Source organism: Yoonia maritima, assembly GCF_043641945.1.
In the GTDB taxonomy this organism is placed as follows: domain Bacteria; phylum Pseudomonadota; class Alphaproteobacteria; order Rhodobacterales; family Rhodobacteraceae; genus Yoonia; species Yoonia maritima_B.
In genome coordinates, this window is sequence record NZ_JBHZRX010000007.1 from 1 (window position 1) to 230,686 (window position 230,686).

A 230,686-nucleotide genomic window follows, 5' to 3' on the forward strand; every position below is an offset into this window, starting at 1 on the left:
GCGGGATGGAGCAGCCCGGTAGCTCGTCAGGCTCATAACCTGAAGGTCGTAGGTTCAAATCCTACTCCCGCAACCAACAATAGTTCTTCAATACTATCAATGGCTTGAGCTTCCGTGCTCGAGCCTTCTTTGCGTTTGGCACCCAAAGAAAGCGTAAGAAGACCAGACAGAGCCCCCTCAAGCATGATGTCCAGTTTGTCGCTGTCTGCGGATGGCTGAAGAACAATCTTGTCGACGAGGGATCGCACCGCCTCATGAGCCTCTTGCATCTCTCCTGTGTTGCTCAGACCTGAAATTAATGACCGGACACGCATCTGATACGTCACGGCCATGTGCCTAACAATATGCCAGCGTTGACGGTCCACCGTCACGGCTATCGCGGGTGAGGCGGTTATAACCCGCACAACCATCAACCTGCAGTGTTCCCTTGAAACCTTCGAGGATTTCCTCGGCATGTTCGCCTTTGAGAGACTGCTCGAAATGAAAAGCGACTGCCGGGTGTGCATTTCCCTCCCAGCGTCGATCATCACGACATAGTGCCCAAACGAAACAGGTCTTGGTCTTACCAGTACCGGGCATAAGTTGCGCCAACGTCGTCTCATCCATCAACAACTTTGAACTAGATTTCAAGTCACCGTTCAAAACGCCATATAGAGGGAGCAAAGCATCAACGGCCTGATCTATGAGGCGTCCCATGGCTGACCGGTGAAGCTTGATCCCCGAACGTTTGAATATCTGCTCTTGCCGATAATTGGGCAAGTAGTCAGCAAACTTGCTGACAGCGAGCCCGGCAATCAGATGATCGTCAAAGCGAGTCTGTTCAAATGCGCGTTTGGGTACCGGGGCCTGAACAATCTTGTCACAATCTCGACAGACGTATTTGGGGTATCGTTCTTCAATAACCCGCAACTGCGCCGATAAGTATGTGAGGCGTTCGATAGTCTGTTCGCAGATGCGTACCATGCCACATCCGCAATCACAGACTGCTCCATTGGGCGCCGCCATCATTGTTGGTTTCCTAGTAAACGAGGATTATCCGCAGACCCACCTGTGGCCGCACTTGGATCTCGTTGGTAGTTGCAATGCCTCGGCTGTAATTGTTGCACAACCAAGAATTCAAACACAAAAACCATACGAAACCGTTGCCGACATTGCGAAGCAGTTTTCCAAGCCTGGCGTCACGAAACTGTTGCAAAAGCTTCAAAAAGGCTTCGCGTTCAACTGCGAAAGACGGGTGAGCGGTCTGGGTTTGGGGCGCGGCTTTTCGTGCGTGAAAGTGCCAAAAGTTTGGCATCGTTTCGCAGAAGTAACTGCTTCCCTCTCCCCCACCCGCCCCCATTGCTGACCCTGCAACCACTATTGGAAAGAATAGAAATGTCCCGTATCACGAACACGCTCACAAGCGTTGCGGCTGCTTTCGCGCTGACAACTGCTGCTAGCGCGCAAACTGAAATCGAGCTGTGGCACGCCATGGGCGGCGCGCTTGGCGAAACCGTCAATCAGATTGCCGAAAACTTTAACGCCGCTCAGGATGAGGTGCTGCTGACCCCCGTCTTCAAGGGCTCCTATGAAGAAACTCTGACCGCAGGTATTGCGGCGTTCCGCGCGGGAGAACAGCCGAACATCATGCAGGTCTTTGATGCCGGTGCAGCGACCGTCATCGGGGCCAAAGGGGCGACTGTGCCTGTGCAGGACTTGCTGGCCGACAACGGCGTAGAGTTCAACATCGAAGACTACATCTCTGGTGTGCGCTACTTCTTTGCCGACAGCGATGGCAAAATGATTGGCATGCCATTCAACTCGTCTTCGCCGATCATGTATTACAATGACGACGCCCTCGCAGCGGCTGGCGTCAGGCCACCGGAAACCTGGGAAGAGTTCCAGGACACTACCGCGCCGGCCCTTGTTGAGGCAGGCTATATCCCACTGGCGCAGTCTCACCTGCCTTGGATTTTCACCGAAAACTTCATGTCACGTCACAACCTGCCGTTTGCCACAAACGACAACGGCTATGACGGTCTGGAAACCGAGATCCTTGTGAACAACGACGCCATCAAAGCACATTTTTCTGCGCTGACCGAATGGCAGGATAAGGGTTACTTTGAATGGTACGGCACCGGTTGGGGTGACAACCAGACGCCGTTCGAAGAAGGCAACGTTGCCATCTGGCTCGGCTCGTCCGGTTCGTTTGGTGGCCTATCCCAGAAAGACCTTGGCTTCGAATTCTCCGCGACTTACCTGCCCTATTGGGAAGCTGTTACAACAGAGCCCAAGCAGACATTCATCGGTGGCGCTGCCCTGTTTGCGATGTCTGGGAAGTCTAACGAAGAAAACGCAGCCACTGCAAAGTTCTTCGAATACCTGACAGCACCGGAGACACAGGTCTTTTGGCACAAAGAGACAGGTTATGTGCCGATCACAGAGGCCGCCTATGAGATGGCTGCGGCCGAGGGCTATTACCAGGAACAGCCTGCTGCCGAGATCGGCATCAAGCAGTTGTCACTGGACGCTGGTGAGAACACACGTGGTTACCGCATGGGCTTTTACGTACAGATCCGCGATGTGATGAACCGTGAATACGGACGCATCCTGACCGGCGAAACCTCTGTCGATGACGCGTTTGCAACCATCGAAGAAGAGGCAAACCAGCTTCTTTCACGCTTCGCGCAAACACAGGGCTAACGCTCATCAAGAACTGCCCAGGCGGCCGCCCTGACGGGCGGCCGCTCTAGCGTGTAAAAAGGAAACGCCATGAAACGGGCTGGATTTACCACTGTCTCACTTCCCGTGATGCTGTTGCTGCCGCAGCTTATCATCATCGCTGTGTTTTTCTACTGGCCAACGGTTGTGGCACTGCAATCGTCGTTTTACCTGCAAGACCCGTTTGGCTTTGGATCTACATTCGTGGGTCTGCAGAACTACGCGGATCTGTTCTCCAGCCGCGAATATCGCAAGATCGCACGGTTCACAGTGATCTTTTCCTTGCTGGTCACGTTTTTCTCGCTCGCCATCGCACTGGTGCTGGCTGTCAAGGCGGACAAGGTCCTGCGCGGCGCGCGCACCTATCGCACTTTGCTGATGTGGGTGTACGCGGTTGCCCCGCCGGTTGCGGGTTTCATTGCCGTCATCATGTTCAACCAAAGCTGGGGGCCAATGACGGAGTTCTTTGGACTGTTGGGTTACAACTACATGGTTGGGGTCAACTACAATGATACGGCCTTTGCGATGATCCTGGCGTCTGTGTGGAAGCAGGTTCCAGTGAATTTCATCTTCTTCCTGTCAGGTCTGCAATCTATCCCCCGGTCCGTGCGCGAGGCCGCGCTGATCGACAACCGTTCTGCCAGCGGTCGGTTCTGGGACGTTACCTTCCCCCTGCTCGCACCCACCGGGTTTTTCCTGTTGATCATCAACATCACCTATTCGCTGTTTGAAACGTTCGGCATCGTCGACACCGTGGTGAAGGGTGAGCCGGGCAACAACCCGATGACGTTGGTCTACAAAGTCTATGTGGACGGTTTTCGCGGCAACGACCTTGGCGGGTCGTCGGCGCAATCAGTCATCCTGATGGTTCTGGTTCTTGCGTTGACTGTTTTCCAGTTCCGGCTGATCGAGCGCCGCATACACTACACCTGAGGACCGGATAGATGCGCAAACCCAAACTTTCCGCTGTCGCTGACCACGCTGTCCTGATTGCAGGCAGCCTGTTCATGATGCTGCCGTTGCTGATGCTTCTGCAAATGACGACCATTCCCGACACCGAAATCATTCGCAATGGTCCGTCACTGAAAATCGGCGATCAATTTGATGACAACTTTGAAAAGGCGATGTTCCAGGCCTCGGGCTTTTCGGGCGAAAACACCGGCCTGTCGATGCTTAAGAACAGCTTTATCCTTGGGATCGGTTTTGCAGTTGGCAAGATCGTGATCGGGATGATGGCCGCCTATGCCATCGTCTATTTCCGCCTGCGCTTTGCCACGCTTGCCTTTTGGCTGATCTTCACCACGCTGCTGTTGCCGCTTGAGGTGCGTATCTTACCTTCCTATGAGGTGGTGCAGTGGCTAGGCATGCTGAACACCTATCAGGGCCTCATTATTCCGCTCATCGCCTCGGCCACGGCGACGTTCTTTTTCCGGCAGTTTTTCCGTTCGGTCCCGGAAGAACTGGTTGAAGCGGCGCGCATCGACGGGGCCGGGCCGGTGAAATTCTTCATCGATATCCTTGTGCCACTCAGCCAGACGATGATCGCCGCGATGTTCATCATCATGTTCGTCTACGGCTGGAACCAGTATCTCTGGCCCACCATGATCACGACAGACGAGGACATGTACACACTTGTGCGCGGGATCAAACAAATCGTGCAGGTGCTCGAAGGAGCGGTGGTGCCCGAATTCGGTCGATCCAACGTTCTGGCCCTTGTGGCCGTCATTCCACCCGTCCTTGTGGTGGTGTTTTTCCAAAGCTGGTTCGTCAAGGGCCTGACAGAATCCGACAAATAGGAAAGAAACATGGCTCAGGTAGAACTAAAAAATATCGGCAAAACCTATCCCAACGGTTTTCAGGCGCTGCATCCTACCAGCTTTGACATCGCCGAAGGTGAATTTTGTGTCCTGGTGGGGCCGTCGGGCTGTGGCAAATCCACACTGTTGCGGATGGTCGCGGGGCTAGAAGAGATCACGACAGGCGCGTTGCAAATCGCGGGCCGCGTGGTCAATGACGTCGACCCTGCGGACCGCGACATCGCGATGGTGTTTCAGAATTATGCGCTTTATCCGCATATGACAGTGCGCAAGAATATCGGGTACGGCCTAAAGAACCGCGGCACGTCAAAAGAGGCGATCGCTCAGAAGGTAGAGGAGGCGGCGTCATTGCTGAACCTTGGCGAATACCTCGACCGCAAACCCAGCCAATTGTCGGGCGGTCAGCGTCAGCGTGTGGCCATGGGCCGTGCCATCGTTCGCGATCCCGCGCTGTTTCTTTTTGATGAACCGCTATCGAACTTAGACGCCAAATTGCGCAACCAGATGCGGATCGAGATCAAGTCCCTCCAACGTCGCCTTGGTGTGACCTCGATCTATGTGACCCACGATCAGGTCGAGGCCATGACTATGGCAGACCGTATCATCGTCATGAACGCAGGCCGTATCGAGCAGATCGGCACCCCGGCCGAAGTCTATCACAATCCGGCCTCGACGTTTGTGGCGTCTTTCATGGGCGCGCCGCCGATGAACTTGCTTTCTGCAGCCGCGGCCGATGGTGAGGTCAAGCTGGGCGATCAGTCTGTCTGCCGCACTTCGCACAATGGTCCGGTGACCGCAGGGATCCGGCCCGAGGCATTCGTTTCCGACAATAGCGGTCCTTTGGTCATGGATGTCCAAATCATCGAAGAGCTTGGCGCACACCGCTTGTTGCACGGAACATTGGGCAGTGAAGCCGTTACCGTACAAATCAGCAACGAGACGGCAGCGGCCCTTGGCCCGCAACGGCTTTCGGTCAAACCGAATGCGGTGTGTCTGTTCGATGCCGTCGAGGGACAGTGCCTGTGATACCCATCATCCCTGAACTTCGAACCGTCAGCGCTGCCGACCGCGATCGTATTCTGGCTGCACCACGCACCGACGAGGCGCACCGGGCGCTGCTGGCAAGTCTGCCGGGCATGAATGCCGTGCGATGCGGCGGAACAGCCAACGCCTCGCAGCTTCCCGAGACTTTTGCTGTCGTCGCTTGGAATCTTGAACGTTGCCTCTTCCCCGAAGACAGCGCCGCTCATCTTGCAGGCATCGCCCCGCAGATCGTTCTGTTGTCCGAGATGGATCACGGCATGGCGCGCACCAAACAACGTCACACGACGGCGGACTTGGCTCAGGCACTGGGGATGACCTATGCCTTTGGGGTGGAGTTCTTTGAAATGGACCTTGGTGGCGACACCGAGCGTCACTTTTGCGAGGATGATTTCAACGCGCGGGGCTGGCATGGCAATGCAATCCTGAGCGCGGTGCCCTTTGAGAAAGTCACTATGATCCGACTGGACGATCATGGCCATTGGTTCACACCAGACGCAGGCGGAGACGCGGGCCAACCGCGTGTCGGGGGGCGCAACGCCATCGCGGGTGTGGTGCCAACAACCATTGGCCCGCTATGCGTTGTTTCAACGCATCTGGAAAGCAACGCCGACAGCCCGCACCGGGCGAAACAGTTCGACGTGTTGATGGACACCGTCGATACGTTCGCGCCCGATATGCCCGTGATCATTGGCGGCGACCTGAACACAGGCAACCACATGCCACCGGACTTTGACTGGCGCGGTGAGGTGTTGTTCGCGCGCGCAGAAGCACGCGGATACGATTGGTCCTTGACCGCTGACGGGATGACAACGCGCCCCAGCCTGATTACCCGGCACCCGACCCGGCGGATGAAACTCGACTGGATCTGCGCTCGTGGGATGAAAGCTGACGCCAAGGGGATACTCCCGTCACTGGACGCAACCAATCGGCCGTTGTCCGACCATGACGCAGTTTATGCAGTCGTCACCCGCTCTGGCTGACAAAGCAAGGTGCCGATAGAGCCAAACCTGAGATCGTTACTATTCAGACTTGGCAATCGACCCCTAGAGTGTTGTCGACGGGTGACGTACCTAGGTCATGCTGCGTCCGTGCGGCATTAGGCTTGTCTTTTTCTTCGCCATGGGAACCTTTTGTCGTCCGTTTGAAAAAAACCAATCTGCAGACAGATTTGCCAGATCATAAAACGGCTGGCTTAGCGCTCAATACTCGCCACAGACGCCATTGCCGCGATAGCGAATTCGTCCTTTCGCCCTTTGTGTTTCTCGCTTCTGTTGAAGAGAGTTCAATGCGGCCATTCGGTTCGAGAATGGCAATGGCGGTTTTGCCCTGCACTGCGTCATTTCGCATCGATCGCGGCGAATGTCGGGAGTTAGTTGAGTTCCTTGCGATGCTCGACATCTGACCAATGTTTGTTGTGTATGTGACCAAACAACTGCAACGCTTCACGTCTCGCATGATTCCATGTGATCATTGGATAATGACAAAGCGTGTTTCGCTGCTTTTTTGGTCCATCGGGCACTTCGGCCATCAATAAGACCGACGTCCAATCCAACGACTGAGTGAGATCGCTGTCGTGATTGCCAACGATGAGGTGCTTGCGCGCTCCGGGCAACTGGTCAAAGATTTGTCTTAGGTAAGCCGCATCATTCGCTGATGCACCAAAAGCAAAATCTCCGATAATCCGAAGATCATCATCCGGCTTCACGACTTTCCACATGTTTTCGAGCATGATGCGGTCCATATGAGACGCTGACTTGAAAGGACGATCGCAAAAGTGAATGACGTTTTCATGTCCAAAATGTGTGTCCGCCGTATACCAAATCTTCATCTCGCGATTCCAACCATTGAAGTGTTATCTGGTCTCAATGCTGCTTGTTTTAAACCGTCACAGGACGGCGCATTCCTCTGGCAGTGACCCGCTTCCAGTCGAGACCCTCAAATAGGATCTCAAACTGGGACTTGTTCATGTTGATCATACCATCTTGAATGCGCGGCCACTCAAAGCCTTTGCCTTCGATCCTCTTGTAAGTCATCACAAGGCCCGTGCCGTCCCAGACAATCAGCTTGAGCCGGTCCGCATGTTTCGAGCGGAAAATGAAGATAGCCCCGCTGAACGGGGCAAGCGCAAATTCGCTTTGAATAATCGCTGCGAGGCCGTCCATCCCCTTTCGGAAGTCGACCGGCTTGCTGGCCACGTAAAATTTGAAGTTGCCCGCTGGAGAGATCATGATCGGCTTTCGAACGCACGGATCAGGTCAACCAAGCCAGCGACGGGGTAAGTAGACGGCAGCAGCAATTCACATCCGGCGCGTTTGAAAACAATGTGAGACGTCTCGGTTTGTTTAACTGGCACATCGTGTTGAACCTTGATCTCGGCAAATACTGGTACCGGTTCCAGGACCTTTTGTCGCTTTGCCGAATTCTTTTACTTCGGTCCCTTCCGTCAAGCGTAGGCAGTCTTGTCCGAAATCTGGCACGTCTTCTGGACGTCGCCGATTGAGAGCGTACCGGATCTCATGCGATGCGCCATTTCGCGCTTGAACTTTGTGGGCCACAAGCGGCGGCAGCCTTTTCCGACAGGGATGGAGTAGCCGAAGGCGTGGAAGACTTTGTCGATTTTTTGATCACTTGAGAGCGCAGCTAATGCTTGAGTATTCATGATGCCTGTATCCTTTTGAGGGATATCATATTTTCTCAAGCCGAATGTGCTAAGCCCCTATTTCAGGGGGCAGATGCAACGCTTACGACACTGGACCATTCCAGTCCCGCTATCTGATCCTAGCGGCCTGCGACATCTTGGTTTCAAGCCTCAAGGAGTGGGTCATCCGGGACTAACGCTTAACACATATTAGTTGTTCGCTAAGACAAAATCCAACTCCTGCAGCGAAATCGTACAAGTGAATACAGTGTGTTAACCTCCAGAATGCGACGTCAGTGCTTGTACAGAACTAGAGACGCTACATCGGTAAGACTATGGCACTACGTCACAGTTCATGCGAGCTGCCGCGCGCTCTATTTACTACCCGGGAATTTAGAAAGAGTATTAAGTAACCTCAACGAATTAAAACCATACAAAGAGATATGTGAAAGTTGGAGGTTCCGCTAAAATCGCGCTAGGGTTGGAACAATTGGTTCGTTTGAAATAGGGAAACTTCTATGACGACTGAGATTCCTGAGAGACCATCTGCTGCAGGAAACCAAGACCAACCGTTGGGCCATGCCGCCGTCTCGTTTTCACGCGGATTTCCTAGTTGGTTAGCTCGGCAAAAATGCAGCATTGCAATAACGACTTATCGTATTGGACGTTTGGTACTGATCGGCCTCAATTCGGATGGCTCTCTTCATTTGCAAAACCAACACATCGAACAATGCCAAGGGCTCTGGACTGACGGCCAATCAATGAGAGTGGGGGCGCTAAGCTCGCTTTGGCGTTACCAAAACACGGTCGCTGCAAATTCATTTACTGACGCAGGTAGCGACCGTCTTTTTGCACCAAGAGAGGCGCGCGTCACTGGTCAGATTGATATCCATGATATTGCAGAGGGCAATCTTACTCAGATTGGTGGTGGGGAACGGGACGTGGTCTTTGTCAGTACCGCCTTTAACTGCCTAGCCACGATAAGCAAAACCGCAAGCTTTAAACCGCTTTGGCATCCACCGTTTGTGAGCGGCATTGTGGGCGAGGACCGTTGTCATCTTAACGGCTTGGCAATTGTGGATGACCGTCCCGCCTATGTCACCACCGTCGGAACCGAAGACGTTGCTGGTAGCTGGCGCAATCAACGTACTAGCGGTGGATTGGTGCTTGAAATTCAAACCGGTTCGCCGGTAGTTTCTGGCTTATCAATGCCGCACTCACCTCGGGTCTATGATGAAAAATTGTGGGTCTTGGATTCAGGTCGAGGAAACCTTTGCATTGTTGATACGCAACGGAGCGAAATAACCCGGGTGGCCGACATGCAGGGCTACGCGCGTGGCCTTAGTTTTACGGGAAGGTTTGCTGTCGTCGGTCTATCACGACCCCGTACAAATGATATTTTCTCGGGGCTAGAGCTCGATGAAAAAATAAAAAAATCAGGTAACGCCGCGATGTGCGGTGTTGCCGTCGTGAATATCGATACAGGGCAGGTGGAAGAATGGCTCTCATTCGGTGAACCTGTTAACGAGATTTACGATGTTGCCGTCCTTCAGGGCGTACGTCGTCCGGAAGCCACAAGCATGTATGGTGACGATGTGAGGCGCGTGGTCTCGGTGGAAGCGATGTAGCTTGCTGCTAAGGTGAAGCCCGTCGGGCTGCCGGGCAAGAATTCATCTTATACATGTATAGATAATTTCACAAAGCATCGCATGAATATGACCCGATACAGGTGGCTGACCCAATAGGTATCTAGGGTCAGCGATTCAGTTCACTATCTATACGATCTTTAGCAGTAGTTCTTTCGTATTTTCTGCCGTCATGTTGATCGGGTTGCCGCCTGTGCTTGGGTCGATCAGTGCGCCTGCGACGATCCGGTCGATGTCCGGGTTTTCTACGCCTAGGCCAGATAGCGTCTTAGGGATGCCAAGCGATGCGTTCAGTTCATCAACATAGCTACAGAAGCCGTCAAACCCACCTATGATCCCAAGGTAGTTTGCCGCCATTTCCATACGATCAGCGATTGCTGGTTTGTTGAACTGCAGCACTGCGGGCATGCAGACGGCGTTCGTTGTGCCGTGGTGCGTGTGGTAGATTGCGCCGATGGGGTGTGACAGCGCGTGGATTGCACCTAGGCCCTTTTGGAACGCGGTGGCGCCCATTGCGGCGGCGGACATCATGTGTGCGCGCGCTTCAATATCTGCACCGTCTGCGTAGGCACGAGGCAGGTATTCTTTGACCAGACGCATCCCTTCGAGCGCGATACCTTGTGACATGGGGTGGTAGTGCGGTGAGCAGAATGCCTCTACGCAATGTGCGAATGCATCTAGGCCAGTGCCAGCGGTGATGAACTTTGGCATGCCAACCGTCAGTTCTGGATCGCAGATGACCACGGACGGCAGAAATTTCGGGTGAAAGATGATTTTCTTTTCGGCTGTGACCGAATTGGTGATCACGGATGCCCGGCCCACTTCGGACCCTGTCCCGGCTGTCGTAGGCACGGCCACGATCGGCGCGATGGCATCTGCGTCTGCACGCGTCCACCAGTCGCCGATATCCTCAAAATCCCACAAGGGGCGAGTTTGGCCAGCGTAAAACGCGACCAGTTTTCCCAGATCAAGACCTGAGCCACCACCAAATGCGACAACGCCGTCATGTCCACCTTCGCGAAACGCTTTCACACCGGCCTCGGCATTCTTTTCGTTTGGGTTCGGGTCAACATCGGCAAAGATGGCGCGTCCCAAACCGGCGGCTTCAAGCAGATCAAGCGTCTTTGTCGTGATCGCCATATCGGCCAGACCGCGGTCAGTGATCAGAAGTGGTTTCTTGATGCCCGCAGCGGCGCAAGCATCTGCGATCTCGGAAATGCGCCCTGCGCCGAAACGGATGGCGGTCGGGTAGGACCAGTTTGCAGTGATCGACATCGGTTAGGCCTTTTTCATGTGGTAGGATTTCGGACGTGTCAGGTTGTGGAACCCGATCGCGGATAGACCGCCGCCGCGCCCGGTGTCTTTGCAACCGGTCCAGCACAGAGCGGGATCAAGATAGTCCGCCCGGTTCATGAACACGGTTCCTGTTTCAAGCTGATCGGCGATTGCCTCTGCGCGTTCGGTATCTGGCGTCCAAAGAGAGGCCGTCAGCCCATAGTCGCAGTCGTTCATGAGAGCGATTGCCTCGGCGTCGGATTTCACGGGCATGATGCCGACGACAGGGCCAAAGCTTTCTTCGCGCATGACACGCATGTCGTGGGTCACGTCGGTCAGGATTTGCGGCATCAGGTATGCGCCGCCATCTTGCGGGAACAACGCTGGATCGATGTGGGTCTTGGCACCAGCGGCAACTGCATCAGCGATTTGCGAACGAACACCATCAGCAAAGCGTACTTGCGCCATCGGCCCAATGGTCGTTTCCGGATCAAGAGGGTTGCCCAGCTTGTACGTGTTCACCAGTGCTACGGCTTTTTCGACAAATGCGTCGAATAGGCTTTCGTGGACGTAAATCCGTTCGATACCACAGCAGCATTGGCCAGAGTTGAACATTGCACCGTCCATAAGCGTATCGACAGCGGCGTCCAGATCAGCGTTTTCCATGACATAACCGGGGTCTTTGCCGCCCAGTTCAAGGCCCATGTTAGTGAACGTGCCGGCCGCAGCCTTTTCCATCGCGGCACCGCCTGCGACTGACCCGGTAAAGTTCACGAACCCGAAGGAACGCGTCGCAATAAGGTCTGAGGTTGTTTGGTGATCTAGGAATACGTTTTGGAAGACGTCAGCGGGTACGCCTGCGGCATGGAATGCCTCTGCCATGCGCTCACCTACAATTGGGGTTTGCGATGCGTGTTTCAGAACGACCACGTTGCCCGCGATCAGCGCAGGGGCAATTGTGTTGATCGCCGTCATGAAAGGATAGTTCCAGGGTGCAACAACAAGTACGACCCCATGTGGCACGCGTTTGATCATGCGGCGGAATTTGTCGCTGTCTTCGACGATGGTCGGGGCAAGCGATTCATGCGCGATGTCCGCCATATACTGCGCACGCTCGTTAAAGCCGCCGAATTCACCGCCATAGCGCACAGGGCGACCCATTTGCCACGCAAGTTCCGGCACGATGAGGTCGTTCATTTCACCGACCTTGGCGACACCAGCAAGCACCAATGCGATCCGTTCGTCTAGCGGACGGGCTGCCCATTCGACTTGGGCGGTCTTTGCGCGGGCGACGGCTGCGTCAGCCTCTACGCGGGTTAGGGTCGGGCGTTCGGCATAGACCGATCCGTCTACCGGAGAGATGCATTTGATAGTCATGGTTCAGGCCCTTTCAAAACCGCGTGCGATTTCCCAGTCGGTCACCACACGGTCAAATTCTTCTTGTTCCCATTCCGCAGCGCGCGTGTAGTGATCGATTACATCGTCGCCCATGACGTCGCGCAGGAATTTCGAATTACGGAGTGTTTCAGTTGCTTTGCGCAAGGTCTGGGGAATGTCACCAGCTTTGGCATCTTCATAGACATCACCTGTGGTAGCAGGCGCAAGAGGCATTTTATCTTCGATACCCTTGATCCCTGCGGCAAGCATCGCGGCCTGGGCAAGATAGGGATTCAGGTCCGACCCGCCAATCCGGCATTCAACGCGAACGCCCTTGGTGCCATCACCACAAAGGCGGAACCCAGCGGTGCGGTTATCGACCGACCAGACCGTTTTTGTAGGGGCAAAGGTGCCTTTAGAAAAACGTTTATAACTGTTCACATAGGGTGCCAGAAAATAGGTGTAGTCCGGTGCATAGGCGATCAGCCCGGCCATGTAATGTTCCATCAGTTTGGACATGCCCAGCTTGGCGTCCTTGTCATAGAATGCAGGCTTTCCATCAACCCAAAGCGACTGATGCACGTGCGAAGATGATCCAACGCGGTCATGGCTCCATTTCGGAAGGAAGCTGGCGGCGTGGCCCTGTTGCCAAGCGATTTCTTTGATCGCGTGTTTCGCAATCGAATGATGGTCGGCGCAATCCAGTGCAGCGGCGTAGCGGATGTTTAGCTCTTCTTGGCCCGCTTCTGCCTCGCCCTTTGAATTCTCAATCGGGATGCCCGCCGCATATAGATGGTTGCGGATTGGGCGCATGACGCCTTCTTCTTTGGTGGTCTGAAGAATGTGGTAGTCTTCGTTATAGCCGCTGATCGGTTCGAGATCACGGAACCCCGATTTGCGGATTTCATCAAAGCTTTTCGCGAAAAGGAAAAACTCCAACTCTGTCGCCATCATCGCGTCGAACCCAAGCGCCTTGAGCCGATCAATCTGTTTTTTCAGTATAGCGCGGGGGGAATGCGGGACCGGTTCATGCGTGTGATGATCGAGCACGTCGCACAGAACCATCGCGGTTCCTTCTAGCCACGGCACCATCCGAATAGTGCTTAGGTCGGGTTTCATCACATAGTCGCCATAGCCCGACTGCCAACTGGTTGATGCGAAACCGCTGGGCGTTGCCATCTCAAGGTCAGTGGCAAGCAGATAGTTGCAGCAATGTGTTTCGTTAAACGACGTTTCCACAAAGTTGGCCGCATGGAACCGTTTGCCCATCAGGCGCCCTTGCATATCCACAAGGCAGGTCAGAACCGTATCAACCGTGCCGTCAGCGACGCGGGATTTCAGATCATCGAATGTCAGATTGCCGGGCATTATCGTGTCCTTTTGGGTGGAAGTGGCCCCGAACATGATCCGGGGCCGCTAAGTTAGTTTAGGATGTTGTCAACAATCAGCTTAGCCGTAGCGGTAAGGACGTCCAGCTTTCTGCATATCGGCGTTATACTTCTTAAAGATATCGACCACGCGGCGTTTCACGTCGCTTTCTGCTGCGATTTCTTCCCAGAATTCTTGTGCTTTGGCTTCGACCGTTGCCCATTCTTCGTCTGGGATTGTGGTCAGTTCCATCTTGGTGCCATTGACGCGCAGGTTTGCTTCGCCACCCCAGTACCACCACTGACGATAGTAATGTGATTGGTCACAGCAAACGCGGAACAGCGTTTGCAGGTCTTCGGGCAATTCGTTCCAACGATCCATGTTGGCAAAGAACGACCCAGCCCAAGCACCAGAGATGTTGTTGGTCAGGAAGTAGTTGGTCACGTCTGCCCAACCAACGGTGTAATCCTCGGTGATGCCTGACCACGCGATGCCATCAAGTTCGCCAGTCTGCACCGCGACTTCGATATCTTCCCAAGGCAGGTTCACTGGAACAACCCCAAACTGGGACATAAAGCGGCCGGCTGTTGGGAAGGTAAAGATGCGCTTGCCTTCAAGATCAGCAAGGCTGCGGATCGGGTCTTTGGTGGCAAAGTGGCAAGGATCCCAAGAACCGGCACTGATGTGTTTCACGCCGACGGCGGAATACTCTTCGTCCCAAATTTCGTTCAGGCCGTATTGGTTGAACAGCACAGGCACGTCCAAAGAATAGCGTGAACCAAACGGGAAGTAGCCGCCGAAAACCGTGACCTCGGTCGGGGACGCCATTGAATCGTCGTCAGATTGTACCGCGTCAATTGTGCCGCGCTGCATGGCTTGGAACAATTCACCAGTTGGGACCAGCTGATCTGCATAGAACAGTTCAATCTGCATACGGTCGCCAGCGATCTGGTTGAACATCTTAATCGCAGGATCAATCACGTGCTCGGCCAATGCGGCACCAGCATAGGTCTGCATCCGCCATTTAATTGTGCTTTGGGCAAGCGCGGGCGTCGCCAGCGCTGCGGGGGCGGCGATAGCGGCCCCTTGGATAAACTTACGTCTCGTTGTCATTATATTGTCTCCTAGGTTGGGAAAAATGGCCCACTTTGCGGGGCTCTTATTAAGGTTGGTTGTAAATGTAGTCTGGCAGCCAAGTCGCAAGGCCGGGGAAAACCATCACAAGGATCAAGGCAAAGACCATGACCGCAACGAATGGGGTAATTGAAGAATAGATATCGCGCAGCGAGATTTCAGGCGGAGCCATCGCCCGCATCAAGAACAGGTTATAACCGAACGGCGGCGTCATATAAGCGATCTGAGTCGTGATTGTATAAAGGATACCGTACCAAATCAGATCAAAGCCTAGTTCACCAACCAGCGGTACGTAAAGCGGGGCGACTATGACCAGCATCGCAGTGTCATCTAGGAACGTGCCCATCAGGATAAAGCTAAGCTGCATCAAGATCAGGATCGTCCAAGGCGACAGGTTTAGCTTTTCGGTGAATAGGCTCTCAATCGCTTTGACCGCGCCCAGCCCGTCAAACACCGCCCCGAACGCCAGCGCCGCCAGAATGATCCACATGAACATGCAGGTGATGCCCAGCGTATTGCGGACCGAGTTTTCGAATACTTCGCGGGTCATTCGCCCTTTGATGACGGCAGCAACAAAGGCGGCGATTGCCCCAATGGCAGAGCTTTCGACAAGCGATGTCCAGCCGCGCACGAAAGGGATCATCATCACGGCAAAGATGATAAGTGGAAGCAGCCCAGCGCGTAGCAGGCGCATCTTTTCTGCGCGTGGTATATCGCGTTCCTCAGCTGGCAGGACTGGCCCCAGATTGGGGTTCATCCGACAACGGATCACGATATAGGCGATGAATAGTCCTGCCATCATCAGGCCCGGTACGATCCCGGCAAGCCAAAGCTGGCTAACTGGCTGCCGCGCGATCATTGCGTAAAGAACAAGCACGACAGACGGCGGTACTAAAATGCCTAACGATGAGCCGGCTTGGATCACCCCAGTGACCATGCGTTTGTCATAGCCGCGTTTTAACAGCTCGGGCAGTGCAATGGTTGACCCAATCGCCATGCCTGCCACGGACAGCCCGTTCATCGCAGAAATAAGCACCATCAGCCCGATGGTCCCAATGGCCAGACCACCCCGCAGGCCCCCCATCCAGACATGAAACATCTTGTATAGATCATCTGCGATTTTGGATTCTGACAGCACGTAACCCATGAAGATGAACATCGGCAGGGTCAGAAGCGGATACCACTTCATTAGCTTCATCGCGGCAGAGAACCCGATGTCAAATCCGCCCTTGTCACCCCAAAGCAGCAAGGCGGCGACGACAGCAACAAAGCCGATCGCACCAAACACGCGCTGCCCTGTTAGCAGCATCAGCATCATGGTGGAAAACATTAAGGTGGCGATTAATTCGTAAGACATCAGATGGTTTCGCCCTTAATGCGCAGCACGTCTTTGCAAAGTTCAGATGTGCACTGCAGCAGCATCAAGAATAGCCCCGTAACCATGACCGCTTTGATTGGCCAAAGGTATGGACGCCACGCGGTCGATGCGCGCTCCATCCTGCCGATTTCTTCGGAACCTGTGATGAGACCACCAAAGAACGAAAACGGTTCAGTTCCCCAGTATCCCAATGAATAAGCGGTGGAGCTAACTGCGCCATAAAGCAGGACGCAAAGGTAGAAGATCAATAGAAGCACGGTGAACACATCAAACCACGCCTTTTTTTCGACCGACCATTCACCGTAAAGCAGGTCCATCCGCACGTTAGACCCAAGCTGGATCGAATATGGGCCACCGAGGATATAGTAGCCAACCATCACAAATTGCGCCATTTCCAGCGTCCAAAGCGATGGCACAAAGAAGGCTTTGCTGATCGACGACCACAGCAAAATGCCCATGAGCACAAAGATGCCGTACATGATGACCCGGCCAACGCGGTGGTTCACCGCATCCACGGCGCGGATATATCCGGTCATCATTTTACGCATTGGACTGCTCCTTTTGCGCCAGATTTTTTCGCTGCCTCAGCAACCCAAGCGGCGATCACATCGCCCATCGCATTCTGTTGCTCTTCGGTCTGGATCAGGTCGTTTCGAATTTCGAGCATGACGTTCAGATGTTCGCCCGGCAAGGCATGTTCGCGCAGCGTATGGGTCACACCGTTTTCTGGGCCATATGGTTCGTTTCGTAGAACGAGGGCATCTGTATGCTGCACCGCCGTATCCAGCATGGCATTCGCGAGACGAGTGTCGACGTCGTGCAGTACCCCAATTTCGACTGCGCGAGATTTACCATGGTACACTGGCGTAAAGCTATGGATGGTCACGATGATAGGGGCGGTCGCGCTGCTGACGTGCGCTGCAACGGCAGACCTAAATGGTTCATAGTAGGTTTGCGCGCGCTGCTCGCGGTCAGTCTGGGTAAGTCCGGCGTTTCCCGGAACATCGATGACTTCGCTTCGGGCGGGCATGGCGTCCGGCGCGCTGGGCGGACGATTGCAGTCATAGACAAGGCGAGAAATGGTGCTTGCGATCAGTGTCGCATCCAGCTTTTGCGACATGCGCATTGCGACGCCCAATGCACCGGGGTCCCATGCGGCGTGGCTTTGGCGTTGGTCTGCCGCTAAGCCAAGATGGTCCAAGGCGTCAGGAATAAACCATGATGCATGCTCGCATACCAACAACGCAGCGGATCCCCCTGTGGGATTCACAATTTGTACTGTGTCGCTTGGCTGGTTTTGTGTCATATGCTCTCCGATAGGAATAAACTGCTTGCTTGCCACGCGGCCTGTCAACAGAATTCTGGTATTTTTATAACAAGGCTAATGGCTTTGTTATTTTTTTAATCAAACGGGGGCGCAAATGTCTGACGAGGATCTTACAATTGCTGATCGCATTCACAATAAGTTGGATGACCTGACCCGTGCCGAACGCCAGCTCGCGCATTCCATCCTCGAAAACTACCCCGCTTCTGGGCTGGGGCCGCTGACAGCTTTGGCCAAAGGCGCGAATGTTTCTGTGCCTACCGTCGCGCGGATGGTGCAAAAACTAGGGTTTAACGGATACCCTGAATTTCAGGCATCGCTGCGCGAAGAGCTCAAAGCCAAGGTGCAAAGCCCGATCACTAAGCACGATAATTGGGCTGAAGGTGCACCATCGGGCCACGTTCTGAACCAGTTTACTGACGCTGTGATCGGCAATATTCGTCATACGCTTGGGCAGATTGCACCGGAAAAATTTGATCAAGCGTGCGCCATGGTCGCTGATCAATCCAAGTCGCTGTATATTGTTGGCGGGCGCGTTACCCACACGCTCGCCGAGTATCTATTCCTGCATATGCAGATCATTCGCCCATCAGTGACGCATATTCAGTCGACGTCGAATTCATGGCCGCACTACCTGTTGGACGTTTCCGAGGGCGACGTTTTCGTGATTTTCGACGTCCGTCGATACGAAAACAACACGCTGAAACTGGCCGAGATGGCGCATGCGCGTGGCGCTAGAATTATCCTATTCACTGACCAGTGGCGGTCACCTGTTCACCAACTTGCTGAGATCAGTTTTAGCAGCCGGATCGTTGTTCCCTCTGCATGGGATTCGGCAGCGACAACCATGTTGCTGATCGAAACGATGATTGCGGCCGTTCAAAACACCGACTGGGAAAACATCAAGGACCGTATGGAAGGGCTTGAAGAGATGTTTGATCAGACCAAGCTGTTCCGCAAGTTCACCTAGTCCAAACCCCTTATTTTATGAAATATGACGGCATAACTTCAGGTATTGCCGTCTCTTGATGCTGCGCCGCAGCACCTATTCCCATCGATAACCTGATAAATCCCTTGCCGAAACCGGTTTCGGAGCGAACTATGATTCGAGGGGGACGAATTTTGAATATTGGATTTCAGAACAACGGCGTTGGTCGTGCGGGTAAGCGCGTGACAATTGCAGATGTGTCAGACGCGTTGGGTTTGACGAAATCAACCGTTTCACGCGCGTTGAACCAATACCCCGACATTTCGGAAACCACACGAAAGCGGGTGCAGGCGATGGCCGAAAAAATGGGCTATCGTCCATTAAGCCACGCGCAAGCCATCCGGACTGGATTGGTGAAATCGCTGGGCCTGGTCATTCAAATGGCAGACCACGACGCGCAGCGCCCATTCTTGGCCGAGTTTCTGGCGGGGCTGTCTGAAGGGGCAAGCGCAGAGGGTTTCACGCTTACCATTGCGACGTCGAACAGCCCCAAAGGCACAATCGACACGTTCCGTGGGATGGTCAGCAATCACAAAGCTGACGGGTTCATTCTCCAGCGCACGATGGTCGATGATCCGCGGATCAAGCTGCTGCGGGAAGGTGGGGTACCGTTTGTTCTGTTCGGACGTGTGGAAGATGCAGAGGGCTGCGCATCTTTCGACATTCTTGGTGAAGTCGCGATGCGCGAAGCGGTGCAGCATCTTGTCTCTTTAGGCCATCGCAAGATTGGGTTCATCAATGGCGGTTCGCAATACACCTATGCCCCACTACGAGAGGCCGGATTCTTGCGCGGAATGCATGATGCCGGATTGTCTGTGGATCCCGCACATGTTGCCCGTGACGCGGTAACGATCACGAGCGGTGAAAAAGCTGCATCGGCCATTCTGTCGTCACCAACACCACCGACTGCGATTATTTGTGCCGTCGATACGGCCGCATTGGGTGTCTACCGCGCAGCTAAGGCGTTGGGCCTGACAATTGGCCAAGATATTTCGGTGGTTGGCTATGACGGCGTGCCAGAAGGCGCGCATGTCACCCCACCGCTATCGACCTTCGCAGTCAACTTCAAAGAGGCGGGCCAGCGTCTAAGCGATCTATTGATCCGCAATATCCGGGGACAAAACCCTAGTGAATTGCAGGAAACGGCTGTGCCGCGCTTTTTGAACCGCGGATCGACCGGGCCAGTGCCCGGGCAGCAATAAGAATTTTTAAGGGAGGAAGCTATGAAACTAACACATAAATCAAAATTGTTGATGGGGGCGGCCATTGTGCTGGTCCTGACTGCGTCAGGTGCCAGCGCCGATACACTGCGGTTTTGGACGACCGAAGAACAGCCAGAGCGCCTAGCGCGCCAAGAACAGATGGCCGCCGATTTCGCGGCTGTGTCTGGTCACACCGTCGAGGTAATTCCAGTTACCGAAAGTGACCTTGGTACACGCGCAACCGCCGCTTATGCGGCCGGTGATCTGCCCGATGTGATTTATCACCCGCTGCAATATGCGCTACCATGGGCCGAGGCGGGGATCTTGGATACGGATGCTGCCACTGACGTCATCGAGACCCTTGGCGGCGACACATTCGCACCGGGCGCTTTGGAAATGGCGGCTAGCAATGGTGGTTATGCGTCTGTGCCTGTCGATGGTTGGACGCAAATGATCGTCTATCGTGCCGACAAATTCGAAGAAGTGGGCCTTAAGCCACCAACATCGTACGCCAACGTGTTGGCAGCGGTTGAAGCGCTGCATAATCCACCTGAAATGTACGGGTTCGTCGCGGCAACAAAGGTCGATGAAAACTTCATGAGCCAAGTTTTGGAGCATGTGTTCCTAGCAAATGGCGTTTCCCCAGTTGGTCCTGATGGGGTCGGACCACTGGATGAGGCGGCAACGATTGAAGTGCTAGAGTTCTACAAGGCCATCGCAGAGGCGTCGCCTCCGGGTGATTTGTATTGGGATCAGTCGCGGTCACTGTATTTCTCGGGGAATGCAGCGATGATCATTTGGTCACCGTTCATTTTGGATGAATTGGCAGGCTTGCGTGACAGTGCGCCGCCCACAATCAACGACGATCCAACCAGCTCTGCTCTGGCGGCAGCAACCGGTATCGTGACGACGTTCTCTGGCCCCTCTAACCCGGACGGCGCAGCATGGGGTGATATCCGTTATTTCGGTATCACGTCTGATGCTTCGACTGACGCGGCAATGGAATTCGTCGAATATTCGATGAACGAGGGCTACGGTCAGACACTTGCCATCGCGCCAGAGGGTAAATTCCCTGTGCGTCGCGGGACAGCCGACAACCCGACTGAGTTCAGCGATCTTTGGGCAACCTTGGATGTCGGCGTGGACCGCAAGGCGCCGCTGGGTGACTTGTACGATCCGGCAATGATCGAAGAAATCGTTGGTGGTTTGGATGTCGCACAGCGCTGGGGCGTTGCGGATGGTCAGCTGGCGACAGCATCAAAGATCATCAATAGCCAAGTGATCAACCGTTTGGTGCGTGAATACATCGACGGCGAACGCGATGCCGCGGCAACAGTGGCAGCACTGAACGAAGCCATCGCAGGCGTCGAGTAACAAGTAGCGCAAGGCGGCGTGACCTGCGCCGCCTTGCCTAAGGCTAATTTCGGAGCTTCACCCAATGTCAGACGTTTCACCACCCAAAGGCTCTGGTCCGCTCGCGCGGTTAGAGGCGCGTTTGGCTTGGGGGTTGCTAGTGCCCACGATTGCGGCAGTCGCTTTGGTGGTGATCCTTCCGTTGCTTGCGATCTTTTGGATCAGCATTAAGCCCGTATCGCTGTCCGATCTGCGCGCCCCAGAGGTGGTCATCCGTGAAGATATCCGTGGCGACTATGAAGCCGTCGGTGACGAAGCCGCGATCAGATACCGGCTACGCAATTCATCCCAAGACCAACCCATACGTGGCGTGACGATAACAGACACTATTCCTCAGGGTTTAGTGGTCTTTGACCTCGACACGCGTTGTGCGTTGGATGGTCGGGAATTGTTTTGCGACTTTGGTGATTGGGACGGCGGATTTCGTGAAACGCTCATGATCCCTGTCATGGTCGAACAGGCCTATTTAGACACTAATATGCGCCCGCAAGACACTGATGCGACGGTCACTGGCCGCGCTTCTAGCGTGCTGACTAATGCGACCTTTACCTTTGACAATTTCAAACGCGTTTTTGACGGCGATGAATTCTGGTCGGTTCTGTGGGTTACACTGTTTTACACTGTGTTCGGGACGATTGGTGCGCTGCTGTTTGGGTTGTTCGCAGCGATGCTGCTGAACAAATCGTTCAAAGGACAGGGTGTTTTACGTGGGCTATATCTGTTTCCGTACGTGTCGCCTGTCATTGCTGTGGCCTTTGCTTGGATACTGCTGTTCGACCCGTTTTCAGGGTCTGCGAATGCGCTTTTGATCCAAATGGGCGTCACGCAAGAGGCGATCAACTTTTTCGGCCAGCGGCCATTGGCATTGATCATGGTGACTCTGTTTGAAATCTGGCGTTATTTTCCGCTGTCATTCCTGTTCATCCTTGCGCGGATGCAGTCAATCGATAGCGACATGTACGAGGCCGCCGATATGGATGGTGCGTCACCGTTCCAGCAATTTTGGTACCTTAGCGTGCCGCAGTTGTTGGGTATTCTTTCCGTTCTTTTCCTGCTGCGCTTCATTTGGACGTTCAACAAATTCGACGACATTTTCCTGCTAACGGGCGGGAATGCAGGTACGCGAACGCTGACGGTGAATGTCTATGAACAGGCATTTGCAGTGTCTAACATTGGGGCAGGGGCTGCAGTTGCCGTCGTGATCTTTGGCTGTTTGCTGTTATTCTCGTTCTTCTTCTTCCGGTTCATCAGTCAGGAGGAAGGGCTATGAAGCAACTACGCTTTGGATATGTCACAGCACCGGTTTTAGGGGGCTTGTGGACATTCGTGATTGCCCTGACCGTCGCCATCGCGATGAGCTTTGCAACCGGTTCGGCCTTTCGCCCTTCGGGATTAGGTGCATTGATTTGGGGCGCTGGGCTGGGGCTGGCGTGTCTGCCGGGGCCAGTATGGAAACCCGTTGCCGCAGGTATCATCGTCACGATTGCGGCCCTGTTCGGTTTTGGTCCCATTGCCATCGGGAACGGCGTGTCAGGTTTTTCGAGCCTGCTGGGTGCCGCCGGAACAGCCGGGTTCGCCGCGTTTGGGCTATGGATCATGCTGGACGAGGTCGCATTCGGCCCGATCAATCGGCACGTGTTTGAGGCTGCGATCATCAAGTTTCTGACCGGATTTGGCTATATTTTCTTTACCGCCATCGTGCTGATCCCGTTCTACGTAATGGTGCTGACCAGTCTCAAAAACCAAGCCGAGCTCATCCAAAATCCGCTAGATTTTTCAGTGGACCTTTCAAAGGGATGGGATCTGCTTCGGTCGTATGACGAACTGTTCATGCAGTTCAATTTTGGCACTTACCTCGTAAACTCTTTCGTTATTTCGCTGCTGACTGTCCTGATTACATTGCTGTTTGCAGTTCCGGGTGCCTATGCTGTTGCGCGGCTACGGTTTCGTGGGCGTGCCGCGTTTTCTCGGTCGATTTTGCTGATCTATATGGTGCCGATGATTGTGCTGGCGCTGCCAATCTACATCGCGTTTTCCATGCTTGGGCTGCGTAACAGCCTTGGCGGGATTATCATGATCTATCCGGTCACGACGATCCCCGTCGCGCTTTATATGTTGCAAGGCTATTTCCGCGGACTGCCCGCCGAGATCGAAGAGGCAGGTCTGATGGACGGGCTAAGTCGGCTAAAGGTGATCTGGAAGATCACGCTTCCGCTGTCGCTGCCTGCCATGGCTTCGGTTTCGCTTTATGTTTTCATGATCGCTTGGAATGAATTCCTGCTTGCGTTCATGCTGCTGGATGATCCGTCAAAATTCACGCTGACACGTGGGATCGCCAGTCTCAACTCTTCTGAAATTCCGCGCCAACACCTGATGGCAGGCTCTGTGATCGCGACTGTGCCGATCATGGTTCTGTTCTTGGGGTTGGAGCGTTTCATGACAAAAGGACTGACCGCCGGGTCGGTCAAAGGATAACAAGATGAATTACGATAAACTTGATAAACGGGCGCGAAAAATTCTGCAGGTCAATGACCGGGGACTTTATACAGTGCCTACCAAAGGGCTTTACCCATATCAGTGGAACTGGGACAGCGCGTTTTGCGCTTGGGGCATTGCGACATATGACGTGCGGCGTGCTTGGGCAGAGTTAGAGACGCTTTTTACAGGTCAGTGGGACAATGGGATGGTGCCGCACATCGTCTTTCATAAGCAGGCGATTGGCTATTTTCCCGGACCCGATGTTTGGGATGTTCCGCGTGTGCCGCATACATCTGGCATCACCCAACCGCCTATTGCGGCCACGATGGCGCGCAGTGTCTACGAAGAAGACAAACACTATGGCCGGGTACATATGGAACTGCTGTATGGGCGGTTGGTATCTTGGCATCGCTGGTTCGTGAAATATCGCATGCATGACGGTATGGTTGTTATCACCCACCCGTGGGAGTCCGGCCGTGATAATGCTGTCGATTGGGATGGCGCGATGGCCAACGTTGATGGGTCAAACGTGGGTGAATACACCCGCCGGGACACGGCACATATCGACCCTGAAATGCGCCCCAAAAAAGAAGACTATGACCGCTATCTTGCGATGCTGTATTTCTCGCGGGATTGTGGCTGGGACGAGGTCGAGATCGCGAAGAACTCTCCGCTACGGGTCGCTGATGTCGGTATGACATTCCTGTTTTTGCGCGCTTGTCGCGACTTGTTGCATCTCGCGTTGGAACTGGACCACAAGACCGACGAAATCCAAGGCTGGATCAGCACCCTAAAACAAGGCGTCGAGCGGCATTGGAATGCCGAGCGCGGCCATTACGATAGTATCGATATTCGTACCGGAAAATTCGCGAATTCCCTAAGTTCAGGGTCGTTTTTATGCTGGTTTGCCGGGGTCGAGCATCCTGAGATGCTGACGCACTACGAACGTATCATGGCTGAAGTTCCATTTGGTGTGCCTTCCAATGACCCAGCTGCCGATACATTTAACCCAAAACGGTATTGGCGGGGGCCGACATGGTCGAACGTGAACGCTTTGATCGCTATTGGATTGGCGGAAATGCAGCACGTCACCAAGGCCGAAGAGCTGCGTAAGTCGACACAAAAACTAATCGCTGAGCACGGGTTCTATGAATATTTTGACCCTTACAAAGGGTCACCCGAGGGTGGTGACAACTTTAGCTGGACCGCCGCAATCTGGCTGACTTGGGCATCCCCTCATGCAAAGGGGAGGTTCTAAATGGGCTCTATTGCGCTAAAATCGGTCGAAAAGTGGTTCGGCAATGTGCAGGTGATCAAAGGCATTAACCTTGAGATCGCAGAGGGCGAATTTATCATTTTTGTTGGCCCGTCTGGCTGCGGAAAATCCACATTGCTGCGCATGATTGCAGGGTTAGAGGAAACCAGTCGCGGCCAAATCATGATCGATGACCGCGACGCTACGGCTGAACCCCCGGCCAAGCGTGGCCTTGCAATGGTTTTCCAGTCATACGCGCTCTATCCGCATATGTCGGTCCGCGACAATGTTGGTTTTCCGTTGAAATCGGCTGGGATGCCAACCGACGAAGTGGCGGCAAAAGTGGATGAAGCCGCTCGGGTCTTGAAGCTAGATGCCTATATGGATCGTCGGCCCAAAGACCTGTCCGGTGGTCAGCGCCAGCGCGTCGCGATTGGTCGTTCTATCGTGCGCGATCCGACGGCGTTCTTGTTTGATGAACCGCTCTCGAACCTTGACGCCGCTCTGCGGGTCGAGATGCGTTATGAAATTGCCAAACTGCACCAGACCCTTAAATCCACGATGATCTATGTCACCCACGATCAGGTCGAAGCAATGACGCTTGCCGACCGGATCGTCGTACTGGATGGCGGTCGCATTGCGCAGGTCGGCACCCCGCGCGAGCTATACGAAAAGCCAGCAAACCTGTTTGTTGCGCAGTTTATCGGGTCACCCAAGATGAACGTGATGCCTGCCGGGACAGCGACTGGGGTAGCGATGCCAGACGGAACCACACACATCGGGCTGCGTCCTGAACATGCGGTGTTGGGGGCGCCCGGATCGGGCCAATTAGAAGGCAGGGTGGATGTCCTTGAATATCTAGGCGCTGACACGTTTGTTGTACTTGATTGCGCAGCGGCGGGTCAGGTTACCGTCCGCGTGCTGGGTGATAGCGACCTATCACCGGGTGACAATATTAGCGTGCAGTTTGACCCCGCACGCACGCATTTCTTTGGTTCCGATGGCCTCGCCCTAATCTAGGGGGCGGATAGAAACCCGCCAGCGGGCAATGCCCCGAATGTGGAACGCCACTGCCCTACAAACCGGGAACGCCGGTGTTGGTCCATCGCGACCAATAGCTTGGGGTCGATGGCAATGGCGCGCTGGGCGCTTTCGGATAGCAATGTCGCATCATCATCGCGGCGCTGCACAAGGTTCCCTGCGGCTAGGATATCTTGTCCTTCATCCGATAAAAGGAAATCCAGCAGGATCGCGGCGGCTTGTTTGTTCGTCGCCGTTTTCGGGATCATATAGGCGCGCGAAAGCAGTAATGTGTAATCTTCGGGATGGATTACACCGATGTTTTGACGCGGAACTGAGCTAACGTAAGATCCCAATACGTTATAGGCGATCAGGTATTCCCCTTCGGCGACGCCATCAATGATTTCCGCTGAACAACAGGTCGCGACAGCGTCGGTCCTCGCGAAACCTTCGAGAAGGCCACCGAAGGTCGTGGCTTCGAGGCTGTCCATAAAGGCAAACAGGAACCCCAACCCCGACGCCTCGACATCATAAGTTGCGATCTTTCCGCGGTAAGGCGATTCCGCGCGGCGCATAAGGTCCAGAAGGGCGAAACGTGTGTGGGGGGCATCCTCAGCTGGGACCAATGCCGTGTTGTAGATGATGACTGCGGGTTCAAGTGTGATGCCCCAAAGTTCATTGCGCCAAACACGGGTGGGGGGCAGGTCACGCGTGGTGTCTGATGCGTATGGGTTTGCACAGGCGCGATTTACAAGATCGACCATCTGGTGCACCCCCGACGAAAACACAGCGTCGGCCGCTGGGATTTCTCCATCGCAGGCCGCGCGGCTATTGGCATAGAGCGCGTTCGACCCCCATTGTTCATAAGTGATCGAAATTTCGGGGTGAATGGCAACAAAGGCATTAAGTGCGGGGGTCAGAATGCCAATGTCGGTCGTTGACCGGACGATGATGTCTGTGGGCTGAACAGCGTCGTCTGATGCAAAGCGCGCCACGGCCTCTTGGGCGATGGCGGGACCAGACAGGATCAACAGGTAAAGGAGATAGCGGATCATTTGTCGGCCTCTGTCTGGGTGGGCAGGGTAAGCGTCACGCGAAACCCTGTGTCTGTCTTGCCCATCGTGACCTTGCCGCCAAAGGCTTCGGCCACCGCATGTAGGATCGAAAGCCCCAGCCCCGCGCTGTTCCCTTGAGATGCTGCAGATCGTTCAAATCTACCACCGATACGCGACAGCACATCTTGCGGAGGGCCGTCGCCTGCGTCTTCGACCCATAGTTCCGACTGTATTGGGCTGGTAGTTACCCCGATGCGAATGGGGGCTTTGCCGTGCTGCAATGCGTTGGTCAGCATGTTCTTTCCGGCCTCCGTGACCGAGACCTCATCCGCCATAACGATCACGGGGGTGTCCGTAATGATCAGGTCAACCTCGACGCCGGGGGCGAGAAGTTCGGGGTCGCAATCATCCAACACCTGCAGCGCAATATCGCGCAGATCGACAGGTTCGGGTGGCGCGTTGTCGGTGCGGTGAATAACCAATGCGCGGGACAGCATTTGATCTAATAGATTTCCCAAAGACCGGGTGCGCCGCAGTAGCCGCTCCAACCGTTGTGGCTGATGTTCGGTATCATCTTCAAGCGCCAATTCGGCCTGCGCGCGGATCGCGGCAACCGGGGTGCGCAACTGGTGCGCTGTGTCTGAAATCAGGTGTTTCATCGCGCCAATTTGTCGGTCGAGCCGCTGCATAAAGCGGTTCATCGCATCGGTCATCACGGCAACTTCGGCTGGGCCGTCGGCCTGCATTGGGGTTAGGTCATAGGGATCACGTGCTAGCAGTTCGCTGGCCATCCGATCAAGCGGACGCATGGCAGAACGGATAACCAAATAGGCGCTTAAGATCAGGGCGATACCGGCAAGACCGGTAATGACTAACGCGCCCTTCGTCAGGTCAAGTGCCATTGCATTACGGGCGCGCAGGGTTTGTCCGACAGTTACTGATACGGTCCCAGAATAATCCCGCTCTGAAAACCTACGGACGACTGTGACAAAGCGGCTTGGCTCGCCTTGGAGCGTGCTATCAAAATAGAACGCGTCGGATCGCCGTGCCGATCCTTCGGGGGGAAGTGCGGTTTCATACCCTGTCAAAAGCGCGCCATCAGGGCCGCGAACCGCGTAAGAAATACGGTCATCTAACGCCAGCGATAACAGACCAAAAGCAGACACCGGAATGTCAGCCACAGCGGCACCGTCGATGATATTGATCGATTCCGCGATATCATTTGCCGCCCCGATAAGAAGCCTGTCATAGGATTGTCGGGCGGCGTTTTTCCCATATGCGAATGACGCCAGAGATACGATGCAGCCGCCAACGGCGAGCAGTGATAATACCCCGATGATCACGCGCGACAGAAGCGACCGCTGCGCCAGTCTTATTGGTCGATCAGCCGCAGGCATGGATGCGATACCCCAAGCCACGCTGGGTTTCGATAGCAACGCCAGATCCGTTCAGCTTTTTGCGCAAGCGGGCGATGTAAAGTTCGATGGCGTTTAATCCAACATCGATATCGTCAAATGCAAACAGGCCGTCATAAAGCCGTTGTTTGCCCAAAACCTGCCCTTGATTACGCAGCAATAGACCCAGCAACATCGCTTCGCGGCGGGTTAAATCGACAGGGGTTTCATTCAACGTGGCGGCCAATGTCGCAGGCGAAAACGAAAGCGCTCCAAGCTGCACTTGATCCGATTTCTGGTCTGCCTCACGTCGGATTAGGGCGCGCAATCGGGCTTCTAACTCGCGCTGATCAAACGGTTTTACAAGATAATCGTCGGCACCAAGATCAAGCGCAGAAACACGATCATCGACCGAAAATAGTGCGGTCAGCATCAGAACCGGGGTGCGGTCGTTTTTCTGACGCAGGGATTGCAGTAATTCGGTCCCGTTTCTGTCGGGCAAATTGATATCAAGCACGATCGCGTCATAGCTTTGTACCGCTAAGAAATCCTCGGCCATGGAATAAGTTTCGGCGAGATCGCAGGCCATCCCTGACTTCCCAAGCCGGATCGCGACGGCCTCGGCCATGTCGGTCGCATCCTCGACAATTAAAACGCGCATTCGTGTACTTTCCCCCTCAGGGCGGCGATGAACGCGACACATTTTGCAATGCGTGACAGGTTCATGACAGCTTGGCCCTCTATCCATTATTCATAGACATTCGCGAGGAGACTGCAAATGCAGTGCGAATGGCTATGGCACCGGGCGGCCTTACAGCCCGGGTGATATATATGTGTGGAGGAGTTATCACATGATTTTCAAGGCAACCCGTATTGCTGTAGCAACAGCGATTTTTGGTGCGTCCGCGTTGGCCGTATCAGCACAGGGCTATACCCCAGAAAACCCAGAGTGCGTCGCACCTGCAAACCCCGGTGGCGGTTGGGACTTTACTTGCCGTCAGGTTGGGCGTTCACTGCAAGAACAAGGTCTGCTTGATCAAACCATGCAGGTTGTGAACCTTGCTGGCGGCGGCGGCGGTGTTGCATTTGCTGAAGTTGTCAACAAGCGTACCGATGACAACGACCTGATCGTTGCAGCATCTGCAGCAACTGCAACACGTTTGGCGCAGGGCGCATACCCCGGCAACACAATGGACCAAGTTCGTTGGTTGGCAACAATCGGCGCTGACTACGGCGTGATTGCGGTTGCAGCCGACAGCGAAATCGCTGACCTGCCAGCGCTGCTGGACCTGATCAAAAACGATCCAACATCGATTTCTGTTGCTGGCGGTTCTGCCGTTGGTGGTTGGGATCACCTGAAGGTGCTGATCGCGGCTGATGCTTACGGCGTCGATGACGTGCGTACCGTGAAATACATTGCGTTTGATGGCGGTGGCGAAGCCGTAACACAGCTGCTGGCTGGTTCGGTTCAGGCATTCACTGGTGATATCTCCGAAGCTAAAGGTTTCGTAGACAGCGGTGACATCCGTGTTCTTGCGATCCTGTCACCAGAGCGTCTGGACGGCGAATTCGCTGACTTCCCAACTGCGCTTGAGCAAGGCGTCGACGCAATCGGTGCAAACTGGCGCGGCTTCTACGCACCCGGCGACATGTCTGACGAGGCATATGACGCATGGGTTTCAAAGATTGCTGACCTCTACGCATCTGACGAATGGAAAGACATCATGGCGTCCAACGGTCTTGCGCCACTGGACCTGCAAGGTGCTGCGTTCGAAGAATTCGTTTCGGGTTCTGTCGCACAAATCCAGCAGATCTCTAAGGACATCGGGATCATTAAGTAACGGCCACTCATGACCGTTCTTCCCCCGGGGGCGCTGTAACGGGCGCCCCCAACTATTTCATACTTGCCGCTACAGGAGATCCCAATGAGTGATCGTATCTTTGGCGTTGTCGGTATCCTTCTTGCTGTTAGCTTTGCGTTTGCTGCGCTGGCGATCGAAGAAAGTTTCCTGTCTGACGCTGTTGGCCCTAAGGCCTTTCCCCTAATTGTTGCCGCGGTCCTTGGGATCAGTTCCCTTGTTATCGCTTTGAAACCGGACGCTGCGCCCGAATGGCCAAGCCTTGATCGGCTGGTCGAAATCGGTGCCGCCGCTGTTGTGATGGTTCTTTATGCTGAACTGCTGCCAGTGATCGGCTTTGTCATCGCGACCGCACTTGCCGCCACCTATCTGACTTGGCGTTTGGGTTCGGGCCCTATCGCATCTGTTGTGACCGGGTTGGGCACGTCAGTTGGCATCTACGTTGTATTTCACCTTGTGCTTGGGCTTTCGCTCGCACGTGGTCCTCTTGGCTTTTAACGGAGACTGAAAATGGAAACTTTTGCGTCTCTTGCCGATGGTTTTGCCATCGCGCTGACGTGGCAGAACCTTCTGCTTGCGCTACTTGGGTGCTTTTTGGGCACGATCATGGGCGCGCTGCCGGGGCTTGGCCCGTCAAATGGTGTGGCGATCCTGATCCCACTTGCGTTCACGCTTGGCCTTGGTGCTACGCCTTCGCTGATCTTGCTGACCTCGGTTTATTACGGGGCGATGTATGGTGGGCGGATTTCATCAATCTTGCTGAATATTCCCGGTGATGAACCTGCGATGATGACCTGTCTTGATGGTTATCCCATGGCACAAAAAGGCATGGCCGGTCAGGCGCTGTCTTTGTCTGGTATCGCATCTTTTGTCGGTGCGTTCTTTGCGACTTGGGGGCTGATCTTTCTTGCACCTCAGCTGGTGAAAATCGCGCTTTTGTTTGGTCCTGCTGAATATTTCGCGTTGTTTGCGCTGGCGTTTATGACGCTAGGCGGTGTGTCATCAACGAACCAAGCAAAGTCAGCATTCGCTGCGGCACTGGGCCTTGGGCTTGCGATGATCGGCGTGGATACACAAACGGGCGTCCCACGTTTCACATTCGGCGAAGTCCATCTTTATGACGGTCTGGATTTCCTTGTGGCGATCGTTGGGCTGTTTGCCTTGTCCGAGGTGTTTATCTTTCTTGAAAAACGCCACGGCGAAGCCGATGCGGATAAGACAAAGGTCAAAGTGGGTCGTTTGACGCCGCCACTGTCGATGCTCAAGGAAACTGCGCCAACGATGCTGCGTAGCACCGGTTTGGGCTTCTTGGCTGGCGTTCTGCCGGGGGCAGGGGCGTCGCTCGGGTCGTTCATTTCCTATTCTATGGAAAAGCGCCTAGTCGACAAAGACAAGACATTCGGCACGGGTGATCCACGCGGTGTTGCTGCACCAGAGGCAGGTAACAACGCTGCTGCCGGTGGTGCATTGGTGCCAATGCTGGCGCTGGGTGTGCCGGGTTCTGGTACGACGGCGGTGTTGCTGGCGGTTCTACTGTCATTGAACATCACGCCCGGTCCGCTGTTGTTCAGCCAAAACCCTGATGTCGTTTGGGGCCTTATTGCAGCGCTGTTCATTGCTAACTTTATGCTTCTTGCGATGAACATCCCAATGGTTGGCCTGTTCACCCGTGTGCTGATGGTGCCGCCGCGCATCCTGATGCCTGTGGTCGCGATGGTCAGCTTTGTCGGAATCTACGGTATCTCTGGTTCGTCATTTGACCTGTTGGTGATGGTCGGTTTCGGCATCATGGGCTGGGTCCTGCGCAAACTGGACGTGCCGCTGGTGCCGATCATCTTGGGTACGCTGTTGGGCAACACGATGGAAAACAACCTGCGCCGTGCGATCACCATCTCAAACGGAGACTGGATGACACTGATCGACAGCCCGCTGTCCATCGTCTTGTGGATCATCGCAATCATCGGGTTCATCCTGCCGCTGATCATCGGACGCAAAGTGAAAGCCCAAATGCACGCCAAGCGCGACGAAGAAGGCGCGATTTCGGATTAAGAAAACTGGAGAGCAGGCGCATTAGTGTCTGCCCTCTCTTATTTCGGGCGGTGCAGTTTTAGTTCTTCTTTGAGTGCCAAACGAAATGCACGTGGGCGTCCTGCGATAGCGAAATGTGTCGCCATTTTCATCAACCCTTGAGATTTTAAGCGTCGCCCTACGCCGTGTCCGGCTTTTCCAACAAGGAAGTGATAGATGTTATCCCCTTTGGGAAATCGGGACCAATGTGGTCGTTCTAGGTCACTACCGCCATGCAGGATGAAATACATGCAATTAGTATCGATCGTGTCCGCGAGAGGTGGACAAGTGAACGCGGTTATATTGTCGCGATATTCACGCCAGCGCGTTTCTTCGGGAACAACGGTAGGGTCTGCGGAATATTGGCCGGAAATGGACAGACAGCGCGTCGCTCCTAAGGCACCAGCAAACAATACTGCACCATTGCCACCCATAGAGTTTCCAAAAGTTATGGTTTCGGTGATGCCATGCTCTGCCCGATAGCGATCCACGACACTGACTATCTCGTTAAAGATACCGGGATCATTGTACCAACTGCGTAAAGTGTCCGCGATGAACAGCGCGTGATTGCGGCCACCTTGCGATCCATAGCCGACGAATTCTTCGTCTTGTTCGCGCGTGTCCAGTTTTCCAATGCCCGTAAATGAAACGATAAGGCGCGGTTCACGGCCAGTAAGGAAAGTTGCCTTCACGCGTTCCGACGCATGAAAGAGTGATGGCATGAGGCGATCTGCCACTCTATTCCACCACAGATCGATCGCTTTGGGGGATGACCGGTGCCTCGCGCGGGTCAATGCCATGATGTTTCAATCGCTCATCCAGATAACTTCCCTCGGGCGGGATTCCTCCGAACCGGTGGGCACAAAAATGTTTGATAGGCGCCCAGATATGGATGCAGCGCGTGTTATCGGTCAAATGCTTACGTGTCAGCATAGGGCGGCGCGCGAAAATTCGACGGTCCGCAAAGTGAACTGGATAGTAGACATCAGTCGGGCGGGCATGCTCAATTTCGCCAGTTTGGGCAAGATATGCGGTCACGCCAAGTGGCCCCCAAATACCCCAAGGCATTTCTGAGACGTGCATTGGGTCGCCCTGAGCTGCACGTTCCTTAATCCCTTTTAGGTGACGAGGAGGCAGCCATTCAGGAATGGGAAATTCGTTGGAAGTGAATTCGAGCAGTGCCTGAAGCGCAGGGGAATCTTGCGGCATTCGCAGGATAGCGCCGTTCACTTGTCCCTTCTTCTTTTCTTCGACGTAGTATTCGTAACCAAAGATGTGGCTTTCATTCCCCGGGAATGGGCGAACCGAATAGACATCGGTGTCGACGTAAATGATTTCAGGATCTTTTGCGATCAAGTGAAACCGGAACAGATCAGAAAATAGGGCAACACTTCCAGTACGCCCGTGCGTGATGAAACGATCAGTTGTCAGAATTTCGTTGCCGTCTCGGATCTGAACACCTTCGGGCACACCTTTTACTTCGCCGTAGGTGTATAGGAACGTCGGATGTCCCTGATCGACAAAAGATTTTAGGCAAAGCTGTTCAAGCCATGTCAGTGAACCCCCGATCCAAAGTGCACCAATTGGGGGAAGATTAGCCATCATCGAAACCTTACTATTTGCGAACGCGCTGATGTTGATTTCTACAGGAACAGTAATGGCGTCGCAATAACGTCGCCGGGGCGGCGATGAAATTCTATCGATCTGCTTGCCGGGCGAGGCAATTTACCTTTACTCATGGTAACGCACTTTCGTAGCGAGGAGCTATACATGGCGGACGGCCAATCATGCACGTTAATCGGCACTGTCAAAGATGAAGGTCCCTATCTGCTAGAGTGGATATGTTACTATAAGCTAATTGGCTTTGATAAGATCGCGATTGCGTCGAACGACTGTAATGATGGTTCGCGTCAGATGTTAGATTACCTTGATACGGTTGGTGAAATTACCCATCTCGAAAATTCGGGGCATGTGAGCGGTACTAATGCCGACCCTCAAAACCGCGCCTATGAAAGGCTGTGGGAGAACCCCTTTATTAAAGCCTCGGACTGGGTGCTCGTGGCGGATGCTGATGAATTTATAAACATACATGTCGGCGATGGTTCTGTTGAGGCGTTGTTTGCGGCATTGAGTGAGATAACGCCGGGCCGCGTCGACTTGATTTCGGCGACGTGGCGGGTTTTTGGTAATAGTGGGATTGTAAAGTTCGAAGATGAACCAGTCATCGCGCAATTCGATCACGCTGCGCCTGAAGGCATCAATCAAATCCAGCGTTATACCGCGTTTAAGACGATGTTTAGGCCGCGGGTTGCGCGGAAGCTAAGCATTCACAGGCCACGTCTTGCGCCGCGGTTTCAAGATGGGCGCCAGCCAGTACAGTGGGTTAATGGTTCTGGTGAGGCAATGCCTGATCGTTACCTCAAACAGGGGTGGCGCTCTTTTGAAGAGGCGTTGGGGCGCGACCTGGTGAGTATGAACCATTACATGATAAAATCTTCAGAGGCGTTCTTGATGAAACGCTATCGGGGGACCGCGAATAGCGCCGATCAGGATAGGATCGACTTTTCGTATTTCGAGACTTTCAACGCCAACGACGTCGAAGATAAAAGCATTCAGCGGCATGTGCCAGCACTGCGAAAGCGAATTGAAGAGCTAAAGCGAGAGCATCCACACTTGGAATTGCTTCACAACCGTAGTCTCGAATGGCACCGACAAAAGCTGGATCGCGCTCGCAATGAGATAATCTCGGAGGCGCCAGAGATCGCATTAAGGCTAGGCATAGTCTGATTTCCGGCCCTTCGAAATGGCGGTTGATAGATTGCGCCAAAGATGTGAAGACAAACTGTATCTGGTAGAGAGGTAGTAGTACTTTGGATAAAGAACGCTTTCTCATCGTAACAACGATGAAAAATGAAGCCCCGTTCATCCTTGAGTGGATCGCCTTTAACCGTGCAATCGGTTTCGATGATTTTCTAATCTACACAAACGATTGTGCCGACGGTACAGATACAATTGCATCACGTCTTCAAGAACTGGGACTCGCTGTCCACGTCGATAATAATGATCGAAAAATTGGGCGCAAAGGGCGCGAGCTTTCGCCACAGCGCGCTGCACTAAGGCTTGCCCCCAAGACAGAGGCTTACGCTGCTGCGGACTGGGTGATTTGTGCTGATGCAGATGAATTTCTAAATATCCGATGTGGCATGACCTTGACGGATCTTGTTTCGAAAACCGGTGTTGCTGACGCGATTTCCTTTGGTTGGAAATTGTTCGGCAATGGGATGCGGCGTCACTATGAAGACCAGCCCATTATCGAGCAGTTCTTTCAATGCTCTCCAGAAAATATCTATACCAATTATCGTGGAGCCGGTATCAAGACGCTCTATCGCAATAATGGGGCTTTCCATCGTATGGGCGTGCACCGTCCTTTTGCCAAAGTGGAGCAAGATGCAGATCCAGATGGTCCGTCACCCTATGACGAAATCACATGGCGCGATTCCGGGGGAAATGCCGTCGATGCTAAATCCGTTTCTTGGCGTACTTGGAAGGGCTTTCAACACGACTATGCTCGCTTGCACCATTATGCGATCAGAAGCGCCGATAGCTTTTTGGTAAAGCGTGACCGCGGTCGTACAAACCACGTGAACATGGACCAGGGGCAGGATTACTTTGATGCAATGAACGCGAACTATGTGCGCGATTATTCAATGCTAAAGCATGTACCGGGAATGCTTTCGGAGCTGACTAAATTGAAATCGGATAAAGTCCTTGGTGCATTACATTCAGAGGCTGTCGCGTGGCACCGAGATAAGATCGCAGATATCAAATCGCGAGAAGACTGGAGCGAATTTATCCAGATGACATATAAGCATGATGGACAACCGCGGCGCGCTATAAAACGTCTCGTTGCTGAGTAGATTTTGGCTGGCGGTATGTCAGTAAGTCGCGAGTGCGAAATCCTACGCCGCCAGTTCAATTCTCAAGGTTTTGATAAAAATCGCGACGTTTTTGTGCGTCTTTCTTGGGGTCTCGGTGTTCGATTGGATGCATCCCAAAGTCGATACCATGCGCCATGCAAAGGTCGTGAAGGAGGCTACCCTCTGGGGGTACTCCTCCCATCCGGTTAAACAGTTTGCGGCGGATTGCAGTCGCATAAAGATGCAAGGACATGCTTTTTTCGCGCATCTCGGCAAGGTTGTAAGGAGATGGCACAAATAGCAGCGTTGTCGAGTGGCGAGCCAGAATTGGGTATAGATAGTCAAACGTTTTCGAGTGTTTAAGTTCGCCACTCTTTCGAACGAAATACCCAAATGCTTCTGGTCCGGTCACGCCCACAGGCAGGTTTTCAAACGAAAAATCGGACTCGTTCTCTTTTTGGAGCGCTATCTGCTCTTCTGTCCACCATGGCGGCACGCCTTCGGTGGCAGAAACAAATTTTTCCATCTCAAAAATTGCAGGACTATCGCGTGGAATTCGCATGACACCGTTAGGAATAAAGCGCCTATTCCGCGCTGCAAACAAATAACCGTCAGTGCTTACATGAGGGTGTAAAGCGTAAACGTCAGCGTCTATCCAGATGTGGTCTGTCTTGCGCATCAATAGCACCCGGAAAATGTCGGCGTGGATGCGGGCGTCGTCTAACTTGTCCTTACCCCAGTATCGCTGAACGAATGTTTCGTCCATGACCTCGCGCGCATCGCGAATTTCGACATATTCGGGGGGATCTTCAACATCGTCGTATAGGTAAAGTATTGGTGTTTGGCCGATGTCGTGAAAAGATTTTAGACTAAGTCGTTCAAGAAAAGAGAGCTTTGGGCCAATCCAAAGGGTTGCGACTCTTTCTGCTACTTGTTCCAACACTTCTGCTTTCCATTGATGCCGCAAGTTTTTCTCGGGCTCGATTATAAACGTTTAGGGACTTTCGTCACGCCGATCAAGCAGACGCTTCATAACGTAAAATGTGCTGGCGCGGGGCATGAGATAAGGGCTAGTGCGGCGCAGGATTTGGGCGCGACTGCGGATTAGGAAGCGCGTGCGCTGTATCCCGTTTTCGGAAGGTTGGGGTGCATTGCGATCTGTAAGAGTGCTAAGCTCTTTATTTTCTTCATCTTTCTGAAAAAGCTGGCTGGGATGGTAGGATTCATAGTAAGTCTCTGATTTTAAATTGTTTTTAGTATGTAAACTTAAGGATATGGTGTCAATTCCCTTTTGGGACAACCGGCCTGTGTCAAAGCTTGTGATCATGACCTGATCGACAAGGAAAGTGGGTGGCAGTTGACCTGAGAAGCTCGTCGACTGCGCTATCATTGCTACTCACTTCTCGTTCCACGAAGCGCCCATATGCGATGTGAAAATTTCCGCGAGGGGATGACCATGTCTTGCGTGCAAGTCTGCTTGTTCAAAGAACGCACGACTGTTCTCTACAAGCCAAGCTCTGTCTTTCCATATATCCCTCGTGCCATAGAGCGCGTTTTGATTGTTCTCAGCTGTGGACGCGATCTCTCTTAACCTGAGAACGCGGGACATTTCATGCTTTTGATTTCTCAAATTGATCCACCGATATGGCGCTGTTCGTAAGCAGCGTACGCGGAACGTGCGGCCGATGCATGTAAAACTGCAGCTACTCAAGATGAAACTCTGCTCGAAGGCGCAGTCCGAAAAAGGGTTCCATCATATGATCTAACCCTTTCAGGCATCTTTCTCGGCACACAGCTTATATAAATTTGCTCGCCACGACGTTAATCAGAAGGTGTAAATGCAAACAGCATTTGGTGGTCTTATGCATGATCTGGAGATCGACGCCTTCGTTCATAATTGCAAATACCACGTGATCGAACACAGTCTCATCCGGCCATTGCTGCGATCGGAGTATATCCTATTTCGGTTCGGGTCGGCGTTCGTGGTGAACGGAGAAAAGAGACAGGCGGCGTGGCGTTGGCAGGTACAGCCCGAGCTCGCTGACCAGCCCGGCATATCCTGCAAGCCGACCCGGTCCGGGAAGCTCACGTCCGTGAAAATTCATCACCGCGCCTCGAGAATACTCACCTTTTCGGGTAATGGTTAGATTTTCTTCACCATCTGCGGTATTCCTTCGAATTTCCTCACCCCACAGGCGGCTGAGCGCCTGCAAGATTCTCGCATACGGAGGCCTGAAGGGCGGAACGGCTAAGACGTCGTTTAAGGGAATCGCGGAATTGAGTAGAATCCGGAATGCTAATCTTGCAGGAGGTTCACTTTTTGTTCTAAATGCCCTTATGCCAGCCGGACACCCGCCAATCAGAGCCCATCCTGCCAAGCCGTTTCGTACTTTGCGTGATGCGGCGGTCAGTGGTGAGGTTGTTTTGATACGCTGCGGCCTATGCCGACGCGGTGCGACATTCTTGGCGTCCGACCTTATTCAGGTTGTTGACCCGATGCATCCGGTTCATCTGCCGCCATTTGGCTGTTCGAAATGCGGGACAACTGAATATATCGATATTAGAATGGCCACACCACAATCCAAGGATGTTGGCCTAATGCCAGTGCGTCGATTGGTGGGGAGCAAGAAGGTCTGGCTTTGGCAGGACAAGGTTCTGGGGGAATAGGAATGTGTAACCTCTATTCAAGCACCACTGCCGTTGAGGCGATGCGCCAGATGTTCGACGTTAAACCCGCCAACAGTCATCTGGGCAACGCGGAACCCCGGACTGCAATCTGGCCCAAGTACCCAGCCCCAGTCGTTCGACTGACCTCGACAGGTGAGCGTGAACTCATCGAAATGAATTGGGGCTTTCTGACAAAGAACATCAGCAAGAAGACGGGTAAAGAACTGAAACCCGCTGCGTGGAACAACGCGCGGGCCGATAAGTTGAACAGTAGCGGTCTTTGGAAGGAGAGCTTTCAGTTGCGGCGTTGCCTTGTTCCGGCATCGAGTTTTCGAGAAGCCAAGGGGCAGCGACCGGCGACTGACTATTGGTTCGCAATCAAAGGGGATGAACCACGTCCGCCATTTGCCATGGCTGGTCTATGGCAGCAGGTTCCAGCGTCTCTTAGTCGCGACGATAGCAGTGACCTGACACACACAATCATCACCACGAGCGCCAACGAGATTGTCCGTCCGGTGCACCCAAACCGCATGCCGGTCATCCTGCGACCAGAGGATTACGAAACATGGCTCACAGGTACGTTGGACGAAGCTCAATCGTTACTTCAACCCTTTCCAGCTGAACTGATGGCAATCGTGCAGCAAGAGATCGGTGTTTTGACTGACTTAGGCACATGATTAGCCCGAAGCCCTAAATAGAATTTAATTCTGCTGCGATAGAGGTGTTTTGGAAGCGTGACGAAAGCACCCTATCAATTGGCACTGTTCTCGGATGACCGTTCCAAACATCATCACGGCTTGCACACGCAATGGGCCATAACTGGTCACGCAATAATTCCGTCGAAAGCCTGGTCCAACTGAGCCTACGCAACGGGATGAATGCTTCATGGCTATTAAGCGAGCTGAAAAATACTCGTGCGGCCCACTCACTGCGGTAAGGGTGCAACACTTGTATCATGGCATTGCTAAGTCATTGACGTAGAGCAAATTATATAGTTTCAAACCCGTGCTTGAAGAACTGTGGCGATCAGACCGACGTCACTAAAATGCTCGACATCATATTATCGGTGTTTGAGTCCGGGCAACGCGGTCGGAACCTGTGGCATCCTTGGATGGTGCTGCATTTCGAAATGTTGTAGAAATTTGGACAAAATGAATATGATTTATCGCAATACCTATCTTGGTTGCCTTGCACTTATCTGTGCTACCCTGCTTGCCCTCACATCACCCGCAGTGGCCCTCGATTCAGCATCGCGTCAAGAAAAGAGTTTGAGCCTTAATACTGATTGCCGTTTGACGGCCTTCGTTGGAAATTTGAATGGGGGTTTGGCGTCTGTACGCGTTGCACCTTTCGGTTTTGGTTCCACAGCAACCCAAGCGGCAGGGGGGTTAGGTTTTTTTAGGGGAAATCTAACCACCACTTTTTCGGTAGTAACTGCTGCGAATTTGGAAGCGCACTGCAGTCTTACAGATGTCACTAACCTTGTTCAGCAAGGTGCCGCAGGCACCTATTCCACCCATGACCTTATGCAGCTTTCATTTGAAGCGACAGAGACCACTGCCGGCGACCGGTACGGTTACCTCGCCGAAATCAAGGGTGCAACGGCAACCACCGTTTCAGTCAGCCGAACCCTTCTAAATAAAGCACCAACTGCAACGCTTGGCAGCGTCAGCGGACCAGACGCCAGTGGAAACTATACCGTGATCGCCGCATTGTCAGAAAGCAGTACTGATTTCACGGCGGACAGCATGACGTTGACAAACGCCACAGCGACAGTGTCCGGCAGCGGCGGGAGTTACACCATTGTTCTGACCCCGATCGCTGATGGGGCGGTCAGTATGTCAATCCAACGAGGGGCCTTTACTGATGGCGAAGGTCTTGAGAATTGGGTCCCTTCAAATGAATTGAGATTTGAAGCCGACATCACCGCTCCGACGGTCAGCATCGCGGCCTTTACCGGTGCGCTGAATGGCGATCAGACAGCAGTGATTACCTTGTCTGAGGATAGCACTGATTTTGTCTTGGCCGATCTGACGCTGACCAATGCGACCGCGACGTTGTCGGGCTCCGGGACGAGCTACACAGCGGTTTTGACGCCAGTAGCCGATGGCCCAGTGGCGCTATCGGTTGGCGTAGGCACGTTCAGTGATGCAGCAGGAAACGCCAATGCCGTCGCGTCAAACGAGGTAACGACCACCCATGATGGCACTGCGCCGACGGTCAGCATCGCGGCCTTTACCGGCGCGCTGAATGGCGATCAGACAGCGGTGATTACCTTGTCTGAGAATAGCACTGATTTTGTGTTGGCCGATCTGACGCTGACCAATGCGACCGCGACGCTGTCGGGCTCCGGGACGAGCTACACAGCGGTTTTGACGCCGATAGCCGATGGGCCTGTGGCGCTATCGGTAGGCGTAGGCACGTTCAGTGATGCAGCAGGAAACACCAATGCCGTCGCCTCAAACGAGGTGACCATGTCATATGACGGCACCGCGCCAGTAATACGACCGATCGGCAATGTGTCTTTTGAGGCTGGTCCAGACGGCACCCGTTTGATCGGGTTCAGTGCAATCGTTGATGACAATGTTGACACCCGCATCGTTCCCGTCTTTTCGTTGAGCGGCGATGTTATCACAAGTCCTTACGCATTCCCGCTTGGGGCGAACCTGGTAAAAATCAACGCAACGGATTCAGCAGGTAACGCGGCCGTGGAGAGCGAGTTCACGCTGACCATTACCCCAGGTGCGGGACCGGCAGTTCCGATCCTGACAACAACAACGATCAATGCGAACCGATCAATCACAATTGCCGGTACAACTGACGTGGACACGACGGTGCGTATAACGTTCCCCGACGCAAGCGTGGAAACGGTCACAGCGACCGGTGGCACATTCTCAGTCACCTCGGCTGCAGATATGGTCGGCGGTACCGTTTCTGTCACTGCAGAAGACGGCCTGGGCAATGTGTCGCTTGCCGCAACCGTTGATTTGTTCCCAGATTATGATGTCCCGACGGTTAGCATCGCGGCATTTACTGGCGCGCTGAATGGCGATCAGACAGCAGTGATTACCTTGTCTGAGGATAGCACTGATTTTGTCTTGGCCGATCTGACGCTGACCAATGCGACCGCGACGTTGTCGGGCTCCGGGACGAGCTACACAGCGGTTTTGACGCCGGTAGCCGATGGGCCTGTGGCGCTATCGGTAGGCGTAGGCACGTTCAGTGATGCAGCAGGAAACACCAACGCTGTCGCCTCAAACGAGGTCACAGCCACATATGACGGCACCGCTCCGACGGTCAGCATCGCGGCCTTTACCGGCGCGCTGAATGGCGATCAGACAGCGGTGATTACCTTGTCTGAGGATAGCACTGATTTTGTCTTGGCCGATCTGACGCTGACCAATGCGACTGCGACGCTGTCGGGCTCTGGGACGAGCTACACAGCGGTTTTGACGCCAGTAGCCGATGGTCCGGTGGCGCTCTCGGTTGGCGTGGGTACATTCAGTGATGCGGCAGGAAACACCAACGCGGTCGCCTCAAACGAGGTCACAGCCACATATGACGGCACCGCTCCGACGGTCAGCATCGCGGCCTTTACCGGCGCGCTGAATGGCGATCAGACAGCGGTGATTACCTTGTCTGAGGATAGCACTGATTTTGTCTTGGCCGATCTGACGCTGACCAATGCGACTGCGACGCTGTCGGGCTCTGGGACGAGCTACACAGCGGTTTTGACGCCAGTAGCCGATGGTCCGGTGGCGCTCTCGGTTGGCGTGGGTACATTCAGTGATGCGGCAGGAAACACCAACGCGGTCGCCTCAAACGAGGTCACAGCCACATATGACGGCACCGCTCCGACGGTCAGCATCGCGGCCTTTACCGGCGCGCTGAATGGCGATCAGACAGCGGTGATTACCTTGTCTGAGGATAGCACTGATTTTGTCTTGGCCGATCTGACGCTGACCAATGCGACCGCGACGTTGTCGGGCTCCGGGACGAGCTACACAGCGGTTTTGACGCCGGTAGCCGATGGGCCTGTGGCGCTATCGGTAGGCGTAGGCACGTTCAGTGATGCAGCAGGAAACACCAACGCCGTCGCCTCAAACGAGGTCACTACGACATATGACGGCACCGCACCGACTGTCAGTATTGCCACTACCACTACCCACTTCTCTGGCGCAGGTACATTTGACGTTGCCGCGACCTTCTCCGAAGAGGTAATGGGCTTTGACGCGAATGACATTGCCGTAACCAACGGTTCGGTGACCAATGTCACGGGGAGTGGAGCGGACTACGTGGCTACGATTGCTGCGACAGGAAGCGGAGATGTCGAAATCTCTGTGCCCGCCGGTACCGCTGTAGATGCGGCTGGCAACGCCAGCTTGGCATCAAACACTCTGTCGATTTCCAGCGCAACAGTGGCGGAAACGCAAACGGTCATCGCCCAATTCATGTACACGCGGTCCAACCAACTGATATCAAGCCAGCCAAATTTGACAGGGTTCCTGTTGGCGGATGGTGCAGGACGGTTCGATGCATCTGTCACCCGTGGTGCAGGTTCGTTCAGCTTCGCCAGAGCGCCCGATGCCAGCACGCCGGTATGGGTCAACCTGAACGCGTCCTGGACGGATGAAGATGTGCGCGAGACGCAGTATGTCTTCGGCGCGGCAGGCAGCCATTTTGCGTTCTCTCCCAATCTGTTGGTCGGCGGCATGATCGAAATGGACTATCTGAGCCAAGAGGATGGTACCGCTCAGGTCGAAGGCCGCGGCTGGTTGGTCGGACCCTATTTCGTCGCGCGCACGCCGAACCATCCGCTGTTCATTGACGGCCGTCTACTCTACGGAAAAACCAGTAATGACGTGTCGCCGCTGGGAACTTATACTGATCGCTTTGAGTCAGAGCGAGTGTTGGCGCAGTTCAAAGTCTCTGGCGAACTGGTATATAGCGCTACGACGCTGATACCGTCCTTGCAACTGTCCTACACCACTGACGATCAGAAGGCATATGTCGATAGTCTGGATAATAAGATTCCGGCGCAGGGAATTGAACTTGGGCAGGCCGAGCTTGGTATGGATTTTCGTCATGTCCTGCAGTTGGCCGATAGTGTAAAAACGATCGAATTGGCAGGCGGTCTCGCGGCCATCGGATCTTCGACCCGCGGGTCAGGAAATGCCGATCTGATTGTACCGGAATATGAGGGCGCGCGTGCCAAGCTTAAGCTGGGCTTAAACTACACGATGGCGAATGGTGGCACATTTTCTGTGGATACTTTTTACGATGGGATCGGGGCCAGAGGTTATGAAAGCTTGGGCCTGCAAGCCCGATATAACCTGACATTTTGATCGATCCATTTCCGTTTTCAATGAAATTGAAGACTTAATTCGCCATGTCTGCGGCTTGCATGAGCGTTAGAGCCGCAGACCAAATGTCTTTTTTCAGGAGTCCGCTGATGTATACTTAACGTCATTGAACGACCGCTTCGGCAAGGCGAGGCCGAAGCCTCGCCTTCTCACCTTCACCCTCAAGTTTGTTATTGAGCATGATCTGCATACACGGCACTAAACGGCGCAATGTATTGTATCTTGGAGCCAATGCCGCGGTAGGATTGAATTGCGAGCCCTTCAAGGTATGTCGGCATACTTAACCACTCAAAAACTCTTTCACTATATATTGTATATCAATGTGTAAGCAGTGGCACCGCGTCAACTGTTTACCACAATCTTGGAAACAGATGCGTCTAAATGCTTGTTTGAAAGTGATTATTGAGCAGGTTGATAATTGCTTGCGTTGTTACGTTGAATTGCTCGCAAGAGATGGTCCGCTACGTGCAGCAACTTGACTTCCAGACACTTGCTGTGAAGATCGAAAATATCAGGAGGTTAATATGGCCGAGAGCGTGAAAATTCCCGACGATCTTCTTACTGACGCTTGCCGTGAGGCAGACCTAAACAATCGGTCAGTAGCTTCCCAAATTGCACATTGGCTATTGATTGGGCGCGCAGCTGAAGCAACGGCTGACTTTGAATATGCCCGCGTGACCGAAGCCCTGGAAGGGAAACGAGATACGACACAGCTAAGTGAACTTGAGGCAGCAGTATGGCTCGATGCTTTTACTAATAAGATGGGACAGCCTTCAGCAGCCGAAATGGCGTATTATGCAGAACGGAAGCATCGGCAAAGAGAAAGTTAGTTCCTTCCCAACTGTTTTCCAAATCATGGACGATCGGCGTAGTTTAGGTTCACCGTACAGCGGAATTTTAAGAGTTGCTGAAAATGAGAAATAGCATAGAGCTATGGTCTTGCGACGTGGTGAGGCCTATTAAAACGTCTATGTGTATCTGCTCGCAGAAGTAGGCGCACGCCAGCCAAACAAGCGACCAGCGTGCGACTCATGATCAACGCCTGACGACGTAGTTAAGGGGCATATTAAGCGCTTGGTTGTACGGTTTTGAAAGCTTGATGAACTTTTGTCAGCGTATTCTGACCAGCGTCTATGGCCTTCGAGCGCTCAAAATCTGAGCGATATTTTTCGACAATAGCCCGTGACTTGTGATGGTTAATAGCCTTCCCGTATCGGAGGCCAAATTCGCCTGTTCCAGCGAATGCATCATATGCCAAACTTCGTGCAATATGCCCGCCAGTTCCAGTGACTTTGGTCCATGCCCGACTATACCAAGCTTTGACGCAGCGCCTTCCGTCAAAGTTCACATAGAGGGGCCGTCGCTCCTGCATCATTTTCGTCCGCAGAGCTTCGAGATAGCGCGTGTGATGATCCCCCAGGATCAATGCATCAAGAAACTTGTTCATTCGCGGGTCCAATTTGATCTTCAATGGTTTCGGTGTCACGCGAGCTGTCTTGGTCGGTGTATAACGGAACTCGAATACGCGAGTTTCCTCACAGAAGAAGATCCCCTTTCCGAAGACATGGTGCTCGTAAACATCGCCCGGGCGTGCTGGAACAACCAAGCCGATCGCAATTGCAGCGGCGGTGTTTCTTGCCGCATGCCGTTGATTTGCATTCTTGATCTTGCTGCTGGCTTCAAGCAGGTCGTGAGCCTGATCCAAGAGCACTTGTGGAGTTCCGATCGAAAGAAGCTTTGTAATCTTTTGGGCCGCCTGTGTTCGCTCCATGCGATCCAGCACGTCACGCGTAGATTGCAGGCATGTCAATGTTTCCTGCGGCTCTCCATTGCAGGTCGCAAATCTGTAAAGTTCTTCCCAGGTTGATCGCAGGTATGCATAGCGCGGCGTGCCGTCGTTTTTTTCTGCGGATCGGGTCTGAATATCATCAAAGAGGGCCTTCAATGCGATCGGGCATCCAAGATTAACAGTGAGGCCAGCCCTCTCCGCAGACCAAGCGAACATACCCAATCGTTGTTTCATCCGGACGATGACACTTTTGGCGAACATCGCATTGCCCTCGATGTGGTCGATCGTTTCTTGCCAATCTCCCGGCAAGTCTTCGACAGGCACCGAGACCGAACGCCTGTAAGTTCGAAATCCCCGCCCCAAGTTGCCTGCAAAGCGCTGTTTGTATGACAACCTATCTGCAACAGAATAGCCGATGGAGCGGAATTGATCGCCAGCACCGAGCTCAAACAGTGTCATACCAAGTAACCGTATGCCCGCAGGCGTTACGTCGTCCATAGTCGCGAAGACCATGAGGTCTTCGGCTTTAGGTTCACCCAGTTCCGAGAACTGGCAGAACAACATAAACTGGGAAAAGACAGACAGAGCGTCATCGGTCAGGCTTGTCAGCCCTGGATGATCGGCGACATGGGCGAGGTGTGGCGCGGCAAGGATCTGATTGCGGTTCATTTGTGGCCTACCTTGCTGTTCTCAATAAGTTTTTGTTGTCCCGAGGAGACGAGTTTTTCTTCATTGAAGAAGGCATAGCGTTCCTCACAGACCCGAACCGAGTTTCCAAGCAGCTCTGCCGCTGCGGCAATATTGCTCCAATCCTGGTTGACCAAAAGGCTTGCGACCCCGTGCCGGAACATATGAAAGGTCATCGGAAGCCCTGCCTCTGACGCATATTTCTGGAACCACTTCGTAAACGTGAGTTCTCCTATGTGATCTGAGCCTTTCTTGACTTGGGGAAACAGGAAGACACTGTCTTCATGATGACGACAAAGCGGACGGATGGTCTTGAGATACCAATCCAATACCCGTGGCCCCTTCATTTCCTTGCGGATAATTGTAAGAGGATCGTCTTTGCGGGCTTTCGTTTGCTGAGCGGATAATTTGAAAGAGTAGTCGTTTCGTCCGGTCTTCTGTGATGGAACGAAGAAATTCGCATTCTTGCCGCGATATTGGAACGACACAGCATTCGAACGACGAACGGGGCGTCCAGCGAGTTCTATCGCTGCAATGGCAGCACAATAACCGAGTTGCCGAACCCGCTCCAATTCCATCCTGGTTAGCTGGTGGAGCCGCCGGCCCGATATTGTCTCAAGAGCCATCTCCATGAAGATCAAATGTAGCCTCAGAAAGGTTCTTGTCTTTCGTTCATCGGTTACCAGGGCTTTGCACCAGTCTTCTTTTTCGGGCCGCATGCCCTTGCGTTCGTCCACTCCGGAGCGAATGAATTCGCTGTGCTTAAGTGTTCTGGCAAGGCTGCCGTCATCAAGCCCGTTCCGTTCCAGAATGAATGCAATGGTTTGGTAGTAGCTCGAAGCCGTTCCTGCTTTCAGCCCACCTTCCTGGTCAACCCGGCTCTCAGTGTGCCGAATTGTTGCGAAAACGCGATCCCGCGAGAACAGGCTGTGAAGGTCGTTAATCTGATGTAGATCCGTGATGCGCTCATAGCTATCGTCGGCCAGTTTTTGCAGCGCACGAATGTGGTGTCGCATCGCGGCATAGTAGACTGACACAGTATTATCAGATTGATCCATGAGCGGGAGGTTCGAGACCGGATCGATGCGCACTGTCGCCCCCTTCACCAAGCCTTCGAGAAAGGCTTCGATGTCACTTGGTAGCTTTTGTTCCATCTTTCGGGTTGGCAATACCAGAATTCGATCAGCCGGGAGGTGCCGTCTGATATCAGGGTAATTGGAAAGATCGTTCAATAGCTTTTGTGCATTTCGGATTTGTGACCTGCAATCCTGTCCACTGTTTGCAGCGAGTTTTTGGATGTATCCATGATTGTCCAGATGGATCGGCAAAAGACCCTGGCGGCGGGCATGCTCAGCCAGACGATCAATCTGAGAAAGGCGGCCTGCATGGATCGCCGGATGCTTCTCTGCAAGCTTCGAAGCGGCATCGCGCAGTTCCTGCCATTCATCGATCTGCGACTTCATCGCCTTCTTTTCTGCGTGCGAACCGTCGAAGAGAGAAACAGCTCGGAGCAAGTCTGCTCGCCATTTAGCGTAGGGACGGATGGCTTGCGGAAGGTCGGGGCGCGGATGACGTCCTGATTTTGGCTTTGGGAACTCAGCGTTGACCCACAGAGAATTAGCCGGAAGCGTCGAGAGTGGCGCATTGTTCATATGGGATTGCAGCGTCCGCAGAGCTTTCAGGAGGTAATCCAGGCCATGCTCTTCGAGATGCGCGGTAACATCTTTCATCGTTGGTTCAGTGCCGGTTTGTGTGGAGGCGGTTGTTTCAGGCATGAAGAAAAAAGAGGTCATTTTTTGATCCTTTGTTTGGTTGGGTGAATTTCTGGTAAGGAGTTGATTTTTCGCGTTAACCCCAAGAAGAAGCGAAACTTTCAGTGGTTTATCCGTTCCAAAAGACACCAAGGGTTTCGCTTCTTTCTGCTTAAAAACAGAAGTGGTTACTTCTTCCGCTCAAACGTCCCGAAGAAGGCATTTGCGGTCCTATTGCGGTGTGCTCGTGAGGGCGGTTGCTCCTTGGTTTCAGGAACGACAAACTTCGGTGCTTCAGGCAGGTCGAGTTGGAGGCCGGTTTGACACCAGAACTCGACCTCAAAACTGCGGTACCGGCGCATACGCTTGCCAAGCGCAATTTCCGGGAAAGGAAGCTTCAGACGACCTTCGTGCAGCGCACGTCGCATCGTATCCGGCTTGTAGCCCAGGGCCGTTGCCATTTCAGGAAACGAACAGAGCGGTTCCTTCAGGCGCTTTTCCAGGTCACCAATTTCTTTTAGCTCAGCGCAGTCTGGATGTTGATTGAGCAGTTTTTCATAGTGCTGCTTGAGCAGGGCGCCATTGGTATCGTGGATCGATCGTAAGATCTGGCGCCAAGAATACCGTCGCTCAAACTGTGGTTCCAATGAGAAGTGTGTGGCCACACCCTTCAGACTCGAGCGATGAATATTCAAATGATGACAAAGTTCATCCCGCGAAATGGTGGCTATTGTCCGTTTGCTTTCTATCTGCATGTTGTCTTCTCCGTTGTTGCTGGAGAGGAAATGGGCGCAAGCAACGAACGCAAAAAACTTTCAATACAAAGAATCTTTTAAGTATTTGTTTTTTAAATTGAAAATATTTAACTACGCGTCGTGATTTTCTCTGTGGCGAGGAGATTATGGGTTTGGCGATGAAGCTGTCGGATTGGCGCACCGCTTTGCCTATGAGCGTAGTGTTTTCGGTCTATGCGAGCATTTTGTCGCGCCAAGCTGTGGGAGGTGCGGGCAAATAGCGCTAATACTTTCACGCGTGCAGGGTAAGCGCAGCATTTTGATATACTGGATGACTGCTGCGCGGGACTTTCCCGACCTTTGCTGTGGCAGCGCCAATGACCGCTTTCGCGAACCGTTCAACAAAAGGTCGTTTTTTGATGTGATACCTATTTCAATAAGGATCGGATCTATTAAGTCGTTGCCGGTCAATCGGGTGCAGCTTAGTCTCAGTGGAAAAGAGAAATGAGACACATGAATTTTTCAAGAGCTTGGATAGTGCTATCGCTTGCGTGGGCCGCTACCTCGCTTCTTTTGGCTCCGGTGATGGCGGATGCCCTCATGGATAATGCTTTCACGAATACGGCGTTCTTTTGGTGTTTGCTGGTCTCCGGCGTTTTAATTCCTCTCGCGCACGAATTCGTTCATTCTCAAAGGCCATACCGCCGAGCGATTTTGGCCGGTGCCGTCCTTGGTGCTGCGCTGTTTGGGTTTGTCCTGTTCGAAGGAAGATACACTGATGATATATCATGGATTCCGCTGGCTTGGGCGTGTATCCTCGGGGCCAGTGATTGGCTATTTTCTAAAGCGCAGCTTGCGGTCGCAGCGCAACCGCGACCGATTGGCGATGTGAAGGCACGATTGCGCGGATACGCCGAAAACAACACGGCCCGTGCAATAGAGGGCTTTGACACCAATGTCGCGGAATTCAAAAAAGTGTTCCTTGATGAGATGCCTCAAGGCGGCTCATATGTCCAATTTGGGTCGGTTTCGCTAATCGCTGTAAAGGACTTCCTTGCAACAAAGATGGCCCTCGAGGCTGCTCTTGCGGCCTTCTATATCGTATTCCAACGAGTGTATGATGACCCGAGGCAAAGTCAGGCGCATTCACAATTGCGCCGACATGTTGCGAAGAAGATCAGTGAGATAGTTTTACCTGACCAAATGGACCCGCAGCCATGTTTGACGGATGCTGAATTCCAAAAAGTCTTGGGTTTGGTTAATAATCCGAAGTATTTGAGCAAGAAAGATGAGTTGCGCCTTGCTGTTGCAATGGTTGGATTATTTGTGGACATGCAACTGAATCCGCCGCTGTCAGAAGACAAAGATCGTGAATTTCTTGGGCAGCTCATGAAGCGCACACTTCATAGGATGCGAATGTGTCTCCAGAAGTAGCGTTCGGAAATGCGGCTATCCGAGAGCGTTCTAAGACCCTCGTTTGTGGAGCGGTAAAAAACGGCCATTCTTTTGCTGCTAATAAACCCATCCAAAACCCATGAAGTTGTTGAAGGTTTATTGCTTCGACCGATTTAGCGGTCATTCGCGCAATGCGCAGCATCGGTCACCTTGGGCTCGAAGCCGACCTCAGATGCATCGCAGCATCTGGTGAACTTTGGCTTCGGCTGGCGGCACGAACGGCCCTTACCAGCCATTCATCGGATGAGGCTAAGCCTCAATGCAACTTCACCGAACCGGTCATTCGCTGCAAACGCACAGTCGGTAATACTTAAGAGGTCCGGACTGCGGGGCTGCCGGAATTTGCGGCCGTTCACTACGGACATCAACTCAACCGAGGGCCTGCCTGACGGCACCCTGAAAATCCTCATATTGAATGAAGATCGCGTAACAGCTACTGAAGGATGTAAGCGTCTCGAGGAACGAACACATGAACGACATTATTCCTGATATCGACAACGAGCTGGACGTGATCTTTGGCGAATATAGGGACATGAATGCCGTACAAGACTTCGTCGCATCTGTCCGAGCTGCCAATTTCACCGGAACATTGTACATAGGGTATCCGGTTCTGACGGTCGATGATGAGCGCATCGAATTTGATGCTGTCTTAGTCTCAAGGAATAGAGGCGTCATTGTTTTCGACCTGTACTCATTTGACGGTGGCGCACAGGGTCAACCACAAGGGATCGCAGCAGCGGTCACTTCGCGCCAAGAACAGCAGTTCGCCGCACTCTATAACAAATTGAACTCGTTTGGAGATTTGCGAAAGAATCGGCAGTTGATTGTGGATATTACGACCGCTTCCATACATCCGATTTCAGACGTTTACTTGGAGCAAGATGATGCGATTTTGCTCGGTCCCAATCGACTTGACGAGCTCCCGCAAGTTAATCCCGCGAATTTACTTAGCGATCAACAAATTGAACACCTGAACGCAGCAATTCAGAGAATTTCTAATCTTCGCCCAAAGAAGAAGCGGGAGGATGTTGTCAAACCCGGATCAAAGGGTGCGATAATCAAAGAAATCGAAAGGCAGATTGCCAACCTCGATTTGTGGCAGAAACGTGGGTCGATTGAATACGTAAACGGCCCACAACGCATCCGCGGCCTTGCGGGATCTGGGAAGACCGTTGTTCTCGCACTGAAGGCTGCATATCTGCATGTAAAGAGACCAGATTGGCACATTGCAGTCACGTTTAATACGCGCTCTCTTTACCAACAATTTGAAGCTCTCGTGAACCGATTTGTGTTCTCACAGATCAACGACGAGCCGGACTGGTCCAAGATCAGCATCATGCATGCTTGGGGTGGCTCAGACAGAGACGGTATATACAGCGCCGCAACGAGTTTCACAGGGATTCAGTATCGCGACTTTGGCTCAGCGGCCCGAAAGTTCGGCTACGACAATGCATTTGACGGGGCCTGCAAGGAAGCGCTGGCTGCACTTGGTCAAAGAGAAATCGAAACATATGACATGCTGTTGGTGGATGAGGCACAGGACTTGCCTGCATCATTTTTTCAGCTGGCTTACCGACTGCTCAAACAGCCAAAACGAATTGTTTGGGCGTACGATGACCTACAAAATCTTGGTGACGTGCATATGCCTTCTGCCAACGAGCTGTTTGGCACAAATCAGGCTGGGCAACCATTGGTGGTCCTCCGAAATGAGGTGGACCAGCCACAACAAGATATCGTGTTACCTCGTTGTTATAGAAACCCCCCTTGGACACTGGCCACTGCACATGGATTGGGGTTTGGTGTAAAGCGACATCAGTTTGCTCAGATTTTTGATGACATGTCGCTTTGGAAGCGGCTTGGTTATCGAGCTCGTGTCGGCACCTTAGATTTCAATCAGGAAGTAGATATTGAACGAGATCCAAGCAGTTTCCCTTCGTTCTTTGCCGATTTGCTAACGCCACAAGACTCACTGATTACGGCCACGCACGAAGATCAGATTAGCCAGTATCGCTGGGTCGCTGCGCAGATAGGTCGACTATTGGCTGACGATGAGCTGGAACATACCGATGTTTTGATTGTGCTTCCAAACGTAAGAACCAGCAAGTCAGTTGGTGCAAGGATACTGAAAGCGCTTCAGGAAGCTGGCCTCCAAGGTCACATTCCAGGTCAAACTTCTTCGCGAGACGCAGTTTACCGTAATGGCTCAATTGCCATCACGCATATTTACCGCGCCAAGGGAAATGAAGCGCCGGTGGTTTTTGTAGTCGATGCCGATTTTTGCGAGGGAACACACGGCATCAAGAAGCGTCGGAACATTCTTTTTACCGCGATAACGAGATCTCGCGGCTGGACTTACATCTCAGGTGTTGGACCCGGAATGCAACAAGTAACCGCCGAAATAGATGCGATAAGAGTAGACAATTTTTCTCTAAGATTTCAATATCCTACGCGTGCTGTGGCTAAAGGGCTTGCAGTATCTAAGGATACAGCTTTACCAGAAGAATTGGGCCAAGATGATTTCGATGATGTTCGTCTTGCCCTTCAGAAAGTCAAGGGAGTGAACTGGGAACAGCTTCCGCTTGATCTTCGTGAACAGTTGAAGGAAGTTCACGGAGGTGGTGGCCAATGAGGCCAATAGATATCTGTTTGCAGATCAACAGCTTTTTGACCCAAGGGATGGCAGACCAGTTCGTAGAAGCCTTCGAACATCACAAGACTGAAGAGATCAACGACCGCACATTTCTGGGTCCTACAAGTAAGCAGCAAATGATCAGTCCGGGCGGCGTATCATTTGATGAGTACATTGAGCTCTTGGACTCAAATTCATACTCAGCGGTTTTTTTCGATTCAGCTTTAGTCTCGATCCAATGCTACTTTGAGGGTAACGATATAAGAGCCCATCGTTATCTGTACATTCCTTGTCCAATCGGAACGGCGTTGCTTAGAGACAGACCGAGTGAAATTTCTTTAGCTGATTGGTTGAGGTATTCTGATCCGGAAGAACTTAAAAAGTCGTTTCACAGTTCCGGGTGTCTGCGGTTTGACTACACCGTCGACGTCCCAGCTAATGCAGAAGATCCTCATCCGATATCGCATTTTACATTTGGCGCTTCCACGTGTCGCATCCCCGTAAGAGCACCTCTGTCGCCGTCTGGTTTTCTGGAATTTCTCTTTGAAAATTACTATAGGAGCTATCAGGAGCGCTGGAGAACATTTGCTCCTCACCTCAATTGTGGCGGTCTTGGCGACACTTTGAGCGCCGCAGAGTCGGCAAAGCATCACCTAACCTGGGCTTAGTTGAAGCGCTGTATAGCAACGTCTGCATTTCGGTTATCCAGACCGCTGTAACGCACTTGCAGCGAATGACAGGTTTCCGCCCTGCTTGCCGGAACGTAGCGACCGGCCCTCAGCCGCTTCGCCCTTTCGTCAAAAGAGGGTTCACTATTTTTACTGGTGACGGTAGCGTTTGACGTCAGGAAATTTGGCTGCCCCGTGCAGCAGGAAAAACGGCATATGAACCAAGAGCACGTCTCATTTTTAGCTTTGTGCGACTTACGTGGCGTGGGCTTTGAAACTCTTAGGAGGGTTTACGCAGAACGTTTGCGGTTTTCGTCTTTCTTTGATCCTCAAGAAAGGTTGAGGCTTTCCAATGAAGATACTCTGAGGACGAAATTTTCGAGGATTTTGGAAGTTCTCAACACTGAGGCTGCTCGCGACGAAGCGCTCAGAGCAGGACGGCGGAAGCTCGAGTATTTCGAACAGCGCGGCATCCATCTTATTTTTCGGAATGACGACCTATACCCAAAACGCTTGTCCGACTTACAAGATCCGCCTCATTGGTTGTTTGTTGAAGGACGTATCGACGCCCTCCAATGCAGCGCTGTAGCAGCAATTGGATCTCGAAAAGTCTCGGCTGATGGGAAATGGTTAGCCACCTATTTCGGATACTGTTTGAAAGACTTAAATGTCGTTACTGTGAGCGGGCTGGCGGAGGGCATCGACCAGATCGTTCATAGGGCAAGTTTGGCCGCGGGCCTACCGACCGTTGCAGTTCTGGGAACCGGCATTCTTCTGAATTACCCCAAAGGCTCTGAAACCCTCAGAGAAGAGATTGTTGAAGGCGGTGGCTGCATCGTAACTGAATATCTGCCCAATGACTCTTTCAGCGCGCGTAATTTTGTTCGCCGCAATAGGATTCAGGCCGCTCTCGGACATGTTGTATTCCCAATTGAATGGGGCATCAAAAGTGGCACGGCTCACACTGTAAAATTTGCATCAGATATCAACAGACCAATTGTCTATGCTCGAACTCCGATGCAGGCTCTTCAGGATTGGATTCCCTCAAATCTTCTGCACAATTCTATCCGAATAACACTACCGCAAGCACACAGCGAATTTCTGAAGTTTATTCGAGACGGCCTGTCCGCCGAACCTGCTCAGAAATCGCTATTTTGATCGAAGGTACGGTATGCACAGCCTCAAAGGTATAATATTCTCTCTCAGTGATGTTCTCGCTCACAAAGGATCAATCGACCCCGACCTTTTCCTGGAGACAGTCAAGCTACTCAAATTCTTACTGTCGAAAGGAATACAACCGGTATTGATCTCAAACACTCCGTGGATTGTTAACATCAAAGGCGGAGAGAAAAAGCCCTACCAGGAGTATCTATCGGAGTTTGTAGGAGAAAAATTACCCTATTACCAAGGCGGCAAGGATATTGATTACAAGCAACGCGGCAGTGCCATGGGCGCTGTACTCGAAGCGCATGGCTGGAATGCTTCTGAAGTTTTCTATGTCGGAAACACGCAAGAAGACGTAATAGCCGCATCCAACGGCGGCTTTCCCCTATTAAATGCAAAGTGGCACGGGGACAATTCACCCTATGGATTTGAGTTTGACTCTCCAAGAGCAATCGCAAGCTTTGTAGATTGCTGCTGCCTCACTCCCAAAGATTGGTTTTGGGGTATCGAGGATGGGAACCTGCGAGTTTACTCGATCGCCCCATTTGCGGAATATTCCCGCGCATATCCAGAAGGAGCGATTTACTCGACAGATGCAAAACAGGCTGTAAAGCAAGATTCGGGAAACATAAGATTTTGGGGGCTGTTGATGGCTGCCCGAATTCACCTTTCAGGCATCGGATCTGAGATTAAATATGTGGCGCCCTACCCAGGCCACAAAACAACATCGCAAAAGACCAAACTGATGAATGCAATTGCAGTCGTATCCGGCTCCCTGCGCGCTCAGTACATTTTCGATTTCATAGATCGGCATACAGATGCTGCGAAATCGCAAACTCTCAGGACTACCGGCGGCTCTCCATCGTCTGAAAACCAGCTCTCGACCATAAGACTGAACCCAACACCAACGAAGCCCGGACCTCAGCAACGACGGTACGTGAATAAACCAACTATCAAAGGCAAGACGGTCCTCGTCGTAGATGACATCTGCACTGAAGGGTATTCCTTAGAGGCCTCGCGCGCCTTTTTCGAAGCAGCCGGAGCTAAAGTGATACTTTTGTCATGGCTAAAAACTCCGGGCCGAAACGACTACCACGCACTCAGCAGCACCACCCCCGCAATCAAGAAACCCTTCGCTAAATACACACCCTCAAGTGTCAAAGAGAAGATTTACTCGAATTCTGGCAATGTGATAAATTCTAATGCGGACACCGAAATTGCAGAAGCATATACGAAATATATCAAATGGGATTGGCCCGAAGGTCTAACCTAAAAAATCCGTAGTGCTAATTCAATTTCATGCCTCACGTGCCACCGTGAAACAACTGAGAAACCTCATATTTCGTTCGTTCAACATCAGGTTGTTGGGTGCCAATCGGCATTGATGATGTGACGTTCCTCCTTTTTGGATCATCGCAGACCCACCTTGGCACATCGATGCAGTCGGGGGCGGTCACATCATCGATGCTGATTGAATGTCCGCTTGCGGCTTGAGGCGAAGTTGTATTCGCATGCGCAGAGAAGGTCCGGTTTCCGCCCATCCTTCAATGGTCTTGGCGGAGTAGTCGCAAATCGCATCCGTTTCTTGATCAATAGATTAATCAAGTTGATAGTCTCACCTGTAGGTCCTGTTATACATGCATCTGGTATACAGGCCCGACGTACCGTGTGTACTGCTGATGCATAACAACAAGCTGAGGTTGAAGTTGAGAAAACGAAGCCAAGAAGTCTTCAGTCTGCCGGACTGCGTAGCGAATGCCGGGCACTGTGTTAATGAGATCTCGGAGACGGCGCCCATGGAGCAACGGAACGCTTGGCTCACCGAGAACGCGCGCGCGTTCGCAGATCAAGCAGTCTGGCACGAACGAACCGGCCACCCTCTGGCTGATATCTTTGCATCGCCGCTTGGAGCTACATGGCGTGAACAAATGACGCGCAAGGAATCGCGCGCTCCTATATAAGGCTCTTTGTCATAGTATTTCTAAGTTGAAAATTCAGTCGCCGGATATCGCAGGCACTTCAATTTCTTTGTCTGGCAAAAGCGATAAAACTCGCAATTCTGGATCGGCTAAGACATGATTAAGTGCGGATACGGCAATGCTTAGATGGCTATAACTGATCTCGTCGTGGCAATACTTGCTGAAGAGCCTTCCAACGTTATTAGTGTTTAGATCGAAGGGGTGTAACCGTTCGCATTTTGAAGCCAGAATTAAGGGCCACAGTGTCGCGTCGAAGGCTTGGAGTCCTATTGCCCTTTCGGCTTCACCAGCCAGCGTAGCCCAAGTATCTTCCGGGCAACCGAGGCTCAATAGAAGCGCCCTCACGCTATACCTGTTCGACGCATAGGCAATTGGATCGGTGAGGCGCCCTCTCGCTGCCGCGTTAAGTGTCGCCAAATTTTCAGGGAACTCGACCAGGAAGTCGACCAGTCGCAATTTGTCGGTTTGTCGTGTGAGCGCAGAAAAACCGTACAGGATCATCTTGATTTCGGGCCATTTATAGCAGAGTGGATTTCCTGCCATATGCATGCGATCCCCGATAGAAATCAGGTCTCCCAAGGTTGATCTGAGATGGAAACCAGTGGGAAAAGGGCGACGATAGATTTGAGGTGTGAACATATTTACTCCTTAGTATATTGCTGTTCGAACAGATATTTAGGCGAGCGCGTGAAACGCCTCGATCGCGCCTTGTTTTTGTGCTTCTTTTGGTAGCTTCATCGTCCCTGCATGGACCAAAGCATCAAACTTTTTGGCTGCAGCTACGATAAGTTGGTTTGGCTTCGCGACGCCGGTTGCTGGATCAATCCTGGAAAAGTTAAAGATCACTTCGCCAGTGTCCGGTAGGGAAACCTGTAGCTCGGCGATGGCATTATCATCAGCCAAAGTGGCCTCGATCGAAAACGTCTCTCGGTTGGCAAGATTGCAGGACGTGATGACCGGAAATTTGTATTTTGGATGTTGATCAATGCTGACCGCGAAATCCGCTGCATCTACTGCTTTCTTCAGCTTCTTGGATCGGAAGGCCGTGTAGTGACGATTGATGACGGATTGGCGGCTGTGGCCCGCGATCGCTTGCCGTTCCCCGTCAGAGACATCGCAATCAGAAAGCATGGAGTGGAATGTCTTCCGAAGGGCGTAAAAGTCTTCGTCAAAATCTCCAAGACCCATTGAGGCTAAGCCACGGTTCAATGCCTTAGAGAAAGGGCTTACGACGTCTATGGTAGCCGCGCGGTCTACAGCATCTGGAAAGAGCAGGGTGCCATGGTCTTCAGGCAGGCTTCTGATCCATTCAACGAAACCCAAATCGAGCAAGAGCTGCGGAATGGGCACGTAGCGACGGGCAGATTCTGTTTTGTTGGATTGGTCCGCATCGAGACCGACAGCGAGGCAGAAGACACCATTGCGCAGCCGCAAGTTATCGCGTTTGAGTAGTAAGATTTCTTTGATCCGGCTGCCAATTGTTAACACAATTAAAGGAACCCAATAGAAGGCATCCCGAATGATAATATTTCCAGGTCGCCAGCGCCGATGTTTGGAGAAGCATCCTTTGAAAATCGGGCAGGTCAGAAATTTGGCCAGACGCTCTTCGGTCCATGAGTCGCGTGTCTTGCTCTTTGTGACGCGCAGATCGAGGGGGTCTTCAGGTTTCACGGCATTGATGATGCGTTCAATGTCGCGATAGCTGATGGCGGAGGGAGTATCTGGGTTTCCCAGGTCAGTCGCCGCACGAAATAGTCGATTCAGGCTATCGCGATAGCGGCGCAATGTGTTGAGTGTCAGGCGAGGGGTCAGTCGCTGGGAGAGGCGGGCTCTCTTTTCCGCGAGCGAAATGCTATTGATCGCATCGATTTCACTTTTGATTTTCGCATCGGTCGTATCGGCTACATGTATTTCTTCATCTTTCAGTGCGCGTTGAAACGCGTTGCCGTGAAACGTGGTTTTCTTGTTGGCCTTCCTACCGTGGTATTTTGGTAATTGGCCAAGCCAATGAAAGAATTCTTTCTGTCTGTCTTGCGTCAAAGTTGAGACTGGGGCGTCGTCAAAGAACATTAGTGCGACCTTAGTGAGCGCGCTGTTATTCTTACGCATGTCATTTGAAGGATAGAGAACGCCCACATGTTCGCTTGCGGCAGCGATGGTAACGATGGGGGATGAGACAAATTCTTCTACACTGCGCGCTGAAACTTTGGCGACAAGCGGTGCCGCAAGGGATTTTGCGTCCTCACCATCCAGCACATTTGTCTCGATTGTGATCAATTCACGAATGATGCTTGCCGCCCGCCTCCCAAGATCTGGCGACATATAGGCGGGAAGGCATAGTCCTGTCGTATCTGCCGCATTGGCGACGAGTGGTGTGATTTCGGAGAAATCGTTGCGGCGCATATCCTTCCGGATTTTTTCTGACCGTCCGGTAAGTGCTGCAATCGTGGTGTCGATTTCCTTTTCATCCTCAAGGGGTGCGTTTTGGATCGTAATAATGCGATCCAATTCAGAGCGAAGGATGGCGTGCAGGAGGCTGTTGATGTCTGCGGATGGGAGTTTTCCCGGGGCTATGTCGAGCATGAGCTGTCTTTTCCTTTCTTCGTAAATTTGAAGAAGCCGTGCGGTACGCTGGTAGGCTTCAGACAGGAGGTCGGTACGAAGAGAGGCGCAGAAAAATGATTTTTTACTGCGGGATATGCCTGTGGCAGTCGGCGTGAAAGGAAGGCGTTTGCGGAAGTAAAATATCCGACCGCGACGCTGCAGATAGCGTCCCGGAGAACGGGGTCTCGATTCTGAACCGGAAGACTTTGGATGCGCAGATTGTGTTACAGTCTGTGTCATACCGCAGTCCCGGCGTGACAGAACCACAAGCCGAGACAGGCTAAGCGCCTGATTATATTTAATTTTTTAGAAAAGCTGGCTGGGATGGTAGGATTCGAACCTACGGTACACTGTACCAAAAACAGTTGCCTTACCACTTGGCTACATCCCACCAGCGAGGGGGTGAATACTGCGAAGGTGCGCGGTGTTCAAGCCCCGTTTCGACAAAAAATGTTATTCTTTTAAACTGTCGTCGCGTAGCAGATCTTCGGTGCTGTCTTGGTCGCGTTCTGCCTCGACAATCCGTGTGAGGGCGGCGTCGCTTTTGGCTTCGACCGGCTCGACATGGCTGCTTTCTGATGGAGTTGGTTCTGGTGAGTCTCGGATGATCTGAATGGCTTGTGTGGCATCCGGTATAACGATGCCAGCTGCCTGAATTGCCAGTTTAACTTGGCGAATAGCTTCGCCTTTGGCGCGTACGATTGAGCTTTCGTTTTGATCCACCCAGCCAGTTACAATGAGTTCGACACCCGAGGGATGAAGCGCCTCTATCCATGTTTCGGCTGCTGGCTCGGTCAGGATAAAGGGTAGTGACTGCACGGTTTGAGCAATGAGGTTGCGCGTCGCTTGCAGGTCAGAATCCCGATCTACCATGATAGAAAACTTGAACCGTCGTTCTGCATTTTGAGTATAGTTGATGATCCGGCTGTTAAAAACTGTCGCGTTCGGAATGCGAATATGATTCCCATCGAAGGAAAGCAGAATCGTTGCGCGGCTGGTGAGTCGGATTACCTTGCCTTGATCGCCGTTGATTTCGACGGTGTCATTTGGTCGGAACGGTTGCCGGATGGATAACATGACGGATGCGATGAAGTTCTCGACCGTATCGCGGACTGCGAAACCTAGGGCGAGGCCTATAATACCGGCGGCACCCAATATCGTGCTGAGCAATGCGGTGGCGTTCAGGATATCTAGTGCAATGACGATACCGAAAACCACAAAGGCGATGCGCAGTACTTGCCGATACAGGTCCGCAATGAATTGGTTCGGGGCCAGCCGTTCCCAAGGTTGACGTAGCCTTGCAAGCGATACCCCAATGAAAACGACGAGCGCAAACGCGAGTGCCGCAATAAGCGCGAGTGGCAAGAAGACGATGAACTGGTCAAGCCGAGATCGGAAACGTTCGAGCGCCGGATCAAGCCGTTGGCTGATATCTGCGGTTTCTGTGACTTGGTTTTTTACAGCGACGACACCTTCAATGCGCGAGGCCAGCGGTTCGAGCGCATTGATCTCGGCGGTTGAGGTGGTGGTTCCGCGTAGGGTAACGATACCTTCGTTCACTTGGACCGTAACATCGTCGTAGTTGCCCAATTCATGCAGAATTTCTCGCATGCGGACAGCGATGTCAGCGTCTTGTCGGTGATAGTCTTGGGTGGTGATCGTGCCGTCGGCCTCTTGCGCCGACACTGGCAGCGCAAGGGATAGGAGGAGTACGATGGTCGATAATAAACGCATAAGAACAATCCAAGGAAATTACTTGGACTGATCCTATGAATATGCTGCAGAAGGGAAAACCCCTTTTAGACGCGCAGTGGGTCCGCCTTTGCCAAGGCGTCAAATGCCATCAGGCTTTTGACCAGCGCGTCCATGTTGTCCAGCTGGATCATGTTCGGTCCGTCAGATGGCGCGTTGTCCGGGTCTTCGTGGGTTTCAATAAACACGGCAGCAATCCCCAACGATACGGCCGCACGCGCCATAACGGGTGCAAATTCGCGCTGCCCCCCGGATGAACCGCCCATTCCACCCGGCTGTTGTACCGAATGGGTCGCATCCATCACAACAGGGTAACCAGTGCGGGCCATCGTTGGCAAAGACCGCATATCTGCGACCAGCGTGTTGTAACCGAAAGATGAGCCTCGTTCTGTCAGAAGGATACGCTTGTTGCCCGTGCTTTCGATTTTATCGACGACGTTGGGCATATCCCACGGGGCCAAGAACTGACCCTTTTTGATATTGATGACTGCACCGGTTTCACCAGCGGCAAGCAATAGGTCAGTCTGACGGCACAAGAACGCGGGGATCTGCATAATGTCGCATACTTCAGCGACGGTCGCGCAATGTTCAGGTGCATGAATGTCGGTCAGGACCGGGCATCCGATGCTGTCTTTGACTGACTGCATGACCTTGAGGCCTTCTTCCATACCGAGGCCGCGTTTGCCGCCGAGCGACGTGCGATTGGCCTTGTCATAACTGCCCTTGAATACAAACTGGGCGCCGTGACGCGCGCAAACTTCGGCCATATGACCTGCGATCATTTGCGCATGATCTGTGCTTTCAAGTTGGCAAGGGCCAGCGATTAAAAGCAGCGGTAGGTCATTACTGACGGTGAGCGGGCCGATTTCGACGTTATGCATTAAGAGCTTACCTGTTCGCGAAGGATTGAGACGGTGATCGAGATCAATAGATAGATGCCCGAGAAGATAAAGAGTGCCAGCAGTGTATTCTCAAATGCACGCGGGTAGGCGGCTTGGTCTGGAATGACTGGATTAACGCTTTGCGACAAGTAACGAACCTGCCGGTTCGCCTCAATTCGCGCGGTTTCCATTTGGGTTAGCGCTTGTTGCACCATTGCCGTCTGGAAATTGTAGTTTTCTTCGGCCACACGCAGTTCCGTGTTCCGGGCAGCCAAGGACGCGCCATCTGTTGATGTCCCGGTCAGTTCTTCACGCAGTTCAGCGATCAATTTGTCAATGTTGGCGATTTGGTCGCGTAAGGCTTGGACCTGAATTGCACTAGGGCGTTCAACGTTGAGACGCGACTGCAAAACAAGGCTAAGCTGTTGGCGTTCACTTTCGAGGGAGTTGATTTGCCCCATACGTGCACCAGATTCACTACCCGCATCGATTTGCTGCATGGTTTCTTGAAGTTGAAGCCATGTTGCCAATGCTTCAGCGCGGCGTGTTTCGGCGTCCTCATAGCTTTGAAGTGCGCCTTTCATTTGGTCAGTGCGCAGACGACCGGTGAGTTGGTCGACCTGTTCTTCGGCATAGCTGATCAAAGCCTCTGAAAACTCAAAGCTTTTGACAGGGTCACTGGCGATGACCTCCATCTTGATGATCCCTTCGGTCGGGTCATAGCTGATGACAACATGGTCTGAATAAAGCTTGAACATTTCCTCATTGGTTGCGTCCTCTGGCAGGCGCTGGATAGAGTCGATGTTCGCGTCGCTGAAATGTACTTTGAAGCCGTGATCTTGGTCCAAGCGCAGCATAGCTTCGCGTGAGGCAAGATAGGACTGCACCGCAATACTGTCTTGTTGCGTTGCCATCGATGTCCCTTGGAAGAGGGTCGATAGGCCGCCGGGACCAGCGGATTGTGACTGTGCCTGCTGGATCACGATTTCGGACTTGGTGGCATACATCGGCGTTGCCATCGTGTAGAAATACCAACCGGTCATGAAGGTTGGCAGAAGCACAAAGAATGCCAGTCGCGTAAACATCAACAGCAGTTTGCGACGACGGCGGCGTACGATATCAAGCTGGATTTGCCGAATTTCGGCTGCGTGTTCGGGGTTGATTTTCAAGCCAGCAGAGCCCGGCACCTTGGCTTTGTGCCTTGGGTTTACTTTTTGTGGCAGTTGAATTTGTCCGGGTTGGCCTGCTTGTTTACTCTCCTCGGGCATGACCAGTTCCAATACTGACTTTTGTTGGAATGGGTCGATCCCTGCGCCACGCAATTGGCGCACTGCGTCAAATTCAGATGTAAACGTCAGACCGCGTTTTTGTGCGACTCGCCGGGCCATGCGAAGCTGGCGGGCTGTTAGCCCCTCGTTGCTGATCGCCTCATTCTCGGCCTCGATTGTGGCTGGGTCATCCAATTTGTTATTGGGATTATGCCCATGTGCGTCTTCAGCCGCAGCATGTTCTACGCCGTCACGACGTATGCGAAATCTCTTAACCTTAGGCTTGATAGTCATATGCGGCCTTTGCCTCTTCTAAGGTGTCAAACATGTAAAGCTGCCCATTTCTAAGCACCGCGGCAGAGCGGACAAACCGTTCTAGCGTGGCGGCCTGATGCGACACGATGATCATTGTCGTCGTTTCAAGGCGCTCGCGCAAGATTGCGCCGGCTTTGCGGTTGAATTCGGCGTCGGTGGAACCGGGCATACCTTCGTCGATAAGATAGATGTCAAAGTCCAAGGCAAGCATCAACGCGAACGAAAACCGCGCCTTCATCCCGCTTGAATACACGCCGATTGGCATATCGAAATATTCTTCTAAACCGCACAGCCATCGGCAGTAGGCCTCGACATAGTCGGGATCTAACCCGTAAAGGCGTGCGATGTAGCGGCAGTTTTCCTTTGCCGAGAGGCTGTTGACCACGCCTCCCATGAAACCTAGTGGAAATGAAACGCGACAATTGCGCGTGATCTTTCCTTCGTCAGGTTTTTCAAGGCCCGCCATCATATTGATCAGTGTCGATTTACCGGTGCCATTTGGGGCAAGTATGCCCAGAGAATTACCAAGTTCGACCCGAAAGGAAACGCGATCAAGGATCACCTTGCGTTGGGTACCTGTCCAAAAAGACTTACTAACTTCTGCGAACTCTAGCATATTTCTTCCATAATAGCCCGACGTGTGGGCTTCGTTGATCGTGACCTAGAATAGTTAATTCCAGGTCACGATCCACGTTTGCGAAGTACTATCGCAAAATTGCACGAAGAATACAGCAACTTCTGCGTGTAGCTGTGTGATTAAGCGCGTTGCGCTTAACCGTGTTGTTTTTCGACCTTAGTCAATTTGCCTGCGACAATGGATACGAACGCAGCAAAGAAGCTGAACAGAGCACCCATCTTAGCAGCATCTTGCACAGGAATTTCACCCAGCATCACAGAGCTATCGAAGGCAACAGCTGCAATGAATAGCGATACTGTAAAGCCAATCGCCGCAACGCAGCCAATCACGAACAGGTCGATAATCCGCATTCCGTCTGGCAGGCCAAGGCCCATCGGACGGGCAGCGATCCAGCCAAACAGCATGATGCCCAAGGGTTTACCGATCAACAGACCTGCGAGAACCAACCAAGTCGGTGAACCAATCGAAGAGAACTCTACGCCAGCGTTAAGCAGACCGAAGAAGAACAGAACAACTTCAACTGGGTGCTTGAGGATGTGTTCGATGTGGTTCAGCAAATCGGTCAGATACTGCTCGGCCTCAGAGAAGATACCAAAAGCGCGATCAGCGTGCGGAATTGTTGGAACGATTGGCAGCAGACCAAGTGCAGGGTGGATACCAGCCTCTTGGAAGCCAAACCAGCTAAAGCAAGCCGCGATCAGGTATGGCCAGAATGACAGCTTGTTGCGAACCCAAGTCGAGTTTGGACGCATTTCGTTACCGCGATCCATCCGGCGTGGCAGGCGGTTGAACAGGTAGAACACAGTCAAAGCCGAGAATAGCGACAACAGCAGCCATTCAGGTGCCAGCTCGCCCGACGGATAAAAGATTGCCAAGATGATAAGGCCGGCCGCGTCATCTGCGATTGCAAGCAATAGCAAGAAGCGTACGGCGGGGTGGCCCGCACCAAATACGAGGCGACCAACAAGATAGCTGAACGCGATGTCGGTTGCGGTTGGGATCGCCCAACCGTTTGCGACCGCGCTATATGTCTCTGAGCCGAGGAAATAGGCGATCCCAAGGTAAACCGAAATCGGGCCAATCATGCCACCCAATGTTGCAAACAAAGGGGTTGCTGCCTTTTTGCCGCGTAGGCTGCCGTTTTGAAGAATTACGGCCTCCCAGACTTCTTTTGCGGCGATCGCAAAGAAGAAGGCCATCAAGACGTCATTTACCAGATAATGTAGCGTGAGACTGCGATATTCGACTTGGCCGCTTGCGTCATAATGCGCGTGACCAACCCATGAATCGTGGATCAGTTCGAGTTCTACAAAATGGTGATAGCTTGTGGCATCAACGTTTGCCCAAACCAGTGCAATAGACGCACCAATGATCAACAAAAGTGAATAGTTGGTAAGAAAATTCCAGACACGATACATGCTATTCCCCATTCTATTTGGTTTGCAATTAAAGGAAAGGTACAGGGGCATCAAGGAGACCTCAGGTTAACCTGCGATGAGCGACTTTTACACTGCGTGCGCAGTTGATAATGATGGAAAAATGGGTCTTCAGCGTGAAATCAAAGAATGTCGGCTGTGCATAGACCGCTTTGCACGCACCAAGACGGCACATAGACCGCGCCCAATCGTGTGGTTTGAAGGAAAACCGCGGATTCTCATTGCAGGGCAGGCGCCCGGACTTCGGGTTCACGAAGCAGGCAAGCCGTTTTGGGATCGGTCCGGCGACCGTTTGCGAGACTGGTTAGGTCTTGATCGTGGCCAGTTCTATGATGTCTCACGGATCGCGATAGTGCCGATGGCGTTTTGCTTTCCCGGATATGACGCGTCTGGCTCTGATCTGCCCCCGCCCAAGATTTGCGCGAACACATGGCATGATCGCGTCAAGCAGCACGTTGGGTCTGTGCCTTTGACAGTGCTAGTTGGTGGCTATGCGCATAAATGGCATTTACAGACGCGCAGTAATGTTACCGATACGGTTGCGGGCTGGCGCGACCATGCACCACGCGTGTTTCCCTTGCCTCATCCGTCTTGGCGCAATACCGGGTGGCTAAAGAAAAACCAATGGTTCGAGACTGATCTGCTGCCCGCGCTACGGTCTCAAGTGAAAGAAGTGTTGAATGACTGACCTTGATACCGCCCACGCCGCAATGGAAGCTGCACCCGAAGATGACGCCGCACGCCTGCGGTTTTATGAACGGCTTGCCGATACGGAACTGTTCATGCTGCTCGGCGAAGAGGCCGAAGGCGATCAAATTACGCCCGAATTGTTCGAAATCGAAGACCAACGCTTTACGCTGGTTTTTGATCGCGAAGAGCGGCTGTCCGAATTCGTCGGTCGCGCGGCCCCTTATGCAGGCATCCCCGGTCGTGGGTTGGCGCAAATGCTAGCAGGGCAAGGTATCGGTCTTGCCCTGAACCTAGAGGTCGCACCCTCCGCAATGCTGATCCCTGCCGAGGCGGTTGATTGGCTGGTTCAGACGCTTGCACACGCGCCGGACGAGACCGAGGCTCGGTTGACTGAAATCAACGCGCCTGCTGGCCTGCCAGAGGCGGTTGTAACCGGATTGGACCGCAAACTCGCAATTGCGGCGGGCCTCGCCAAGTTCGCGTATTTGGCAGCGGCCACATATGAGGGCGGTGTAAAGGGCCATGTGTTGGCATTCATTGATGCAACGCCCGGCGCGGAAAAGGCGCTTGCCACTGCGGCAAGCGAGGTCCTGACCTTTTCAGGGATCGAAGCAGGCATGATGGACGTGATGTTCGTGCGCGCCTCTGATCCGCTTGCGGGTCATCTCGCCAAAGTCGGTCTGAGGTTTGATCTGCCAGAGCCAGAAAAGCCACATGTGCCGGGTGCACCCGGAATGGACCCAAGCAAGCCTCCAAAGCTGCGCTAATCGCACAGGTGCGGTCGCAACGTCGTTGTTAATATCCGGCGTTGCGGTCGACGAGGTGCAAGAATGGCTTTCCGGCCTCACCACGCGCGATGTTTTCCGCAACCACCTCTGCCGCGAGATCAGCGCGGGTGGCAGATGCGATGTGCGGGGTCACTGTAACCTTTTGGTGAGACCAAAACGGATCTTCTGGGGTCAGGGGTTCGACGCGGAAGGTATCAAGCGTTGCATGCGACAGGTGATCTTGATCCAGCGCAGCAAGCAGTGCCTGATCATCAATCAACCCGCCGCGTCCGGGGTTAATGACAACAGCGCCCTTTGGCAGCTTTGCTATCGCCGCCGCATCAAGCGTGTTTTCGGTGGCCGGAGTTTTAGGCAGAAGCAACACCAATATCTGAGCGCTGGATAACGCCGCCTCAAATCCATCTGGTCCGGACATACAGTTTAGCCCGTCGATAGATTTCTGACTGCGGCTCCAGCCGGTGACAGGAAATCCTAACTGCGCGAGCGCTTGACCGCAGGCCTGACCCAATGCACCCAATCCCAGAATTGTCACTGGGCGCTGCTGCGCAAGTGGCGGTGTCACGTCATTGCGCCAAACGCCGTCCTGCCCGTTGATATGGGCATCCATCCCCAGATGATGCCGCAGCACATGCCCTGTCACCCATTCGAGCATCCCCTGATCCAGCCCGCCACCAACCATGCGGGCCAATGGGATCGTCAGGGTGTCATTGCCAACGATGTCCTCGACCCCGGCCCAAAGCCGTTGCACGAGTTTGGCGCGAGTGAATGGTGCGAAATCGCTGATTGGGGCCTCACCACCACCAAAGACGATATAGTCGACCTGATCAGCCGGGAGATCGCGTGCCAAATGGAGCTTGAACGGCAACGAGGCAAAAGCTGTATTCAGATGCGGCGCATATTCATCCCAAGATGAATCATTGCCGGTAAATAGGATATTGATCATTAGCGTGGCCTATGGACGTGGGCGCTTTGGACAAGGCCAAAGGCAACAAGAAGGACGAGCATGGCAGAGCCGCCATAGCTGACGAGCGGAAGCGGAACACCCACCACGGGCGCAAGCCCCATGACCATCGCCATGTTCACCGCAAAGAACAGGAAGAAAGTCATCGCGATGCCTAGCGTCAGAAGTGAGGCAAAACGGTCGCGGTTACTGATCGCTGACACAATGCAGAACACAACAATCAACAAGTAGAGTAGCAGCAGCGTAGACGCGCCCACGAACCCGAACTCTTCTGCCAAGGTCGTGAAGATAAAGTCAGTGTGTTTTTCAGGAAGAAAGTTAAGGCGTGACTGTGTCCCTTGCATGAACCCGCGCCCCGTCCAGCCGCCCGAGCCAAGGGCGATCTTGGCTTGGGTGATGTGATAACCTGCGCCAAGCGGGTCGTTCGATGGGTCGATGAAGGTATCAATGCGCCGGAACTGGTAGTCTTTGATCAATTGCCAAGTCGTGCCTCGGCTTTCGAAGACCGCGACAATTGCTGCGACACCCGCGCCGACAACCGTCGCGAAATAGGCCCAATGAACGCCAGCCAAAAACATGACGGTCGCGCCGCCCATCAACAGCAATAGGGCGGTCCCAAGGTCAGGCTGCTTGAGAACAAGCATCGTTGGGACAAGAATAAAGATGACAGGTAATGCCACCCATAGTGGGCGCGATGTTTTCTCGTTTGGTAGCCAGTCATAGTAGGCGGCAATGAACATCACGACGGTAATCTTGGTCACCTCTGATGGCTGCAAAACCATAAAGCCAAGGTCGATCCAGCGTTGGGCGCCCATGCGGACCTCGCCGAACAATTCGACCGCGAGCAGAAGCAAAAGTGACCCGCCATAAGCGACAAAGGCCATGTTGCGCCAAAACCAAATCGGCACCATCGCGACCACGAACATCAAAAACATGCCAAGGCCAAAGCGTTTCAGCTGTGGCTCCATCCATGGCGTCGTGGACCCACCGGCGACGGAATAAAGCATCAAAAAACCAGCGCAGGCGACAGCGGACAGCAGCATGACTAACGGCCAGTTGACGTACCAGATTTTGCGCAGCCCTGTTGGGACGTGCTTGGTATTATGGGCAAGATAGCTCATGCGCGGCTTTGGGCCTTTGCGCCCATAGGAATACGCGTTTCGATCCGGCGCTGTTGTTCCGCGATCTTGTCACGAACGTTTTCTGGGTAGGCGTCTAGCGGTGGTGCGCCACCAAATTGCGCCTGCAAGATCACATCACGGGCGATGGGCGCCGCGGCACTCGACCCCCCGCCGCCGTGTTCAACGATGACAGCGACAGCATAGCGTGGGTTATCAAGAGGCGCGTAGCTGACAAACAGCGCGTGGTCACGACGTTCCCACGGCAAATCTTCGTTACGGGTAACCCCGGCGGCACGTTCTTCGGCTGTGATGCGGCGCACCTGACTGGTTCCGCTTTTGCCGGCCATTTTATAGCCATCAGTGAGGATGCGCGCCCCATAGGCTGTACCGCGTCTGCTATTGCAAACGTCGTCCATGGACGCGCGAATGCGGCGCATCGTGTTTTCGTTCAACCCAAGGCTTTCGCCGCGCCCGCTGGGTTGTTCTACACCGTCGATCAAACGTACTAGCCGCGGGGTGATTTCGTGACCCGTTGCGATCCGCGCAGTCATCACGGCCAATTGCAGCGGCGACGCAAGGACATAGCCCTGACCAATTGAGGCGTTGACCGTGTCGCCGATACGCCAGTCTTCGCCGCGCACCGACGATTTCCATTCTTTGTCAGGGGCAAGCCCCGAAGCGACCGCTGATAGTGGAAGGTCATGTTTGATGCCAAGGCCAAGCTTGCGGGCCATTGCCGCCATCTTGTCGATACCAACGCGCTGGGCGATTTCGTAGTAATAGCAGTCACAGCTTTGCTTTAGGCTGTCATGTAGGTTGATGTTGCCGTGCCCGCCGGATTTCCAGCAGTGAAACCGAATACCGTAAACATCGGTATAGCCGGGGCAATAAACGGTCTCATCTGCCGCAACGACGCCATCTTCCATCGCTGCTAGTGCTGTGATCATCTTAAAGGTCGATCCGGGCGGGTAGGTCCCTTGGACGGCTTTCGCGGCAAGTGGGCGGTACTTGTCTTCGTTCAGGCCGGTCCAGTCTTTGACTGAAATGCCGCGCACGAAGAGGTTTGGATCGAATGATGGGGCAGAGGCAATCGCGCGTAAATCGCCGTGTTCTAGATCAATGACGACAACACCCGCAGATTCCCCATCCAGCCGGGCTTGGGTATAGGTTTGCAGGCGGTTGTCGATTGTCAGTTGTACGTCTTTACCGGCGTCACCTTCTTGGCGATCCAGTTCACGCATCACCCGACCAACGGCGTTGACCTCGATCCGGCGGTGGCCAGCGCTGCCGCGCAGGGTATGTTCTAGTTTGTTTTCAGCGCCTGATTTTCCGATCTGGAATTTCGGAATTTGCAAGAGCGGGTCCTGATCGTCGATCCGGCTGAGGTCATAGTCACTCACTGGGCCAACGTAGCCAACAACATGGGCAATGTCGGCACCCCACGGGTAAACGCGGCTTTGGCCGACTTCGGCCTGAATGCCGGGCAGGGCCGGGGTGTTCAGATTGATCTTGGCAACATCGTCCCATGTCAGGCGTTCAGCGATGGTCACGGGCACAAACGGCGACCGGCGCTGCATTTCTTCCATCGCACGGGTCAGTTGTTCTGGCGCGATATCGACGATTTGCGTCAGTTTCGACAGGACTTCGCCAACGTCACCAGCGTCTTCGCGGACCATGACAACACGGTAGTTTTGTTCATTGTCGGCAATCGCTTCACCGTTACGATCAAAGATCAAACCACGGGATGGAGGAAGTAGCCGAATGTTGATGCGGTTTTCTTCGGCCAACAGGCGAAATTCATCAGCATGTTCGACCTGCATGGACCGCATCCGCCAACCAAGCACCGCCATGATCGCGATTTGCGATGTGCCCACGACTAAGGCGCGGCGGCTAATGGTCCGTGCGCTTTCGATAACGTCTTTGGGTGGCCTCTTCATACGCGTTGCCCTCTGCTTCCGGTTTCACCGGGTGTGACGCGGGTGATGCCAAACAGATAATGCATGATAAGGACCACCAAAGGGTAGACCGCAATTGTCAAAATCATTTGAAGAAGGATCATGTCAAATGGCGCGACGGGCACGGCAAGGATAGCTAGGATCAGGCGATTTGCGATGCTAATTGCTGCCACGCCAAGCGCGATGCTTCCCCATTCTGCCAAAAACGGAAGGGAACGGAATTCGCGACTACGTTTGCGCAGCTGTTCGGTCAGGACAACAACGAGGCCTGCCCATAATCCCGGCGGACGTTGAAAGATCAGATCGCCCATTAGAAAGATAGCGGCGATCATCCAGACGGGAGCATATTTTGGCCTGCGTGCGACCCACACCAACGTCACAGCAAGGCAAATATCAGGCGAAACCAATCTGAAATGCCAGCGGGCGATGTCGATGACACGCGGTTCCATGCTTTGTGGGACAAGCTGAACAACCATGATGACAAAAGCGATGAACAAAAATGCACCGCGTTTGATCCATACTTGGGTATCAGCAGGGCTAGCCATCGCTGGGCACCACTGGTGGTAAGGCAGAAGATGGCAATGCAGCCGGACCGTAAAACTCTGCCTCGGGCGTCAGCAGGCCACCGGGATCGTTGATGGTTTCATGCGGTTGCGAACGCAACACGCGTAAGAACTCCAGCCGCTGATAATCCGCAGACAGCCGAACCCGCAGGCGTTGATCAGTGCCAAGCGCCACTTGGCCAACCAACAGATCAGCAGGAAACACGCCGCCATCACCAGACGACACGACGCGGTCGCCGGGGCGGACAAGCGCTGTGTCTTCAAGAAACTCCAGAGGAGGATTCAGCGTGTTGTCACCAGCTAAGATAGCTTTTTGGCCGGATGGTTGGATCGTTACAGGAATGCGGCTGGATGTGTCAGTCAAAAGCATCACGCGGCTGGTTTCCTGACCGACGCCAGCAATGCGGCCCACTAAGCCGATACCGTCCATCGTGGGCCAGCCGTCGATAATACCATCACGTGCGCCGACATTCACCAGAACAGACTGACGAAAGGGTGACCCGCTGTCAGCGATAACCACGCCAGTGACATAGGTCAGCTTTGGATCAAGGCTCACGTTGTTCAGATCAAGCAGCTTTGCGTTTTCTTGCTCAAGCTGAAGCGCGGCTTCTTTCCAGGCTTTCATTTGCTGAAGCTCGCGCCGTAAATCTTGGTTCTGTGCCGAAAGCTGTTGATAGCTTTGGAAGTCTGTCACCAGCCCAACAATGCCGTTGATTGGGGCCATGGCCCAGTCAAACGATGGAACAACCTTGTCTATCGCGGCGGCCCGAAACCGTTCCACCCGAGGGCTGTCGATCCGCCAGACAAGAAACAAACCAAACAGCGCAAGCAGAAGTACCCCAACCAGCAACCTGCGGATCGGGGTAACAAAGTCTTCGGTGTTCTTGTCTCTTGCCAAGGGCAATTATCCCCGGTCTGACTTAGCTGTCGTAGTCGATCACGTGCCGCAGCTGTTTTTCATACTCAAGCGCGCGGCCAGTACCCAATGCCACGCAGTTCAGCGATTCATCGGCAACCGAAATCGCAAGGCCAGTTTGTTCGCGCAGCGCCAGATCAAGCTGACCCAGCAGCGCGCCGCCACCTGTTAGCATGACACCGCGATCAACGATGTCCGCAGCAAGATCCGGTGGAGTTGCTTCCAATGCGGTCATTACTGCTTCGCAAATTTGCTGCACAGGCTCTGCGAGCGCTTCGGCGACTTGGGCTTGGCTGATTTCAGTTTCCTTTGGGACACCGTTCAACAGGTCGCGGCCACGGATATGCATCGACTGGCCACGGCCATCATCGGGCATACGTGCGGTGCCGATAGATGTCTTGATGCGTTCTGCAGTTGCTTCACCGATCAACAGGTTATGCTGACGGCGTAGATAGTTGATGATCGCCTCATCCATGCGGTCGCCACCAACGCGTACGGAACGGGCGTACACGATGTCACCCAATGACAGAACCGCAACCTCGGTCGTACCACCACCGATGTCGACGACCATGTTACCTGTCGGGTCTGTAATCGGCATGCCAGCACCAATCGCAGCAGCAATCGGTTCGGCGATTAGGCCAGCGCGACGTGCACCAGCAGAAAGCACCGACTGGCGGATCGCACGCTTTTCGACAGGTGTTGCGCCATGCGGGACGCAGACGATGATCTTGGGTTTTGAAAACGTCGAACGGCGGTGAACCTTGCGAATGAAGTGTTTGATCATTTCTTCCGCAGTGTCAAAGTCAGCGATCACACCATCGCGCATTGGGCGGATGGCTTCGATGCTTCCCGGGGTCCGGCCAAGCATGAGTTTTGCGTCTTCACCAACAGCAAGGACCTTCTTTACGCCGTCTTTCACGTGATAGGCGACAACCGAAGGTTCTGACAGAACGATGCCCTTGCCTTTGACGTAGACCAGCGTGTTCGCGGTCCCCAAGTCGATCGCGATGTCTGAAGAAAATAATCCGCCGAAGCCTGCCATTTCGTGGTCTTCCGTTCTGATTGTGTTTTTACCGCGCCGTCCCGTGACGCCCATTGCCGATAGTTATACGGCGGCATGAACAGGGATAGAAGCCCTTCATTCAACGAACCAAGCGGCATTTCGCAGATTTAACTTTTGCAATATTTTTTGTTAAATATTGCCAAAACTAAGCGAAAAGATATCACTTTTTCAACTTATGTGGTGGTGCGTGCGCAACAAGACGCAAATCGGCGTCTTCACACAAACGAGAGCGGGCGACCCACATGATTAGGCCGCCCGCAATATTCGAGTCGATATGACCTTAGCGGTCTTTGTAGCTGACACCCTTTACATCGTACCCGGGCTCGGACTGTTCACGGCGGACCAGCAGGCGGTTCAGTGCGTTGATGTAGGCCTTGGCGCTGGCGACGACTGTGTCGGTGTCTGCGGACTGGCCAGTCGCGATGCGACCTTCTTCTTCCATGCGCACAGATACAGTTGCCTGCGCGTCAGTGCCTTCGGTGACAGCTTGTACTTGGTACAGCTGCAAACGGGCACCGTGCGGGAACAGCGCCTTGACCGCGTTGAACGTTGCATCAACAGGGCCGTCACCGGTGGCTGATGTCTTAACGTCAGTACCGTCGATCTCCATCACCATGTCGGCGGTCTGCGGACCTTCGGTGCCGCAAACAACGCGCAGCGATTTTAGCTTAAGGCGGTCTTCGTCGCCACTGTTTTGATGCATCAGTGCCAGCAGGTCGTCGTCAAAGACTTCCTTCTTGCGGTCAGCCAAATCTTTGAAACGGACGAAGACATCTTTCAGCTGATTGTCGGCCAGATCATCAAAACCCAGTTCGTTTAGTTTTGCGCGCAACGCAGCACGGCCAGAGTGTTTGCCCAGAGGCAGTGAGGTGCCAGACAGACCCACATCAGCTGGACGCATAATTTCGAACGTTTCAGCGTTCTTCAGCATGCCGTCTTGGTGGATGCCGCTTTCGTGTGCAAAGGCGTTCTTGCCAACGATGGCTTTGTTGAACTGCACCGCGAAACCAGACACCGCCGCAACACGACGTGAGATGTTCATGATCTTGGTCGTGTCGATCCCGGTTTCATAGGGCATGATGTCGCCGCGCACCTTAAGTGCCATGACGACCTCTTCCAGCGCGGTGTTACCGGCACGTTCGCCCAGGCCGTTGATGGTACATTCGATCTGACGCGCGCCGCCTTCGACAGCAGCCAAAGAGTTGGCAGTCGCCATGCCCAGATCGTTATGGCAGTGCGTTGCAAAAATCACTTCATCGGCACCGGGGACGGTTGCGATCAGCTTGCGGATCAGGTCGGCGCTTTCAACGGGCGCTGTGTAACCGACCGTATCGGGGATATTGATCGTCGTGGCACCGGCCTTGATCGCGATTTCTACGACGCGGCACAGGTAATCCCATTCTGTGCGGGTCGCGTCCATTGGGGACCATTGCACGTTGTCACACAGGTTGCGGGCATGGGTGACCGTGTCGTGGATACGTTCGGCCATTTCATCCATGTTCAGGTTCGGAATGGCGCGGTGCAGTGGCGACGTGCCGATGAATGTATGGATGCGAGGAGATTTCGCGTGCTTTACGGCCTCCCAGCAGCGGTCGATATCTTTATAGTTTGCGCGGGCCAGGCCACAGATCGTCGACGTCTTTGCCAGACGGGCGATTTCGCTGACGGCTTTAAAATCACCTTCAGAGGCGATCGGAAATCCAGCTTCGATAATATCGACGCCCATTTCGTCCAGCAGTTCAGCAATTTCCAGCTTTTCCGCATGTGTCATTGTCGCGCCCGGTGACTGTTCGCCGTCGCGCAGGGTGGTATCAAAAATCAGAACTCTATCTTTGGTCATCTGATCATTCCTTCAAATATGGTCTTTGGGGGCGGCGGGTCGATCCGCGTCGCCGGAATTTGGTTCACCTTGCGGTTCGATCAACAGCACTTTGGCTTCTTGATCTGCACGAGGGCGATGTACGACACCTTTGGGTACGATGAAAAGCTCACCGGCGTTAAAAGTCACACTTTCCGCGCCTTCAAGGTCCATTGTGACCTGACCGTCGATAACAAGAAAGAAATCGTCGGTGTTGTCGTGCTTGTGGTAGGGGAATTCGCCTTGAAACTTAACGACCATCACGTCGTTATTGTTATAGCTGGCGACCACCTTGGGATCCCAGTGGGTGTCAAAAAGCGATAGCTTTTGCGCAATATTAATAGCTTGCATGGTTTTTCCTAACTCTGATGGGGTGTTTTCAGCGCTGTATCTCAACTCCTCTGAGCACGCGCGCCAAACAAGGCCGCGCTCAGAGGCGAGTTAGGAGTAGGTCAAGGCCACGCGCAAACGGCGCCGGAAGGCGCTGCGGGTTTGCGATATGTTGGGCGTTGAACATGGCAGGGACTATACGCGGGTTTTTCGTGTTGAAAAGAAATAAATGCGAAAGAAAGATGACGTTTCGTAGGATGTAACTACTATCGCTACAGAAATCATGCCCGATCAACGAGGGTAAGGGAGGCTGATTGTTTTTTCCCAGCGCGACAGTTTTTCTGTGCAGTTGCGGCGAACGGCAAGTATGAGCCTAGACTAACAACTACTGCAGGTTGGTCGAACGACGGCTTTCAAGAGAATCCAAAAAAATATGCCGGGAGCTGGCAAGACCGACCCCCGGCTGAAATGTCATTCAGCTGTGCGGTTTGCCCAAGTCTGGGTCACACTCAAATCAGTCGAGCAAGCCTCTAGAGTTAGCGCGATCATCTGGTTCTCGTCGCTCCGGCCCGTGCGGGTTTCTCCAGTCAATGTCAGGCACATTTCTGGTGCGGATGCGGGTGCAATCGTACCTTCACCATCAAAGGCCCAGCTTTGCGCATCAGAGCCGTCGCAAGCGGCCAGTTCAACCGTCGCTCCGGCCTCAGTTGATGGCGCCTGCATGCAGACGTCAAATTCGGGCATGTAGAGCACGCCATCCGCGAATTGTTCAGGGTCAAAGGCTTGATCAACGAAGATTTTGCCCGACGGGCTATAGCAGGTGTGGGCCTGTAGACCATCATCAGGGTTGGCGTTTTCGCCCTGACCTTTGGCTATATCCAGGCAATATCCGCTTTGAATGTTATCGAGCATGTCGACGACATAAACCTCGACGTTTTCGGCCATAGCTGTACTGGCGGCAAGTGTTGCGATCAGGATTGACGCAGTTGATCGGAGCATTGTGGTTTCCTTTGTTTTAATGCGTGATTTACTCGACCGTGATACGGCAGAGCACTGTGTTGCTTTGTTCTAGATCGGGCCCCCAGATCAACTGGGCGTTCTCGTCCCAAGAAATCTCATCATACCCAAACTTGGGGCTGACTTGCGCGGCGGTGTAGACATCCGCCTGTGCCCAGCCCGAAGCATCGAAACTCGACAGATCCCAACCTTCCGGCTCTTCAGAGGCTTCAAATCCACAGGGCGCTTCGCCCGCAATTGGATTGCCTTCACTTTCACAGGACTTGCTCAACGGCGCGGTGTGTATCACCGCGCATTGCCAACTGTCGTCGCTGACCAAGATGGTTTCACTGGAGGCATCCCTGATCTGAAGGATAACACCGCCATCTCCCATCTGCTGGCGACCTGTGCCAATGTATTCCAGTCCCGTATCATTCTCTTTGAAGTCTTTGGCGATGAGGCCGATGACGAATGGTCTTTCAGCATTGAAGGAAAAGCTTTCAGCATTGAATGACCGCTCAGTCGTGATGGGAACGCTGTCTTCAGCAACTTGTTCGCCGTTCACACGCATTTCGAACCAGTTGTCCGCCCAAACATCTACATCATAGGTCTCGGCGTATAGCGAAGACGTTTGGACAAGAGCCGAAATCAGTATGATGGTCATGAGCCGCATTACAATCTCCAAAATGTCGATCTATTTTATATATTACGGACTTGCCGCTCATTTCCGTCTATTTTTCTTTGTATACAAAAAAGCGAACTTTCACGCAGTCACATTGAAGATACGTTCTGTCCGCGCAGCAGACATTCATTCTGGATGGAAAATGACCCAGTTTCAATCTGTCGGTTGGAAGTGAGCATTTTACAAAGCAGCGCCAAGAACTAAAAAAGCCCCCGGTGGAAAAACCGAGGGCTTTGATTTTAATGGTGTCGAATTCGCCTATTCGGTGGTTTCAGAGACTAATGCGCCGTCGGACCAGGTGCCTGTGCTTTCTTGGCCTGTTGCGTAGGTCATTGTACCTTCACCTTCGCGGCGGCCGCGTACAAATGATCCTTCGTAGACATCGCCGTTGGCATAAGTCGCGACACCTTGACCGTTGATCATGCCCTCAGACCAGTCGCCGACATAGTTGAAACCATCAGGTAGTGTGATTTCACCTTTGCCATTACGCTGGTTGTCTGAGAATTCGCCGATATAGACGGTGCCATCTGCATATGATGCACGGCCCATTCCGTTGCGTTGGCCCTCTGCCCACTGACCTTCGTAGGTGTAGCCGTCAGTGTAAGTCATCTTACCTTGGCCATGGTTCTTAGCGTTTTGGAATTCGCCTTCGTAGACAAGACCATTGGTAAATGTCGCGACGCCAGAGCCGCTAATCACACCGTTGTCCCAGTCACCTTCATAGGTCGAACCGTCAGGGTAGGTCATTTTGCCTGTGCCATGTGCCAGATCGTCGACGAAGCCGCCGACATAAACAGATCCGTCGGGATAGGTCGCTGTGCCGTTGCCTTCGATTTGGCCTTCGACCCAGTCGCCCTCGTAAACATAGCCGTCTGCGCCACGCAGTGTGCCTGTGCCGTGACGCTGATCATTGGCGAACATGCCTGTGTAAACGTCGCCGTTTGCATAGGTCACGGTGCCTTCGCCTTCGCGTTTGCTTTCGACAAAGTTAGCTTCGTAGACGTCACCGTTGGTTTGGGTAAGCGTGCCTTGGCCTTGGATTTGGCCATCGACCCATTCACCGCTGTAGATCACACCATCGGCCATGGTCATAGTGCCGGTGCCGTCTCGTTCGCCTGCGGTCAGCGTACCTTCGTAAACTGCGCCGTCAGGGTATGTGATTCGACCTTGGCCTTCTTTGATGCCGTTGACCCATTCGCCTTCATAGACGTAACCGCTTTCGCTCGTCATGGTGCCGGTGCCGTGGTACATCGCGTTCCGGAATTCACCTTCGTAGGTTAGACCATTGGCGTAATGCGAAATGCCCTGACCTGTGATGTTACCGTCAACCCAATCGCCTTCGAATGTGCCGCCATCTGCAAATGTGATTCGGCCTTTGCCCTCTGGCTTGCCGGCGACGAACTCGCCTTCATAGACAGAACCGTTGGCAAATCGCGCAACGCCTTGGCCGCGGATTTCGCCGTTTACCCATTCGCCTGTGTATTCATATCCAGTCGGAAGCCGATAAGTGCCCGTACCATGCTGCTTTCCATCAAGGAATTCACCTTCATAGACGCCGCCATCATCATACTGCTTTGTTTGGACTGTTTGCGCGTGTGCGCTAGTCGCCAACCCAACTGTAAGCAGGGCCACCGCCATTGTCTTAGGTAATCCAAACGTCTTCATTCGTGTAACTCCGATCACTTCCTCACAAATGCAGCTTATGTAAGGTGCTGCATTCTGACAACGGTTAAGGACACGCAAAGCATGCATTGTTTTGCGGCCGCCTTTCTAATACCCGTCATTCTGCTACATGAATTGCCGTGAATTAGGACAAAACTATGACGAAAATGTTCCGCCTTACGATGGCTCAGCTGAATCCCGCCGTCGGTGACTTGACCGGCAACGCCACGCTTGCGCGCGAGGCATGGGAAGCAGGCCGTGAGGCCGGAGCAGATATGGTCGCGCTGCCTGAGATGTTTATCACCGGATACCAGACGCAGGACCTTGTTCAAAAGCCCGCGTTTGTGGCCGATGCAATGGCCCATATCATGTCCTTGGCCGCTGACTGTGCTGATGGTCCTGCCCTTGCAATTGGTGGCCCGGCTTTTGAGGATGATCGCCTTTATAACTGTTATTTCATTCTGCGCGGAGGAGAGATCATCGCGCGTATGAAAAAGCATTTTCTACCGAATTTTAACGTCTTTGACGAAGTGCGTTTGTTTAAAAGTGACGACATTTCAGGGCCTTATGTGGTCGGTAATGGCCCGCGATTGGGTAGCCCAATCTGCGAAGACGCATGGTACCCCGATGTCGCTGAGACAATGGTCGAAGCCGGTGCTGAGATTTTGGTTGTTCCGAATGGTTCACCCTATTTCCGCAATAAGTTCCCAATCCGCCTGAACAACATGGTGGCACGTGTCGTCGAAAACGATGTGCCGCTGGTCTACCTAAACATGGTTGGTGGTCAGGATGACCAGGTGTTCGACGGCGGGTCATTCGTGCTGAACCGTCATGGCAAACTTGCGATGCAGATGCCGGTGCTGCAAAGCGCGATTGCCCATGTCGACTTTAAACAAACAGATGCTGGTTGGGAGGCAATCCCCGGCGAAATGGCGACCCTGCCAGGCGACATCGAACAAGACTATCACGTGATGGTTGTGGGTCTGCGTGACTACATGCGCAAGACGGGCTTTAAGAAGGTGTTGTTGGGTCTATCTGGCGGAATCGATAGCGCGATTGTTGCCGCGATTGCGACCGATGCGTTGGGCCCAGAAAATGTGCGCTGTGTGATGCTTCCGTCTGAATATACGTCGCAAGGGTCGTTGGATGATGCGGCGAAGGCCGCAGATGCGCTGGGTGTGAAATACGACATCGTCAATATCGCAGGCCCACGCGCCGCAGTGACCGATGCCTTGGCCCCGTTGTTTGGTGATATGCCTGCTGATCTGACTGAAGAAAACATTCAGTCCCGTATTCGTGGCCTGCTGTTGATGGCGCAGTCAAACAAGTTTGGCGAGATGCTTTTGACAACGGGAAACAAATCCGAAGTCGCAGTTGGTTATGCCACGATCTATGGCGATATGGCGGGCGGATATAACCCGATCAAAGACATGTATAAGACGCGCGTCTTTGAAACATGCCGCTGGCGGAACGCAAACCACCGCGATTGGATGAAAGGCCCGGAAGGCGAAGTCATCCCTGTTGCGATCATCGACAAGCCGCCATCGGCTGAGCTGCGTCCTGATCAAAAAGACGAAGACAGCTTGCCGCCTTACGACATTCTGGATGGTATCCTAACGATGCTCGTCGATGAGGAAGCTTCTGTCGCGGATTGCGTCGCAGCAGGCTATGATCGCGAAACGGTCAAACGCGTAGAGCACCTGATTTACATCAGTGAATATAAACGCTTCCAGTCCGCACCGGGGCCGCGCTTGTCGAACCGCGCGTTCTGGCTCGACCGCCGTTATCCGATCGTGAACCGTTGGCGCGACAATACCTGACAAACACGGGTGGGCTGGGTTAAGCTGAACTATGGCTGAAAACAAAACCCAACCCACGGCACAGGCTGTTTCTGAATTCATTGCTACGGTGGAACCGCAGCGCAGGCACGATGATGCGGTCACGCTCAACGCGCTGTTCCAAAAGGTCACGGACTGGGAACCACGAATGTGGGGGCCGTCTATTATTGGGTATGGGCAGTATCACTACAGCTATGACAGCGGACGCGAAGGCGATTTTCTGGCGACGGGATTTAGCCCGCGCAAAGCAAATTTAGTTATATACATCATGCCCGGCTATGCCGATTTCAGCGATATTCTAGGACGCCTTGGTAAGCACAAATTGGGCAAATCGTGTCTTTACATTAACAAGCTGGCGGACGTTGATATCGAGGTTCTCGGTGAATTGGTGCGCGCAGGTTTGGATGATCTGAGCAGCAGATGGCCCGTCACTGCGACCTAACCTTGATTTCCCCTCTATGGTAGACAATTCGTGGCCAATATGAGAAGGGCGTCCCAACAGGAGAACGCGTTATGACAATCACGAGATTCGCCCCATCGCCAACCGGCTGGCTGCACATCGGCAACCTGCGCGCTGCGCTATTCAACTATGCGATTGCACGACAGAACGGCGGGCAGTTTGTGCTGCGGATCGATGATACAGACGCCGAGCGTTCCAAAGAGGAATATGTCGAAGGCGTCAAAGAAGACCTGACATGGCTTGGCATCAAATGGGACCGGATTGAACGCCAGTCTCAGCGGATGGACCGTTATGAGCTAGCCAAAGAGCGCTTGATCGAAATGGGCCGTCTGTACGAGTGTTTTGAGACACCGACAGAACTGGACCTCAAGCGCAAAAAGCAGCTGAACATGGGCAAGCCACCGGTCTATGACCGCGCAGCGCTGTCGCTGACTGACGCGGAAAAGGATGCCTTGCGCGCAGAGCGCGGGTCACACTGGCGCTTTAAGCTGGATCACGAACGGATCGAATGGACGGACGGGATCATCGGTGACATTTCGATTGATGCCTCATCGGTCAGTGATCCGGTTCTGTTCAAGAACGGTGGTCAAATTCTTTATACTTTGGCGTCTGTCGTTGATGATATTGAAATGGGCATCACTGATGTTGTCCGCGGTTCTGATCACGTCACCAACACAGCGACGCAAATTCAGATCATGCAGGCGCTGGGTGGCACGCCGCCGCGCTTTGCGCACCATTCGCTGCTGACTGGCCCACAAGGCGAGGCGCTGTCAAAACGCCTTGGCACGCTGGCACTGCGCGATTTGCGTAAATCTGGAATTGCACCGGAAGCGATCCTTTCTCTGATGGCACGTCTTGGGTCATCCGACCCGGTTGAACTGCGTGCGAATATCGACGAAGTGATTGCTGGGTTTGATATTTCCAAGTTTGGTTCGGCACCGACGAAATTCGATGCTGCAGACCTTGGCCCGCTGACCGCGCGCCACCTTGCTACGCTTTCGCACGAAGATGTCGCAGAAACGATCAGCGCAGCTGGTGTCCCTGCCGAATTGGCCGAGCCATTCTGGAAGGTCGTTCGCGACAACATCAACACGCTCGATGATGTTGCTGGCTGGTGGGTTCTGTTCCGCGATGGCGCGACGCCGCTTGTCGATGATGAAGATCGTGAATTTATTTCTCAAGCGTTCTATCTGTTGGATAACCCACCTTACACGAGTGAGACTTGGGGAAATTGGACGAACCTTGTGAAAACCGAAACTGGTCGCAAAGGTCGCGGACTGTTCATGCCGTTGCGCAAGGCGGTCACCGGTCTAGAGCGCGGACCAGAGATGGCCGATGTTATGCCTCTTTTGCAGGTTAAGCCGACGCTGGATTAAACCCGGATCACGTTTTGTAGATGACGATCAACAAGGGCGGTTTCGCCCTTGTTTAGTTTTTGGTGACGCGGATAGCGCGGTGCGCTTCTGTCATCCCAAACTGGGCCCCATCCATCAGTGGTTTCGAAAAATGCGGCAACACCAGCAGTGCCGAACATTTGTAGATATCCCTGCACCACAACATCCAAATAGCTTAGCAAGATCGGGTGCGAGACCGTCGGCCCGGCATGAAGCGTTTGATTAACTTGATACACTGCGGTCGCAGTTTGCAGGCCGTTGTGTTTGGTCTGGTCCGTTACATCATGTCGCCGATACGCCGCTTCGCGTTCGTCTAGTGCTACCCAATCCGCATTGGGTACGCGAGCAACAACACCTGCGATTTCACTTTGATCGTCGGGGATGACGGATAGATAGGCCACTTCACGTGTCGTCGTGCTTTGCCAGACCCTCCGCCACCCGGATAACACCGCCGGTCGTGGTTCTTGGTAGTCATGCGTGGATAGGTTCACGAGGCTACCGTAACCAAAGAATGCTGGATCGTTCATTCGCGTGCTCGTAAGATTTGGGCGGGTTTCGCGGACAATGATCGCCAAGCAAAGCCAAGGCCCGCCAGCGTAGACGCAAGAACTCCACCGATGATAATGAGCAATGCATTCGGCCAAATGACGCTAAAGCTTGTTTCCATGATGTAGGTCATGACGGCCCATCCGCCTAAGATGCCAGCACCCAATGCGACGATCCCTGCGGCAAACCCCAGCAGTGCGGATCGCAGCGCGAAACTGATCAGAATGCGCCGACGCGAAGCGCCAAGCGTCTTTAGTACGGCGGCCTCGAATGTGCGGGCGCGTTCTCCGGCTGCGGCTGCGCCGATTAGTACCAAGAACCCGGTAACCAGAGTAATTAGGGCGCCATAGCGTGTCGCGGCCGCGATCCCACCGATCAGTTCAATCACTTGGTCAATCGCGTCACGGATACGGATGGCGGTGATATTGGGGTAGGCTGTCGCGAGGTCGCGCAGGATTGCGGCCTCGGCCTGTTCTTCGGCATAGACAGTTGCGATCCAGCTATGTGGGGCACCTGCCAGTGCGGCCTGATTGAGTGCAAGGACAAAACCAATTCCTGCGTCTTCCCATGTGACATTACGAAAGCTGGTGATCGTTCCTGTAATGTCGCGGCCCAGCACGTTCACGGTCATCGTATCGCCCAGTTCCAATCCCATCTCTGTGGCTTCTTCTTGGGAAAAGCTGATTTGGGGTGGGCCGTCATAGCCTTCGGGCCACCATTCGCCTGCGGTAATCTCTGTCCCTGTCGGTTGCGCATCGGCGTAGGTGATGCCGCGATCACCTTGAACCACCCAATGCCCGCCGGCTGCTCTTTGGGCTGATTGGCCGTTGATTTGCGTGATCACGCCGCGCAGCATTGGGGCGGTTTCAACTTTGCTGACGGCTGGGTCACTATCTAGCCGCGCGTTAAATCCGTCGATTTGATCGGGTTGGATATCAACAAAGAAATAGCTGGGCGCAACTGCGGGCAATTCATCTGAGAAAGACTGCTGCAAATTCCCGTCGATCTGCCCAACCGAGGCAAGCACAGTTAGCCCAAGCCCTAGCGAAAGAACCACAGAAGTGGCCTCGCCACCTTTTGCGCCAATGGAGCCAAGCGCCAACCGTAGGGCTGGGCGGCCTCTTGCCGTTGTGCGTAGGCGGCGGGCAACCCAGCGGATTATGATCGCCGCGATTACAAGGATAAACAGCGACCCTGCGATGCCGCCTGCCGTCCACAGTGTAAGGAACGCTGTTCCAGAAAATTTGATTGCTGCTGCGACGAGTAAGATGACCAATGCAGTCAATGTGCTTAGGTACTTTATTGGCGGCAATGTTCTGGCACTGCCAAAGGCATCGCGGAACAGGGTCGCTGCGCGGATGTCTTCGGTCTTGGCAAGCGGCCATAGTGTAAAGATCAGCGCGGCAAGAACACCGTAAACGGCGGCCTCGATTAACGGCTGTGAATAGACTTTGAAAACTGCAGGGATGGGCAGGCGCGCCTCGATCACTGGCGCGAACAATACTGGCAGACCCGCGCCCAAGACTAAGCCAATACAAATACCAAACAGCGCGAGCACCCCGATCTGGATAAAGTAAGTCTGAAAGATGGTCGCCCTTGTGGCGCCCAGCGTCTTAAGCGTCGCGATAACGTTTGTCTTGCCTGCGAGGTAAGCCCGAACTGCGGCGGAAACGCCTACGCCGCCAACAGCCAGCCCGGACAAGCCAACAAGGATCAAAAACGCGCCAATCCTATTCACAAATTGTGCCGTGCCACCGGCGCCCCGCCGACTATCGCGCCAGCGTAATCCATCGTCTCGGAATTGGCGCATAGCATCACGGCGCAATGCGGGCAGGTTGGCCCTATCAGGCAGATCCAGCCGGTAATTGGTAGAAAACAACGTGCCTTCGTTCAGCAGCCCAGAATTCGCCAAAGCGTCTATTAGAACGATTGTGCGCGGCCCTAGGCCAAAGCCACCAGCCGCATTGTCCGGATAACGGTCGAGGATCGCACGAAGTGTGAAGTCTTGGGTGCCCAACCGAAACCCATCACCGGGTTTCAGGCCTAGCCGGTCTGCAAGGACGCGTTCCATCACGCCGCCATGATCGGCAAGTGCATCTGCCAAGGGCATTGGCGGGTCTAGGACGACCGAACCAATCAGGGGATACAGATCATCAACTGCACGAATTTGCGTAAGCCCTCGTTCGTCACCCACTACAGCCATTGACCTAAAATCAACGGTTTCCGAGACGTGATCGGCGATACTATTCAGCCACTCTAATTCTGTATCTCGGGCAAAACGATAGGTGAATTCGACCTCGGCATCGCCGCCCAAAAGTGCCGCACCGTCGCGTTTTAGCCCAGCTTCAATCCCAGCACGCACTGTGCCAACGGCGGCAATTGCGGCCACACCCAGCGCAAGGCAGGCCAGAAAAACACGAAAACCACGCAGACCACCGCGTAGTTCGCGCATAGCAAAGCGCGATGCGATCCGGATACTCATTCTGCGGCCTGTGCTTGGGTTTCGATCCGTCCGTCACGCAGTCGTACGACGCGGTCACAACGCGCGGCCAATTCTGGTGCATGCGTTACCATGATCAGCGTGGCGCCGTGTTTGTCGCGCAGATCAAACAGCAAACTCATAATCGCCTGACCATTCGTTTGGTCAAGATTGCCAGTAGGTTCGTCAGCGAGCAAGATCCGAGGGCGCGGTGCTGATGCGCGGGCAAGCGCGACGCGTTGCTGTTCACCTCCCGACATCTGGCTGGGATAGTGATTGATCCGGTCACCAAGCCCCACCGCCTGCAATTCTGCCTCTGCCCTTCCAAATGCATCCGCCACACCAGCCAGTTCCAGTGGGGTCGCGACGTTTTCTAGCGCGGTCATCGTCGGGATCAGGTGGAAAGATTGGAACACCACCCCCATATTGTCCCTGCGAAAGCGCGCAAGCTGGTCTTCGTTCATCGTCGTTAGCTCTTGGCCGAGCGCCACGATACTGCCAGACGTAGCCTGTTCCAGCCCGCCCATGAGCATAAGGAGTGACGATTTGCCCGACCCACTTGGCCCAACAAGGCCCAATGTTTCCCCCGCCCCAACATCAAGCGAGATGTCATGCAAAATATCGACGCGCCCCGCATTCCCATCAAGTGAAAGATTAGTGTCGGAAATGGATAGAACAGGATCGGTCATGCAGGCGGCCTTTGGTCAAATCTGGTCTAATGGATATGGTGCGTCACGGTGGCTGCGCAACCTTACTATCGCGGTTTTGCTAACTACTGGGGCAGTTCAGGCAGAAACTGTCACGATCGCGGCGCTTGGTGACAGTCTGACGGCTGGCTACGGGTTACAGCAAAACGATGGGTTCGTGGCGCAGATGCAGGCTTGGCTGAATGAACAAGGCTCTGATGTGCGAGTCATCAACGCCGGTGTGTCCGGCGACACAACAGCAGGTGGACGCAGTAGGGTCGATTGGACACTGACCCCGGACGTTGATGCGATGATCATTGCACTTGGCGGGAATGACTATCTGCGTGGGATCGACCCACAGGTAAGTCGTGATAACTTAGATGCGATCTTGGCCGCAGGGCAGGCCGCAGGCGTTCGCATGCTTTTGGTCGGGCTGGATGTTGGGGCGAATTACGGACCCGACTATGAAACGGCGTTTGAGCAGAACTATGTTGAACTCGCGGAAAAATACGACGTTCCATTGTACCCTGATATGCTGACCGGAATGCGCGCACAGGCAAGTGATCCATCGCAATTGGGTGCTTTGCTTCAGGCGGATGGGTTGCACCCAAACCCGCGCGGAGTGGCATTAATCGTCCGAGATTTGGGGCCGACTTTGTTAGAGCTTGTCGCCACGGTTGAGTAGGTTAGGATGATTTCACTCAAGTAACCTAAAATCTAAGGGGTATAGTTATGTCTATTGCTAAGGTCACAGAAGTCATCTCAAGCTCATCAAAGTCGTTTGACGATGCAGTCGAAAACGGCGTTAAGCGCGCGTCAAAAACGCTGAAGGGCATTACTGGTGCATGGGTTGCAGATCAGAAGGTCACAGTCTCCGACGGTGAAATCCAAGAATACCGCGTCGTCCTAAAGATCACGTTTGTTCTGGACGATTGATTAATAAACAGGGCGTTCCGCTTGGGGCGCCCTATTTTTGCTCAAATCGGCGCTCCCCTTAGGCGGTAGCTAAGAGGGGGATAACCGATTAGCAAGCGCCCAACCTGTCTGTACACCGTAGGAAAAAACTTGTGTTTTTTTAATGCTAGCGAGGAGCATTTATCAATGTTGGTAATTGGCGAGCCACTCGGTGAGTAAAGATAATTTGAAACACTATCAAGTTTTTGTTCTTCAAATAATGGCTCAGCCGGCTGACACATTAATTAACGATGGTCGGTGGAATATCGACGACATACCACTTGCGATTATTCAATCGTGGATGACTGCTTTCACAGACATGGAAACAGGTGGAAGTTACACGTTGCTTCTTGGGTTTCCTGAGGAGGTGATTGAAATCGATAAATTGCTACGATCTAGAATAGATGATGGGACCCCAAAGAACTGGAAGAATTCTGAGCTTAAAACTGAAGCAATGTGGACAAAAATAAGGAATTTCGCAGGTCAACTACTTCTAAGTGAAGAAATCCCAGTTGATAATCCGGACCCGAGTGATTGGTATGCGATCTTACCGGAAGAACTGCACTAATTCCTTTTTGCTCACATTTTGTGCGAGTGAGAATTAGAGAAACGACATATGAGGTGGTATCAAAATCCCTTCCCCATGCTGTGCTTTAGGACTGCTAGTCAGATTCGACTAAGCCTATACAGCAACAGTTGACCATCGCTTAGCGTCGCACTTTCTGCGCGGTCTGATCCGCGCTAATCGTCTCCCACTCGCTGACTGTTCCATCTGGCCACGTAACCCTGACCTCTGCAGCTTCATTCGCGCCAATCCCGAAATGCAGCGGTAGGAGGCTGCCGCTGACGTGTCCGCCGCCAACTGTGCGTTCGATGGTTTGCGTTCCCTCTGGCGTGCGCAGTTCGACGAAGGCTCCGATTGCGAAAGTATTCGAACCTGTTTGACGCGGGTTTATGGCGATCCAATGTCCGGTGTTGGTGCTCGTGTTTTGCCAGATTTCAAGCGGGGCGCGGCGGTTGACCACGACTATATCAAGCAATCCGTCTGCGTTCAGGTCGGCCAGTCCGGCTCCGCGTGACCGTTCGGTGGTGCCGATCCCGGCTATTCCGGCCGCTTCGGTAAAGGTTCCCGCTTTGTATTGCATCAGCAGGTTATTGGGGTCTTGCATGGCAAGGCCCGGCATCTGATCGACGTTGCCTTTGGCGATGAACAGATCTGCCAGTCCATTATTATCAATGTCACCGAATTCGGCATGCCAGCCAGTTGAGGGGCGGCCGTCGTCACCGGTAAAAGGGCGTTGCGCGTAGGTGCCTGTGGCGTAAGGGACGGGCGCGAATTGCTGGCCGTCGTTGAACATCAGTACCTGATCACCCATCGAGGTCAGCATGACATCGGGTTTGCCGTTACCTGATACATCGCGGCTGGCGATGCCCATGCCCCAGATACGCTGCACAGGCCAGCCGTCATCTTCGCCAAACTCGCGAAGCGGATCCAGCAACCACATTTGTTCGTAACCTTCGCGGACGTAATAGTGGCGATCATTGGAGATACGCAGCATCTGTTTTCCACTTCGCTGCCAATCCGAGAACAGCATCGAAAGCGGGCAAAAGCTGGGATCCAGCGGGATAGGTGCGCCATAGCTGTCACCTTCGGGACGCAACAGCCAATTGGTGTCGCAGGTCCCGAAAGGTCCATCGGGGTCTTTCGCATCCACATAATTGCCAATCGCCAGAGTAGGGAGCGTTTGGCCCTGCTCCCATGTTGCGGAAAATGCAGTGGACCAGCGTTCGTCTGTCGGAAGGTTGAATTTTGCCGTTGCGTCGCTGAATTGGCAATCGCCTTGACCCTGCAAAAGCACATTCGCGCCGTTTCGCAGAACCATCAGGTCGATATGACCGTCGCTGTCGATATCCAATGGGTAGGCACCCGTCACATCAAGAATCGGTCCAATGACACCGGTATCAAATGCAACGTCAGTTTGAGAGATATTAACATAAAGTTGCGCCGCGTTGGTTCCACCAGCAATGAAAAGTTCAGGCAGAGAATCATCATTGCAGTCAAATATGGCTACACCCCCTCCCACGAAATGTTCCCAGCCGCCGGCATAAGTATGCGGAGTGCTTAGGCTTTCGTCGCGGTTGACAAAGCTCGGCTCGGCGGTTGCCGGGGTCATGACCGCAGAGAGCGATAACGTCATGATCGCCTTGCAGAAAACCTGAAGATTGAGAGGCGACCGCGCTACGAAATGCGGCTCAAGACGACGCTCGCAGTTGCCGAAAATTGAACGAAATGTATTAACTGAAGCCATCGTTTTTTCCCTGTGCAGCCGCAGAAATTTGGGCTAAAATTGGCCATACGCTCAATTCTGCAGCGTAAGTGGCTAAAAAATTTTACTAATAATTACAATATTCTAAATCAGTTTGACAATAATGTTAGCGCTAGCTAATTTTCGCCACGTTACGGCCCTAGTAGGCCATGTTCTGGGAGGATACAAAATGAACAAATATGTTATTATCGCTGCTGCAATGGCAGCTGCTATGCCAGCAACGATGACGTTTGCAGAAGGTCACGGATTGACTGTCGGCGTTAGCTGGTCAAACTTCCAAGAAGAACGCTGGAAGACAGACGAAGCTGCGATCAAAGCTGCTTTGGAAGCCGCTGGCGCAACTTACGTATCTGCGGATGCGCAGTCTTCATCTGCTAAGCAGCTGTCTGACGTTGAAAGCCTGATCGCTCAGGGCGTCGACGCTCTGATCATTCTTGCACAAGATGCTGCTGCTGTTGGTCCAGCTGTAAGCGCTGCATCTGACGAAGGCATCCCTGTTGTTGCATATGACCGTCTGATCGAAGACAGCCGTGCATTCTACCTGACATTCGACAACGTCGAAGTTGGCCGCATGCAGGCGCGTGCTGTTCTGGCTGCACAGCCAACAGGCAACTACGTCATGATCAAAGGTTCTCCAACCGATCCTAACGCAGACTTCCTGCGCGGCGGTCAGCAAGAAGTGCTGCAAGCTGCTATCGACAGCGGTGCGATCACAATCGTTGACGAAGCTTACACTGACGGTTGGTTGCCTGCGAACGCACAGCGTAACATGGAGCAAATCCTGACAGCGAACGACAACAACGTTGATGCTGTTGTTGCGTCCAACGATGGTACTGCTGGTGGTGCTGTTGCTGCGCTGACAGCACAGGGCATGGAAGGTATTCCTGTGTCCGGTCAAGACGGTGACCATGCTGCGCTGAACCGCGTTGCACTGGGCACACAGACAGTATCAGTTTGGAAAGACGCACGTGAGCTGGGCTACGCTGCTGGTCAAATCGCTGTTGCGATGGCAAGCGGTGCACCTGCATCATCCGTGATCGGTTCTGAGGCATGGACATCGCCAGCAGGCACAGAGATGAACTCTTTGTTCTTGGCTCCGATGCCTGTGACTGCTGACAACCTGACAGCTGTTACAGATGCTGGCTGGATCACTGTTGAGGCACTTTGCCAAGGCGTGACCGACGGTCCTGCACCTTGTAACTAAATCCATTTGGGGTTGCGATTAGCCCCAGATATGTGGGGGCTCTGCGTAAAAACACAGAGCCCCCATTTTTATAGAAACCACGAAAAATAGCGGCCACCCGCCTGTTGGTCGTCTACGATGGAACTGTTTCATGTCAGATCAAACTCCCAATCCGGCGCCTTCGGCGCGCCGATCAATCTTATCAACGCTCGAGGTCGACACCCGTCTGCTAGGGATGATTGGCGCATTCGTCGTGATTGCGCTCGCATTTCAAATGTGGACAGGTTTCAAAGCCATACCGGACGTGATGAACCCAATCGCGTGGTTCAGCGAAGGGCGCTTTATGACGCCGCGCAATATCTTTAACCTGTCAATCCAGACTGTGTCAGTCGCCATTATGGCAACCGGTATGGTGTTCGTGATTGTCACACGGCACATTGATCTGTCGGTTGGTGCCTTGTTGGCAACTACAACCGCTGTCATGGGCATGACACAGACACAGATCCTGCCGAACGCGCTTGGGCTTGAGCTGGGTCACCCATTGATCCCTTGGATCACGATCCTTGCTGGTCTTTTGACAGGTGCATTGATTGGTGGCTTTCAGGGCTATTTGATTGGTTATCAGGCGATCCCTGCGTTTATCGTGACATTGGGCGGCTTGCTGATTTGGCGCAACGTTGCTTGGCACATGACTGACGGCCAAACGATTGGGCCGCTAAACGAAACTTATATGCTGTTTGGTGGTATCAACGGCACCTTGGGTGTTTTCTGGAGCTGGGTCGTTGGGCTTTTGGCTGCTGTTGCTTCGGCTGTTGGCCTGCTGCTGGCGCGTCGCAACAAGGTACGCCACGAATTCCCAGTTAAGCCAGTTTGGGCAGAAGGCGCGCTAATCGCGATCGTCGTTGCAGCTATCCTCGGCTTTGTTGCTGTCATGAACGCATACTCAGTGCCTGACCGTGTCGTAGCACGTGATTTTGAACGCTGGGGTTGTGAAGTTGCAGAAGGTTGTACTGCTGGCTATGGCATTCCGTACTCTGTTCTACTGTTGATTGCTGTCGCAATCGTTATGACAATTATCGCACAGCGCACTCGCTTGGGCCGCTATATCTTTGCGACAGGCGGCAACCCTGATGCGGCAGAGCTTTCTGGTATCAACACGAAACTGCTGACCGTGAAAATCTTTGCGATGGTTGGCGTGCTTTGTGCGCTGGGTGGTATCGTTGCTTCGGCGCGATTGGGGTATCACACCAATGACATCGGTATCCTTGACGAATTGCGGGTTATCGCAGCGGCAGTCATCGGCGGCACTGCGCTTGCTGGTGGTGTTGGTACAATTTACGGCGCAATCATTGGCGCATTGATCATGCAGTCGCTACAGTCTGGCATGGCAATGGTCGGTGTAGATGCACCATATCAGAACATCGTCGTGGGCTTTGTTCTTGTCTTGGCTGTTTGGATCGACATTCAGTACCGTAAGCTTTCGGGAGCAAAATAATGACGACACCACTTGTTCAAATGAAAGACGTCTGCATCTCGTTTGGTGGGGTAAAGGCAGTAGATCACGTGAGTATCGACCTATACCCTGGCGAAGTTGTGGGCCTATTGGGCCACAACGGTGCGGGTAAATCGACACTGATCAAAATCCTATCCGGTGCCTACAAGATGGACAGCGGCGAGATTTGGATTGATGGCGAAAAAGCCAACATCCATTCACCTCGCGATAGCCGTGACCACAACATCGAAACCATCTACCAGACGCTTGCGCTGGCTGATAACCTTGATGCGGCATCCAACCTGTTCTTGGGGCGCGAACTGACAACGCCACTGGGCTTTGTGGATGACGACCGTCAAGAGGCCGAAACCCGCAAGATCATGGCGCGCCTGAACCCTAACTTTAAAAAGCTGAAAGAACCTGTATCGGGTCTTTCCGGTGGTCAGCGTCAATCGGTCGCGATTGCACGTGCGGTCTACTTTAAGGCTAAGATCTTGATCATGGATGAGCCAACAGCGGCTTTGGGTGTGCATGAAACCCAGATGGTTGCGGACCTCATTCAAGAGCTGAAGGCTCAAGGTCTGGGGATTTTCCTGATCAGCCACGACACCCGCGAAATGATGGAACTATGCGACCGCGTTTCTGTCATGAAGAACGGCCAGATGATCGGCACCGAACGGGTCGAGGATGTCACTGAAGACGACATTCTGTCGATGATCATTCTGGGTAAAAACCCAAAGCGTGACGCGGCCTAGGGCGCGAGCGTTTCAGAATTGAAAAGGGCGGCGGGTGTAAACCTTGCCGCCCTTTTTTGTTAGCTGGTGACCGACATCGTCGCTGCCACCGCTTTTTTCCAAGCACCATAGCGTCGGCTGCGTTCGCTATCAGGCATTGCGGCGGTAAAGGTGCGCTCACAGCGCCAACGCTCGGCGAATTCGGCTTTGCTGGGGTACAATCCTACATGCTGTCCAGCCAGCCATGCAGCCCCCAATGCAGTAGTCTCCAATACTTCGGGACGGTCCACCGGTGCACCGATGATGTCAGCCAAAAATTGCATCGCCCAATCGGAAGCGCTCATCCCGCCATCAACGCGCAGGGTGGGTTGCGTGCCTTCGCCTTGCCAATCGGCGTGCATCGCCTCGATAAGATCGCGGGTCTGATAGCCAACGCTTTCAAGCGCGGCGCGCGCCAGTTCGGCAGGGCCAGTGTTACGGGTTAGCCCGTAAATCGCACCGCGGCATTCCGGGTCCCAATAGGGTGCACCTAGGCCCGTAAAGGCGGGTACAAGTATCACGTCTTGGCTGTCATCTGCAGTTTGGGCAAGCGGCTGGGTTTCCGCCGCATCCCGGATAATCTTTAGCCCATCGCGCAGCCATTGCACGACCGCACCCGCGACAAAGATTGATCCTTCGAGCGCGTAGGTCGGTTTACCATCTAGCTGATAGGCGATCGTGGTCAGCAATCTGTTTTGCGACGCGACCGGAGTATCGCCCGTGTTCAATAGCGCAAAACAGCCCGTGCCATAGGTGGATTTCAACATGCCCGGCTCAAAGCAGGCTTGCCCAACGGTCGCTGCCTGTTGATCGCCAGCGACGCCAGTAATCGGGACCGCTCTGCCAAACAGGTCAGGTCGTGTTGTGCCAAAATCAGCAGCGCAGTCTTTGACCTCTGGCAGCATATTTTGTGGGATATCCAAAAGGTCGCAGATCGTCGTGCTCCAGCGCCCTTTGTGGATGTCATACAGCATCGTGCGGGCCGCATTGGTGGCGTCGGTAACATGCGAAGCACCATCGGTCATTTTCCAGATGAGATAACTATCGACAGTGCCAAACAGCAGGTCACCGTTGCGTGCGCTTTCGCGTGCTCCGGGCGTGTTATCCAAAATCCATTTCAGCTTAGTCGCCGAAAAGTACGGGTCCAATAGTAGGCCGGTACGGGCAGTGAACATATCAGCATGACCTGCGGCCGTCAGTTCGCGACAGAAAGCGGCGGTGCGACGGTCCTGCCAAACGATGGCGCGGTGAATGGCTTGGCCCGTGTGTTTGTTCCAAACGACGGTGGTTTCACGCTGGTTGGTAATCCCAATCGCGGCGATGTCATCGGGGCGAAGCCCGGCGCGTTCAATCGCGGAGCGCGCGGTGCCTGCGACGGTTGACCAAAGGTCTTCGGGGGCGTGTTCAACCCAACCTGAGTTGGGGAAATGCTGTTCGAATTCTTCTTGTGCAGAGGCCACGGTTTTCATGTCGCGATCAAATACGATCGTGCGTGATGATGTGGTGCCCTGATCAATGGCAAGGATATGTGTCATGCGACTATCCTATCCCTATTTATGCGTGATGGAAAAGCGCGACGGCGGTAAAAACCGTCGTCGCGCCACTGGTGTCATGGGCAGGGAGGCCGCCCATGACGGGACTTCAATTTACTGCCAAGACTGGATCAGCTCGTCGTAAGAAACCGTGACCGGCTCTTCATCAGTGCTTTCCAAAGCAGCCTTTGGCGAACCCGGCTGGCTTAGCCAGTATTCTGGGTCCATTTCTTCGTTCATGACCGGGCCAAGTTCACCCTGTACGCCTGCGCGCTCAAGACGTTCCAGAACGCGTTCTTGTTCTGCACATAGGCTGTCCAGCGCCTCTTGGGCCGACTTCGCACCAGAGGACGCGTCCCCGATGTTCTGCCACCACAGCTGTGCCAGCTTTGGATAGTCAGGGATGTTGGTGCCTGTTGGCGACCACTGAACCCGTGCTGGTGAACGATAGAATTCAATCAAACCACCCAAACGCGGTGCGCGCTCGGTAAAGCTTTCGTGGTCGATTGTGGATTCACGGATGAACGTCAGACCAGCGTGGGACTTTTCAACGTCAACCGTCATCGAAGTCACGAACTGTGCGTATAGCCAAGCCGCCTGTGCACGATCCAATGGTGTGGATTCCATCAATGTCCAAGACCCAGCATCCTGATAGCCGACTTTCATGCCGTCTTCCCAGTATGCGCCGTGTGGGCTTGGGGCCATACGCCACAATGGCATGCCGTCGTCGTCCAGAACAGCCGCAGCACCTTCGCCAACCATGTCAGCGGTGAATGCGGTGTACCAGAACATTTGCTGGGCAATGCTACCCTGTGCCGGAATTGGACCCGATTCAGAGAACGTCATGCCAGCCGCAGCAGGTGGGGCATAGTTGGTCAGCCAATCCACGTAGCTTTCGATCGCATAGACCGCAGCAGGAGAGTTCGTCGCGCCGCCACGTGCCACGCATGAACCGACAGGCTGGCTTTTCTCGTTTACACGCACACCCCATTCATCGACAGGCAGACCGTTTGGTTCGCCTTTGTCGCCCATACCAGCCATGGACATCCACGCATCAGTAAAGCGCCAGCCGAGTGATGGGTCTTTCTTGCCGTAATCCATGTGGCCATAGACTTCGGTGTCGATGCCCATGTGGCTTAGGTCACGGCCAGTAAAGAAGGCAGCGATGTCTTCGTATGCGGACCAGTTCACAGGCACGCCCAGATCATAGCCGTATTCAGCTGCGAAATCGGCCATGTTCTTTTCGTCAGTGAACATGTCGTAGCGGAACCAATACAAGTTCGCGAACTGCTGTGTTGGCATCTGGTACAGTTTGCCATCTGGGCCAGTCGTAAAGTCCAGACCAATGAAATCGTCCAGATTCAGCGTTGGGCTAGTCACTGATGCGCCGTCGCCAGCCATCCAGTCTGTCAGGTTGCGGGCCTGCTGATAGCGCCAGTGTGTACCGATCAAGTCACTGTCGTTCACATAGGCATCATAGATGTTTTGGCCAGACTGCATTTGTGTTTGCAGCTTTTCGACAACATCGCCTTCGCCGATCAAGTCGTGGGTGATGTTGATGCCAGTGATCGCTGTAAATGCGGGTGCCAATACATTGGCTTCGTATTCGTGGGTCGCGATGGTTTCAGAAACCACACGGATGTCCATGCCTGCGTAAGGCTGGGCTGCATCAACAAACCACTGCATCTCTGCTTCTTGATCGGCACGGCTAATGGCCGAACGTTCAATTGTGCTGTCTAGAAAGTCGATTGCGGCCGCCATATCAGCATGGGCGGAATTGCCCAGTACCGCAAAGGCCAGCGCCATCGCTGTCGTTGATTTTAAAGGTAAGTTCATTATCTTATCTCCTCCCGATAGTAGAACTTTTCATATTTTGGCCATGCGGCATGTATCGTTGCCGCACAGCATATCTACTGATCAGACCCAGCGAAAAACCGCGCCGGCGTAGATCAGGCAGACCAGCAGCGCATATGGCTGGGGTCCGACCTCAAGACCCAGCCAAATCAGGTTGATAAAGGCTGATCCTAAGAGCGTGATGAACAAACGATCACCACGGGTCGTTTCGATCCGAAGAACGCCAACGCGTGGCGTTTCGGGAACTTTGATTGCAAGGATCGTAAAGATCACAAGCAGGGTCGCGATAACCGCAAAGAAAATTGCAGTCGGTGTTGTCCAAGCCATCCATGCCATGTGCAGTCTCCTTGGTTACACGCGGCCTAGGGCAAAGCCCTTGGCGATGTAATTACGTACGAAATAGATCACGAGAGCACCGGGAACGATGGTCAGCACACCGGCTGCCGCCAGAACGCCCCAGTCCATGCCAGAGGCCGAAACCGTCCTTGTCATGGTTGCCGCGATTGGCTTTGCATCGACCGAAGTCAGCGTGCGGCTAAGCAGCAGTTCGACCCACGAGAACATAAAGCAAAAGAACGCCGCGACGCCGATCCCGCTGGCGATCAGCGGTGTAAAGATGCGGATAAAAAAGCGTCCAAAGCTGTAACCATCGATATAGGCGGTCTCGTCGATTTCCTTTGGCACGCCGCGCATGAACCCTTCGAGAATCCAAACCGCCAGAGGCACGTTGAACAGGCAATGCGCCAATGCCACAGCGATATGCGTGTCGAACAATCCAACTGAGCTATACAGCTGAAAGAAGGGCAGGGCGAAAACCGCAGGTGGTGCCATCCGGTTGGTCAGCAGCCAGAAGAACAGATGCTTATCACCAAGGAACGTATACCGCGAGAACGCATAAGCTGCGGGTAGTGCCACAGTAATACTGATCACAGTGTTCATGACGACATAGATCATCGAATTGACGTACCCCATGTACCAACTGGGGTCGGTCAAGATTTTGGAGTAGTTCGCAAATGTCAGATCACGCGGCCAAAGAGAAAAGCCACCCAAAATCTCGGCGTTGGTCTTTAGGCTCATGTTCAGCAGCCAGTAGATCGGCAAAAGCAGGAACAATAGATAAAGCCCCATCACGATGGCAGACCCATTGATCCGGGAGGTTTTGCGGCGGGTTGCAGCGGGTGTCACTGTCTTTGCTCCCGAGATGGGCTGTGTTGTTGCGTCAGTCATCACACACCGTCCCGTTTATCGAGGTTGGTCATTACGGTGTAGAACACCCATGAAATCAGGAGGATCACGAGGAAATACATGATCGAGAAAGCAGCCGCCGGGCCAAGGTCAAACTGACCCATCGCCATTTTCACAAGGTCAATTGACAAGAACGTTGTGGCGTTGCCTGGTCCACCGCCTGTGACGACGAAAGGCTCTGTGTAGATCATAAAGCTATCCATGAACCGCAGTAGGATCGCGATCATCAATACGCCTGCCATCTTAGGCAATTCGATGTAGCGGAAGACTTTCCAACGTGATGCTTGGTCGATTTTGGCAGCCTGATAATAGGCGTCGGGGATTGATTGGAGGCCAGCATAGGCGAGCAGCGCAACCAATGATGTCCAGTGCCAAACATCCATCACAATCAAGGTGGCCCAAGCGGCGATGAAATCTTGGGTATAGTTGTAGGAAATCCCTAGTTTATCGAGCGTATAACCAAGAAGGCCAATATCGACGCGACCAAAGATTTGCCAAATCGTCCCGACAACGTTCCAAGGGATCAGCAGGGGCAATGACATCAGCACCAGACAAAAGCTCGCCCAGAACCCTTTTTTCGGCATGTTGAGAGCCACGAAAATACCAAGCGGAATTTCGATCGCAAGAATGATTGCTGAAAACGCCAGCTGTCGGGTTAGCGCATTCCACATACGTTCAGAATCTAGCATTTCGCGGAACCATTCGAGGCCCGCCCAGAAGAACTGGTTGTTTCCGAATGTGTCTTGGACCGAATAGTTCACGACGGTCATCAACGGAATAACCGCCGAAAACGCGACTAGCACCAGAACGGGCAGGACCAGAAACCATGCTTTTTGATTAACAGTCTTGTTCATTACGCGGCCTCCTGCTGCGGTTGGACGCGCCAATCGTTGGCATAGACGTTGATCCCCTTTGGATCGAAGGTGATCGCGTTCGTGTCGGCTGCAATATTCGCGCCTTCGTCAGCGATAGCAGCGATTTGTTTGCCGTCTACTTCAAGCCGAACAATCTTGTGGCGACCCACGTCTTCGACGCGTTGGATGCGTGCAGGGATACCTGCACCGTCGGTTGACAGCTTGATAAATTCAGGGCGTACACCGACCTGCATGCGACCAGTGTTTGGCTGATAGCCTGCGCCCAGATCAATTTGGGTGCCTGCAATCGTCGCGTCCGATCCGCTGATCTTGGCGTCAAACAGGTTCATCCCCGGCGAGCCGATGAAATATCCGACGAATGTATGTGCCGGGCGTTCGAATAATTCTTGTGGCGTGCCGATTTGAACTACCCGCCCATCGTACATCACCACAACTTTGTCAGCGAAGGTCAGTGCCTCAGTCTGGTCGTGGGTCACGTAGATCATCGTATGGCCGAATTCGTGGTGCAGCGCCTTTAGCTGCGTGCGCAGTTCCCATTTCATATGGGGGTCGATCACCGTCAGCGGTTCGTCAAACAGTAGTGCGTTCACATCTTCGCGGACCATCCCGCGACCCAACGAAATCTTTTGCTTCGCATCAGCAGTCAGGCCCCGCGCCTTGCGGTCAAGCGATGCTTCCATGCCGATCATCGCGGCGATCTGGTTTACACGTTGCGCGACATAGGCAGGGTCAGCGCCTCGGTTGCGCAGCGGGAATGCAAGGTTATCGCGGACTGTCATCGTGTCATAGACAACGGGAAACTGGAAAACTTGCGCGATGTTGCGTTCAGCGGTCGGCGCATGCGTGACGTCTTTGTCATCAAACAAGATACGTCCTTGGCTTGGGTGCAGTAGCCCCGAAATGATATTCAGCAGCGTGGATTTCCCACAGCCAGACGATCCCAAGAGCGCATATGCCTCGCCGTCGGCCCAGTCGTGGTTCAGCTCCTTCAGCGCAAAGTCGTCCTCGCTGCCCGGATTGGTAAGGTAGGAATGCGCGAGGTTATCAAGTGTGATCTTCGCCATGTTATGCGGCCTCCGCATAGGGTGCAGCTGACAGCAACGCGCCGTCGGGTGCAAAGATGTAAGCATGGGCAGGATCAAGGTAGGTGGTCAGCGGTTGACCGATCACCAAATCGCGTACGCCATGAACCAGCCCGACCCAGCGTTCGCCGTGATGATCGAGATGCACAAACGTCTCTGATCCGGTGATTTCAGTGACGGTCAAACGCGTCGCAAACTGCAGTGAATTTGTGCCCTGCGGTTCAAGTTCTAGGTGGTTCGGACGAAAGCCAGCCATGTAGCGGCCATCGGGCAAAGTAGATAGCTGAGCAGGGGCGGCGGCGCCTTGACCATCGCCAAATGAAATTTGGTTGCCGGTTTTTGTGACGTCGATGAAATTCATGGGCGGGTCTGAAAATACTCGGGCGGTGGTAGCGTCTGATGGACGGCGGTATACTGTAGGCGTTTTACCGAATTGGGTGATGCGCCCTTCCCACAGGGTGGCGGTGTTTCCGCCAAGCAAAAGCGCCTCTTCGGGTTCGGTCGTCGCATAGACAAAAATCGCGCCGGATTCTTCAAAAATGCGTGGAATTTCGGCGCGTAGTTCTTCGCGCAGTTTGTAGTCTAGGTTCGCAAGAGGTTCGTCCAACAGCACAAGGCCAGCTTTTTTGACAAGTGCCCGCGCAAGGGCGCAGCGCTGCTGTTGCCCACCCGACAGCTCAAGAGGCTTACGGTCAAGCATTGGGGTTAGCTGCATCAAGTCAGCGGTTTCTTTTACTGCATCATCAACCTCTTTGGCTGATTTGCCCATCAGGCGCATAGGGGACGCAATGTTTTCGTAAACGGTCATCGATGGGTAGTTGATGAACTGCTGATAAACCATTGCGACCTTGCGATCTTGGACACGCATGCCTGTGACGTCTTGGCCGTCCCATAGGATTTTACCAGTGTTGGGCACGTCTAATCCGGCCATGAGCCGCATCAGTGATGTTTTGCCAGCCGAGGTCGGGCCAAGCAGAACATTCATCGTTCCTTTTTGAAGCGTAAGATCGGTCGGGAAGATGTGTGTCTTCCCGTCAACGATCTTAGACACTCCCTCCATTTTAAGCGTCATTTGTAGTTTTCTCCCCCCGTGCGGTTCCTAGGCCGCGTCTTTCCTTAAGACGTCGGCCCAATGGGTCCGCATCCAATCATCTAAGGCCGATATTTGATCGGCCGATAGTCTTAGCCCAAGCTTACTACGCCGCCAAACGACGTCTTCTGCTGTGCGGGCAAATTCATTCCGGATAAGCCAAGCGACCTCGGCCTCAAACAGATTTGCGCCAAACGCGGTTCCCAAGTCTGCAAGGCTGCTCGCCTTCCCCAACACTTGCCTAACCTCAGTACCATAGGCCCGTACCAATCTGCGCCCGTGTGCGGGCGTCAAGAATGGATAGTTTTGCGCTGTTTCTTCAACAAGTTGTTCAAAAGCCGAGACTTCGAAATCGCCACCCGGCAATGGCACCCCAGCAGTCCATTTGTCGGACAGAATTGGAAAATAGGCTTTTGCCTTATCCATAGCACTTTCGGCCAGTCGTCGGTAGGTCGTGATCTTGCCGCCAAACACATTCAGCACCGGTGCGCCACCTGCGTCGTCCACCTTTAGCGTATAGTCGCGGGTTGCCGCCGTCGCAGATGTGGCACCATCGTCGTAAAGCGGGCGGACGCCTGAATACGTCCAGACAACATCATCGGCACTGATCGCTGATTTGAAATATCCATTCGCAAAGTTGATCAGGTAATCACGTTCTTCGTCCGTGCAGACAGGCAACACAGATGGATCGTCATGGTCCGCGTCTGTGGTCCCTATAAGCGTAAAGTCATTTTCATATGGAATTGCGAAAATGATACGCCCATCGGTGCCCTGAAAGAAATAACACTTGTCGTGATCATATAGTTTGGGTGTCACGATATGGCTCCCGCGCACAAGGCGGACGTCCTCGGTGCTGTTGATCCGCAGCTTTTGATGAATGACATCGCCAACCCAAGGGCCCGCCGCGTTGATCAGCATCCGTGCACGCACGACAGAGGTGTCTTGCGTGTTGAGGTCTTCGATTGTGACTTCCCACAGATCACCGACGCGCTCGGCCTTAGTGACCTTGGTGCGGGTCATGATCTTTGCACCGCGCGCAACGGCGTCACGGGCGTTCAAAACAACAAGCCGGGAATCTTCGATCCAGCAATCGGAATATTCATAGGCCTTTGTGAATTTGTCGTTAAGCGGCTCACCTTCTGGTCCGCTTCGCAGGTCGACCGTCGAGGTGGCAGGCAAAATTTTGCGACCACCCAGATTGTCATAAAGGAACAATCCAAAGCGGATCAGCCACGCAGGGCGACGCCCCTTAAGCCACGGCATGATGACATTCAGCAGCTTTGATGTTGGTGTGCTGCCCTCAAAGCGCATGTCTTTGTGGTAGGGTAGAACAAACCGCATGGGCCACGAAATATGCGGCATTGCGCGGAGTAACGTTTCACGCTCGATCAGCGCCTCGCGGACCAGCCGGACTTCAAAATATTCCAGATACCGTAGGCCACCATGGAACAGTTTCGTTGATGCAGAGGAGGTCGCCGAGGCTAGATCAGACATTTCAGCCAAGGTCACAGTCAAACCGCGACCGGCTGCGTCACGTGCAATCCCGCAGCCGTTGATGCCACCGCCGATCACAAACAGATCACGTACATTTTCTGACGTCTGAGATTGTGGCAACTGGTTCTCCCCCTACCAAGAGCCTGCGAATATCGAAAATTTATGCAGTGAGTCGCGGTCAAATGGAAGGAATTTTTGTTCGTTTGTTTTCGTATTAATGTAAACAATTGAAATATAATGCATAAATAATAATACTCAACAACTGACTTCGGGCTATTTTGCTGTTTATCTCTGTAAAGCGAACTAAAACGAATATTCTGTTTGGTTATTTTGACTAAAACGAACTAAGGTATGTGCCATTCCGCAAGAAAACGATGCGGGTGATAGTAGAATGGGGTGGAGTATGGCTCAGACCTTTAGGGCGCCGGAAATCATTGAAATCGCACGACGCGAGGGCAAAGTTACGGTCGAGGGGCTAGCAGAGCATTTTGGCGTGACGCTGCAAACGATCCGCCGTGATTTGACCGAACTTGCAGATGCTGGGCGGCTTGAGCGGGTCCACGGTGGGGCGATCCTACCCTCAAGTACGACGAATATCGGCTATGAAGACCGCCGCGTGCTTAACCATCAGCAAAAGGTCGATATTGCCCGAGCGTGTGCAAGCGAATTGCCCGAGGATTGCTCGGTTTTTCTGAACATCGGCACCACTACCGAAGCTGTCGCCGCAGAACTGCTGAACCACCGCAACCTTATGTCGGTGACAAACAACATGAACGTCGCGAATATTCTGGCTGCGAACCCGGACTGTCAGGTCATCGTTACCGGCGGCAGTTTGCGCCGGTCAGATGGCGGGCTGGTGGGCAGTATTACCACCGACACGATCCGTAAGTTCAAGTTCGACTATGCAATTATTGGATGCTCGGCCTTGGACGATGACGGTGATCTGCTGGATTTTGATATCCACGAAGTGGGCGTCAGCCAGGCGATCATCGAACAATCACGCCACGTTTTTGTTGTCACGGACCACACAAAATTTCACCGATCAGCGCCGGCACGGATCGGGTCACTTGCCGCCGTCGATGCCATATTCACCGACCGACCCGTTTCAGAAAACCTACAGGCACGTTGTGATGCATGGGGAACGCGTGTGGTGTGCACGCAAAAATAGCTGATTGCTGAAAAAGGGTTTAGTTCGTGAAGCCCGACATCAACCCATCCGTTCCGACGCATAAGACCCCGGCGAAGCTGGGAACACTACTGTCTTGTTTCCGTTCAGGAATACGCGGCCATGAACATGTGCATGGATCGCTCGCGCAAAGACGCTAGCCTCTACATCGCGGCCAAGCGCGACATAATCATCATTCGATTGGGCGTGGGTCACGCGCACGACGTCTTGTTCAATGATCGGACCCTCATCCAGATCGGCGGTGACATAGTGCGACGTCGCGCCAATCAGCTTTACGCCTTTTTCAAATGCCTGCTTGTAAGGGTTAGCACCCTTAAAGCTTGGTAGGAATGAATGGTGGATGTTAATGATTTTGCCGGACATCTTTTGGCACATCTGGTCGGACAGAATTTGCATGTAGCGTGCGAGAACGATCAGATCGGCTTCGGTGTCTTCGACAACCTGCATAATCTGGGCTTCGGCTTCTGGTTTGTTTTCTTTCGTGACCTTGATGCAGTGGAACGGGATATCGTGGTTCACGACGACCTTTTGGTAATCCATGTGGTTCGAAATTACTGCGACGATTTCAATCGGCAGTGCCCCGATTTTCCAGCGATACAGCAGGTCGTTCAAGCAGTGCCCAAAGCGTGACACCATGATAATGACCTTGGGCTTCACGGATTCATCAAAGAATTCGGCAGTCATGTTGTATTTTTCAACGACGGGCGCAAAGCGATCTTGCAGTTCTTCGAGCGTCACACCTTCTTCGGAACGAAAGCTGTTTCGCATGAAAAAGTTGCCGGTTCCGGTATCGTCAAATTGCGCACTATCGGTGATGTTGCAGCCTTGCTCGGCGAGAAACGTGGATGTCTCGGCGACGATCCCACGGGTCGATTTGCATTGTACGCGAAGGGCAAAGTTTGTCATGGCGAGTAGTGCTCCGGCTTTTTCGGACCGCGTATGGTCGTGTCTGCCGTTGGTGATAATGGCGTTTTTGCGCCTTTGACTACATCAAAGCGACGCCTAAAGCGCCGGAATAGACACTTCTAGATTTCCGATCCGACACGCGTGTCGCGGATGGGGTCAGATTTCATGTACACGCACGCCATCGCCGCAAACGTCACGGGCAATATCAATGACATGCTGGTGGTGCGTCAGATAGATTGCCTGACCGCGCCGCCCGATCCGTTCCATCATTTTGCATGCGGCCTTTGTGCGTTCTTCGTCGAAGGTTTCAAAAATGTCGTCGCAAAAGAACGGAAGGCAGGTGCCTTGGCTGGCCAGCTGTTCATAGGCGGCGGCACGCAGCGCAAGGTATAGCTGAAACCGGGTGCCCTTGGACATATCCTGCGCTTGTTTGGCACGTCCAGCAGCATCAATCGCAATCAGGGTCTCGCTTGTGCCATCAGGCTGCGCTTGCAGGGTGGTGTATGCGCCGTTTGTAAGCTCTGCAAAGGCTAGCTGGGTCGCGTCCATCATGCTGCTGCGATGCGCGTCGCGATAGCGTCTAATCGCCTCTTGGGCCAACATGTGGCCCGCGCGCAATTCGACATAGCGCAGCGCTGTGTCCTGCATTGCCAGTTCAAGCGTGGTTTTGCGTTCTGTCAGTTCGGCAATGAGATTGTCGCCAGTCACGGCTTGCAAGTCTTGGGCCGCTTCCGCGCGGGTCGCGATAGCCTGCCGATACCGCGTTTCGATTTCATCGAGATCGCCTTGCACCTGCATCGCCTGGGCATCTAAACTTGTTGGACTTGTGTTCTCTAACGCATGTCGTGCGCTGGCGATGTCGGGCAGGTGTAGTTGTCCTGTGATCTGAGTTTCGAGTTCAGCTTTGCCTTTGCGAGCGGCAATAGCTTCCTGCGCTTTTGTAACCGCATGGCGTAAGTCATCGACCGATTGGGCGGGGACATGCTGCGGGAATAATTTGCCAAGCTCTGCGACCTCGCGTTCAATATCCTCAAGAGTCTGCCGGGCCTGCGTGATTGCAGTCTGCCGTTCATCTAATTGTGCGGTCAGCGTGGCGTGATCTGTTTCCGCGGCCTGCGCTGCGTTCGCTAGATCAGTGAGGGCCGCAAATGTGACTAGCGGCTCATCCCCCAATTCCAAACCATGCTTCGTGGCCAGGTCAGTCATAACGGCGTTAAACTGGGTCTGATCGGCCTGCATCGCCTCGACCTGACGTGCGGCGGTGGTGCGACGCGCATCAAGTTCTCGCAGGCTTCGCAATGGTTCAAACGACATCTCCAGCCGTTCTGCGTCGACTTGGTTTTGCAGGCATTCCGCTACCAGTTCATTCCATGTCGCACTGGCGGTTGCGACGGCATTGGTTAGATCATCTCGGCGTTTGTCGCGTTTTGCGTGTTCCGCGTTCAAGTCATCCAACGCACGCTGTTCCGTATTCTGCCTTTCACGAATTTCACGCGCAGCCTTGTCGCGTTGACGGGCCGTGGTCACCAGCGTGTCGAAATCGGGTGCATCTAGCGTGATGTGATCGCTAAGCGCGGTCACCAATCTGTTGGATTTTTCGATAACCGCAGCATGTTCGTTACGTGTGATCTTCAGCTGTTGTTCAGCTGAATACGCGGTTTCGACCTGCTGAACCCATTTCGCAAATACGTCCGGTGAAAGTGTACGGGATAACCCCATTTCGTCCGCGACATTGCTTAGCTGTGTTGAAATCGTAGACTGCTCAGTCTGAAGTTTTTCTAACCGCTGTTTAAGCTGCTCTATGCGGGCTTGGATTTCGACCAAGTTTTGCATCACTTGGCGCAGCTGCCCGACGTCTTTGGCCTGCGCTAGCCGTTGCTGCGCAGTCTTGTCTGTTCGCTGCAACGCGTTTTCAAATTGGTCTGCGGTTGTGTTCGTCAGTGTTTCACGATGGGTAAGCCAAAGCGAATCACGCTTCTGCATTTCATCGTCTGCGGTCGCATCATCGATAATCGCACCAACGTCGCGGATCTGTTGGATTTGCGCCTCTAGCCCAGCGGCGTCTGCGCTAAGCTGGTCAATTTCGTCCTGCGTCTGTGTGATTTTGCGCGCCAATTCGCTATGTGTTTCGGCCAGCGCGACGACCTCTTGTGCGGTCAGCGGTTGTGACGGCAATGCAGTGAATGACTGTCCGCTGATCGCAAGGTTGGCCAGTGCCGTCGTCAATTGCCGTTGCGTGGATGCGATTGCTTCGGCCGCCTTTGCATAGGCTGGCGCAAGGCTATCGACCGAGAACCGGTCGAGTATGTCGCCAATGACTGCGTTGTCAGGCGTCGTTTCTTTGGACCGTTCTAGGTTGTCTTGGGCGATAATAACCCGGTCGGACAGGCGTTTGATTTCATCCTGTTCTGTTTTCAGGTCTTGGATGGCTGCGCGTTTTGCTTCGCGTGCTTGTTCCAGACGCGCGAGTATCGCAGGCGCGATAACCAGTTGGGCCGGGTCACGGTCCGCACCCAATTCAGATGCGGCGGCCTTCATATCTGAAAGAATTGTATTCAGCGTCTCGGCGCGGCGCGGTAGGTCCAGCTGCGCTGTCGCAAAGCGGCTACGGGCAGCGTCAAGATCGGCAAGGGTGCTTTGCAGATTAAGCTGATCGGGGTGTCGAACAATTTGTTCTAACTCGGTAGTAAGGGTTTTCACCTCGCTGGTAAGGCGGCTGATATCTGCTTCGGCCTGGCGCTGCTTGGTTAGCATTTGCACCAGATCTTCGGGCGCAACATCAAGCGTGGCCGGGTAATCGGCCAACGGGGCGAGTTGCGCTTCGACTTGGTCCAGTTTTTGCAGCAGTGGCAGGGCGGTTTGCTTGGCTTTGATTTCAGCCAGCTGGGCGATCAGCGCACTGCGTTCTTCACCGATCTCGGATTCTTGCGCGGTTGCTGCTGCCAGCGTTTGGCGCAGTTTGCGATATGCGCTGGCGGGAACGTCTTGGGCTTTTATCTGCGCGGTGACATCGGTCAATTCTTTCTTGAGCTGTGCCATTTCCGATTTGCTGGACCGTTTCAGGTAAAGCGCATTTGCATCGGCATCGACGCCATCCAACACCGTCGTCAGGTCGCTGACCCCCGCAGCGGCCGAGAATAACAGTCGCCCAATGTCGCCCTTACTATTGGCGATTTCTTCGCCGCCTTTTTCAATCGTATCGTCGTCGAGGCAAAGCAAGCTGCGGTAGTCATCCGCACTTAGCCCGCCAAGCTGCGCAGCAATCGCCGCGTCGGGCAATGTAGTGCCACTGCCATCGACCAATGATGCGGCTCGTGTCGGAAGGCGCGTCAGGGCAAGATCACCCTGCGCTGTTTCCAAAACACCTGACACACGCAGGTTCTTGCGTTGATGCTGAAAATCATAGGCTTCGCGTGTATCAAACCCGTACAGCAGCCGCAGATAGGCCTCCATCGTCGTCGTTTTGCCGGCCTCATTGGGGCCATAGACGATGTGAAAATCAGGTTCTCCTTCACCTGCAGTGCCAAAGTCATAGGACTTTCCGGCGAAATGCCCGAATAGGTCGAGGTTCAGCTTTCGTAACCGCATCAATCCGCTGCACCTTTCATCAGGGCAATCATCTGTGCAGCGCCACGTCCGGTAACGTCAGAGGCAAGGGCGTGCATCGCGTCTTGGTCTGGCAGCAGGTCGGCACGCAAGTGAGCCGGAAGTTCGGACAGTATTGTGTCGAGCATTCCAGTCATCTCACCGAAAAAGCCAGGTTCAATGCGAATTGCGTCCATAATTTGGGCAAGCTCGTCAGTGGCATTGTTGCTGTCCGAAGATGTCGGTGCATCAAGATCGAAGCTGACTTTGTCAATCCACAGCTTCCCGGTTTCACGGGCAAGTTCACGTGCAGTTTCTTCCCATAAGGCGCGGTCGCGTAGGATGTGCCAATGGCGTTCTGATTGCCCGCTGAATGACAAGCGCAGGATGACAGTATCCCCTGCGGTATTCCCAAGGTCGCGAAAGGTTTGCCGTAAGGCATCACGCAATAGATCGTCAGTGGTCAATGTGCTGACATCGATCGCATGGCTAAGGAATGTCACTGCCGAGGTGGGAACCTCGCTTAGGGTAATTTCACTGTTTTCTATATGCAGCATAGTCGCCGATTGTGGGCCGGATTCACCGATATCGCGTCCTTGGGGAATGCCGGGCATGACGATCCAAGGGGCGCTGCCATAGACCTTGCGTTTGTGAATATGCCCAAGCGCCCAATAGTCAAAACCCATGTTTTGCAGGTCGGCCTCTGAACAGGGGGCGTAGGTATCGTGCCCGGCGGCACCGCCAAGCGAAGTGTGCAACATGCCGATGTTGATCGCATCAGGGATCGGAGCACTAAACTTGTCGAGCAGGCTGTCAGGCGCGTGTCGTCCGCTAAAGCTGACACCATGGACCCAGATGTTCGTCCCCGGTAGCTGGACCTTGCCACCGCGCCCGTCAAAGACGTGAACATTTTTAGGTAGGGCTACCTCACCCGTGATCGGGTTTTCGGCGTCGTGGTTTCCTTTGATATAAAACACAGGAATGTCCGCATCGGCCAGTCGATCAAACTGGGTCACCAGAAACGCCGCGGTTTTGGCGCTTCGGGCGGCGCCGTCGAACAGATCACCGGCGATAAGCAGGGCAGCGACCCGTTCAGATAGTGCAGTGTCTACGATCCGAACCAATGCGGCACGCGTTGCGTTTTGAACGACATCGCGCATGCCTTCGTCACGCAGTGCCAGCGATTTAAGCGGTGAATCCAGATGTAAATCGGCGGTGTGCAAGATGCGGATCAAATGCGGTCTCCTTACGGGCAAACTTGCTTGGTTTTCACCCGAAGCGCAATCAGATCACGGCAGCCGATAAGCCTTTTGTGCGTTCTTGCCGAAAATGCCTGCGCTATTGGGGCCAACCAACCGCTGTGCCATGTCGTGCCATTGCTGATATGTCGCTGCCAACGTGCAAACGGGCCAGTCGCTGCCCCAGATCAGGCGGTTCGGCCCAAAGCACTCTAGCAGATGCGCGACATAGGGGGCGATGTCGTCGATGCTCCAGTCTTGGCCTGCCTCGGTCACGAGGCCGGATAGCTTGCAGTAGGCGTCAGTTTCATTTGCAAGTGTGGCCATATCATGCGCCCATTCATCAAACTGACCGTGACGAATTTCCGGTTTGGCACCGTGGTCGATAACGACACGAAGGTTGGGGTGCCTGCCCATCAGTGCCATTAGGTTCTTTAGATGCCGAGGCAGGACTAGCGCATCGAATGTCAGATTATGGGCGATCATTGCTTCAAAACCCACCGCCAGTTCTGGTCGCAGCATCCAATCGTCATCTGGGATATCTTGGATCATCGGACGCAACCCCACTAGTTTGGGATTTTCGGCCAGCGTCGCAATCTGTTCAGCAGCGTCTTTCGCTTCAAGGTCGACCCACCCAACAACGCCAAGGACGAAGTCATTTTGGGCGGCGAGTTCGAGCATGTAATGAGTTTCGGCGAGGGTTGGTGCCGCTTGCACCAAGATGGTACCTTCGACCTCGCAGTCAGTAAGGTGTGGCGTCAGATCGGCGGGCTGGAAATCGCGATAAAGTGGTGCAAGGTCAGGGGTCAGCCAGCCGTAGTCGCCACGATCAAGCATCCAAAAATGCTGATGTGCGTCGACCTTCATGATCCGATGACGCCCTTGGTCAGAATGATATTACCGTAAAGCCGGGTTTCACCAGTCTGTATGACAGCGAATGCCTTGGCGGCGCGGGCGTAGAAATCAAACCGTTCAAGCGTCCCGATTTTGTGGTCTGGGATCAATGTCTGGAATTCCGCAACGATCTCGGGCACCGCGTTTGGATCACCAACAACCTGCATCGTGTGGGCCGGCGCGGGGACAAAGGTATCAAGCGGAAGCAGCTTCACAATCGCAGCCAATGTGTCGGTCGCACTGATCCCGTCGAGCCGCAAGCATTTCGGCCCCAGTCCTTCGGCCGGGAAATTCGCGTCGCCTATGACAATTTCATCGCCATGGCCCATGGCACGCAGCGTCCACAACAGGTCGGGCGAAAGGATCGGCGGAATGTTATACAGCATCGTTAGCTCCTGTTGGTGTGGGGGCGTCGGCGCGGATAAGATGCGCGGATTTTAGGTCGGACCAAAGGCTATCCGGAATGGGTGCGTTGAATACGGCAATATTGCTTGCGATTTCTTCGGGGCTTCGTGCGCCGGGAATCACACTGCGGATCGCCGGATGGCCAAGAACGAACTGCAATGCGGCGGCAATCAGTGGGACGTTGTGATCAGCGCAAATGCTTTCGATATGTCGCACTTGGTCAAGCGTCGATTGGTCAGCAGGGGCATAGTTGTAGCGCGCACCAGGAACTGCGCCAGTCGCCAAGATGCCGGAATTATACGGACCACCCAAAATGATCCCGACATCCAGCTTTTCGCAAAGCGGCAAGAAGGTCTCTAAAGCTTCTTGTTCTAGCAACGTATAGCGCCCAGCCAGCAGAAAACAGTCGAACTCCGCTTCGCCCAATAGCGTTTCACAAATCTTCCAATCATTCACGCCAGCGCCGATTGCTTTGATGTCACCGTTGTCGCGTAGTTCGCTGAGCGCGCGGTATCCGCCGTGATCAAACAGATCGCGCAGATGCCCGTTTGAGGCATCTTGCCCATGGGTGCCCGGATCAATGTCGTGAAGCAGCAGAATGTCAGGTCGCGCACCGCCCAATCGATTTAGGCTGGCGGCAAAGCTACGCATGATCCCATCATAGGAATAATCGAACTCGACCCGTCGCGAGGGAACGTCGACGAACATCTCTGGCGTGGCTTGGTCTGGTGGGCAATCAATCAAGATGCGCCCGGCCTTGGTTGATAGAACAACATCGGGTCGATCCGCGAGCGCAGGACCAACCCGGCGTTCAGACAGGCCCAGTCCGTAAAACGGTGCTGTATCGAAATAGCGCATTCCAGCGTGTAGCGCGGCATCGAGCGTTTCGGCCGCCTGTGCATCGGTCATCGCGCTATACAAGTTACCGAGTGGCGCAGCCCCAAACCCCATCGCTGTCAATTCCACCGGAGTCTTTGTGCGATTGTTAAGCAGGCGGGTGGCAGTGACTTGCATATGGGATCCTGGCGATGGCTGGGACTAACGGAAAAAGTCGGGGTGTTGTTGCTCAAGCGGTTCAATGCGGTTGATCAACTGCGCAAGGTGGTGCCGCATCGCTGTGGCGGCGGCTTGGGGATCTTCATCCCGGATCGCATCCAAGATCGCGGCATGTTCGGCAACCGTTTCGGCGGGGCGTCCCTCCTCTGGTAGCACTAGCATCCTTACGCGCCGAAGCTGCAGTGCAAGCTGACCCGCAATTGCCGCCACAGACCGAAAGCCTGTGAATTCCAAGATCATCTTGTGAAAGGCTTCGTCCGCTTCAAAGAAGCCGTGAAAGTCTTTGTCCTCGACGAGCAATGTTTGCATACGCAGGTTACGCGTTAACTGCACAAGCTGATCATCGGTACGCGTTTCGGCCACACGTTTGACTGCAGCGACTTCGACCGCGTCACGCAAGAAGCATTCTTCGCGGATTTCATCTAAGGAAAATCGGGTTACACGGGTTGCGGATTGTGGGATCACATCAACTAGCCCGTCGCCTGACAGCCGTGTCAGTGCCTCTGCCACTGGCGAACGCGAAACGCCGAATTGTTCGCAAATGGCTGCTTTGCGAAGCACCGCGCCGGGATCAAGTTTCATATCAAGGATCGCGTCGCGTAGGGCGGTATAGACCCGTTGCGATAGGGGGCCATCAAGCTGTTCTATATCCGCCAATGCATCAGCGCTGATGTTAGTCGTGTTCGCCAAGTGTATTCTCCGATTTCAACTGACATGTTAGTTGACAGGTGCGACATGTAAAGCTAATTGTGATCTTGTTTTTAATTAACGCATATATGCCAGCATAGGACGCCAGTATGCCCCAAGTGATCTGCCTTCACGACGACGACAATATCGTTATCGCACTTGCAGATTTGGACGCTGGCGCTGTTGTTGATGGGGTCGAGGTGCCGTTGGCGCAATCGATAATCAGGGGCCACAAGATCGCACGTCGGCCAATTGCATCGGGCGAAAAGGTGATTCGATACGGCCAGACAATTGGTCAGGCCAAAAAAGACATCGCAGCTGGCGAACACATCCATGTTCAAAACCTTGGCATGGGCGATCATGCCCAAGATTATGCTTTCGCGAGCGAAGTGAAAGCGCTTGAACCCGCCACCCAAGAACGGACATTCAACGGCTATCACCGTGCCGATGGTGGTGTGGGAACGCGCAACTATATCGGCATCTTAACATCGGTGAACTGTTCAGGTTCTGTTGCTAAATTTATCGCCGAGGCCGCCGAGAAATCTGGCTTGCTGGACGCGTTTCCAAATGTCGACGGGATCGTTCCAATCACCCATGGCACTGGTTGTGGCATGTCGGGCGAAAACGAAGGGTATGACGCGCTGTTTCGCACGTTGTCTGGCTATGCGTGTCACCCTAACTTTGGTGGCATCCTACTGATTGGACTTGGCTGCGAAGTCATGCAGCTGTCGGCGCTTGTTGATGGTCGCCCAATCCGGGCTGACGGCGCGTTGCGCTATATGACCATCCAGCAAGAGGGCGGGACGCGCAAAACCATCGAAAAAGGCTTGGAGCAACTGGCCGGCGTTGCTGCGCTTGCCAATCAGGTCACCCGTCAGCCAGCACCGATTTCTAAGATCATGGTTGGGATGCAGTGCGGCGGGTCTGACGGGTATTCTGGGATTACAGCGAACCCTGCGCTGGGCGTGGCATCTGATTTGTTGGTACGTCACGGCGGAACCACGATCCTGTCAGAGACGTCGGAAATCTACGGTGCCGAGCATTTGCTGACACGCCGTGCGGTATCGAAAGAAGTCGGTCAAAAGCTAATCGACCGCGTGCTGTGGTGGGAAGACTACTGTGCCCGCAACGGTGGCGAGATGGACAACAATCCAAGCCCGGGCAACAAACGCGGTGGGCTAACGACGATCCTTGAAAAGTCGCTGGGCGCGGTCGCGAAAAGCGGCAGTGCGCCACTCGCTGACGTCTACAAATTTGCCGAGAAGATCACGACACCGGGTTTTGTCTTTATGGATAGCCCCGGGTTCGACCCTTGTTCTGTGACGGGGCAGGTCGCGTCTGGTGCGAACCTGATTGCCTTTACTACCGGGCGCGGGTCGGTGTCGGGCTATATGCCAACGCCCGGGATTAAGATTGCGACCAACAGCGAAATGTATGCTCGCATGTCCGACGACATGGATATGAACTGCGGAGATATCGTGACTGATGGCGTATCAATCGAAGACAAGGGACGCGATTTGTTTGAATTGTTCATTCGCGTGGCCTCGGGCGAGAAAACCAAAAGCGAAGAGTTGGGCTATGGCGGGGTGGAGTTCGTGCCATGGCAAATCGGCGCAGTGATGTAAGCAAAAACGGGGGGAGCCGGCAATGCGATTGAAGGATAAGACCATACTGATCACTGCTGCAGGGCAGGGGATGGGGCGTGCTGCGGCGATTGCCTGCGCGGCAGAGGGGGCGCAGGTCTATGCCACAGATGTGAACCGCGAAGCACTGGAAACCTTGGGGGCAGTTGAGGGCATCGAAACCCGATACTTTGATGTGACAGATGCGGCGGCGACGCTGGCGCTTGCTGAAGAACTGCCTGACCTAGATTGCCTGTTCAACTGCGCTGGCATCGTGCACCATGGCACAATTCTAGATGTGTCAGACGCCGATTGGGATCTGTCGGTTAGCGTAAACATAACCTCAATGCTGCGGATCAGTCGGGCGTTTATTCCCGGTATGCTGCGGCGGGCAGAAATCACGGGCACCGCGTCTATCTTGAATATGTCCTCGATGGCCTCTTCGATCAAAGGGTTCCCATTCCGAACCGCTTACGGCGCGACCAAGGCCGCCGTCTTGGGGCTGACAAAAGCGGTCGCCGCTGATTTCGTGAGCACCGGCTTGCGTTGTAATGCGCTTTGCCCGGGTACGGTTGATACACCGTCGCTACAAGGGCGGATCGCATCTGCACCCGACCCGGTTCAGGCCGAAAAGGACTTTATCGCGCGCCAGCCGATGGGGCGACTGGCAACCGTTGATGACATGACGCCAACAATCATTCACCTGCTGTCGGATGACAGCCGTTTTGTCACCGGGCAAGCCGTTTCAGTGGATGGAGGCGTCACAATCTAGACGCTTTGCAACGGTTTGGGAGGGCCTGCGCGAATGAAAAGACTTGTCGAGATGGAGGGCATTGAAAAACGGTTCCCCGGTGTTCATGCGCTCAAGAACGTTCAGTTCGATTTGTTTGCGGGCGAAGTTCATGCCTTGATGGGCGAAAACGGTGCGGGCAAGTCAACGTTGATGAAGATACTGTCGGGCGTCTATACGCGCGACAGCGGAACGGTGAAAATTGCAGGGTTCGACGCGGCACCTGACAGCCCGCGTGCTGCGCAGGACATGGGTATTGGGATCATCCATCAAGAACTGAGCTTGATGAACGATCTTACTGCTGCGCAGAATGTGTTTATCGGTCGCGAACCTCGGCGCAGTTTTGGACGCTTGGACGAGGCCGCGCTTAACCAGCAAACGACCGAAATCTTTGCGTCGATGAAGTTGAACATGGACCCGCGTGCCCACGTGGGTGACCAGACTATCGCGCGTCAGCAGCTCATCGAAATCGCCAAGGCACTGTCGTATAAACCACGTGTCCTGATCATGGATGAACCGACGGCGGCATTGAACGACGCTGAAATTGCTGAACTGTTCGAAGTGATCAATCGCCTAAAGGCGGACGGCGTGGGCATCATCTACATCAGTCACAAAATGGACGAGATTAAGCGCATCGCGGACCGTGTGACGGTGATGCGCGATGGCGCTTGGATCGATACGCTTGATGCCGAAGCGACCCCGCTGGGCAAGATTATTGAGCTGATGGTTGGTCGCGAAGTCAACGAAGAACCGCCCCATATCCCGGACACATCTGGTGCAGAAACTGCGCTTGAGGTGCGTAACCTGCGCCGCAGTCGCGAAATCCACGATGTTAGTTTTACCGTCAAAAAGGGCGAGATATTGGGTTTCGCCGGCCTCATGGGGGCAGGCCGAACAGAGGTCGCTCGGATCATCTTTGGTGCTGATCCGCGTGATGCCGGCGATATTCTGGTGCATGGCCGGCCCTGCAATATCCGCAGCCCCTATGACGCAGTCAGTGCTGGCATTGGCTATCTGTCCGAGGATCGTAAACATTTTGGTTTGGCGACAGATATGACTGTTCGGGCCAATATTGCGATGGCATCGCTGTCAAGGTTCACCAGCAAGACTGGCGTGCTTGATGAGATTGCGATGAAGGAAAGCGCTCAAGGTTATATCAAGCAGCTTGGTATCCGGACCCCGTCGGACATGCAGGACGTGCGTCTGCTTTCAGGAGGGAACCAGCAAAAGGTGGTGATCGCCAAATGGCTGCTACGCGACTGCGACATTCTGATTTTTGACGAACCGACGCGCGGTATTGATGTTGGCGCAAAATCCGAAATCTATCGCCTCCTTGAAGAACTTGCGGCGCAGGGTCGCGCGATCATCGTGATCAGTTCTGAACTACCCGAGGTCATGCGCCTAAGTCACCGCATTGCGGTGATGTGCGAGGGCCGTTTGACCGACATTTTGCCGGGCGGGGCAGCTACGAAACAAGAAGACATTATGGAATTAGCAACGCGGCGTGATGCGCTTGTTGGAGGATAAGATGACAACAGCAACGACAAACGCCGCGGCAAGCATTGTTTCGAAAATATTGGCTGCGCTGATGCATCAACGCCTGCTGGCGTTCACTTCGCTTATCGTGCTGTTGATCGTATTCTCGTTTGCGTCTCCGAACTTTATGCAGATGTCGAACATGATCGCGATTTTGCAGGCAACGTCAGTGAATGGCGTGCTGGCTATCGCTGCAACCTTGGTGATCATCACGGGTGGGATCGATCTTTCTGTTGGGACCATGATGACGTTCTGCGCTGTCATGGCTGGCGTTGTGCTGACAAAGGCTGGCCTGCCCATGCCGTTGGGTATTATCGCCGCTATCGGTACTGGTGCGTTCTGCGGGTTTTGTTCGGGCACATTTGTTGCCAAACTAAAAATCCCACCGTTCATTGCGACCCTTGGCATGATGTTGATCCTCAAGGGGCTAAGCTTGGTGATTTCAGGAACGCGGCCGATCTATTTCAATGACACACCCGGGTTCGACCAGATTTCTCGGGGGTCGCTGATCGGTGATGTTCTACCGTTCCTGCCGATCCCCAATGGGGTGTTGATCTTGTTCATCGTAGCTGGCGTTGCTTCGTACATCCTGAGCCGAACGGTACTGGGGCGCTATTGCTTTGCGTTGGGATCGAACGAAGAGGCGGTACGCCTGTCAGGGGTAAATACTGACCGCTGGAAGATCGCGATATATGCGCTATCCGGCGCGATTGTGGGCATTGGCGGTTTGCTGATCGCATCACGTTTAAACTCAGCGCAACCTGCACTGGGCTTGGGTTACGAGTTAGAAGCAATTGCCGCCGTGGTGATTGGTGGAACATCCCTGTCGGGAGGGCGGGGAACCATCATTGGCACCTTAATTGGTGCTCTCATTATGGCGGTACTGACCAACGGGCTGCGCGTTTTGTCCGTTGCACAAGAGTGGCAGACGGTCGTCACTGGCGCGATCATTATTTTGGCCGTTTACGCCGACATGATGCGCCGCCGGAAAGCTGCCTGACGATAACGACACGACCGAAACAACAGTGGAGGAGAAAAACATGTTGTCACGCCGTACTTTGATGGGCGCAATCAGCGCCGCCGCCCTTATTATAGGCACCCCTGCAATGGCACAGGATGAATTGTTCATCCCGCTTGTGTCCAAAGGATTTCAACACCAGTTCTGGCAGGCCGTTCAGGCGGGTGCAGAACAAGCTGCGGCCGAAGAAGGCGTGCGTATTACCTTTGAAGGCCCAGACAATGAAACCATGGTTGATCGTCAGATTGACATGCTTGCTGCTGCTTTGGCGAATAACCCGGCCGCGATTGGGTTTGCCGCGCTCGATAGCCAAGCTGCAATCCCGCTGCTGCGTCAGGCAGCGGACGCGGGCATTCCCGTAGTTGCCTTTGACAGCGGCGTCGATAGCGACATTCCGGTGACCACGGCCACCACAGACAACCGGGCTGCTGCCTCACTTGCCGCTGACAAAATGGCCGAACTTATTGGTGGTTCTGGTACAGTGGCAGTCGTTGCACACGATCAAACAAGCAGCACAGGTATTGACCGCCGGGATGGTTTCTTGGACCAAATAGAAGCAAAGTACCCTGACATTCAGGTCGTGACCGTGCAGTATGGCCAAGGTGATCAGCTACAATCAACTGAAGTAGCCAAGGCAATTCTTGTCGCCAACCCAGAGCTAGACGGGATGTTTGGCACCAATGAAGGGTCTGCAATTGGTGTGGTGAACGCGGTGCGCGAGCTTGGCACCCAAGGCGTAACGATTATTGGCTACGATTCAGGTAAGGCGCAAACCGATGCGATCCGCGAAGGTCTGATGGCCGGTGCGATTACCCAAAACCCTGTCGGCATCGGCTATGAAACCGTAAAAGCCGCAGTCGCTGCGACCAAAGGGGAAGACCTGCCCAAGATCATCGACACGGGTTTCTATTACTATGACCAATCGAACATTGATAACGCCGAAATTCAGGCCGTATTGTACGATTGATTGAATTAAACCGACGGCCCGTTATGTTCGATGGGCCGTTGTTATTTTGCGGAAAGGGCAAAGATGAAACTGTTGCGTTATGGGCCTGCGGGTCAAGAAAAGCCGGGTCTATTGGATGATCAGGGGCAGGTGCGGGACCTGTCAGGCATCGTGCCAGATATTGCGGGTGATACACTGACAACCGAAGGCATCGCAAAACTGCGTGGCTTGGATATTAATACGCTGCCAGTCGTGCCCGGCACACCGCAAGATAGCCTGCGCCTTGGCGCTTGCGTTGGGAACATCGGCAAATTCATCTGCATCGGTTTGAACTACGCCGATCACGCCGCAGAAAGCGGTCTGGATGTACCGCCAGAGCCAGTTATTTTTAACAAATGGACTTCGGCTGTCGTTGGGCCAAACGACGACGTGCTGATCCCGCGTGGATCAATCAAAACTGATTGGGAAGTTGAACTGGGTGTCGTGATCGGCACTGGTGGGTCTTACATCGAAGAGGCCGACGCGATGAGCCACGTCGCGGGTTTTTGTGTCGTGAACGATGTGTCTGAACGCGAATATCAGATTGAACGCGCCGGTACTTGGGACAAGGGCAAAGGGTGCGATACATTTGGCCCTACCGGCCCGTGGCTCGTCACACCTGACGAGGTCGGCGATTTCAACAACTTGCCGATGTGGTTGGAAGTCGACGGTAAGCGGTACCAAAATGGATCGACCGCGACGATGGTCTACAAGGTTCCGTTTCTTGTCGCTTACTGCAGCCGCTTTATGTCGCTCCAGCCGGGTGATGTGATCTCGACAGGGACACCGCCGGGCGTTGGTATGGGGCAAAAACCGCCGACCTATCTGAAGGGTGGCGAGGTCATGCGACTAGGCATCGACGGACTGGGCGAGCAGAAGCAAAAAGTTGGAAACGCTTAGGCTGAAGGTCGTCGGGCTATCTAGAGTTATTTCTACTCTGGATAGTCCATTTGCGCGACTGGATGTTGGCGTATCGTAACTTAGGGTTGCGTATGCGTGAAGATATATCAACTAATTTCATTTCTATGTGCATTTTTGTACGATTTTGTTTGCTATTTTAGTTGCGTCCGTTAGTGACGCACGCACAATTTAATTGCTTAGTAATGTTAAATGTTGATTGCCTAAGTTTTTAAAGTTGTGAGTGGTGGCCTTCGATTTTCGAAGGATAGTTTGTTAAATATTACGGGGTAAAATGACTGTATTTGATGTGTTCGTGCGCAAAGGCTTCACTTTGGCGCGATTTTTTTTGTGTGCTGCAGGCGTAATGGCGGGCTCTACGGCCATCGCGCAGCAGAACCCACCGATTGAGCTAAAGTCGATTGATGGGACAATGTCGATTGTCGGCGATCTAATCTCTGTAGACGGAGATGTTTTTGTTGTTGAGACAGCAGATCTTGGCGTCTTGCGTGTTCAAAAAGGCAGTGTTGTTTGCACGGGTTCGGTTTGTCCAGATGGGCATAACTTTGGCCGCAAGTTTGGCATTTACGGATCGCGCACAGTAGGGACGACATTGATCCCTAACTTGTTGCGTGGGTATGCACAGTCTATTGGCGCTACTTTTGAGATTGTGCCAACCGAAGAACCTGCAGAGCGCATCGTCCGCTTGACGAACGCGGATGGGTCTTTGCGCGCGGAGATCGACCTGCAAACACGCGGTTCAGGAAGCGCGTTCCCCGCACTTGCAGGTGGTTTTGCTGCAATTGGTGTTGCTGATCGCCGGATGAAAGATAGCGATGTCGAAAAGATCGCTGCGGCAGGCATTCCTGACTTGCGTGATACGGCAAACGAAACAGTTTTGGGTGTCGACGGGATCGTTATGATCACGCACCCCGATAACCCGGTGCGTAACCTGAGCGGCGAAGATGTCGCGCGGATTTGGTCTGGCGAAGTAACCAACTGGAAAGAGTTCGGCGGTGGCGACTTTCCAATTACTGTCAACTCATTCGGCGAAAGCTCTGGCGATCGCGCCGTGATGATGGATGCGCTCGTTCGGCCTACAGGTCGTGACGAAAAGTCCGACGTAACACGTTGGAGTGCATACCAAGATATGGTCGATGCTGTGATGGCTGACCGTGGTGGCATTGGTTTTGTGGGCCGCTGGCTTGCGCGCACAAACAACGTCAACCTTTTGGACATTCGCGAAGAATGCGGGCTTTTGTCACCACCGACAGATTTCCGTATGAAGATCGAAGGATACGCTTTGTCGCGTCGGCTTTATGCCTACACAACACCGGGCAGTGTGCATCCTGAAGCCCAAGCGTTTTTGGATTGGACACTGACAAGTGAAGCGCAGGCCTACATCAAGGAAAGTCACTTCATCGACCGCGAACTAGAGCGTATGCGCCTTGAAGATATGGGCATGATGCTGGTCCACACTGCGGCTGTCGAACCTGACTTTGATGGGCGTCAGTATACCAGCATGATGCAAGAGCTACGTGGCGCGGACCGGCTCAGTGTTTCATTCCGGTTTAACACGGGTTCAAGTGTTTTGGACGTTGAGTCGATCCGTAACATCGAAGAGCTTGCTGCGCGTATGGAAGCCGGTGAATTTGACGGTCTAGAGGTTCTGCTGGTTGGGTTTGCAGACTCGATCGGTGAGCGGACACGCAATACCGCATTGGCCCAAGCGCGTGCTGAATCTGTGCGTGCCATTCTTGCAGCATCACTGAAACCAGAAACCAGTGAACGTCTTGTACTAGAGCCGCAAAGCTATGGCGAGTTACTTCCGTTGTCATGCAACGATGGCGAAACCGGCCGTGCGCGCAACCGTCGCGTCGAAGTGTGGCTTCGCTTGCCGGACAGCCGTTCGAACCTTCGGTAGCTAATTTAGCTGCCTCATCTAAAAACAAAAATGTCCATCATTTTGGTGGGCATTTTTCTTTGTTAACGATTAGTTACTTGATTTTCATAGTGAGCAAGCGGAGTGAAAGACGTTTTGCGCGTGGCGCAATCGCGCGCTGCCCTTGCGTTAATAGTGGTGTTATTTACCCAATTCAGACATAGAGTTTGATGCCAAAAGGTCGAAAGCCGTCAAAGATGCAATTATCTGTTCCAAAGCTGAATTCATGCGATGATTGTCCCATTCGCTACAATGCCGTCTGTTCGAAATGCGAACCTGACGAAATGCGCGAGCTTGAGCAGATCAAATACTATCGTTCGTTTTCAGCGGGCCAGCCCATTTTCTTTGCTGGTGATCCCTTAGAGTTCGTTGGTTCTATTGTCTCTGGGGTGTCGAGCCTGACGCGAACAATGCCAGACGGACGCGTTCAGATGGTGGGCCTGCTATTGCCGGGCGACTTCATGGGGCGGCCACACCGCGAAACCATCGACTGTGACGTGGTTGCGGAAACGGACATAATGCTCTGTTGTTTTCGGCGCAGGCCATTTGAGCGGTTGATCGATGATACCCCCCACGTGGGTCAGCGCTTGCTTGAGATGACATTGGACGAACTTGATGCGGCGCGTGAATGGATGCTGGTTCTAGGGCGAAAAACAGCCCGAGAAAAAATCGCGTCACTGCTCTACATGATCGCAACCCGCATGGCAAAGTTGTCTGAGAAAACGGGCGATGAGGCGAGTTTTACTTTGCCAATTACGCGCGAAACGATGGCCAACTATCTGGGGCTTACCATCGAAACTGTGAGCCGCCAGATGTCCGCGCTCAAGCGTGACGGGCTAATCGCATTCAGTGACCGCCGCGACATCACCGTTCCCGATATCGAGGCTCTCAAAGCAGAGACCGGCGAAGAAGCTTAGTGTTTTCAGTTGCATGTTGTTTGCACAGATTTGTGCAGATAAGATTTGCATGCAACGGCGGTCTCTGGATGGCACCTTTTGGGAGCCGGGGCGGGGTATCCCCGTCTGATATGACGACCTTTGCATACACGCACGGCATCACCGTCACTGGGCGCGGCCCAGCGCGGGTGATGCACGACCAAGAAAGGCAGAGATCGTTCGTTGCAATCAATTTCCAGCCGTTCGCGCCGAAACTTTGCACGACTGATAGCGCCTAGTCTGGCGAAGTGTCAGTGGACGGTGTTGGCTGTAACTGATGCATTGCTTGGTCGCCTACCTGCGCAATTTCAACGCGAAGCGAAATTGATAGCTGAAGACTTAATTCAGTTACTACCAATGATGACGTCGCCTTCTGCCGCTATGATTGCAATGCGCCTTCTTGAGTGTGACGCATTTGAGCGCGTTTATCGCGAGTGTTTGCGATTGGGTATTTGGCCGGACGTGGATCTGCGGTCAGGAATGATGCTGCCGCTGCCAACTTTTGCTCAGCTGAATATTCCGAACCTTCCGACCGACGCGGACTTAGCTGATTGGTTGATAATTGATAGTGCGCGGCTTGGGTATTTGGCAGATGTCAGTAACCGCCAGAACGATCATCCTGAACCGCGAGTACACCATTATCGCTATGCACTGCGTTCGAAATCGACCGGCGGTCAGCGGGTAATTGAGGCGCCGAAATCCGGTCTGAAATCGCTGCAGCGGCATGTATTGCATGGCATACTAGACAAGGTTCCAGTGCATCCTGATGCATTCGGATTTGTCCGTGGCAAGTCATGTTTGCAAGGTGCCACACGTCATTGCGGCGAAGAGTGTATCGTTAGCTTTGATTTGCAGGATTTCTTTCCAAGCATCCAGTCGATGCGGGTCTTGGGATTGTTTCGTCGGTTAGGTTACCCAGCCTCTGTGGCCCAAATGTTGACAGGGCTGTGCACAACGGCGACGCCGGGACGGGTCCTTGCAGGACTGCCGCCTCAACAACGTCAACAGATGCGCGTGCCGCATTTGCCTCAGGGTGCGCCTTCGTCGCCGGCCTTGGCCAATTTGATCGCATTTACATTGGACCGTCGTTTGGCTGGGCTCGCGGGTAGTATTGGTGCGATATACAGCCGCTATGCTGACGACCTGACGTTTTCTGGTGATATCGGTATCGCGAGAATTCTAATGAACGCGGTACCGCAAATAGTCAAAGATGAGGGTTTTGTAATGAACCCAGCCAAAACCCGGGTCAGTCATCTGTCAGAGCGGCAGACGGTAACAGGCCTAGTGGTGAATCAGCATGTCAACATTTCGCGCAGGCAATACGATCAGATCAAGGCAACCATCCACGCGCTTCGCAGACCGGACGATCCACGTCGAGCAGACCGGGCGTTTTGTTTGTCGCTAGTTGGGCAAATTGACTGGGTTTGTACCGTTAATCGGTCTCGGGGCGAAAAGCTAAAGCGCCAATACAATATCGCAATGGGGACTTCGGGTGAGGGTGGGCGTAGTCTGTGATCCTCCCAGTACACAAACACGACCACCCTGCATGTGCCGCGTTTGTTAACGCGACATCAAGATCGGCCGGTCTGCCATCTCCAGCAGGCTCCGCGTGGTGCCGCCAAAGACAGCTTCGCGCAAGCGGGAATGGCCATAGGCCCCGGACACGATCATCTGTGCGCCTACCTCCCGAGCATGGCGCAACAGCATCTCGGCGATATCTGGCTCTGTTTTTGCAAGAACGTCAACCTGAGTCTTTGCTCCGTGGCGCATTAAATACTGCGCAACGGCTCCGCCGGGGTTAGATCTGTCGGACGCGTGCTTTGGCGGATCGATGATGCAAACGTCTGTTTGCGCGGCTTCCGTCAGGAATGGCAGCGCTGCGCGTGCTGCGGCCAATGCTTCGGCGCCATCGTTCCAGCCGACAATGATGCGGCCATCTTGATCGGGGGCATTGCATCCTTTGGGGATCATAAGAACGGGGCGTTCGGCGGCAAATAGGCTTGCCTCAATGATTGAGGCGATTTCATCATTGCCTTGATAAGCCCGAGAGGTCACCACCAAGTCTGAGAACCGCAAAGAGCGTGCAATGTATCCGGTCAGTGCAGGTCCTTGCACGGCGGCGGATTGCAGAGACCAGCGCACTGTCTCGCCTTTCATTTCGGCGTTGATCCATTTTTCGAGTTCGTCACGTCGCTTGATCGCATCTTTTGTTTGATCCGCAATCAGCATCGCGTCGGCACCCATATAGTAGCTGCCGGTTTCTGTGTGGCTGACTGTTACAGCGTAGATGTCGAGATGCGCATCCATCCGTGTGGCAAGAGCGATAGCGGCATTCAGCCCGTCAACGTCTTCTTTATGCGTAATAATTGTAGAGATGATCTTGTAGGCCATGAGTTGGCATCCCTCTGTTGGATTTTGTCGTTTGGGCGATCGACCACGGGTAACTGCCCTTAATCATCACTATGAGATAGTTGAGATGCGTTGGTCTTGATCCATGTCAAAGACCCGATCTGAAAATCTGCTCAAAAGGGATCACAGAAATAGCTGTCGGGCCGGATTCTAGGCGCGGCAAACGAAGGGGATTCTCTGATGGAGAACTATATTAAGCTGGTCGTGCTGGGGATTATCACCCTGCTTGCGGCTATCGCGGCGAACTGGGGTCGCGATGTCGCCTACGTCGTGCATGCGATCATCATTATGCTGGTGTCGGGTTTTCTGTTTTTGCGTACGCTGCGCCAAACAGATGAGCCGATAAAGCCGGTCGCGACTGACGGTTATATGGATGATGTCGTCCGCGCCGGTGTGATTGCCACCGCGTTTTGGGGTGTTATCGGGTTTTTAGTTGGTGTCGTCATCGCATTTCAATTGGCGTTTCCATTGCTGAATTTTGAAGTTCTTCAACCTTTCGGAAATTTTGGTCGTTTGCGCCCACTGCACACAAGTGCGGTGATTTTTGCCTTTGGTGGTAACGCATTGATCATGTCGTCATTCTACATCGTGCAACGCACATGCGGCGCTCGATTGTGGGGCGGGAACCTGTCGTGGTTTGTGTTTTGGGGGTACAATTTGTTTATCGTACTTGCCGCGACAGGGTACCTGCTAGGGGCTACCCAATCGAAAGAATACGCCGAGCCTGAATGGTACGTTGATATCTGGTTGACCATCGTTTGGGTCGCATTCTTGGCAGTTTATCTGGGCACGATCTTTAACCGCAAAGAAAAGCACATCTACGTTGCCAACTGGTTCTTGCTGTCGTTCATCATCACCGTGGCGATGCTCCACATCGTGAACAACCTTTCTGTTCCCGTCAGTATCTGGGGTAGCAAATCTGTGCAGCTATTTGCAGGTGTCCAAGACGCCATGACCCAGTGGTGGTACGGCCACAACGCTGTGGGCTTTTTCCTGACCGCCGGCTTCTTGGGCATGATGTACTACTTCGTACCCAAACAAGCGGGCCGCCCTGTCTACAGCTACAAGCTGTCGATCATTCACTTTTGGGCGCTGATCTTTCTCTACATCTGGGCTGGTCCACACCACCTGCATTATACCGCGCTGCCTGATTGGGCATCGACGCTGGGCATGGTGTTTTCGATCATCCTTTGGATGCCTAGCTGGGGCGGTATGATCAACGGCCTGATGACCCTTCAAGGGGCATGGGACAAGCTACGCACCGATCCGATTATTCGGATGATGGTCATCAGCCTCGCGTTCTATGGGATGTCCACTTTTGAAGGACCGATGATGTCGATCCGCGCCGTGAACAGCCTGTCACACTATACCGACTGGACCATTGGGCACGTGCACTCTGGCGCACTTGGTTGGAACGGGATGATCACATTCTCTGCGCTGTATTTCTTGACACCACGTCTGTGGGGCCGCGCGCAGATGCATTCGATGTCGGCTATCAACTGGCACTTCTGGTTGGCCACAATCGGCATCATTCTCTACGCGGCGTCCATGTGGGTCACCGGTATCATGGAAGGCCTGATGTGGCGTGAAGTCGATGCAAACGGTTTCCTTGTGAACAGCTTTGCCGACACTGTTTCCGCCAAACTGCCCATGTATATCGTCCGCGGTTTGGGTGGGGTCATGTACCTAGCCGGTGCGCTGATTATGGCCTGGAACATGTTCATGACCATCAAAGGTGGCGCGCGCCAAAAAGCCTTTGTTGGCGTCCCAGCAGAATAAGGATCAGGAACAATGTCTGATACAACACCTACCAAAGGCTTCCTGGCCAAACACGCTGCATTAGAGCGCAGCCCAACCTTGCTGTTCGTTTGCTCTCTGCTTGTTGTGACTGTGGGCGGGATCGTAGAAATTGCACCGCTGTTCTACCTTGAGAATACCATCGAAGAGGTCGAAGGCGTGCGCCCCTATTCCCCGCTAGAACTGGCGGGCCGGGATATCTATGTACGCGAAGGCTGCTATGTCTGTCACAGCCAGATGATCCGCCCGATGCGTGACGAGGTCGAACGCTATGGCCATTATTCGCTGGCAGCTGAATCGATGTATGACCACCCGTTCCAATGGGGTTCAAAGCGCACAGGGCCTGATCTGGCCCGTGTTGGCGGCAAGTATTCTGATGCTTGGCATGTGGATCACCTAATTGATCCGCAATCCGTGGTGCCTGAATCGGTGATGCCGGGATACGGCTATCTGATGGATGCTGAAGTGAACGCAGAATATGCGGCAGACGTCGTGGCAACCCATCGGATTGTCGGTGTTCCCTATACCGAAGAAATGATTGAGGTCGCTGCATCTGATGTTTTGGCACAGATCGATCCCGACAGTGACTCTTATGATGATCTGCTTGAACGATATCCCGGTGCGCAAATCCGTAACTTTGACGGCGCGCCCGGCGTGTCTGAAATGGATGCGCTTGTGGCCTATCTGCAAATGCTGGGTACGACGGTTGATTTCTCGACCTTCACCCCAGACGCCAGCCGCTAAGGAGTACTGACAATGGATACCTATTCATTCTTACGCCAACTCGCCGATAGCTGGGTTCTACTGGCAATGACGCTGTTCTTTCTTGGGGTCATTGTATGGGCGTTCCGGCCCGGCAGCGCCAAGGTTCATGCCGAAACCGCAAGCATCCCATTTCGTAACGAAGTTAAGCCAGGCAGCGTTGAAACTCCTGCCGGCGACGACCCCAAAGCCAAGGAGCTGCAACCATGAGCAGCGATAAAAAAGACATTGATGAAGTCACCGGCACTGACACAACGGGCCACAGCTGGGACGGTATCAAAGAGCTGAATAATCCGCTCCCTCGTTGGTGGTTGTGGACGCTTTACATGACCATCGTTTGGGCGATTGGGTATTCGATTGCCTATCCTGCGTGGCCAATGATTTCCGGCGCGACGACAGGTGTACTTGGCTATTCGACCCGCGCAGAAGTCGCGGCCGACATCGCACGGTTTGAAGAGGCCAACGCTGGGATTTCAGCGCAACTGGCCTCTGCAGATTTGACGACCTTGTCCGAGAACGAAGAGCTGATGCGATATGCAACGTCAGCCGGGGCGGCCGTGTTCCGCAACAACTGTTCACAATGCCATGGTTCTGGTGCCGCGGGCTCTAAGGGTTACCCCAACCTGCTTGATGATGATTGGCTGTGGGGCGGTGATTTTGAAAACATCAGCTACACTATCCGTCATGGTATCCGAAACGAGGAAGACTGGGATGCGCGCTATTCTGAGATGACAGCGTTTGATGAGATACTGACCAATGATGAAATCGACGCGGTAGTGCAACACGTACGCGCCATTTCGAACCAAGAGCATGACGCGGCAATGGCCGAACAAGGTGGCATAATTTTTTACGATAACTGTGCCTCGTGCCACGGTGACGACGGAACTGGGCTACGTGATCTTGGTGCGCCAAATCTGACTGACGCGATCTGGCTTTATGGCGGCGACGTTGACGCGCTAGAGGAAACTGTTCGCTACGCCCGTTTTGGTGTTATGCCAAACTGGGGAACACGATTGTCCGAAGCGGAAATTCAAGCGGTCACTGCATATGTTCACCAATTGGGTGGTGGTGAATAAGAATCACAGGCACGTACCGTCTGTTCGCGCATTGGTACGTGCTTAGTGAAGGGGGGCATCTGCGAGGGCAGGTGCCCCTTTTCAGTTTATGCTTGTTGGGCAAGCCGTGCTTCGAGCACGTCAAATGGAACGCCGGGTTCATCTTTTGCACCACGGATGACCAATGACGTTTTCACAGAAGCAACGTTCTCTGCGCTGGTCAATTCTTCGGTCAGGAACCGTTGGAATGTCCGCAGATCAGGGGCCACACATTTCAGGATAAAGTCTACTTCGCCATTCAGCATGTGGCATTCACGTACCAAGGGCCAACCGCCGCAGCGTTTTTCAAATGCGCTTAGGTCGATTTCGGCTTGGCTCACCAATCCGACCATCGCAAAAACCTGCACCTCAAAGCCGAGCTCACGCGAGTTGACCTCTGCGTGGTAGCCTTGGATAAACCCTTGTTCTTCCAGCGTTCGTACACGACGCAGGCATGGTGGGGCTGAGATCCCTACACGTTTGGCCAGTTCTACGTTGGTCATGCGACCATCCGCCTGAAGCTCTGCCAGAATCATGCGGTCAATTTCGTCAAGTTTAGTGCCCGGCATCGGGGATCCTCTGTATTTTTGCAAATACTACGCAGTTGTGAGTGTCGGCGCAATATTATTTCAATGTTCGGTAATTAACGAACCGCGCAACTCAGCTATGCGTGGTCTTTTAACCTGCGGCGTGCACCGCTATATCAAAGCGGATTCATTTAAAAGAGGCCAATCATGTCCGATACCCGTCACACCAAAGTTCTGATCATCGGCTCTGGTCCGTCTGGCTATACGGCGGGGGTCTATGCGGCCCGCGCGATGCTGGAACCGATCCTAGTTCAAGGCATCGAGCCCGGTGGCCAATTGACCACAACAACCGAAGTCGAAAACTGGCCGGGTGATACAGAAGTCCAAGGTCCAGACCTGATGGTTCGCATGGAAGCACACGCCCGCGCGATGGGTTGCGAGATTGTCGGCGACATCATTACTGAGCTGGACCTGCAAAACCGTCCGTTCTCGGCAAAGTCAGACAGCGGTACAGTTTATACTGCCGATGCTGTGATCCTATGCACTGGTGCGCGCGCGAAATGGCTGGGCCTTCCGACCGAAGAAAAGTTCAAGGGCTTCGGCGTTAGTGCGTGTGCGACGTGCGACGGTTTCTTTTATCGCGGTCAAGAAATTGTTGTTGTCGGTGGCGGCAACACTGCCGTGGAAGAGGCATTGTTCCTTACCAACTTTGCATCCAAAGTGACCCTGATCCACCGCCGCGACGAACTGCGCGCTGAAAAAATCCTGCAGGATCGGCTGGAGAAGAACCCGAAGATCGAAACCCTTTGGTTCCATGAAGTTGACGAAGTCTATGGCACAGACAGCCCACTTGGCGTCGAAGGGATCAAAGTTAAGCACACCAAGACAGGCGAGATCACCGATATCCCTGCGAAAGGCGTGTTTATCGCGATTGGTCACGCCCCTGCATCTGAACTGGTCAAAGATCAGTTGGAACTGCACAGTGGTGGATATGTTGCGGTAGAACCTGGCAGTACACGCACAGCGATTCCCGGTGTATTTGCTGCAGGTGACCTGACCGATCACGTTTACCGTCAGGCTGTGACATCTGCCGGCATGGGGTGCATGGCCGCGCTTGATGCAGAACGGTTCTTGGCTGAACAGGAATAAGTTACGGCTAAGTCAAAGCAAATTGGTGCCGGGCATTTTGTCCGGCATTTTTTGTGGTGCTTGTCTCATTCGTGCTTGGCGCAATAGTAAGACTGACGGTCTAATAGTCGTATAAAGCCACCGCTTTGGTTCTATGGGGTGAGTGAAGATGCGAATGACTGTCTTTTTTGTTGTATTGTGCTAGACAATGCCCGCAGCACGGGTTTATCCCGCGCGGCAAGTTGCCCATCAATAGTCAGAGAGTAATCATGCCCCAAGATTTGGCCCCGATCCCCGAACTATATGTGTCCTACGACAGTGCACAAAAACTCAAAACTGAAGCCGGCGATCTGGTAAGCCATGATCTGAGCCCTCGCCAGATTTGTGATCTGGAACTGTTGATGAATGGTGGCTTCAACCCGCTGAAGGGCTTCCTTTCCGAGGAAGACTATAACGGCGTTGTCGAGAACATGCGCACCGCTGATGGCACGCTTTGGCCTATGCCTATCACGCTCGACGTTACCGAAAAGTTCGCAGAAACGGTCGAACTTGGTCAAGATATCGCATTGCGTGACCAAGAGGGTGTTATCCTTGCGACGATGACAGTCACTGATAAATGGGTGCCGAACAAATCACGTGAAGCTGAAAAAGTATTCGGCGCTGATGACTTGGCACACCCAGCGGTCAACTATCTGCACAACCATGCAGGCGCTGTTTACCTTGGTGGTCCGGTCACTGGTATCCAACAGCCCGTACACTACGATTTCCGCGCTCGTCGTGACACACCCAACGAACTGCGCGCTTATTTCCGCAAAATGGGCTGGCGCAAGGTTGTTGCGTTCCAAACACGTAACCCGCTGCACCGTGCGCACCAAGAACTGACATTCCGCGCCGCCAAAGAAGCGCAAGCAAACCTGTTGATCCACCCTGTTGTTGGCCTGACAAAGCCGGGTGACATTGATCACTTTACACGCGTGCGCTGCTACGAGGCTGTTCTGGATCAATACCCAGCATCCACAACGTCTATGTCACTGCTGAACCTTGCGATGCGTATGGCTGGTCCGCGCGAGGCGGTTTGGCACGGCCTGATCCGTAAGAACCACGGCTGCACACACTTTATCGTTGGTCGCGACCACGCTGGGCCCGGTAAAAACTCGGCTGGTGAAGATTTTTATGGCCCATATGATGCGCAGGACCTGTTCCGCGAGCATCAAGAGGAAATGGGCATCGAAATGGTCGACTTTAAGCACATGGTTTATGTGCAGGACCGTGCCCAATACGAACCAGCCGATGAGATCGCAGACAAGGATGACGTGACCATCCTGAACATCTCAGGCACTGAATTGCGTCGCCGTCTGGCCGAAGGTTTGGAAATTCCTGAATGGTTCAGCTTCCCAACTGTGGTCGAAGAACTACGCCGCACACGTCCTCCACGGGCAGAGCAGGGTTTCACCGTGTTCTTCACCGGTTTCTCTGGTTCCGGCAAATCGACTATTGCGAACGCACTGATGGTTAAGCTGATGGAAATGGGCGGTCGCCCGGTGACATTGCTTGACGGTGATATCGTTCGTAAGAACCTGTCGTCCGAGCTTGGCTTTAGCAAAGAGCACCGTGATCTGAACATTCGTCGCATCGGTTATGTGGCATCCGAGATCACCAAAAACGGTGGTATCGCGATCTGTGCGCCGATTGCGCCTTACGCGTCAACACGCCGTGCCGTTCGTGAGGATATCGAACAGTTCGGTGCTTTCATCGAAGTGCACGTTGCAACGTCGATCGAGGAATGCGAACGCCGTGACCGTAAAGGCCTGTACAAGCTAGCACGTGAAGGCAAGATCAAGGAATTCACCGGTATTTCTGACCCGTACGATGTGCCAGAAAACCCAGAGCTAAGCCTTGAGACCGAAAGTGTCGAAGTGGATAACTGTGCGCATCAGGTGATCTTGAAGCTTGAAAGCATGGGCCTGATTAAAGGCTAATCCATCGCTTATCGTAATTTTAGGCCAGTCCAATGAATGGGCTGGCCTATTTTGTTTCTGCTTAGTGAACTGTCACTGGGTTCATGTCGTTTTCACGGGCTAGGTGGAACGCCAGCTTGCGGTTTGCAACCAGCGCCAGCTGTTCACCTTCGGCATTGTGCACCGCGAATAGCGTTTCCAAATCACCGACCTGTTCGCGCATGTCTTCGGGCAGATCCGCTGCTAGGACGGGCTTCACGTATACGATGTCTGATGCCAGCTCGTTGATATCGAATTTAGTGTCCATGGCTTTTATCCTTTCCGAATATTTATTGTTTGCACGACGCGGTCAGGGACGGCGCGCGTGAGGTCCACATGCAAAAGTCCGTTTTCCATAACGGCTTCGCCAACGTCGACACCGTCAGCCAGTACAAACGAGCGCTGGAACTGGCGGGCAGCAATGCCGCGATGCATGTAGATACGGCCCTCGGCGTCGTCATCTTGACGACCGCGGATGACCAGCGAATTATCCTCGACCGTGATCGCCAGATCGTTTTCGGCGAATCCAGCAACTGCTAGTGTGATCCGGTAAGAATTATCCGAAGTTTGTTCTATATTATATGGAGGGTATCCGTCGTTTCCGTTTTTGGCGGTGCGTTCGACCAGCCTTTCCAGCTGTTCAAATCCCAGTAGGAACGGATGGGTTCCCAAAGCAAGTTTCGTCATAAGACATGCCCTTCGTTAAGCGACTGTCGCAATTTAGGTCCCGATTTCGGCAACCTTTGTAAAAATATGGGGGCCACAGGCGAATTGATCAAGAGCAAGTATTAGGATGATTTCTTTGCAGCCTTTATCTATAGAGCTGTAAGGAACTGATAACTAGGTAAGCTGTCGATGAATAACTCCGCTAAAATGGATCAGATTGAGGTATTGCGCGTCAAACTGGAAGTTTTGCGACAGGAGCATCGTGACTTGGACGCCGCAATCGCGGCACTTCACGAAAACCCAACAGCCGATATGTTGACCCTCAAACGCCTTAAGCGACAGAAACTGATGCTCAAGGATCGTATCGTCGTACTAGAAGACCGTATTTTGCCTGATATTATCGCCTGATAGGCCGTTGCAGGTTTGACCGCCTTGGCTATAGTGCCGCTTCCTTTTGAAACCGAGGATAAGAATAGTATGACGCAACCTTTGGTCGGCATTATTATGGGTAGTCAGTCGGACTGGCCTACCATGCGAGAAGCGGCGGAAGTCCTCGATGAATTGGGCGTTCATTATGAGACGAAAATCGTTTCGGCGCATCGCACACCTGATCGGTTGTGGGATTACGGTAAGACAGCGGTTGATCGCGGTCTGCAGGTTATCATTGCCGGGGCAGGGGGCGCGGCCCACCTACCGGGTATGATGGCATCCAAGACGCGCGTTCCTGTTGTTGGCGTACCTGTTCAGACAAATGCGCTGTCAGGCGTTGATAGCCTATATTCAATTTTGCAGATGCCACGCGGTTTTCCCGTTGCGACAATGGCGATCGGGGCGGCTGGCGCAAAGAATGGCGGCCTGATGGCTGCAGGAATTCTTGCGCTGCAAGATCCAGCACTGGCCGAACGGTTGGATGCTTGGCGCACAGCACTTTCAGACTCTATTCCGGATGAACCAACAGATGAATAAACCGCTGCCCGTCGGGGCCACGATTGGTATTTTGGGTGGCGGCCAGCTGGGTCGCATGTTGTCTGTCGCGGCATCACGCCTTGGCATCAAATCACACATCTTTGAACCGGGCGCGAACCCGCCAGCGGGCGAGGTCGCGGACAAAATCACGACCGCAAGTTATGATGATGTTGAAGCGCTGACCGCCTTTGGTAAGTCCGTCGATGTCATCACTTACGAATTCGAAAACATCCCGACCAGCGCGCTCGATTTACTTGAATCCTTGGCGCCAATACACCCGGGTCGTCAGGCATTGGCAACAAGCCAAGACCGTTTGACAGAAAAGACATTCTTGCAGGGGCTTGGTTTGCAAACCGCACCTTTTGCGGATGTCGCAAACGCGGATGATCTGGCCAAGGCGATTGCTGAAATCGGCACGCCTGCGATCTTGAAAACCCGGCGTATGGGTTACGACGGCAAGGGCCAAGCCCGCATCATGTCGCCAGAAGACGCCGACCAGGCACTGGCCGATATGGCAGGTGCGCCCGCCATTTTGGAAGGCTTTATTAATTTTAGCCACGAGGTGTCGATCATTGGCGCGCGTAGCCCGGACGGTGCTGTTGCCTGCTATGATCCCGGCGAGAACGTCCACGAGGACGGGATTTTACGCACAACGACCGTGCCTGCCAAGCTAACACCAAGCCAGCGCACTGATGCTGTCCTGCTGGCTGCAAATATCCTCAATGCGCTGGATTATGTTGGTGTGATGGGCGTTGAGCTCTTCGTCACGCCAAATGGTTTGATCGTGAATGAGATTGCGCCACGCGTGCATAACTCTGGTCACTGGACGCAAAACGGCTGCACGATCTGTCAGTTTGAACAACACATCCGTGCTGTGGCAGGCTGGCCGCTGGGCAGCGGTTCGCGGCATTCGGACGTTGTGATGGAAAACCTGATCGGCGACGATATGGACCGCATACCAGAATTGGCGCAGACTGACGCTGCAATCCATCTGTATGGGAAGGCTGAAGTAAAGCCGGGCCGTAAAATGGGCCACGTGAACCGGATTGTTAAGGCAGCGACTTAGTCTGCCTTTTCCGTACCAAAGATAACGCCTGTTAGGCTGAGGTCATGATCGAATCTTCCTTCTTTCAGGAAGAATAGGACCTCTTCGATGACCAAAGGGTTGTTCATCATGAAGGTGTGGGTGACGGGCAGCACGATCTGGTCCGTCATCCCATCCAGCCTGGTTGACGCGACAGATACCTTGCCGTCGTCAGGGCCTTCGATTAGCGCGGAGTAGACCGGGTTCAGGGTGCGATCACCAGCGATCACCCCAATCTCATAGGGTAGGTATTCAAGGCTATTGGGCACGCTATCTGGCTCTGTGCCGAGCTGTAGGCCAGCCGGGCCATTGACCCATTGAAAGGGTTCAAAATCGCCAAAGATATCGACAAGCTCTGACCCGGCATTCGGTGGCCCAAGCATGACGACGCGGCCCATTTGCTCTGGTCTGTTTTCAGTGAGCCACAGCCGCACCAAAATACCGCCCATGGAATGGGTCACAAAGTTGATGCGTTTATCGCCACAGGCCGCGACATCTTCGGTCACGTACTCATCGACCAATGTTTGGATCGGAGCCTCGGTCGAGGGGTATCCGCGGTTTACAACCTGATAGCCTTCTTCCTCGAGCACCAACTGCAACGGGGTAAGCGACATTTCCGTCCGGGCAAGCCCATGCAAAAGCACAACACATTCCTGTGCCGATGCGGCGGTCGCGGACAGACTAAGGGCGGCGGCAATGAATGTTTTCATGCAATTATAGTTAGCACTGCATTGGCTTTGTAAAAGGGGAACGGAACGTCATTTTTGCCCGTATAGCGAAACTGCTATGCCACCCAGCACAAGCACACCTGCAATGGTCATTTTTAGGCTGACGGTTTCACCCAAGAACAGGACTCCAAAAGCGACGGCGATCACCGGAACGCTTAGCTGTGCGATGCCTGCGATGGTCGTCTGAAGGCTAGGTAAAACGCGGTACCACAATGCATAGCCGAGCCCGGAGGTGATAGCGCCCGCTGCAATGGCGGTCACAATCCCCATTGGCGCTACTGGGTCGCGGTTGATGAAGCCGATCGCGACAATCAGCACGCATAAGAGAAAGTTGCTCGCGGTTGCGCCTAGAGGGTCTGCCTCACGCCTACCTAACAATGTATACGCGCCCCAACCCACGGCTGCAGCGATCATCGCCGTGATGCGGGCCGCAGGCATCGGGCGGATTTCTGATGGCCATAGCAGAACGCATAACCCGCCAAGTGCGATGAACATGCCTAGCCAGCGTTGGGCCGACACCGCCTGTTTCTCAATGATGGCCCATCCGAAGATGACGACCTGCAACGCACCAAATAGGATCAACGCACCAATGCCTGCATCAAGGCTTTGGTAGGCCCAGGAAAACCCGATCATATATGTCGCAAGCGCCACTGCGCCCGCCAATCGTTTTGGCGATACGATAACCGGCGCGGGGGTCTTGCGAAGCGCGATCAAAACCCAAAGCATGGCAGCCCCGGCAGCGACACGTATCGCAGCAAAGCTCATCGGGCTCATGTCATAGTTCGCGACACCGATCCGGTTCAAAACAGAGTTTGCCGCAAAGGCGGTCATGGTTAGCGCCACAGCTAAGAAGAGCTTCATAGTCTAAATGTCCGCAAACGGGGCAGGGTAGACGAGCGTTTGTTGTGGCTGCGCGTCACCAGCGCCTGCAAGCAGCGTGTGCTCAATATGATACGATGATTGCAGGTTCTTGGCGGCGTCAGATGAAAAGCCAGCGCTCTGGTAAAACTTGGCGTCACCGATAACGACCACGGGCGTTTTCGTCAGCCGAGCCCACTCAGTCAGCACGCCTATCATACGTTTGCCATAGCCGCGCCGCTGCACGTCGGGGTGAATTGCCACAGGCGCAAGGCAGAGCCAGCCCTTGGGTTTCACCATATAGGACAACGCGTAGTAGCCGATGATCTGACCATCCATCGGCAGTACGGTTTCGCCCGCAATCACGCGCGAGTTGCGTAATGCAGCGACAAGGCGCGATTCATCAGGGCCACCAAAGGCAAGGTCGAGTAGCGCATCAACAGCGGGTTCTTCGCCGCGCTTCATGTCGCGGGCAAAGTCGGGTGTTTGGAAAAGGTTCATTTGCCGGACGGTAACGGTGGGCGGCAACGGCGTCTAGCAAAGACAAAACCAGATGGGGATTTTGTGATCCGCGTTTCAATAGGAAAAACGGAAAGGGCGGCCCGAAACCGGACCGCCCTTTTTATATCGTCTCTTTGTTTGGCAGATAGACTTCAAAGCTCTCATCGTTTCTTGCGAAACGACTGCCGCTTTGCAGTCTGAGCCGAATTTCCGCAAGGAAATTCGGCTTACATCATGCCGCCCATGCCGCCCATGTCGGGCATGCCGCCAGCAGCGCCACCGTCTTTGGACGGCTTGTCAGCAACCATAGCTTCGGTTGTGATCAGCAGGCCAGCAACAGATGCTGCGTCTTGCAGGGCTGTACGTACGACTTTTGCAGGGTCGATAACGCCGAACTTGAACATGTCGCCATATTCTTCGGTTTGTGCGTTAAAGCCGAATGCTTTGTCGCTGCTTTCGCGGATTTTGCCAGCAACGACAGAACCGTCAACACCAGAGTTTTCAGCGATCTGACGCAGTGGTGCTTCGATTGCCTTGCGAACAATGGAAATACCGACGTCTTGGTCAGAGTTAGTACCCTTAAGACCTTCAAGTGTTTTAGCTGCTTGGATCAAAGCAACACCACCACCAACAACGATACCTTCTTGAACAGCAGCGCGTGTTGCGTTTAGAGCATCGTCAACGCGGTCTTTGCGTTCTTTAACTTCCACTTCGGACATGCCACCGACGCGGATGACAGCAACACCGCCAGCCAGTTTGGCAACGCGTTCTTGCAGTTTTTCACGGTCGTAATCAGAAGTTGTTTCTTCGATCTGGCCGCGGATCTGACCAACACGTGCTTCGATCTCAGCTTTGTCGCCAGCACCGTCAACGATAGTTGTTTCGTCTTTGGTGATTGCAACGCGCTTAGCAGAACCCAGCATGTCAATTGTGACGTTCTCAAGCTTCATGCCGAGGTCTTCGGAAATCACTTGGCCGCCAGTCAGGATCGCGATGTCTTGAAGCATTGCTTTGCGGCGATCGCCGAAGCCAGGTGCTTTAACAGCTGCAATTTTCAGGCCGCCGCGCAGTTTGTTAACTACGAGAGTTGCCAGCGCTTCGCCTTCAACATCTTCAGCGATGATTAGCAAAGGCTTGCCGGACTGGATTACAGACTCGAGCAGTGGAACCATTGGCTGCAGCGACGAAAGTTTCTTTTCGTGCAGCAGGATGATTGCGTCTTCCAGCTCTGTTGTCATTTTCTCTGTGTTGGTCACAAAGTAAGGTGACAGGTAACCGCGGTCGAACTGCATACCTTCAACAACATCGGTTTCTGTTTCCAGACCTTTGTTTTCTTCGACAGTGATAACACCTTCGTTGCCAACGCGCTGCATAGCGTCTGCGATCTGGCGACCGATTTCAGCTTCGCCGTTTGCAGAGATGGTACCAACTTGTGCAACTTCGTCGCTGTCATTGACAGGGCGTGCAGCCGCTTTGATCGCTTCAACGACTTTGGCAGTTGCCATGTCGATGCCGCGCTTCAGGTCCATTGGGTTCATGCCCGCAGCAACTGATTTCATGCCTTCGCGAACGATGGCTTGGGCCAGAACTGTTGCGGTTGTTGTACCGTCACCAGCTTCGTCATTGGTCCGGGAAGCAACTTCCTTAACCATCTGCGCGCCCATGTTTTCGAACTTGTCTTCAAGTTCGATTTCTTTGGCAACCGATACACCGTCTTTGGTGATGCGCGGTGCGCCGAAAGATTTATCCAAAACCACGTTGCGGCCTTTAGGGCCTAGCGTGACTTTTACAGCGTCAGCCAGAATGTTGACGCCTTTCAGCATCTTGTTCCGGGCGTCTGTGCCGAATTTTACGTCCTTAGCAGCCATTTTCATGTGCTCCTTAAATTTCTATTGCGTGACATGCGTAGGGTGGGTTTCAACCCACCGACCTACGGAATTAAAGAATTCCGAGGATGTCGCTTTCTTTCATGATCAACAGGTCTTCACCGTCGATCTTGACTTCAGTGCCGGACCATTTGCCAAACAGCACTTTGTCGCCAGCCTTAACAGCCATTGCAATCAGCTCACCGCTGTCTTTGCGTGCGCCTTCGCCAGTGCTAACTACTTCGCCTTCAGCAGGCTTTTCTTTAGCGCTGTCAGGAATGATCAAGCCGCCAACAGTCTTTTCGTCGCCTTCAATGCGACGAACGAGTACGCGGTCGTGAAGTGGTGTAAATGCCATTTCAGAACTTCTCCAGTTCGTGTTTCTCCCATGTTAGCACTCACTATGTTCGAGTGATAACGAAGCGTAGTTAGGCACGCATTCAACCTGAGTCAACAGCACGCCCCAGTAATCCTGTCATTTTCCAAGAAAGAGCAGTTTTATTATTCAAAAGGGCTTAGTGCTGTCGTCGTTTTCTTCGCGCGGCTTGTCTTCATCGTCAGACAAGATCCGCCAAGCATCGCCCTCTAGATCTTCATATTGGTCGCTGCGCAGGCTCCATAAAAACGCGATCAACCCAAGCCCGCCAAGAACCAAAGATACCGGGATCAAGATGACTAGAATATTCATACCCGCCCTCGCAGTCGTAGCGCATTCGCCAACACTGTGATTGATGAAGCGGACATTGCAATAGCCGCAAGCAGCGGGGTGGCAAATCCCATCAATGCAACCGGAATAGCAATAAGGTTATAGCCCGCCGAAATCGCGAAATTCTCGACGATCCGACGCTTTGCGGCCCGTGCGACCAAGGGCAATTCGATCAGCGGCGTCAGGCTATCGTTTAGCAAGACCACGTCAGACGCTGCGCGTGACGCGTCTGCTGCCGTTGCGGGCGAAACAGATGCGTATGCGGCGGCCAATGCGCCTGTGTCGTTTAACCCGTCGCCGACCATCAACACCCTCGCGCCTGTGCCTGCAAAGCTTTCGACATAGGCAATCTTGTCGGCCGGTGTGGTGTTTGCTTGCCAGTGCGTGATCCCAAGCGCCTCTGCGATCTTGCCGGTCTCTTCAGCATCGTCGCCTGATACCAGATGCAGTGACAGCCCTGCGTTCTGCCACGCTTGGATTAACGCGCGTGCGCCCTCGCGCAGTTCTGAACGAAGGGCGATCTTTTGCGGTGGCTGGTTGCCAATCTGAACATACGTGCCGGCCTTCGTACCAAGCCATGCGCCGGATCCAAGCCGGACGTCTTGTCCATTCCATCGAGCGCTGATCCCCCGGCCGGGGTTTTCTTTCTGGTCGCTAACCACTGCTTCGGTCACGCCAGTAAGCGAGGCGGCAATGGCTTGCGATATTGGGTGCGTGGCGTTTTGCGTCATGGCAAGCGCAATAGCTTGGGTTTGTTCATCCATCATATCGCGTGCAGCAGCGGGCATGGTCAGTGTACCGGTTTTGTCGAAAATCACAGTGTCGACCTCGGCTAACCGTTCTAGCGCTGTACCGTCTTTAACCAACAATCCCGCCCGGAAAAGCCGACCGGCGGCGGTTGTTGATACGGCTGGAACAGCAAGACCTAGCGCGCAAGGGCAGGTGATAATCAGAACCGCGACCGCAATATTCAACGAAAGGCGCACATCGCCTGAATAGGTGACCCAAGCCAAGAACGCGATAAAAGCCAATAGATGAACAACGGGCGCATAGATTGCGGCCGCTCTGTCTGCGATGGCGGTATAGCGGTTTCGGACTGCCTCGGCCTGATCGACCATGGTGACCATCTTGCGTAGGGTGGTATCTTCGCCAACGGTGGTCGCGCGAATGATCAGCGGTCCAGTCATGTTGACCTCGCCTGCGGTGACCGCTGCATCGGGGCCAGCGTCTGCTGTACGGCTTTCGCCAGTCAGAAGGGATCGGTCAATTTGACTAGCCCCTTCGACAATGATGCCGTCCACAGGAATACGACCGCCGGGCAGGACTTGGATATAGTCGCCGATGGCCAACTCTGAAAAGTCGATCATTTCGCGGGTATCGCCACGCAACCGCATGACGCGCGGCACCTCAAGCGCTGAAAGCTGCGCAGCGGCAGATGCTGCGGCTTTGCGACTGCGGTGATCCAGATAACGCCCAATCAATAAGAAGAATGTGAGCGATAGTGCCGCGTCAAAATAGGCTTGCGCGCCACCGTAAAAGGTCTCGAACAGGGACATGCCAGCGGCCAAAAGGATCGCCAGTGAAATCGGAACGTCCATGTTCAGTTTGCGGACGGACAGCGCGCTCCATGCGTTGTGAAAGAATGGTTGCGCCGCATAGATCAGCGCGGGCAGGGCGATCATGGCGCTGATCATGTGGAACAGATGTTGGGTCGCGCCGACGGCACCCGACCAGACCGCCACGGATAGCAACATAACGTTCATCATCGCAAAGCCGGACACTGCAATGCGGGTCATCAGCCCCCGACCATATGTGTCAGTGTCGGCCCCAAGCAGCGAAGTGTCCAAAAGACGCGCCTCAAATCCCGCTAATTCCAATGTGTCAATTAACTGCTCTGGTGCAATCGGCCGATCCAGCCCTACCGTCACCCGTTTCATCGACAGGTTTACGCGGGCATTCGCGACGCCGCTCACGCCGCGCAGCGCACGCTCGACTCCATTAATACAGGCCACGCAGTGGATGGCAGGCAACGACAAAACGATCTGGCTATTGCCGTTTGAGGCCGCCTTTTCAAGCGTCCCTTCAGGCATGCCAATACATGCCGGACATGCAGCAGCTTGTGTCATTGCGCAGTCAACTGAATGCGACGACGAAAGATCGTGCCGTCGTCGGCCTCAAGCACTAAACGCAAATTCCAATAGCCTGCGCCCGCATCCACATTCGCGTGCATTGCACCGTTCACAATCGTGAACGCTGGTGTCATGTCTTGGGCAACGTTGGTTGCGCGACCTAATGTGGCACTGACGACCTTTGGCGTGATCGGCGTACCATTCGCATCGGTGACGGATAGCGTCAGTTCCGTATGGGTCAGATGTGTCTCTAAGGTCCAGCCGAGTGCGTTTTGGGCGGCGCGATCAGCATCAAAAGACTGGCTGGCGACATAGGAATTGCGCGTTTCCAAGCCGGGGAATGTTTGCACCGCCTTGTAAGCTAGTGTGAGGTTTACGCCGATGATTGTACCAAAGGCGACAACCATAATCCCAAGCATATGCCATCCGGTAAATTCACGGGTCATTGTGCAGCCCTTCCGTTAAAAATTGTGTCCTTATGGGCGCGTTCGCCCGACGTAAGATCTTCGACCCAGAAACGCAGATCTGTCCGGTCTGCAGTCGCAGGGGCATCGCCCGGCCGGGCGGATACGTAGACGCGTTGCAACATTGTCTCGTTCGCAGGGACGGTGATGCTGCGCTCTGCTGTGCCTTCAAGCTCAATCCGCAGGATTTCGTCTGACGTGAGCGAGAGATGGAATTCACGATCTTCACCGTTCTTATTCAACAGGCGGATATCGTAGATGTTACGGATTGTTCCGTCCGACAGGGTCACGAATGTTGGATTGCGCACAGGCGATACAGTCATTTCGATGTCGGCGCGAATGAACAATGCGAAGACCAAGCCAAACCCAATCAGCGCCCAAAGCCCGGTGTAAAGCATGGTGCGGAACCGCAGCACATGTTGCCAGATGGGTTTTGGAGGTTGGCCAGCCGCTTCGGCCTCTTGGTCAGATAGCGCTAAGTAATCAATCAGCCCGCGCGGCTTGCCGATCTTGGCCATGATGTCGTCGCAGGCGTCGATGCAAAGGGCGCATGTGATGCACTCCATCTGTTGACCATCGCGGATGTCGATACCTGCAGGGCAAACATTGACGCAGGCCATGCAGTCGATGCAATCGCCCGTCGTGTTGTCGTGCTTTTTGCCGCGTGGTTCGCCGCGCCAATCGCGGTAGGCGACGGTTAGCGTTTCAGGGTCCATCATTGCGGCCTGAATGCGGGGCCAAGGACACATGTAATTACAGACCTGTTCGCGCATGAACCCGCCAAAAACAAATGTCGTTGCGGTCAAAACGGCGATTGTTGCCCACGCGATTGATGGAGCTTGAAAGGTCACGATGTCACGGGCCAGTGTCGGTGCGTCCGCGAAATAGAACACCCAAGCACCACCTGTGGCCAACGCAATAACAAGCCAGACTGCCCACTTCGTCAGGCGCAGCCGCCATTTGCGAAAATCCCACTTGGCCTTCCATAGGCGTACACGCGCGTTGCGGTCACCCTCAATCCAGCGTTCGACAAGGATGAATAGGTCGGTCCAAACCGTTTGGGGGCAGGTATAGCCACACCAAACGCGCCCAAGCGCGGATGTGAATAAAAACAGGCCCAAGCCTGCCATGATCAAAAGGCCTGCGACAAAGTAGAATTCATGCGGCCAGATTTCGATCCAGAAAAAATAGAACCGGCGGTGCGCCATGTCGATCAATACTGCCTGATCCGGAAGATTGGGGCCGCGGTCCCATCTGATCCACGGCGTCAGATAGTAAATACCAAGCGTCACGGCCATCACCCACCACTTAAGGTTCCGGTAATACCCTTTGACGCGGCGCGGAAATATTGGTTCGCGCGCGGCATAAAGCGATTGTGGCTCGGTAGATGACATAAGATGACCTAGCGGTTTTAGTTCTGTTCGCATCGTCCCTTTTAAAGAGCCAACCGCATAGGTCTTTGATGTGGATCAATAGTCGCGAAGCTATGCCTGTGGCGCGCTGTCGCACAAGCGATCTGCGATCTTAAGGTATCGCCAATGTCAAAAAACGGGCGTAATGCTTTTGCCATGCAAATAATTCGCCTTGAAGATACTCATAATTTACCGTTCTGGCGTCGGCCTGCGGCCCTGTTATTCCTCATGGCAATGGCCATGCCTGTCGCATTTTCGACGTGGTCGGCGTTGTTGAATAACTTTGTTATCGATGTCGCTAACTTTGACGGTAGCGACATCGGCTGGCTGCACACAGTGCGCGAAATTCCGGGTTTCTTAGCTATTGGTGTGATTGCGATCATCATGTTCGTGCGTGAGCAGGTGTTGGGTATGGTCGCGCTTGTGATGCTTGGCGTGGCCACGGGGCTTACGGCGCAGTTTCCAACAATGGGCGGAATTCTGACGCTGACGATGCTGTCGTCGATCGGCTTTCACTATTACGAGACAGTGAACCAATCGCTTCAGCTTCAGTGGATCGATAAGAAGAAGGCCCCGCAAACGATTGGTTGGCTTATGGCCGCTGGATCAGGTGCGACTTTGGTTGCTTACATCCTTATCGTGATGACATGGCGGACCTACGACCTCAGCTATAACTTCGTCTATATGGTCTCAGGCGGGTTCACGGCCATCGTCGCGCTGTTTTGCTTGTTCGCCTATCCGCAGTTCGAGGCCCCGCATCCGCAGCTGAAAACCTTCGTCCTACGCAAGCGGTATTGGTTGTATTATGCGATGCAGTTCATGGCAGGTGCGCGACGCCAGATATTTGTGGTGTTCGCAGGCTTCATGATGGTCGAGAAATTTGGCTTTAAGGTGCACGAGATTACGGCGCTTTATACTATAAACCTTGTCGTCAACATTATCGTCGCCCCGTTGATGGGGCGGATTGTGTTTAAGTTTGGCGAGCGGCGGGCTTTGTTGTTCGAATACTTTGGCCTGATCCTTGTGTTCCTTGCTTACGGTGGATTGTACTTCTTTAGCTGGGGCGTGATCATCGCGTCGGCACTATATGTCATTGACCACATGCTGTTTGCATTGGCACTAGCGCTTAAGACGTATTTTCAGAAAATCGCCGACCCACAGGATATCGCACCAACCGCTGCTGTTGCCTTTACGATCAACCATATCGCAGCTGTCTTTTTGCCGGCTGGGCTTGGGTATCTGTGGCTGTTGTCGCCGGCCGCTGTGTTCGTGACTGCCGCTTGTATGGCCGCGACCTCGTTTGGGCTTGCGCTTTTGGTACCGCGTCATCCAGGCCCTGGACACGAGACTGTGTTCCAAGGCGCATTACTTGCCCCGGCAGAGTAGAATAACCTTCCGGACACTCTATATCTGACAGAATAGACGAGGAGACTGATCATGTTCTTCATGAACCGCGATAAATCCGAAATGGTGGCCCAAGACGCGGCATTGCCCGGCCGTGATACGCCGATGCCTGTGATCGAACCGCATTTTGTCTTTGGAACCCAGCTAATGGCGGCCGCGCCTGCAGGCATGGACGTGGCGGTGTTTGGCATGGGCTGTTTTTGGGGCGTTGAGCGTATTTTTTGGCAGCTGGACGGTGTCGTTTCCACCATGGTTGGATACGCTGGCGGTTACACCCCAAACCCGACTTATGAAGAAGTCTGCACAGGCAAGACGGGTCACAACGAAGTTGTGCGTATCGTCTTTGACCCGAGCGTGATTTCTTATGATCAATTGTTGCAGGTGTTTTGGGAAAACCACGACCCAACACAGGGTATGCGCCAAGGCAACGATGCCGGGACTCAGTATCGGTCAGGCATCTACACAGTCACGCCGGAACAAAAGGCAGCCGCCGAAGCATCAAAGGTCGCGTTTACGCCGCGCCTTGCCCAAGCAGGCTATGGCGCTATCACGACCGAGGTCAGAGATGCGCCCGTGTTCTACTTTGCTGAAGACTATCATCAGCAGTACCTAGCCAAGAACCCAGACGGGTATTGCGGGATCGGCGGAACCGGGGTGACGTGCCCGATTGGTGTCGGCGTATAAAGGGTTCGCTTGACGCCGCTGAAGGTAGCGCCTAACTCGAGGCATCTTTTATAGGGCGATGGCGATGACCTCATTCACGGCTTTGACGACAATCACTGGCGAAGACGCCGCCTACGCGCTTTCCGAAGCTTTGGAAGACCTGTTTCCAGAGCCAACAGGTGTCGGCGTCTTTGAGATCGAAGATGGTTCAGGTCTGTGGGAGGTCGCAGCCTATTTCGTTGAAGAACCTGATGCGGGCGCGTTGGCGGTTTATTCCGCGCTGCACAAAGCCAAGCCATTTAACATATCTGAAATCCCGGATCAGGATTGGGTATCCAAAGTGCAGCGTGAACTTGCCCCGGTCGAGGCCGGTCGCTTCTATGTTTATGGCAGTCATGACGCGGACAAAGTTCCAGCTGACAAGATTCCACTGCTAATTGATGCTGCGATGGCGTTTGGTACGGGTCACCATGGCACAACCCTTGGGTGTTTGCAGGCGTTCGATTCGCTGTACGAGGCAGGATTTGCTGGCCGTCGCATTGCGGACGTTGGATGTGGTACTGCGGTGCTCGCTATGGCGGCAGCGAAAGTCTTACCTGACGTTGTAGTGGCAAGCGATATTGACCCTGTTGCGGTAGAAGTGGCGAACGCAAATGTCGTTGCAAACGATCTTAAGGGTCGCGTAAATTGTGTTGTCGCTGCGGGCTTTGACGCACCTGAGCTTGCGTCCGGTGCCCCCTATGATCTCGTTTTTGCCAACATTTTAAAGGGTCCGCTGATCGGCCTTGCCCCTGACATGGCACGCAATGTCACAACCGGGGGGTATGTGATTCTCTCGGGTATCCTGAACGAGCAAGCTGACGAAGTTGTGTCCGTTTATCTCGAGAATGGCTTCAATGTTGCAAAAAGAAGTAGCATTGTTGAATGGACGACGCTAACAATGAGCAAGAAAGCACCAGTTTGACGAATTAATGTTACGTTTCTTGCGAAATGGCTTGTTTCTGATTTCATAGGTGGTGAACTTACTCGGGATTTATTCGAGTATTTATTTTCTGGAGTGTAACATGGCACAAGCTAACGTCCCATTTGATAAACGGCTAAAGCGCATCGTCCGTCGTCATGATCGGATGGCTCATGGTGTTGTTAAAACTGTTACCGCAGATGGTCTGATTGTTGCGCGTCCACGTGTCTATCGACCACGCTTCCCGCTGAAAGGTCTGCTTGCGCTGGTCGTGACCGGATTTGTCTTCAAGGGATTTCTTTTCGCATCCATGGGTGACGCAGCTTACGCAGAGCGCGTTACGGCCCTAAGCGAAGGAAGCGTGATGGAGCAAGCGGGTGCGTGGGTTATGCAGCCTGACGTTGCAACCGTGTTCATCGCGGACAAGGTTAAAACTATCATGCCCTAATAGGGTGCCGGACAATGAAAACGAAAAGGCCACGCCCGTAATTGGGCGTGGCCTTTCGCATTTGTGAGTGGTGGGGGTATTAGCGTGTCCTGCGTGCAGCAACTGTCGCGATATCTTCGACTGTAAGGCCGATATCGTTTAGTTCACGTGCTGACAGTTTTGACAGCGCGTTGCGTGTCACGCGTGCGTCATTCCACTGTGCAACAGCGTTTAGTGTATGGTGACAGAAAGAAGCGACGCGACCGGCAAGGATGCTGGACGCCGCAAGGTTTGTATTTACATTGGCCATTGGCTCATTCCTTGAACGGTTTCTGCGAGGCAGAGTTAACTTGATGGGCGGCATCTAAGGGGCTTCTAAAGCCCAAGCTAGGCCTATTTTTGCATACCCCGTATGAGTTTTTAGAATGCCTAATTATTAATCAGGTGCCGTTATTTGACCTTATTTCTAAAGGGTTTGCTAGTTTGCTGATTTTAGCGAGTTTTTAGCACCTTTGTTTCGAGATGGTTGCGCGGTGTTTGTGTTGGGTGGAAAGGCACTTGGTCTTTGTTCGCCTTTTGTGCTACCGCATAAAAGACAATAATAATACTGAGGCGAGCAATGCGCGTATTGGGAATCGACCCAGGTCTGCGAAATATGGGGTGGGGCGTGATCGAAGTGTCTGGTTCGCGCCTGTCACATATCGCCAATGGAATCTGTCATTCAGTCGGGACTGACCTTGGCGCGCGGCTCTTGTCGCTTCATGAGCAACTAACGGACGTGATCCATCAGTGGCAGCCAGATGCCGCAGCGGTGGAGCAGACATTCGTGAACAAAGATGGTGTTGGAACGCTAAAGCTAGGCCAAGCGCGCGGAATTGCGATGCTGGTTCCTGCGCAAGCGGGATTGGCAATTGGCGAATACGCCCCGAATGCGGTCAAAAAGGCTGTCGTCGGTGTTGGCCACGCTGAAAAGCATCAAATCGAACATATGGTGAAATTGCAGCTACCGGGCGTGAAAATCGCTGGTGCTGACTCTGCCGATGCATTGGCGATCGCGATCTGTCATTCGCACCATCTACAATCGGCAGGCACATTGGCCAAAGCATTAGCAAAGGCAGGCGCATGATAGGTAAAATCGCAGGTCGTTTGGAATACCGCAGCACAGATCACGTTCTGATCGATGTTCGTGGTGTTGGTTACATCGTTTATGTCTCTGAACGCGTCATGGCTGGGCTGCCCGGCAATGGCGAGGCGGTCGCGCTATATACCGATCTGCTGGTGCGCGAGGATAATCTTCAACTCTTCGGTTTTACGACGCTTGTTGAAAAAGAGTGGCACCGCATGTTGATGTCTGTCCAAGGGATTGGCGCGAAGGCGTCGCTATCTATCCTTGGTACCTTGGGTGAGGATGGTGTTAGTCGGGCAATTGCATTGGGTGACTGGAATGCGGTCGCAAAGGCCAAAGGCGTCGGCCCGAAAACGGCGCAGAAGGTAATTCTGGACCTGAAGGATAAAGCGCCGGGCGTTATGGCGATGGGTGGAACCGTTGCCGAAGCACTGGGCGACGAGGTAATTGAGGCTCCGACACCCACCCCTGCAAAACGTTCTCCCGCTAAGAAAGCAAACCCAGCACAAGCCGAAACGCTATCGGCGCTTGCAAACCTTGGCTATGCGCCCGGCGACGCGGCGAGCGCTGTGGCCGAAGCCGCAGGCGCTGATCCTGACGCTGATACGTCGACTTTGATCCGCGCGGCCTTGAAGCTGCTTGCCCCAAAGGGGTAGGGGTAATCCATGAACGAGCCTGACCCGACATTGCGCCCAGCACCCCAGCCCGAAGATGCGGATCGCGCGTTGCGTCCGCAGACTCTGGACGAGTTTATTGGGCAGGCGGACGCACGGGCCAATCTTAAGATTTTTATCGAAAGTGCGCGTCGTCGCGGCGAGGCGATGGACCACGCGTTGTTCCACGGTCCACCCGGCCTTGGTAAGACCACGCTGGCCCAGATCATGGCGCGTGAATTGGGCGTGAATTTTCGAATGACCTCTGGCCCTGTGTTGGCGAAAGCTGGCGATTTGGCGGCGATCCTAACCAACCTCGAAGCCCGTGATGTTCTATTCATCGACGAAATCCACCGCCTGAACCCGGCTGTCGAAGAGGTGCTGTATCCAGCCCTCGAAGATTTTGAGCTGGATTTGGTGATTGGTGAAGGGCCTGCCGCACGGACAGTGCGAATTGAATTGCAGCCGTTTACCTTGGTCGGCGCAACGACCCGCATGGGGCTGTTAACCACTCCGTTACGTGACCGTTTCGGCATTCCGACCCGGTTAGAGTTTTATACCGAAGATGAGCTGCATCTGATCGTTACACGCGGTGCACGTTTGATGGGGGCGCCCGCATCAGATGGAGGAGCCCGAGAAATCGCCCGCCGCGCACGCGGTACCCCACGTATCGCTGGGCGTTTGCTGCGTCGCGTTGTGGATTTCGCGATTGTCGAAGGCGACGGAACGGTAACGCAGGAAATTGCAGATCGCGCGCTGACCCGGTTAGGGGTTGATCATTTGGGGTTGGATAATGCCGACCGCCGCTATCTACGCCTTATCGCAGAGAGCTATGGCGGCGGTCCTGTTGGGGTTGAAACCATGTCTGCTGCGCTGTCCGAAAGCCGTGACAGTTTGGAGGATGTGATTGAGCCGTACTTGCTGCAGAAGGGGTTGATCCAACGTACGCCACGTGGGCGGATGCTGGCCCAAGCGGCTTGGGCGCATTTGGGGTTGAACCCACCTAAATCGCAGACGGACTTATTTGGTTGAGAGATGGGACGCCTCCGGCGGGGGAGTAGTTAGAGCAAGATGATGGATGATGTAGCGCCTTTATTTACACGGTCAGACGGGGATTATGTGTTTGCACGTTGGGGGCGCCCAATTGTGCCTGTGGTCTTTGGTGTCGATGACGCGACCTTGGCTGTGTTCAAGGGCGCGATTGAGGCTGTCGTGGCATTAGCAGGTCACAAGATGGATGAGACAGACATGGAGTTGGGGGCGAACCTGATGATGTTCTTCTGTCAGGACTGGAATGAGCTGCTTGACGTTCCGCATTTAGATAAGCTGTTGCCGGAGTTGGGAACGCTGGTGCCGCGTCTTCAGGCGGCCGATGCTAATCAATACCGTATCTTCCGGTTTGATGAGGCGGGTGCGATCCAGGCAGCGTTTGTTTTCATGCGCATGGATGATCAGATGGCGCAGGCCCCCGCGGATACGCTGGCTTTGTCCCAAGCTGTGCAGGTTATCTTGCTGTGGTCCGATACAGCGTTTTCTGAGGTGCCGCCGTTGGCGATGATTGAAGGCAAAGTTGCCTTGCGCCCCGAAATCGGTGACGTCATTCGCGCGGCCTACGATCCGGTGATGCCCGTCGCGGCGCGTGATGCGAGCCATGCGTTACGCTTAGGTGCACGGCTGCTATGACCCACAGGTTCCCAATCCGCGTCTATTACGAAGACACTGACCTAGCTGGCATCGTCTACTATGCCAATTACCTTAAGTTCATCGAGCGCGCCCGCAGTGAATGGGTCCGCGAGATGGGGATTGATCAGGTTGCGATGAAGGCGGATGGCTTTGTCTTTGCGGTACGCCGGGTTGAGGCGGATTACCTTGCCCCGGCACGTTTTGACGATGAATTGATCGTTGAAACCAGCCTAGCTGAACGTACCGGGGTGCGATTGACAGTCAAGCAAGACGTAAAGCGCGGGGAAGTTCTGCTGTTTTCGGCCCTTGTGACCATTATCTGCATGAATGAAGCTGGTGCCGTGGCCCGCCTTCCGGCGGCGATCCGCCAGTCGGTGCATTAATTTTCTTAGTTTCGGCCCTGTCATACCGGATTGATTGGATTTTAATTTCGGCTTGCGTTAAAGATGGTTGTAATCAGAGCCCACAATCGGGCCTACAGGCAGAGCAGGCACAATGGAAGCAGCAACCGACTTCACGATGTGGGCGCTATTTGCGCGCGCGACAATCACCGTAAAACTCGTCATGATCATGTTGATCGCCGCATCTATCTGGTGCTGGGCCGTGATCGTGGACAAGATTATTCAGTATCGCAAAGCGCGTGCAGAGGCCGAGGTTTTTGACCGACAGTTCTGGTCGGGCGAACCATTGGATGGTCTGTTTGACCAGATCGGGACTGATCCGGACGGCGCGAGCCAAAAGATTTTCGTCGCTGGCATGCTCGAGTGGCGGAGGTCGCATCGCCAAGACGGCGGATTGATCGCCGGGGCGACTGCACGGATCGATCGATCCATGGATGTCGCGATCGCCAAAGAGGCCGCGAAGCTGCAAAAGGGCCTGCCAGTGTTGGCGACTGTTGGTTCTACGGCACCATTCGTTGGCTTGTTCGGGACCGTTTGGGGTATCATGAACGCGTTTATCGAAATCGCGGAAGCACAAAACACAAACCTAGCCGTCGTTGCTCCAGGTATCGCCGAAGCGCTGCTGGCGACGGGCTTGGGCCTGTTGGCCGCTATTCCTGCCGTGATATTCTATAACAAATTGTCTGCTGATAGTGATCGTATCGTCGCAGGCTACGAAGCCTTTGCCGACGAATTCGCGACAATCCTAAGTCGCCAGTTGGATAGCTGATCATGGGTGCGGGTGTAATGAAATCAGGTGACGGGGGCGGAAGACGCCGCCGACGCCACGGGAGCCGGGTTCAGCCCATGGCTGAAATCAACATCACGCCATTTGTTGACGTGATGCTGGTGCTTTTGATCATCTTTATGGTTGCTGCCCCATTAATGACCGTTGGCGTTCCTGTGGAACTGCCGAAAACGGCGGCCGATGCTTTGCCCGGTGATGATGAAGAGCCGTTGACGGTGACCATCACTGCCGATGGTGTGATCATGATCCAAGAAACCGAAACGTCGCCAGAAGAACTGGTTGCAAAGTTGCAGGCCATCGCAGCCGAACGTACAAGCGACCGTATCTTCCTGCGCGCTGATGGCGCGAACCAGTGGAATAAAGTGGCGGAAATCATGGGCGCGCTGAACGCTGGCGGTTTTTCGAACATCGGTCTCGTGACAGATGTTGGTGGGCCTTCCTTTACGGGGTCGGACGGTTAAGTCATGCAAACGCCGGGCACGTATATCTCTGCCACAGGTCATATTGTTCTAATTGGCTGGCTGATACTTGGGTGGGGGCTCGATTCCGAGCCGCTTGAGTTTGAAGCTATGGATGTATCTGTGGTGAGCGGCGAAGAGTTCGAGCAGATGATGGCCGCCCGCACGCCGACGCCCGGTAACGCAGAACCAACTGCGCCAGCGCAGCCTATCATTGATGATACGCCGCCACCGCCGCCAGCCGAAGAACAACCTGCCGAAACTGCGCCGCCACCAGAGCCAGTTGATCAGCCTGTCGAGGAACTGCCGCCGCCGCCGCCGCCCGCACCTTTGGTGACTGAAGCAACGGATGAACCACCTATCGCCCCGGAGGTGCCAGCCGCCGCGCCATCGTCGCCAAATGTTGATGTGAATGAACCGCCTGCGCCAACGCAGGCGGATCGTATTGCGTCGACACCATCTGCGCCGCCGCCGCCAGATACGCAGATTGATGATGTCGTGCGCGAAGAGGTCGTTCCTGATGAAACGGCCCCGGCTGAGGTTGTGACCGAAGAGGTTACGCCGACAGCACCTGAAGAAACCGCGCCTGAAATCGCAGTTGAAAATGAAAAGCCTTCGGGATTGGTCGAGACTTCTTTGCGTCCTGTTGCGCGTCCTAGTCGCCCAACGCCCCCCGCTGCCGAGCCAGAGGCACCGACCCAAACTGCTGAAACACCAGTTGAGGCACCGACACCACCTGCAAGCGAAGCCAGCGATGATGCTGTTGCTGCTGCGTTGGCTGCCGCGTTGGCTGCTGAGGCACCGTCCGCGCCAGCCGTTGCAGCAGGTCCGCCGATGACGGGTTCAGAGCGCGATAGCTTTCGCGTGTCGGTCAATCGTTGCTGGAACGTTGACCCTGGATCAGTTGCGGCACGGGTAACTGTCGAGGTTGGCTTTGAACTGGACCGCAATGGTTTGGTGGTAGGGCAACCGAGGCTCATCAGTGCGCAGGGCGACCAAAGCGCCGCGGATACCGCGTTTGAGGCTGCCCGCCGCGCGATTTTGCGATGCCAATCTGGCGGCTATCAATTGCCTGCTGATAAATACGACCAATGGAAAGATGTTGTAATTACATTTGACCCCAGCGGAATGCGGCTACGTTAACGATGAACATGTGTAGGTGAGGTGAAATGGTTTCACACCCCTGCTATGAAGGAACGATAAATGCGGATTAGGGTAAACCTGACCATGCGAAATGAGGCAAAGATGATGAAAAGACTTCTTACACTCTTGGTAGCTTTGATGTTGGCGGGCCCCGTGACCGCCCAGAATGGTCCATTGCGATTGACGATCACAGATGGTGTGATCGAACCGATCACTTTTGCGGCGCCTACGTTTCAGGCTGAAAATGCCGAAGCCACGCAGGTAGCGAACGATCTGAACCGACTGGTTGCGCAGGATCTGTCCGGCACCGGGCTATTTCGCGAAATCCCGGCGAACGCCTTTATTTCGCAGGTTTCTTCATTCTCTCAACCGGTTCAGTTTGCCGACTGGCGCGCAATCAATGCGCAGGCGCTAGTTGTAGGTGCTGTTGCTGTGAACGGTGATCAACTAACGGTAAAGTTCCGTTTGTATGATGTGTTCTCGGGGCAGGAGCTTGGCGGTGGGCTGCAGTTTGCGGGCACGACTGCGGGTTGGCGCCGGATGGGGCACAAGGTTGCAGATGCGGTTTATAGCCGGGTCACAGGCGAGGGCGGCTATTTCGACAGCCGTGTCGTCTATGTTGCTGAAAGTGGCCCAAAAGATAACCGTCAGATGCGGTTGGCGATCATGGATTTTGACGGCGCAAATGTTCAGTATCTGACTGACAGCAGCACAATTGTCCTTGCCCCTAGGTTTTCGCCGAACGGCGATCGCGTGCTCTATACGAGCTTTGAAAGTGGCTTCCCACGGATCAACGTGCTGAATGTCGCCAATGTTGGACGTCAGCAGTTGCAAACAGCACCCGGCGAAATGGCGTTTAGCCCCCGTTTTTCACGCGATGGCGGTTCCGTCATTTACAGCCTGTCGAACGGCGGTAACACGGATATCTTCCGTTCTGACCTATCAACGGGTCAATACACGCGCCTGACGTCCGCCCCTTCGATTGAAACAGCGCCAAGCCTATCACCCGATGGCAGCCAGATCGTGTTCGAAAGTGACCGTTCCGGCACCCAGCAACTGTACATCATGTCCGCAAATGGTGGTGAAGCACGCCGCATTTCTTTTGGTGAAGGTCGCTATGGTACCCCAGTTTGGTCACCTCGTGGTGATCTAGTCGCCTTTACGAAGCAGCACGCGGGACGTTTCCATATTGGCGTGATGCGCACCGATGGATCAGAAGAGCGCCTTTTGACAGCTTCATTCCTTGATGAAGGCCCAACATGGTCGCCTAACGGCCGCGTGATCATGTTTAGCCGTGAAACCCAAGGTGAAAGCGGCACGACATCACTCTATTCCGTTGATATCTCTGGCCGGAACCTAAAGGCAGTCCCTGTCCAAGGTGGCGCTTCGGATCCATCATGGGGTCCGCTACAGCCGTAGCAGATGCCACATTCCCAGAACGATTAACCCATGCTATGCTGACGAAAACGAGCAGATAAAACAGGAAATGAACCAATGAACATGATGACAAAAGCGACGATGCTGCTTTTGGTATTGGGCACAGCAGCCTGTACCAACCCCGATCGTCTAGGCGGTGGTGCTGGCGGCGTTGGCGGTGATGGCACCGGTGTTGGGCTAGGTGCCGGCGCGGGCGGCATAATTGCAGGCTCTGCAAACGATCCGACCAGCCCAGCCTACTTTAGCCAAGCCATTGGCGACCGCGTGTTGTTCGCGGTGGACACATCAACACTGACACCCGAAGGCCAGCGCATTTTGGACGGTCAGGTTCAGTGGTTGCTGACAAACGCGGACTATCGTGCTGTCATCGAAGGGCACGCAGACGAACAAGGCACACGCGAATATAACCTTGCACTTGGTGCGCGTCGCGCCAATGCTGTTCGCGAATACCTCGTATCACGCGGCGTACCTTCTTCTCGCCTCGAAGTGATCAGTTACGGTAAACTACGCCCGATCGAGGTATGCTCGAACGAGGCATGCTATGCCAAAAACCGCCGTGCGGTTACTGTTCTCTCATTCGCGGCCATTACTAGCTAACCAAGACCTAAGGACTTTTCATGTTGCACCGTATCGTTGTTGCTTGCGCGCTTTTGTTCTCACCTCTTCCTGCCTTTGCGCAGGACGAGACGCTTGCCGATATACGACAACAATTGACCGCACTTTATGTTGATGTGCAGCGGCTGCACCGTGAATTGTCCACCACAGGTGGATTGAACAGTGGTATCAGCGGGAACACCCCGCTGGACCGCCTAAACGCGATTGAGGCAGAGCTTCAGCGTTTGACCTCAAAAACCGAACAGCTTGAGTTTCGGGTGAACCGGATCACTGTCGATGGCACCAACCGCGTCGGTGATCTGGAATTCCGTCTTTGTGAGCTGGAACCAAACTGCGACATCAGTCAGCTTGGCGATACGCCAAGCCTGGGTGGCGTTGATAATGGCGCTGACGTTCCCGCGCCGAATCTTCCGCCTGCGACAGGTGGGCCAGCCTTGGCGATTGGTGAACAAACTGATTTTGAGCGGGCCCGGGAGGCGCTCGCTAATCGTGACTTTCGCAGCGCCGTGGACCAGCTTGAGGCCTTTGGCGCGACCTACCCAGGAAGCCCGCTAGCATCGCAAGCCAGCTATATGCGCGGTGAAGCATTGGAAGGGCTTGAACAACCTACCGCAGCCGCGCGCGCATATCTTGAATCGTTTTCTGGTGATCCCGAAGGTGCGCAGGCACCAAACGCACTTTACAAGCTTGGTGCATCGCTTGGCGCGATTGGGCAGACGCAGGACGCATGCCTAACATTGGCCGAAGTAAACGTGCGCTTCCCCGGTAGCCCGGTCGTGAATGACGCGCAGGTCGCGATGCAGAACTTGGGATGTCAGTAAAGGCGAAGCTGCCCAGTCTTGTTTCGCAATTCGCGCAGGTGATTGAAACACTTGGCGCGATTACCCCACAAAGCAAAATCGGCATTGCCGTATCCGGTGGCGGCGATTCTATTGCAATGATGCATATGGCAGCGCGGTCACTTGATCCGCAGCGATTACACATCGTGTCAGTGGATCATGGGCTGCGTCCTGAAGCGAAAGATGAGCTTGAGGTCGTTACGCAGCAGGCGAATGCCCTTGGCTTGTCGCACACCATTTTGAATTGGGTCTGGGACCAGTCCGGTAACCTACAAGCTGCGGCGCGTGACGGTCGGTTCGCTGTGATGAGGGAATGGGCGGTTCAGAACGGAATCGAAACACTGCTCTTGGGGCATACAGAGGACGATCAGGTCGAGACATTCTTGCTGCGTCTTGCACGAGGGTCGGGTGTTGATGGCTTAACCGGGATGGCGCGTTCCGATATCCGCGAAGGGCTACGTGTCGCGCGTCCGCTTTTGGGCATGTCACGCGATTCCTTGCGCGATTGGTTACGTGATGAAGGCATTGAATGGTGTGACGACCCGAGCAACGAAGACACACGGTTTGACCGGGTTCGTGCACGGCAGATGTATGCGCAGCTGGAAACACTGGGCCTGACACGTAAGCGATTGCTACAGACGGTCGACCACATGCAGGCTGCGCATCTTTCACTACAGCGAGCGGCCCATGATTTTGCACACAAGCATGTTAGGCAGAACGCAGGTGATTTGATTTTTGCGCCTCAAGCGCTGGACCTTGAGTTAGAAGATACACCGCGTCGTGTGATGGCCGCAGCATTTTCGTGGGTGGCGAGCAAGCCATATCGTCCAAGATTTGAAAACCTATTGGCGCGTGTTGAACAGGTCCGCAACGGCCACAAGGTAACGCTAGCCGGATGCATCCTACTGCCCCTACCAGACGGTGGCGCACGTCTTATCCGCGAGGCGGCAGCGACATCGTGTACTGTGGTGGGTGCAGATGACCAGATGCACTGGGATAAACGTTGGCAGCTTACGGGCTCCGCCGGTGAAGGTCTGGAGATCAAAGCCTTGGGTAAGGGAATAGCGCAATGCGAAAACTGGCGCGAAACTGGCTTTCCTCGTGCCTCGCTTTTGGCGTCGCCGTCGGTTTGGCAAGGCGACCGCTTAATTGCCGCACCAATCGCGGGTTTTTCAAATGGTTGGACCGCACAGATTGTCGCGGTTTTCCATTCTAGGGCGTTTGGCATTGAAGATTAGGCCTGAACCTCTATTTTAGATGAAACGCTTGAGCGCGACTCTGTCGCATTCATTCCCCGATTTCAAAGGAGCTCCCCTTGGGCAACGCGCGAAATATGGTCTTTTGGATCGTCTTGTTTTTGATGGTTCTTGGACTTTTCAACATCTTCAGCGGCACACCGTCTGCGACACGTGGCAATAGCCAGAACTATACACAGTTTGTCGAAGCAGTCGAAGCCGGCCAAGTCTCAGAAGTTACCATCGACGGCGAAAACGTACGCTATGTTGCAGGTGGTGCGACCTTCACAACGATTAAGCCCGAAGACGCTGAAATCACAGACCTTTTGATTGATGCTGATGTACCGGTTACGGCGATTAGCCAAGAGACATCACTGTTTCAATCCTTCCTAATTAGCTTGCTGCCATTCGTTCTGTTGATCGGTGTCTGGATCTACTTCATGAACCGCATGCAGGGCGGCGGCAAAGGCGGTGCGATGGGCTTTGGCAAGTCGCGTGCAAAGCTGCTGACTGAAAAGCACGGGCGCGTCACATTTGATGATGTCGCTGGTATTGATGAAGCCAAAGAAGAGCTGGAAGAGATCGTAGAATTCTTGCGTAACCCGCAAAAATTTAGCCGTCTTGGCGGTAAAATTCCAAAAGGTGCGCTGCTTGTTGGTCCTCCAGGTACTGGTAAAACGCTTCTGGCGCGTGCGATTGCAGGCGAAGCTGGCGTGCCATTCTTTACAATCTCAGGTTCTGATTTTGTTGAAATGTTCGTTGGTGTTGGTGCGTCGCGCGTGCGTGACATGTTCGAGCAAGCGAAAAAGAACGCGCCCTGCATTGTATTCATCGATGAGATCGACGCCGTCGGCCGTGCACGTGGCGCTGGACATGGTGGTGGTAACGACGAACGCGAACAGACATTGAACCAACTTCTGGTCGAGATGGACGGTTTCGAAGCGAACGAAGGTGTGATCATCGTTGCGGCGACCAACCGTCGTGATGTTCTTGATCCTGCGCTTTTGCGTCCGGGTCGTTTTGACCGTCAGGTCACGGTACCAAACCCAGATATCAAAGGCCGTGAAAAGATTTTGGGTGTGCACGCACGCAAAATCCCATTGGGCCCTGATGTTGATCTGCGGATTATCGCACGTGGCTCGCCAGGTTTCTCTGGTGCTGACCTTGCAAACCTCGTGAACGAAGCTGCTTTGATGGCTGCACGTGTTGGCCGCCGTTTTGTGACGATGATCGATTTCGAATCTGCCAAAGATAAGGTCATGATGGGCGCAGAGCGTCGTTCGATGGTCATGACCGCTGAGCAGAAAGAAATGACCGCCTATCACGAAGCTGGCCACGCGATTGTGGGTATCAGCCTTCCAAAATGTGACCCGGTCTATAAGGCGACGATTATCCCGCGCGGCGGTGCCTTGGGCATGGTGATGAGCCTGCCAGAGATGGACCGCTTGAACATGTTCAAGGACGAATGCCACCAGCGTTTGGCGATGACCATGGCGGGTAAGGCCGCTGAAATCATCAAATATGGTGAAGATCAGGTCAGCAACGGACCCGCCGGTGATATCCAGCAGGCCAGCCAATTGGCCCGTGCGATGGTTCTGCGTTGGGGTATGTCGGACAAAATCGGCAATATCGATTACGCTGAGGCACACGAAGGCTACCAAGGTAATACTGCTGGTCTGTCTGTGTCCGCACATACGAAGGAACTGATCGAAGAAGAGGTCCGTAAGTTCATTCAAGATGGCTATGACCGGGCCCGCGAAATCATCATTGAGAAGAATGAAGAGTTCGAACGCCTTGCCCAAGGTCTGTTGGAATACGAAACGCTGACAGGTGCTGAGATCAAACGCGTTATGGCTGGTGAACCGCCTCATGCTGACGATGATGATGACGGGGATGCTGCAAAGGCCGATACGTCTTCGGTGACCGCAATTCCGAAAACTAAGCCGAAAAAGCCGCAGACCCCAGAAGGTGGTCTAGAGCCTGAACCAACAGCATAAGCTGATAAAGCGCCGCCCCAATCACAGGGCGGCGTTTTTGCTTGATACCTCATTTCACAAATGATGAATTGCGAACGACTGTTCGGGTGGTTTACGCCTGCTGTTAAGCAAACATGAAAGGTTCACGATGCCCGCGCTGAAACCCACTGAAATCACTGGCGAAGTTGTTTGGATCGGGCATGTGCCTGATCGTGATGCATCGCTAAAGTCCTCTGGCCAAACTGAAGCAGAGCTAACATTTGCAGGTATCCCGGGCGAAGAACACGGCGGGCTGACACGCCCATCCTGTTCGCGTGTCGTGAGCCAGCATCCGCGTGGGACAGAGATTCGCAATGTTCGCCAGTTGTCTGTTACTTCGACCGAAGAACTGGCCGAGATCGCGGAAGAGATTGGATTGGACAATCTAGAGCCGGCCTATGTCGGGGCATCGTTGGTGGTTAGGGGGATTCCCGATTTCACGCATTTGCCGCCGTCTTCGCGCCTGCAGTTCCCAGACGGGTCTGTAATCGTCGTGGATATGGAAAACCGTCCGTGCAATTTGCCTGCCAAGCTGATCGAAAACGACTTTCCCGGGGCAGGGCGCAAATTTAAAGCTGCCGCCGAAAATAAACGCGGAGTGACCGCGTGGGTCGAACGTGAAGGTCGGGTAAAAGTTGGAGATACCGTACGCCTACATGTGCCAGACCAACGCGCATGGCAGCCATAGGTTTCTGATCCGAAACTAACGGCCAGCGGCTGGCGTTTCTGGCTACCTATGCGTCGAATACCGGCATCGCGCCACTTAATCGCTGTTTAGTTTCAAGATGAATAGGCAAGGTATTTGCGCCTCACCGCATTTGGCGGTAGGGCTGCGCTGCCTGCACACGCAACCATTGCCGGGAAGACGATAGAATGACAGCAACTGTAATCGATGGAAAAGCCTTTGCCGCCACTGTACGTGGGAAAATCGCCGAACATGTAACCCGGTTGAAAGAGGTCCACGGGATCACCCCTGGATTGGCAGTGGTACTGGTAGGCGAAGACCCAGCTAGCCAAGTCTACGTCCGTTCAAAGGGTAAGATGACAGTCGAGGTCGGCATGAACAGCTATGAACACAAGCTGGACGTCGACACATCAGAAGAAGCGCTTTTGGCGCTGATTGATCAGCTGAACAATGATCCTGCGGTTCATGGTATTCTGGTCCAACTACCGTTGCCTGATCATCTGGATAGCGACCTAGTGATCAACAGTATCGACCCCGCTAAAGATGTTGATGGCTTCCATATCTCGAACGTGGGACTGCTGGGCACTGGACAGAAAAGCATGGTGCCATGCACCCCGCTGGGATGCCTAATGATGCTGCGCGATCACCTTGGTTCTTTGTCTGGCCTGAATGCCGTTGTGGTTGGCCGGTCCAACATCGTGGGCAAACCGATGGCGCAACTGCTGTTGGGCGATAGCTGTACGGTTACGATTGCGCATAGTCGCACCAAAGATCTGCCCGCTGTTGTGCGCCAAGCAGACATTGTTGTTGCTGCGGTTGGACGCCCCCAAATGATTCCCGGTGATTGGGTCAAACCCGGTGCCACAGTGATTGATGTGGGTATCAACCGGATCGAAAAGCCTGAGGGCGGCACACGTCTGGTCGGTGACGTCGACTACGATAGCTGTGCCGCTGTTGCGGGTGCGATTACGCCTGTGCCCGGCGGCGTTGGCCCGATGACAATTGCCTGCTTGCTGGCCAATACCGTGACCGCATGTAGCCGTGCTAATGGGCTTAAGGAGCCTGAAGGGCTAACCGCCTAATTATCGGTGGGTGGATTAAAATCCACCCTACTGCTTGGGGCGCGGTTTTAGCTGGCGGACTGCCGTTTGAACCGCTTCGGGCAGGGCCGTGTTCGTGTCTGGTGCGATATCAAGTGCGGCACCAACATCTTTGGCCAATATGCCGATGCTGTTGTCATCGCTGAACCCGTCACGTGCGAATTCAATCTCGTCAAATCCAGACGCCAGCCAGTTCTGCCCTGATGCCGTTCCGATGAGCGCCAGTAGCTTTTTCTCGTCCACGCCCTGTGTATCGCCCCAGTCCAACACAAGCCGCGTCATCGCTGTATGAGAGGCCGCCAGAAGGTTATTCAGCACCTTACCCGTCATCCCTGCGCCATAGCCGCCCATGTGGTGGATTTCTTGCCCCATGGCCTGCAGCAGTGGCATGATGGGGGTAGGGTCCCCGCCGACCATGAATGTAAGCGTACCAGCTTGTGCACGCACCTGCGCACCGGACATGGGCGCGTCGATCAGTGTGACTCGATCAGCGATACGGGAACGAAGTGATTTGACGCAATTCGGGGAAAGCGTAGAGCTGATGACAATGGTCCGAAGCGTCTTTGCGCGTGCGACCACAGCCTGATCGTCAAACAACAATGCATCCGTCTCGGCCGCGTCACGCACGACGGTAATTAGGGTCGTAAGGCCATCGCAAAAGGCATCTATATCTGTGCCAACCCCAGCATCAGGGCAGGGGTCAAAACCGCGCGCATTGAACCCAGCCTTTTGTAGGTTCTTCAGCATCGGCCGACCCATGCGGCCGCACCCGGCAACTCCAATCACGTCTGTCATTCTATCCCCCAAAGAAAAAGACTTCCCTTTTGTTAAAGGGAAGCCAGTTGCTTGGGAATTTAAAATGTCACTAGTGAACGATCTCTTCTTCTTTGACGAACATGTTAGCCCATGCGCGGTCAATCAATTCAGGTGTCATTTGGTTAGGAATACCTTCGAATTCACAGATCGAGATCATCTGGTCGATCAGGAAGATCGGCTGGTAGTTTGCGTATACATTGTCGATTTCCGGGTAGCGTACGTTCAGTAGGTGAACGAGCGTATCTTCATCAAGTGGCATTTTGCGTTTGCGGGCAACCATCGCGAAAATCTTTAGGAAGTCTTCTTGGTGTGGGCCGTCAATCTTGATCTTGTAGAAGATACGACGCAGCGCCGCTTTATCGAAGATCGCGTTCGGGTGGAAGTTGGTCGAGAAGATGACGAGCGTGTCGAATGGCACTTCGAACTTTTCACCCGATTGCAGTGCTAGAATATCTTTGTTTTCTTCGAGCGGAACAATCCAACGGTTCACAAGCGTCTGTGGTGGTTCGGCCTGGCGCCCAAGGTCATCCACGATGAAGATGCCGCCAGTGGACTTAAGCTGCAAAGGCGCTTGGTAAGTCCGGGCTGTAGGGTTGTAGACAAGGTCGAGCATCGACAGTGACAATTCACCACCGGTAATAACTGTTGGGCGTTCGCAGCGCACATAGCGGGTATCAAATCGGCCAGATGTCCGGCGCAGACTGTTAGGATCATCGACGTCATCTTCTGCCGCAGAGTGTACGATTGGATCGTAAACCGTGATTACCTGACCCGAATATTCGATCGCTCGTGGCACATAGATCTTATCACCCAGCGCGTCACGGATACCGTTCGAGATTGACGATTTACCGTTACCCGGTGGTCCGTACATCAGGATAGAACGACCAGCGCTTACCGCTGGACCAAGGTTCGACAGCAAATCAGGTGGTAACACAAGGTGCCCCATCGCGGTCGACAGCTGTTCGCGTGTGATCTGAATGTTGCGAATAGATTGGCGCTGAATTTGTTCGCGGTAGATATCAAGCGGAACCGGCATAGCGCCGTAATACTCAGATTGGCTTAGCGCATCGAGGGCACGTGCGCGGCCTGCATCAGTAAGCTGATAGCCCATTTCGTTGCCGCTGTTCGCGTTCAACGTACCTGTCGCCTCTAGAAGCAGTTGGCCGCGGGCAAGGTCAACCAATTCCTGTGTCACTGGCACCGGCAAACAAATGGCGCGGCTAAGCTGTGAAACCTGATCAAGGTTCATACGGAACATTGTCTTGATCAGGATGTCCCGCATCATCGACATTGGCAGTAGCATCGCTTCGAGGCTACGCGGCGCCGGAGGGGCCATTACACTGGAGGATTGCACGTTCATGTCTTTCGAGCCTATCGCAAAGTATTCAGAATCCGCAAAAAGACTGCGGGCTTACTTAACCAAGATTGCAGCCTATTGTGGCGAAATAGTGAACAAACATGTGCCTGTAAAAGGCATTACCAAAAGCGAAACTTCTTTAGCGGTAAATTGCCACAAGCAACAAGTAACATAAAAGAGTCCCGCTAAGGGCGAGACCCTTTGGGAACTTAGACTTTTCCCAACTGATCCAGTCGGGTGCTACCTTGCGCAGCGGGCTATATTTCACGGCCCTATGGGTCACTAACGCGGCAAGAAGGCATGACGCATAGATCAGCATCACGTCGCGCAAATCAGCAACCGCAAACATGGGAGCCGCCGCCGCCATGAACTTGACATCCCCGCCGCCAATCACGCCTGACATCCAGAATAATATGCCGATGGCCAGCACCACAGCAAAGTGGAGCCAATGCCAGAGATAGAGATCGAAGGGCAGGGCGAATAACCCCAATATCGCGTAGCTAAACAGCAGCGCACCAGATGCAAGATTCGGAATCTTCATGCTGCGCATGTCATTCCAGGCGACAAAAATAGCGATGGGTATGACTGCTGGCAGGAACCAATAAGCGGCGTACGCTGTGAGCCCCATCCTCAGTTCACCGCGTTATTTTCGATGGCTTGCAGCGCACGCACGGCTTCTTCGAAATGGCGAGGATGCGTTTCGATTGCGTCCGCCAACAGTGTTTTGCCTGTGACCACATCGTTTTGTTTGATGGCAGCCAGAGCTAACGTATAAAGCAACTGTGCCCGTTCAACTTGGGTCATTTGTACAACTGGCAACGTATATTTGCGCTGTGCACCACGTGCCAGAACGAGGTTATTCTTCGCTGTAAATAGGCTTGGGTCGTGGCGTAGCGCATCGGTGAACAGACGCTCAGCGCCGCGATAATCACCGCGTGTTAGTTTTGAGTAACCCCAGTTGTTATAGACGCTCGCAGGGCGCGTCGTGAGGCCCGCGGCAGTCTCGTAAAAACTGTCGGCCTTTTCCCATTGTTGACGGCTATCTGCCACCATCGCTTCAAACCGGTACCGCTTGAAAGTTTCATAGGTTGGCGGAACTGTGTTTAGTTCTGCCGCAGCATCGTCCCAACGGCTCGCCCGGATAAGCGCGCCTGCAAGCTCAACACTATCTTCGCTCGTTGATTCTGGATGGGCCTTTACAGTCTCCCATGCAGCAATGCCGTCCGGTACACGGTTTGCACGGATCAATGATTTCGCAAGTCCGCGTTGTAAGTCGACCCGATCGGGGTTGTTTTCGACAGCATTTGCGAAATAGCTGACAGCTTCGTTGGGATCACCGACAGTCAGCATTACGTCGTTGAGATTGGATTCATCTACGACATTAATGTCTTTCATCGCTTCTGCGACTTGGTCTTCGCCGGACTTTTCACATGCTGACAACAGCATCGTTGCCGCGCAAAGCGTCATAATGATTGGGTGGCGCATGTTTGTGCGTCCTTTTGCTGCTCTACCTTAGAGGTCCGACATCAATACGAAATCGCCGGCACCACGTCGGATCAGATTAAAGTTCTGATCCTCTTGTAGCACATTATTGTCCGAGTTTTCCAACATTGCGAGCGCTAAGCGCAAGTTGTCGCGGATTTCGTCCGAATCTCCGTTATCTGCGGCATATGCACGACGAAAAACCTCACTCGCTTCTGCAACAGCACCCTTTTCCATGAGCACGACACCTAAGTTGTTCCATGCTGGAGGGAACTCAGCGTCCTTTTCAACTGCCAAACGCAGCCAACGCTCAGCTTGGCCAAGTCGCCCGAGGTTCAGGTTGGCGGAGCCAATTGCAGACATCGTGTCGACGTTGAGCCCCTGCTGAAATGCCGCGCGATTGTAGGCTTTAAGCGCGAGCTCATATTCACCGGCGGCCATAAGACGGTGGCCAACAATAAGACCGTCTGCGTTGCTTTCTCCTGCGACTCCAGGCGCATAAACACCGTCAGCCGTCAAATCGATTCCACCTGCAGAACAAGCAGACAGGGTAACGATCAAAAGCCAAGCGTGGGCTTTTGGCCTCCGCCGTCCGAGGTTAACCAAGGTTCGTTGCAATAGCATAAATAGAGGGGCCAATCAGAATGGCCATCAATGGTGGAACGGTCAACATCATCGTCGCCAATGTCATTTTCGTTGGCAGCTTGTTTGCCTTTTCTTCTGCTCGCATGACGCGTTTGTCACGCATCTCCAGTGAATAGACACGTAGCGCATCAGAGATCGACGTACCAAACTGCTGCGACTGGATAAGGACCGTCACGAAACTTGTGATATCTTGAACACCGCAGCGTTCGGCCATGTCCTTCAAAACGGTGGTTTTGTCTTTACCCGCTTTTGTTTCCTGGCCGACCATCTCAAATTCGTCCGAAATGTCAGGAAAACCAGAACGAAGTTCCTTAGAAACACGCATAATAGCTTGATCCATCGATTGACCTGCTTCCACGCAAACAAGCATCAAGTCTAGTGCATCAGGAAAACCGTTTTCGATTGCTTCTTGACGGACAGCTTGACGGCGCGTGACCCAGTATTTGGGGAGCATATAACCAACGCCGCCCGGAACCATAATCATCAGCACTAGGTCCTGCGTTGTAACGTCGCCTTGCGACATCTTGAATATCGCGTAAATCCCGCCCAGTGCCAGCCCCAGTAAGCCTAGCGTAAACTGGAGGAAGTTATATGTACGTACCGCATTTTTGCCTCGGTAGCCGGCTTGCAGCAATTTGAGTTTAACTGCAGAATACTCGTCTTCGTTTTGGGGCTCTAGGAAGCTAGAATATTTCTCTAGCTTGTCCTTACTGCTCGCCGAACGAAGCTTTTCACCTTTTGCTGTCTTCTTTTCAGGCTGTCGATTATTTGCTTTTAGGCGATCAAGTGGATCTTCTTCCTTTTTCAAGAGAACTGGAAGCGCGATCAATACGAGAAAAAAGCCTACGAGCCCGACAAGAATGAGTAGCGCATATGGCCCAAGGAATTGTGTAAGTGTTTCTTGAATAGCTTCCATTTGGTTTTCCTTAGACCTTAATGTCTACAAGTGCGCGCATTACGACTACGTTTAGAACGAGAAAGCCTCCGATGACGAAACAGGCCGGTATAAAGACTGAACTTTCCATCACTTCGTCAAAATAGTCTGGTTTGACCAAAGTAATCAAGATTAACGCAAGAACTGGAAATATAGACAATAGGTTGCCGGACCATTTTGCTTCGGCTGTAATCGCGTTCACGCGGCGAAACAGACGGAAGCGTGCTCGGATAACCTTCGCTAGGCCGTCCAAGATTTCTGCCAAGTTACCGCCTGATGTTTGTTGGATGGTCACAGCCACCGCCAAGAAACGCATATCTTGGTTGTCTAGACGTTCTGCCATCGCTTTGAGTGTCTCGCCCATGTCTCGGCCATAGGCGGCCTCATCCGAGATCATCCCGAATTCCGTTCCAAGCGGGTCTGCGATTTCGTTGGATACGATTTGCAGGGAGTTAGAAAAAGGGTGCCCAACGCGTAGTGAACGAACCATAAGCTCGACCGCTTCGGGCAACTGTTCGCCAATCATCGCCATACGTTTTTTCGCTTTGCGGCTGATCCATACATATACACCACCAACGCCCATCAGGATTGCGACCGCGATACGTACAGATCCACCGAGCTGAGTAAGCACGGTCAGCATCAAGAATGCAACAAAACTCACTACGCCCATCAACATCAAGATTTGTGGAGGAGTGAAAACGATGTTTGCTTTTTGTGCCTTATCCGCAAGGATCGAGTAGATCGGAATACTTTGCGAACGCATGTGCTGCGTCATTTCTTTGCGCAGCTGTTCCAGAACTTGCTCACGGCTTCCGCCTTTATCAAGCATTTCAAGACGGCGGTTTACTTTGCCGTCCATGCTGATCGATTTGCCGAAAATCACGAGGTAGAAACCCTGAACCATCGCAACGACGGCGACAAAGATCAGGATATAGATAATTGGTGCTGCAGAAATCATTGGATATTACTCCGCAACCATTGGTTCAAAGATCGCAGGTGGCAGATCATATCCCCAAAGTTTAAAGCGTTCTGAGAAGTGGCTACGTACACCTGTGGCAGTAAAGTGGCCGATGATCTTGTTGTCAGGGGTCAAACCAACACGCTGATAGCGGAAGATTTCCTGCATCGAGATGACGTCGCCTTCCATACCTGTGATCTCGGTGATCGAAGTCATGCGGCGCGAACCATCCTGAAGGCGTGACGCTTGCACAATCAAGTTCACAGCCGAAGAGATTTGGCTTCTCATCGCTTTGATGGGCATTTCGATACCAGCCATCGCGATCATGTTTTCCAGACGAGATACACCATCACGCGCACTGTTAGCGTGGATCGTAGTCATTGACCCATCGTGGCCAGTGTTCATGGCCTGCAACATGTCGATAACTTCTTCGCCACGCGTTTCCCCCACAATAATGCGGTCTGGACGCATACGCAGCGCGTTTTTCAAACAGTCACGCTGTGATACGCCGCCTTTGCCTTCTACGTTGGGTGGGCGGCTTTCCATCCGGCCGACGTGTGTCTGTTGTAGCTGAAGTTCCGCCGTATCCTCGATTGTTAGGATGCGTTCGGCGTCGTCGATAAAGCCAGATAGGGCGTTCAAAGTTGTCGTCTTACCGGAACCCGTACCGCCGGAAACGATAACATTTAGACGCGTCGAAACTGCGGCTTGCAGGTATGCAGCCATTTCTTCGGTAAAGGCACCGAACTTAACCAGCTCTTCGATTCCCAGCTTATCTTTCTTAAACTTACGAATTGAAACAAGGCTACCGTCAACCGCAATTGGTGGAACCATGGCGTTGAAACGTGAGCCGTCCGCCAGGCGAGCATCGACGTAGGGGTTACTTTCGTCAACACGACGACCAACTGCTGAAACGATCTTGTCGATAATACGTAGAAGGTGTTTTTCGTCTTTAAAGGTAACGTCAGTTAGCTGCAGCTTACCGTCACGTTCCACAAAGATCTGTTGTGGACCATTTACCAGAATATCGTTGACCGTTTCGTCTTTCAGAAGCGTCTCTAGCGGTCCAAGACCGGTAACTTCGAAGAACAAATCTTGACTAAGTGTTTGGCGCTCGTCCCTGTTGAGGACGATGCCCATATCTTCAAGCGTCTCATTCGCAATCGCGTTAATTTCGTTACGAAGTTCTTGTTCGGATGCAGTTTCCAGCGCGGCTAGGTTAAGGTTGTCGAGTAGTGCCTTGTGAAGCTCTAGCTTGATTTCGCTCAAACGTTCTTTGCGGCGCTTCTCTTTATCTACAGTACCCGGTTCAGCCGCGCGTTTCTCTGGCATCGCCTTCATCAAAGATTTACGGGCTTCATCCACCTTTGGAGCAGTAGCTGGCGTAACCGCTACTTTGGGCCGGCTAGCTGCGGCAGCTGGCGTATCCTTGGGGGCGTTTGGCTTTTTATATTTCGAAAACATAGTACTGCCTCTTAAGCTCTGGCTTCTGCGTCGGCTTGGTTGACGTCATGCATTGATTTCGCAAGTTTGGTAATTTCTTTGCGGAGGGGATTTTTGGCAATTGTAGCCGCCATTGGGGCGCCGTGGTCACATGCTTGCATCACTGGCTTCCCGCCGTCTGGCATCAGCAGGTCAATAGAAATGCCCAAGCTATCGGCCAGCCTTTTAACACGGCTTTTGCCGTTTAGGTCGGTGAAGCCCGGTGCCCTGTTCAAGATGAAACGAATTTTATCGAATGGAAGATCTTCTGACTGTAGCGCACGTTTAAGACGCAAAGTGTTCTGCGCTGAACGCATATCCAATTCGATCATCGCAAAATAGATGTGCGCCATTTCCAAAACAGTCTGTGACCATTCAACCATCGTGGAAGGCATGTCGATCACGACGTAGTCAAAGTTGACGCGAGCTATTTCGATTACGCGTCCGATATCTTCGGGCGTTATCATATCAAGCGGAATCATGTCTGTCGGAGCAGTCAGGACATGCAGACGTTCTTCGTAAGTAAGAAGCGACTGCATAAATGCTTCCGAATCCATCGATTCGGTATCTGTCAGCATTTCTAGAATGGCTTCCCGTCGGGGGAGATCAAGATATGTCGATACGGAACCGAACTGGAAATCCAGGTCAATCAAGCAGACTTTAGGTGGTTCATCTTTATCGATGTTGACCAACTCCCAAGCGAGGTTCACGGCCATCATAGTCGCACCAGTACCACCTGCCAGTCCGTGGACTGGAATCACTACGCCGGATCGGTCACCAGTTGCGTTGAATTTCTTCTCACCGTCAGTGGGCTCTGGCGTTGCCTTAGCGGTCAAAACCCGTTCGATCGCGCGCGCGAGTTCGTTTTCAGGGAGAGGGTAGGGGACGAATTCATCACCACCTTCACGCAACAATTGGTGTAGCGCCGTTGGGCTAACGTCTTCAGCGATAAGGATAACTTTTATTCCCGCGCCTTTTGCGACAGCAATCACCTCTGAGACTAGCGGCAAGTTGTCTTCGTCGTTGGCATCCATTGCAATAGTGACGAATTGCAGACTCCGAGCTTCTTTTTGGCCAAGGAACGCGACCGCGTCCTCAAAGCTAAGATCACCCCAGGCATCGCCTAGTGCGGCTTCCATGTCTTCGATTAGTAGATCAAAAATCTGTACATCTCGGCTGATCGTGCACGCGACAATTGGTGGGGCATCGTGCTGTACGGCCGTCGTATCGGTCATTCTTTGTCGTCCTCATCACTCTTGTGATTCCATTTTAATCTGCTGTTGGCAGGCAGCGCCAGAGCAATGGAATATACTGTCCGCAACTAGCCAGTGACGCACTCGTATTCAGATATTAGTGGGGGGTAATCGTGTCGAGATTTGGACCAAAAGGGCGAATATTCAGGGAATGTTGCACAAGCTTGGCTCAAACTGCGGTGTTCACGCCAATCATTGGCTGGCGTGAACACAATCTTTGTCGGCTGTTATTCGCCTGTGGAGCCACCTTCAATCGCAGTCACACGAATAGCGCTAGCGACATACTCTCGGTAGATCACTTCAGCGTATTTTCCTTCGAGAACCATCGGTTCGCTTGCGACAAAGCCAGACACTTCTGTGACGGTTCGGCGATTACGGCGCTCACGATCGTTGGTTGCGATCAATGGCTGAGTCTCACCGAAAGAAGCGACCGCTTCCAAGCGACTACGGTCGATGCCCTGTGATGTCAGGAAGGCAACTACGGCTTGTGCCCGGCGCAAACCAAGGCGACGGTTGTACGCTTGGCTACCGACTAGATCAGTATGTCCATAAACCCGGAAGCGGACTTCAGGGAACTGGCGAATCCAGTCTGCTTGGCGTGTCAAAATCTGACGCGCGTCAGCATCAAGTTGGCTCGAGTTGAACGCAAAGGTAACTGTCGAGTCAATTTCTGAGGCGAAGCGGCGCGCCAAATTGACACGATAATCTTCCTGCGCAGACTGAACCATGACGTTGTTCATCGTCGCATTGCCGAATTCGCCGCTGTCGATTACTGCGCCTGCTTCATATTGTAGCTGCGAGAAGTCATCTGCGGTTGTAGAGCAACCAGCGAGAAGAGCAGCAGCCATTGCTGTTGTCATAAGTTGTTTCATTGACCTGTGCTCCAATTCATTCGTCCATGACGTAGCCGTAAGAACCGCTAAAGTCCTGACGCGCTACTTCACCGGCCCCACCAGGGATCTGAGTGCCAGCAGTTGTTTTGCCAAGTAGGAACAGATCGGATTCGCTTGGAAGGCGCACACGATCAGTTGGTAGCGACAGCGCTGCTCCACGCGTTGGCGAAACGAGGTGCGGTGTAACAATGATTACGAGTTCTGTTTGCTCACGCTCATATGCCGCGCTACGGAACAGGGCACCTAATACAGGGATATCCCCCACCCAAGGCACTTGTTCGCTCAAGTCGTTAAAGTCGTCTTGCAATAGCCCTGCAATGGCAAAGCTTTCGCCATCACGCATTTCCACGGTGGTCTTTGTTTCGCGACGCTGGAATGCGTTGATCGATAGGCCAGCCCCACTAGTAAACGCGTTGGTTGTGTCTACGGATGACACCGCAGCAGCCAGTTCCAAGTTAATGATATCATCGTCAATTACGGTAGGAACAAACAGTAACTCAACGCCAAATGGCTTAAATTCAACCGTTATGGTGTTCTCGTCTTGCGCCACCGGAACAGGGTACTCGCCACCTGCGAGAAAGCTCGCTTCTTGGCCGCTAAGTGCAGTTAGGTTAGGTTCTGCCAGAGTCCGGACAACCCCACGCGTTTCTAGGGCCTCGATCATGAGGTTGACGTTCATACTTCCCGCGCCAAACCCAAAAGTCACAGCTCCATTGCTGCCGCCACTTGAAGTAGTCGTGCCGCCAGAAATTGTTGTTCCGCCGGTAGTCCCACTTACGCCAAACTGTGCACCGAGAGATTTACGTACAGAACGTTGCATTTCGGCAAAACGCACTTGGAGCATAACTTGCTGCGTACCGCCGACAACCATCAGGTTAGATACGCGATCTGGCGCATACCGTTGCGCCAGCTCGAGTGCGCGCTCTAAGCGAGCGATTGAACTAACTTGACCAGAAAGAACGATACCGTCGTTTGCGGTGCGTACTTCAATGTTTTCGCCCGGAAGAATTTGTGTTAGCCGCTCTTTGAATTCTGCCATGTCAGGTGAGACATGGATCTCAACATTGGTTATCAAGCGACCGTCTGCCCCCAAAAGGGTCAGGGTAGTGCGGCCTGGCTCTTTGCCAAGCACATAGATCGTTCGATCGGACAAAGATGAGATGTCTGCAATGCCGGGGTTAGCGATAGACAGTTCCGTAAATGGAACATCGCTTTCCACGACGACGGCCCGGTTCATCGGGACGCTAAGTGCACTGGACGCCGCGCCGCGCAGTACGCGCAACGTTTCGGCCGGTGCCATAGTTGGTGCTGCCGCTGCTAGCGACAACGTCAAGCCTGTAAGTGCGGCTTTGATAAATCTGTCATACTTCATAAGTGACCTGCCTCTCCGATCACGCCTCGTTGCTAGGGTCTTCGTGCCCATGATTTTCTGACCATGCGTCAGCTAGGCATTTATTGCAATAATCAATAGGTTGGACGGTGAAGCGAATGTGGGTAAAGCGCAACACTATCCTGAGATGCAAAAAAGCGCCGATGGAATACTCGGCGCTTTTATCAATGACTGGGCCAGTTTAGCTTCTCAGATTAGTCACAAGGTGTCTCAACCTGAACGCGTTCTGTACCGCGGCGTTCATACCTGTAGCAAATCTCAGGCGCCTCTTCTTTTTCCTCGATAATCACTTCCTGTATCACTTCGCCGGTCACGGCCTGCGTATCTACAGTGATTTCCGAAGAGACCGCAGCGGTGTCGCCCGAGCCGACTAGAGAAATTGTGAGTGAGCCACTAGCTTGTGCTTGCGTAAGAATCGCTACCTCTTGCGGGGTAACTTGAACGATTACATTGTTGATGCCTGTGCGTCCGCCTTCCTCATCTGGGACCGCGATGATTTGAAGGCTGGACTTGAGCAAATTGGTCACTTCTCTTCCGTTGCTTAAGCGGCCAGTCCAATAAAGGTCGATTCGATCATTCGGACGAAGAGTGCCAAACCCACCTGTAACACGGCCTTGAATGGGGAAAGCTCGCATGCCGGGAGCAACCAGAGCTGTCAGACCGCGGCTGGCCCCGGGGGGCGCAAGTTTGCTTTCCATCAAAGGCTCATTTGGCAGGATTGGTAGAATGACTACGCGTGATTTGGCAGGCTGCTCAGGCGGAAAGAGGACTTCTTCGCTGCGAACGACGCCTTCAGGTAAATAGTCAACTGCGTATTTTATCAAGGTGACATCGTCTGCAGTCAGTACCTCGCCATAGGTAAAGGAGCGGTTGGGCGAATAAACATCGACGGTTTTTACAGCGCCATCGCGTTGCTGTTGAGCGCGGGCTAGTTCAGTGTTCGTTTTCTCGATTTGTTGGTTCACCATATAAACAGCAAAGCCGGCAAGGGCCATGCCGACTAAAAGAACCAATCCAAAAACTCCGCGCATATTAGTATCCTCTGATTTCGACCTACTCCATGCGTATAGAGTAGAATTTTTGACCCAATTAACTGAACGAGATGGGCTTATTTGTATCAGCCAAATTTAGACCAATCAGAAGATGATTTACAATGCGTCCAAGTACCCCAACCACACTCTCTAGTCTCAATGTGCTATATGGGCACACAATTAAGCGCATCCCGCTTATGGGTCTTGGTTATCTAGGCGGCCTTCGATGTCGTTCGCTAACCCGGTGGTGGCGGGTGAAAAGGTCGTTACCGCAGTAAAACCTAGCATTACGATAGCAGCGGAAAGTACCACAAAGTCGACTGTCACTGCTCCATCTTCGTCATTTTTGAAGTTTGCTAGGCGTTGCATCATTTTGGTTTCTCCCGGAGGCCTTGTACGCCTCCCATTTAGTCACTCCGCATCTTTGCGTAGTGTTTGTCGGTTGTGACTTTGTAGCGCGTGAATGTGGCAATTTTTTGATTTTCTAAGTGCCTTTTTTTGCCTTGCGCATTGTTATTAAAGTAAAAACGCACCGTGAGTTCACGGTGCGTTTCACATCTACGAAGTAGATAAAAGCTTGTCGCAGCGCTAAGTGCGGCGACCTTCGACTGCTTATGGGTTCATGTTGTCCAGAGCAGTTTCGATTTCGTTCGCAAGACCTTCTGCGCCACGAGATACAGCTGTACCAACAGCCAGACCCAAGATAACGATCGCAGCAGTCAGAACTACGAAGTCAACTGTTACAGCACCGTCTTCGTCGTTGCGGAAGTTTTTGATAAAGTTAAGCATTTAATTCCCTCCTCAGGGTATCACTAGTGTTCATTTCGTTCCTCGCCAGGCCAGCAGAGCTAAGTTGTTTAGCTGAGCCCCTGTCTTGGATGAGCCTATATAGCCTGTGGATTGGGGCGGTAGTTTGACGCGTTTCGTTCTTTTTGTGCACGAGCAGCATTTTTTGCAAAGAATCTTATAACTTATTGTAAATATGTGTTTTTTATTCGTATTAACTTTTCTCGATATGTTGCTTGCGTTGCGAATAGGTCTGTAATCGGCCAAAAATGACGTAATTGTTCCCATGAATCTGGCGTTTTGGCGGTTTTCTGCCATGGTCAGTTTCAGAAAAAACGACGGGCAGGACGGATAATGAATCGGAAGATTCCATTTTTTATGGCTTTAGCTTTACTCGTTAGCGCGATTCCGGCCATGGCTGAGGTAGAGCGACTGCAGCCAGATTTCACTTTTCGGCGTGTAGCGGTGCCTTCAAGCGGGGCGGGTAGTCGTATTAACGTGCAGATTGACCCCAACGCGCCGCGACTGGGCCCCGTTTATTCGGATGAACCGGAGCCAGAGGTTGTGTCCGCACCTATCGTTACCCCGCCAGTGTCGGGTGCTGAATGGTTTTGGGAGGGTGTGTCCTATGGCATTTCAGATTCGTCGCCAGCGCGCTTAGAACGTGCGATGCACCAAATTAATAACCCGCCAGCTGGAAAAGGCGTGTCAGCTCCTCGTTTGCAAAGCCTCCAAAACATCGCAAATGCGCACGGGCTTGCGATTCTCAAGGAGACGGTTGGTACTGATGTGTCTCCGGCGCTTGTCCTCGCAGTGATTTCCGTTGAGAGCGCAGGAAGAACTGACGCGGTGAGTAGTGCAGGTGCCACTGGTTTAATGCAGCTCATGCCCGCGACGGCAACTCGGTTTGGTGTGACAGACAGGACTGACGCTGCCGACAATATCAAAGGCGGCGTCGCCTATCTTGACTGGCTGCTAAATGAATTTGGAAATGATCCTGTGCTCGTGCTGGCTGGGTATAACGCAGGTGAGGGTAACGTACGCCGGCATGCGGGTGTGCCGCCATTCTCGGAAACACGTGCCTATGTGCCAAAGGTTCTGGCTGCGTGGCAAGTTGCCAAGGGCCTATGCCGCACGCCACCTGAATTGATCACAGATGGCTGTGTTTTTAACGTCAACGGAATTTAGCGTTTAGAGGCGTCTATATAATGTAGACGCCTCTGACTATATTATACGATGGTTGCCTCGGTTGCGGCGCGCAGTTCTTCCTCGGTTACGCCGTCCGCGCATTCAACGATCTTTAGCCCACCTTCGACGACATCAAGCACGCCAAGGTTGGTGATGATCCGATCAACCACTGCTTTACCTGTCAGCGGAAGGGTGCATTCCTTAAGAAGCTTGCTGTCACCATGTTTGTTGGTGTGGTCCATAACAACGATCACACGACCGACGCCTGCCACCAAATCCATCGCACCGCCCATACCTTTGACGAGCTTGCCGGGAATCATCCAGTTCGCAAGGTCACCGTTTTCAGCAACTTCCATTGCACCAAGAATCGCGGCAGCGATCTTACCACCTCGGATCATGCCGAATGATGTGGCGCTATCGAAATAGGCCGTGCGGTTTAGTTCGGTGATCGTTTGCTTGCCCGCGTTAATCAGGTCGGGGTCTTCGTCGCCTTCAAACGGGAAGGGGCCCATGCCCAGCATGCCGTTTTCAGACTGAAGCGTAATGTCTTTGTCGCCGACATAGTTTGCAACAAGTGTCGGGATGCCGATCCCAAGGTTCACGTACCAGCCGTCTTGTAGTTCCTCGGCTGCGCGTGCGGCCATCTGATTCCGATCCCAAGGCATTATGCTTCCTCCCGCTTGCGTGTCGTGCGCTGTTCAATCCGTTTCTCGTGATCACCTTGAATAATGCGATGCACATAGATGCCGGGCAGGTGGATATGGTCAGGATCGAGAGAACCCGTAGGTACGATCTCTTCGACCTCGACAACACATGTCTTGCCGCACATCGCGGCGGGTGGGTTAAAATTGCGCGCGGTCTTGCGGAAGATCAGGTTGCCTGTCTCATCCGCTTTCCAAGCCTTCACAATGGCCAGATCGGTAAAGATGCCTTCTTCCATGATGTAGGTTTCGCCGTTGAAGTCTTTGTGTTCCTTGCCTTCGGCGATCACTGTGCCGACGCCGGTCTTTGTATAGAAACCGGGGATGCCACAGCCGCCAGCGCGCATACGCTCGGCCAATGTACCTTGGGGATTGAATTCTAGCTCGAGCTCGCCAGACAGATACTGACGCATGAATTCTGCGTTCTCACCGACATAAGAGCTGATCATCTTTTTGACTTGGCGGGTCTGCAATAGGATGCCGATGCCAAAATCATCTACACCAGCGTTATTGCTTGCAAAGGTCAGGTCCTTGGTTCCGGCGTCTTTGATGGCACCAAGCAGTAGCTCTGGAATACCGCACAGCCCAAACCCCCCGGCTGCAATAAACATGCCGTCAAACAAAAGCCCATCTAGGGCCTCGGCGGCATTTGGATAGATTTTCTTCATGTAAGATGTCCCCCCATTTCGTGATCAGCCGAAGCGTGACCCGCAAATGGGGGGAAGTCAATGGAATTGCTGCGCTGCGGCAACCACTACTTCTTAGCAGCAGGTTTCTTTTTTGCCGCAGGCTTTTTGGCGGCGGTCTTTTTCGCAGCTGCTTTCTTTGCAGGGGCCTTTTTCTTGGCCGCTGGTTTCTTCTTGCCGGATTTTGCGGCGCGTTCGTCGATAAGGTGCACCGCTTGGGCAAGGGTCAGATCCGCAGGTGCGATTTCTTCTGGAATAGTCGCGTTGATCTTTTCCCACTTCACATAGGGGCCGTATTTACCGTCATAGATATTGACCGGGCCACCAGCCTCTGGGTGTTCGCCCAACTCGTGGATTGGCACGGCGGCTTTGCCACGGCTGCCACGGCTGGCAACTTTTTCGGCCAGCAGTTGCACGGCGTGGTTCATACCCACGGTCCAAACATCCTCGATGCTTTCGAGGTTTGCGTTTGTGCCACCTTTAAAAGACGTGCTTTCGGCGTGCTTAAGGTAAGGACCATAACGCCCCAAGTTTGCCCAAACGTTAACCCCATCTTCTGGGTGTGTGCCAATCAGGCGTGGCAGTTCAAGCAGACGCAATGCATCTTCAAGTCCGATTTCTTCGGGGTTCCAGCCTTCTGGCACACCTTGGCGCGGCGGCTTTTTATTGTCTTCGGTTACTTCACCGCGCTGTACGTAGGGGCCAAAGCGGCCTTTGAATACGCGGATTGGATCGCCAGCGTCTTCGCCCAGCAATTTGCCTTCGGGTGGAATTGCCGATGCTTCTGCCTCTGGGTTTGGTGGGCCGAATGGACGGGTGTAACGGCATTCTGGGTAGTTCGAGCAACCGATGAAGGCCCCGCCGGAACGCGCAGTGCGCATCGACAGGCGGCCAGCACCACAGTTCGGGCACAGGCGCGGATCGCTGCCGTCTTCGGTTGGCGGGAACAGATGCGGTTCAAGCACCTCGTTGATTTTCTCAAGAACCTCGGTGATACGCAGGTCTGCCGTTTCGGCAATTGCGGCCGAAAAATCACGCCAAAAACGCTCAAGCACCTTTTTATAGTCGGCGTCGCCCGCACTGACTTCGTCCAACTGGTTTTCCAGATCAGCGGTAAAGTCATAGCCGATGTATTTACGGAAGTAGTTCGACAAGAACGCGGTAACCAAGCGGCCCTTATCCTGAGGGATCAGGCGGTTCTTTTCCTTCTCAACATAGCCACGATCCTGAATCGTGGTCACGATCGACGCGTATGTTGATGGGCGGCCGATGCCCAGTTCTTCCATCCGCTTAACAAGCGTGGCTTCGGTGTAGCGGGGCGGCGGCTGCGTAAAGTGCTGTTCCGGGGTGACCGATTTCTTTTCGGCTTTTTCGCCTTCGGTCAGCTGCGGCAGACGCTTATCATCGTCATCAACGACAGCGTCGTCTTTGCCTTCTTCATAAATCGCAATGAAGCCGTCAAACACCATGACCTGACCGTTGGCACGCATGATGACCTGTTCGTCGGCACTGGCGATATCGACGGTGGTGCGTTCAAAACGCGCGGCAGACATCTGGCTAGCAAGCGTACGCTTGTAGATCAAATCATATAGCTTGCGCTGATCCGCATCTTTGATGTTCGCGTCGTCGGTGGCCAGCATCATATCCGTTGGGCGGATACATTCGTGGGCCTCTTGCGCGTTCTTTGCTTTGTTTTTGTACTCGCGTGCCTTCTCGGGCATGTATTTATCGCCGAACTTGGCTTTGATCGCATCGCGCGCACCGGTCACGGCCTCCGGGGCCATGTCGATACCATCCGTACGCATATAGGTGATCAATCCGGCCTCGTACAAACGCTGCGCGACGCTCATAGTTTGGCGCGCACCCATGCCGAACTTGCGGCTGGCTTCTTGCTGAAGCGTTGATGTCATGAACGGTGGTGACGGGTTACGTGTTCCCGGCTTGGCCTCGACGGATTTGATCGTCAAATCACGCGAGTTGATCGCCTGCACAGCCATTTCGGCCTGCGTTTCATTGCCAAGGTCGAATTTATCAAGCTTTTTACCAGCGAGCGTAGTTAGCCGTGCCTCGAACGTTTGGCCGCGTGGGGATTGAAGCAGTGCCTTGACGGTCCAGTATTCCTGATTGCGGAACGCTTCGATTTCCATTTCGCGTTCTACGATCAGTCGCAGAGTTACTGATTGCACGCGGCCAGCGGACTTTGCGCCGGGCAATTTGCGCCACAAGACAGGCGACAGGTTAAAACCGACCAAGTAATCCAACGCGCGGCGGGCAAGATATGCCTCGACCAAGGGGGCGTCGACTTGGCGTGGGTGTTTCATCGCCTCAAGAATCGCATTTTTGGTAATCGCGTTGAACACGACCCGGCTGACGGGGGTGTCTTTCTTGATCGCCTTACGTGACGTTAAAGCCTCGGTCAGGTGCCAGCTAATCGCTTCGCCTTCGCGGTCGGGGTCGGTCGCGAGGATCAGTTCGTTGTCGTTTTTCAACGCATCCACGATGGCTTTGATATGCTTTTTGCTATCGCTGGCGACTTCCCATTTCATGTCGAAATCTTCATCGGGCAGGACCGATCCGTCCTTTGGAGGAAGGTCGCGCACGTGGCCGTAGGACGCTAAAACTGTATAATCCTTACCAAGATAACCTTCGATTTTCTTGGCTTTGGCCGGCGACTCGACAACGACAACTGGCATGAGAATCCTTTAAACGGATGGTGTGCGATATAGTGGCGCAAGATGTGGGGTGTCGTATAGGATTGTCAATGCGCCCTTTATGCCGGCCCTGTTTCCGCCCGGATTTGGCCGATCCGCGAAGCCGTTGTCAGCTGGTCACTGTTGCCCATAGCCCGCCGGGCTGCCGCGCGATCCGTCCTTCAAGTTCAAGATCGACAAGTACTGGCGCGACCTTGGCGGCAGGTTCGGCGACATCGCGTAGTAACTGATCCTCGGCGATAGGGGCGGGACCAAGGCGCGAAAGGATTTCGTCGTGAAGTGCTGCGGTCTGCCGCAGTGGGCGTTTCGCGGTCGGTGGTGGTGCAAGCGGCAATTCCGGTGTGTCAGGCATGACGGGCGAGATTGCTTCGATCACATCGGCGGCATTGCGCACCAGCGTTGCACCGTCGCGCAGCAGCATATTGCAGCCAGCGGCGCGCGCATCAAACGGATGGCCGGGCACTGCAAATACATCACGCGCTTGGTCAAGCGCGTTGCGGGCGGTGATCAGGCTCCCCGATTTCGCGGCGGCCTCGACCACAATCACGGCCTGCGCCATACCGGAGATAATGCGGTTGCGGGCTGGAAAGTGCCGCGCTTGGGGTTGCATGCCCATCGGCATTTCAGAAATGCGAAGGCCCTTTTGGGCGATGTCATGGGCAAGTTGGGTGTTTTCAACAGGATATATCGTATCGACGCCGCCCGCTTGAACCGCGATTGTGCCACCCGGCAGTGCTGCGATATGCGCTGCGGTGTCTATTCCCCGTGCAAGGCCAGACACCACAGCGAAACCGGCTTCGGCCAATTCGGCGGCCAGTTTTTTCGCCATACGTGTCCCAAGCGAGGACGCATTGCGCGCGCCGACTAACGCGATCATCGGGCGCGATAGCAGTTCAAGATTGCCAAGCGCCCAGATCATTGGCGGGGCGTCAGCGATGTTGTGTAGGTTCGCTGGATACTGTGGATCCGTGTCTGAAATCAGATGTGCGCCGGCGGCGCGACCTGCTTTTAATTCGGCTTGGGCGACACCGATGGGGCAAGTTTCATACCCCTTTACGCCTGCTTCACGAGCGATCAGTGGCAGGGCTTCTAGCGCCTTTTGCGCACTGCCATGTTCTGCCAGCAACCGACGATATGTCGCGATACCGACCCGGCGCGATCGTAACAGACGCAGCCGGTTGACCCGATCCTCTTCCGTGGTGGGTAGGAGTGGGGGGGGATTGGAAGAATTGCCTGCTCCGGTCATCCTATGCTCCGTCTGTTACGAGAATAGGATTAGAATTTCAGAGTTAATGGGACATGAATCAAATTGCGAAAAATTGAATCAAGCACCATTTCGCGTGTAAGACGTTGAAAAATATATAAGACATGAAGTCGCAACCTGTACACCCTGTGTACACATGCCGTGCATACGCCGTGTGCCATGCCTGTTTTTTTGGGGGCTGAGCACCGGCTTGATTCGTATCGGGGACCATGCGTAAGCTTTGGTCGAAGTCAGAGGCGATACGAAGGGATCATCTGATGCAAAGCAAGGCACCGCTAATCGTTGGCGCAGGGAGCCTCTTGTTTCTTCTTTTTACTTTCTTTGCATTCACACAGCAGGAGCTTTCGTGGTGGGCTGTCCCATTTCTGATGATGTTTACCGTTGTCTTTGGTGGCGTGTTTTGGGTCAGCATTACAATGATCAAGGAGGACCGGTTTGCGCAGGTTGCAACGAAGCGTTTTCCTGATCAGCCGTGGCTTTGGGAAAAGCGCTGGCAGTCAAAAGAGATTCCTGCCCGTTCCGTAAACGATTTGTGGTATTGGCTGGCTTTCACGGTGATTGTTGGATTTTTCGCACTGGTTTCAGCAGTGCAGCTCTGGAATGCGTTGCCTGATGGTGGCGTCTTAGATTTGTTAGGGTTGATCCCAATCATCTGCTTTGGCTGTGTTGTATTCCATCTGCTTTGGCTGTGTTGTATTCCATCTGCTTTGGCTGTGTTGTATTCCATCTGGTCGGCGCGGTGCGGTCTGTGCGTTTGGCGCGGCAGACGCGATTGACGCTTGGAACGCTTCCGGCGCAGGTGGGCGAGGATTTTCGTGCGCAGGTTTTGATGCCAGCAACAGTGCGTGATCTATCTGCGCAAATGACCTTTACGCGCGTCCATCGGATTAGCGAAAGCGATGGTGACAGTTTCGAAAAGCGTGTCGAAAAGACAATTTTGGCAGACCTGCGCACCGAACGCGCCACAGGTGGGGCGCAGCAGTATACGCTGTCTGCCCCATTGCCTGACGGTACCCCCGTAACGGTTTGGCATAACCAAGAGGGCACGGGTAACTGGGAACTCGAGATCACATGCCGACGCGGTGGTTGGCCTGTCACGCTGCGTTATCCGGTTCCAGTGAGCGGGCAAACTATGCAGAGCAAGTGATGTTGCCCGTTCAATTGGCTTGTCAGGTGATTGCCGCGCGCAAAATCACGCGGCTGCGCCACCAATAGTCAGCCCGCCAATCATTAGGCTGGGTTGGCCGACACCCACCGGGACCCATTGGCCCGCTTTACCGCAATTGCCGATGCCGGGGTCAAGCTGCATGTCGTTGCCGATCCCGCGAATCTGTTTCAGTGCGGTTGCGCCGTCCCCGATAAGGGTCGCGCCTTTTACTGGGGCACCGACCACACCGTTCTTTACGCGGTAGGCTTCGGTGCAGGAAAACACGAATTTGCCGTTGGTGATATCGACCTGACCACCGCCGAACCCGACTGCATAGATGCCGTCCTTTAGGTCAGCGACAAGGCTTTCGGGGCTCGCATCGCCTGACAACATATAAGTGTTCGTCATGCGGGGCATTGGTGCGTGGGCATAGCTTTCGCGGCGTCCGTTACCCGTAGGTGCGACGCCCATCAGCCGTGCATTTTGGCGGTCTTGCATATAGCCCACCAGAACGCCGTCTTCGATAAGGGTGTTCTTGGCGCTGGGCGTGCCTTCGTCGTCGACGGTGATCGAACCGCGACGGTCGGGAATTGTGCCATCATCTAGAACGGTTACGCCTTTGGCTGCAATTTGTTGACCCATAAGCCCCGCAAATGCCGATGACCCTTTACGGTTAAAGTCACCTTCAAGCCCATGGCCAATCGCCTCGTGCAGGAGGATACCGGGCCAGCCCGGTCCAAGGACGACATCCATAACGCCTGCCGGTGCTGGCTCTGCATCAAGGTTCACAATTGCGATGCGCAATGCTTCTTTTACAACGGGTTCCCAGTGATCGCGCCCAATCAAGCCGATCAGTCCAGCGCGGCCACCGCCGCCCATGGATCCGCTTTCGCGTTTACCGTTTTCTTCGATGATCACGCTGATGTTCAGGCGTGACATCGGGCGGGTATCGGTGACCAATGTGCCTTCGGGGCGCAGGATCAGGACCTCTTGGTGAGAAGCAGCAAGTGTTGCAGAGACTTGGACAACGCGCGGATCAAGCGCGCGGGCATAGGCGTCGATTTCGCGGAGCACGTCGATTTTCGCGGGGAATGTCGCCTGCAGCATTGGGTCTGCGTCAGAATAAAGTTTGCGATTGGTGCCGACAGGGGGCGGGGCCATGGTGCCGCCGCCGTCACCTACCGCGAGCCGCGCCGTTGAAACTGCACGCCGTAACGCATGTTCGTCGATTGTGGTCGAATGGGCGTAACCAGCCGTTTCACCGCGAACAGCGCGCAGACCGAACCCTTCGGATGCATCGAAACTGGCTGTCTTTACGCGGCCATCGTCAAACGAAAGCACCTCTGATTTGCGGCGCTCCAAAAAGAGTTCGCCATCGTCGGCGCCTTGGGTTGCTTCGCGCAGCAAAGACAGTGCGCTATCGCGATCAAGGTTCGTTTCAAAAGGACGGAAGGGGTCAGCTGACATTCAAATTTCCTTAGTCATGCGCAATTTATCGACAAAAGCGGCCCTTTGCCGCAACAGCAGTTCTTGAGTTGTTCATCAAGATATGGGACATGAGCGGTCAGATACAACGGGATTCCTTGCGAAGCCCCGTTCCAGACGCGCCTGAGGCGCAACGATGTTAGGGTAGAATATGCGACTGAAAACCTTTGCGACCTCACTCTGGGCCACGACTGGCCTGATTATGGCTGGTGCATCTGCGACAGCGCAGGAAGTGAATCAGGAATTGGAAATCGTTGGTCATCCGATCGACGGTGGGACTGGTTTTCAGCCTGCCGCGACCGAATTGGCGCGCGATGCGCAGTGGCTGGACGGCATGTTGCTGGTGATCATTACGATTATCACATTGTTTGTCACAGGCCTGCTGGCTTGGGTCATCATCCGCTACAATCAGAAGCGTCAGCCAACACCTGCTGGTTTCACCCACAACACTCCGCTTGAGATCGCGTGGACAATTATCCCGATTGTGATTCTTATCTTTATCGGTTCGTTCTCTCTGCCGGTTCTGTTCAAGCAGCAAACGATCCCTGAAGGCGATATCAACATCAAAGTAACTGGCTACCAGTGGTACTGGGGTTACGAATATGTTGACGAAGGCGTTGAGTTCGAGAGCTTCCTGTTGGGACGTGATGAACTGGAAGAATTTGGTTACAGCCAAGATGAATATCTTTTGGCGACAGACACTGCAGTTGTCGTGCCGGTCAATTCGACAGTCGTGATGCAAGTAACTGCTGCTGACGTTATCCACTCTTGGACGATCCCAGCGTTTGGCGTGAAGCAGGACGCAGTGCCTGGCCGCTTGGCGCAGCTTTGGTTCTCGGCTGAGCGCGAAGGCATCTATTTCGGTCAGTGTTCAGAGCTGTGTGGTAAAGACCACGCTTACATGCCGATCACTGTCAAAGTTGTAAGCCAAGAGACTTACGACGCTTGGCTCGCCGAAGCAAAATCCTAAGAGCTGGGGTGGATCAAGATCCACCCTACGCCAGATCAAATTTGTAAGGTGGGTTTCAACCCGCCCCTGCGGAAAGGTCCAGCATGAGCGACATCAGCGCGCAAGACAGCAATTACGAGGCTAACATGGGCGATTACTTTGCCCTGTTGAAGCCGCGCGTCATGTCGCTGGTTGTCTTCACTGCCTTGGTTGGTCTGCTGGTTGCTCCGCTACCAGTTCACCCCTTCATTGGGTTCGTGAGCATCTTATGCATCGCGGTTGGGGCTGGGGCCTCTGGCGCGTTGAATATGTGGTGGGACGCTGACATTGATCAGTTGATGAAGCGGACGGCCACGCGCCCGATCCCTTCAGGCCGGGTAGAGCCGGGCGAAGCGCTGGGCATTGGTTTGGCCCTTTCGGGTTTCGCCGTTATCCTTCTGGCACTTGCGACCAATTTTCTGGCGGCTTTCCTTCTTGCGTTCACCATCTTCTTTTACGCTGTCGTCTATTCGATGTTCCTGAAACGGGCGACGCCGCAAAACATCGTTATTGGTGGTGCGGCTGGTGCTTTCCCTCCGATGATTGGTTGGGCGGTTGCGACTGGCGGAATCAGCATTGAAAGCATCCTGATGTTTGCGCTGATCTTCATGTGGACACCCCCGCATTTTTGGGCGCTCGCGCTATTTGTGAAATCCGACTATGGCAATGCTGGCGTGCCGATGCTGACAGAAACACATGGTCGTGACGCTACGCGTCGCCATGTGTTGATCTATACAATTCTACTGGTGCCCGTTGCGCTGGGGCTTGGCATTACGTCAATCGGTGGGCCGATCTATATGGCTGTCGCTGTTGTTATGAACGCTTGGTTCCTGAAGGGCGCATTTGATATTTACCGTCGCGACGATGCGGCCTGTGAAGCAGATAAGCACAAGGTCGAGATCGGCGTCTTCAAAGTTTCGCTGTATTATCTCTTCGCTCACTTCTGCGCGCTACTGCTTGAGGCAGCATTGCGTCAATACGGGCTTGGGGGCTGGTAAATGGCGATCAAGGTTGAACATGAAGTCCACGGTCGCCGCAAAAACCGGAACTACGGTGTTTTGATGCTGCTGATCGGATTCGTCGGGATCGTCTTTGGCTTGACTGTGGTTAAAGTTCTGCAGCTGGGCGATGCGCGCCAGTTCGAAACATTTGACCACGTGGCCCGCCCTCAGATCGTTCCTGAAGAGGGAACCGAATGAAGCTGTTTCCGAACCTTCCCGGTCCGCAACGCACTGCGCTTATGACAAGCGCGGTCGTCGTGATGATGGGTGGTTTGGCTTACGCTTCGGTACCGTTTTACGACTGGTTTTGCCGTGTCACTGGATTTGGTGGAATCACAAATGTTGCCGATGCTGGCAGCGATGTGATTCTGGATCAAACCATCAAGGTTCGCTTTGATGCGTCACTTGAGCGCGATATGCCTTGGTCTTTTGAACCTGAAGTTCGCGAAATGGAACTGCGTATCGGCGAAACTGGCCTTGCCTATTACGAGGCGCATAACCCGCTTGATGTGCCAATCGCAGGGCAGGCGGCTTATAACGTGACACCGTACGAAGCCGGTGCATTCTTTGATAAGATTGAATGTTTTTGCTTTACCGAACAGGTTTTACAGCCCGGCGAAACAGTGATGATGCCCGTCAGCTTCTTTGTGGATCCGGCGATCGTGGATGACCGCGAAGGCAAACACGTGCATACAATCACGCTAAGCTATACTTTCTACCAAATCGACCTACCCGAGGAAGAGCTGCAGTCCGCTGCGACGTCCTCGACTTTGACAACGGCGCCGCAAGACGCCATAGAAACGAACTAACGACCAGCCGATAGGGACGCACCACATGGCGCATGCAAAAAATCACGATTATCACATTCTGCCACCTTCGATTTGGCCTTTGATGGGCGGTCTTGGCGCATTTGTCATGCTGTTGGGTGCCGTCGGTTGGATGGCTGGCCCGATGCCAATGTTCTTTGGCGCGATGACTGTTTCCGGACCTTACATGTTCCTGATCGGCCTCGCTGCCGTTCTATACGTCATGTACGCGTGGTGGGCAGACGTTATCGCTGAAAGCCGTGTTGGCGATCACACACCTGTGGTGCGTATCGGTCTGCGTTACGGCTTTATCATGTTCATCATGTCCGAAGTGATGTTCTTTGCAGCTTGGTTCTGGTCTTTCTTCAAGCACGCCATGTACCCAATGGGCCCAATGAGCCCAATTCAGGACGGCGTTTGGCCACCTGCTGGGATCGAAACATTTGACCCTTGGCACCTGCCACTGATCAACACGCTGATCCTGCTGTGTTCAGGTGCTGCTGCGACTTGGGCACACCACGCGCTGGTTCACGAAAACAACCGCGAAGACATGAAGTGGGGCCTGATCCTTGCTGTTGTTCTTGGCGCTATCTTCACGGTGTTCCAAGCCTACGAATATAGCCACGCGACATTTGGTTTCGGCGGCAACATCTATGGTGCCAACTTCTTTATGGCGACAGGTTTCCACGGTGCACACGTATTCATCGGGACAATCTTTCTGCTGGTTTGCCTGATCCGTCTGCAAAAGGGTGACTTTACCCCTGAAAAGCACATCGGGTTCGAAGCTGCCGCATGGTACTGGCACTTTGTTGACGTCGTATGGCTGTTCCTATTCGCAGCTGTTTACGTGTGGGGCGGCTAAGCCGACCGACCCGGTCCGTAGGGTGGGTCTTGACCCACCACCCCTGATACCAAACGCGCGGGGCTTCTCGCGCGTTTTTCTCTTTAAAGGCGCAAAATGCTGCGTAAGTTAATCTTTCCTCTTCTTCTTGGAATTGCGGGCTGTGGGGTTCTCATCAGCCTTGGCGTCTGGCAGGTGCAGCGCCTCGCTTGGAAAGAGGGCATCTTGGCAGAGCTTGATAGCCGCCTGACAGGTGCGCCGCGGCCTTTTGATTTTAGTGCCACAGAAGAAACCAACGAATATACGCGGGTCACATTGTCTGGCACGCCGACCGGTGAAGAGCTGCATGTTCTGACTTCTGGAACTGCGGCGGGAACTGGCTACCGCGTTATTTCGAAATTTACGCTTGATGACGGGAACGACATACTTCTCGATCTCGGCCTTTTGCCGCTCGACATCAAAGACGCCGCGCCGCTGATCGCGCCGATGCAGATCACCGGCACTTTGCTTTGGCCGGATGATCAAAACAGCAGCACGCCCGATCCTGACACCACCAAAAACATTTGGTTCGCCCGGAATGTCGAAATGATGGCCGCGGCCCTGTCGACCCAGCCATTTATGGTCGTGGTTAGCACCGCCACGCCCGCCGACCCACGACTAACCCCTTTGCCTGTAGAAACTTCAGGCATAAAGAACGATCACCTTGAATACGCGATTACTTGGTTCTTGCTGGCTATTGTTTGGGCTGCCATGACTATGTTTCTTATCTTCCGTACGACCCGCCAAAAGGACGTCTGACCTATGCGCTATATCTCAACCCGTGGCTCTGCACCTGCGCTGACATTTGAAGAGGCAATGCTAACTGGCCTTGCTCGCGATGGCGGCCTGTACGTCCCCGAAGAGGTGCCGACGTTAACCAATGCGCAAATTGCGGCGATGGCTGGCAAGTCGTATGAAGAAGTCGCCTTTGAGGTCATGCGCCCGTTTATCGGCGATACATTCAGCGACAGCCAATTTCGTGAATTGATCGCCAAAGCCTATGCTGGTTTTGGCCACGCGGCCCGTGCGCCGTTGGTGCAGCTGGCGCCGAACCACTTTTTGCTGGAACTGTTCCACGGTCCGACGCTCGCGTTCAAAGATTTCGCGATGCAGCTGATTGGCCAAATGTTCCAAGCAGCACTGTCGCGTTCCGGTGATCGCGTCACAATCGTTGGTGCAACATCGGGTGATACTGGCTCTGCCGCGATCGAAGCCTTCCGTGGGCTGTCGAATGTCGACGTGTTCATCTTGTTTCCGCATGGTCGCGTGTCCGAAGTACAGCGCCGCCAGATGACAACGCCTAGCGAAGCGAACGTGCATGCGCTCGCCGTTGATGGTGATTTTGATGATTGCCAAGCAGCGGTCAAAGACATGTTTAATGACTTTGCGTTCCGCGAAGATGTGAAACTTGCTGGCGTGAACTCGATCAACTGGGGCCGCGTTTTGGCGCAGGTTGTTTACTACTTTACCGCCGCTGTCAGCCTTGGTGCGCCACACCGCGAGGTGAGCTTTACCGTTCCGACCGGGAACTTCGGTGATATCTTTGCGGGCTACATTGCTAAAAAGATGGGCCTTCCAATTGCCGATCTGGTTGTTGCGACCAACCGTAACGACATCTTGCACCGCACGTTGGAAACTGGCGCCTATACCAAAGAAGGCGTGACCCCAACGATTAGCCCATCAATGGATATTCAGGTCAGTTCCAACTTTGAACGCGCGTTGTTCGATGCCTATGGCCGCGATGGCGCGGCTGTCGCTGGTCAGATGGAAGACCTGAAGAGTGGTGGTTTTCAGATCAGCCAAGGTGCCTATCAGATGCTAAAGGACACTTTCAAATCTGGCCGGGCATCCGAAGAAGACACGCAAGCTGCGATCAAATCTTACCGCGCTAATACTGGCGAACTGCTTTGCCCGCACACCGCCGTTGGTGTTCACGTGGCCGAGACGCATTTGGGTGCGACCCCGATGGTCACACTCGCCACTGCGCACCCGGCCAAGTTCCCAGATGCCGTGAAAGAGGCATCAGGCGTCGCGGCACCTCTTCCACCTCGGATGGCGGACCTATATGACCGACCAGAGCGGGTCACACGCGTGGCCAATGATCTTGCTGCATTGCAAGCAGTCATCAGGGAACGGATCTGAATTTGACAATTGAACTGCACACCCTGTCCAACGGTTTTCGGATCGTGACAGAGCACATGCCGACCCTGAAATCTGCCAGCATTGGCATCTGGGTCGACGCAGGTGGACGCCACGAACGGCTAGAGCAAAACGGCATCGCGCATTTCCTTGAACACATGGCGTTCAAGGGAACTAAAACGCGCAGCGCCCTGCAAATCGCCGAAAGCATCGAAGACGTTGGCGGCTACATCAATGCATATACCAGCAGGGAAGCGACCGCATATTATGTAAGGCTTCTCGAAGATGATGTGCCGCTTGGTTTGGACGTTATTGCCGATATCTTGATGAATTCGATATTCAGCCCTGAAGACGTTGAAATCGAGCGTGGCGTGATCCTGCAAGAGATTGGCATGACCATCGATACGCCTGACGAAATGGTGTTCGATTGGTTGCAAGAGGTGTCTTACCCCGATCAGGCCTTGGGTCGCACGATCTTGGGTCCAACCGAACGTGTCAGCGCGTTCAAGCAAGATGATCTAAAGCAGTTCGTTGCAGAGCATTACGGCCCGAACCAAATGATTTTGGCGGCTGCCGGTGCTGTTGATCACGAAAAAATCGTCGCCCAAGCAGAGGCTTTGTTTGGTCATCTGCCCGCGCTTGATCGTGGTCCAAACCTGATTCAGCCCGCCAAATTTGGCGGCGGCGAAATCCGCAATATCAAAGATCTTGAGCAGGTACATTTCGCGCTGGGTCTTGAAGGGCCGGATTACCGTGATCCGATGATTTACACCGCGCAAATCTATAGCTCTGTCATGGGGGGCGGTGTGTCGTCGCGCCTGTTCCAAGAGATCCGTGAAAACCGTGGTTTGTGTTATTCGATATTCGCCCAAACTGGTGCGTATGAAGACACTGGGATGACAACGATCTACGCAGGAACCAGTGCTGAACAGATCGCTGAGCTGTCCAATATCACCATCGACGAAATGAAACGTGCGGCTGACGATATGACTGCTGCAGAAGTCGCCCGTGCCCGTGCGCAGATGAAGGCTGGTTTGTTGATGGGGCTTGAAAGCCCGTCAAACCGGGCTGAACGACTTGCACGCTTGCTGTCCATCTGGGACCGGATTCCAACGCTTGACGAAACCATCGCGCATATCGATGCGGTAACGACAGGTGACGTCAAAGCCTTTGCCGAGAAAATGGCCGGGGACACAGGTACGGGCCTTGCGCTTTATGGACCAGCCAAGGCTGCACCGACATTGGACGCATTGAAAGAACGGTTGGCGGCCTGATGCTGGGGACCAAGCGAAAGGTCCGGATTGAAACCGAACGGCTGACATTACGCCCACCCATTCATGGCGATTACCGTGCTTGGTCATCGCTGCGTCATGATAGCGCTGCGTTTCTAACCCCGTGGGAGCCGACGTGGGCGACGGATCATCTGACGCGCAAGGCGTTTACTAATCGCGTTTATTGGGCGCAGCGGTCTATTGCGAATGGAACGGCGCTACCGCTGTTTTTGATCCGCCGCGAAGATCAGGCGTTGATCGGTGGTATCACCTTAGACAATATCCGGCGCGGCCCGTCGCAGGCAGGAACGACCGGTTATTGGGTCGGTGAACCGTTTGCCCGCCAAGGATACATGCGCGAGGCGCTACAGGCCGTCGCGCACCACGCATTTACGGCGCTTGACCTTAGCCGGCTTGAGGCCGGGTGTTTGCCAGAAAACAACCCGTCGCGGCGGTTGCTTGAACAATGTGGCTATAAATACGAAGGCGTCGCGCAAAGCTATTTGCAGATCAACGGGCGTTGGCGGAACCATGTGCTTTATGCCAACCTACGCCATGATCGTCGCGGTAAAACCGACGTCGGTTAACCAACAAAGGATCGCGTCATGCTAAACCCTGTCACGCCGGAATTCGAAGCGCAGCTGCGTGCCGCGCTGCCCGCAGCGGCGTTCAAGGATGACACTGCGCTTTATATGTCCGAACCGCGTGGGCGCTGGACGGGGCAGGGCTTTGTCGTTGCGCCAAGCAACACTGAAGAGGTGGCGACGCTGGTGAAGGCCTGTGCAGAAGCAAATATAGGCATCATTCCTTATGGTGGTGGCACTGGGTTGGTTGGCGGTCAGTTGACCGATGAAGGGCCAAAGCCTGTCGTTATTTCGCTTGAGCGTATGAACAAGATCCGTGCTGTTTATCCAACTGAAAACGTTTTGGTCTGCGATGCCGGTGTTATCTTGGCTGATGTCCAAAATGCTGCCGAAGATGTGGATCGCTTGTTCCCACTTTCGCTTGCCTCTGAAGGCTCCGCGCGGATTGGTGGTTTGCTATCTACGAATGCAGGCGGCGTGAACGTTCTGCGCTACGGTAATGCGCGCGCGCTGTGTTTGGGGTTAGAGGTCGTGCGCCCGGATGGTACTATCTGGCATGGGCTAACGCGGTTGCGCAAAGACAATACTGGCTATGACTTGCGTGATCTGATGATCGGTGCCGAAGGCACACTGGGCATCATTACTGCAGCCGCGCTCAAGCTGGCGCCGCGTCCGGTTGGTATTGGTGCTGCGATGATGGCAGTGCCATCGCCGCAAGCCGCGCTTGATTTGCTGGCGCTTGCCGGTGCGCGTATCGGTGACGGGATTTCAGCGTTTGAGATCATGCACCGCCAGGGCATGGATTTTCTGACCGAAGTCGGCCCTGAGCTACGCCAGCCGTTTAACGAAGTGCCTGAATGGTGCGTACTTGTCGACGTGGGGCTGCCTGCAGGGCTTAGCCCCGAAGACGCGTTGGAAGGGTTGTTCGAAGCGGGTTTTGAGAAAGGGCTGGTCACCGATGGTGTGATCGCGCAAAGCCGCGCACAGCGTCAGGAACTTTGGGATATCCGCGAAAACATCCCCGAAGCCAACCGCAGGATCGGTTCCGTTAGCTCGCACGATATCGCGCTGCCGCTAAGCATCATCCCCGATTTCATTGAGCAGGGTGGCAAGGCGCTGGCAGAAGTTGGTGATTTTCGGATCAACTGTTTTGGGCACTTAGGCGACGGCAACCTGCACTATAACGTATTCCCTGCCCTAGGGCGCAGCCGCGACGAATACGACGCCTTACGCGGCGCGGTAAAGCAAACGGTGCATGATCTGGTGTCAGAAATGGAAGGCTCCGTTAGTGCCGAACACGGGATCGGCCGGCTGAAAGTTTCTGATCTGGAAAAATACGGTGATCCGGCCAAACTCGCTATGCTACGGGCGATCAAAGACGCGCTGGATCCGCAAGGGATCATGAACCCGGGCGCGGTACTGCGAAGTTAGTCGGGATAGGGCGGGGCGAGGTAGAAAACTATCGAACGGCAGCTACGAGCCCATCTTGCAGGAACGCTGTTTTCCGCCAAGGTCAGCTATAGTTGCTGAACCTATCTCGTAAGTGCAATTCATTCGAGTTTTGTGATGATGAACCAGTCATTTGATCTATCCGAGGCAGCACTCATTGTTGCGCCTGAAGCATTGAGGGACGGAGGATCAGTTTACCTCGCGTTTAGCATTGGAAACTCCAATTATGGCCTGAGATATGCTGGTGGGTTCGCAGATGTTCTGAGTGGTCGTGATGGAATGTTAGAAATCTCGAATATTGCTGAGGATTCCCCTGGCTTGTTTTTTGATCCCGACACTATTGTGGGGCTTGCCGCGTTTGTTACTCGCAATGAGACAGAGTTCGGAAGGTTTGCAGAAGTCTTTTGGGGAAGATGCAGGCGGACAGAGGAACAAATCAATGAAGTGCGTGCTTGGTTTGGAAGAGAGCCTGATATTTGAATGTACCATAAAGCGGGCATTGGCGGCACGGACGTGAACGGCAGCTTCGTCCCGCAAACCTGCCGTCCAAGCGTTCAAATACTATTCACCTTCAAACGAACACAGCGCGTGCACGTCCATTCCTAGGCCTTCCAGTCTTTTGCGGCCGCCTAGGTCGGGTAGGTCGATGACGAAGGCGCAGCCGACGACTTCGGCGCCCATGCGTTCGATCAGCTTGATTCCGGCTTCGGCGGTGCCGCCTGTGGCGAGTAGATCGTCGACCATCAGGACCTTTTCACCGGGCTGTAGGGCGTCGTCGTGGACTTCCATCACGGCCTCACCGTATTCAAGCGTATAGGCCTGTTCGATGGTTTTGCCGGGCAGTTTGCCTTTTTTACGGATGGGTACGAAACCTTTGCCCAATTGGTGCGCGATTGCACCGCCAAGGATAAACCCACGTGCCTCTAGTCCGATGACCTTGTTGATTGGCTGGCCCGCGTAGGGGTGCAGCAGTTGGTCGATGGCGATCCGAAAACCGCGTGGGTCGCTGAACAATGTGGTGACATCGCGGAACATGATCCCTTCGTGTGGAAAGTCAGGGATGGTGCGGATGTAGTCTTGGACGGTTTTCATGGTGGTCTTTCTAAAGGATACGGCCAGCGACGGCGTCTAGTTTGGCGACCAGCGCAGGGTCGCGTTTATCAGGGGCGGTCATAACCGCGTATTCAAGCGCCCGGTCACAGCCGTGTGGGCAAGTCTCGCGTTTTGCCCCGAGTAGCGCCGGGAGTCGAGAGACAAGATCGCGGGCTTTGGTTCCGTTTCCATTGAGCGTTGCGATAATTTCGGTGATGTCCACGGCCCCGTGATCTGGGTGCCAGCTATCGTAATCTGTGATCATCGCGACTGAGGCATAGCAAATCTCTGCTTCGCGGGCGAGTTTGGCCTCGGGCATGTTGGTCATCCCGATCACATCGCAGCCCCATTCGCGGTACATTTTGCTTTCGGCCATGGACGAAAACTGCGGCCCTTCCATCGCCAGATAGGTGCCGCCTCGGTGAATTGTGATGCCCGCATCGCGACCGGCGGTTTCGCAAGCGTCTGAAAGACGTTCGCACGTTGGGTGCGCGACGCTGACATGTGCGACACAGCCAGTGCCAAAGAACGATTTTTCGCGTGCAAAGGTTCGGTCGATGAATTGATCGACGATGACGAAATCACCGGGGGCGAGTTCTTCGCGGAACGATCCACAGGCGCTGACGCTGATGATGTCGGTTACGCCCAGCCGTTTTAGCGCATCGATATTGGCCCGATAAGGCACTGTTGTGGGGGAATGCAGGTGCCCGCGGCCGTGGCGTGGCAGAAACGCCATTGCGACCCCGTTTAGCGTTCCAGTCAGAATTGCGTCAGATGGCGTGCCCCATGGGCTTTCGACTGTGACCCATTTTGCATCTTCTAGCCCGTCCATATCATAGATGCCTGAACCACCAATGATGCCGATTTTCGTTTGCATTTTAGTCACCTGCCTTGAATTCGATCCGCGTAACTTTGGCTGGGAACCAATCAAATGTGAACCCCTGCAGGCGTGCCGTTGTCGCAACAATATAAGGCACCTGCGCCCCAAGGGGTGACAATTGCACGCAGGTCCGATAGGGCATGCGTAACATCCCCATTTTGACAGGAATCCTCATGGCCCGCGCTCTTTTAGCGAGTTTCGCAGATAGTCTTTCGATTAGCGATCCGAACGCACCTTTGACACCCAAACAGCTTCGCATTGATGTGCTTTCAGGGCTGACAGTTGCCTTGGCGCTGGTTCCAGAGGCGGTTGCCTTTGCTTTCGTCGCAGGCGTTCAGCCTTTGGTTGGTTTGTATGCCGCGTTTATCGTTGGTTTGATCACTGCCATCTTTGGTGGCCGTCCCGGTATGATTTCGGGTGCGACAGGTGCGTTGGCTGTTGTGATGGTTAGCCTTGTTGCTCAGCATGGTGTTGAATATCTGTTTGCGACTGTCGTTCTTATGGGGCTGATCCAGATTTTCGTTGGGATCATGCGCTGGGGGAAATTCATTCGCCTTGTGCCGCATCCAGTGATGCTTGGCTTTGTGAACGGCCTCGCAATCGTGATTTTCCTTGCGCAGTTGGGGCAGTTCAAGGTTCCCGGTACAGCCGAAGCTGTCGGCCATGGTGTTGGTGGCGGTGAATGGCTGTCAGGTGGCCCGCTGGCGCTGATGCTGGGGCTGGTCGTTCTGACGATGGCGATTATCTACTTCATTCCAAAGTTGACGAATGCGATCCCGGCACCGCTTGCTGGTATCGGTATTGTTGCAGCTATCGTGATCGGTTTCGGGCTTGATGTCCCACTGGTTGGCGATTTGGCGAGCATCGAGGGTGGTCTGCCACCGTTCCATATCCCGATGGTTCCGATGACCTGGGAAACGGTTGAGATCATCTTGCCTTATGCTTTGATCCTCGCTGCGATTGGTTTGATCGAAAGCCTGCTGACGCTGAACCTTGTTGGTGAAATGACGGGCAACCGTGGCGGCGCAAGCCAAGAATGCATCGCACAGGGTGCAGCGAACACAGTCACCGGTTTCTTTGGTGGTATGGGCGGTTGCGCGATGATCGGTCAGTCGATGATTAACGTGAAATCCGGCGGTCGTACTCGTGTTGCTGGCATCGCGGCGGCGCTGTTCTTGCTGGCGTTTATCCTGTTCGCAAGCAGCCTGATCGAACGTATCCCGCTTGCTGCACTTGTGGGTGTGATGTTCATGGTTGTGATCGGCACATTCGCTTGGAACTCGCTTACAATCCTACGCAAAGTACCGCGTATGGACGCATTCGTGACCATTCTTGTGACTGTGGTGACCGTTGCAACTGATCTGGCGACCGCTGTTGTGGTTGGTGTGATCGTTTCGGCGCTTGCCTATGCTTGGAACAACGCCACACGCATTAACGCCAAGACACATGAAACGCCCGAAGGTGCAAAGGTTTACCAAATCCGTGGTCCGCTGTTCTTTGGGTCATCTGACGGTTTCACCGAACTGTTTGATGTCGAAAGCGATCCGTCATTGGTCATCATCGACTTTGACGAAAGCCGCGTCGTTGACCAATCAGCGCTGCAAGCGATCGAAGCGATTGCCGGTAAATACGAGGCCGCAGGCAAGCGTATCCAGTTGCGCCACATCAGCCACGATTGCCATCAGCTGCTGTCCAAAGCGGGGCACCTGATCGTGGATAGTGACGATGACCCCGATTACGCGCTGGCCGTTGATTACGGTGTTAAAACAGGCATCCTTGGCGGACATTAATCCCCTTGAATATGGGCGCGCGACGACACAGATGTGTTGCGCGCCCATTAGGCTACTGGCGCAGCAATTGCGCGTTCATGGCCTCGGACTTTCTAAATGTTGATTGATATTGCTTACGTTGCCGGAGGCCTTGTGGCCTTGGTTATTTGCGGTGATGTGCTTGTTCGTGGGGCTGTGTCGGTTGCACAGCGTGCGGGGCTTTCGCCATTTGTTATCGGTTTGACGCTCGTTGGTTTCGGCACTTCGACGCCAGAGCTCATGACCAGCCTTATCGCTGCCTTCCAAGGTCTTCCCGGTATCGCGTTGGGCAATGTGGTTGGTAGCAATATCGCGAATATCCTTCTGATCTTAGGTGTCACAGCCGCGATGGGTGCTGTGCCCGGTCGCGCATTGCTTGAACGTGACGGTATGGTGATGCTGGGGGCCACGGCGCTTTGCGCGGGGCTTATTATGTTTGGGTATATTGGGCGGGCTGCGGGTCTGCTGTGTCTTGCTGCGCTTGCGGGTTATCTGATTGTGACATTGAGGAGCAAGCGCCCCGAAGATGAAGCCGAAGAACAGGTCGAAGGTATGTCCGTCTGGGCGGGCGTTGGTGTCTTTCTGCTGGGCCTTTTGGGCGTAATGGCCGGGGCAAAGTTCCTCGTCCAAGGTGCCAGCGAAATTGCACGTGCATTTGCCGTATCAGAGGCGGTGATTGGCCTTACGATTGTGGCCGTCGGTACGTCGCTACCTGAACTTGTGACCTCTGTGGTGGCTGCGCGTAAGGGGCAGGGCGCCATCGCGATTGGTAACATCATTGGGTCCAACATTTTCAACGTGCTGGGTATCCTAGGGATTACCGCCGCGGTCTATCCGCTGACGGTTCCAGCCGACATGGCAGGGGTGACCTTGGCTGTATTTATCGTTGCTGCACTTGCGCCTGCCGCATTTGCACGCATTCGTGGACAGATCCCACGTTGGGCAGGGTTTTCGTTTGTTGCGGCCTATGTTGGGTATGTCGTTGCAATTGTTGCGTGAACCCGAAAACTAAGCTATCTGGTTTTTTGTCACTCGCCGGGTCCACGGCGGACATTACCGAGACATAATAGACTATGACACTGATGGCATTTGCGGCTTATGAGCAGCAATTGAAATGGGTCGCATTTGTGCTGGGCGTTGCCAGCACAATTTGCGTTGTGCAGGGGTGGCAATTGGCAGCGATGCTGTTCAGCCTGCCGTTTTGCTTAATCTGGATGTATTGCGCATGGCTGCGCACGGAACCGCAGTTGAAGTATATCAACATGCTGTTCACGGTGCTTTATGTTTATGGGATAGCGCGATACTTTTGGATCGCGATTTAAGAGGGCGGGGCGCATAGGCGCCCCGCCCTCTTAAATTTAACTGCGTTATTATTGCAGCGGGATGGTGACCCCTGCGAAGATGGATGTCGAGGATACATCGTCAAATTCATCCCCTTCTTCGAATGGATCAATAAATCCATGATCGACGAAGTTACGTGTATCAATGACACCTGAAAGCAGCTTATAGCTGATGCCAAATTCCATTGTGGCACCATCGCCTGCCCATGCTGCATCCATCAAGACAGATGGTGTCAGTTCAAATGTGGTGACATCGATTGTGTCTGTAGCTGAAGCGGTTTGTTCGTCGTTAGGTGACCCACTGGACGTTTCGAAATCAACGATATCAGTCGTGCGATCACCGCGGTATTGTGCGACGAAACCTTCGATTTGTATGGTCATGCCATTCTGTAAAGGAACTTGATGACGCGCGCCTATTTTTAAGCCAAGCCCCGAGAACTCAGTGTCCCGAGATACAAAGTTTTCGAAACCATTGGGATAAAGATAGTCCGTTTCAAGTTGGTTTTTGACACCCAGATATGAAACCCCAGCAAGCAGTTCTGTCTGACCTGATCCAACCTCAAATCGGCCCAAAGCAGATAGGTCTGCATACGCAGTCTGGTTTTCGGTGTCTGCACGATCTTGACAATCGGGGATGAGGCCCAGGTAAGTAGTGATATAGCAAGAGTTATCCAATGGATCACCACTATCATCTTTACCCAAGAGAACGCCAAACTGTAGGTTAAGGTCTAGTCCGATATTCCTGTAAACATTATCCATGCTGTATGTTGCAGAACCCATCATACCTAAGCCGTAGTCGGTATTAATAGGTGTTTCTCCGTCATCTTCCTCTAACGCATATGTATATTCGTTTGCGAAACCTGATGCGATACCACCACGTAAAATCAGTTCGTCTGCACTAGCAAGTTGGGGAGCAATAGCCGCGGTTGCGACGGCTAAATATTTAATGTTCAGTATCATATTGTTTCCATTGATTAATTAGTTCAATGAGAGGCGAGAAACATCTGATTAGCCCTAACGTCAATAGTGGTTTGCCTCGGGGAGATGTGAAGTGAATGAATCACGCGTTTATTGTTGCATGTATGCGGCACTTTCTATTTTTGGGTGTATTACCATAGGGTGATGTGATCTTTGATTGTTTCGAGCTTAACCAGGCCGTTTGAGCGTGAACGCGTCGCGCACGACAGCGTAGTCCTGATAGCCCATGCGGGCGAGCATCCCGAATTTTGTCACGTCGAATTTGCCGTCGATAAGGCAATCATCGCGTAGGTGTACGCCGATGACTTCGCCGAATACTGCGAAATTGGCCGCACCGGGCAGTTGCACGATTTGCGTGAGCTTGCATTCCAATGTCGCGGGTGCATTCGCCACGCGTGCGCAGGCGATTGCATTGCATTCGGCCTTGGCAATGTCGGCAAGGGCAAATTCGTCGGTGTCCTTGTCCCATGCCCCCGATGTTTGGTTCATTGCGTCCTTTGCTGCGTATTCCACGATGTTCACAGCAAACACGCCGGTTTCACGAATGTGGGTGACCGAATCTTTGGTTCCATCACGGTCAGGTTTTGTACTGGTCGACGAAAACATGACCTGAGGTGGTTCATATGCAACCGCGTTGAAAAACGAATAGGGGGCAAGATTGTCGTGCCCATCTGTGCCCCGCGTTGAAATCCAGCCAATCGGACGAGGTGAAACGACGGCGTTAAACGGATTGTGCGGCAGCCCGTGCCCATTTTTTGGCTCGTAAAACATCGTGTTGTCTTTTCCTTAGGTTTTCTAAGAGGTAGCTTGCCGCGACTAACTTGGCCAGATGAAAGAATAATGCAGCAAGCCCCAATGACAATGGCCGAGGAAACGGCGGGTGACTGGTGGGAGGTAGAGGCGCTGTACGACCTTTGCTTTGCACCCGGTCGGTCCGCGTTGTCGTCCTACCGTTTGCGTGATGGCGTTCCGCCGATTGCGCCCTTGTGTCTCACTGCGCGTGATGAACATGGCATCTTGGCGGGTGCTGTGCGCAATTGGCCGGTCTGTGTTGATGGGCATTTGGCGGTGTTGCTTGGCCCCATTGCCGTTCATCCCACCCGCCAAGGCGAAGGTGTTGCAGCCATGCTGATGCGGCAGTGTTTGGCTGTCGCGACTGAACACGGATGGGACCGTGTGATGCTGGTTGGCGATGCACCCTATTATGGGCGCTTTGGTTTTGAAAAGCTGGAAGGCGTTGAAATGCCGCCACCAACCAACCCTGATCGTGTGTTGGGACTGGCGCTGCGTGATGGCGCTTGGGACGGCATTACAGGGCTTGTCACACAGGCCAGTGATTGCAAATAGGTCGTCGTGCCCCCATCTTGATTGCATGAGCGTAACAGATAACGACCTAAAAGCACTGAACCCAATAGATTTACCCGCCCCGCTGAATGACGAGGCGCGCGCGCAGATTATTGCGCTGGCCGAACGACAAAGGCGCGCACGTGGTGTGCTGATGAAGGCGATCAACTTTGTTGGTGGTCAGGTCGAAGACGGGATGAAGTTGCTGCCCAAGCCGGTACGGTCTCAGGTCGATGACATTGCCCGAAAGGCGCTGGAACACAGCTTTGAAGTTGCGGCAAAATCGCGTGACGGACTGGGTAAGAACATCGGTTCGGACCGGGTTCACAAGGCGATGGGAACTATCACAGGCGCGATTGGTGGGCTGGGTGGCTTGCCAACAGCACTGGCGGAACTGCCCGTTGCGACGACCGTGATCTTCCGCGCGGTGCTTCATGTTGCCGAAGGTCATGGCGAAGATCCACAATCTGTTGAAACCCGTATGGAATGCCTTGCGGTGTTTGGGGCTGGTGGCCCCGGAACAGCGGATGACGGTGTTGATACGGCGTTTATCGGGGCCCGTCTTGGGCTGTCAGGCGCTGCGGTGCATGGGCTGATTAGCAGGGTCGCGCCAAAGTTTGCGGCGGTAATGTCGCAAAAGCTGGCGACCCAAACCGTGCCGATATTGGGTGCCGCTGCCGGGGCAGGGACCAATTACGCGTTTGTCGATTACTATGTGGCGCTTGCACATGTGCATTTTGGCCTACGCAAACTCGCGCGGGACCACGGGCAGGACGTCGTGACCGACGCGTTTCACAACGCCTTACTTAATCAGACTTGATAAACAAGCCAATCTGCAACGGCACGGCGTACCGATTGATCGCCGCGTGCGATTGCCTCGTCCATGACGGCCTTTACTTCGCCCAGATCAACGCGACGCAGCAGGTGCTTTACTGGCCCAACAGATGCTGGGCGCATAGATAGCGTACGCAGCCCAAGCGCGGCAAAGCACAGGGCCTCGACCGGTCGTCCGGCATCTTCGCCGCAGAACGACAGCGGCGTGTTCGACGCATGGCAGCGTGCGATGACTTGCGAAATGAACGAAAGGAAGCTGACGTTCAGCGTGTCATAGCGTTTGCGAACCCGTTCGTTTTCACGGTCAGCTGCAAAGAAGAACTGTTTTAGGTCGTTGCCACCAATTGAGATAAAGTCGACTTCCTCAAAGAACACGTCAGGTGCGAACCCAAGTGACGGTGTCTCTAACATCGCACCAACTTCGAGCTTGGACGGCAGGTTATGTCCCAAGATTTTCTCGCGTTCGATGGCTTTGTTCATCTCGGCTTTGGCTGCTCGGAATTCGTCTAGCTGGGTGATGAATGGGAACATGACAGCCAGTGGCCCACCATCTGCTGCCCGCAGCAGGGCCTGCAACTGCATCCGCAGCACGCCGGGTTTATCAAGACCCACGCGGATCGCGCGCCAGCCCATTGCTGGGTTGGGTTCGTCGTTGGGCTTCATGTAAGGTAGGACCTTGTCAGACCCGATGTCCAAGGTGCGGAAGGCAACGCGTTTACCGTTCGCCGATTTCACGACCCGCGAATAAAGCGCGGATAGTTCAGCGCGACGTGGCATCTTGTTGCGGACTAGGAACTGTAGCTCGGTACGGAATAGGCCAACGCCCTCGGCGCCGGACCCTTCGAGTGAGGGCAGGTCAGCGATAAGCCCCGCATTCATCTGAAGCGATATCGTGGTTCCGCATTTGGTTGTCGCGGGTAGATCACGGATCGAGGCATAGCGTTCCTGAGCACGTGTTTGCATCGCCAGTTTATCACGGAATGCTGTATGCACGGTTTCATCAGGGCGTAGGTGTGCGATACCTTGGTCGCCATCAACAAGGATAGGATCACCGTTCAGTGCCTCGCGGGTGACACCCTTGGCGTTGATCACCAGCGGGATCGCCCAAGCACGGGCGATAACGGTTGCGTGGCTCCCGACAGAGCCTTCCTCTAGGACAATACCCTTGAGCGCCTTGCCATATTCCAACAATTCGCCGGGACCGATGTTGCGGGCGACCAGAATGGGGTTTTCTGGCATATCGTTGCGTGCGTCCGCACCCTGACCAGTCAGAATACGCAAGAGCCGGTTTGATATGTCGTCTAGATCGTGCAGACGTTCGCGCAGATATGCATCACCCGCTTTGCTCAGCCGTGTCCGCGCCAGCGATTGTTCTTTTTCAACAGCGGCTTCGGCGGACAGGCCGTTGATGACGTCATCTTCCATCCGACGCATCCAACTGCCCGAATTTGCGAACATGCGGTAGGCTTCAAGAACTTCGGACTGGTCGGTGTCTGTTGACCGCGCGCCAAGAAGCATGCTGTCGACTGATGAGCGCAGTTTGTCGACGCCTTCGCGCAGGCGCGCTAATTCAAACTCGGGGTCGTCTGAGATTGGGTTGGTGACAACGACGCGCGGCTCGTGAAGATATACGCGACCCTCGCTTGCGCCCTCTTGGGCGACGGAGCCACGCAAGAGCACGTGCTGTTGGTGGCGTGCGGACAAGGCGGCACCTTCACCAACGAAAGCGCCAAGTTCGGTCATCTCGGCCAGAACCATCGCAACGATTTCAAGCGCATAGACTTCGTCGGCTGTGAATTCGCGTGCGGCTTTGGATTGTACGACAAGAACGCCGAGCACATCGCCAAGGCGCTGAATGGGAACGCCACAGAACGATGAATACCGTTCTTCGCCCGTTTCAGGCATGTAGCGAAAGCCCTTTTCAGCAGGGGCGTTTGCGGTGTTGATCACTGTCCGGCTTTTGGCGGTACGGCCAACCAAACCTTCGCCAAGACGCATCCGGGTCTGGTGGACAGCTTCGGCTTGAAGACCCTTTGTGGCGCATAGCTCTAGGGTTTCAGCATCACGGAATAGATAGATCGAGCAAACCTCGGTCATCATCGAGGTGGCGATGAGTCCAACGACTGCATCTAGGCGCGCTTGGCCTTCGTTATCAGCTGCTAAGGCCTCACGTAGGCGGCCAAGCAGCTTGCGGCTCTCGGTTTCAATCCGTTCTGGCATTGGTCCCCCGTCGACGGCGAACCGATCGTTTGCGATCAGCTAGCCTTTTCCAATTCGAATGCATCATGCAGGGCCTGAACGGCAAGTTCCATGTATTTTCGATCAATCAGGACGGAAATTTTAATCTCGGAGGTTGTGATGACTTTAATGTTCACACCTTCAGCGGACAAAACTTGGAACATTTTTGCAGCAACACCAGTGTGGCTACGCATGCCGATGCCAACGACTGATACTTTTGCAACGCCTTCATCCGCGACAAGATCGTGGTAATTAATGTCGCCTTTGTCTTTGGCTTCTTGCATCGCCTTTTCGGCGCGCACGACCTGATCAACCGGGCAAGAGAACGTCATGTCTGTGCGTCCCTCTTCCGAGATGTTCTGCACGATCATGTCGACGTTAACGCCGGCGTCAGACAATGGGCCAAAGATCGCGGCGGCAATGCCGGGGCGGTCGGCGACCGAAATCAGGGTCATTTTTGCTTCGTCACGGGAATAGGCCACACCGGCCACGACGTTGGATTCCATGATTTCCTCCTCATCGCAGACGAGCGTACCTGCTGCGTCCGATGGTTCTTCAAATGATGATAGCACGCGCAGGCGTACTTTATAGCGCATAGCCAATTCGACCGAGCGCGTTTGCAATACTTTTGCGCCAAGCGATGCCAGTTCGAGCATTTCTTCAAATGCGATCTTGTCAAGCTTGCGCGCCTTTTTGGTGATCCGTGGGTCAGTCGTATAGACGCCATCCACGTCAGTGTAGATATCGCAACGTTCCGCGCCAAAAGCGGCTGCAAATGCGACGGCTGTGGTGTCTGACCCGCCACGGCCCAATGTTGTGATGCGGCCTTCGGGGCTGATCCCTTGGAAACCTGCAACAACTGCAACCTTCATACCTTCGCCGAATTTGGCGTTGATATTATCGGTTGGGATTTCTTCGATCCGTGCGTTTGAATGCGCAGATGTCGTTTGTACCGGAACCTGCCAACCCTGCCAGCTACGTGCAGGAATATCCATTTCCTGCAAACGAAGCGCCATCAGGCCAGCGGTGACGTTTTCACCCGAAGACACAATCGCATCATATTCGCGAGCGTCATAAAGCGGGGATGTTTCGTTGACCCAGCCGACCAGTTCGTTGGTCTTTCCGGACATGGCCGAAACGATGACAATGACGTCATATCCATTAGCGACCTCTACAGCGACGCGTTTTGCAGCGCGGGCGATCCGGTCAAGATTGGCAACCGATGTGCCGCCAAATTTCATTACAAGCGTTGGCATGGTCGTGTCCCCCGGGGCGTTCCACCCCTGTAGTAATTCCGCAGGTGTCTTAAAGGCGCACGCGGCCAAGGGCAATGCGCAACTGACACTAATGCGTGGGACTAGTTGGTCTTTTTACGAGGAATAAAAGGAAGCGGAAGCACTGGGATACCGTCATCGACCAGTTTCTTAGCCTCTTCCAGTTTTGCTTCGCCATAAATGGGGCGCTCTGGCTTTACGCCGTCATGCATGTCGCGTGCTTCTTTGACGAAGGAATTGCCAACGTATTCAGAAGAACTTTCGACCTTATTACGCAGTTCTTCGATGGGGTTTTCAGTCGCTTTGGGTGCCGCGATTCGGTTCGAGGTGCTAACCGAAGGTGCCATAATGGATTTCGTCACTGCCGTTGATCCGCATGTGTCGCAATTAATCAGCCCTGCGTTGCTTAGTTTTTCAAAAGCATCGCCGGATTGAAACCAACTTTCAAAAGCATGGTCTTGGTCACATTTGAGATTGAAGCGGATCATGATTGTTAAATAGGCGTTTTACTGGCGCTTGCAAGCTTGCCGTTAGTGCAGGACCATCTGAGGTTTAAACGAAGCAACGATACGTTTTAGCTCTGGTTCTTGCAATTTTTTCGCGGCTTTCTTGGGGCTTAGCCATTTGCGTTTGCGTTGCCCTTTTTCTGGCCAGTCGCTTAGCACGTTGCGCACATGAACCGGGTAGACCATCACTACAATAGGTGCTGTCCCAGATTTTAGTGGCTTAACGTAGCTGTAAACACCAAGGCAGTGATCGATCGCATCACCGGTAATACCAGCCTCTTCATAGGCCTCGGTTGCGGCGGCTTGGGCTGGTGTTTGTTTGTGCATGGGCCAGCCTTTGGGCAAAATCCAGCGGCCTGTATTGCGGGTCGTTACGATGCAGATCTCAAGGTTGTCGTTGTGCATCCGCCAACATAGGGCTGCGAATTGCGCGCGTACGTCCGTTTTTCGTCCAGCCCGAAGCTTAATAGGGAGTTGGCGGAAAGCGATTTTTGCCATGGTTCCAGTCTTGATTTACGGTACACCGCTGAAGATGCAGGACGTTACGCATGCCCCGCTTGCACAGGCAAGCCCTTTCCCACGCTTTATTGGGTCCGAGATCTATCGGAACTCGAGCTATGGCGCATGGCATCCGTTGCGTGTGCCACGGGTTTCGACGGTCATGGATTTGTCCCGCGCGATGGGATGGTTGCCTGCGGCACAGTTTATCACAAGTCCCCGTGCAAAGCCCGCAGCACTTACTGGATTTCACACGGATCAGTATATCGCGGCCTTACAAGCAGCCGAAACCGCGCAAGTTGTGAGTGATGAAACACGGGCGCGCCATGCGCTGGGCACGCCGTCCAATCCAATCTTCACTGAAATGTACCGCCGTCCCGCTACCTCGGCTGGGGCGTCGTTATTGGCGGGTGAATTATTGTCCAAGGGTGGTGTCATTTATTCACCGGCAGGCGGTACCCACCATGGCATGCCAGATCGTGCGAACGGCTTTTGCTATCTGAACGACCCTGTGCTGGCGATCCAATCGCTGCGTCGCAATGGTGCGCAGCGGATTGCTTATGTTGATATTGACGCGCATCACGCTGACGGGGTTGAATATGCGTTTGCCGCTGACCCCGACATCCTGTTGATTTCTGTACACGAGGCTAATCGTTGGCCCCGAACAGGTGCGTTGGCTGATTGCGGAGTAGGGCAGGTGTTCAATTTGCCGGTTCCGGCGGGGATGAATGACGATGGCATGGCGCTGATCCGCGATGATTTGATCTTGCCACTGGTCGCGGGTTTTCGGCCAGATGCTGTTGTCCTGCAATGCGGTGCGGATGCCGTAACCGAAGACCCGCAATCACGACTTTGTCTGTCAAACAACGCGCATTGGGCAATTGTGCAGGCATTGGCCACCATGGCCCCGCGCTATCTGGTATTGGGCGGCGGGGGATATAATCCTTGGTCGGTGGGCAGATTATGGGCTGGCGTATGGGCGACATTGCAGGGGGTTGAGATTCCAGACCGTTTGCCCGACGTAGCACAGGATGTTTTGCAGGCGTTAACGTGGCAGACCCCGCAACGTACCCGCCAGCCAGAACCACATTGGATCACAACGCTACGGGATGATCCTCGCCTTGGTCCAATTGACGCCGACATTCGCAGTGGTTTGCAGGTTTTGGCCGCACGTGCGCGGCAATGGGTCTAGGCCTTGCGAATGGCTGCGAACGCCCCGATAGTCGCGGCATGTTGATCCGATCCTTCATCGCTATGATTTGCCTTGCGCTTTTCAGTGCGCCAACCGCGCGCGCAGAGGTTTTGGTCTTTGCAGCCGCAAGCCTCAAGGAACCCGTGGATGCGATGGCCGCGCAGTTCCCAGATGTCGTCGTGTCGTATGCTGGTAGCGGGACGCTCGCGCGGCAGGTCAGTCAGGGCGCACCAGCGGATGTGGTCCTGTGGGCGAATACGGATTGGATGAATTACTTGCGCGACGGTGATCATGTGCAGCCGCATACGGTCAGTGATTTCGCAAGCAACGGTTTGGTCCTTATTGGTCTTGCGACATCAAATGACGTGCCGTTGACCGCCGATGGGATATTCAATGCGCTGGGCGGTGGGCGTATTGCGGTGGGGCTGACCAATGCGGTGCCTGCCGGCATTTATGCTAAAGAGGCGCTGATCCATCTGGGTTTGTGGGATCAATTCGATGGGCAATTAGCCGAAGTCGATAACGTGCGTGCGGCACTGGCGCTCGTTGCACGAGGCCAAGCCCCGCTAGGTATCGTCTATGCAACCGATGCGCGGATATCTGACGCGGTGCGCGTGGTTGCGAATTTTCCGCAAGAGAGCCACACACCGATCCGCTATACTGGTGCATTGACACCAGACGCAGATGAAAACGCTGCTACATTCTGGGCTTTTGTGACCGGACCCGAAGGGCAAGCGATGATGGCAGAGGCAGGTTTTCTGCCCCCAGTTTCACGATGACGGACCTTTGGGGACCGTCCGAATGGGCAGCGATCATGCTGTCACTGCGTGTGGCAGTCGTGGCTGTGATCTGTGCACTGCCCCTCGCGATTGGTGTGGCGTATTTGCTGGCGCGAAAACGGTTTTTCGGGCGGCAGCTTTTAAATGGAATCGTGCATTTGCCGTTGGTCTTGCCGCCAGTCGTGACGGGCTATTTGCTGTTGGTGACCTTTGGAAAACAGGGGCCGATTGGTAGCTTTCTTGAACAGGTGTTTGGTGTCTCGCTCGGGTTCCGTTGGACTGGAGCAGCCCTTGCGGCTGCAGTGATGGCGTTTCCACTAATGGTACGTGCAATTCGCCTTGGGGTCGAGGCTGTCGATCCGGGGTTAGAGGACGCTGCCGCGACGCTTGGTGCATCGCGAACAAGGGTCTTTATGACGGTGACCTTGCCTTTGATCTTGCCTAGTATTCTGGCAGGCGCAGTTCTTGGATTTGCCAAAGCGCTGGGCGAATTTGGCGCGACGATTACTTTTGTTGCGGCCATTCCGGGACAAACCCAAACGATCCCATCGGCCATCTACGGACTACTGCAAGTACCGGGCAGTGAACCCGCTGTCGTTGGATTGGTGACTGTCGCCATCATCCTTGCCATGGGCGCTTTGCTAATTTCAGAATGGCTGTCGCACCGCATGGCCCGTCGGGTGGGGCGCTGATGCTGCGTATTTGTGTTCAGAAAACCCAAGGGCAATTTGGATTGGACGTCGATATCAATGCGCCTGCTGGCGTGACGGCGATTTTTGGTCGGTCTGGTTCGGGCAAGACGACATTGGTGAACGCAATTGCCGGATTGTCGCGGCCTGATGCAGGTAAGATTGTCGTGGGCGAAACGGTGCTGTTTGATAGTGCTGCACGGGTTAACCTACCGCCCCCGCTTCGTCGTGTGGGGTATGTGTTTCAAGATGCACGGCTGTTTCCGCATATGTCGGTGCGCCGCAATCTGACCTATGGCGGTGACCATGATGCGGCACATGTGATTGATATACTGGGGCTAGAGCCGCTGTTAGATCGGCGTCCATCAGGTCTATCGGGTGGTGAACGCCAGCGCGTCGCGCTGGGGCGTGCATTGATGTGTGATCCGCAAATCTTGCTGATGGATGAACCGCTGGCCGCACTTGATGCCCCGCGCAAGGCGGAGATTCTGCCTTATTTTGAACGCCTGCGCGACGAAACCCGCGTTCCAATCATCTATGTCAGTCACGACGTGTCAGAGGTCGCGCGTCTTGCGACGACCTTGGTGGTTCTGGATGAAGGCAAAGTTGCGATTTCCGGGCCAGTTGGGCAGGTGCTTTCGAGCCCCGACGTCGTGCCGTTGCTGGGTACGCGGACAGCGGGTGCTGTTATCGTCACGCGGGTTGCTGGGCGCCTATTGGACGATGACCTAACGGAACTGCAGTTTTCAGGTGGGCGCCTTTTAATGCCAGGTCAGCTTGGTGAAATAGGGCAGTTGCTGCGGATACGGATACCCGCACAGGACGTGATTCTTGCACGTGAGGCACCCACAGGGATGAGCGCCTTGAACGTGCTACCTGTGACGATCACTGAAATACGGCCCGGACGCGGGCCGGGCGTTGCTGTCGGCCTACGTGCTGGTGACGATCAATTGCTTGCTCGGGTCACAAGGCGCAGTGCCGGACGGATGGAGCTGGCCGTTGGGCAGCAAATCTATGCGATCATCAAGGCCACGGCCGTCGGTCCCGAGGACATCGGCGGCTAAAGCGCCTTGTCAATCGCGGCGAGCGTACGGATCACGCCGCCGGCATGATCTTCGTAGAACTGTGTGATCTGGTTTTCAGTGACTGGCGATGGCTGCTGGACAGCATGCAAAAGCGCGGCAGGCGTTTGAACATTATCGCAAACACCTGCCGCGATTGCCTCTTGCGCGGGATAGGCGATGGTCCAGATGTGAGGGCCAACGATCACAGGTTTTTTCAGGGCGAGGGGTTCAATCACGTTATGCGCGCCCTTGGGAACAAAACCGCCACCTACTATCGCGCGATCCGCAAGAGACAGATAAAAGTACATCTCACCCATGCTGTCACCCAGCAGAACGTCGATCTTTGGGGCGTCAGGGCGCAGGTTTAAATCAACGTCAAGAATATCTGATCGCCGGGCGAAATTCAGTCCCGCATCACGCAGCATATCCGCGACCTCATCAAACCGTTCTGGCGCGCGCGGAACATAGACGAAAAACGCATCTGGGGTATTGCGGATCATGTCGATGTAAATCGGATCTTCGCCTTCAACCACGGATGTTAGCGTAAATGCAGGGCGGCCTTTGGTTAGCGCCTCGCGGACATTGGCGGCAGCGTTCAAATGGTGCTGCGGGATAGGCTGGTCAAAGCGGAGCTCGCCTGTGATATGGATGTTGGTCATGCCCGCAGCGGCGAACCGATTGCGCTGGTCATCCGATTTTACGAAACCACCCGCAAAGCCACCAAGTAGCGCAGCGCGTAAACCAAGTCCTTTGGTGTCTTTGTCATAGCTTTTCTGTGGATACTGCGCGTTGCACATGAACAGCGGTGTGCCGTGTTTGCGACAAGCCATGATCATGCGCGGCCAGATCTCGATCTCCATCACTAGCCCGTATTTTGGGGTGAAGTGGCGAAGAAAACGGCGATAGGTAAACCCAAGCTCTAGCGGCACCCAAACCGTCTGTACGCGGCCTTCGGCGATCTCATTCGCGAACTCGCGTTCGGCCTCGCGCCGTCCAGCGGGGGTGAAATGCGTGGTTAGAACAGTTTCGCCCCGTTCTAGCAAAGCGCGAATAAGCGGCGTTGCCGACCGCATTTCGCCAAGCGATACGGCATGGACCCAAACCGGGTTTCTTTGCTGGCGTTTATATTTCCCGAAACGTTCAGCGATGTGCTGTGCATATACAAGGTCTTTGCGCCCACGTTTGCGCAGATAAAGCAAAACAATGGGGATCAGAAGCCACCAAAGGACTTCGTATAGGGCCATCGCGATGCGTAGCTTAAGTGGTGGAAAACTATTCATGCGCCGCACTTAACAGGCCCAGTAGGTCAGTTGCCAGCGTATCTATCTGATGGCTTGCGGTTTCGATGCAATGCGTCGCGCGCTCCGCTTGTGCATCAAAGTCAGCGTTTATCAATTGATCAGCGAGTTCCTGTGCAGACTGAACTGTGATTGCTGCCTTGGCGTCGTTCAACTGGCCATAGTCAGTCACAAAGTTACCAATCCTGGGGCCGTGAAAAATAGCTGTGTCCAGTGCTGCGGCCTCCCACGGATTGTGTCCCTCAATTTCGTTGAATGTGCCGCCGATCAGGACAGCTGATGCTAGGCGATAGACTAACCCAAGATCGCCGAAGGTATCGCAAAGCCAGATCGGATCGCCGGGTTGCGGCAATTGCAAGAGCGACTTGCGCGGAATGTTTGTCGCGAATTCTTTCCGGCGTTCAGGCTGACGCGGTGCGACGATAAGCAATGCACTTGTGTCCGTCTGACGCAGAATTGCATGTGCATCAAAGGCGATTGCCTCGTCTGCTGCGTGCGATGGGGCGACCGCCCATATGAAACGCGCGGCAAGTAGTTCGCGCAGGTCTGCCAATGCATCAGCTTGATGACTTAGGGCAGGGGCCGCAGGTTTTAGCGACCCTGTGACGGCCGCCTTTGCGCCAAGTCGACCTAAATGATCGGCTGTTTTCTGATCTTGGGCCGTGATCAAATCCATCGCCTGATACAGGTTTTGGTAAAGGCCTTTTGCCCTCTGATGCGAGCGAAATGATTTTTCACCCATTCGCGCGGCAATGACAGCCTGCGGGATACCGCGGCGATTGATGTCACTGACGAACCCCGGCCAGATATCTTGTTCGGCCCAGATGCAGAGGTCCGGTCGGAAATGATCCAAAAATCTCTGACGATAGCTGGGAGCATCGATAGGAAGAAACTGATGAATTGTACGTGGGGGCAGGTTGCTGGTGAAAACATCGGCTGATGCAAAAGTTGTCGATGTCACTAGGAACGAAACATCGGGCTGCTTCTTTGCCATTTGTATAATCAGGCCGCGCAGCGATAGAACCTCGCCCAGCCCCACGGCGTGGAGCCAAATCAGTGGGCCGTCAGGGCGAGGGGCAAGGCCTTGTGCCTGCTTTTCATTCCAGCGGGTCGGGTGTTCTTTGCCGCTTGCCAGCCGTTTTCGCAAGATACGGCCAGCGATCATAGGGAAGATGTAGCTGACGCCTAAATATATGCGCAGCAAACCTCCGCGATGCATATTAGCCTTCGGGGTCATGGAACGTCTTTTGTAGCGTGCTGTTCCAGAACGCGTCTGTTCTTAGGATTGCGGCAAAACGATCTGCCGCGCTGCCGCCACCAAATGCGTCGTGACGGGGATAGGCTTTACCCCATTGCTCGGTCAGGAAGGCGTTGATTTTGTCAGTCTCTGATGCATTTGCAAAGAATACAGATGGTGACTTCGCACGGTTGGTTTGTCGCGAGCCGATATCAAGCGACGGCACGCCAATAAACGGCGCCTCACGGACACCAGCAGAGGAATTCCCAATCATCGCACTCGCATTTTTCATTAACTCTGAGAAATGAGCAAAGCGCATCGAGGGAAGGACGCGGAAACGATCAGTGGGCAGGCGGTTGATGGCTGCGAAAATATCGGCAGAGCCGGGGTCATTGTTTGGCGCGATAACCACGAAATTCTTTCCAGAGCGGTCTAGTGCGGCGAACAGGTCGTCGGCCTGCGCACCCATACTTGCCGCCTCTGATGTGACCGGATGGAAAACGCAGATACCAAATTCATCAAACGGTATGTCATAGCGTGATTTAACTTCGGCCATGATTACACCGGATGGACCCGCATGAAAATCAAGCTCGGGCGACCCGATTGGATGGATGTCATCTGCTGCTTCACCCAATGACATCACGCGACGCGCTGCATCATCTGACGACACAAAGTGGCTGCTGGCCAGTTTGCTGTTACAATGGCGGTAGATTTCATCGATGGTGCCCGAGACTTCGCCGCCTTCAATATGCGCGCAACGCACATAATTCGTGGCGCAGACGAGGGCGCAAGCCAAGGCTTCAACGCGGTCGCCATGGATCACAACCAAATCAGGCGAATGTTCCTTAACGAAATCAGAAAACCCGATGACGGTTTTGGCAAGGATCATATCCTGCGGGTCGCCCGCACGTTGGTTCAGAAATTCATGCACACGAACGCCGGGCGTGCGGTGAACCTCGAGCTTGGTCAGCCCGTAACGATCAAGCATATGCATGCCCGTTACAAAGAAAGAGACTGTGAAGCCTTGGTCTCGTGCGGCGATCGCCAATGGCTCAAGCTTGCCAAAATCGGCCCGGGTGCCGGTCACAAATAGTATGGATCGAGACATCGTGTTTCCAAATCAGTCACATATTGCCAGCCAGACTATCGGGCGGTTCGGGGAAAGGAAACTACGATCAAGGTTGACTGGGAGATAGCAATAGAACGTATCACGATAAAAAAGCGAACACTGGGCTAAAGGCGACGCGCTTATCCACTTGACGGCCACGCGCCTTCAGCCTAACCACAGCGCACACCACGTGAGGCGAGTTGGCGGAGTGGTGACGCAGCGGATTGCAAATCCGTGTACACCGGTTCGATTCCGGTACTCGCCTCCATTTAGATTCAATGACTTAGCCGGATTTCAAATTTTCGGAGCATTGAAGTCTAAACAAATGTCTAAACATTCTGTTTTTGTTCTGTTCGCATTTGTTGCGCCTGAATCGCTCTGACGCGTTGACGAACCTGCTTGGTGTAATGCTGGACCATGGCTGCGCTCTGACCTGTTACGGCAGCGACAAGGTCGTCACCGCACCCTGCTTCAACCAGTTCGCATGCAGCGTTGTATCGCCAGCTATGAATATCGAAGTCGAGTGCGTTGATCTGTTGCCGGACTTTCTTCACCGCTTGCGCGACGCCGCGATATGACCAACGGTTTGTTCCTCGCTCATTGGTCAGGATAAAGACTGAGTGGCGGCTTGCGGCGTCGAGTGCGGCTTGCAGTTCTGGTAGGATGGGAATCCAGAGTTGTTTGCCAGTCTTGTTTTGGCGCACAGTGAACCCACCGTCTTGAATGTCTGACCACCGCATTTCGATCACATCGCCAATCCGTTGACCTGTGCCGACGCACAGTTCCATGGCCAGGCGTTCACGCATTCCGAGAGGGCAGGCGCTACGGTACCGATCTAGAAGCTCTTGTGGCCAAGGTGCCCGCGCTTTCTTGATGGTTTTGATTTCTGATACACCGCGTGCCGGATTAGTTTCACACCATCCTAAATCTACGCAGTGTTCTAACAGGACACGCAGCACCCGCAGCGAGTAGTTAGCGAAGTAGGGCTTGTCGGCGTTTGAATCGCGCAGCCGGATTACGTCTTTGCGTTTCATATTCGTGGGGTTTGCTTCCCCCATAACGTCCTCGAAAAACTTTAGATACTTGTCGTAATCCAGCGCCGTGCGTGGCTTGAGTTGGGTGTATCTGCTTGATCGATGGTAGCTTTTGATAAGCGATTTGAAGGAACGTGTTGTAACCCTAGAGACAGGTAGTTCGCCGGAAAGAATTGCAGCGTATTCAGCCCAGAATTCTGGCGAGCCAAATTCAGCTGCGAACTTCTGGGATTTCCATCCCCGTCTTTGGAAGTACAGCCCGTTACGTTGGCGGTATACGTGCTTGGGAAGTTCACGTTTTGTCATGGCGCATATCTATCCTCTCAAATTCATCAACTACGGGTGTTTCCGCTAAAACCAGCTCGATCTTTTTGCCGTCGACTGTGACACGGCGAACTGACCTTCCAGCACGCTCAAATACGTGAAGCAGGCGAAGTGCTTTTTCTTCAATCGAAGTCCGTGCCATTTAACTTTACCTCAGCGGTCCCTTTTTCCAAGTTCGCTTGCGCATCCAGTCGGCTGAATGTGCTCTGGCGCCCATGCAATCTATCTTGGCTTAAAGTTAGCTTCGCGATCGAAGCTCTCGCAAATCAAAGCTGAAAATCGAAAAATATTTCAATCGCTTGGTGTCACTAAATGTATACAGGAATTTGTGCTTTTCGCGCAACAAATGGCTGCATCGAAAAAAACAAAATGAACCAAAGTAACGAAATTTGTTGACGGCGCTTTGCCGCATTTATGGAGGAAATGTTTCAGTAGTTAAGGGGGGAATGTTTCAGTTTTTGGTGTCACTAAATGTATACAGGAACTAGGGGAGAACTGTGAGGACCGTCGAAATGAAATATTTCGACGGGTGACGCCTATCAACTAACGACAGGGTGTGCGGGGCTAATGAGGGTGAAGTCATGCCAACTGTTGGTTTTTGTTGCGCGTGCTGGAGCGAGGGTATCCCCTCGTTGCTACGCATCCCCGCTTGGGCGGGGCCCCTGTGGTCTTCCTAACCACGTTGGATGCCTCCGGCATTCCAACACGACGGGCGGCCCAGGCTAATGTATGGGCCGCGTTATGGTAATGAACGTTCTGGAACTTGCTTAGAAGAAGGGCTAGCGCGGCCTGATAGGTGGTGCATAAAACGGCGCTACGGGTGCCTTTTAGTGTTTTGCTTGTGTAAGGGGTGCTTGAGTACTAGTTCGGGGCTCAGCATGGTCTCTAAACGCCTCTCTTCTTCCTATACCGCATCGAGATAATCCGTGAAAACTAACGAATGAGGTCGACGATTACGGCCTGTGTTATGTCTAACGTCGGAAGGATTAACATGATGTAACCAATGCTTGCGAGAGCGATTATTGTATACCGCCATGCCCAGTCTTTGTGCATCTGGCCTGACCACCATTCCCTCGACAGGCCTCGGAGATAGTCCTGTCCTTTCCGTAGAATGACAGTTTTATCGGCGTAGGCCGAGTAGTCTGGATGTTTAATTTCTAGCTCTCTTGAATTACGGTTCAGGCTTTTCATCATTGGTGTTCGCCACACCCATTCGTCTGAAAGTACTTCCTTCTGCATCGCTACAATCTCTCCAAAAGAGTGGGTAGAAACAACGCGGTCCGCGAACTCGAAGTCAGTACTAGAATGTGCAAGGGTTCGAGGAGAACGCCATGTCTGCAAAAAATTTGCTGCTAACATGAAGATGCCACCAAAGAATGCCAGCCGAAGTTTTGTGAGACTGGAAAGCCAGAAAGGATCGTGCTCATTTGTTTCAACTCCCGCTATTCGTGAAAAGCTGAGTGAGGCAATTACATCATCGTTGAAGAGTATCAGGTAGCCAAAAACAGGTACCGCCGCAGCGAACTTAACGAATTCGCTTCCCGCGTAGGACTTTACGAATGGCCACTGTAAAAGATGGTGCTCTGATTTCCACTCACTCATTTTTTGTCTCCATGCCATATCGACAACAAAGACATACCAGTTAGGAACAGATTGAACAGTGAGCGGATTCAAAACCTGCTATGCGGACCGCCGTCTTCTACATAATTTTGTGGAAGACCCGTCATAGACGAGCGTGTAGTCTGTTTGGTGGGTTTGTGGCGCAAATGGCTGCAGTTTGCGTTCTAAGAGGGCTTCTAAACGGCTCTACGCACGATTGGGCGGCTTGCGGACTTTAGTTGCCAGTGCAAACGCATACAGCTGCCTTCCCTATATCTACACACCGTGTCAGCACGCAAAGGCTAGACGCTGCCAGATCCATGTTCACAATGATAATATATCCTCAAGATTCGACGAGGTAAGAGCCAGAAACACCGTTATTCATCAGGAAGGTTTTCTAGCCGTAGCCGCGCACCTTTTCCGGATACAACTTCGCCTGATACCCAACCATGAAACGGGAACTCAGGACTACACATGTAAGCAAGCTCAGTCGGAAGGTCTGAAATAGAGGAGATTTCTGTCAACTCGCAGCTCAGCTCATCAACAGATATATTTACCTTGGCACGGTCAGCATCACCACAAACCAATAAGTAAACCTTTTCAATCGAAGCGTTGATCCCGGCTGTTGCAAAAAGACCCAAAGAGTCGTGATCCTCATTTGGATCAGTTAAATCGGCAAACAGTGTCTCCGTTTTCTGTTGGTACCAAATTAGAAGCTTGTCGGCCTGCTCCCCAGATATTTGATCTGTTGATTTTGGGAGCGGTTCGTTGAGAACAACTACGCACTTGACCATCTTTTTTCTGTATCCGAAGAGCTCGCCCTCCAAAGAATATTGGAATATTTCGTACTTTGCGGGCCTCCTTTGGCCGTCCGCTTGTACGATCTCTACGTTAAGCGTGGGCGGAACCACCCAAGACCCGTCAATAGCTGTCATTCCAATTGGATACTCATAGAGCTCGAAGTCAGCTTGCCTGGGAACTAGGTGCACTCTCGAGTATATGTCGAGGTCTCCAATTCCATTTTGTTCAACTTCATACCGTGACATCCACGAACATGGTGTAGCAATCATCGCTGAATATTCGACCCTATACGTTCTGTTGTTGCGCCTGGCTTCGAATGATCGGGCATTCTGCTCCAGTAGTTCTTGAACAGTAGGTTGAGAGGGTATCTCGATAGTCGCCTCGCTGCTGGGAGACAGTGCTCTTAGACGCCTTTCGAGCCAAGCGGCACAGGATTTGAAGGTTCGGCGATAGTCGTCACTCAGCCTGAAGGTCGCTTGGAGTTTTAGGAAGTCTGTTGTGCCAACTTTCGAGACGACTCTATGAACATTTTCAGTTCCGACGAACCTCTCAGCTCTCTTGACGCTGTTGTTGATAGCGATGTCGAACAAATGTCCGATGTATTGTTTAGCGTTTTTTGCGGGCCATGCATCTGCCTCAGAAGCTATACCAATTGCTAAGACAGGTCCGTATTTGGATTTTTCGCTTAACAACGGCTCGACAGGTAGGTTCTCGCAGAGACCTCCATCCACATAGGCATGTGCAATGTCGCCGTCAGCCTTGAAGTTAGTAAATACAAACGGAATTTTGCACGAAGCGACTATTGCATCTGATAATCGGTATTCTGCAAGTTCGGCTGACTCTTGATTGAAATACTCAGCTTTCCTTGAGACTTGCGAAGCTGCACCAATGAAAAGAGGCATCGGAACGTCGCGGATGGTTGTATCAGGATCAACACCAAGGACATCGAGCGCCTTCTCAATTATGACCTTGAGATAGCCCTCTTCAATAAACGACTGACCCTTTGCGATAGCTAGCAGCTGATCGCCCTTGTCCAACCAACCATCCCCAGTCAATCGATCAATGCCAGGTGCTTTTGCAACCGTATCCAGTATTTGTGAAAAGAGCGACGAGTCGAGCGCGGAAATTTTGATATCGAAAGCGACTAGTGTTGCCACAATGGAACCTGCAGAAGTACCTGCAACCCGTGAGATTCTGACGTTTTCCGACGTGCATTTTTCTTGGATTGCCTCGGCCGCAGCCAGCAATTCAACAATTTTTGCCCCGCCGCCTTGAAAAGAAACTTGAATTGAATGTTCTTCGTCCACAACACACCTCTTGAAATCTCAATATCAATTCGATCAAACAACCATCACAGAAACATATTTTGCCTAACTATATACCGTAACAGCAGCATGGCCAAAAAACGCATCAGGGCAACCAGTATTCATGATCCGTTTGCTAGGTGAGGGCCATGCAAACATAGGCAAGAGTGTCGATCCCAAGGAAAACAAACCTTGCTCAGGCTACGACGAGTGGGTCTAGATCAGAAATGTCGATCTCCTTTGGGTCGTTTCGAGCAGCGCACGTTTGATGCTTATGTACAAATGATATGTTATCTAAACATTCTTGATTTGTTCGCTGCCAATTTGGCTCAAGTCTAAACAAAAAATTGTTTTCTGTCAGATATTTGCTTAGTCTTGCAAATCCGTGTACACCGGTTCGATTCCGGTACTCGCCTCCATTTGGGTTCCTGTAAATTTCCTATTTTTTACAGAGCGTTACACGTATCTCCGTTATCCTATCGTTTTGTTCTGCGTATCTTTGGAAGGCTGATTTCCCATGTTTATTTGTGGGAAACGTGGGAAAATAAGCACCAAATTGACCCGCAGAAGCCCTGTTTGAGGCTTGAAGCCCAATTTCAACACCTGCTCGTGCTACTAGCGCTTACAAAGCTGCCGATCCTGACAAATTGATGCAAGAAACTCTATCCTAGATAACCCATAACTCACTGTAGTATATAGTAAAAAAGTTGAGTTTGAAAGGGGAGTACTGGCGTCATGTTCCAAGCAAAAATCTATGAACGACAAAAGCGGGCTGGCAAAAGCATCTACACCTATTTCATTGTTCGCTTTCTAGATCAGACCGGTAACTTAAAGGACAGACAGTTCAAAGAACGCGTAGAGGCCGAGAGCTTTCTCCGTGTCGTTGGACAGAATCCAATGATCAAAGCGGCGCAAGTCGGAAGGACGCTGCTGGTGCGTGACCTCGTTGCTGAGTTCCTTGAAGCTTGCAAAGTAGGGAGGCATGGGCGGCGGCCACTGCAAAACACGACTCTGCGATCCTATGAACTCTATGCAACGCGTCATGTCGTTCCTTTGATCGGGAATACACCTGTCATCGACCTAGATCGCCCTGCACTTAATAAAATTGCCCAAAAACTAACAGAGTCGACTGGCACTAGGACTACAGCTCGACATGCGTTAAGCGTGCTGAAAACGAGCCTCGCATATGCGGTTGATAGTGGGTACCTTCGCTCGAATCCAAGCGAACGCGTGGTTATTCGCGATGATCCCGCTGAAGAATTCAGGCTCGAGCAGCTCGGTAAACGACGCGAGAAGTTTCCAGATCCGGAGTTAATCAAGCGCATTCTGGCGTATGCACGCTTTCTTCGCGACCAGCACTGCCATAGCCAAGTGCGAAGGGCATGGGTAAGATATTATCCTTTGATACTCTTCTTTGCACTGACGGGCTGCAGAGCTTCTGAGGTACGAGCTGTCCGTTGGGGAGATATCGATTGGGGGCTGCGTCATATTCGCATACGTCGTAAGGCTGATCCGGTGACATCAGAAATCGGTCCAGTTAAAACGCCGCAGGCGAAGCGAGATATTCCGCTTCCCATCAAGCTCTATAACGAACTGAGCCTTATTTCAGGCCCCAGCGACAGGCTTATCTTCGGTGGTCCGGTCTCCAACCGGCCCCCTGCTCATTCTCATATGATCGCCCGAAGCTGGCATTCACTTCTGGACCGTGCAGGCATTCAGCGTTTTCCAATACATAACCTTAGGCACTATTATGCATCTCAACTCATTGCGAACTCAGTAGACCCCTTAACTATAAAGACTTGGATGGGCCATCATTCAGCGAGTTTCACGATGGACGTATACGGGCACTTGTTGAACAAGCACGATTATTCGGCGATTGAGAGGATCAGTTTCGTCTGACATTTGTGGCGCAGTAGCAGAGTGGTTCATGCGCTGGACTGCAACTCCAGATACTTCGGTTCGATTCCGAACTGCGCCTCCAATTTGTGCGATCTTATCTCCTCTTGAATATATCAACCTAGCGGCCTTAAACTGTATCAAACGCAGAGCATCTGTCGTGCTGATCTGCGACTTGATGCGAGCGAGGGACCGAACGGCAGCGCGCGAAACGTTTGCCTCGGAACTACCGACGAACTTAGCCCAATTGATTTGAAGGCCGTCATCTCCGACGACGCCCAAATACTCGATTGCTGCGATGACAAGCTCGTCCGATACGCTCTCACCAAACGGCAAATACTCTAGGTGCTGGAAGATTTCGCCGTCTACGTCGGTGACCCGCCAGCAATGGGACCACGATAGACATGACCTTCAGAGGATTGATGCAGATCTTGGGAAACGTAAGCCAAAGTATCGCTGGACGCTTGGCGGTCGCTTATCATACCAATCATTACGGAATTGACTTTGCGTCTATGACTTCTTAGATAAACAGCAAGAGCCGCTACGAGTTTGGACCCCGCGCGGCTCTTGCCTTGGCCCCTTGTGGAAGGGGGCCGAAACGGTGGAGCTAGAGGGAATCGAACCCTCCGGGCCGTAGATGGGAATCCTCACCCGGCACCCAGCTAGCCCCACATCTGCAACCCCGGCCTAGTGCCGGGGATTACCCCTAGAAGGGGATGTCTTGGTCAAAGTCGTCTTCGATCTTATCTTTCTTGAATATCGACGGTTGCTTATCATTATCTGATCGATCTTTCACGCCCAGACTTCCAGCCATTGCCTCATGCGTCGTATAGACACCCTTCCGCCCTTCTACGCTCCAAATCATCGGCATTCGATAGAGCTTGTTCATGAGGAACTTGCGCTTCTGAACAACCTCAAACTTACGGAATAATCCAACAAGGATTTGATCGAGAGATGCTTCGCCGCCGTAAGCGTTAATGACCGTTACAATCTGGTCTTCAATCTCATCTGTCTTGCCGACCAGAAGTTCGTCACGCAACTCCTGCGGTAGATCATTGATGTTGCCAAGTTCAGGTGGAAGGGCCGAGGTTAGAGACTCAAGGCTGCCGATATACTCAATGGCGTTCTCTAAGCGGCCCACAAGGAAAGAACGCTCCGTAGCGATATCAGGCTGACGCTCCTTAAGGGCGTCGGCAGATTTGCGTATAAGACGCAATGCTTCCTTGACGGAATCCGTGTGTTCTGACATACCAATCTCACATTCTGTTGGGCCATAATAGTGCGTCAACACTAGGCCCCGAATCGCCCGCCACGAGAAATTGTGGCGGGTTTAATCGTTCATACCCCATCTAGCCAATAGCTGCAACAGTGTTATTGCAAAACATCACTTTCCTGTCTAGCGGTACATCACTTTTAGTCTTGTCTCTTTTTTCTCTTACTCTTCTCTCTCGCCACTCTTGGATTGCGTGAGGCGCTCGCCGACAACGTTCCGCAGGGCGATCTGGCCGCGCGCCGCATCATCAACGCCAATCGCAATGCGGTAAGCTGGCATTCACTTCTGGACCGTGCAGGCATTCAGCGTTTTCCGATACATAACCTTAGGCACTATTATGCATCTCAACTCATCGCGAACTCAGTAGACCCCTTAACTATAAAGACTTGGATGGGCCATCATTCAGCGAGTTTCACGATGGACGTATACGGGCACTTGTTGAACAAACACGATTATTCGGCGATTGAAAGGATCAGTTTCGTCTGACATTTGTGGCGCGGTAGCAGAGTGGTTCATGCGCTGGACTGCAACTCCAGATACTTCGGTTCGATTCCGAACTGCGCCTCCAATTTGTGTGTTTTTTGTTCTCCTCGAATATATATATACCAACTTAGTGGCCTAGTATAATTGCCGTGGTGACCATGACTGCCTTAAATTGTACGGCGGAAAAGCTGCGACCAGTCTCGAACTGTTTTGCAGCGCCAATGAAACCGTATCCGTACCGAGAGCTTATGATGCCGCAAAGCGGAGAACGGCAGTAATGAGCCCAGACTGACGAATGCCGTGACTATCTCGATACCTGTTCTACACTGTTCGCAGAAACAAGCCTTAAGCCGTCATTTGCGTATTCTTCACCCGTCCTCTCACGTTCACCCGTGCCACTTCTAGACATATCATTGAGAACTTTTTGGGAGCTTTCAGGCAAGCCTTCCCACCAACTTGGGCGAAGAAAAAGGTTATCTGTATGAATGAACAGAAGCCGCACCAAGGCGTCAGCTTTGCGAGAATCCTCAATTGCAAGAAACGAGTTTACTAGAGACCGCGCGGGTCCTTCTTGATTGCCAATCCAGCCAAAGACGACAACCGTTTGGCTGCCAAATGTAGTAACTGTGAGAGTGATCTGATCGAGCTCAACACGGTTTTGTTCCAATTTTTGGAGTGGTTGACCCGCACAATCAAACTCGGGATGAAAGGCGCAACAGGCGGCTATAGGCAGTATTCGATCAAATCGCACCGCTGCAAAGTGAAATTGGTCAGTCGGGCCAGATAACAACTTTTCGTCAAACTGCGCCTTCCACTTTTGGACATCTCGCATTCCTAGTTCGATCCCGACCAAGTTGTCCTGAATGATCTGTTGCAAAGCGGCTTGCTTCTGGAATGGCATTCCTGCGTCAGCTTCACGCGAACACAAAATAAATCGCTGCTGTGCCTCCTTTGCAAACCGTTCGTAGGCGACCGCACGGTAGGAGAAAAGGAAGGCTGTTTCCTTTGTGAAGTTAAGCTCCTTACCTTCAATCGGTTCAAACAGAGCATTGTCATGCTTGCTGCAAAATCCGGGAAAGACTGACGCAAGTTTCACCCCAATTTTACGAGGCTGGGGCCGCCCTCTCGTCTTCATTAGATCGCTCATGAGGGGCTTTACGGTAAGCACATGATTGGATTCAGCTATCGCAGCAAGTCCACCTCCTTTTTGTATAGTGTGGGCCTTGATTATCGTGTCACTGCAAGGATCGCTTGATAGGGACGCGGGATACGCACAGTAGCCTTTTCGTAACTCGGTGAACATGGCTTGTTCGAGCTCAAAAGGGCTCTGTTTTTTCTGGGATGCGCGATTGAGATGGCAATTTTTGAATTTTAGACCGGAATTACACCAGCAACGCTCGTTTCTTCCCATTTTTTCTTTTGGCTTAATTGATCGGGAGTTGAGGTCAATTCTGGGTGCGGCTAGTGAGGGGTGAACTTTCATGGTTGTTGAGTAATCGACCGGGAGCTTTCATGTCAAACACCTCTTGATAACTTTCTAGCGAACGGTGGCTTCGTCCGCTTAGCAGCCATCCACTCACTCAAAATGCTGCAAGTGGTCGCCAACGTCCGCTTTGGGGAAGCTGCGGCGCAGCGTCGCGCGTCAACGCCAAGGTCTTGTTTGGGCCGTTCGTGCAAACCGTATCCGGGCCGAGAGCTTATGATGCCGCAAATCGGAGAACGGCAAAAAAGAGCCCTAGGTGACTAATGCTGCACCCTACAGGGGGCACTGCCCTAATTGGGCGCGATAGGTCCAAAAATCGGACATAGTGTCCGGGTTTCAGGACAGCATGTCCGAAAATCCAATACAGTGGCCTCGTACCCCTGCGCGGCATACATGGCTCACTTCATGGGATCGAGGGTACCAATTGAAGGAAGTAGTGAAGCGAAGCAAAGGGATTGCTAGCGCTTGCTCGAACTTAGCGAAAAGTAATATGCATGAAGCATATAATAGGGCGTCAGTATTGGAGAGACGATGGAGGAAAGTGGTGCAAAATTCAGTCGGTTAATTGAGTACGTTGAAGGCATTGATTACGTAAAAGCTGCCAGAAACTTGGTGATTGTATTTTCCTTTTCCACCGTACATTTTTTTGGCTTTACATTCTTCGCTTTCGGTAGCGTCCCCCCCTTCGTAGACTTTACCTCATTTTCGAGTGTTGTTTTTATTGCTTTGAGTTACTTTGCGATAGCAAGCTTTTTGAGCCAAGTTATCGCCATGGTAGCCACTAGACATGTAATTCCCTATTTAATAGTTCTATCCCGACACGGACGGCACGGCAGGCGCCCTTTACCCCGACCTTTGCGTAGCGAATCCCTCGGACCTAGGAAGACAGTGAGTGAGGAGATAAGAAAACTACGCGACCGACGATCCATAGATCAGAGGGTGAGACTAATTATCAAAGTCCAACAGAAATCAGAGATGCGCTATGAGGTGCTGATACGGTATTCATCCCTCGTAGGTGTGTTCGCTTTGTTATATCTAGGAGCCAAAATTGCAATAATCTGCATACTTGCGACATTCATTTATTACGGTTTTCTCTATGTAGCCTATTATCTGGTGCAGTATGTCGTTTTTCAGGCGGCTGTTACTCTTATTATTTTGATGCGTTTTCAGGATTGGTCTTTCGCCGATGGAAGCTCGAGAGGCTCATTCAAACTTAGATTGAGACGATCTCTTTCCATTGTAAACGATATTATCAGTGTTGATCGTGCCAATTTGCTCAGGCACATTAAAGGTTTCTTATCACTGCATTTTGCCTTACTCCTCGTGATATTATCTCTAGTTTTCGGGATTGGGAGATCAGCTCATGTCCTCGGTACTGAAAGCTTCGACATAGATTTGATGAACGGTCGGTCCGAAGAATATTTATCTACATCAATCGTCTTAATTACATCAAATGGTATATTAGGGGTTTCCGGTGTCGATGAGGCAATGATGTTTGTACCTTTCGACGCTGGGCCAGTGATCACTCCAAGTGAAACTGACAAATCCGACTTCTATATAAGATTGTTAGTTAATACATTTTTCGATTTAGAACGCCCGCTCTTTTCGGCGCAGGATCGCGATACTGGTTAGCCAACCCGCATTAGCTTTGGATCAGGATAGCCGTGAGCCAAGCCCCGAGCAGCCGTCTACATGGCGAGCGCTAGAACCTGATAACTTTTTCCGTCATCGGGGCAGAGATAGCGCCGCCCGACCGTCCCGACCTCAAATCCAACTTGCCGAAATCTGCGCCGCAAAGCGGGCGGTGAAAGTGACATGAGGCAGCCGATTTTGCGATCCGCTGCAACGCCCATCAGGGTCACCGATACTGGCTTTCACGGCCTTGTAGCGCGATGGCACTTAGATGGCACTTGCGATCTCAGGGGTGTGGTAAGTAATTGAAAAGAAATAAAGAATTTAAACTTGTAGACAGTCTTGCAAATCCGTGTACACCGGTTCGATTCCGGTACTCGCCTCCATTTAATTTCAAGCACTTAGCCGAATTCTGGAAGCCATACGAGAATTTCAAACACGGATATTTGAAACAAGAGCGCTGAGCCACGCATGTGGCTAGTATTCTCAACGGAAGCGCATTGGCGAAAAATTCGAGGCGACCGCCTTCTCATGAGAGTGTGAACAAGAAACCAAGACACAGACTTCTCAAGCAATTTCTCGGCATCTCTGCCGTTGAGCGAGCGTCAGTCTAAAGTCAGGTATGCGGGACGAAGCGCCATTTCGCTGCGGCTGCGCCAATGGCTGCTTGCGCGAAAGATTAGTTTTAGGACGGTTGCGACCTAAACGAGGATCAACCGCAATCCAAGGTCAGGTAGGCTTTCTGAAAGTCCCTATGCGCTAAGGCTTCATGGCTAATCATTACATTTAGCAATCCGGCGTCGCCTAAATTGATTTGATCGTCACAGCCCAAGTGAAACAAAACGCGATCCAGATGCCGACATGCGGGAAATTCACCACGAACGTCATATTGTACAAAGGTAGGATGACCACCGACCCAATGGTCACCATACCCAGCCACAATCCGTTCCGACCTGTCCTCCCATTCTCCAAGAATTGCAGCGACCTCTTCGTTTTCAGGGAGCCTGTTCTCCATTGTTGGATCGTTCTTTTCGAACGGCCAGTTATATGGATTGCCGGGTGCCGTATCAGCTGCGAACGCCAATGGCAGCCCAACACACCTGGCAGTTTCGGAGAAGTCTCTTGTTTGACGTGTGTTCTTCTGAATTTCACTAGGAATCTCAATGAGTTCATCCGCCTGAGGATCGGGATCCCATCGGATCACTCTGTCGCACGCGCCTGTATCATCGATCATCTCGAACGATGAAAATATTTGAAGTACTCCGCGTTTTGGGAATCCCTCAATTTGAGGCAGGTCAGCAAAATTTATTTGGGCAACTAGTGCCTTCGGGAAACTATTTGCATTTCTTGGCCAAACCGCATCGTTCCCTATAGCGAGTGGAGCGCCGCCGATCCTGCTTTCTTGTGGCGTCAGTGGAGGTCGATCCTGAACAGTGGCTTTGGCAATGGGTAGGTTGCTTTTCTCAATGTCATTCCAAAATGACCTCACTTCAGCGAGGGTGACACGAGGTGCTGCCTCTGCCTCCTTCCTTCGTTTTGGTTGCCAGACAAACCGATCCAACAGGTGAACAACTGCAAAAAATGCGGCGATGACGACGACAAAATAAAGAACAGTACTCATGTACTTCCTCTCATACCAACACATGCTTTAAGGTAGAAAATTATGACAATTGTGTGATTGTTCTGATAGAAATCCGAAAGCTGAGCAGACATTCATGCAGGTTGCAGCATCGATCAATTGGGGCTCTTTCGGGACATTCGCCGCAATCAGGTCCAACAACCGCTGACCATCCCAAGAAGACATTGAGACCCGGCTGGAGCCGGGCCAGCCCATTGATTTTTGGCGCAGGGGATTTGGCCAAGCCAAACGCCCTTTGCCGACAGGGTCGAGGCGCAGCCTCCCCCCTCGAACAAGACAAATAGACAAGGCCGTGGCCGCACCACCCTTGTCGATTTGTCCTGTTTCGCCCCCCTCCGCGTTCGCCACGTGGCAGATTTGCAGGAGCAGGCGGCTTCGCCGTCTTTCCTCCAAATCGCCCCCGATTTTCCGGTTGAGAAACGGGATCAAACGAAACAACCCTCGCGGGTCTGGGAAGGGATCAGGTCAGTTTATGACGCAAAGGTCAAAGTCATCTGACGTTCATGTGGGGCGACACATAGTTTTACCTTTTTCGGGACAACGAAGCTCTGATTTTAGAGGATATTTCAAAACTGGGACGCATTCGCTTTGCCTTTTGCGACTCAAAGGCTTTCCTTTCGCCCCTGCGCGGTTGATGCCAGTGCTTGTTCGTGGGCTGTTTGGGCCGTTCATGTCGATCGATACCAATCGCGGGAAGCTGTCACTCGCTGCGTTTTCCACACGGCATGCTTATCGGCATGTAAGCAGGCATTCGTCTTTTATTGGCTTGGCGAGCCTGACCATTGCTGGGGCACATCCAAGCTGCGTCCAGACAAAGACAGGTTTGGGCCGGCAAGGTCAGTTGAACGCTCTCGAAAAGTTGGCTGCGAATAGAAATCCAATCACGCGTTTACACCGTATTAACTGATATGTTGTTTTATGCCAGAAGGTTCGTTGAGCGTGCAGATTGTTTGGTTCAAAAGAGACCTACGGGCGAAAGATCACAAAGCATTGGCAATGGCGGCTGAGCTAGGGCCAGTTTTGCCGCTCTATATCATTGAGCCTGAGCTTTGGCGTCAACCAGATGCGTCCTATCGCCAATGGGCATTCGTCGCCGAGACCCTGTTTGAGCTCCGAGAAGATCTTGCCCGCCTAGGACAGCCCCTATTGATACGCACTGGTGCGGTGATTGATGTGCTCACGGAACTGCGGAAGCGGCTTAGCATCACGGCGCTCTGGTCACATGAAGAAACAGGAAATGGCTGGACATATAAGCGCGATCTTGAGGTCGCTGCATGGTGTAGGGGCCAAGGTGTTCCATGGCACGAGGTGCAAAACCATGGGGTGTGGCGCAGGCTAAAATCGCGAAACGGCTGGTCTAGTCACTGGGAAGCGCTCATGAAACAGTCTATATCAATCGCGCCCCGGTTGGCGCCGATCGGCCTTGACGTAGGGGGCATTCCTTGCGCTAGCAGTCTTGGTCTGGCCTATGATACGTGTCGCGATCGGCAGGTGGGGGGGCGCCGCGCCGGGATCGAGCGCCTGAACAGTTTTTTGAACGTGCGCGGCGAATATTATCAAAGCGCCATGTCCAGCCCGGTTGAGGGCGCGACAGCCTGTTCGCGCCTATCGCCCTATTTGGCGTGGGGGGCGCTATCGATGCGCGAGGTGGCGAAGGCCACGGAGGCAAGACGGCGCGCCTTGCCGCCAGAAGCCAAGGCATGGCGCAAATCTCTGAAGTCGTTTTCTGGGCGCCTGCACTGGCACTGCCACTTCATTCAAAAGCTCGAAGATGAGCCAAGAATCGAGGTTGAGAACCTTCATCGCCTCTATGATGGTCTACGCCCGCAAACGCCCAATGCAACGTTGTTGGCAGCGTGGGCGCGGGGGGAAACCGGGTATCCGTTTTTGGATGCCTGTATGCGATCCTTGCGCGCGAGCGGCTGGTTGAATTTTCGGATGCGGGCGATGGTAATGGCGACGGCGTCTTATCATCTGTGGCTCGATTGGCGTGCACCGGGGCTCCATCTGGCGCGCATGTTCACCGATTATGAGCCGGGCATTCATTGGAGTCAGGTGCAAATGCAGTCTGGCACCACAGGTATCAATGCGGTGCGCATCTATAATCCGGTTAAGCAAGGATACGATCAGGACCCAAAAGGTGTTTTTATTCGCAAATGGCTGCCTGAATTGGCCGCGATCCCCGATCCGCACATCCACGAACCATGGAAGGCCGATCTCTTAGGCAATGTGATCGACGCCACATATCCCGCGCGCATATTCGACCATTTTGCGGCTGCAAAAGCCGCGCGCGAAAAGGTGTGGAGCGTCCGACAAGGCCAGCAGTTTCGGGAACAGGCGCAGGACATTGTGGCCAAACATGCCAGTCGCAAATCCACGCCGCGAGCCCGTAAAAAAACTGCGAAAATGCCAGATACAGGGCAACTCAACCTGCCATTCGGAGACCCATTGTGAAGATGCGCAAAAAATCAGATTTGCCCTTTAAAACTTGCCCTGTTTGCAAGCGGCCATTCGCATGGCGCAAGAAATGGAAAAAGGTTTGGAATGAGGTTAAGTATTGTTCTAAACGCTGCCGGGCCGCGTCATGACCGATCTGTTTTCCACTCCCTCAGAGCCAGAGGAGCGCGTCGACTTTATGCCAACGCGCGCTGCTGGGCTCAGACGTCTTGAACAGTTCGCCGCGCGCGCAGGCCGCTATTATGCAAACTCCCGCAACTATGATTTTGGCCGCACCCAGCGCCGCAACGTATCGGTAGTGTCGCCGTGGTTGCGTCACCGGTTGATCACCGAAGAAGAAATCCTGACGCGCGTTCTGGCTGCCCACGGTATGAAGGGTGCCGACAAATTCATTCAAGAGGTGTTTTGGCGTACCTATTATAAAGGTTGGCTGGAACAGCGCCCAAGCGTATGGGACAGCTATCAAAAAAACCTGCTGAGCTGTCTGCGGAGACTGGAAATTGACACAGACCTGCGCGCGACTTACCGCGATGCAGTGTCAGGGCAGACTGGTATCGACTGCTTTGATCATTGGACAGACGAGCTGGTTAACACGGGCTATCTGCATAATCACGCGCGCATGTGGATGGCATCGATCTGGATCTTCACGCTGCGCCTTCCATGGGAGCTGGGCGCTGATCTGTTTTTGCGCCACTTGCTGGACGGCGATCCGGCTTCAAACACGCTGAGTTGGCGATGGGTGGCGGGTCTTCACACCAAAGGCAAAACCTATCTCGCGCGGCCCGAGAACATCGCCAAATATACCGGCGGGAGGTTCCACCCGAAAGGGTTGGCCAAGATAGCCGAGCCGTTAATCGAAACCTGCAATCATCCGCGTGTTGCGATTCCCGCACCTCACGCCCCGCCCACAGGCGCATATCTATTGCTGTTGACCGAGGAAGACATGTGCGGCCCAGATGTCTTGCCCTCATCACCTGCGGGGGTCTTGGGCCTGTTGGCAACGAAAGGCCTTTCACCTCAACATTTAGGTAGCATTCCCACGGCGTTTGCACAAAGCGCGATGGATACCGTATTGGCACCATTCGGGGGCGACATTCAGGCGGCCGATGATTGGAGCGCGCCACTGATCGAGGCGGCACAACGCGCTGGTGTCACAACCATCGCAACAGCTCATCTGCCGGTTGGTCCGTCCCGCGCCCGGTTGGATGGGGCTGAGCCCATATTGCGCGACGCCGGGATAAGTCTTTGCCGGGTCATGCGCCTTTATGATCAGATCTCTTGGCCCCATGCCAAAGCGGGATTCTTTGGGTTTAGTAAAAAGATCCCAACCATCTTGCGACACCTGAAACTGACCGCCAGCCCGAGCACAGATTCCTGATGAAACGTGAAACCTTGCTCTCGGCCACGGTGCTTCTGCCCAATCAGCTCTTTGCGGACCATCCGGGATTGGCCGGATCACCATTCAAGGTCGTTCTCTTCGAAGACCCGCTGTTTTTCGGGGATCCACAGTATCCGGCGAATATGCACAAACAAAAACTGTGGCTGCACCGGGCCAGCATGGCGCGATACCAACAGGACTTAATTGCCCGGGGTCTCAATTCGACGATCACCACCTATGACGGGCGCGCCGATGCTTGCTTGCGCCTGTTCCAAGAACTCGCGGCGGAAGGGATCACGCAGGTGACCATGGTGGACCCAGTTGACTTCATTGCCGAAAGGCGCTTGCACGAAGCTGCAGAACAAGCTGGGATCACGCTCAACATCCTACCAACGCCCGGTTTTTTGAACACGCAGAACGACAATCGTGCATGGGTCAGCGGGCGCAAACGGTGGTTCATGGCCGAGTATTAC

219 protein-coding genes and 4 tRNA genes (1 of these 223 cut by a window edge) are annotated in these 230,686 nt (G+C 53.5%); 111 read left to right on the forward strand and 112 right to left on the reverse strand.

Annotated elements, in window-relative coordinates; all coding sequences use genetic code 11:
* Positions 1–32 precede the first annotated feature (32 nt).
* Positions 33–332, reverse strand: coding sequence for a hypothetical protein (locus ACHUEV_RS14485; protein ID WP_394181080.1), 300 nt, complete (start codon positions 330–332; stop codon positions 33–35).
* A gap of 4 nt (positions 333–336) precedes the next feature.
* Positions 337–963: an IS66 family transposase gene (locus ACHUEV_RS14490; RefSeq protein ID WP_394181081.1), complete on the reverse strand. Its 627-nt coding sequence runs from the start codon at positions 961–963 to the stop codon at positions 337–339.
* Here ACHUEV_RS14490 and ACHUEV_RS14495 point away from each other — a divergent pair.
* The 6 genes from ACHUEV_RS14495 (at position 962) to ACHUEV_RS14520 (ending at position 6,541) form a co-directional block, all read left to right on the forward strand.
* Positions 962–1,345, forward strand: a complete 384-nt coding sequence (locus ACHUEV_RS14495) for a hypothetical protein (protein ID WP_394181083.1) — start codon at positions 962–964, stop codon at positions 1,343–1,345. The genes ACHUEV_RS14490 and ACHUEV_RS14495 overlap by 2 nt on opposite strands.
* Positions 1,346–1,374: 29 nt before the next feature.
* Entirely contained in the window at positions 1,375–2,682 is a 1,308-nt protein-coding gene (locus tag ACHUEV_RS14500) for an extracellular solute-binding protein (RefSeq protein WP_394181085.1), read from the forward strand.
* 69 nt (positions 2,683–2,751) lie between these two features.
* Positions 2,752–3,633: an ABC transporter permease subunit gene (locus ACHUEV_RS14505; protein WP_394181087.1), complete on the forward strand. Its 882-nt coding sequence runs from the start codon at positions 2,752–2,754 to the stop codon at positions 3,631–3,633.
* Positions 3,634–3,644: 11 nt separating this feature from the next.
* Positions 3,645–4,496 (forward strand): ABC transporter permease subunit, encoded by an 852-nt coding sequence (locus tag ACHUEV_RS14510; RefSeq protein WP_394181089.1) that lies wholly within the window; start codon positions 3,645–3,647, stop codon positions 4,494–4,496.
* Positions 4,497–4,505: 9 nt separating this feature from the next.
* A complete protein-coding gene (gene ugpC, locus ACHUEV_RS14515; RefSeq protein WP_394181091.1) occupies positions 4,506–5,543 on the forward strand; it encodes a sn-glycerol-3-phosphate ABC transporter ATP-binding protein UgpC in 1,038 nt (345 codons plus the stop codon).
* The gene (locus tag ACHUEV_RS14520) at positions 5,540–6,541 is read left to right on the forward strand and encodes an endonuclease/exonuclease/phosphatase family protein (RefSeq protein ID WP_394181093.1); all 1,002 of its coding nucleotides are present in this window, start codon (positions 5,540–5,542) and stop codon (positions 6,539–6,541) included. Before ugpC ends, ACHUEV_RS14520 begins: the two co-directional genes overlap by 4 nt.
* Before the next feature lie 389 nt (positions 6,542–6,930).
* Here ACHUEV_RS14520 and ACHUEV_RS14525 read toward each other — a convergent pair whose 3' ends face one another.
* The 3 genes from ACHUEV_RS14525 to ACHUEV_RS14535 all read right to left on the reverse strand — a co-directional run bounded on the left by ACHUEV_RS14525 (position 6,931) and on the right by ACHUEV_RS14535 (position 8,220).
* A complete protein-coding gene (locus tag ACHUEV_RS14525; protein ID WP_394181095.1) occupies positions 6,931–7,389 on the reverse strand; it encodes a metallophosphoesterase in 459 nt (152 codons plus the stop codon).
* Positions 7,390–7,438: 49 nt separating this feature from the next.
* On the reverse strand, positions 7,439–7,789 hold the full coding sequence (gene tnpB / locus ACHUEV_RS14530) for an IS66 family insertion sequence element accessory protein TnpB (RefSeq protein ID WP_394181097.1): 351 nt from the start codon (positions 7,787–7,789) through the stop codon (positions 7,439–7,441).
* A gap of 215 nt (positions 7,790–8,004) precedes the next feature.
* The gene (locus ACHUEV_RS14535) at positions 8,005–8,220 is read right to left on the reverse strand and encodes a hypothetical protein (protein WP_394181099.1); all 216 of its coding nucleotides are present in this window, start codon (positions 8,218–8,220) and stop codon (positions 8,005–8,007) included.
* A gap of 497 nt (positions 8,221–8,717) precedes the next feature.
* Here ACHUEV_RS14535 and ACHUEV_RS14540 point away from each other — a divergent pair, with 497 nt between their 5' ends.
* Positions 8,718–9,827, forward strand: coding sequence for a TIGR03032 family protein (locus ACHUEV_RS14540; RefSeq protein WP_394181101.1), 1,110 nt, complete (start codon positions 8,718–8,720; stop codon positions 9,825–9,827).
* 147 nt (positions 9,828–9,974) lie between these two features.
* On the opposite strand, the gene ACHUEV_RS14545 is transcribed toward ACHUEV_RS14540, so the two are convergent.
* From ACHUEV_RS14545 to ACHUEV_RS14575, 7 genes are all read right to left on the reverse strand, one after another.
* The gene (locus tag ACHUEV_RS14545; RefSeq protein ID WP_394181103.1) at positions 9,975–11,120 is read right to left on the reverse strand and encodes an iron-containing alcohol dehydrogenase; all 1,146 of its coding nucleotides are present in this window, start codon (positions 11,118–11,120) and stop codon (positions 9,975–9,977) included.
* A gap of 3 nt (positions 11,121–11,123) precedes the next feature.
* Complete coding sequence (locus ACHUEV_RS14550; protein ID WP_394181105.1) at positions 11,124–12,497, reverse strand: aldehyde dehydrogenase family protein; 1,374 nt, start codon at positions 12,495–12,497, stop codon at positions 11,124–11,126.
* 3 nt (positions 12,498–12,500) lie between these two features.
* Complete coding sequence (locus ACHUEV_RS14555; protein WP_394181107.1) at positions 12,501–13,865, reverse strand: glutamine synthetase family protein; 1,365 nt, start codon at positions 13,863–13,865, stop codon at positions 12,501–12,503.
* 81 nt (positions 13,866–13,946) lie between these two features.
* Positions 13,947–14,978, reverse strand: coding sequence for a TRAP transporter substrate-binding protein (locus ACHUEV_RS14560; protein WP_394181109.1), 1,032 nt, complete (start codon positions 14,976–14,978; stop codon positions 13,947–13,949).
* Positions 14,979–15,027: 49 nt separating this feature from the next.
* Complete coding sequence (locus tag ACHUEV_RS14565) at positions 15,028–16,356, reverse strand: TRAP transporter large permease (RefSeq protein WP_394181111.1); 1,329 nt, start codon at positions 16,354–16,356, stop codon at positions 15,028–15,030.
* Positions 16,356–16,925 (reverse strand): TRAP transporter small permease subunit, encoded by a 570-nt coding sequence (locus ACHUEV_RS14570; RefSeq protein ID WP_394181113.1) that lies wholly within the window; start codon positions 16,923–16,925, stop codon positions 16,356–16,358. The genes ACHUEV_RS14565 and ACHUEV_RS14570 overlap by 1 nt, the downstream gene beginning before the upstream one ends.
* Complete coding sequence (locus ACHUEV_RS14575; protein ID WP_394181115.1) at positions 16,913–17,683, reverse strand: N-formylglutamate amidohydrolase; 771 nt, start codon at positions 17,681–17,683, stop codon at positions 16,913–16,915. The genes ACHUEV_RS14570 and ACHUEV_RS14575 overlap by 13 nt, the downstream gene beginning before the upstream one ends.
* Before the next feature lie 115 nt (positions 17,684–17,798).
* Between ACHUEV_RS14575 and ACHUEV_RS14580 the strand changes: the two genes are divergently transcribed.
* The 7 genes from ACHUEV_RS14580 (at position 17,799) to ACHUEV_RS14610 (ending at position 26,057) form a co-directional block, all read left to right on the forward strand.
* On the forward strand, positions 17,799–18,671 hold the full coding sequence (locus ACHUEV_RS14580) for a MurR/RpiR family transcriptional regulator (RefSeq protein WP_394181117.1): 873 nt from the start codon (positions 17,799–17,801) through the stop codon (positions 18,669–18,671).
* 152 nt (positions 18,672–18,823) lie between these two features.
* Positions 18,824–19,891: a LacI family DNA-binding transcriptional regulator gene (locus ACHUEV_RS14585; protein ID WP_394181119.1), complete on the forward strand. Its 1,068-nt coding sequence runs from the start codon at positions 18,824–18,826 to the stop codon at positions 19,889–19,891.
* A 21-nt stretch (positions 19,892–19,912) separates the two neighbouring features.
* Positions 19,913–21,265 (forward strand): ABC transporter substrate-binding protein, encoded by a 1,353-nt coding sequence (locus tag ACHUEV_RS14590; protein WP_394181121.1) that lies wholly within the window; start codon positions 19,913–19,915, stop codon positions 21,263–21,265.
* A gap of 64 nt (positions 21,266–21,329) precedes the next feature.
* Positions 21,330–22,574 (forward strand): carbohydrate ABC transporter permease, encoded by a 1,245-nt coding sequence (locus ACHUEV_RS14595; RefSeq protein WP_394181123.1) that lies wholly within the window; start codon positions 21,330–21,332, stop codon positions 22,572–22,574.
* On the forward strand, positions 22,571–23,779 hold the full coding sequence (locus ACHUEV_RS14600; RefSeq protein ID WP_394181125.1) for a carbohydrate ABC transporter permease: 1,209 nt from the start codon (positions 22,571–22,573) through the stop codon (positions 23,777–23,779). The genes ACHUEV_RS14595 and ACHUEV_RS14600 overlap by 4 nt, the downstream gene beginning before the upstream one ends.
* Positions 23,780–23,783: 4 nt before the next feature.
* Entirely contained in the window at positions 23,784–25,040 is a 1,257-nt protein-coding gene (locus ACHUEV_RS14605; protein WP_394181127.1) for an MGH1-like glycoside hydrolase domain-containing protein, read from the forward strand.
* Complete coding sequence (locus ACHUEV_RS14610) at positions 25,041–26,057, forward strand: ABC transporter ATP-binding protein (RefSeq protein ID WP_394181129.1); 1,017 nt, start codon at positions 25,041–25,043, stop codon at positions 26,055–26,057.
* On the opposite strand, the gene ACHUEV_RS14615 is transcribed toward ACHUEV_RS14610, so the two are convergent.
* The 3 genes from ACHUEV_RS14615 to ACHUEV_RS14625 are packed head-to-tail and all read right to left on the reverse strand — an operon-like array spanning position 26,054 to position 29,167.
* Complete coding sequence (locus ACHUEV_RS14615) at positions 26,054–27,112, reverse strand: ABC transporter substrate-binding protein (RefSeq protein WP_394181131.1); 1,059 nt, start codon at positions 27,110–27,112, stop codon at positions 26,054–26,056. The two genes, ACHUEV_RS14610 and ACHUEV_RS14615, sit on opposite strands and share 4 nt — an antisense overlap.
* Positions 27,109–28,548, reverse strand: coding sequence for a sensor histidine kinase (locus ACHUEV_RS14620; RefSeq protein WP_394181133.1), 1,440 nt, complete (start codon positions 28,546–28,548; stop codon positions 27,109–27,111). Before ACHUEV_RS14620 ends, ACHUEV_RS14615 begins: the two co-directional genes overlap by 4 nt.
* Complete coding sequence (locus tag ACHUEV_RS14625) at positions 28,496–29,167, reverse strand: response regulator transcription factor (protein ID WP_394181135.1); 672 nt, start codon at positions 29,165–29,167, stop codon at positions 28,496–28,498. Before ACHUEV_RS14625 ends, ACHUEV_RS14620 begins: the two co-directional genes overlap by 53 nt.
* Before the next feature lie 190 nt (positions 29,168–29,357).
* On the opposite strand from ACHUEV_RS14625, the gene ACHUEV_RS14630 reads away from it, so the two are divergent.
* The 3 genes from ACHUEV_RS14630 to ACHUEV_RS14640 all read left to right on the forward strand — a co-directional run bounded on the left by ACHUEV_RS14630 (position 29,358) and on the right by ACHUEV_RS14640 (position 32,414).
* Positions 29,358–30,347, forward strand: a complete 990-nt coding sequence (locus ACHUEV_RS14630; protein ID WP_394181137.1) for a Bug family tripartite tricarboxylate transporter substrate binding protein — start codon at positions 29,358–29,360, stop codon at positions 30,345–30,347.
* An 84-nt stretch (positions 30,348–30,431) separates the two neighbouring features.
* Positions 30,432–30,863: a tripartite tricarboxylate transporter TctB family protein gene (locus ACHUEV_RS14635; protein WP_106358851.1), complete on the forward strand. Its 432-nt coding sequence runs from the start codon at positions 30,432–30,434 to the stop codon at positions 30,861–30,863.
* A 12-nt stretch (positions 30,864–30,875) separates the two neighbouring features.
* Positions 30,876–32,414: a tripartite tricarboxylate transporter permease gene (locus ACHUEV_RS14640; RefSeq protein ID WP_394181139.1), complete on the forward strand. Its 1,539-nt coding sequence runs from the start codon at positions 30,876–30,878 to the stop codon at positions 32,412–32,414.
* 38 nt (positions 32,415–32,452) lie between these two features.
* Here the strand turns inward: ACHUEV_RS14640 and ACHUEV_RS14645 are convergent, their stop codons facing one another.
* Both ACHUEV_RS14645 and ACHUEV_RS14650 read right to left on the reverse strand, forming a co-directional pair.
* Positions 32,453–33,169 carry a hypothetical protein gene (locus ACHUEV_RS14645; RefSeq protein WP_394181141.1) on the reverse strand — a complete coding sequence of 239 codons (717 nt, stop codon included), beginning with the start codon at positions 33,167–33,169 and terminating at the stop codon, positions 32,453–32,455.
* A 1-nt stretch (position 33,170) separates the two neighbouring features.
* A complete protein-coding gene (locus ACHUEV_RS14650; RefSeq protein WP_394181143.1) occupies positions 33,171–34,034 on the reverse strand; it encodes a hypothetical protein in 864 nt (287 codons plus the stop codon).
* Positions 34,035–34,202: 168 nt separating this feature from the next.
* Between ACHUEV_RS14650 and ACHUEV_RS14655 the strand changes: the two genes are divergently transcribed.
* Together ACHUEV_RS14655 and ACHUEV_RS14660 are read left to right on the forward strand one after the other, a co-directional pair.
* The gene (locus ACHUEV_RS14655) at positions 34,203–35,219 is read left to right on the forward strand and encodes a glycosyltransferase family 2 protein (RefSeq protein WP_394181145.1); all 1,017 of its coding nucleotides are present in this window, start codon (positions 34,203–34,205) and stop codon (positions 35,217–35,219) included.
* Between the two features lie 116 nt (positions 35,220–35,335).
* Positions 35,336–36,349: a glycosyltransferase family 2 protein gene (locus ACHUEV_RS14660; protein WP_394181147.1), complete on the forward strand. Its 1,014-nt coding sequence runs from the start codon at positions 35,336–35,338 to the stop codon at positions 36,347–36,349.
* Between the two features lie 55 nt (positions 36,350–36,404).
* Here ACHUEV_RS14660 and ACHUEV_RS14665 read toward each other — a convergent pair whose 3' ends face one another.
* Entirely contained in the window at positions 36,405–37,292 is an 888-nt protein-coding gene (locus tag ACHUEV_RS14665) for a hypothetical protein (protein WP_394181149.1), read from the reverse strand.
* A gap of 1,334 nt (positions 37,293–38,626) precedes the next feature.
* Between ACHUEV_RS14665 and ACHUEV_RS14670 the strand changes: the two genes are divergently transcribed.
* From ACHUEV_RS14670 to ACHUEV_RS14685, 4 genes are all read left to right on the forward strand, one after another.
* Positions 38,627–39,016 carry a hypothetical protein gene (locus ACHUEV_RS14670; protein WP_394181151.1) on the forward strand — a complete coding sequence of 130 codons (390 nt, stop codon included), beginning with the start codon at positions 38,627–38,629 and terminating at the stop codon, positions 39,014–39,016.
* 2 nt (positions 39,017–39,018) lie between these two features.
* Positions 39,019–39,693: an SOS response-associated peptidase gene (locus tag ACHUEV_RS14675; protein ID WP_394181153.1), complete on the forward strand. Its 675-nt coding sequence runs from the start codon at positions 39,019–39,021 to the stop codon at positions 39,691–39,693.
* Between the two features lie 768 nt (positions 39,694–40,461).
* Entirely contained in the window at positions 40,462–44,361 is a 3,900-nt protein-coding gene (locus tag ACHUEV_RS14680; protein ID WP_394181155.1) for an Ig-like domain-containing protein, read from the forward strand.
* 542 nt (positions 44,362–44,903) lie between these two features.
* Complete coding sequence (locus ACHUEV_RS14685; protein WP_394181157.1) at positions 44,904–45,209, forward strand: TA system antitoxin ParD family protein; 306 nt, start codon at positions 44,904–44,906, stop codon at positions 45,207–45,209.
* 236 nt (positions 45,210–45,445) lie between these two features.
* On the opposite strand, the gene ACHUEV_RS14690 is transcribed toward ACHUEV_RS14685, so the two are convergent.
* The 3 genes from ACHUEV_RS14690 to ACHUEV_RS14700 form a co-directional block, all read right to left on the reverse strand.
* Complete coding sequence (locus ACHUEV_RS14690) at positions 45,446–46,837, reverse strand: hypothetical protein (protein ID WP_394181159.1); 1,392 nt, start codon at positions 46,835–46,837, stop codon at positions 45,446–45,448.
* Positions 46,834–48,648 carry a hypothetical protein gene (locus ACHUEV_RS14695; protein WP_394181161.1) on the reverse strand — a complete coding sequence of 605 codons (1,815 nt, stop codon included), beginning with the start codon at positions 48,646–48,648 and terminating at the stop codon, positions 46,834–46,836. The genes ACHUEV_RS14690 and ACHUEV_RS14695 overlap by 4 nt, the downstream gene beginning before the upstream one ends.
* A gap of 146 nt (positions 48,649–48,794) precedes the next feature.
* Positions 48,795–49,361: a helix-turn-helix transcriptional regulator gene (locus ACHUEV_RS14700; protein ID WP_394181163.1), complete on the reverse strand. Its 567-nt coding sequence runs from the start codon at positions 49,359–49,361 to the stop codon at positions 48,795–48,797.
* A 483-nt stretch (positions 49,362–49,844) separates the two neighbouring features.
* Between ACHUEV_RS14700 and ACHUEV_RS14705 the strand changes: the two genes are divergently transcribed.
* The 5 genes from ACHUEV_RS14705 (at position 49,845) to ACHUEV_RS14725 (ending at position 56,529) form a co-directional block, all read left to right on the forward strand.
* Positions 49,845–50,774 (forward strand): hypothetical protein, encoded by a 930-nt coding sequence (locus ACHUEV_RS14705; RefSeq protein WP_394181165.1) that lies wholly within the window; start codon positions 49,845–49,847, stop codon positions 50,772–50,774.
* A gap of 490 nt (positions 50,775–51,264) precedes the next feature.
* Entirely contained in the window at positions 51,265–53,424 is a 2,160-nt protein-coding gene (locus tag ACHUEV_RS14710) for a DEAD/DEAH box helicase (RefSeq protein WP_394181167.1), read from the forward strand.
* A 137-nt stretch (positions 53,425–53,561) separates the two neighbouring features.
* On the forward strand, positions 53,562–54,092 hold the full coding sequence (locus ACHUEV_RS14715; RefSeq protein WP_394181464.1) for a DUF2290 domain-containing protein: 531 nt from the start codon (positions 53,562–53,564) through the stop codon (positions 54,090–54,092).
* Between the two features lie 216 nt (positions 54,093–54,308).
* On the forward strand, positions 54,309–55,250 hold the full coding sequence (locus tag ACHUEV_RS14720; RefSeq protein WP_394181169.1) for a DNA-processing protein DprA: 942 nt from the start codon (positions 54,309–54,311) through the stop codon (positions 55,248–55,250).
* A gap of 13 nt (positions 55,251–55,263) precedes the next feature.
* Positions 55,264–56,529: a phosphoribosyltransferase family protein gene (locus ACHUEV_RS14725; RefSeq protein ID WP_394181171.1), complete on the forward strand. Its 1,266-nt coding sequence runs from the start codon at positions 55,264–55,266 to the stop codon at positions 56,527–56,529.
* 721 nt (positions 56,530–57,250) lie between these two features.
* On the opposite strand, the gene ACHUEV_RS14730 is transcribed toward ACHUEV_RS14725, so the two are convergent.
* From ACHUEV_RS14730 to ACHUEV_RS14765, 8 genes are all read right to left on the reverse strand, one after another.
* The gene (locus tag ACHUEV_RS14730) at positions 57,251–57,874 is read right to left on the reverse strand and encodes a hypothetical protein (protein WP_394181173.1); all 624 of its coding nucleotides are present in this window, start codon (positions 57,872–57,874) and stop codon (positions 57,251–57,253) included.
* A gap of 36 nt (positions 57,875–57,910) precedes the next feature.
* Complete coding sequence (locus ACHUEV_RS14735; RefSeq protein ID WP_394181175.1) at positions 57,911–60,079, reverse strand: site-specific integrase; 2,169 nt, start codon at positions 60,077–60,079, stop codon at positions 57,911–57,913.
* A 76-nt stretch (positions 60,080–60,155) separates the two neighbouring features.
* Positions 60,156–60,230 (reverse strand) — tRNA-Gln (locus ACHUEV_RS14740).
* Positions 60,231–60,292: 62 nt separating this feature from the next.
* The gene (locus ACHUEV_RS14745; RefSeq protein ID WP_394181177.1) at positions 60,293–61,573 is read right to left on the reverse strand and encodes a mechanosensitive ion channel domain-containing protein; all 1,281 of its coding nucleotides are present in this window, start codon (positions 61,571–61,573) and stop codon (positions 60,293–60,295) included.
* Between the two features lie 65 nt (positions 61,574–61,638).
* Positions 61,639–62,472: a 3-deoxy-8-phosphooctulonate synthase gene (gene kdsA, locus ACHUEV_RS14750; protein WP_394181179.1), complete on the reverse strand. Its 834-nt coding sequence runs from the start codon at positions 62,470–62,472 to the stop codon at positions 61,639–61,641.
* Positions 62,472–64,034 (reverse strand): KpsE/RkpR family capsule polysaccharide export protein, encoded by a 1,563-nt coding sequence (locus ACHUEV_RS14755; protein ID WP_394181181.1) that lies wholly within the window; start codon positions 64,032–64,034, stop codon positions 62,472–62,474. The genes kdsA and ACHUEV_RS14755 overlap by 1 nt, the downstream gene beginning before the upstream one ends.
* Positions 64,018–64,671, reverse strand: coding sequence for an ABC transporter ATP-binding protein (locus ACHUEV_RS14760; protein WP_394181183.1), 654 nt, complete (start codon positions 64,669–64,671; stop codon positions 64,018–64,020). Before ACHUEV_RS14760 ends, ACHUEV_RS14755 begins: the two co-directional genes overlap by 17 nt.
* A gap of 155 nt (positions 64,672–64,826) precedes the next feature.
* Positions 64,827–66,110: a Na+/H+ antiporter NhaA gene (locus ACHUEV_RS14765; protein WP_394181185.1), complete on the reverse strand. Its 1,284-nt coding sequence runs from the start codon at positions 66,108–66,110 to the stop codon at positions 64,827–64,829.
* Between the two features lie 121 nt (positions 66,111–66,231).
* Between ACHUEV_RS14765 and ACHUEV_RS14770 the strand changes: the two genes are divergently transcribed.
* Together ACHUEV_RS14770 and ACHUEV_RS14775 are read left to right on the forward strand one after the other, a co-directional pair.
* Positions 66,232–66,816: a uracil-DNA glycosylase family protein gene (locus tag ACHUEV_RS14770; RefSeq protein WP_394181466.1), complete on the forward strand. Its 585-nt coding sequence runs from the start codon at positions 66,232–66,234 to the stop codon at positions 66,814–66,816.
* Positions 66,809–67,585 (forward strand): SseB family protein, encoded by a 777-nt coding sequence (locus ACHUEV_RS14775; RefSeq protein ID WP_394181186.1) that lies wholly within the window; start codon positions 66,809–66,811, stop codon positions 67,583–67,585. The genes ACHUEV_RS14770 and ACHUEV_RS14775 overlap by 8 nt, the downstream gene beginning before the upstream one ends.
* Before the next feature lie 28 nt (positions 67,586–67,613).
* Here the strand turns inward: ACHUEV_RS14775 and ACHUEV_RS14780 are convergent, their stop codons facing one another.
* The 11 genes from ACHUEV_RS14780 to ACHUEV_RS14830 form a co-directional block, all read right to left on the reverse strand.
* Positions 67,614–68,549, reverse strand: a complete 936-nt coding sequence (locus tag ACHUEV_RS14780; RefSeq protein ID WP_394181188.1) for a 2-hydroxyacid dehydrogenase — start codon at positions 68,547–68,549, stop codon at positions 67,614–67,616.
* Positions 68,549–69,688 carry a rod shape-determining protein RodA gene (gene rodA, locus ACHUEV_RS14785; RefSeq protein ID WP_394181190.1) on the reverse strand — a complete coding sequence of 380 codons (1,140 nt, stop codon included), beginning with the start codon at positions 69,686–69,688 and terminating at the stop codon, positions 68,549–68,551. Before rodA ends, ACHUEV_RS14780 begins: the two co-directional genes overlap by 1 nt.
* Entirely contained in the window at positions 69,685–71,625 is a 1,941-nt protein-coding gene (gene mrdA, locus ACHUEV_RS14790; RefSeq protein ID WP_394181192.1) for a penicillin-binding protein 2, read from the reverse strand. The genes rodA and mrdA overlap by 4 nt, the downstream gene beginning before the upstream one ends.
* On the reverse strand, positions 71,622–72,188 hold the full coding sequence (locus ACHUEV_RS14795; protein ID WP_394181194.1) for a rod shape-determining protein MreD: 567 nt from the start codon (positions 72,186–72,188) through the stop codon (positions 71,622–71,624). Before ACHUEV_RS14795 ends, mrdA begins: the two co-directional genes overlap by 4 nt.
* Positions 72,181–73,104 carry a rod shape-determining protein MreC gene (gene mreC, locus ACHUEV_RS14800; RefSeq protein WP_394181196.1) on the reverse strand — a complete coding sequence of 308 codons (924 nt, stop codon included), beginning with the start codon at positions 73,102–73,104 and terminating at the stop codon, positions 72,181–72,183. Before mreC ends, ACHUEV_RS14795 begins: the two co-directional genes overlap by 8 nt.
* Positions 73,105–73,126: 22 nt before the next feature.
* A complete protein-coding gene (locus ACHUEV_RS14805) occupies positions 73,127–74,164 on the reverse strand; it encodes a rod shape-determining protein (protein ID WP_045998371.1) in 1,038 nt (345 codons plus the stop codon).
* A 301-nt stretch (positions 74,165–74,465) separates the two neighbouring features.
* Entirely contained in the window at positions 74,466–76,025 is a 1,560-nt protein-coding gene (locus tag ACHUEV_RS14810) for a 2-isopropylmalate synthase (protein WP_394181198.1), read from the reverse strand.
* Between the two features lie 12 nt (positions 76,026–76,037).
* Positions 76,038–76,394, reverse strand: coding sequence for a cupin domain-containing protein (locus tag ACHUEV_RS14815; protein WP_394181200.1), 357 nt, complete (start codon positions 76,392–76,394; stop codon positions 76,038–76,040).
* 450 nt (positions 76,395–76,844) lie between these two features.
* The gene (locus ACHUEV_RS14820; RefSeq protein WP_394181202.1) at positions 76,845–77,372 is read right to left on the reverse strand and encodes an RICIN domain-containing protein; all 528 of its coding nucleotides are present in this window, start codon (positions 77,370–77,372) and stop codon (positions 76,845–76,847) included.
* 28 nt (positions 77,373–77,400) lie between these two features.
* Positions 77,401–78,042, reverse strand: a complete 642-nt coding sequence (locus ACHUEV_RS14825) for a PEBP family protein (RefSeq protein WP_394181204.1) — start codon at positions 78,040–78,042, stop codon at positions 77,401–77,403.
* A 267-nt stretch (positions 78,043–78,309) separates the two neighbouring features.
* Positions 78,310–79,716, reverse strand: a complete 1,407-nt coding sequence (locus tag ACHUEV_RS14830; protein WP_394181206.1) for an MORN repeat-containing protein — start codon at positions 79,714–79,716, stop codon at positions 78,310–78,312.
* A 155-nt stretch (positions 79,717–79,871) separates the two neighbouring features.
* Here ACHUEV_RS14830 and ACHUEV_RS14835 point away from each other — a divergent pair, with 155 nt between their 5' ends.
* The 3 genes from ACHUEV_RS14835 (at position 79,872) to gltX (ending at position 83,387) form a co-directional block, all read left to right on the forward strand.
* Entirely contained in the window at positions 79,872–81,533 is a 1,662-nt protein-coding gene (locus ACHUEV_RS14835) for an NAD+ synthase (RefSeq protein WP_394181208.1), read from the forward strand.
* Positions 81,534–81,564: 31 nt separating this feature from the next.
* Positions 81,565–81,993 (forward strand): DUF1801 domain-containing protein, encoded by a 429-nt coding sequence (locus ACHUEV_RS14840; protein ID WP_394181210.1) that lies wholly within the window; start codon positions 81,565–81,567, stop codon positions 81,991–81,993.
* A 71-nt stretch (positions 81,994–82,064) separates the two neighbouring features.
* Complete coding sequence (gltX, locus tag ACHUEV_RS14845) at positions 82,065–83,387, forward strand: glutamate--tRNA ligase (RefSeq protein WP_394181211.1); 1,323 nt, start codon at positions 82,065–82,067, stop codon at positions 83,385–83,387.
* On the opposite strand, the gene ACHUEV_RS14850 is transcribed toward gltX, so the two are convergent.
* From ACHUEV_RS14850 to ACHUEV_RS14860, 3 genes are read right to left on the reverse strand one after another with little or no spacing between them, the layout of a single operon-like run.
* Entirely contained in the window at positions 83,384–83,932 is a 549-nt protein-coding gene (locus ACHUEV_RS14850) for a gamma-glutamylcyclotransferase family protein (RefSeq protein WP_394181212.1), read from the reverse strand. The genes gltX and ACHUEV_RS14850 overlap by 4 nt on opposite strands.
* Positions 83,929–86,433 (reverse strand): ABC transporter permease, encoded by a 2,505-nt coding sequence (locus ACHUEV_RS14855; RefSeq protein WP_394181214.1) that lies wholly within the window; start codon positions 86,431–86,433, stop codon positions 83,929–83,931. Before ACHUEV_RS14855 ends, ACHUEV_RS14850 begins: the two co-directional genes overlap by 4 nt.
* A complete protein-coding gene (locus ACHUEV_RS14860) occupies positions 86,430–87,119 on the reverse strand; it encodes an ABC transporter ATP-binding protein (RefSeq protein WP_394181216.1) in 690 nt (229 codons plus the stop codon). Before ACHUEV_RS14860 ends, ACHUEV_RS14855 begins: the two co-directional genes overlap by 4 nt.
* Between ACHUEV_RS14860 and ACHUEV_RS14865 the strand changes: the two genes are divergently transcribed.
* The 3 genes from ACHUEV_RS14865 to ACHUEV_RS14875 all read left to right on the forward strand — a co-directional run bounded on the left by ACHUEV_RS14865 (position 87,097) and on the right by ACHUEV_RS14875 (position 88,638).
* Complete coding sequence (locus ACHUEV_RS14865; protein ID WP_394181218.1) at positions 87,097–87,801, forward strand: arylesterase; 705 nt, start codon at positions 87,097–87,099, stop codon at positions 87,799–87,801. The genes ACHUEV_RS14860 and ACHUEV_RS14865 overlap by 23 nt on opposite strands.
* A gap of 47 nt (positions 87,802–87,848) precedes the next feature.
* Positions 87,849–88,052 (forward strand): dodecin family protein, encoded by a 204-nt coding sequence (locus ACHUEV_RS14870; RefSeq protein ID WP_394181219.1) that lies wholly within the window; start codon positions 87,849–87,851, stop codon positions 88,050–88,052.
* A 190-nt stretch (positions 88,053–88,242) separates the two neighbouring features.
* The gene (locus ACHUEV_RS14875; RefSeq protein WP_394181221.1) at positions 88,243–88,638 is read left to right on the forward strand and encodes a hypothetical protein; all 396 of its coding nucleotides are present in this window, start codon (positions 88,243–88,245) and stop codon (positions 88,636–88,638) included.
* Between the two features lie 139 nt (positions 88,639–88,777).
* Here the strand turns inward: ACHUEV_RS14875 and ACHUEV_RS14880 are convergent, their stop codons facing one another.
* Positions 88,778–90,379 (reverse strand): CRTAC1 family protein, encoded by a 1,602-nt coding sequence (locus ACHUEV_RS14880; RefSeq protein WP_394181223.1) that lies wholly within the window; start codon positions 90,377–90,379, stop codon positions 88,778–88,780.
* Positions 90,380–90,566: 187 nt separating this feature from the next.
* Here ACHUEV_RS14880 and xylF point away from each other — a divergent pair, with 187 nt between their 5' ends.
* The 3 genes from xylF to ACHUEV_RS14895 all read left to right on the forward strand — a co-directional run bounded on the left by xylF (position 90,567) and on the right by ACHUEV_RS14895 (position 93,827).
* Entirely contained in the window at positions 90,567–91,601 is a 1,035-nt protein-coding gene (gene xylF / locus ACHUEV_RS14885) for a D-xylose ABC transporter substrate-binding protein (RefSeq protein WP_394181225.1), read from the forward strand.
* A 130-nt stretch (positions 91,602–91,731) separates the two neighbouring features.
* Positions 91,732–93,075 carry a sugar ABC transporter permease gene (locus ACHUEV_RS14890; RefSeq protein ID WP_394181227.1) on the forward strand — a complete coding sequence of 448 codons (1,344 nt, stop codon included), beginning with the start codon at positions 91,732–91,734 and terminating at the stop codon, positions 93,073–93,075.
* Positions 93,075–93,827, forward strand: coding sequence for an ATP-binding cassette domain-containing protein (locus ACHUEV_RS14895; RefSeq protein WP_394181229.1), 753 nt, complete (start codon positions 93,075–93,077; stop codon positions 93,825–93,827). Before ACHUEV_RS14890 ends, ACHUEV_RS14895 begins: the two co-directional genes overlap by 1 nt.
* Before the next feature lie 59 nt (positions 93,828–93,886).
* Here the strand turns inward: ACHUEV_RS14895 and glpK are convergent, their stop codons facing one another.
* Positions 93,887–95,380: a glycerol kinase GlpK gene (gene glpK / locus ACHUEV_RS14900; RefSeq protein WP_394181231.1), complete on the reverse strand. Its 1,494-nt coding sequence runs from the start codon at positions 95,378–95,380 to the stop codon at positions 93,887–93,889.
* Here glpK and ACHUEV_RS14905 point away from each other — a divergent pair.
* Positions 95,379–95,522, forward strand: coding sequence for a hypothetical protein (locus tag ACHUEV_RS14905; RefSeq protein WP_165793372.1), 144 nt, complete (start codon positions 95,379–95,381; stop codon positions 95,520–95,522). The genes glpK and ACHUEV_RS14905 overlap by 2 nt on opposite strands.
* Here ACHUEV_RS14905 and ACHUEV_RS14910 read toward each other — a convergent pair.
* From ACHUEV_RS14910 to glpD, 7 genes are all read right to left on the reverse strand, one after another.
* Complete coding sequence (locus ACHUEV_RS14910) at positions 95,492–97,213, reverse strand: ABC transporter substrate-binding protein (protein WP_394181233.1); 1,722 nt, start codon at positions 97,211–97,213, stop codon at positions 95,492–95,494. The genes ACHUEV_RS14905 and ACHUEV_RS14910 overlap by 31 nt on opposite strands.
* Positions 97,214–97,294: 81 nt before the next feature.
* A complete protein-coding gene (locus tag ACHUEV_RS14915; protein WP_106358067.1) occupies positions 97,295–97,567 on the reverse strand; it encodes a DUF2160 domain-containing protein in 273 nt (90 codons plus the stop codon).
* Positions 97,568–97,582: 15 nt separating this feature from the next.
* A complete protein-coding gene (locus tag ACHUEV_RS14920) occupies positions 97,583–98,458 on the reverse strand; it encodes a carbohydrate ABC transporter permease (RefSeq protein ID WP_394181236.1) in 876 nt (291 codons plus the stop codon).
* Positions 98,458–99,330, reverse strand: a complete 873-nt coding sequence (locus ACHUEV_RS14925) for a carbohydrate ABC transporter permease (RefSeq protein WP_106358068.1) — start codon at positions 99,328–99,330, stop codon at positions 98,458–98,460. Before ACHUEV_RS14925 ends, ACHUEV_RS14920 begins: the two co-directional genes overlap by 1 nt.
* On the reverse strand, positions 99,330–100,415 hold the full coding sequence (locus ACHUEV_RS14930; protein WP_394181238.1) for an ABC transporter ATP-binding protein: 1,086 nt from the start codon (positions 100,413–100,415) through the stop codon (positions 99,330–99,332). The genes ACHUEV_RS14925 and ACHUEV_RS14930 overlap by 1 nt, the downstream gene beginning before the upstream one ends.
* A gap of 1 nt (position 100,416) precedes the next feature.
* Positions 100,417–101,505: an ABC transporter ATP-binding protein gene (locus tag ACHUEV_RS14935; protein ID WP_394181240.1), complete on the reverse strand. Its 1,089-nt coding sequence runs from the start codon at positions 101,503–101,505 to the stop codon at positions 100,417–100,419.
* Between the two features lie 27 nt (positions 101,506–101,532).
* Positions 101,533–103,137: a glycerol-3-phosphate dehydrogenase gene (glpD, locus tag ACHUEV_RS14940; RefSeq protein ID WP_394181242.1), complete on the reverse strand. Its 1,605-nt coding sequence runs from the start codon at positions 103,135–103,137 to the stop codon at positions 101,533–101,535.
* 283 nt (positions 103,138–103,420) lie between these two features.
* Here glpD and ACHUEV_RS14945 point away from each other — a divergent pair, with 283 nt between their 5' ends.
* The gene (locus ACHUEV_RS14945; protein ID WP_394181244.1) at positions 103,421–104,185 is read left to right on the forward strand and encodes a DeoR/GlpR family DNA-binding transcription regulator; all 765 of its coding nucleotides are present in this window, start codon (positions 103,421–103,423) and stop codon (positions 104,183–104,185) included.
* Between the two features lie 39 nt (positions 104,186–104,224).
* On the opposite strand, the gene purU is transcribed toward ACHUEV_RS14945, so the two are convergent.
* The 7 genes from purU to ACHUEV_RS14980 all read right to left on the reverse strand — a co-directional run bounded on the left by purU (position 104,225) and on the right by ACHUEV_RS14980 (position 112,977).
* Positions 104,225–105,109: a formyltetrahydrofolate deformylase gene (gene purU, locus ACHUEV_RS14950; RefSeq protein WP_394181246.1), complete on the reverse strand. Its 885-nt coding sequence runs from the start codon at positions 105,107–105,109 to the stop codon at positions 104,225–104,227.
* Between the two features lie 156 nt (positions 105,110–105,265).
* Positions 105,266–108,697 carry an AAA family ATPase gene (locus ACHUEV_RS14955; RefSeq protein ID WP_394181248.1) on the reverse strand — a complete coding sequence of 1,144 codons (3,432 nt, stop codon included), beginning with the start codon at positions 108,695–108,697 and terminating at the stop codon, positions 105,266–105,268.
* Positions 108,697–109,929 (reverse strand): metallophosphoesterase family protein, encoded by a 1,233-nt coding sequence (locus ACHUEV_RS14960; protein ID WP_394181250.1) that lies wholly within the window; start codon positions 109,927–109,929, stop codon positions 108,697–108,699. Before ACHUEV_RS14960 ends, ACHUEV_RS14955 begins: the two co-directional genes overlap by 1 nt.
* Before the next feature lie 54 nt (positions 109,930–109,983).
* Positions 109,984–110,799, reverse strand: coding sequence for an amidohydrolase family protein (locus ACHUEV_RS14965; protein WP_394181252.1), 816 nt, complete (start codon positions 110,797–110,799; stop codon positions 109,984–109,986).
* Positions 110,796–111,212 carry an RbsD/FucU family protein gene (locus ACHUEV_RS14970; RefSeq protein WP_394181254.1) on the reverse strand — a complete coding sequence of 139 codons (417 nt, stop codon included), beginning with the start codon at positions 111,210–111,212 and terminating at the stop codon, positions 110,796–110,798. Before ACHUEV_RS14970 ends, ACHUEV_RS14965 begins: the two co-directional genes overlap by 4 nt.
* Positions 111,202–112,245 carry an aldo/keto reductase gene (locus ACHUEV_RS14975; RefSeq protein WP_394181255.1) on the reverse strand — a complete coding sequence of 348 codons (1,044 nt, stop codon included), beginning with the start codon at positions 112,243–112,245 and terminating at the stop codon, positions 111,202–111,204. The genes ACHUEV_RS14970 and ACHUEV_RS14975 overlap by 11 nt, the downstream gene beginning before the upstream one ends.
* Before the next feature lie 24 nt (positions 112,246–112,269).
* Positions 112,270–112,977, reverse strand: coding sequence for a GntR family transcriptional regulator (locus ACHUEV_RS14980; RefSeq protein WP_394181257.1), 708 nt, complete (start codon positions 112,975–112,977; stop codon positions 112,270–112,272).
* Positions 112,978–113,084: 107 nt separating this feature from the next.
* Between ACHUEV_RS14980 and ACHUEV_RS14985 the strand changes: the two genes are divergently transcribed.
* From ACHUEV_RS14985 to ACHUEV_RS15025, 9 genes are all read left to right on the forward strand, one after another.
* Positions 113,085–114,599, forward strand: a complete 1,515-nt coding sequence (locus ACHUEV_RS14985) for a UxaA family hydrolase (protein ID WP_394181259.1) — start codon at positions 113,085–113,087, stop codon at positions 114,597–114,599.
* 22 nt (positions 114,600–114,621) lie between these two features.
* Entirely contained in the window at positions 114,622–115,368 is a 747-nt protein-coding gene (locus ACHUEV_RS14990; protein WP_394181261.1) for an SDR family oxidoreductase, read from the forward strand.
* 33 nt (positions 115,369–115,401) lie between these two features.
* A complete protein-coding gene (locus tag ACHUEV_RS14995; protein ID WP_394181263.1) occupies positions 115,402–116,913 on the forward strand; it encodes a sugar ABC transporter ATP-binding protein in 1,512 nt (503 codons plus the stop codon).
* Position 116,914: 1 nt separating this feature from the next.
* A complete protein-coding gene (locus ACHUEV_RS15000; RefSeq protein WP_394181264.1) occupies positions 116,915–117,922 on the forward strand; it encodes an ABC transporter permease in 1,008 nt (335 codons plus the stop codon).
* A gap of 40 nt (positions 117,923–117,962) precedes the next feature.
* Positions 117,963–118,907 carry an ABC transporter substrate-binding protein gene (locus ACHUEV_RS15005; protein ID WP_394181266.1) on the forward strand — a complete coding sequence of 315 codons (945 nt, stop codon included), beginning with the start codon at positions 117,963–117,965 and terminating at the stop codon, positions 118,905–118,907.
* Positions 118,908–118,970: 63 nt separating this feature from the next.
* Positions 118,971–119,825 (forward strand): fumarylacetoacetate hydrolase family protein, encoded by an 855-nt coding sequence (locus tag ACHUEV_RS15010; protein ID WP_394181267.1) that lies wholly within the window; start codon positions 118,971–118,973, stop codon positions 119,823–119,825.
* A 292-nt stretch (positions 119,826–120,117) separates the two neighbouring features.
* Positions 120,118–121,746 carry a substrate-binding domain-containing protein gene (locus tag ACHUEV_RS15015; protein ID WP_394181269.1) on the forward strand — a complete coding sequence of 543 codons (1,629 nt, stop codon included), beginning with the start codon at positions 120,118–120,120 and terminating at the stop codon, positions 121,744–121,746.
* A gap of 215 nt (positions 121,747–121,961) precedes the next feature.
* Complete coding sequence (gene fnrL / locus ACHUEV_RS15020) at positions 121,962–122,681, forward strand: transcriptional regulator FnrL (RefSeq protein WP_394181271.1); 720 nt, start codon at positions 121,962–121,964, stop codon at positions 122,679–122,681.
* Between the two features lie 282 nt (positions 122,682–122,963).
* Positions 122,964–124,214, forward strand: a complete 1,251-nt coding sequence (locus ACHUEV_RS15025) for a reverse transcriptase family protein (RefSeq protein ID WP_394181273.1) — start codon at positions 122,964–122,966, stop codon at positions 124,212–124,214.
* A gap of 45 nt (positions 124,215–124,259) precedes the next feature.
* On the opposite strand, the gene ACHUEV_RS15030 is transcribed toward ACHUEV_RS15025, so the two are convergent.
* On the reverse strand, positions 124,260–125,090 hold the full coding sequence (locus tag ACHUEV_RS15030) for a universal stress protein (RefSeq protein ID WP_394181275.1): 831 nt from the start codon (positions 125,088–125,090) through the stop codon (positions 124,260–124,262).
* 198 nt (positions 125,091–125,288) lie between these two features.
* Here ACHUEV_RS15030 and ccoN point away from each other — a divergent pair, with 198 nt between their 5' ends.
* The 4 genes from ccoN to ccoP are packed head-to-tail and all read left to right on the forward strand — an operon-like array spanning position 125,289 to position 128,743.
* The gene (gene ccoN / locus ACHUEV_RS15035; RefSeq protein WP_394181277.1) at positions 125,289–126,887 is read left to right on the forward strand and encodes a cytochrome-c oxidase, cbb3-type subunit I; all 1,599 of its coding nucleotides are present in this window, start codon (positions 125,289–125,291) and stop codon (positions 126,885–126,887) included.
* Positions 126,888–126,899: 12 nt separating this feature from the next.
* Positions 126,900–127,649, forward strand: a complete 750-nt coding sequence (ccoO, locus tag ACHUEV_RS15040) for a cytochrome-c oxidase, cbb3-type subunit II (RefSeq protein ID WP_394181279.1) — start codon at positions 126,900–126,902, stop codon at positions 127,647–127,649.
* 12 nt (positions 127,650–127,661) lie between these two features.
* A complete protein-coding gene (locus tag ACHUEV_RS15045) occupies positions 127,662–127,877 on the forward strand; it encodes a cbb3-type cytochrome c oxidase subunit 3 (protein WP_394181281.1) in 216 nt (71 codons plus the stop codon).
* Complete coding sequence (gene ccoP / locus ACHUEV_RS15050) at positions 127,874–128,743, forward strand: cytochrome-c oxidase, cbb3-type subunit III (protein WP_394181283.1); 870 nt, start codon at positions 127,874–127,876, stop codon at positions 128,741–128,743. The genes ACHUEV_RS15045 and ccoP overlap by 4 nt, the downstream gene beginning before the upstream one ends.
* 86 nt (positions 128,744–128,829) lie before the next feature.
* Here ccoP and ACHUEV_RS15055 read toward each other — a convergent pair whose 3' ends face one another.
* Entirely contained in the window at positions 128,830–129,330 is a 501-nt protein-coding gene (locus ACHUEV_RS15055; protein ID WP_394181285.1) for an Lrp/AsnC family transcriptional regulator, read from the reverse strand.
* A gap of 165 nt (positions 129,331–129,495) precedes the next feature.
* Here ACHUEV_RS15055 and trxB point away from each other — a divergent pair, with 165 nt between their 5' ends.
* On the forward strand, positions 129,496–130,437 hold the full coding sequence (gene trxB, locus ACHUEV_RS15060; RefSeq protein WP_394181287.1) for a thioredoxin-disulfide reductase: 942 nt from the start codon (positions 129,496–129,498) through the stop codon (positions 130,435–130,437).
* Positions 130,438–130,685: 248 nt separating this feature from the next.
* Positions 130,686–132,395 (forward strand): bifunctional sulfate adenylyltransferase/adenylylsulfate kinase, encoded by a 1,710-nt coding sequence (locus ACHUEV_RS15065; RefSeq protein ID WP_394181289.1) that lies wholly within the window; start codon positions 130,686–130,688, stop codon positions 132,393–132,395.
* A gap of 61 nt (positions 132,396–132,456) precedes the next feature.
* Here ACHUEV_RS15065 and ACHUEV_RS15070 read toward each other — a convergent pair whose 3' ends face one another.
* Positions 132,457–132,681, reverse strand: a complete 225-nt coding sequence (locus ACHUEV_RS15070; RefSeq protein WP_106358088.1) for a DUF1150 family protein — start codon at positions 132,679–132,681, stop codon at positions 132,457–132,459.
* A 5-nt stretch (positions 132,682–132,686) separates the two neighbouring features.
* On the reverse strand, positions 132,687–133,100 hold the full coding sequence (locus ACHUEV_RS15075) for an Hsp20 family protein (RefSeq protein WP_394181291.1): 414 nt from the start codon (positions 133,098–133,100) through the stop codon (positions 132,687–132,689).
* Between the two features lie 168 nt (positions 133,101–133,268).
* On the opposite strand from ACHUEV_RS15075, the gene ACHUEV_RS15080 reads away from it, so the two are divergent.
* The 3 genes from ACHUEV_RS15080 to ACHUEV_RS15090 all read left to right on the forward strand — a co-directional run bounded on the left by ACHUEV_RS15080 (position 133,269) and on the right by ACHUEV_RS15090 (position 135,111).
* Positions 133,269–133,487 carry a YdcH family protein gene (locus ACHUEV_RS15080; protein WP_394181293.1) on the forward strand — a complete coding sequence of 73 codons (219 nt, stop codon included), beginning with the start codon at positions 133,269–133,271 and terminating at the stop codon, positions 133,485–133,487.
* Between the two features lie 69 nt (positions 133,488–133,556).
* Complete coding sequence (purE, locus tag ACHUEV_RS15085; RefSeq protein WP_394181295.1) at positions 133,557–134,045, forward strand: 5-(carboxyamino)imidazole ribonucleotide mutase; 489 nt, start codon at positions 133,557–133,559, stop codon at positions 134,043–134,045.
* A complete protein-coding gene (locus tag ACHUEV_RS15090; protein WP_394181297.1) occupies positions 134,038–135,111 on the forward strand; it encodes a 5-(carboxyamino)imidazole ribonucleotide synthase in 1,074 nt (357 codons plus the stop codon). Before purE ends, ACHUEV_RS15090 begins: the two co-directional genes overlap by 8 nt.
* Here the strand turns inward: ACHUEV_RS15090 and ACHUEV_RS15095 are convergent.
* The 9 genes from ACHUEV_RS15095 to ccoG form a co-directional block, all read right to left on the reverse strand.
* The gene (locus tag ACHUEV_RS15095) at positions 135,108–135,839 is read right to left on the reverse strand and encodes an esterase/lipase family protein (RefSeq protein ID WP_394181299.1); all 732 of its coding nucleotides are present in this window, start codon (positions 135,837–135,839) and stop codon (positions 135,108–135,110) included. The genes ACHUEV_RS15090 and ACHUEV_RS15095 overlap by 4 nt on opposite strands.
* A 48-nt stretch (positions 135,840–135,887) precedes the next feature.
* Entirely contained in the window at positions 135,888–136,718 is an 831-nt protein-coding gene (locus ACHUEV_RS15100) for a DMT family transporter (RefSeq protein ID WP_394181301.1), read from the reverse strand.
* Between the two features lie 3 nt (positions 136,719–136,721).
* A complete protein-coding gene (locus ACHUEV_RS15105; protein ID WP_394181303.1) occupies positions 136,722–137,216 on the reverse strand; it encodes a GNAT family N-acetyltransferase in 495 nt (164 codons plus the stop codon).
* A 227-nt stretch (positions 137,217–137,443) separates the two neighbouring features.
* Positions 137,444–139,084, reverse strand: a complete 1,641-nt coding sequence (groL, locus tag ACHUEV_RS15110; RefSeq protein ID WP_394181305.1) for a chaperonin GroEL — start codon at positions 139,082–139,084, stop codon at positions 137,444–137,446.
* 70 nt (positions 139,085–139,154) lie between these two features.
* The gene (locus ACHUEV_RS15115) at positions 139,155–139,439 is read right to left on the reverse strand and encodes a co-chaperone GroES (RefSeq protein WP_106358097.1); all 285 of its coding nucleotides are present in this window, start codon (positions 139,437–139,439) and stop codon (positions 139,155–139,157) included.
* 147 nt (positions 139,440–139,586) lie between these two features.
* On the reverse strand, positions 139,587–139,769 hold the full coding sequence (ccoS, locus tag ACHUEV_RS15120; protein ID WP_394181307.1) for a cbb3-type cytochrome oxidase assembly protein CcoS: 183 nt from the start codon (positions 139,767–139,769) through the stop codon (positions 139,587–139,589).
* Entirely contained in the window at positions 139,766–141,913 is a 2,148-nt protein-coding gene (locus tag ACHUEV_RS15125) for a heavy metal translocating P-type ATPase (RefSeq protein WP_394181309.1), read from the reverse strand. Before ACHUEV_RS15125 ends, ccoS begins: the two co-directional genes overlap by 4 nt.
* The gene (locus ACHUEV_RS15130; protein WP_106358100.1) at positions 141,910–142,362 is read right to left on the reverse strand and encodes a FixH family protein; all 453 of its coding nucleotides are present in this window, start codon (positions 142,360–142,362) and stop codon (positions 141,910–141,912) included. The genes ACHUEV_RS15125 and ACHUEV_RS15130 overlap by 4 nt, the downstream gene beginning before the upstream one ends.
* Positions 142,359–143,774, reverse strand: coding sequence for a cytochrome c oxidase accessory protein CcoG (gene ccoG, locus ACHUEV_RS15135; protein ID WP_394181311.1), 1,416 nt, complete (start codon positions 143,772–143,774; stop codon positions 142,359–142,361). The genes ACHUEV_RS15130 and ccoG overlap by 4 nt, the downstream gene beginning before the upstream one ends.
* Before the next feature lie 174 nt (positions 143,775–143,948).
* Between ccoG and ACHUEV_RS15140 the strand changes: the two genes are divergently transcribed.
* From ACHUEV_RS15140 to ACHUEV_RS15155, 4 genes are all read left to right on the forward strand, one after another.
* Positions 143,949–145,178 (forward strand): MFS transporter, encoded by a 1,230-nt coding sequence (locus ACHUEV_RS15140; RefSeq protein ID WP_394181468.1) that lies wholly within the window; start codon positions 143,949–143,951, stop codon positions 145,176–145,178.
* A 51-nt stretch (positions 145,179–145,229) separates the two neighbouring features.
* Positions 145,230–145,880 carry a peptide-methionine (S)-S-oxide reductase MsrA gene (msrA, locus tag ACHUEV_RS15145; RefSeq protein WP_394181313.1) on the forward strand — a complete coding sequence of 217 codons (651 nt, stop codon included), beginning with the start codon at positions 145,230–145,232 and terminating at the stop codon, positions 145,878–145,880.
* 64 nt (positions 145,881–145,944) lie between these two features.
* The gene (locus tag ACHUEV_RS15150; RefSeq protein WP_394181315.1) at positions 145,945–146,823 is read left to right on the forward strand and encodes a 50S ribosomal protein L11 methyltransferase; all 879 of its coding nucleotides are present in this window, start codon (positions 145,945–145,947) and stop codon (positions 146,821–146,823) included.
* A 100-nt stretch (positions 146,824–146,923) separates the two neighbouring features.
* Entirely contained in the window at positions 146,924–147,268 is a 345-nt protein-coding gene (locus ACHUEV_RS15155; RefSeq protein WP_394181317.1) for a hypothetical protein, read from the forward strand.
* Between the two features lie 79 nt (positions 147,269–147,347).
* On the opposite strand, the gene ACHUEV_RS15160 is transcribed toward ACHUEV_RS15155, so the two are convergent.
* Entirely contained in the window at positions 147,348–147,557 is a 210-nt protein-coding gene (locus ACHUEV_RS15160) for a DUF1127 domain-containing protein (protein ID WP_394181319.1), read from the reverse strand.
* A gap of 309 nt (positions 147,558–147,866) precedes the next feature.
* Here ACHUEV_RS15160 and ruvC point away from each other — a divergent pair, with 309 nt between their 5' ends.
* The 15 genes from ruvC (at position 147,867) to folD (ending at position 161,406) form a co-directional block, all read left to right on the forward strand.
* Positions 147,867–148,373 carry a crossover junction endodeoxyribonuclease RuvC gene (gene ruvC / locus ACHUEV_RS15165; protein WP_106358105.1) on the forward strand — a complete coding sequence of 169 codons (507 nt, stop codon included), beginning with the start codon at positions 147,867–147,869 and terminating at the stop codon, positions 148,371–148,373.
* Positions 148,370–149,029: a Holliday junction branch migration protein RuvA gene (gene ruvA / locus ACHUEV_RS15170; RefSeq protein WP_106358106.1), complete on the forward strand. Its 660-nt coding sequence runs from the start codon at positions 148,370–148,372 to the stop codon at positions 149,027–149,029. Before ruvC ends, ruvA begins: the two co-directional genes overlap by 4 nt.
* 9 nt (positions 149,030–149,038) lie before the next feature.
* Positions 149,039–150,058, forward strand: a complete 1,020-nt coding sequence (gene ruvB / locus ACHUEV_RS15175; RefSeq protein WP_106358107.1) for a Holliday junction branch migration DNA helicase RuvB — start codon at positions 149,039–149,041, stop codon at positions 150,056–150,058.
* 42 nt (positions 150,059–150,100) lie between these two features.
* A complete protein-coding gene (locus ACHUEV_RS15180) occupies positions 150,101–150,709 on the forward strand; it encodes a hypothetical protein (protein WP_394181470.1) in 609 nt (202 codons plus the stop codon).
* Complete coding sequence (ybgC, locus tag ACHUEV_RS15185; protein ID WP_394181322.1) at positions 150,706–151,092, forward strand: tol-pal system-associated acyl-CoA thioesterase; 387 nt, start codon at positions 150,706–150,708, stop codon at positions 151,090–151,092. The genes ACHUEV_RS15180 and ybgC overlap by 4 nt, the downstream gene beginning before the upstream one ends.
* A 112-nt stretch (positions 151,093–151,204) precedes the next feature.
* Positions 151,205–151,879 carry a protein TolQ gene (gene tolQ / locus ACHUEV_RS15190; protein ID WP_204353943.1) on the forward strand — a complete coding sequence of 225 codons (675 nt, stop codon included), beginning with the start codon at positions 151,205–151,207 and terminating at the stop codon, positions 151,877–151,879.
* A gap of 2 nt (positions 151,880–151,881) precedes the next feature.
* On the forward strand, positions 151,882–152,358 hold the full coding sequence (gene tolR, locus ACHUEV_RS15195) for a protein TolR (protein ID WP_394181324.1): 477 nt from the start codon (positions 151,882–151,884) through the stop codon (positions 152,356–152,358).
* Between the two features lie 3 nt (positions 152,359–152,361).
* Complete coding sequence (locus ACHUEV_RS15200) at positions 152,362–153,498, forward strand: energy transducer TonB (protein WP_394181326.1); 1,137 nt, start codon at positions 152,362–152,364, stop codon at positions 153,496–153,498.
* 102 nt (positions 153,499–153,600) lie between these two features.
* Positions 153,601–154,917 (forward strand): Tol-Pal system beta propeller repeat protein TolB, encoded by a 1,317-nt coding sequence (tolB, locus tag ACHUEV_RS15205; protein ID WP_394181328.1) that lies wholly within the window; start codon positions 153,601–153,603, stop codon positions 154,915–154,917.
* 75 nt (positions 154,918–154,992) lie between these two features.
* Positions 154,993–155,532 carry a peptidoglycan-associated lipoprotein Pal gene (gene pal / locus ACHUEV_RS15210; RefSeq protein ID WP_394181330.1) on the forward strand — a complete coding sequence of 180 codons (540 nt, stop codon included), beginning with the start codon at positions 154,993–154,995 and terminating at the stop codon, positions 155,530–155,532.
* A gap of 20 nt (positions 155,533–155,552) precedes the next feature.
* The gene (gene ybgF / locus ACHUEV_RS15215) at positions 155,553–156,371 is read left to right on the forward strand and encodes a tol-pal system protein YbgF (protein WP_394181332.1); all 819 of its coding nucleotides are present in this window, start codon (positions 155,553–155,555) and stop codon (positions 156,369–156,371) included.
* Positions 156,362–157,627, forward strand: a complete 1,266-nt coding sequence (gene tilS / locus ACHUEV_RS15220; RefSeq protein WP_394181334.1) for a tRNA lysidine(34) synthetase TilS — start codon at positions 156,362–156,364, stop codon at positions 157,625–157,627. Before ybgF ends, tilS begins: the two co-directional genes overlap by 10 nt.
* Before the next feature lie 77 nt (positions 157,628–157,704).
* Entirely contained in the window at positions 157,705–159,621 is a 1,917-nt protein-coding gene (gene ftsH, locus ACHUEV_RS15225; RefSeq protein WP_394181336.1) for an ATP-dependent zinc metalloprotease FtsH, read from the forward strand.
* Positions 159,622–159,748: 127 nt separating this feature from the next.
* Positions 159,749–160,327: an MOSC domain-containing protein gene (locus tag ACHUEV_RS15230; RefSeq protein WP_394181338.1), complete on the forward strand. Its 579-nt coding sequence runs from the start codon at positions 159,749–159,751 to the stop codon at positions 160,325–160,327.
* 185 nt (positions 160,328–160,512) lie between these two features.
* Positions 160,513–161,406, forward strand: a complete 894-nt coding sequence (gene folD, locus ACHUEV_RS15235) for a bifunctional methylenetetrahydrofolate dehydrogenase/methenyltetrahydrofolate cyclohydrolase FolD (protein WP_394181340.1) — start codon at positions 160,513–160,515, stop codon at positions 161,404–161,406.
* Between the two features lie 27 nt (positions 161,407–161,433).
* Here the strand turns inward: folD and ACHUEV_RS15240 are convergent, their stop codons facing one another.
* The 14 genes from ACHUEV_RS15240 to ACHUEV_RS15305 form a co-directional block, all read right to left on the reverse strand.
* Positions 161,434–162,219, reverse strand: coding sequence for an NAD(P)-dependent oxidoreductase (locus ACHUEV_RS15240; RefSeq protein WP_394181342.1), 786 nt, complete (start codon positions 162,217–162,219; stop codon positions 161,434–161,436).
* A 70-nt stretch (positions 162,220–162,289) separates the two neighbouring features.
* Positions 162,290–163,600, reverse strand: a complete 1,311-nt coding sequence (locus tag ACHUEV_RS15245; protein ID WP_394181344.1) for a P-loop NTPase family protein — start codon at positions 163,598–163,600, stop codon at positions 162,290–162,292.
* Between the two features lie 136 nt (positions 163,601–163,736).
* Positions 163,737–164,225, reverse strand: a complete 489-nt coding sequence (locus ACHUEV_RS15250) for a prepilin peptidase (RefSeq protein WP_394181346.1) — start codon at positions 164,223–164,225, stop codon at positions 163,737–163,739.
* Between the two features lie 2 nt (positions 164,226–164,227).
* Positions 164,228–165,082 (reverse strand): tetratricopeptide repeat protein, encoded by an 855-nt coding sequence (locus ACHUEV_RS15255; protein ID WP_394181348.1) that lies wholly within the window; start codon positions 165,080–165,082, stop codon positions 164,228–164,230.
* Between the two features lie 27 nt (positions 165,083–165,109).
* On the reverse strand, positions 165,110–165,703 hold the full coding sequence (locus tag ACHUEV_RS15260; protein ID WP_394181350.1) for a tetratricopeptide repeat protein: 594 nt from the start codon (positions 165,701–165,703) through the stop codon (positions 165,110–165,112).
* Complete coding sequence (locus tag ACHUEV_RS15265) at positions 165,678–166,640, reverse strand: type II secretion system F family protein (RefSeq protein ID WP_394181352.1); 963 nt, start codon at positions 166,638–166,640, stop codon at positions 165,678–165,680. The genes ACHUEV_RS15260 and ACHUEV_RS15265 overlap by 26 nt, the downstream gene beginning before the upstream one ends.
* 10 nt (positions 166,641–166,650) lie before the next feature.
* Complete coding sequence (locus tag ACHUEV_RS15270; protein WP_394181354.1) at positions 166,651–167,616, reverse strand: type II secretion system F family protein; 966 nt, start codon at positions 167,614–167,616, stop codon at positions 166,651–166,653.
* Positions 167,617–167,622: 6 nt separating this feature from the next.
* Positions 167,623–169,080: a CpaF family protein gene (locus ACHUEV_RS15275; protein WP_394181356.1), complete on the reverse strand. Its 1,458-nt coding sequence runs from the start codon at positions 169,078–169,080 to the stop codon at positions 167,623–167,625.
* Between the two features lie 11 nt (positions 169,081–169,091).
* A complete protein-coding gene (locus ACHUEV_RS15280; RefSeq protein WP_394181358.1) occupies positions 169,092–170,333 on the reverse strand; it encodes an AAA family ATPase in 1,242 nt (413 codons plus the stop codon).
* Between the two features lie 245 nt (positions 170,334–170,578).
* A complete protein-coding gene (locus tag ACHUEV_RS15285) occupies positions 170,579–171,223 on the reverse strand; it encodes an OmpA family protein (protein WP_394181360.1) in 645 nt (214 codons plus the stop codon).
* Positions 171,224–171,239: 16 nt separating this feature from the next.
* Positions 171,240–172,616, reverse strand: coding sequence for a type II and III secretion system protein family protein (locus ACHUEV_RS15290; RefSeq protein WP_394181362.1), 1,377 nt, complete (start codon positions 172,614–172,616; stop codon positions 171,240–171,242).
* Positions 172,617–172,828: 212 nt separating this feature from the next.
* Positions 172,829–173,665 carry a Flp pilus assembly protein CpaB gene (cpaB, locus tag ACHUEV_RS15295; RefSeq protein ID WP_394181364.1) on the reverse strand — a complete coding sequence of 279 codons (837 nt, stop codon included), beginning with the start codon at positions 173,663–173,665 and terminating at the stop codon, positions 172,829–172,831.
* A 195-nt stretch (positions 173,666–173,860) separates the two neighbouring features.
* Positions 173,861–174,037: a Flp family type IVb pilin gene (locus ACHUEV_RS15300; protein WP_394181366.1), complete on the reverse strand. Its 177-nt coding sequence runs from the start codon at positions 174,035–174,037 to the stop codon at positions 173,861–173,863.
* A 240-nt stretch (positions 174,038–174,277) separates the two neighbouring features.
* Positions 174,278–174,454: a Flp family type IVb pilin gene (locus tag ACHUEV_RS15305; protein WP_394181368.1), complete on the reverse strand. Its 177-nt coding sequence runs from the start codon at positions 174,452–174,454 to the stop codon at positions 174,278–174,280.
* Between the two features lie 351 nt (positions 174,455–174,805).
* Here ACHUEV_RS15305 and ACHUEV_RS15310 point away from each other — a divergent pair, with 351 nt between their 5' ends.
* Positions 174,806–175,639 carry a lytic transglycosylase domain-containing protein gene (locus tag ACHUEV_RS15310; protein WP_394181370.1) on the forward strand — a complete coding sequence of 278 codons (834 nt, stop codon included), beginning with the start codon at positions 174,806–174,808 and terminating at the stop codon, positions 175,637–175,639.
* A 41-nt stretch (positions 175,640–175,680) separates the two neighbouring features.
* Here ACHUEV_RS15310 and ACHUEV_RS15315 read toward each other — a convergent pair whose 3' ends face one another.
* The 4 genes from ACHUEV_RS15315 to dprA form a co-directional block, all read right to left on the reverse strand.
* Positions 175,681–176,304: a CoA transferase subunit B gene (locus ACHUEV_RS15315; RefSeq protein WP_106745632.1), complete on the reverse strand. Its 624-nt coding sequence runs from the start codon at positions 176,302–176,304 to the stop codon at positions 175,681–175,683.
* Positions 176,304–177,008 carry a CoA transferase subunit A gene (locus tag ACHUEV_RS15320; protein ID WP_394181372.1) on the reverse strand — a complete coding sequence of 235 codons (705 nt, stop codon included), beginning with the start codon at positions 177,006–177,008 and terminating at the stop codon, positions 176,304–176,306. Before ACHUEV_RS15320 ends, ACHUEV_RS15315 begins: the two co-directional genes overlap by 1 nt.
* 86 nt (positions 177,009–177,094) lie before the next feature.
* Positions 177,095–179,719, reverse strand: coding sequence for a type I DNA topoisomerase (gene topA, locus ACHUEV_RS15325; protein ID WP_394181374.1), 2,625 nt, complete (start codon positions 179,717–179,719; stop codon positions 177,095–177,097).
* A 127-nt stretch (positions 179,720–179,846) separates the two neighbouring features.
* Positions 179,847–180,983, reverse strand: a complete 1,137-nt coding sequence (gene dprA / locus ACHUEV_RS15330) for a DNA-processing protein DprA (protein WP_394181376.1) — start codon at positions 180,981–180,983, stop codon at positions 179,847–179,849.
* Between the two features lie 275 nt (positions 180,984–181,258).
* Here dprA and ACHUEV_RS15335 point away from each other — a divergent pair, with 275 nt between their 5' ends.
* Both ACHUEV_RS15335 and ACHUEV_RS15340 read left to right on the forward strand, forming a co-directional pair.
* A complete protein-coding gene (locus ACHUEV_RS15335; protein ID WP_394181378.1) occupies positions 181,259–181,777 on the forward strand; it encodes a hypothetical protein in 519 nt (172 codons plus the stop codon).
* The gene (locus tag ACHUEV_RS15340) at positions 181,774–182,148 is read left to right on the forward strand and encodes a hypothetical protein (protein ID WP_394181380.1); all 375 of its coding nucleotides are present in this window, start codon (positions 181,774–181,776) and stop codon (positions 182,146–182,148) included. The genes ACHUEV_RS15335 and ACHUEV_RS15340 overlap by 4 nt, the downstream gene beginning before the upstream one ends.
* A 45-nt stretch (positions 182,149–182,193) precedes the next feature.
* Here the strand turns inward: ACHUEV_RS15340 and tldD are convergent, their stop codons facing one another.
* Positions 182,194–183,615 carry a metalloprotease TldD gene (gene tldD / locus ACHUEV_RS15345; protein ID WP_394181382.1) on the reverse strand — a complete coding sequence of 474 codons (1,422 nt, stop codon included), beginning with the start codon at positions 183,613–183,615 and terminating at the stop codon, positions 182,194–182,196.
* A 169-nt stretch (positions 183,616–183,784) separates the two neighbouring features.
* On the opposite strand from tldD, the gene coxB reads away from it, so the two are divergent.
* From coxB to ACHUEV_RS15400, 11 genes are all read left to right on the forward strand, one after another.
* A complete protein-coding gene (gene coxB, locus ACHUEV_RS15350; RefSeq protein ID WP_394181384.1) occupies positions 183,785–184,603 on the forward strand; it encodes a cytochrome c oxidase subunit II in 819 nt (272 codons plus the stop codon).
* An 83-nt stretch (positions 184,604–184,686) separates the two neighbouring features.
* On the forward strand, positions 184,687–185,619 hold the full coding sequence (cyoE, locus tag ACHUEV_RS15355; protein WP_106358134.1) for a heme o synthase: 933 nt from the start codon (positions 184,687–184,689) through the stop codon (positions 185,617–185,619).
* Complete coding sequence (locus ACHUEV_RS15360) at positions 185,620–185,820, forward strand: hypothetical protein (RefSeq protein ID WP_106358135.1); 201 nt, start codon at positions 185,620–185,622, stop codon at positions 185,818–185,820.
* On the forward strand, positions 185,817–186,431 hold the full coding sequence (locus tag ACHUEV_RS15365; RefSeq protein WP_394181387.1) for a cytochrome c oxidase assembly protein: 615 nt from the start codon (positions 185,817–185,819) through the stop codon (positions 186,429–186,431). The genes ACHUEV_RS15360 and ACHUEV_RS15365 overlap by 4 nt, the downstream gene beginning before the upstream one ends.
* Positions 186,432–186,456: 25 nt before the next feature.
* Positions 186,457–187,290 carry a cytochrome c oxidase subunit 3 gene (locus tag ACHUEV_RS15370; protein ID WP_394181389.1) on the forward strand — a complete coding sequence of 278 codons (834 nt, stop codon included), beginning with the start codon at positions 186,457–186,459 and terminating at the stop codon, positions 187,288–187,290.
* A gap of 96 nt (positions 187,291–187,386) precedes the next feature.
* Positions 187,387–188,067: an SURF1 family protein gene (locus tag ACHUEV_RS15375; RefSeq protein ID WP_394181391.1), complete on the forward strand. Its 681-nt coding sequence runs from the start codon at positions 187,387–187,389 to the stop codon at positions 188,065–188,067.
* Between the two features lie 3 nt (positions 188,068–188,070).
* The gene (thrC, locus tag ACHUEV_RS15380; RefSeq protein WP_394181393.1) at positions 188,071–189,450 is read left to right on the forward strand and encodes a threonine synthase; all 1,380 of its coding nucleotides are present in this window, start codon (positions 188,071–188,073) and stop codon (positions 189,448–189,450) included.
* A gap of 2 nt (positions 189,451–189,452) precedes the next feature.
* Positions 189,453–190,721: a M16 family metallopeptidase gene (locus ACHUEV_RS15385; RefSeq protein WP_106358140.1), complete on the forward strand. Its 1,269-nt coding sequence runs from the start codon at positions 189,453–189,455 to the stop codon at positions 190,719–190,721.
* On the forward strand, positions 190,721–191,305 hold the full coding sequence (locus ACHUEV_RS15390) for a GNAT family N-acetyltransferase (RefSeq protein WP_106358141.1): 585 nt from the start codon (positions 190,721–190,723) through the stop codon (positions 191,303–191,305). The genes ACHUEV_RS15385 and ACHUEV_RS15390 overlap by 1 nt, the downstream gene beginning before the upstream one ends.
* A gap of 18 nt (positions 191,306–191,323) precedes the next feature.
* Complete coding sequence (locus tag ACHUEV_RS15395) at positions 191,324–192,733, forward strand: FAD-binding oxidoreductase (RefSeq protein ID WP_394181396.1); 1,410 nt, start codon at positions 191,324–191,326, stop codon at positions 192,731–192,733.
* Between the two features lie 135 nt (positions 192,734–192,868).
* Positions 192,869–193,231: a hypothetical protein gene (locus tag ACHUEV_RS15400; protein WP_394181398.1), complete on the forward strand. Its 363-nt coding sequence runs from the start codon at positions 192,869–192,871 to the stop codon at positions 193,229–193,231.
* A gap of 81 nt (positions 193,232–193,312) precedes the next feature.
* On the opposite strand, the gene ACHUEV_RS15405 is transcribed toward ACHUEV_RS15400, so the two are convergent.
* Genes ACHUEV_RS15405 through ACHUEV_RS15415 form a run of 3 tightly spaced genes read right to left on the reverse strand, consistent with a single transcriptional unit; the run spans position 193,313 to position 194,898 of the window.
* Complete coding sequence (locus ACHUEV_RS15405; protein ID WP_394181400.1) at positions 193,313–193,843, reverse strand: adenine phosphoribosyltransferase; 531 nt, start codon at positions 193,841–193,843, stop codon at positions 193,313–193,315.
* A gap of 10 nt (positions 193,844–193,853) precedes the next feature.
* Positions 193,854–194,720 (reverse strand): S-methyl-5'-thioadenosine phosphorylase, encoded by an 867-nt coding sequence (locus ACHUEV_RS15410; RefSeq protein WP_394181402.1) that lies wholly within the window; start codon positions 194,718–194,720, stop codon positions 193,854–193,856.
* Between the two features lies 1 nt (position 194,721).
* Positions 194,722–194,898: a hypothetical protein gene (locus ACHUEV_RS15415; protein WP_394181404.1), complete on the reverse strand. Its 177-nt coding sequence runs from the start codon at positions 194,896–194,898 to the stop codon at positions 194,722–194,724.
* Here ACHUEV_RS15415 and ACHUEV_RS15420 point away from each other — a divergent pair.
* From ACHUEV_RS15420 to ACHUEV_RS15430, 3 genes are all read left to right on the forward strand, one after another.
* Positions 194,897–196,513, forward strand: a complete 1,617-nt coding sequence (locus ACHUEV_RS15420) for a SulP family inorganic anion transporter (protein ID WP_394181406.1) — start codon at positions 194,897–194,899, stop codon at positions 196,511–196,513. The genes ACHUEV_RS15415 and ACHUEV_RS15420 overlap by 2 nt on opposite strands.
* A gap of 96 nt (positions 196,514–196,609) precedes the next feature.
* On the forward strand, positions 196,610–197,530 hold the full coding sequence (locus ACHUEV_RS15425) for a calcium/sodium antiporter (RefSeq protein ID WP_394181408.1): 921 nt from the start codon (positions 196,610–196,612) through the stop codon (positions 197,528–197,530).
* Between the two features lie 74 nt (positions 197,531–197,604).
* A complete protein-coding gene (locus tag ACHUEV_RS15430) occupies positions 197,605–197,853 on the forward strand; it encodes a peptidase (RefSeq protein ID WP_394181410.1) in 249 nt (82 codons plus the stop codon).
* A 48-nt stretch (positions 197,854–197,901) separates the two neighbouring features.
* On the opposite strand, the gene ACHUEV_RS15435 is transcribed toward ACHUEV_RS15430, so the two are convergent.
* Both ACHUEV_RS15435 and ACHUEV_RS15440 read right to left on the reverse strand, forming a co-directional pair.
* Positions 197,902–198,831, reverse strand: a complete 930-nt coding sequence (locus tag ACHUEV_RS15435; protein ID WP_394181412.1) for a hypothetical protein — start codon at positions 198,829–198,831, stop codon at positions 197,902–197,904.
* Positions 198,832–199,017: 186 nt separating this feature from the next.
* Complete coding sequence (locus tag ACHUEV_RS15440; RefSeq protein WP_394181414.1) at positions 199,018–199,620, reverse strand: flavin reductase family protein; 603 nt, start codon at positions 199,618–199,620, stop codon at positions 199,018–199,020.
* 69 nt (positions 199,621–199,689) lie between these two features.
* Here ACHUEV_RS15440 and ACHUEV_RS15445 point away from each other — a divergent pair, with 69 nt between their 5' ends.
* Positions 199,690–200,196, forward strand: a complete 507-nt coding sequence (locus ACHUEV_RS15445; protein ID WP_394181416.1) for a GNAT family N-acetyltransferase — start codon at positions 199,690–199,692, stop codon at positions 200,194–200,196.
* Between the two features lie 25 nt (positions 200,197–200,221).
* The gene (locus tag ACHUEV_RS15450) at positions 200,222–201,013 is read left to right on the forward strand and encodes an EcsC family protein (protein ID WP_394181418.1); all 792 of its coding nucleotides are present in this window, start codon (positions 200,222–200,224) and stop codon (positions 201,011–201,013) included.
* On the opposite strand, the gene ptsP is transcribed toward ACHUEV_RS15450, so the two are convergent.
* From ptsP to ACHUEV_RS15470, 4 genes are all read right to left on the reverse strand, one after another.
* A complete protein-coding gene (gene ptsP, locus ACHUEV_RS15455; RefSeq protein ID WP_394181420.1) occupies positions 201,004–203,247 on the reverse strand; it encodes a phosphoenolpyruvate--protein phosphotransferase in 2,244 nt (747 codons plus the stop codon). The two genes, ACHUEV_RS15450 and ptsP, sit on opposite strands and share 10 nt — an antisense overlap.
* Positions 203,248–203,282: 35 nt before the next feature.
* Complete coding sequence (locus tag ACHUEV_RS15460) at positions 203,283–204,521, reverse strand: aspartate kinase (RefSeq protein ID WP_394181422.1); 1,239 nt, start codon at positions 204,519–204,521, stop codon at positions 203,283–203,285.
* A gap of 101 nt (positions 204,522–204,622) precedes the next feature.
* Positions 204,623–205,027 (reverse strand): DUF1178 family protein, encoded by a 405-nt coding sequence (locus tag ACHUEV_RS15465; protein WP_394181424.1) that lies wholly within the window; start codon positions 205,025–205,027, stop codon positions 204,623–204,625.
* Positions 205,028–205,069: 42 nt separating this feature from the next.
* Entirely contained in the window at positions 205,070–205,543 is a 474-nt protein-coding gene (locus tag ACHUEV_RS15470) for an NUDIX hydrolase (protein ID WP_106358154.1), read from the reverse strand.
* A gap of 34 nt (positions 205,544–205,577) precedes the next feature.
* On the opposite strand from ACHUEV_RS15470, the gene ACHUEV_RS15475 reads away from it, so the two are divergent.
* From ACHUEV_RS15475 to modC, 4 genes are read left to right on the forward strand one after another with little or no spacing between them, the layout of a single operon-like run.
* Complete coding sequence (locus ACHUEV_RS15475; RefSeq protein ID WP_394181472.1) at positions 205,578–206,735, forward strand: acetoin utilization protein AcuC; 1,158 nt, start codon at positions 205,578–205,580, stop codon at positions 206,733–206,735.
* On the forward strand, positions 206,726–207,514 hold the full coding sequence (gene modA, locus ACHUEV_RS15480; protein ID WP_394181426.1) for a molybdate ABC transporter substrate-binding protein: 789 nt from the start codon (positions 206,726–206,728) through the stop codon (positions 207,512–207,514). The genes ACHUEV_RS15475 and modA overlap by 10 nt, the downstream gene beginning before the upstream one ends.
* Positions 207,511–208,206 (forward strand): molybdate ABC transporter permease subunit, encoded by a 696-nt coding sequence (gene modB, locus ACHUEV_RS15485; protein WP_394181428.1) that lies wholly within the window; start codon positions 207,511–207,513, stop codon positions 208,204–208,206. The genes modA and modB overlap by 4 nt, the downstream gene beginning before the upstream one ends.
* Entirely contained in the window at positions 208,167–209,267 is a 1,101-nt protein-coding gene (gene modC / locus ACHUEV_RS15490; protein ID WP_394181430.1) for a molybdenum ABC transporter ATP-binding protein, read from the forward strand. Before modB ends, modC begins: the two co-directional genes overlap by 40 nt.
* On the opposite strand, the gene ACHUEV_RS15495 is transcribed toward modC, so the two are convergent.
* From ACHUEV_RS15495 to neuC, 3 genes are read right to left on the reverse strand one after another with little or no spacing between them, the layout of a single operon-like run.
* Entirely contained in the window at positions 209,264–210,547 is a 1,284-nt protein-coding gene (locus ACHUEV_RS15495; protein WP_394181432.1) for a 3-deoxy-D-manno-octulosonic acid transferase, read from the reverse strand. The genes modC and ACHUEV_RS15495 overlap by 4 nt on opposite strands.
* Complete coding sequence (locus tag ACHUEV_RS15500) at positions 210,540–211,802, reverse strand: 3-deoxy-D-manno-octulosonic acid transferase (protein ID WP_394181434.1); 1,263 nt, start codon at positions 211,800–211,802, stop codon at positions 210,540–210,542. The genes ACHUEV_RS15495 and ACHUEV_RS15500 overlap by 8 nt, the downstream gene beginning before the upstream one ends.
* On the reverse strand, positions 211,786–212,910 hold the full coding sequence (neuC, locus tag ACHUEV_RS15505) for a UDP-N-acetylglucosamine 2-epimerase (RefSeq protein WP_394181436.1): 1,125 nt from the start codon (positions 212,908–212,910) through the stop codon (positions 211,786–211,788). The genes ACHUEV_RS15500 and neuC overlap by 17 nt, the downstream gene beginning before the upstream one ends.
* Positions 212,911–213,104: 194 nt before the next feature.
* Between neuC and ACHUEV_RS15510 the strand changes: the two genes are divergently transcribed.
* Positions 213,105–213,178, forward strand: a tRNA-Cys gene (locus ACHUEV_RS15510).
* A 61-nt stretch (positions 213,179–213,239) separates the two neighbouring features.
* Here ACHUEV_RS15510 and ACHUEV_RS15515 read toward each other — a convergent pair.
* The 4 genes from ACHUEV_RS15515 to ACHUEV_RS15530 form a co-directional block, all read right to left on the reverse strand.
* On the reverse strand, positions 213,240–214,250 hold the full coding sequence (locus ACHUEV_RS15515) for a tyrosine-type recombinase/integrase (RefSeq protein WP_394181438.1): 1,011 nt from the start codon (positions 214,248–214,250) through the stop codon (positions 213,240–213,242).
* Positions 214,237–214,410 (reverse strand): hypothetical protein, encoded by a 174-nt coding sequence (locus ACHUEV_RS15520; RefSeq protein WP_394181440.1) that lies wholly within the window; start codon positions 214,408–214,410, stop codon positions 214,237–214,239. The genes ACHUEV_RS15515 and ACHUEV_RS15520 overlap by 14 nt, the downstream gene beginning before the upstream one ends.
* Before the next feature lie 791 nt (positions 214,411–215,201).
* On the reverse strand, positions 215,202–215,870 hold the full coding sequence (locus tag ACHUEV_RS15525) for a hypothetical protein (protein ID WP_394181442.1): 669 nt from the start codon (positions 215,868–215,870) through the stop codon (positions 215,202–215,204).
* 374 nt (positions 215,871–216,244) lie between these two features.
* Positions 216,245–217,975, reverse strand: a complete 1,731-nt coding sequence (locus ACHUEV_RS15530; RefSeq protein WP_394181444.1) for a patatin-like phospholipase family protein — start codon at positions 217,973–217,975, stop codon at positions 216,245–216,247.
* A gap of 732 nt (positions 217,976–218,707) precedes the next feature.
* On the opposite strand from ACHUEV_RS15530, the gene ACHUEV_RS15535 reads away from it, so the two are divergent.
* Positions 218,708–219,871 (forward strand): tyrosine-type recombinase/integrase, encoded by a 1,164-nt coding sequence (locus tag ACHUEV_RS15535; RefSeq protein WP_394181446.1) that lies wholly within the window; start codon positions 218,708–218,710, stop codon positions 219,869–219,871.
* A gap of 7 nt (positions 219,872–219,878) precedes the next feature.
* A tRNA-Cys gene (locus ACHUEV_RS15540) sits at positions 219,879–219,953 on the forward strand.
* A 621-nt stretch (positions 219,954–220,574) separates the two neighbouring features.
* Here the strand turns inward: ACHUEV_RS15540 and ACHUEV_RS15545 are convergent.
* The gene (locus ACHUEV_RS15545; protein ID WP_394181448.1) at positions 220,575–221,117 is read right to left on the reverse strand and encodes a hypothetical protein; all 543 of its coding nucleotides are present in this window, start codon (positions 221,115–221,117) and stop codon (positions 220,575–220,577) included.
* A gap of 339 nt (positions 221,118–221,456) precedes the next feature.
* Between ACHUEV_RS15545 and ACHUEV_RS15550 the strand changes: the two genes are divergently transcribed.
* Positions 221,457–221,627 (forward strand): tyrosine-type recombinase/integrase, encoded by a 171-nt coding sequence (locus ACHUEV_RS15550; protein ID WP_394181474.1) that lies wholly within the window; start codon positions 221,457–221,459, stop codon positions 221,625–221,627.
* 7 nt (positions 221,628–221,634) lie between these two features.
* Positions 221,635–221,709, forward strand: a tRNA-Cys gene (locus tag ACHUEV_RS15555).
* Positions 221,710–221,928: 219 nt separating this feature from the next.
* On the opposite strand, the gene ACHUEV_RS15560 is transcribed toward ACHUEV_RS15555, so the two are convergent.
* On the reverse strand, positions 221,929–223,107 hold the full coding sequence (locus ACHUEV_RS15560) for an SEC-C metal-binding domain-containing protein (RefSeq protein WP_394181450.1): 1,179 nt from the start codon (positions 223,105–223,107) through the stop codon (positions 221,929–221,931).
* Positions 223,108–223,638: 531 nt separating this feature from the next.
* Here ACHUEV_RS15560 and ACHUEV_RS15565 point away from each other — a divergent pair.
* A complete protein-coding gene (locus ACHUEV_RS15565) occupies positions 223,639–224,739 on the forward strand; it encodes a hypothetical protein (RefSeq protein ID WP_394181452.1) in 1,101 nt (366 codons plus the stop codon).
* A gap of 712 nt (positions 224,740–225,451) precedes the next feature.
* On the opposite strand, the gene ACHUEV_RS15570 is transcribed toward ACHUEV_RS15565, so the two are convergent.
* Both ACHUEV_RS15570 and ACHUEV_RS15575 read right to left on the reverse strand, forming a co-directional pair.
* Positions 225,452–226,360: a DUF1963 domain-containing protein gene (locus ACHUEV_RS15570; protein WP_394181454.1), complete on the reverse strand. Its 909-nt coding sequence runs from the start codon at positions 226,358–226,360 to the stop codon at positions 225,452–225,454.
* A gap of 27 nt (positions 226,361–226,387) precedes the next feature.
* Entirely contained in the window at positions 226,388–226,807 is a 420-nt protein-coding gene (locus tag ACHUEV_RS15575; RefSeq protein WP_394181456.1) for a hypothetical protein, read from the reverse strand.
* Between the two features lie 510 nt (positions 226,808–227,317).
* Between ACHUEV_RS15575 and ACHUEV_RS15580 the strand changes: the two genes are divergently transcribed.
* The 4 genes in view from ACHUEV_RS15580 to ACHUEV_RS15595 are tightly spaced (at most 2 nt apart) and all read left to right on the forward strand, a layout consistent with a single transcriptional unit that may run on beyond the window.
* On the forward strand, positions 227,318–228,832 hold the full coding sequence (locus tag ACHUEV_RS15580; protein WP_394181458.1) for an FAD-binding domain-containing protein: 1,515 nt from the start codon (positions 227,318–227,320) through the stop codon (positions 228,830–228,832).
* Positions 228,833–228,834: 2 nt separating this feature from the next.
* Complete coding sequence (locus ACHUEV_RS15585) at positions 228,835–228,966, forward strand: DUF2256 domain-containing protein (RefSeq protein WP_394181476.1); 132 nt, start codon at positions 228,835–228,837, stop codon at positions 228,964–228,966.
* Positions 228,963–230,213, forward strand: a complete 1,251-nt coding sequence (locus ACHUEV_RS15590) for an FAD-binding domain-containing protein (RefSeq protein WP_394181460.1) — start codon at positions 228,963–228,965, stop codon at positions 230,211–230,213. Before ACHUEV_RS15585 ends, ACHUEV_RS15590 begins: the two co-directional genes overlap by 4 nt.
* Positions 230,213–230,686 carry the start of a cryptochrome/photolyase family protein gene (locus ACHUEV_RS15595; protein WP_394181462.1) on the forward strand. The gene runs 1,035 nt beyond the window's last position, so 474 of the gene's 1,509 nt are visible here — the first part of the coding sequence; the start codon lies at positions 230,213–230,215; its stop codon lies off the right edge, out of view. The genes ACHUEV_RS15590 and ACHUEV_RS15595 overlap by 1 nt, the downstream gene beginning before the upstream one ends.

Coding starts and splice junctions, on each gene's coding strand:
- ACHUEV_RS14485 (WP_394181080.1), bottom strand. CDS start 332: ATGGCCGTGACGTATCAGATGCGTGTCCGGTCATTAATTTCAGGTCTG.
- ACHUEV_RS14495 (WP_394181083.1), top strand. CDS start 962: ATGCCACATCCGCAATCACAGACTGCTCCATTGGGCGCCGCCATCATT.
- ACHUEV_RS14490 (WP_394181081.1), bottom strand. CDS start 963: ATGGTACGCATCTGCGAACAGACTATCGAACGCCTCACATACTTATCG.
- ACHUEV_RS14500 (WP_394181085.1), top strand. CDS start 1,375: ATGTCCCGTATCACGAACACGCTCACAAGCGTTGCGGCTGCTTTCGCG.
- ACHUEV_RS14505 (WP_394181087.1), top strand. CDS start 2,752: ATGAAACGGGCTGGATTTACCACTGTCTCACTTCCCGTGATGCTGTTG.
- ACHUEV_RS14510 (WP_394181089.1), top strand. CDS start 3,645: ATGCGCAAACCCAAACTTTCCGCTGTCGCTGACCACGCTGTCCTGATT.
- ugpC (WP_394181091.1), top strand. CDS start 4,506: ATGGCTCAGGTAGAACTAAAAAATATCGGCAAAACCTATCCCAACGGT.
- ACHUEV_RS14525 (WP_394181095.1), bottom strand. CDS start 7,389: ATGAAGATTTGGTATACGGCGGACACACATTTTGGACATGAAAACGTC.
- tnpB (WP_394181097.1), bottom strand. CDS start 7,789: ATGATCTCTCCAGCGGGCAACTTCAAATTTTACGTGGCCAGCAAGCCG.
- ACHUEV_RS14535 (WP_394181099.1), bottom strand. CDS start 8,220: ATGAATACTCAAGCATTAGCTGCGCTCTCAAGTGATCAAAAAATCGAC.
- ACHUEV_RS14540 (WP_394181101.1), top strand. CDS start 8,718: ATGACGACTGAGATTCCTGAGAGACCATCTGCTGCAGGAAACCAAGAC.
- ACHUEV_RS14545 (WP_394181103.1), bottom strand. CDS start 11,120: ATGTCGATCACTGCAAACTGGTCCTACCCGACCGCCATCCGTTTCGGC.
- ACHUEV_RS14550 (WP_394181105.1), bottom strand. CDS start 12,497: ATGACTATCAAATGCATCTCTCCGGTAGACGGATCGGTCTATGCCGAA.
- ACHUEV_RS14555 (WP_394181107.1), bottom strand. CDS start 13,865: ATGCCCGGCAATCTGACATTCGATGATCTGAAATCCCGCGTCGCTGAC.
- ACHUEV_RS14560 (WP_394181109.1), bottom strand. CDS start 14,978: ATGACAACGAGACGTAAGTTTATCCAAGGGGCCGCTATCGCCGCCCCC.
- ACHUEV_RS14565 (WP_394181111.1), bottom strand. CDS start 16,356: ATGTCTTACGAATTAATCGCCACCTTAATGTTTTCCACCATGATGCTG.
- ACHUEV_RS14570 (WP_394181113.1), bottom strand. CDS start 16,925: ATGCGTAAAATGATGACCGGATATATCCGCGCCGTGGATGCGGTGAAC.
- ACHUEV_RS14575 (WP_394181115.1), bottom strand. CDS start 17,683: ATGACACAAAACCAGCCAAGCGACACAGTACAAATTGTGAATCCCACA.
- ACHUEV_RS14580 (WP_394181117.1), top strand. CDS start 17,799: ATGTCTGACGAGGATCTTACAATTGCTGATCGCATTCACAATAAGTTG.
- ACHUEV_RS14590 (WP_394181121.1), top strand. CDS start 19,913: ATGAAACTAACACATAAATCAAAATTGTTGATGGGGGCGGCCATTGTG.
- ACHUEV_RS14595 (WP_394181123.1), top strand. CDS start 21,330: ATGTCAGACGTTTCACCACCCAAAGGCTCTGGTCCGCTCGCGCGGTTA.
- ACHUEV_RS14600 (WP_394181125.1), top strand. CDS start 22,571: ATGAAGCAACTACGCTTTGGATATGTCACAGCACCGGTTTTAGGGGGC.
- ACHUEV_RS14605 (WP_394181127.1), top strand. CDS start 23,784: ATGAATTACGATAAACTTGATAAACGGGCGCGAAAAATTCTGCAGGTC.
- ACHUEV_RS14610 (WP_394181129.1), top strand. CDS start 25,041: ATGGGCTCTATTGCGCTAAAATCGGTCGAAAAGTGGTTCGGCAATGTG.
- ACHUEV_RS14615 (WP_394181131.1), bottom strand. CDS start 27,112: ATGATCCGCTATCTCCTTTACCTGTTGATCCTGTCTGGTCCCGCCATC.
- ACHUEV_RS14625 (WP_394181135.1), bottom strand. CDS start 29,167: ATGCGCGTTTTAATTGTCGAGGATGCGACCGACATGGCCGAGGCCGTC.
- ACHUEV_RS14630 (WP_394181137.1), top strand. CDS start 29,358: ATGATTTTCAAGGCAACCCGTATTGCTGTAGCAACAGCGATTTTTGGT.
- ACHUEV_RS14635 (WP_106358851.1), top strand. CDS start 30,432: ATGAGTGATCGTATCTTTGGCGTTGTCGGTATCCTTCTTGCTGTTAGC.
- ACHUEV_RS14640 (WP_394181139.1), top strand. CDS start 30,876: ATGGAAACTTTTGCGTCTCTTGCCGATGGTTTTGCCATCGCGCTGACG.
- ACHUEV_RS14650 (WP_394181143.1), bottom strand. CDS start 34,034: ATGGCTAATCTTCCCCCAATTGGTGCACTTTGGATCGGGGGTTCACTG.
- ACHUEV_RS14655 (WP_394181145.1), top strand. CDS start 34,203: ATGGCGGACGGCCAATCATGCACGTTAATCGGCACTGTCAAAGATGAA.
- ACHUEV_RS14660 (WP_394181147.1), top strand. CDS start 35,336: ATGAAAAATGAAGCCCCGTTCATCCTTGAGTGGATCGCCTTTAACCGT.
- ACHUEV_RS14675 (WP_394181153.1), top strand. CDS start 39,019: ATGTGTAACCTCTATTCAAGCACCACTGCCGTTGAGGCGATGCGCCAG.
- ACHUEV_RS14685 (WP_394181157.1), top strand. CDS start 44,904: ATGGCCGAGAGCGTGAAAATTCCCGACGATCTTCTTACTGACGCTTGC.
- ACHUEV_RS14690 (WP_394181159.1), bottom strand. CDS start 46,837: ATGAACCGCAATCAGATCCTTGCCGCGCCACACCTCGCCCATGTCGCC.
- ACHUEV_RS14695 (WP_394181161.1), bottom strand. CDS start 48,648: ATGACCTCTTTTTTCTTCATGCCTGAAACAACCGCCTCCACACAAACC.
- ACHUEV_RS14700 (WP_394181163.1), bottom strand. CDS start 49,361: ATGCAGATAGAAAGCAAACGGACAATAGCCACCATTTCGCGGGATGAA.
- ACHUEV_RS14705 (WP_394181165.1), top strand. CDS start 49,845: ATGAGACACATGAATTTTTCAAGAGCTTGGATAGTGCTATCGCTTGCG.
- ACHUEV_RS14710 (WP_394181167.1), top strand. CDS start 51,265: ATGAACGACATTATTCCTGATATCGACAACGAGCTGGACGTGATCTTT.
- ACHUEV_RS14715 (WP_394181464.1), top strand. CDS start 53,562: ATGATCAGTCCGGGCGGCGTATCATTTGATGAGTACATTGAGCTCTTG.
- ACHUEV_RS14720 (WP_394181169.1), top strand. CDS start 54,309: ATGAACCAAGAGCACGTCTCATTTTTAGCTTTGTGCGACTTACGTGGC.
- ACHUEV_RS14725 (WP_394181171.1), top strand. CDS start 55,264: ATGCACAGCCTCAAAGGTATAATATTCTCTCTCAGTGATGTTCTCGCT.
- ACHUEV_RS14730 (WP_394181173.1), bottom strand. CDS start 57,874: ATGTTCACACCTCAAATCTATCGTCGCCCTTTTCCCACTGGTTTCCAT.
- ACHUEV_RS14735 (WP_394181175.1), bottom strand. CDS start 60,079: ATGACACAGACTGTAACACAATCTGCGCATCCAAAGTCTTCCGGTTCA.
- ACHUEV_RS14745 (WP_394181177.1), bottom strand. CDS start 61,573: ATGCGTTTATTATCGACCATCGTACTCCTCCTATCCCTTGCGCTGCCA.
- kdsA (WP_394181179.1), bottom strand. CDS start 62,472: ATGCATAACGTCGAAATCGGCCCGCTCACCGTCAGTAATGACCTACCG.
- ACHUEV_RS14755 (WP_394181181.1), bottom strand. CDS start 64,034: ATGACTATCAAGCCTAAGGTTAAGAGATTTCGCATACGTCGTGACGGC.
- ACHUEV_RS14760 (WP_394181183.1), bottom strand. CDS start 64,671: ATGCTAGAGTTCGCAGAAGTTAGTAAGTCTTTTTGGACAGGTACCCAA.
- ACHUEV_RS14765 (WP_394181185.1), bottom strand. CDS start 66,110: ATGTATCGTGTCTGGAATTTTCTTACCAACTATTCACTTTTGTTGATC.
- ACHUEV_RS14770 (WP_394181466.1), top strand. CDS start 66,232: ATGGGTCTTCAGCGTGAAATCAAAGAATGTCGGCTGTGCATAGACCGC.
- ACHUEV_RS14775 (WP_394181186.1), top strand. CDS start 66,809: ATGACTGACCTTGATACCGCCCACGCCGCAATGGAAGCTGCACCCGAA.
- ACHUEV_RS14780 (WP_394181188.1), bottom strand. CDS start 68,549: ATGATCAATATCCTATTTACCGGCAATGATTCATCTTGGGATGAATAT.
- rodA (WP_394181190.1), bottom strand. CDS start 69,688: ATGAGCTATCTTGCCCATAATACCAAGCACGTCCCAACAGGGCTGCGC.
- mrdA (WP_394181192.1), bottom strand. CDS start 71,625: ATGAAGAGGCCACCCAAAGACGTTATCGAAAGCGCACGGACCATTAGC.
- ACHUEV_RS14795 (WP_394181194.1), bottom strand. CDS start 72,188: ATGGCTAGCCCTGCTGATACCCAAGTATGGATCAAACGCGGTGCATTT.
- ACHUEV_RS14805 (WP_045998371.1), bottom strand. CDS start 74,164: ATGGCAGGCTTCGGCGGATTATTTTCTTCAGACATCGCGATCGACTTG.
- ACHUEV_RS14810 (WP_394181198.1), bottom strand. CDS start 76,025: ATGACCAAAGATAGAGTTCTGATTTTTGATACCACCCTGCGCGACGGC.
- ACHUEV_RS14815 (WP_394181200.1), bottom strand. CDS start 76,394: ATGCAAGCTATTAATATTGCGCAAAAGCTATCGCTTTTTGACACCCAC.
- ACHUEV_RS14820 (WP_394181202.1), bottom strand. CDS start 77,372: ATGCTCCGATCAACTGCGTCAATCCTGATCGCAACACTTGCCGCCAGT.
- ACHUEV_RS14825 (WP_394181204.1), bottom strand. CDS start 78,042: ATGCGGCTCATGACCATCATACTGATTTCGGCTCTTGTCCAAACGTCT.
- ACHUEV_RS14830 (WP_394181206.1), bottom strand. CDS start 79,716: ATGAAGACGTTTGGATTACCTAAGACAATGGCGGTGGCCCTGCTTACA.
- ACHUEV_RS14835 (WP_394181208.1), top strand. CDS start 79,872: ATGACGAAAATGTTCCGCCTTACGATGGCTCAGCTGAATCCCGCCGTC.
- ACHUEV_RS14840 (WP_394181210.1), top strand. CDS start 81,565: ATGGCTGAAAACAAAACCCAACCCACGGCACAGGCTGTTTCTGAATTC.
- gltX (WP_394181211.1), top strand. CDS start 82,065: ATGACAATCACGAGATTCGCCCCATCGCCAACCGGCTGGCTGCACATC.
- ACHUEV_RS14850 (WP_394181212.1), bottom strand. CDS start 83,932: ATGAACGATCCAGCATTCTTTGGTTACGGTAGCCTCGTGAACCTATCC.
- ACHUEV_RS14855 (WP_394181214.1), bottom strand. CDS start 86,433: ATGAGTATCCGGATCGCATCGCGCTTTGCTATGCGCGAACTACGCGGT.
- ACHUEV_RS14865 (WP_394181218.1), top strand. CDS start 87,097: ATGGATAGAACAGGATCGGTCATGCAGGCGGCCTTTGGTCAAATCTGG.
- ACHUEV_RS14860 (WP_394181216.1), bottom strand. CDS start 87,119: ATGACCGATCCTGTTCTATCCATTTCCGACACTAATCTTTCACTTGAT.
- ACHUEV_RS14870 (WP_394181219.1), top strand. CDS start 87,849: ATGTCTATTGCTAAGGTCACAGAAGTCATCTCAAGCTCATCAAAGTCG.
- ACHUEV_RS14880 (WP_394181223.1), bottom strand. CDS start 90,379: ATGGCTTCAGTTAATACATTTCGTTCAATTTTCGGCAACTGCGAGCGT.
- xylF (WP_394181225.1), top strand. CDS start 90,567: ATGAACAAATATGTTATTATCGCTGCTGCAATGGCAGCTGCTATGCCA.
- ACHUEV_RS14890 (WP_394181227.1), top strand. CDS start 91,732: ATGTCAGATCAAACTCCCAATCCGGCGCCTTCGGCGCGCCGATCAATC.
- ACHUEV_RS14895 (WP_394181229.1), top strand. CDS start 93,075: ATGACGACACCACTTGTTCAAATGAAAGACGTCTGCATCTCGTTTGGT.
- ACHUEV_RS14905 (WP_165793372.1), top strand. CDS start 95,379: ATGCGACTATCCTATCCCTATTTATGCGTGATGGAAAAGCGCGACGGC.
- glpK (WP_394181231.1), bottom strand. CDS start 95,380: ATGACACATATCCTTGCCATTGATCAGGGCACCACATCATCACGCACG.
- ACHUEV_RS14910 (WP_394181233.1), bottom strand. CDS start 97,213: ATGAACTTACCTTTAAAATCAACGACAGCGATGGCGCTGGCCTTTGCG.
- ACHUEV_RS14915 (WP_106358067.1), bottom strand. CDS start 97,567: ATGGCATGGATGGCTTGGACAACACCGACTGCAATTTTCTTTGCGGTT.
- ACHUEV_RS14920 (WP_394181236.1), bottom strand. CDS start 98,458: ATGACTGACGCAACAACACAGCCCATCTCGGGAGCAAAGACAGTGACA.
- ACHUEV_RS14925 (WP_106358068.1), bottom strand. CDS start 99,330: ATGAACAAGACTGTTAATCAAAAAGCATGGTTTCTGGTCCTGCCCGTT.
- ACHUEV_RS14930 (WP_394181238.1), bottom strand. CDS start 100,415: ATGGCGAAGATCACACTTGATAACCTCGCGCATTCCTACCTTACCAAT.
- ACHUEV_RS14935 (WP_394181240.1), bottom strand. CDS start 101,505: ATGACGCTTAAAATGGAGGGAGTGTCTAAGATCGTTGACGGGAAGACA.
- ACHUEV_RS14945 (WP_394181244.1), top strand. CDS start 103,421: ATGGCTCAGACCTTTAGGGCGCCGGAAATCATTGAAATCGCACGACGC.
- purU (WP_394181246.1), bottom strand. CDS start 105,109: ATGACAAACTTTGCCCTTCGCGTACAATGCAAATCGACCCGTGGGATC.
- ACHUEV_RS14955 (WP_394181248.1), bottom strand. CDS start 108,697: ATGCGGTTACGAAAGCTGAACCTCGACCTATTCGGGCATTTCGCCGGA.
- ACHUEV_RS14965 (WP_394181252.1), bottom strand. CDS start 110,799: ATGAAGGTCGACGCACATCAGCATTTTTGGATGCTTGATCGTGGCGAC.
- ACHUEV_RS14970 (WP_394181254.1), bottom strand. CDS start 111,212: ATGCTGTATAACATTCCGCCGATCCTTTCGCCCGACCTGTTGTGGACG.
- ACHUEV_RS14975 (WP_394181255.1), bottom strand. CDS start 112,245: ATGCAAGTCACTGCCACCCGCCTGCTTAACAATCGCACAAAGACTCCG.
- ACHUEV_RS14985 (WP_394181259.1), top strand. CDS start 113,085: ATGCCCCAAGTGATCTGCCTTCACGACGACGACAATATCGTTATCGCA.
- ACHUEV_RS14990 (WP_394181261.1), top strand. CDS start 114,622: ATGCGATTGAAGGATAAGACCATACTGATCACTGCTGCAGGGCAGGGG.
- ACHUEV_RS14995 (WP_394181263.1), top strand. CDS start 115,402: ATGAAAAGACTTGTCGAGATGGAGGGCATTGAAAAACGGTTCCCCGGT.
- ACHUEV_RS15000 (WP_394181264.1), top strand. CDS start 116,915: ATGACAACAGCAACGACAAACGCCGCGGCAAGCATTGTTTCGAAAATA.
- ACHUEV_RS15005 (WP_394181266.1), top strand. CDS start 117,963: ATGTTGTCACGCCGTACTTTGATGGGCGCAATCAGCGCCGCCGCCCTT.
- ACHUEV_RS15010 (WP_394181267.1), top strand. CDS start 118,971: ATGAAACTGTTGCGTTATGGGCCTGCGGGTCAAGAAAAGCCGGGTCTA.
- ACHUEV_RS15015 (WP_394181269.1), top strand. CDS start 120,118: ATGACTGTATTTGATGTGTTCGTGCGCAAAGGCTTCACTTTGGCGCGA.
- fnrL (WP_394181271.1), top strand. CDS start 121,962: ATGCAATTATCTGTTCCAAAGCTGAATTCATGCGATGATTGTCCCATT.
- ACHUEV_RS15030 (WP_394181275.1), bottom strand. CDS start 125,090: ATGGCCTACAAGATCATCTCTACAATTATTACGCATAAAGAAGACGTT.
- ccoN (WP_394181277.1), top strand. CDS start 125,289: ATGGAGAACTATATTAAGCTGGTCGTGCTGGGGATTATCACCCTGCTT.
- ccoO (WP_394181279.1), top strand. CDS start 126,900: ATGTCTGATACAACACCTACCAAAGGCTTCCTGGCCAAACACGCTGCA.
- ACHUEV_RS15045 (WP_394181281.1), top strand. CDS start 127,662: ATGGATACCTATTCATTCTTACGCCAACTCGCCGATAGCTGGGTTCTA.
- ccoP (WP_394181283.1), top strand. CDS start 127,874: ATGAGCAGCGATAAAAAAGACATTGATGAAGTCACCGGCACTGACACA.
- ACHUEV_RS15055 (WP_394181285.1), bottom strand. CDS start 129,330: ATGCCGGGCACTAAACTTGACGAAATTGACCGCATGATTCTGGCAGAG.
- trxB (WP_394181287.1), top strand. CDS start 129,496: ATGTCCGATACCCGTCACACCAAAGTTCTGATCATCGGCTCTGGTCCG.
- ACHUEV_RS15065 (WP_394181289.1), top strand. CDS start 130,686: ATGCCCCAAGATTTGGCCCCGATCCCCGAACTATATGTGTCCTACGAC.
- ACHUEV_RS15070 (WP_106358088.1), bottom strand. CDS start 132,681: ATGGACACTAAATTCGATATCAACGAGCTGGCATCAGACATCGTATAC.
- ACHUEV_RS15075 (WP_394181291.1), bottom strand. CDS start 133,100: ATGACGAAACTTGCTTTGGGAACCCATCCGTTCCTACTGGGATTTGAA.
- ACHUEV_RS15080 (WP_394181293.1), top strand. CDS start 133,269: ATGAATAACTCCGCTAAAATGGATCAGATTGAGGTATTGCGCGTCAAA.
- purE (WP_394181295.1), top strand. CDS start 133,557: ATGACGCAACCTTTGGTCGGCATTATTATGGGTAGTCAGTCGGACTGG.
- ACHUEV_RS15090 (WP_394181297.1), top strand. CDS start 134,038: ATGAATAAACCGCTGCCCGTCGGGGCCACGATTGGTATTTTGGGTGGC.
- ACHUEV_RS15095 (WP_394181299.1), bottom strand. CDS start 135,839: ATGAAAACATTCATTGCCGCCGCCCTTAGTCTGTCCGCGACCGCCGCA.
- ACHUEV_RS15100 (WP_394181301.1), bottom strand. CDS start 136,718: ATGAAGCTCTTCTTAGCTGTGGCGCTAACCATGACCGCCTTTGCGGCA.
- ACHUEV_RS15105 (WP_394181303.1), bottom strand. CDS start 137,216: ATGAACCTTTTCCAAACACCCGACTTTGCCCGCGACATGAAGCGCGGC.
- groL (WP_394181305.1), bottom strand. CDS start 139,084: ATGGCTGCTAAGGACGTAAAATTCGGCACAGACGCCCGGAACAAGATG.
- ACHUEV_RS15115 (WP_106358097.1), bottom strand. CDS start 139,439: ATGGCATTTACACCACTTCACGACCGCGTACTCGTTCGTCGCATTGAA.
- ccoS (WP_394181307.1), bottom strand. CDS start 139,769: ATGAATATTCTAGTCATCTTGATCCCGGTATCTTTGGTTCTTGGCGGG.
- ACHUEV_RS15125 (WP_394181309.1), bottom strand. CDS start 141,913: ATGACACAAGCTGCTGCATGTCCGGCATGTATTGGCATGCCTGAAGGG.
- ACHUEV_RS15130 (WP_106358100.1), bottom strand. CDS start 142,362: ATGACCCGTGAATTTACCGGATGGCATATGCTTGGGATTATGGTTGTC.
- ccoG (WP_394181311.1), bottom strand. CDS start 143,774: ATGTCATCTACCGAGCCACAATCGCTTTATGCCGCGCGCGAACCAATA.
- ACHUEV_RS15140 (WP_394181468.1), top strand. CDS start 143,949: ATGCAAATAATTCGCCTTGAAGATACTCATAATTTACCGTTCTGGCGT.
- msrA (WP_394181313.1), top strand. CDS start 145,230: ATGTTCTTCATGAACCGCGATAAATCCGAAATGGTGGCCCAAGACGCG.
- ACHUEV_RS15150 (WP_394181315.1), top strand. CDS start 145,945: ATGACCTCATTCACGGCTTTGACGACAATCACTGGCGAAGACGCCGCC.
- ACHUEV_RS15155 (WP_394181317.1), top strand. CDS start 146,924: ATGGCACAAGCTAACGTCCCATTTGATAAACGGCTAAAGCGCATCGTC.
- ACHUEV_RS15160 (WP_394181319.1), bottom strand. CDS start 147,557: ATGGCCAATGTAAATACAAACCTTGCGGCGTCCAGCATCCTTGCCGGT.
- ruvC (WP_106358105.1), top strand. CDS start 147,867: ATGCGCGTATTGGGAATCGACCCAGGTCTGCGAAATATGGGGTGGGGC.
- ruvA (WP_106358106.1), top strand. CDS start 148,370: ATGATAGGTAAAATCGCAGGTCGTTTGGAATACCGCAGCACAGATCAC.
- ruvB (WP_106358107.1), top strand. CDS start 149,039: ATGAACGAGCCTGACCCGACATTGCGCCCAGCACCCCAGCCCGAAGAT.
- ACHUEV_RS15180 (WP_394181470.1), top strand. CDS start 150,101: ATGGATGATGTAGCGCCTTTATTTACACGGTCAGACGGGGATTATGTG.
- ybgC (WP_394181322.1), top strand. CDS start 150,706: ATGACCCACAGGTTCCCAATCCGCGTCTATTACGAAGACACTGACCTA.
- tolQ (WP_204353943.1), top strand. CDS start 151,205: ATGGAAGCAGCAACCGACTTCACGATGTGGGCGCTATTTGCGCGCGCG.
- tolR (WP_394181324.1), top strand. CDS start 151,882: ATGGGTGCGGGTGTAATGAAATCAGGTGACGGGGGCGGAAGACGCCGC.
- ACHUEV_RS15200 (WP_394181326.1), top strand. CDS start 152,362: ATGCAAACGCCGGGCACGTATATCTCTGCCACAGGTCATATTGTTCTA.
- tolB (WP_394181328.1), top strand. CDS start 153,601: ATGATGAAAAGACTTCTTACACTCTTGGTAGCTTTGATGTTGGCGGGC.
- pal (WP_394181330.1), top strand. CDS start 154,993: ATGAACATGATGACAAAAGCGACGATGCTGCTTTTGGTATTGGGCACA.
- ybgF (WP_394181332.1), top strand. CDS start 155,553: ATGTTGCACCGTATCGTTGTTGCTTGCGCGCTTTTGTTCTCACCTCTT.
- tilS (WP_394181334.1), top strand. CDS start 156,362: ATGTCAGTAAAGGCGAAGCTGCCCAGTCTTGTTTCGCAATTCGCGCAG.
- ACHUEV_RS15230 (WP_394181338.1), top strand. CDS start 159,749: ATGCCCGCGCTGAAACCCACTGAAATCACTGGCGAAGTTGTTTGGATC.
- folD (WP_394181340.1), top strand. CDS start 160,513: ATGACAGCAACTGTAATCGATGGAAAAGCCTTTGCCGCCACTGTACGT.
- ACHUEV_RS15240 (WP_394181342.1), bottom strand. CDS start 162,219: ATGACAGACGTGATTGGAGTTGCCGGGTGCGGCCGCATGGGTCGGCCG.
- ACHUEV_RS15245 (WP_394181344.1), bottom strand. CDS start 163,600: ATGAACGTGCAATCCTCCAGTGTAATGGCCCCTCCGGCGCCGCGTAGC.
- ACHUEV_RS15250 (WP_394181346.1), bottom strand. CDS start 164,225: ATGGGGCTCACAGCGTACGCCGCTTATTGGTTCCTGCCAGCAGTCATA.
- ACHUEV_RS15255 (WP_394181348.1), bottom strand. CDS start 165,082: ATGCGCCACCCAATCATTATGACGCTTTGCGCGGCAACGATGCTGTTG.
- ACHUEV_RS15260 (WP_394181350.1), bottom strand. CDS start 165,703: ATGCTATTGCAACGAACCTTGGTTAACCTCGGACGGCGGAGGCCAAAA.
- ACHUEV_RS15265 (WP_394181352.1), bottom strand. CDS start 166,640: ATGGAAGCTATTCAAGAAACACTTACACAATTCCTTGGGCCATATGCG.
- ACHUEV_RS15270 (WP_394181354.1), bottom strand. CDS start 167,616: ATGATTTCTGCAGCACCAATTATCTATATCCTGATCTTTGTCGCCGTC.
- ACHUEV_RS15275 (WP_394181356.1), bottom strand. CDS start 169,080: ATGTTTTCGAAATATAAAAAGCCAAACGCCCCCAAGGATACGCCAGCT.
- ACHUEV_RS15280 (WP_394181358.1), bottom strand. CDS start 170,333: ATGACCGATACGACGGCCGTACAGCACGATGCCCCACCAATTGTCGCG.
- ACHUEV_RS15285 (WP_394181360.1), bottom strand. CDS start 171,223: ATGAAACAACTTATGACAACAGCAATGGCTGCTGCTCTTCTCGCTGGT.
- ACHUEV_RS15290 (WP_394181362.1), bottom strand. CDS start 172,616: ATGAAGTATGACAGATTTATCAAAGCCGCACTTACAGGCTTGACGTTG.
- cpaB (WP_394181364.1), bottom strand. CDS start 173,665: ATGCGCGGAGTTTTTGGATTGGTTCTTTTAGTCGGCATGGCCCTTGCC.
- ACHUEV_RS15300 (WP_394181366.1), bottom strand. CDS start 174,037: ATGATGCAACGCCTAGCAAACTTCAAAAATGACGAAGATGGAGCAGTG.
- ACHUEV_RS15305 (WP_394181368.1), bottom strand. CDS start 174,454: ATGCTTAACTTTATCAAAAACTTCCGCAACGACGAAGACGGTGCTGTA.
- ACHUEV_RS15310 (WP_394181370.1), top strand. CDS start 174,806: ATGAATCGGAAGATTCCATTTTTTATGGCTTTAGCTTTACTCGTTAGC.
- ACHUEV_RS15315 (WP_106745632.1), bottom strand. CDS start 176,304: ATGCCTTGGGATCGGAATCAGATGGCCGCACGCGCAGCCGAGGAACTA.
- ACHUEV_RS15320 (WP_394181372.1), bottom strand. CDS start 177,008: ATGAAGAAAATCTATCCAAATGCCGCCGAGGCCCTAGATGGGCTTTTG.
- topA (WP_394181374.1), bottom strand. CDS start 179,719: ATGCCAGTTGTCGTTGTCGAGTCGCCGGCCAAAGCCAAGAAAATCGAA.
- dprA (WP_394181376.1), bottom strand. CDS start 180,983: ATGACCGGAGCAGGCAATTCTTCCAATCCCCCCCCACTCCTACCCACC.
- ACHUEV_RS15335 (WP_394181378.1), top strand. CDS start 181,259: ATGCAAAGCAAGGCACCGCTAATCGTTGGCGCAGGGAGCCTCTTGTTT.
- tldD (WP_394181382.1), bottom strand. CDS start 183,615: ATGTCAGCTGACCCCTTCCGTCCTTTTGAAACGAACCTTGATCGCGAT.
- coxB (WP_394181384.1), top strand. CDS start 183,785: ATGCGACTGAAAACCTTTGCGACCTCACTCTGGGCCACGACTGGCCTG.
- cyoE (WP_106358134.1), top strand. CDS start 184,687: ATGAGCGACATCAGCGCGCAAGACAGCAATTACGAGGCTAACATGGGC.
- ACHUEV_RS15360 (WP_106358135.1), top strand. CDS start 185,620: ATGGCGATCAAGGTTGAACATGAAGTCCACGGTCGCCGCAAAAACCGG.
- ACHUEV_RS15365 (WP_394181387.1), top strand. CDS start 185,817: ATGAAGCTGTTTCCGAACCTTCCCGGTCCGCAACGCACTGCGCTTATG.
- ACHUEV_RS15370 (WP_394181389.1), top strand. CDS start 186,457: ATGGCGCATGCAAAAAATCACGATTATCACATTCTGCCACCTTCGATT.
- ACHUEV_RS15375 (WP_394181391.1), top strand. CDS start 187,387: ATGCTGCGTAAGTTAATCTTTCCTCTTCTTCTTGGAATTGCGGGCTGT.
- thrC (WP_394181393.1), top strand. CDS start 188,071: ATGCGCTATATCTCAACCCGTGGCTCTGCACCTGCGCTGACATTTGAA.
- ACHUEV_RS15390 (WP_106358141.1), top strand. CDS start 190,721: ATGCTGGGGACCAAGCGAAAGGTCCGGATTGAAACCGAACGGCTGACA.
- ACHUEV_RS15395 (WP_394181396.1), top strand. CDS start 191,324: ATGCTAAACCCTGTCACGCCGGAATTCGAAGCGCAGCTGCGTGCCGCG.
- ACHUEV_RS15400 (WP_394181398.1), top strand. CDS start 192,869: ATGATGAACCAGTCATTTGATCTATCCGAGGCAGCACTCATTGTTGCG.
- ACHUEV_RS15405 (WP_394181400.1), bottom strand. CDS start 193,843: ATGAAAACCGTCCAAGACTACATCCGCACCATCCCTGACTTTCCACAC.
- ACHUEV_RS15410 (WP_394181402.1), bottom strand. CDS start 194,720: ATGCAAACGAAAATCGGCATCATTGGTGGTTCAGGCATCTATGATATG.
- ACHUEV_RS15420 (WP_394181406.1), top strand. CDS start 194,897: ATGGCCCGCGCTCTTTTAGCGAGTTTCGCAGATAGTCTTTCGATTAGC.
- ACHUEV_RS15415 (WP_394181404.1), bottom strand. CDS start 194,898: ATGAGGATTCCTGTCAAAATGGGGATGTTACGCATGCCCTATCGGACC.
- ACHUEV_RS15425 (WP_394181408.1), top strand. CDS start 196,610: ATGTTGATTGATATTGCTTACGTTGCCGGAGGCCTTGTGGCCTTGGTT.
- ACHUEV_RS15430 (WP_394181410.1), top strand. CDS start 197,605: ATGACACTGATGGCATTTGCGGCTTATGAGCAGCAATTGAAATGGGTC.
- ACHUEV_RS15435 (WP_394181412.1), bottom strand. CDS start 198,831: ATGATACTGAACATTAAATATTTAGCCGTCGCAACCGCGGCTATTGCT.
- ACHUEV_RS15440 (WP_394181414.1), bottom strand. CDS start 199,620: ATGTTTTACGAGCCAAAAAATGGGCACGGGCTGCCGCACAATCCGTTT.
- ACHUEV_RS15445 (WP_394181416.1), top strand. CDS start 199,690: ATGCAGCAAGCCCCAATGACAATGGCCGAGGAAACGGCGGGTGACTGG.
- ACHUEV_RS15450 (WP_394181418.1), top strand. CDS start 200,222: ATGAGCGTAACAGATAACGACCTAAAAGCACTGAACCCAATAGATTTA.
- ptsP (WP_394181420.1), bottom strand. CDS start 203,247: ATGCCAGAACGGATTGAAACCGAGAGCCGCAAGCTGCTTGGCCGCCTA.
- ACHUEV_RS15460 (WP_394181422.1), bottom strand. CDS start 204,521: ATGCCAACGCTTGTAATGAAATTTGGCGGCACATCGGTTGCCAATCTT.
- ACHUEV_RS15465 (WP_394181424.1), bottom strand. CDS start 205,027: ATGATCCGCTTCAATCTCAAATGTGACCAAGACCATGCTTTTGAAAGT.
- ACHUEV_RS15470 (WP_106358154.1), bottom strand. CDS start 205,543: ATGGCAAAAATCGCTTTCCGCCAACTCCCTATTAAGCTTCGGGCTGGA.
- ACHUEV_RS15475 (WP_394181472.1), top strand. CDS start 205,578: ATGCAGGACGTTACGCATGCCCCGCTTGCACAGGCAAGCCCTTTCCCA.
- modA (WP_394181426.1), top strand. CDS start 206,726: ATGGGTCTAGGCCTTGCGAATGGCTGCGAACGCCCCGATAGTCGCGGC.
- modB (WP_394181428.1), top strand. CDS start 207,511: ATGACGGACCTTTGGGGACCGTCCGAATGGGCAGCGATCATGCTGTCA.
- modC (WP_394181430.1), top strand. CDS start 208,167: ATGGCTGTCGCACCGCATGGCCCGTCGGGTGGGGCGCTGATGCTGCGT.
- ACHUEV_RS15495 (WP_394181432.1), bottom strand. CDS start 210,547: ATGAATAGTTTTCCACCACTTAAGCTACGCATCGCGATGGCCCTATAC.
- ACHUEV_RS15500 (WP_394181434.1), bottom strand. CDS start 211,802: ATGACCCCGAAGGCTAATATGCATCGCGGAGGTTTGCTGCGCATATAT.
- neuC (WP_394181436.1), bottom strand. CDS start 212,910: ATGTCTCGATCCATACTATTTGTGACCGGCACCCGGGCCGATTTTGGC.
- ACHUEV_RS15515 (WP_394181438.1), bottom strand. CDS start 214,250: ATGACAAAACGTGAACTTCCCAAGCACGTATACCGCCAACGTAACGGG.
- ACHUEV_RS15520 (WP_394181440.1), bottom strand. CDS start 214,410: ATGGCACGGACTTCGATTGAAGAAAAAGCACTTCGCCTGCTTCACGTA.
- ACHUEV_RS15525 (WP_394181442.1), bottom strand. CDS start 215,870: ATGAGTGAGTGGAAATCAGAGCACCATCTTTTACAGTGGCCATTCGTA.
- ACHUEV_RS15535 (WP_394181446.1), top strand. CDS start 218,708: ATGTTCCAAGCAAAAATCTATGAACGACAAAAGCGGGCTGGCAAAAGC.
- ACHUEV_RS15545 (WP_394181448.1), bottom strand. CDS start 221,117: ATGTCAGAACACACGGATTCCGTCAAGGAAGCATTGCGTCTTATACGC.
- ACHUEV_RS15560 (WP_394181450.1), bottom strand. CDS start 223,107: ATGAAAGTTCACCCCTCACTAGCCGCACCCAGAATTGACCTCAACTCC.
- ACHUEV_RS15565 (WP_394181452.1), top strand. CDS start 223,639: ATGGAGGAAAGTGGTGCAAAATTCAGTCGGTTAATTGAGTACGTTGAA.
- ACHUEV_RS15570 (WP_394181454.1), bottom strand. CDS start 226,360: ATGAGTACTGTTCTTTATTTTGTCGTCGTCATCGCCGCATTTTTTGCA.
- ACHUEV_RS15585 (WP_394181476.1), top strand. CDS start 228,835: ATGCGCAAAAAATCAGATTTGCCCTTTAAAACTTGCCCTGTTTGCAAG.
- ACHUEV_RS15590 (WP_394181460.1), top strand. CDS start 228,963: ATGACCGATCTGTTTTCCACTCCCTCAGAGCCAGAGGAGCGCGTCGAC.